At 63.9% G+C, this 226,394-nt stretch carries 217 protein-coding genes, 2 tRNA genes, 2 rRNA genes and 6 pseudogenes; 115 read left to right on the top strand and 112 right to left on the bottom strand.

The annotated features are described in order from the left end of the window. From C486_RS08745 to C486_RS08765, 5 genes and pseudogenes are all read right to left on the bottom strand, one after another. Positions 1-400, bottom strand: a pseudogene (locus C486_RS08745) (S8 family serine peptidase); the annotation flags it as partial. A 271-nt stretch (positions 401-671) separates the two neighbouring features. Next, positions 672-2,042, bottom strand: a complete 1,371-nt coding sequence (locus tag C486_RS08750; protein WP_008455271.1) for a PKD domain-containing protein — start codon at positions 2,040-2,042, stop codon at positions 672-674. Positions 2,043-2,051: 9 nt separating this feature from the next. Next, positions 2,052-3,788, bottom strand: a complete 1,737-nt coding sequence (locus tag C486_RS08755; RefSeq protein ID WP_008455272.1) for a glycosyl hydrolase family 18 protein — start codon at positions 3,786-3,788, stop codon at positions 2,052-2,054. A gap of 91 nt (positions 3,789-3,879) precedes the next feature. Next, entirely contained in the window at positions 3,880-5,682 is a 1,803-nt protein-coding gene (locus tag C486_RS08760; protein WP_008455274.1) for a glycosyl hydrolase family 18 protein, read from the bottom strand. 361 nt (positions 5,683-6,043) lie between these two features. Next, positions 6,044-7,210: an ABC transporter ATP-binding protein gene (locus tag C486_RS08765; protein WP_008455276.1), complete on the bottom strand. Its 1,167-nt coding sequence runs from the start codon at positions 7,208-7,210 to the stop codon at positions 6,044-6,046. Between the two features lie 126 nt (positions 7,211-7,336). On the opposite strand from C486_RS08765, the gene nagZ reads away from it, so the two are divergent. After that, positions 7,337-8,914 (top strand): beta-N-acetylhexosaminidase, encoded by a 1,578-nt coding sequence (nagZ, locus tag C486_RS08770; protein WP_008455278.1) that lies wholly within the window; start codon positions 7,337-7,339, stop codon positions 8,912-8,914. A 73-nt stretch (positions 8,915-8,987) separates the two neighbouring features. Here the strand turns inward: nagZ and C486_RS08775 are convergent, their stop codons facing one another. The 3 genes from C486_RS08775 to C486_RS08785 are packed head-to-tail and all read right to left on the bottom strand — an operon-like array spanning position 8,988 to position 12,205. Continuing rightward, entirely contained in the window at positions 8,988-9,863 is an 876-nt protein-coding gene (locus C486_RS08775; RefSeq protein WP_008455280.1) for a carbohydrate ABC transporter permease, read from the bottom strand. Continuing rightward, a complete protein-coding gene (locus C486_RS08780) occupies positions 9,860-10,846 on the bottom strand; it encodes a carbohydrate ABC transporter permease (protein ID WP_008455282.1) in 987 nt (328 codons plus the stop codon). Before C486_RS08780 ends, C486_RS08775 begins: the two co-directional genes overlap by 4 nt. 51 nt (positions 10,847-10,897) lie before the next feature. Then, positions 10,898-12,205 carry an ABC transporter substrate-binding protein gene (locus C486_RS08785; protein ID WP_008455283.1) on the bottom strand — a complete coding sequence of 436 codons (1,308 nt, stop codon included), beginning with the start codon at positions 12,203-12,205 and terminating at the stop codon, positions 10,898-10,900. A gap of 275 nt (positions 12,206-12,480) precedes the next feature. On the opposite strand from C486_RS08785, the gene dgoD reads away from it, so the two are divergent. Next, positions 12,481-13,632, top strand: coding sequence for a galactonate dehydratase (gene dgoD / locus C486_RS08790; RefSeq protein ID WP_049910324.1), 1,152 nt, complete (start codon positions 12,481-12,483; stop codon positions 13,630-13,632). Between the two features lie 345 nt (positions 13,633-13,977). On the opposite strand, the gene C486_RS08795 is transcribed toward dgoD, so the two are convergent. Beyond that, complete coding sequence (locus tag C486_RS08795) at positions 13,978-14,676, bottom strand: PIG-L deacetylase family protein (RefSeq protein ID WP_008455285.1); 699 nt, start codon at positions 14,674-14,676, stop codon at positions 13,978-13,980. A 79-nt stretch (positions 14,677-14,755) separates the two neighbouring features. Then, positions 14,756-15,517, bottom strand: coding sequence for an IclR family transcriptional regulator (locus C486_RS08800; protein ID WP_008455286.1), 762 nt, complete (start codon positions 15,515-15,517; stop codon positions 14,756-14,758). A gap of 112 nt (positions 15,518-15,629) precedes the next feature. Here C486_RS08800 and C486_RS08805 point away from each other — a divergent pair, with 112 nt between their 5' ends. The 3 genes from C486_RS08805 to C486_RS08815 are packed head-to-tail and all read left to right on the top strand — an operon-like array spanning position 15,630 to position 18,341. Then, positions 15,630-16,844 (top strand): aminotransferase class V-fold PLP-dependent enzyme, encoded by a 1,215-nt coding sequence (locus C486_RS08805; RefSeq protein ID WP_014864650.1) that lies wholly within the window; start codon positions 15,630-15,632, stop codon positions 16,842-16,844. Between the two features lie 58 nt (positions 16,845-16,902). Continuing rightward, the gene (locus C486_RS08810) at positions 16,903-17,283 is read left to right on the top strand and encodes a Rid family detoxifying hydrolase (protein ID WP_008455288.1); all 381 of its coding nucleotides are present in this window, start codon (positions 16,903-16,905) and stop codon (positions 17,281-17,283) included. Further along, complete coding sequence (locus tag C486_RS08815; RefSeq protein WP_008455290.1) at positions 17,280-18,341, top strand: glucose 1-dehydrogenase; 1,062 nt, start codon at positions 17,280-17,282, stop codon at positions 18,339-18,341. The genes C486_RS08810 and C486_RS08815 overlap by 4 nt, the downstream gene beginning before the upstream one ends. A 666-nt stretch (positions 18,342-19,007) precedes the next feature. Here C486_RS08815 and C486_RS08820 read toward each other — a convergent pair. Together C486_RS08820 and C486_RS08825 are read right to left on the bottom strand one after the other, a co-directional pair. Next, positions 19,008-19,751 carry a class I SAM-dependent methyltransferase gene (locus C486_RS08820; RefSeq protein ID WP_008455292.1) on the bottom strand — a complete coding sequence of 248 codons (744 nt, stop codon included), beginning with the start codon at positions 19,749-19,751 and terminating at the stop codon, positions 19,008-19,010. Beyond that, positions 19,748-20,821 carry a hypothetical protein gene (locus C486_RS08825; protein WP_008455293.1) on the bottom strand — a complete coding sequence of 358 codons (1,074 nt, stop codon included), beginning with the start codon at positions 20,819-20,821 and terminating at the stop codon, positions 19,748-19,750. Before C486_RS08825 ends, C486_RS08820 begins: the two co-directional genes overlap by 4 nt. Positions 20,822-21,042: 221 nt before the next feature. Here C486_RS08825 and C486_RS08830 point away from each other — a divergent pair, with 221 nt between their 5' ends. After that, a complete protein-coding gene (locus C486_RS08830) occupies positions 21,043-21,360 on the top strand; it encodes a DUF7853 family protein (protein ID WP_008455294.1) in 318 nt (105 codons plus the stop codon). Between the two features lie 67 nt (positions 21,361-21,427). Here the strand turns inward: C486_RS08830 and C486_RS08835 are convergent, their stop codons facing one another. Continuing rightward, a complete protein-coding gene (locus C486_RS08835) occupies positions 21,428-21,712 on the bottom strand; it encodes a hypothetical protein (RefSeq protein WP_008455295.1) in 285 nt (94 codons plus the stop codon). 105 nt (positions 21,713-21,817) lie between these two features. Further along, complete coding sequence (locus C486_RS08840; RefSeq protein ID WP_008455297.1) at positions 21,818-22,843, bottom strand: zinc-binding dehydrogenase; 1,026 nt, start codon at positions 22,841-22,843, stop codon at positions 21,818-21,820. Positions 22,844-23,077: 234 nt separating this feature from the next. Here C486_RS08840 and C486_RS08845 point away from each other — a divergent pair, with 234 nt between their 5' ends. Next, positions 23,078-23,641 (top strand): MogA/MoaB family molybdenum cofactor biosynthesis protein, encoded by a 564-nt coding sequence (locus tag C486_RS08845; RefSeq protein WP_008455298.1) that lies wholly within the window; start codon positions 23,078-23,080, stop codon positions 23,639-23,641. Next, positions 23,619-24,386, top strand: coding sequence for a 5-formyltetrahydrofolate cyclo-ligase (locus tag C486_RS08850; protein WP_008455300.1), 768 nt, complete (start codon positions 23,619-23,621; stop codon positions 24,384-24,386). Before C486_RS08845 ends, C486_RS08850 begins: the two co-directional genes overlap by 23 nt. 488 nt (positions 24,387-24,874) lie before the next feature. On the opposite strand, the gene C486_RS08855 is transcribed toward C486_RS08850, so the two are convergent. From C486_RS08855 to infB, 5 genes are all read right to left on the bottom strand, one after another. Further along, the gene (locus C486_RS08855; protein WP_008455302.1) at positions 24,875-25,207 is read right to left on the bottom strand and encodes a DUF7126 family protein; all 333 of its coding nucleotides are present in this window, start codon (positions 25,205-25,207) and stop codon (positions 24,875-24,877) included. Continuing rightward, entirely contained in the window at positions 25,204-26,121 is a 918-nt protein-coding gene (gene guaA / locus C486_RS08860) for a glutamine-hydrolyzing GMP synthase (RefSeq protein ID WP_008455305.1), read from the bottom strand. The genes C486_RS08855 and guaA overlap by 4 nt, the downstream gene beginning before the upstream one ends. Continuing rightward, positions 26,121-27,806, bottom strand: coding sequence for a glutamine hydrolyzing CTP synthase (gene pyrG / locus C486_RS08865; RefSeq protein WP_008455307.1), 1,686 nt, complete (start codon positions 27,804-27,806; stop codon positions 26,121-26,123). The genes guaA and pyrG overlap by 1 nt, the downstream gene beginning before the upstream one ends. An 89-nt stretch (positions 27,807-27,895) precedes the next feature. Then, positions 27,896-28,081: a hypothetical protein gene (locus C486_RS08870; protein ID WP_241432483.1), complete on the bottom strand. Its 186-nt coding sequence runs from the start codon at positions 28,079-28,081 to the stop codon at positions 27,896-27,898. A 112-nt stretch (positions 28,082-28,193) separates the two neighbouring features. Further along, the gene (gene infB / locus C486_RS08875) at positions 28,194-29,993 is read right to left on the bottom strand and encodes a translation initiation factor IF-2 (protein WP_008455310.1); all 1,800 of its coding nucleotides are present in this window, start codon (positions 29,991-29,993) and stop codon (positions 28,194-28,196) included. Between the two features lie 248 nt (positions 29,994-30,241). Here infB and C486_RS08880 point away from each other — a divergent pair, with 248 nt between their 5' ends. Both C486_RS08880 and C486_RS08885 read left to right on the top strand, forming a co-directional pair. Then, positions 30,242-30,487, top strand: a complete 246-nt coding sequence (locus C486_RS08880; RefSeq protein ID WP_006183792.1) for a PRC-barrel domain-containing protein — start codon at positions 30,242-30,244, stop codon at positions 30,485-30,487. Positions 30,488-30,491: 4 nt separating this feature from the next. Next, the gene (locus tag C486_RS08885; protein WP_008455312.1) at positions 30,492-30,950 is read left to right on the top strand and encodes an NOB1 family endonuclease; all 459 of its coding nucleotides are present in this window, start codon (positions 30,492-30,494) and stop codon (positions 30,948-30,950) included. A 60-nt stretch (positions 30,951-31,010) separates the two neighbouring features. Here C486_RS08885 and C486_RS08890 read toward each other — a convergent pair whose 3' ends face one another. After that, the gene (locus C486_RS08890; protein ID WP_008455314.1) at positions 31,011-32,132 is read right to left on the bottom strand and encodes a CPBP family intramembrane glutamic endopeptidase; all 1,122 of its coding nucleotides are present in this window, start codon (positions 32,130-32,132) and stop codon (positions 31,011-31,013) included. A 102-nt stretch (positions 32,133-32,234) separates the two neighbouring features. After that, complete coding sequence (locus C486_RS08895) at positions 32,235-33,530, bottom strand: hypothetical protein (protein ID WP_008455315.1); 1,296 nt, start codon at positions 33,528-33,530, stop codon at positions 32,235-32,237. A 150-nt stretch (positions 33,531-33,680) separates the two neighbouring features. Between C486_RS08895 and C486_RS08900 the strand changes: the two genes are divergently transcribed. From C486_RS08900 to C486_RS08910, 3 genes are all read left to right on the top strand, one after another. Next, a complete protein-coding gene (locus tag C486_RS08900) occupies positions 33,681-34,154 on the top strand; it encodes a DUF5812 family protein (protein ID WP_049888300.1) in 474 nt (157 codons plus the stop codon). 147 nt (positions 34,155-34,301) lie between these two features. Next, complete coding sequence (gene secF, locus C486_RS08905) at positions 34,302-35,174, top strand: protein translocase subunit SecF (protein ID WP_008455318.1); 873 nt, start codon at positions 34,302-34,304, stop codon at positions 35,172-35,174. Further along, positions 35,171-36,811, top strand: a complete 1,641-nt coding sequence (locus C486_RS08910) for a preprotein translocase subunit SecD (RefSeq protein WP_008455320.1) — start codon at positions 35,171-35,173, stop codon at positions 36,809-36,811. Before secF ends, C486_RS08910 begins: the two co-directional genes overlap by 4 nt. A 59-nt stretch (positions 36,812-36,870) precedes the next feature. Here C486_RS08910 and C486_RS22930 read toward each other — a convergent pair whose 3' ends face one another. From C486_RS22930 to C486_RS08920, 3 genes are all read right to left on the bottom strand, one after another. Further along, entirely contained in the window at positions 36,871-36,978 is a 108-nt protein-coding gene (locus tag C486_RS22930; RefSeq protein ID WP_449289190.1) for a DUF7563 family protein, read from the bottom strand. A 144-nt stretch (positions 36,979-37,122) separates the two neighbouring features. Then, positions 37,123-38,019, bottom strand: a complete 897-nt coding sequence (locus C486_RS08915; RefSeq protein ID WP_008455321.1) for an acyltransferase — start codon at positions 38,017-38,019, stop codon at positions 37,123-37,125. A gap of 123 nt (positions 38,020-38,142) precedes the next feature. After that, on the bottom strand, positions 38,143-38,358 hold the full coding sequence (locus C486_RS08920; RefSeq protein WP_008455323.1) for a hypothetical protein: 216 nt from the start codon (positions 38,356-38,358) through the stop codon (positions 38,143-38,145). Between the two features lie 124 nt (positions 38,359-38,482). On the opposite strand from C486_RS08920, the gene C486_RS08925 reads away from it, so the two are divergent. Continuing rightward, positions 38,483-39,538 (top strand): aldo/keto reductase, encoded by a 1,056-nt coding sequence (locus C486_RS08925; RefSeq protein WP_008455325.1) that lies wholly within the window; start codon positions 38,483-38,485, stop codon positions 39,536-39,538. 34 nt (positions 39,539-39,572) lie between these two features. On the opposite strand, the gene C486_RS08930 is transcribed toward C486_RS08925, so the two are convergent. Next, on the bottom strand, positions 39,573-39,842 hold the full coding sequence (locus C486_RS08930; RefSeq protein ID WP_049888301.1) for a hypothetical protein: 270 nt from the start codon (positions 39,840-39,842) through the stop codon (positions 39,573-39,575). A gap of 276 nt (positions 39,843-40,118) precedes the next feature. On the opposite strand from C486_RS08930, the gene C486_RS22280 reads away from it, so the two are divergent. From C486_RS22280 to C486_RS08940, 3 genes are all read left to right on the top strand, one after another. Beyond that, complete coding sequence (locus C486_RS22280) at positions 40,119-40,265, top strand: DUF7560 family zinc ribbon protein (RefSeq protein WP_014864673.1); 147 nt, start codon at positions 40,119-40,121, stop codon at positions 40,263-40,265. Between the two features lie 177 nt (positions 40,266-40,442). Further along, positions 40,443-41,432 (top strand): bile acid:sodium symporter family protein, encoded by a 990-nt coding sequence (locus C486_RS08935; RefSeq protein ID WP_008455330.1) that lies wholly within the window; start codon positions 40,443-40,445, stop codon positions 41,430-41,432. Positions 41,433-41,567: 135 nt separating this feature from the next. Next, complete coding sequence (locus C486_RS08940) at positions 41,568-42,032, top strand: NUDIX hydrolase (RefSeq protein WP_008455331.1); 465 nt, start codon at positions 41,568-41,570, stop codon at positions 42,030-42,032. Positions 42,033-42,085: 53 nt separating this feature from the next. Here the strand turns inward: C486_RS08940 and C486_RS08945 are convergent, their stop codons facing one another. Together C486_RS08945 and C486_RS08950 are read right to left on the bottom strand one after the other, a co-directional pair. Beyond that, the gene (locus C486_RS08945) at positions 42,086-43,525 is read right to left on the bottom strand and encodes a DUF402 domain-containing protein (protein WP_049910326.1); all 1,440 of its coding nucleotides are present in this window, start codon (positions 43,523-43,525) and stop codon (positions 42,086-42,088) included. Positions 43,526-43,607: 82 nt separating this feature from the next. Then, positions 43,608-43,985, bottom strand: a complete 378-nt coding sequence (locus C486_RS08950) for a DUF7532 family protein (protein WP_008455334.1) — start codon at positions 43,983-43,985, stop codon at positions 43,608-43,610. A 203-nt stretch (positions 43,986-44,188) separates the two neighbouring features. Between C486_RS08950 and C486_RS08955 the strand changes: the two genes are divergently transcribed. Beyond that, positions 44,189-45,202 (top strand): PrsW family intramembrane metalloprotease, encoded by a 1,014-nt coding sequence (locus C486_RS08955; RefSeq protein WP_049910327.1) that lies wholly within the window; start codon positions 44,189-44,191, stop codon positions 45,200-45,202. Positions 45,203-45,310: 108 nt separating this feature from the next. On the opposite strand, the gene C486_RS08960 is transcribed toward C486_RS08955, so the two are convergent. Next, positions 45,311-45,916 carry a riboflavin synthase gene (locus C486_RS08960; RefSeq protein WP_008455338.1) on the bottom strand — a complete coding sequence of 202 codons (606 nt, stop codon included), beginning with the start codon at positions 45,914-45,916 and terminating at the stop codon, positions 45,311-45,313. Between the two features lie 114 nt (positions 45,917-46,030). On the opposite strand from C486_RS08960, the gene C486_RS08965 reads away from it, so the two are divergent. Continuing rightward, a complete protein-coding gene (locus C486_RS08965) occupies positions 46,031-46,285 on the top strand; it encodes a DUF7533 family protein (RefSeq protein WP_008455340.1) in 255 nt (84 codons plus the stop codon). 5 nt (positions 46,286-46,290) lie between these two features. Here the strand turns inward: C486_RS08965 and C486_RS08970 are convergent, their stop codons facing one another. From C486_RS08970 to C486_RS20160, 4 genes are all read right to left on the bottom strand, one after another. Beyond that, complete coding sequence (locus C486_RS08970; protein WP_049910328.1) at positions 46,291-47,439, bottom strand: M24 family metallopeptidase; 1,149 nt, start codon at positions 47,437-47,439, stop codon at positions 46,291-46,293. Next, positions 47,436-49,313 (bottom strand): UvrD-helicase domain-containing protein, encoded by a 1,878-nt coding sequence (locus tag C486_RS08975; protein ID WP_008455343.1) that lies wholly within the window; start codon positions 49,311-49,313, stop codon positions 47,436-47,438. The genes C486_RS08970 and C486_RS08975 overlap by 4 nt, the downstream gene beginning before the upstream one ends. 63 nt (positions 49,314-49,376) lie before the next feature. Continuing rightward, on the bottom strand, positions 49,377-49,535 hold the full coding sequence (locus C486_RS21670) for a DUF7563 family protein (protein WP_007110647.1): 159 nt from the start codon (positions 49,533-49,535) through the stop codon (positions 49,377-49,379). 147 nt (positions 49,536-49,682) lie between these two features. Continuing rightward, positions 49,683-49,868, bottom strand: coding sequence for an HVO_0416 family zinc finger protein (locus tag C486_RS20160; protein WP_081603398.1), 186 nt, complete (start codon positions 49,866-49,868; stop codon positions 49,683-49,685). Between the two features lie 181 nt (positions 49,869-50,049). On the opposite strand from C486_RS20160, the gene ubaA reads away from it, so the two are divergent. Next, positions 50,050-50,886 (top strand): SAMP-activating enzyme E1, encoded by an 837-nt coding sequence (gene ubaA, locus C486_RS08980; RefSeq protein WP_008455347.1) that lies wholly within the window; start codon positions 50,050-50,052, stop codon positions 50,884-50,886. A 35-nt stretch (positions 50,887-50,921) separates the two neighbouring features. Here the strand turns inward: ubaA and C486_RS08985 are convergent, their stop codons facing one another. From C486_RS08985 to C486_RS09015, 7 genes are all read right to left on the bottom strand, one after another. Continuing rightward, positions 50,922-51,818, bottom strand: coding sequence for a transposase (locus C486_RS08985; RefSeq protein ID WP_008455348.1), 897 nt, complete (start codon positions 51,816-51,818; stop codon positions 50,922-50,924). 130 nt (positions 51,819-51,948) lie between these two features. Further along, positions 51,949-52,920, bottom strand: coding sequence for a hypothetical protein (locus C486_RS08990; RefSeq protein ID WP_008455350.1), 972 nt, complete (start codon positions 52,918-52,920; stop codon positions 51,949-51,951). A 146-nt stretch (positions 52,921-53,066) separates the two neighbouring features. Further along, the gene (locus C486_RS08995) at positions 53,067-53,852 is read right to left on the bottom strand and encodes an SDR family oxidoreductase (RefSeq protein WP_008455351.1); all 786 of its coding nucleotides are present in this window, start codon (positions 53,850-53,852) and stop codon (positions 53,067-53,069) included. A 147-nt stretch (positions 53,853-53,999) separates the two neighbouring features. After that, the gene (locus C486_RS09000) at positions 54,000-54,458 is read right to left on the bottom strand and encodes a Tfx family DNA-binding protein (RefSeq protein ID WP_008455354.1); all 459 of its coding nucleotides are present in this window, start codon (positions 54,456-54,458) and stop codon (positions 54,000-54,002) included. 119 nt (positions 54,459-54,577) lie between these two features. Beyond that, on the bottom strand, positions 54,578-54,931 hold the full coding sequence (locus tag C486_RS09005; RefSeq protein WP_008455356.1) for a hypothetical protein: 354 nt from the start codon (positions 54,929-54,931) through the stop codon (positions 54,578-54,580). Between the two features lie 109 nt (positions 54,932-55,040). After that, on the bottom strand, positions 55,041-56,033 hold the full coding sequence (locus C486_RS09010) for an MBL fold metallo-hydrolase (RefSeq protein WP_008455358.1): 993 nt from the start codon (positions 56,031-56,033) through the stop codon (positions 55,041-55,043). A gap of 122 nt (positions 56,034-56,155) precedes the next feature. After that, the gene (locus C486_RS09015) at positions 56,156-56,632 is read right to left on the bottom strand and encodes a TRAM domain-containing protein (protein ID WP_008455359.1); all 477 of its coding nucleotides are present in this window, start codon (positions 56,630-56,632) and stop codon (positions 56,156-56,158) included. Positions 56,633-56,838: 206 nt separating this feature from the next. Between C486_RS09015 and C486_RS09020 the strand changes: the two genes are divergently transcribed. From C486_RS09020 to C486_RS09045, 5 genes are all read left to right on the top strand, one after another. Beyond that, positions 56,839-57,630: an electron transfer flavoprotein subunit beta/FixA family protein gene (locus C486_RS09020; protein WP_008455361.1), complete on the top strand. Its 792-nt coding sequence runs from the start codon at positions 56,839-56,841 to the stop codon at positions 57,628-57,630. Further along, positions 57,627-58,583 (top strand): electron transfer flavoprotein subunit alpha/FixB family protein, encoded by a 957-nt coding sequence (locus tag C486_RS09025; RefSeq protein ID WP_008455363.1) that lies wholly within the window; start codon positions 57,627-57,629, stop codon positions 58,581-58,583. The genes C486_RS09020 and C486_RS09025 overlap by 4 nt, the downstream gene beginning before the upstream one ends. Positions 58,584-59,003: 420 nt before the next feature. After that, a complete protein-coding gene (locus C486_RS09035) occupies positions 59,004-60,275 on the top strand; it encodes an ABC transporter substrate-binding protein (RefSeq protein WP_008455365.1) in 1,272 nt (423 codons plus the stop codon). Next, on the top strand, positions 60,275-62,824 hold the full coding sequence (locus tag C486_RS09040) for a methyl-accepting chemotaxis protein (protein ID WP_008455367.1): 2,550 nt from the start codon (positions 60,275-60,277) through the stop codon (positions 62,822-62,824). The genes C486_RS09035 and C486_RS09040 overlap by 1 nt, the downstream gene beginning before the upstream one ends. A 57-nt stretch (positions 62,825-62,881) precedes the next feature. Continuing rightward, a complete protein-coding gene (locus C486_RS09045; protein WP_008455369.1) occupies positions 62,882-63,724 on the top strand; it encodes a polyprenyl synthetase family protein in 843 nt (280 codons plus the stop codon). A gap of 45 nt (positions 63,725-63,769) precedes the next feature. On the opposite strand, the gene C486_RS09050 is transcribed toward C486_RS09045, so the two are convergent. After that, the gene (locus tag C486_RS09050; protein WP_008455370.1) at positions 63,770-64,882 is read right to left on the bottom strand and encodes a DUF373 family protein; all 1,113 of its coding nucleotides are present in this window, start codon (positions 64,880-64,882) and stop codon (positions 63,770-63,772) included. 332 nt (positions 64,883-65,214) lie between these two features. After that, positions 65,215-65,637 (bottom strand): response regulator, encoded by a 423-nt coding sequence (locus tag C486_RS09055; RefSeq protein ID WP_008455372.1) that lies wholly within the window; start codon positions 65,635-65,637, stop codon positions 65,215-65,217. 125 nt (positions 65,638-65,762) lie between these two features. Here C486_RS09055 and C486_RS09060 point away from each other — a divergent pair, with 125 nt between their 5' ends. Together C486_RS09060 and C486_RS09065 are read left to right on the top strand one after the other, a co-directional pair. Further along, positions 65,763-66,758: a radical SAM protein gene (locus tag C486_RS09060; protein ID WP_008455373.1), complete on the top strand. Its 996-nt coding sequence runs from the start codon at positions 65,763-65,765 to the stop codon at positions 66,756-66,758. A 240-nt stretch (positions 66,759-66,998) separates the two neighbouring features. Further along, positions 66,999-67,727 (top strand): hypothetical protein, encoded by a 729-nt coding sequence (locus tag C486_RS09065; protein WP_008455375.1) that lies wholly within the window; start codon positions 66,999-67,001, stop codon positions 67,725-67,727. 100 nt (positions 67,728-67,827) lie between these two features. Here C486_RS09065 and C486_RS09070 read toward each other — a convergent pair whose 3' ends face one another. Next, the gene (locus C486_RS09070; RefSeq protein WP_049910332.1) at positions 67,828-69,123 is read right to left on the bottom strand and encodes a helix-turn-helix transcriptional regulator; all 1,296 of its coding nucleotides are present in this window, start codon (positions 69,121-69,123) and stop codon (positions 67,828-67,830) included. A gap of 169 nt (positions 69,124-69,292) precedes the next feature. Here C486_RS09070 and C486_RS09075 point away from each other — a divergent pair, with 169 nt between their 5' ends. Together C486_RS09075 and C486_RS09080 are read left to right on the top strand one after the other, a co-directional pair. Then, on the top strand, positions 69,293-70,516 hold the full coding sequence (locus C486_RS09075; protein WP_008455379.1) for a DUF7096 domain-containing protein: 1,224 nt from the start codon (positions 69,293-69,295) through the stop codon (positions 70,514-70,516). A 113-nt stretch (positions 70,517-70,629) separates the two neighbouring features. After that, entirely contained in the window at positions 70,630-71,139 is a 510-nt protein-coding gene (locus tag C486_RS09080; RefSeq protein ID WP_008455381.1) for a type IV pilin, read from the top strand. 16 nt (positions 71,140-71,155) lie between these two features. On the opposite strand, the gene C486_RS09085 is transcribed toward C486_RS09080, so the two are convergent. After that, positions 71,156-71,779 (bottom strand): methyltransferase domain-containing protein, encoded by a 624-nt coding sequence (locus C486_RS09085; protein WP_008455382.1) that lies wholly within the window; start codon positions 71,777-71,779, stop codon positions 71,156-71,158. Positions 71,780-71,937: 158 nt separating this feature from the next. On the opposite strand from C486_RS09085, the gene ahaH reads away from it, so the two are divergent. The 14 genes and pseudogenes from ahaH (at position 71,938) to C486_RS09155 (ending at position 85,918) form a co-directional block, all read left to right on the top strand. After that, positions 71,938-72,270 (top strand): ATP synthase archaeal subunit H, encoded by a 333-nt coding sequence (ahaH, locus tag C486_RS09090; RefSeq protein WP_008455384.1) that lies wholly within the window; start codon positions 71,938-71,940, stop codon positions 72,268-72,270. A gap of 40 nt (positions 72,271-72,310) precedes the next feature. Continuing rightward, positions 72,311-74,521 carry a V-type ATP synthase subunit I gene (locus tag C486_RS09095; RefSeq protein ID WP_008455386.1) on the top strand — a complete coding sequence of 737 codons (2,211 nt, stop codon included), beginning with the start codon at positions 72,311-72,313 and terminating at the stop codon, positions 74,519-74,521. 227 nt (positions 74,522-74,748) lie between these two features. Then, a complete protein-coding gene (locus tag C486_RS09100; RefSeq protein ID WP_008455388.1) occupies positions 74,749-75,030 on the top strand; it encodes a hypothetical protein in 282 nt (93 codons plus the stop codon). 26 nt (positions 75,031-75,056) lie between these two features. Then, complete coding sequence (locus tag C486_RS09105) at positions 75,057-75,638, top strand: V-type ATP synthase subunit E (RefSeq protein ID WP_008455390.1); 582 nt, start codon at positions 75,057-75,059, stop codon at positions 75,636-75,638. Continuing rightward, positions 75,635-76,687, top strand: coding sequence for a V-type ATP synthase subunit C (locus C486_RS09110; protein WP_008455392.1), 1,053 nt, complete (start codon positions 75,635-75,637; stop codon positions 76,685-76,687). The genes C486_RS09105 and C486_RS09110 overlap by 4 nt, the downstream gene beginning before the upstream one ends. Then, the gene (locus C486_RS09115; RefSeq protein WP_008455393.1) at positions 76,684-77,016 is read left to right on the top strand and encodes a V-type ATP synthase subunit F; all 333 of its coding nucleotides are present in this window, start codon (positions 76,684-76,686) and stop codon (positions 77,014-77,016) included. The genes C486_RS09110 and C486_RS09115 overlap by 4 nt, the downstream gene beginning before the upstream one ends. A 3-nt stretch (positions 77,017-77,019) precedes the next feature. Next, a complete protein-coding gene (locus C486_RS09120) occupies positions 77,020-78,783 on the top strand; it encodes an ATP synthase subunit A (RefSeq protein ID WP_008455395.1) in 1,764 nt (587 codons plus the stop codon). Positions 78,784-78,785: 2 nt separating this feature from the next. After that, positions 78,786-80,198, top strand: a complete 1,413-nt coding sequence (locus C486_RS09125; RefSeq protein ID WP_008455397.1) for an ATP synthase subunit B — start codon at positions 78,786-78,788, stop codon at positions 80,196-80,198. Further along, a pseudogene (locus tag C486_RS20165) lies at positions 80,168-80,422 on the top strand (hypothetical protein); the annotation flags it as partial. The gene C486_RS09125 and the pseudogene C486_RS20165, both read left to right, overlap by 31 nt. A 293-nt stretch (positions 80,423-80,715) precedes the next feature. Continuing rightward, entirely contained in the window at positions 80,716-81,234 is a 519-nt protein-coding gene (locus C486_RS09130; protein ID WP_008455399.1) for a hypothetical protein, read from the top strand. Between the two features lie 557 nt (positions 81,235-81,791). Beyond that, on the top strand, positions 81,792-82,937 hold the full coding sequence (locus C486_RS09140) for an extracellular solute-binding protein (protein ID WP_008455402.1): 1,146 nt from the start codon (positions 81,792-81,794) through the stop codon (positions 82,935-82,937). Positions 82,938-82,943: 6 nt separating this feature from the next. Next, positions 82,944-83,867 (top strand): ABC transporter permease, encoded by a 924-nt coding sequence (locus tag C486_RS09145; protein WP_008455404.1) that lies wholly within the window; start codon positions 82,944-82,946, stop codon positions 83,865-83,867. Between the two features lies 1 nt (position 83,868). Continuing rightward, positions 83,869-84,816 carry an ABC transporter permease gene (locus C486_RS09150; protein WP_049910336.1) on the top strand — a complete coding sequence of 316 codons (948 nt, stop codon included), beginning with the start codon at positions 83,869-83,871 and terminating at the stop codon, positions 84,814-84,816. An 82-nt stretch (positions 84,817-84,898) separates the two neighbouring features. After that, complete coding sequence (locus C486_RS09155; protein ID WP_008455409.1) at positions 84,899-85,918, top strand: ABC transporter ATP-binding protein; 1,020 nt, start codon at positions 84,899-84,901, stop codon at positions 85,916-85,918. 38 nt (positions 85,919-85,956) lie between these two features. Here the strand turns inward: C486_RS09155 and C486_RS09160 are convergent, their stop codons facing one another. Beyond that, positions 85,957-86,265 (bottom strand): hypothetical protein, encoded by a 309-nt coding sequence (locus C486_RS09160; protein WP_008455411.1) that lies wholly within the window; start codon positions 86,263-86,265, stop codon positions 85,957-85,959. Between the two features lie 64 nt (positions 86,266-86,329). Here C486_RS09160 and C486_RS09165 point away from each other — a divergent pair, with 64 nt between their 5' ends. The 3 genes from C486_RS09165 (at position 86,330) to C486_RS09175 (ending at position 87,852) form a co-directional block, all read left to right on the top strand. Continuing rightward, positions 86,330-86,533 carry a zinc ribbon domain-containing protein gene (locus C486_RS09165; RefSeq protein WP_006183858.1) on the top strand — a complete coding sequence of 68 codons (204 nt, stop codon included), beginning with the start codon at positions 86,330-86,332 and terminating at the stop codon, positions 86,531-86,533. Between the two features lie 110 nt (positions 86,534-86,643). Further along, on the top strand, positions 86,644-87,372 hold the full coding sequence (locus tag C486_RS09170; protein ID WP_008455416.1) for a V-type ATP synthase subunit D: 729 nt from the start codon (positions 86,644-86,646) through the stop codon (positions 87,370-87,372). A 54-nt stretch (positions 87,373-87,426) separates the two neighbouring features. Next, on the top strand, positions 87,427-87,852 hold the full coding sequence (locus C486_RS09175; RefSeq protein ID WP_008455417.1) for a DUF6276 family protein: 426 nt from the start codon (positions 87,427-87,429) through the stop codon (positions 87,850-87,852). A gap of 56 nt (positions 87,853-87,908) precedes the next feature. Here the strand turns inward: C486_RS09175 and C486_RS09180 are convergent, their stop codons facing one another. The 4 genes from C486_RS09180 to pepF all read right to left on the bottom strand — a co-directional run bounded on the left by C486_RS09180 (position 87,909) and on the right by pepF (position 92,143). After that, the gene (locus tag C486_RS09180) at positions 87,909-88,307 is read right to left on the bottom strand and encodes a DUF5811 family protein (RefSeq protein WP_049910338.1); all 399 of its coding nucleotides are present in this window, start codon (positions 88,305-88,307) and stop codon (positions 87,909-87,911) included. Positions 88,308-88,361: 54 nt separating this feature from the next. Beyond that, the gene (locus C486_RS09185; protein WP_008455419.1) at positions 88,362-88,847 is read right to left on the bottom strand and encodes a pyruvoyl-dependent arginine decarboxylase; all 486 of its coding nucleotides are present in this window, start codon (positions 88,845-88,847) and stop codon (positions 88,362-88,364) included. Between the two features lie 106 nt (positions 88,848-88,953). Next, positions 88,954-90,186, bottom strand: a complete 1,233-nt coding sequence (pan2, locus tag C486_RS09190; protein WP_008455420.1) for a proteasome-activating nucleotidase Pan2 — start codon at positions 90,184-90,186, stop codon at positions 88,954-88,956. 154 nt (positions 90,187-90,340) lie between these two features. Beyond that, on the bottom strand, positions 90,341-92,143 hold the full coding sequence (gene pepF, locus C486_RS09195; RefSeq protein ID WP_008455421.1) for an oligoendopeptidase F: 1,803 nt from the start codon (positions 92,141-92,143) through the stop codon (positions 90,341-90,343). A 156-nt stretch (positions 92,144-92,299) separates the two neighbouring features. On the opposite strand from pepF, the gene hpt reads away from it, so the two are divergent. Together hpt and C486_RS09205 are read left to right on the top strand one after the other, a co-directional pair. Further along, positions 92,300-92,857 (top strand): hypoxanthine/guanine phosphoribosyltransferase, encoded by a 558-nt coding sequence (gene hpt / locus C486_RS09200; protein WP_008455422.1) that lies wholly within the window; start codon positions 92,300-92,302, stop codon positions 92,855-92,857. Between the two features lie 195 nt (positions 92,858-93,052). Further along, entirely contained in the window at positions 93,053-94,438 is a 1,386-nt protein-coding gene (locus tag C486_RS09205; protein ID WP_008455423.1) for a uracil-xanthine permease family protein, read from the top strand. A 184-nt stretch (positions 94,439-94,622) separates the two neighbouring features. Here C486_RS09205 and C486_RS09210 read toward each other — a convergent pair whose 3' ends face one another. From C486_RS09210 to C486_RS09240, 7 genes are all read right to left on the bottom strand, one after another. Beyond that, positions 94,623-94,859, bottom strand: a complete 237-nt coding sequence (locus C486_RS09210) for a hypothetical protein (RefSeq protein ID WP_008455424.1) — start codon at positions 94,857-94,859, stop codon at positions 94,623-94,625. An 86-nt stretch (positions 94,860-94,945) separates the two neighbouring features. Beyond that, positions 94,946-95,809: a tRNA pseudouridine(38-40) synthase TruA gene (gene truA, locus C486_RS09215; RefSeq protein WP_008455425.1), complete on the bottom strand. Its 864-nt coding sequence runs from the start codon at positions 95,807-95,809 to the stop codon at positions 94,946-94,948. Between the two features lie 70 nt (positions 95,810-95,879). Continuing rightward, complete coding sequence (locus tag C486_RS09220; RefSeq protein WP_008455426.1) at positions 95,880-96,845, bottom strand: M48 family metalloprotease; 966 nt, start codon at positions 96,843-96,845, stop codon at positions 95,880-95,882. Between the two features lie 85 nt (positions 96,846-96,930). Then, positions 96,931-97,404, bottom strand: a complete 474-nt coding sequence (locus C486_RS09225) for a hypothetical protein (RefSeq protein WP_008455427.1) — start codon at positions 97,402-97,404, stop codon at positions 96,931-96,933. Positions 97,405-97,571: 167 nt separating this feature from the next. Beyond that, positions 97,572-99,104, bottom strand: a complete 1,533-nt coding sequence (locus C486_RS09230; RefSeq protein WP_008455428.1) for a carboxypeptidase M32 — start codon at positions 99,102-99,104, stop codon at positions 97,572-97,574. Between the two features lie 263 nt (positions 99,105-99,367). Beyond that, the gene (locus tag C486_RS09235) at positions 99,368-100,471 is read right to left on the bottom strand and encodes a M20 family metallopeptidase (RefSeq protein ID WP_008455429.1); all 1,104 of its coding nucleotides are present in this window, start codon (positions 100,469-100,471) and stop codon (positions 99,368-99,370) included. 81 nt (positions 100,472-100,552) lie between these two features. Further along, the gene (locus C486_RS09240; protein WP_008455430.1) at positions 100,553-102,196 is read right to left on the bottom strand and encodes a globin-coupled sensor protein; all 1,644 of its coding nucleotides are present in this window, start codon (positions 102,194-102,196) and stop codon (positions 100,553-100,555) included. A 159-nt stretch (positions 102,197-102,355) separates the two neighbouring features. Here C486_RS09240 and C486_RS09245 point away from each other — a divergent pair, with 159 nt between their 5' ends. Continuing rightward, positions 102,356-104,230, top strand: a complete 1,875-nt coding sequence (locus C486_RS09245; protein ID WP_008455431.1) for a PINc/VapC family ATPase — start codon at positions 102,356-102,358, stop codon at positions 104,228-104,230. Positions 104,231-104,444: 214 nt separating this feature from the next. Next, the gene (locus C486_RS09250) at positions 104,445-105,938 is read left to right on the top strand and encodes a hypothetical protein (RefSeq protein WP_008455432.1); all 1,494 of its coding nucleotides are present in this window, start codon (positions 104,445-104,447) and stop codon (positions 105,936-105,938) included. Between the two features lie 270 nt (positions 105,939-106,208). Here the strand turns inward: C486_RS09250 and C486_RS09255 are convergent, their stop codons facing one another. From C486_RS09255 to C486_RS09265, 3 genes are all read right to left on the bottom strand, one after another. Further along, positions 106,209-107,270, bottom strand: a complete 1,062-nt coding sequence (locus C486_RS09255) for a Brp/Blh family beta-carotene 15,15'-dioxygenase (RefSeq protein WP_008455433.1) — start codon at positions 107,268-107,270, stop codon at positions 106,209-106,211. Next, positions 107,260-108,042: a lycopene cyclase domain-containing protein gene (locus C486_RS09260; protein ID WP_014864722.1), complete on the bottom strand. Its 783-nt coding sequence runs from the start codon at positions 108,040-108,042 to the stop codon at positions 107,260-107,262. Before C486_RS09260 ends, C486_RS09255 begins: the two co-directional genes overlap by 11 nt. A gap of 410 nt (positions 108,043-108,452) precedes the next feature. Continuing rightward, positions 108,453-109,178, bottom strand: coding sequence for a bacteriorhodopsin (locus C486_RS09265; protein WP_081704365.1), 726 nt, complete (start codon positions 109,176-109,178; stop codon positions 108,453-108,455). 166 nt (positions 109,179-109,344) lie between these two features. Between C486_RS09265 and C486_RS09270 the strand changes: the two genes are divergently transcribed. Then, entirely contained in the window at positions 109,345-109,947 is a 603-nt protein-coding gene (locus C486_RS09270; RefSeq protein WP_008455437.1) for a hypothetical protein, read from the top strand. Between the two features lie 266 nt (positions 109,948-110,213). Further along, positions 110,214-111,131, top strand: coding sequence for an NAD+ synthase (locus C486_RS09275; protein ID WP_008455439.1), 918 nt, complete (start codon positions 110,214-110,216; stop codon positions 111,129-111,131). A 64-nt stretch (positions 111,132-111,195) separates the two neighbouring features. Here C486_RS09275 and C486_RS09280 read toward each other — a convergent pair whose 3' ends face one another. The 7 genes from C486_RS09280 to C486_RS09310 form a co-directional block, all read right to left on the bottom strand. Further along, entirely contained in the window at positions 111,196-111,609 is a 414-nt protein-coding gene (locus C486_RS09280; protein ID WP_008455440.1) for a hypothetical protein, read from the bottom strand. Positions 111,610-111,654: 45 nt separating this feature from the next. Continuing rightward, positions 111,655-111,951 carry a winged helix-turn-helix transcriptional regulator gene (locus C486_RS09285; protein ID WP_008455442.1) on the bottom strand — a complete coding sequence of 99 codons (297 nt, stop codon included), beginning with the start codon at positions 111,949-111,951 and terminating at the stop codon, positions 111,655-111,657. 238 nt (positions 111,952-112,189) lie between these two features. Further along, the gene (locus C486_RS09290) at positions 112,190-113,839 is read right to left on the bottom strand and encodes a long-chain-fatty-acid--CoA ligase (RefSeq protein WP_008455444.1); all 1,650 of its coding nucleotides are present in this window, start codon (positions 113,837-113,839) and stop codon (positions 112,190-112,192) included. Positions 113,840-113,996: 157 nt separating this feature from the next. Further along, positions 113,997-115,181 (bottom strand): DUF5305 domain-containing protein, encoded by a 1,185-nt coding sequence (locus tag C486_RS09295; RefSeq protein ID WP_014864729.1) that lies wholly within the window; start codon positions 115,179-115,181, stop codon positions 113,997-113,999. A gap of 139 nt (positions 115,182-115,320) precedes the next feature. Continuing rightward, complete coding sequence (locus C486_RS09300; RefSeq protein WP_008455449.1) at positions 115,321-116,499, bottom strand: signal peptidase I; 1,179 nt, start codon at positions 116,497-116,499, stop codon at positions 115,321-115,323. Between the two features lie 164 nt (positions 116,500-116,663). After that, entirely contained in the window at positions 116,664-117,821 is a 1,158-nt protein-coding gene (locus tag C486_RS09305; RefSeq protein WP_008455453.1) for a CARDB domain-containing protein, read from the bottom strand. A 66-nt stretch (positions 117,822-117,887) separates the two neighbouring features. Continuing rightward, the gene (locus C486_RS09310) at positions 117,888-118,535 is read right to left on the bottom strand and encodes a hypothetical protein (RefSeq protein WP_187290122.1); all 648 of its coding nucleotides are present in this window, start codon (positions 118,533-118,535) and stop codon (positions 117,888-117,890) included. Positions 118,536-118,976: 441 nt separating this feature from the next. Here C486_RS09310 and C486_RS09315 point away from each other — a divergent pair, with 441 nt between their 5' ends. The 5 genes from C486_RS09315 (at position 118,977) to C486_RS09335 (ending at position 125,819) form a co-directional block, all read left to right on the top strand. Next, positions 118,977-121,685: a DUF7289 family protein gene (locus C486_RS09315; RefSeq protein ID WP_449289191.1), complete on the top strand. Its 2,709-nt coding sequence runs from the start codon at positions 118,977-118,979 to the stop codon at positions 121,683-121,685. Between the two features lie 260 nt (positions 121,686-121,945). Then, complete coding sequence (locus C486_RS09320) at positions 121,946-122,518, top strand: DUF7344 domain-containing protein (protein ID WP_008455459.1); 573 nt, start codon at positions 121,946-121,948, stop codon at positions 122,516-122,518. 3 nt (positions 122,519-122,521) lie between these two features. Further along, positions 122,522-123,568: a hypothetical protein gene (locus C486_RS09325; protein ID WP_008455461.1), complete on the top strand. Its 1,047-nt coding sequence runs from the start codon at positions 122,522-122,524 to the stop codon at positions 123,566-123,568. Between the two features lie 117 nt (positions 123,569-123,685). Beyond that, positions 123,686-124,003, top strand: a complete 318-nt coding sequence (locus C486_RS09330) for an EMC6-like membrane protein (RefSeq protein WP_008455462.1) — start codon at positions 123,686-123,688, stop codon at positions 124,001-124,003. Position 124,004: 1 nt separating this feature from the next. After that, positions 124,005-125,819 carry a ribosome biogenesis/translation initiation ATPase RLI gene (locus C486_RS09335; RefSeq protein WP_008455464.1) on the top strand — a complete coding sequence of 605 codons (1,815 nt, stop codon included), beginning with the start codon at positions 124,005-124,007 and terminating at the stop codon, positions 125,817-125,819. A 59-nt stretch (positions 125,820-125,878) separates the two neighbouring features. On the opposite strand, the gene C486_RS09340 is transcribed toward C486_RS09335, so the two are convergent. Continuing rightward, positions 125,879-126,400 carry an archaemetzincin family Zn-dependent metalloprotease gene (locus tag C486_RS09340; RefSeq protein ID WP_007110719.1) on the bottom strand — a complete coding sequence of 174 codons (522 nt, stop codon included), beginning with the start codon at positions 126,398-126,400 and terminating at the stop codon, positions 125,879-125,881. Positions 126,401-126,439: 39 nt separating this feature from the next. On the opposite strand from C486_RS09340, the gene C486_RS09345 reads away from it, so the two are divergent. After that, the gene (locus C486_RS09345) at positions 126,440-126,844 is read left to right on the top strand and encodes a UPF0146 family protein (protein ID WP_275039790.1); all 405 of its coding nucleotides are present in this window, start codon (positions 126,440-126,442) and stop codon (positions 126,842-126,844) included. A 163-nt stretch (positions 126,845-127,007) separates the two neighbouring features. Then, entirely contained in the window at positions 127,008-127,889 is an 882-nt protein-coding gene (locus C486_RS09350; protein ID WP_008455468.1) for a TIGR01548 family HAD-type hydrolase, read from the top strand. 16 nt (positions 127,890-127,905) lie between these two features. On the opposite strand, the gene C486_RS09355 is transcribed toward C486_RS09350, so the two are convergent. Next, positions 127,906-128,445, bottom strand: a complete 540-nt coding sequence (locus C486_RS09355; RefSeq protein WP_008455470.1) for a Rieske (2Fe-2S) protein — start codon at positions 128,443-128,445, stop codon at positions 127,906-127,908. Positions 128,446-128,574: 129 nt separating this feature from the next. On the opposite strand from C486_RS09355, the gene C486_RS09360 reads away from it, so the two are divergent. The 4 genes and pseudogenes from C486_RS09360 to C486_RS20955 form a co-directional block, all read left to right on the top strand. After that, positions 128,575-128,820, top strand: a complete 246-nt coding sequence (locus C486_RS09360; RefSeq protein ID WP_008455471.1) for a hypothetical protein — start codon at positions 128,575-128,577, stop codon at positions 128,818-128,820. 77 nt (positions 128,821-128,897) lie between these two features. Further along, the gene (locus C486_RS09365) at positions 128,898-130,559 is read left to right on the top strand and encodes an acyl-CoA synthetase (RefSeq protein ID WP_049910345.1); all 1,662 of its coding nucleotides are present in this window, start codon (positions 128,898-128,900) and stop codon (positions 130,557-130,559) included. Between the two features lie 97 nt (positions 130,560-130,656). Beyond that, the gene (locus tag C486_RS09370) at positions 130,657-131,079 is read left to right on the top strand and encodes a universal stress protein (RefSeq protein WP_049910346.1); all 423 of its coding nucleotides are present in this window, start codon (positions 130,657-130,659) and stop codon (positions 131,077-131,079) included. Positions 131,080-131,184: 105 nt separating this feature from the next. Further along, positions 131,185-131,316: pseudogene (locus C486_RS20955) on the top strand (IS1595 family transposase); the annotation flags it as partial. A 23-nt stretch (positions 131,317-131,339) separates the two neighbouring features. Here the strand turns inward: C486_RS20955 and C486_RS09375 are convergent. Next, positions 131,340-131,900 (bottom strand): LysE family translocator, encoded by a 561-nt coding sequence (locus tag C486_RS09375; RefSeq protein WP_083866015.1) that lies wholly within the window; start codon positions 131,898-131,900, stop codon positions 131,340-131,342. A gap of 445 nt (positions 131,901-132,345) precedes the next feature. On the opposite strand from C486_RS09375, the gene C486_RS09380 reads away from it, so the two are divergent. Then, the gene (locus C486_RS09380) at positions 132,346-132,717 is read left to right on the top strand and encodes a DUF5816 domain-containing protein (protein WP_008455479.1); all 372 of its coding nucleotides are present in this window, start codon (positions 132,346-132,348) and stop codon (positions 132,715-132,717) included. Positions 132,718-132,799: 82 nt separating this feature from the next. Here the strand turns inward: C486_RS09380 and C486_RS09385 are convergent, their stop codons facing one another. The 4 genes from C486_RS09385 to C486_RS09400 form a co-directional block, all read right to left on the bottom strand. After that, positions 132,800-133,306 (bottom strand): DUF2391 family protein, encoded by a 507-nt coding sequence (locus C486_RS09385; protein ID WP_008455481.1) that lies wholly within the window; start codon positions 133,304-133,306, stop codon positions 132,800-132,802. Positions 133,307-133,393: 87 nt separating this feature from the next. Further along, positions 133,394-134,134 carry a hypothetical protein gene (locus C486_RS09390; RefSeq protein WP_049888312.1) on the bottom strand — a complete coding sequence of 247 codons (741 nt, stop codon included), beginning with the start codon at positions 134,132-134,134 and terminating at the stop codon, positions 133,394-133,396. Between the two features lie 49 nt (positions 134,135-134,183). Then, positions 134,184-135,572, bottom strand: coding sequence for a sodium/calcium exchanger membrane region (locus C486_RS09395; RefSeq protein WP_008455484.1), 1,389 nt, complete (start codon positions 135,570-135,572; stop codon positions 134,184-134,186). A gap of 64 nt (positions 135,573-135,636) precedes the next feature. Next, on the bottom strand, positions 135,637-136,302 hold the full coding sequence (locus C486_RS09400) for an AIM24 family protein (protein ID WP_008455486.1): 666 nt from the start codon (positions 136,300-136,302) through the stop codon (positions 135,637-135,639). A 207-nt stretch (positions 136,303-136,509) separates the two neighbouring features. On the opposite strand from C486_RS09400, the gene C486_RS09405 reads away from it, so the two are divergent. From C486_RS09405 to C486_RS09425, 4 genes are all read left to right on the top strand, one after another. After that, entirely contained in the window at positions 136,510-136,971 is a 462-nt protein-coding gene (locus C486_RS09405; RefSeq protein ID WP_008455488.1) for a pyridoxamine 5'-phosphate oxidase, read from the top strand. A 1,015-nt stretch (positions 136,972-137,986) separates the two neighbouring features. Beyond that, on the top strand, positions 137,987-138,754 hold the full coding sequence (locus C486_RS09415) for an IclR family transcriptional regulator (RefSeq protein WP_008455492.1): 768 nt from the start codon (positions 137,987-137,989) through the stop codon (positions 138,752-138,754). A gap of 180 nt (positions 138,755-138,934) precedes the next feature. Continuing rightward, complete coding sequence (locus tag C486_RS09420; RefSeq protein ID WP_193787472.1) at positions 138,935-140,704, top strand: Na+/H+ antiporter NhaC family protein; 1,770 nt, start codon at positions 138,935-138,937, stop codon at positions 140,702-140,704. A gap of 119 nt (positions 140,705-140,823) precedes the next feature. Next, on the top strand, positions 140,824-141,831 hold the full coding sequence (locus C486_RS09425; RefSeq protein WP_008455494.1) for an asparaginase: 1,008 nt from the start codon (positions 140,824-140,826) through the stop codon (positions 141,829-141,831). A 586-nt stretch (positions 141,832-142,417) separates the two neighbouring features. On the opposite strand, the gene C486_RS09430 is transcribed toward C486_RS09425, so the two are convergent. Beyond that, positions 142,418-143,731 carry an FAD-dependent oxidoreductase gene (locus C486_RS09430; RefSeq protein ID WP_008455496.1) on the bottom strand — a complete coding sequence of 438 codons (1,314 nt, stop codon included), beginning with the start codon at positions 143,729-143,731 and terminating at the stop codon, positions 142,418-142,420. A gap of 451 nt (positions 143,732-144,182) precedes the next feature. On the opposite strand from C486_RS09430, the gene C486_RS09435 reads away from it, so the two are divergent. Then, positions 144,183-144,806, top strand: a complete 624-nt coding sequence (locus tag C486_RS09435; RefSeq protein ID WP_008455498.1) for a class I SAM-dependent methyltransferase — start codon at positions 144,183-144,185, stop codon at positions 144,804-144,806. 53 nt (positions 144,807-144,859) lie between these two features. Here the strand turns inward: C486_RS09435 and C486_RS09440 are convergent, their stop codons facing one another. The 7 genes from C486_RS09440 to C486_RS09470 form a co-directional block, all read right to left on the bottom strand. Next, on the bottom strand, positions 144,860-145,528 hold the full coding sequence (locus C486_RS09440; RefSeq protein ID WP_008455501.1) for a glutamate/valine-rich protein: 669 nt from the start codon (positions 145,526-145,528) through the stop codon (positions 144,860-144,862). Positions 145,529-146,132: 604 nt separating this feature from the next. Beyond that, positions 146,133-146,993: a hypothetical protein gene (locus C486_RS09445; protein WP_008455503.1), complete on the bottom strand. Its 861-nt coding sequence runs from the start codon at positions 146,991-146,993 to the stop codon at positions 146,133-146,135. A gap of 128 nt (positions 146,994-147,121) precedes the next feature. After that, positions 147,122-147,892 carry a hypothetical protein gene (locus C486_RS09450; RefSeq protein WP_008455505.1) on the bottom strand — a complete coding sequence of 257 codons (771 nt, stop codon included), beginning with the start codon at positions 147,890-147,892 and terminating at the stop codon, positions 147,122-147,124. Beyond that, the gene (locus C486_RS09455; protein ID WP_008455507.1) at positions 147,889-148,197 is read right to left on the bottom strand and encodes a hypothetical protein; all 309 of its coding nucleotides are present in this window, start codon (positions 148,195-148,197) and stop codon (positions 147,889-147,891) included. Before C486_RS09455 ends, C486_RS09450 begins: the two co-directional genes overlap by 4 nt. Positions 148,198-148,263: 66 nt before the next feature. After that, positions 148,264-149,274 (bottom strand): restriction endonuclease, encoded by a 1,011-nt coding sequence (locus C486_RS09460; RefSeq protein ID WP_008455509.1) that lies wholly within the window; start codon positions 149,272-149,274, stop codon positions 148,264-148,266. Positions 149,275-149,468: 194 nt separating this feature from the next. Continuing rightward, positions 149,469-150,866 carry an ATP-binding protein gene (locus tag C486_RS09465; RefSeq protein ID WP_008455511.1) on the bottom strand — a complete coding sequence of 466 codons (1,398 nt, stop codon included), beginning with the start codon at positions 150,864-150,866 and terminating at the stop codon, positions 149,469-149,471. A 145-nt stretch (positions 150,867-151,011) separates the two neighbouring features. Then, the gene (locus C486_RS09470) at positions 151,012-151,671 is read right to left on the bottom strand and encodes a hypothetical protein (RefSeq protein WP_008455512.1); all 660 of its coding nucleotides are present in this window, start codon (positions 151,669-151,671) and stop codon (positions 151,012-151,014) included. 73 nt (positions 151,672-151,744) lie between these two features. Here C486_RS09470 and C486_RS09475 point away from each other — a divergent pair, with 73 nt between their 5' ends. After that, positions 151,745-152,473 carry a hypothetical protein gene (locus C486_RS09475; protein WP_008455514.1) on the top strand — a complete coding sequence of 243 codons (729 nt, stop codon included), beginning with the start codon at positions 151,745-151,747 and terminating at the stop codon, positions 152,471-152,473. Between the two features lie 8 nt (positions 152,474-152,481). Here C486_RS09475 and C486_RS09480 read toward each other — a convergent pair whose 3' ends face one another. Then, positions 152,482-153,483: a hypothetical protein gene (locus C486_RS09480; RefSeq protein ID WP_008455516.1), complete on the bottom strand. Its 1,002-nt coding sequence runs from the start codon at positions 153,481-153,483 to the stop codon at positions 152,482-152,484. Positions 153,484-153,529: 46 nt separating this feature from the next. After that, positions 153,530-154,126 carry a hypothetical protein gene (locus C486_RS09485; protein WP_008455519.1) on the bottom strand — a complete coding sequence of 199 codons (597 nt, stop codon included), beginning with the start codon at positions 154,124-154,126 and terminating at the stop codon, positions 153,530-153,532. Positions 154,127-154,184: 58 nt separating this feature from the next. Here C486_RS09485 and C486_RS09490 point away from each other — a divergent pair, with 58 nt between their 5' ends. The 3 genes from C486_RS09490 to C486_RS09500 all read left to right on the top strand — a co-directional run bounded on the left by C486_RS09490 (position 154,185) and on the right by C486_RS09500 (position 156,434). Beyond that, the gene (locus tag C486_RS09490; RefSeq protein ID WP_008455521.1) at positions 154,185-154,889 is read left to right on the top strand and encodes a hypothetical protein; all 705 of its coding nucleotides are present in this window, start codon (positions 154,185-154,187) and stop codon (positions 154,887-154,889) included. A gap of 82 nt (positions 154,890-154,971) precedes the next feature. Further along, positions 154,972-155,505: a hypothetical protein gene (locus C486_RS09495; RefSeq protein WP_008455523.1), complete on the top strand. Its 534-nt coding sequence runs from the start codon at positions 154,972-154,974 to the stop codon at positions 155,503-155,505. Next, complete coding sequence (locus C486_RS09500) at positions 155,502-156,434, top strand: tyrosine-type recombinase/integrase (protein WP_008455524.1); 933 nt, start codon at positions 155,502-155,504, stop codon at positions 156,432-156,434. The genes C486_RS09495 and C486_RS09500 overlap by 4 nt, the downstream gene beginning before the upstream one ends. A gap of 162 nt (positions 156,435-156,596) precedes the next feature. Here the strand turns inward: C486_RS09500 and C486_RS09505 are convergent, their stop codons facing one another. Both C486_RS09505 and C486_RS20175 read right to left on the bottom strand, forming a co-directional pair. Then, complete coding sequence (locus C486_RS09505) at positions 156,597-156,926, bottom strand: hypothetical protein (RefSeq protein ID WP_008455528.1); 330 nt, start codon at positions 156,924-156,926, stop codon at positions 156,597-156,599. A 227-nt stretch (positions 156,927-157,153) separates the two neighbouring features. Beyond that, positions 157,154-157,537 (bottom strand): zinc ribbon domain-containing protein, encoded by a 384-nt coding sequence (locus tag C486_RS20175; protein ID WP_160164294.1) that lies wholly within the window; start codon positions 157,535-157,537, stop codon positions 157,154-157,156. 582 nt (positions 157,538-158,119) lie between these two features. On the opposite strand from C486_RS20175, the gene C486_RS09515 reads away from it, so the two are divergent. Together C486_RS09515 and C486_RS09520 are read left to right on the top strand one after the other, a co-directional pair. Next, entirely contained in the window at positions 158,120-159,688 is a 1,569-nt protein-coding gene (locus C486_RS09515) for a hypothetical protein (protein ID WP_152419147.1), read from the top strand. A 418-nt stretch (positions 159,689-160,106) separates the two neighbouring features. Next, complete coding sequence (locus C486_RS09520) at positions 160,107-160,388, top strand: hypothetical protein (protein ID WP_049910351.1); 282 nt, start codon at positions 160,107-160,109, stop codon at positions 160,386-160,388. 133 nt (positions 160,389-160,521) lie between these two features. On the opposite strand, the gene C486_RS20180 is transcribed toward C486_RS09520, so the two are convergent. Beyond that, a complete protein-coding gene (locus C486_RS20180) occupies positions 160,522-160,788 on the bottom strand; it encodes a MarR family transcriptional regulator (protein ID WP_083866017.1) in 267 nt (88 codons plus the stop codon). Between the two features lie 131 nt (positions 160,789-160,919). Between C486_RS20180 and C486_RS09525 the strand changes: the two genes are divergently transcribed. Genes C486_RS09525 through C486_RS09535 form a run of 3 tightly spaced genes read left to right on the top strand, consistent with a single transcriptional unit; the run spans position 160,920 to position 163,109 of the window. Then, positions 160,920-161,456 (top strand): hypothetical protein, encoded by a 537-nt coding sequence (locus C486_RS09525; RefSeq protein WP_008455536.1) that lies wholly within the window; start codon positions 160,920-160,922, stop codon positions 161,454-161,456. A 43-nt stretch (positions 161,457-161,499) separates the two neighbouring features. Beyond that, positions 161,500-161,946, top strand: coding sequence for a hypothetical protein (locus tag C486_RS09530; RefSeq protein ID WP_008455537.1), 447 nt, complete (start codon positions 161,500-161,502; stop codon positions 161,944-161,946). A 41-nt stretch (positions 161,947-161,987) separates the two neighbouring features. Beyond that, the gene (locus tag C486_RS09535) at positions 161,988-163,109 is read left to right on the top strand and encodes a phospholipase D-like domain-containing protein (protein ID WP_008455539.1); all 1,122 of its coding nucleotides are present in this window, start codon (positions 161,988-161,990) and stop codon (positions 163,107-163,109) included. 198 nt (positions 163,110-163,307) lie between these two features. Here the strand turns inward: C486_RS09535 and C486_RS09540 are convergent, their stop codons facing one another. The 4 genes from C486_RS09540 to C486_RS09555 all read right to left on the bottom strand — a co-directional run bounded on the left by C486_RS09540 (position 163,308) and on the right by C486_RS09555 (position 166,301). Then, positions 163,308-164,087, bottom strand: a complete 780-nt coding sequence (locus tag C486_RS09540; protein WP_049910352.1) for a hypothetical protein — start codon at positions 164,085-164,087, stop codon at positions 163,308-163,310. Between the two features lie 96 nt (positions 164,088-164,183). Further along, entirely contained in the window at positions 164,184-164,672 is a 489-nt protein-coding gene (locus C486_RS09545; protein WP_008455541.1) for a hypothetical protein, read from the bottom strand. Positions 164,673-165,524: 852 nt separating this feature from the next. Then, positions 165,525-165,740, bottom strand: coding sequence for a hypothetical protein (locus C486_RS09550; RefSeq protein ID WP_008455543.1), 216 nt, complete (start codon positions 165,738-165,740; stop codon positions 165,525-165,527). A gap of 399 nt (positions 165,741-166,139) precedes the next feature. Then, positions 166,140-166,301, bottom strand: coding sequence for a preprotein translocase subunit Sec61beta (locus C486_RS09555; protein ID WP_006185602.1), 162 nt, complete (start codon positions 166,299-166,301; stop codon positions 166,140-166,142). A gap of 118 nt (positions 166,302-166,419) precedes the next feature. Between C486_RS09555 and C486_RS09560 the strand changes: the two genes are divergently transcribed. Further along, the gene (locus tag C486_RS09560) at positions 166,420-166,689 is read left to right on the top strand and encodes a thioredoxin family protein (RefSeq protein WP_007110841.1); all 270 of its coding nucleotides are present in this window, start codon (positions 166,420-166,422) and stop codon (positions 166,687-166,689) included. Between the two features lie 189 nt (positions 166,690-166,878). On the opposite strand, the gene npdG is transcribed toward C486_RS09560, so the two are convergent. Further along, entirely contained in the window at positions 166,879-167,559 is a 681-nt protein-coding gene (gene npdG, locus C486_RS09565) for an NADPH-dependent F420 reductase (RefSeq protein WP_008455545.1), read from the bottom strand. Positions 167,560-167,725: 166 nt separating this feature from the next. Beyond that, complete coding sequence (locus tag C486_RS09570; protein WP_008455547.1) at positions 167,726-167,983, bottom strand: hypothetical protein; 258 nt, start codon at positions 167,981-167,983, stop codon at positions 167,726-167,728. Between the two features lie 317 nt (positions 167,984-168,300). Between C486_RS09570 and C486_RS09575 the strand changes: the two genes are divergently transcribed. The 4 genes from C486_RS09575 to C486_RS09590 all read left to right on the top strand — a co-directional run bounded on the left by C486_RS09575 (position 168,301) and on the right by C486_RS09590 (position 173,962). Further along, positions 168,301-170,769, top strand: a complete 2,469-nt coding sequence (locus tag C486_RS09575; RefSeq protein ID WP_008455549.1) for a cbb3-type cytochrome c oxidase subunit I — start codon at positions 168,301-168,303, stop codon at positions 170,767-170,769. Positions 170,770-170,874: 105 nt separating this feature from the next. Beyond that, positions 170,875-171,642, top strand: coding sequence for a Nif3-like dinuclear metal center hexameric protein (locus C486_RS09580; RefSeq protein WP_008455551.1), 768 nt, complete (start codon positions 170,875-170,877; stop codon positions 171,640-171,642). Positions 171,643-172,060: 418 nt separating this feature from the next. Then, on the top strand, positions 172,061-173,083 hold the full coding sequence (locus C486_RS09585; RefSeq protein WP_241432486.1) for a hypothetical protein: 1,023 nt from the start codon (positions 172,061-172,063) through the stop codon (positions 173,081-173,083). Between the two features lie 258 nt (positions 173,084-173,341). Then, positions 173,342-173,962, top strand: a complete 621-nt coding sequence (locus C486_RS09590) for an HAD family hydrolase (RefSeq protein ID WP_008455555.1) — start codon at positions 173,342-173,344, stop codon at positions 173,960-173,962. A 30-nt stretch (positions 173,963-173,992) separates the two neighbouring features. Here C486_RS09590 and C486_RS09595 read toward each other — a convergent pair whose 3' ends face one another. Further along, positions 173,993-174,361 carry a pyridoxamine 5'-phosphate oxidase family protein gene (locus C486_RS09595; protein ID WP_008455557.1) on the bottom strand — a complete coding sequence of 123 codons (369 nt, stop codon included), beginning with the start codon at positions 174,359-174,361 and terminating at the stop codon, positions 173,993-173,995. A gap of 122 nt (positions 174,362-174,483) precedes the next feature. Here C486_RS09595 and pdxT point away from each other — a divergent pair, with 122 nt between their 5' ends. After that, positions 174,484-175,101, top strand: coding sequence for a pyridoxal 5'-phosphate synthase glutaminase subunit PdxT (pdxT, locus tag C486_RS09600; protein ID WP_008455559.1), 618 nt, complete (start codon positions 174,484-174,486; stop codon positions 175,099-175,101). A gap of 896 nt (positions 175,102-175,997) precedes the next feature. Here the strand turns inward: pdxT and C486_RS20190 are convergent. The 4 genes and pseudogenes from C486_RS20190 to C486_RS22295 all read right to left on the bottom strand — a co-directional run. Next, a pseudogene (locus C486_RS20190) lies at positions 175,998-176,264 on the bottom strand (eCIS core domain-containing protein); the annotation flags it as partial. Positions 176,265-177,396: 1,132 nt separating this feature from the next. Continuing rightward, entirely contained in the window at positions 177,397-178,254 is an 858-nt protein-coding gene (locus C486_RS22290; RefSeq protein WP_241432488.1) for an eCIS core domain-containing protein, read from the bottom strand. 178 nt (positions 178,255-178,432) lie between these two features. After that, a complete protein-coding gene (locus tag C486_RS09625) occupies positions 178,433-179,467 on the bottom strand; it encodes a hypothetical protein (protein WP_049910356.1) in 1,035 nt (344 codons plus the stop codon). A gap of 2 nt (positions 179,468-179,469) precedes the next feature. After that, positions 179,470-180,570 (bottom strand): eCIS core domain-containing protein, encoded by a 1,101-nt coding sequence (locus C486_RS22295; protein WP_008455568.1) that lies wholly within the window; start codon positions 180,568-180,570, stop codon positions 179,470-179,472. A 108-nt stretch (positions 180,571-180,678) separates the two neighbouring features. Here C486_RS22295 and C486_RS09635 point away from each other — a divergent pair, with 108 nt between their 5' ends. The 9 genes from C486_RS09635 (at position 180,679) to C486_RS09675 (ending at position 192,000) form a co-directional block, all read left to right on the top strand. Beyond that, a complete protein-coding gene (locus C486_RS09635; protein WP_008455570.1) occupies positions 180,679-183,129 on the top strand; it encodes an AAA family ATPase in 2,451 nt (816 codons plus the stop codon). Between the two features lie 121 nt (positions 183,130-183,250). Further along, entirely contained in the window at positions 183,251-183,718 is a 468-nt protein-coding gene (locus C486_RS09640; RefSeq protein WP_049910358.1) for a bifunctional nuclease family protein, read from the top strand. Beyond that, positions 183,719-184,003, top strand: a complete 285-nt coding sequence (gene hisE, locus C486_RS09645) for a phosphoribosyl-ATP diphosphatase (RefSeq protein WP_008455573.1) — start codon at positions 183,719-183,721, stop codon at positions 184,001-184,003. Positions 184,004-184,178: 175 nt separating this feature from the next. Next, entirely contained in the window at positions 184,179-186,605 is a 2,427-nt protein-coding gene (locus C486_RS09650) for a DUF4129 domain-containing protein (protein WP_008455575.1), read from the top strand. Beyond that, on the top strand, positions 186,602-187,465 hold the full coding sequence (locus C486_RS09655) for a DUF7269 family protein (protein ID WP_008455577.1): 864 nt from the start codon (positions 186,602-186,604) through the stop codon (positions 187,463-187,465). The genes C486_RS09650 and C486_RS09655 overlap by 4 nt, the downstream gene beginning before the upstream one ends. After that, positions 187,462-188,913 (top strand): DUF58 domain-containing protein, encoded by a 1,452-nt coding sequence (locus C486_RS09660; RefSeq protein WP_008455580.1) that lies wholly within the window; start codon positions 187,462-187,464, stop codon positions 188,911-188,913. Before C486_RS09655 ends, C486_RS09660 begins: the two co-directional genes overlap by 4 nt. Beyond that, a complete protein-coding gene (locus C486_RS09665; RefSeq protein WP_008455581.1) occupies positions 188,914-190,362 on the top strand; it encodes a DUF7519 family protein in 1,449 nt (482 codons plus the stop codon). It begins immediately after the preceding gene. Between the two features lie 81 nt (positions 190,363-190,443). Continuing rightward, positions 190,444-191,565, top strand: coding sequence for an AAA family ATPase (locus C486_RS09670; RefSeq protein ID WP_008455583.1), 1,122 nt, complete (start codon positions 190,444-190,446; stop codon positions 191,563-191,565). A gap of 87 nt (positions 191,566-191,652) precedes the next feature. Next, the gene (locus C486_RS09675) at positions 191,653-192,000 is read left to right on the top strand and encodes a four-helix bundle copper-binding protein (RefSeq protein ID WP_008455585.1); all 348 of its coding nucleotides are present in this window, start codon (positions 191,653-191,655) and stop codon (positions 191,998-192,000) included. Positions 192,001-192,062: 62 nt separating this feature from the next. Here C486_RS09675 and C486_RS09680 read toward each other — a convergent pair whose 3' ends face one another. From C486_RS09680 to C486_RS09690, 3 genes are all read right to left on the bottom strand, one after another. Beyond that, positions 192,063-193,196: a citrate synthase gene (locus C486_RS09680; RefSeq protein ID WP_008455588.1), complete on the bottom strand. Its 1,134-nt coding sequence runs from the start codon at positions 193,194-193,196 to the stop codon at positions 192,063-192,065. 236 nt (positions 193,197-193,432) lie between these two features. Next, entirely contained in the window at positions 193,433-194,938 is a 1,506-nt protein-coding gene (locus tag C486_RS09685; protein WP_008455590.1) for a citrate/2-methylcitrate synthase, read from the bottom strand. A gap of 3 nt (positions 194,939-194,941) precedes the next feature. Continuing rightward, complete coding sequence (locus C486_RS09690; protein WP_008455592.1) at positions 194,942-195,313, bottom strand: DUF5518 domain-containing protein; 372 nt, start codon at positions 195,311-195,313, stop codon at positions 194,942-194,944. Between the two features lie 150 nt (positions 195,314-195,463). On the opposite strand from C486_RS09690, the gene C486_RS09695 reads away from it, so the two are divergent. Further along, entirely contained in the window at positions 195,464-196,453 is a 990-nt protein-coding gene (locus tag C486_RS09695; RefSeq protein ID WP_008455593.1) for an NOG1 family protein, read from the top strand. Positions 196,454-196,535: 82 nt separating this feature from the next. Here C486_RS09695 and C486_RS09700 read toward each other — a convergent pair whose 3' ends face one another. Beyond that, positions 196,536-197,837 carry a TIGR00341 family protein gene (locus C486_RS09700; protein WP_008455594.1) on the bottom strand — a complete coding sequence of 434 codons (1,302 nt, stop codon included), beginning with the start codon at positions 197,835-197,837 and terminating at the stop codon, positions 196,536-196,538. Positions 197,838-197,977: 140 nt separating this feature from the next. On the opposite strand from C486_RS09700, the gene engB reads away from it, so the two are divergent. Beyond that, positions 197,978-198,601: a GTP-binding protein EngB gene (engB, locus tag C486_RS09705; RefSeq protein ID WP_008455595.1), complete on the top strand. Its 624-nt coding sequence runs from the start codon at positions 197,978-197,980 to the stop codon at positions 198,599-198,601. A gap of 308 nt (positions 198,602-198,909) precedes the next feature. Here engB and C486_RS09710 read toward each other — a convergent pair whose 3' ends face one another. Then, a complete protein-coding gene (locus tag C486_RS09710) occupies positions 198,910-199,776 on the bottom strand; it encodes a D-2-hydroxyacid dehydrogenase (protein ID WP_049910381.1) in 867 nt (288 codons plus the stop codon). Between the two features lie 422 nt (positions 199,777-200,198). On the opposite strand from C486_RS09710, the gene C486_RS09715 reads away from it, so the two are divergent. Then, the gene (locus C486_RS09715) at positions 200,199-200,948 is read left to right on the top strand and encodes a S26 family signal peptidase (protein ID WP_008455598.1); all 750 of its coding nucleotides are present in this window, start codon (positions 200,199-200,201) and stop codon (positions 200,946-200,948) included. Between the two features lie 31 nt (positions 200,949-200,979). Here the strand turns inward: C486_RS09715 and C486_RS09720 are convergent, their stop codons facing one another. Continuing rightward, the gene (locus C486_RS09720) at positions 200,980-202,395 is read right to left on the bottom strand and encodes an NUDIX domain-containing protein (protein ID WP_008455599.1); all 1,416 of its coding nucleotides are present in this window, start codon (positions 202,393-202,395) and stop codon (positions 200,980-200,982) included. Here C486_RS09720 and C486_RS09725 point away from each other — a divergent pair. The 8 genes from C486_RS09725 to C486_RS09760 all read left to right on the top strand — a co-directional run bounded on the left by C486_RS09725 (position 202,394) and on the right by C486_RS09760 (position 211,266). Next, on the top strand, positions 202,394-202,894 hold the full coding sequence (locus C486_RS09725) for a metallophosphoesterase family protein (protein ID WP_008455600.1): 501 nt from the start codon (positions 202,394-202,396) through the stop codon (positions 202,892-202,894). The two genes, C486_RS09720 and C486_RS09725, sit on opposite strands and share 2 nt — an antisense overlap. A 76-nt stretch (positions 202,895-202,970) precedes the next feature. After that, the gene (locus C486_RS09730) at positions 202,971-203,516 is read left to right on the top strand and encodes a ribbon-helix-helix protein, CopG family (RefSeq protein ID WP_008455601.1); all 546 of its coding nucleotides are present in this window, start codon (positions 202,971-202,973) and stop codon (positions 203,514-203,516) included. 204 nt (positions 203,517-203,720) lie between these two features. Continuing rightward, entirely contained in the window at positions 203,721-204,926 is a 1,206-nt protein-coding gene (locus tag C486_RS09735; protein ID WP_008455602.1) for an Nramp family divalent metal transporter, read from the top strand. A 50-nt stretch (positions 204,927-204,976) separates the two neighbouring features. Beyond that, positions 204,977-207,013: a hydantoinase/oxoprolinase family protein gene (locus tag C486_RS09740; protein WP_008455603.1), complete on the top strand. Its 2,037-nt coding sequence runs from the start codon at positions 204,977-204,979 to the stop codon at positions 207,011-207,013. After that, entirely contained in the window at positions 207,010-208,635 is a 1,626-nt protein-coding gene (locus C486_RS09745; RefSeq protein ID WP_008455604.1) for a hydantoinase B/oxoprolinase family protein, read from the top strand. The genes C486_RS09740 and C486_RS09745 overlap by 4 nt, the downstream gene beginning before the upstream one ends. Next, positions 208,628-209,353: a maleate cis-trans isomerase family protein gene (locus C486_RS09750; protein ID WP_008455605.1), complete on the top strand. Its 726-nt coding sequence runs from the start codon at positions 208,628-208,630 to the stop codon at positions 209,351-209,353. Before C486_RS09745 ends, C486_RS09750 begins: the two co-directional genes overlap by 8 nt. Positions 209,354-209,479: 126 nt before the next feature. Continuing rightward, positions 209,480-210,250, top strand: coding sequence for a coenzyme F420-0:L-glutamate ligase (locus C486_RS09755; RefSeq protein WP_008455606.1), 771 nt, complete (start codon positions 209,480-209,482; stop codon positions 210,248-210,250). After that, on the top strand, positions 210,247-211,266 hold the full coding sequence (locus C486_RS09760; protein WP_008455607.1) for a 5,10-methylenetetrahydromethanopterin reductase: 1,020 nt from the start codon (positions 210,247-210,249) through the stop codon (positions 211,264-211,266). The genes C486_RS09755 and C486_RS09760 overlap by 4 nt, the downstream gene beginning before the upstream one ends. Positions 211,267-211,288: 22 nt before the next feature. On the opposite strand, the gene C486_RS09765 is transcribed toward C486_RS09760, so the two are convergent. Next, a complete protein-coding gene (locus C486_RS09765; RefSeq protein ID WP_008455608.1) occupies positions 211,289-211,483 on the bottom strand; it encodes a hypothetical protein in 195 nt (64 codons plus the stop codon). A gap of 84 nt (positions 211,484-211,567) precedes the next feature. Here C486_RS09765 and C486_RS09770 point away from each other — a divergent pair, with 84 nt between their 5' ends. From C486_RS09770 to yciH, 6 genes are all read left to right on the top strand, one after another. After that, positions 211,568-211,807 (top strand): DUF7573 domain-containing protein, encoded by a 240-nt coding sequence (locus tag C486_RS09770; protein WP_008455609.1) that lies wholly within the window; start codon positions 211,568-211,570, stop codon positions 211,805-211,807. Positions 211,808-211,908: 101 nt separating this feature from the next. Then, on the top strand, positions 211,909-212,103 hold the full coding sequence (locus C486_RS09775; RefSeq protein ID WP_006183681.1) for a cold-shock protein: 195 nt from the start codon (positions 211,909-211,911) through the stop codon (positions 212,101-212,103). A gap of 258 nt (positions 212,104-212,361) precedes the next feature. After that, the gene (locus C486_RS09780; RefSeq protein ID WP_008455611.1) at positions 212,362-213,339 is read left to right on the top strand and encodes an AAA family ATPase; all 978 of its coding nucleotides are present in this window, start codon (positions 212,362-212,364) and stop codon (positions 213,337-213,339) included. Further along, positions 213,336-214,412 (top strand): DUF58 domain-containing protein, encoded by a 1,077-nt coding sequence (locus tag C486_RS09785; protein ID WP_008455613.1) that lies wholly within the window; start codon positions 213,336-213,338, stop codon positions 214,410-214,412. The genes C486_RS09780 and C486_RS09785 overlap by 4 nt, the downstream gene beginning before the upstream one ends. Next, positions 214,409-216,718: a transglutaminase TgpA family protein gene (locus tag C486_RS09790; RefSeq protein ID WP_008455615.1), complete on the top strand. Its 2,310-nt coding sequence runs from the start codon at positions 214,409-214,411 to the stop codon at positions 216,716-216,718. Before C486_RS09785 ends, C486_RS09790 begins: the two co-directional genes overlap by 4 nt. A gap of 164 nt (positions 216,719-216,882) precedes the next feature. Continuing rightward, the gene (gene yciH / locus C486_RS09795) at positions 216,883-217,176 is read left to right on the top strand and encodes a stress response translation initiation inhibitor YciH (RefSeq protein ID WP_006183677.1); all 294 of its coding nucleotides are present in this window, start codon (positions 216,883-216,885) and stop codon (positions 217,174-217,176) included. Positions 217,177-217,315: 139 nt separating this feature from the next. Here yciH and C486_RS09800 read toward each other — a convergent pair whose 3' ends face one another. Then, positions 217,316-217,681 (bottom strand): rhodanese-like domain-containing protein, encoded by a 366-nt coding sequence (locus C486_RS09800; protein ID WP_008455621.1) that lies wholly within the window; start codon positions 217,679-217,681, stop codon positions 217,316-217,318. Positions 217,682-217,837: 156 nt separating this feature from the next. On the opposite strand from C486_RS09800, the gene C486_RS09805 reads away from it, so the two are divergent. Then, positions 217,838-218,089, top strand: a complete 252-nt coding sequence (locus C486_RS09805; RefSeq protein ID WP_008455622.1) for a PLDc N-terminal domain-containing protein — start codon at positions 217,838-217,840, stop codon at positions 218,087-218,089. Positions 218,090-218,133: 44 nt separating this feature from the next. Here C486_RS09805 and C486_RS09810 read toward each other — a convergent pair whose 3' ends face one another. From C486_RS09810 to C486_RS09830, 5 genes and pseudogenes are all read right to left on the bottom strand, one after another. Next, positions 218,134-218,712 (bottom strand): NUDIX hydrolase, encoded by a 579-nt coding sequence (locus C486_RS09810; protein WP_008455623.1) that lies wholly within the window; start codon positions 218,710-218,712, stop codon positions 218,134-218,136. A 90-nt stretch (positions 218,713-218,802) separates the two neighbouring features. Continuing rightward, on the bottom strand, positions 218,803-219,222 hold the full coding sequence (locus C486_RS09815; RefSeq protein ID WP_008455624.1) for a DUF5809 family protein: 420 nt from the start codon (positions 219,220-219,222) through the stop codon (positions 218,803-218,805). Between the two features lie 25 nt (positions 219,223-219,247). After that, complete coding sequence (locus tag C486_RS09820; RefSeq protein WP_008455625.1) at positions 219,248-219,712, bottom strand: DUF5810 domain-containing protein; 465 nt, start codon at positions 219,710-219,712, stop codon at positions 219,248-219,250. 44 nt (positions 219,713-219,756) lie between these two features. Further along, a complete protein-coding gene (rimI, locus tag C486_RS09825) occupies positions 219,757-220,230 on the bottom strand; it encodes a ribosomal protein S18-alanine N-acetyltransferase (protein ID WP_008455626.1) in 474 nt (157 codons plus the stop codon). A gap of 149 nt (positions 220,231-220,379) precedes the next feature. Next, a pseudogene (locus C486_RS09830) lies at positions 220,380-220,637 on the bottom strand (DUF6360 family protein); the annotation flags it as partial. A 595-nt stretch (positions 220,638-221,232) separates the two neighbouring features. Here C486_RS09830 and C486_RS21675 point away from each other — a divergent pair. From C486_RS21675 to C486_RS22815, 4 genes and pseudogenes are all read left to right on the top strand, one after another. Then, complete coding sequence (locus tag C486_RS21675; protein WP_008455629.1) at positions 221,233-221,373, top strand: hypothetical protein; 141 nt, start codon at positions 221,233-221,235, stop codon at positions 221,371-221,373. A 57-nt stretch (positions 221,374-221,430) separates the two neighbouring features. Beyond that, positions 221,431-222,126: a DUF7119 family protein gene (locus C486_RS09835; protein WP_008455630.1), complete on the top strand. Its 696-nt coding sequence runs from the start codon at positions 221,431-221,433 to the stop codon at positions 222,124-222,126. A gap of 80 nt (positions 222,127-222,206) precedes the next feature. Further along, positions 222,207-222,280, top strand: a tRNA-Lys gene (locus C486_RS09840). A gap of 1,014 nt (positions 222,281-223,294) precedes the next feature. Further along, positions 223,295-224,095 (top strand): annotated as a pseudogene (locus tag C486_RS22815) (SWIM zinc finger family protein). 589 nt (positions 224,096-224,684) lie between these two features. On the opposite strand, the gene C486_RS09850 reads toward C486_RS22815, so the two are convergent. From C486_RS09850 to C486_RS21910, 3 genes are all read right to left on the bottom strand, one after another. Further along, positions 224,685-224,760 (bottom strand) — tRNA-Cys (locus C486_RS09850). A 120-nt stretch (positions 224,761-224,880) separates the two neighbouring features. Continuing rightward, positions 224,881-225,002 (bottom strand): 5S ribosomal RNA (gene rrf, locus C486_RS09855). Between the two features lie 164 nt (positions 225,003-225,166). Continuing rightward, positions 225,167-226,394: ribosomal RNA gene (locus C486_RS21910) — 23S ribosomal RNA — on the bottom strand; the annotation flags it as partial.

The following is a 226,394-nucleotide window of genomic DNA, read 5'->3' on the forward strand; positions in this document are numbered from 1 at the left end:
CGTCGGGGGTGCGCTGTTCCGTCTCCACCGGGTCGAACGCGTAATAGGTCCCGTTCTCCTCGACGAAGTCGACGCCGTCGGTTCGCTCGAGGCTTCGAGCGACGGACGACCCCGACTGGGCGCTTGCCGCCTCGGGAACCTCGACGGCGAAGTAGCCGAGCGTCTCGTTTCGGTGGACGATGCTTGCGTCCGCGGGAAGTTGATTCGTGACGGTGCGCTGTACGGAGACCGTACTCGTCGTCGGTGCCGTACTGACCAGCAATTCGTTCGGTTTCGGTCCCGGATCGCGTCCGGGCTGTGCGGCCGTCAGACCGCCGAGCGCTGTGATACTGCCGATCGCTCCGAGACTCCGAAGGACGTCCCGTCTTCCGGGACTGTCTCGGCCGTTGTTATTTGTCATTCTGCAACTGGATATAATTACCTTTTGCACTTATATTTTATTAATAGATGGTATACCAGTACTAATTTACATAATTTGAAGAAAATTGTGGGCGATAGACCCAGTCAACGAACGCCGACCGCTCGAGGACGGCGCTCCGGTCTCTCGGCTGCTCGGCCGCGACGCTGACGGCCACGTTGGCCGCTGATCGCGACTCGAGCGGGACGACGGGAGCCGCTGCGTCACTGCACACCCGAGCGCCGGCTGCTGTGCGATCGGTGTGTGGCTCGATTCAGTCGGAGTGAGCGGTCGATCCGCTCTCGAAGTCGCTGTAGATCTTCGAGAACGTTCCGTCGGGATCGTTGTACAGCGCCCAGTAGGACACCAGTCCCATTCCGCGGTCCGCCGCGAAATCGACGATGTCACGGGCGACATCGGGCGTGATCGACTGCTCGCCGATGTCCGGCGTGTTCCCGAGCATCGCCCAGCACTCCGCCGTCGACTTGTCGGGATACGTCTCGTCGAGGAACGCGACGGTGCCTTCACATGCCGACACGATCTTGTCGTACGTCGTCGGGCCCATCACCATCGTCATAATGTTGACGTACGTGAGGTCGACGCCTTTCTCAACGGCGTCGCGGACCCACGTTCGCGCCTGTGCGTGGCTCGAGTTCGCGATCCCGTTCTCGTCCGCCGGGACGGTATAGCCCACCGTGACCTCGGGGCGCTCGTCCTGTAACAGCGCGAGGGCTTCGTTGCGCAGTTCGTAGACGGGCTGGTCGCGCCGATGGGCGTTCTCGTCGTCGATGTCGATGTGCGTGCTCCCGAACGTATCGAGGAGGTCCGCGTAGGCGTCTTTCAGTTCCGTCGCCGACTCCGCATCGCGGGCGACGGTGCGGCCTTCCCAGCCACCGATCGAGAGCCACACTTCGATACCCTCGTCCTGCAGCGTCTGAATCTCGGAGTCGTACCTCGAGAGGGGCTGTTGATCGCACGAGCCCTGATTACAGCCCGTCAGCCATCCGGGATTGATGTCGCCGTCGGCGGTCGCATCGCCGAGGAACGAGACGACGACGCGATCGGTGTCGGCCGAGAGCGTCCCGTCGACGAGATCGCCCCAGGTGCCCTGGTACGGCGCGAACGCGCCGTCGACGGTGATCCCGTCCCGGCCGCCGACGTGGATCGTCGTCGTGGTCGAATCCGAGTCACCGTCGGCGGTCTCGACGGTCAGCGTCACCTCGTACTCGCCGTCGTCGTCGTAGGCGTGTGTCACGACGCCGCCTTCGGCGGTCGTTCCGTCGCCGAGGTCCCAGGCGTAGGAGGCAATCTCGCCGTCCGAGTCGGTGCCGTCGAACTGAACGTCCGCACCCGGATCGGGGGTGGCGTCGCTGACGGCGATCGACGCAGTCGGACCGGGATCGTACGATTCGATCTCGTCCCACGGCCCCCACTCGCCGCCTTCGCCCGGTTCGTTGCCGCGGGTCCACCAGTTCGCCTCCCAGACGGAGCCGTCGTGGACGACGCGGTCGCCGCTCGTGTACACCGCGTCGGGCTCCCACTCGGGATACTCCTGTGTGGCCGCAGCGGTGCCGACCCCAACGCCCGCGACGATGGCGGACAGTGTCGATGCAGTACGCAGTACGTTTCGTCGTGATCGTTTCATTGTCGGCGGTTAGATCGTCCGGAGAATCGTATCCAGCAGCGTTTCGTTCCAGTCCTGAGAGAGCTCCCAGAACATCACGCCACCCATGCCGCGTTCCTTGGCGAACTCGACTTTCGCCTCGATGGCCTGCTCGTCGTCGTAACTGATGAAGATTCCCTCGTCGTCGTTGACGAGGTACGGGACTTCACCCATGTCGTGACGGTCGACTTCCCACTCGGATTCGTCCCGTAGGTTCTCCTCGATATCGCCGAAGTCGAACGAGCCGGTCGGGTCCGCGCCGTCCTCGAGGAGGTGGTGCCAGGTTCCCTCGGGCAGTCCCGAGTACCGCGAGCCGAGTTCGGGCGACTGCCACTCGCCGACGGTAAAGCCGCGGCCGTAGAACGGCATTCCGAGTACGAGTTCGCCGTACTCGGCGGGATCGGCGGGCGGATACTGCCACTGGTTCGGCCAGTAGCCCTCCTCGCCGTGATCGCCGGCCCACAGCTTGTCGATGGAGTACTCCGCCCAGTACTGTTCGCCGTCGGGGTAGACATCGCGGTCGTTCGTCGGATGCGTGTCGGGACCGTACAGCGGCGCGTTCAGACCGATCGTGGTCATCCACTTGCCGGTGAAGTCGTAGGCCATGACGTACACCGAGTCACAGATCTCGCCGATCCGATCGTGGCGAAGCCCACCGGCGTTCCAGTCGGAGCCGCCGTTGGCGACCGACAGGTAGTAGTGCTGGCCGTCCTCCTCACCCGCCTGATCGAGGTGTGTGCGCAGTTCCTCGAGCAACAGGACGTGGTTCTCGTAGTCGTCGTCGTTGCCACACTGGCACTGCCCCTGTTGGGGACCGGGATGTTCCCAGTCGATGTCGATCCCGTCGAAGTTGTACTGCCGCATTAACTCGACGCAGTTCTCTGCAAAGGTCGTCCGCAGGTCGGGATCGGCCGCAACGACGTGGAAGTTGTCCGAGAGCGTCCAGCCCCCGATCGAGAGGTGGAACCGACAGTCGGCCTCGTCCGCCAACTCGGCGAACTGCTCGAGGTTTTCCTCGTGTGTCTGGCGCGGCACGTCGAACTCCGTCTCGTCGTTTTTCGGCGGGAAGACGTTCCCGTTCTCGTCGACTGCGATGAACGCGTACAGCATGTCGGTCACCTTGTCGAAGGGAACGTCGCTCGGGTAGTAGTCCTGCTCAGCGTTTGCCTTCCAGCCCGGGTAGTAGCCGACGACTTTGAACTCGTCGTCCGGCCCCTCGACCTCGTCCTGGACGGTGACGTCCAGACGAGCGGTGTCGGTTTTGCCGTCGGCATCGGTGACGGTCAGCTCGACGGTGTAGTCGCCCGTCTCGTCGAACGTGTGCGTGACAACCTCGCCGGTGGCTTCGGTCCCGTCGCCGAACGCCCACGCGTAGGCGTCGATCGTACCCGTCGACTCGCCCCCATCGAACTCGACGGTCTCGCCGATCTCGATGCGGGACGCGCTTGCGGTAATGCGTGCGGACAGGGCCGGCGGCTCGGGCCCGGACGAGTCGACCTCGTCCCACGGCCCCCATTCGCCGCCGTCGCCCGGCTCGTCGCCGCGGGTCCACCAGTTCGCCTCCCAGACGGCACCGTCGTGGACGACGCGGTCACCGTCCGTGTAGGCGGTGTCCGGGTCCCACTCCGGATACTCCTGGGCCGTCGCCACCGACCCCGCTCCGAGGCCGGCCAGCAGGGCGGATATTTTCGATGCGGTGCTCAGTACGTTTCGTCGTGATCGTTTCATCGGTTGTGGGTATGCGTGTCGTTTGATCGTCGGTGCTGCTGCTGCTCGAGCGGCTCCCCGACCGTCGCCGGCGCGGGCCCGCAACCGTCGGTTAGCCGTTGAGCGTCGTCCAGAGCGTCGTGATGAGATCGCCCTCGTAGGTGTCGCCGCTGATGGCCCACAGCATCGTCCCGCCGTAGGGTGAGTCCCTGAGCCAGTCCATCTTCGCTTCCATCGACTGCTCGGTTTCGTGGGAGATCATCAGCCGCTTCTCGTCGTTCCAGCTCCAGGCGGCGACCGCGTCCTCGTCGAAGTACGTCTCCCAACCGGGGCCGTCGAGATCGACCGGGTTGCTCCCGCCCCGGCCGTCGGAGCCGAGGTCGAACCACTCCCAAACGCCCGCATAGCTGGTCCCCATTGACGGGTCCCAGCTCGGGTACGATCCCTCGCCGCTGGCGTCGCGACCGTCGCCCTTGTACTTCTGGAAGAGACCGTCGTCCGCCCCGGTGCCGAAGTCACCCTCTGGCGGCTGGACATCGGTCCAGCTTCGTCCATAGAACGGGACCGCCATGTTGAGCTGGCCGGGGTCCCAGCCCTGCTCGGCCCAGTACTCGAGGGCGGACTGAGCGTTCCAGATGTCCGAGTCCGCGTACGGGTCGTCGGGGTTCTCCTTCAGCGGCGCGTGATGGCCGGTCGTTTCGCTCCAGATGCCCCGATAATCGAAGGTCATCACCTGGGCGAAATCGAGGATGTCCGAGAGTTCGTCGTGCTCGAGGCCGTCGTTGCCCGCGGTCTTCCCCTCGACGATTTCGGGGTTGGGGCTGACGGCGGCGGAGAGCTCGTAGGGCTCGTCGCGCTCGGGATCGGCCTCCGCGGCCGCGTCGAGTTGCTCGCGGACTTCCCGACACAGGAGCGTAAAGCGTTCCTGGTCGCCTTCGCGGACGGCGTTGTCGACGTCACAGACGGGATCGTCCGCGGTACAGCCGCCGCCGCCGGGGAACTCCCAATCGATATCGATCCCGTCGAGGTTCGCTTTCTCGACGAGATCGACGCAGTTGCTGGCGAAGCGCTCTCGCTTTTCCTGGGTGAGCGCAGCGTCGGAGAAGTTCTCCGAGTCGCCCCAGCCGCCGATCGAGAGGACGAACTTGGTGTCGTCCCGTTCGGCGGCGTATCCCGCGAACGTCTTGCCGCGGTCCGGCCCTTGCCAGTCCTTCTCGGCATAGAACATCTGTTGCCCGTAGCTGTCGCCCACGAGGTTGATGGAGCCGTCCGCCTCGGGCCGGGCGAACGCGTACTGGACATGTGTGACCTTGTCGAAGGGGATGTCGCCCGGGACGTAGTCCCGGTCGTACTGGGCCCACTGCCGGTAGTACGCGATGACCCGGTTCTCGTGTGCGGACGGGCGGCCGGCGGTAATCGTGATCGTGTGCGTGTCGGTCTTCCCGTCGGCGGTTTCGACCGTCAGCGTCACGTCGTACTGTCCCGTGTCGAACGCACGGGTGACGGTTTCCCCTGACGCGGTCGTGCCGTCGCCGAACGCCCACTCGTAGGACTCGATTTTCCCCTCCGAATCGCTGGCGTCGAACGTGACTTCGGCGCCCGGATCGGGGAACTGCGTGCTGACGGAGAACTGCGCGGTTGGTCCGCTCTCGCCGCCGTCCCCGTTGTCCCCGTCGTTTTCCTCGATCTGGTCCCACGGGCCCCACTCGTCGGCCCCGGGTTCGTCGCCCCGTGTCCACCACTGGGCCTCCCAGACGTAGCCGTCGTAAACGACCCGATCGCCGCTCGTGTAGACGGTCTCGGGGTCCCATTCGGGATGTTCTTGTGCCGCCGCTGCCGTGCTCGCACCGATGCTCGCCAGCAACGCGGACAGTTTCGTCGCGTTCTTGAGTACGGTTCGTCGTGTTCGTTTCATTGGTTTGGATTTCGATGTGGTCGTCGGACGCTGCAGTCGGTCGCGATCCGTCGCGACCCGACTAGTATTCTTTACTCGGCATATAAAATAATATCTTAATACTAGAGATAATATTCGCCCATTCACATTTTATATTTATATATAGTTTCCAGAGTCGGACCGATCACGGGCCCGGTGGGGACTACGACCGGTCGAATCACCGCACCGGTGGACGCGTTGTATCGTTTCGACCGTCGCTCCCCGTGAGCGATCCGTAAACGACGCACTCGTTTGAAATCGTGTTATTACTCTTGTAGTAAAAGTTCATCGAACGGGCTGGCCCCGCCCCGGTGGCCACACGTCTCCCCGCTAGTACCGGCGGCTACGCCGTCTCGACGTGGCTGTCGGCTTCGGGGAGCGAACTCGAGTCGATCGGTGCCTCGCTGTGCTTGATGGCCCGCCCGGATTCCGCGTCGAAGAGGTGCATCTTCGACGCTGGCACGTGCATATGGAGTTGCCCGCCGGGATCGACGCCGACGTGGCCGTCGACGGTAACCGTAATCGTCTCGCCACCGACGTCCAGATAGACGTTCGTGACGTCCCCCATCGGTTCGGTGACGGTCACGTCCGTCTCGATCAGCCGGTTCGGTTCCGGGTGGGTCCCGGGGGAGTCGGTAAGCGACACGTGCTCCGGTCTGATACCGACCACGAGATCGGTACTGTCGAGTTCGTCGACCAGCGAGTCCGACAGCGGCAGCGTAAAGACCGGATGGTCGAGCGTGCCGTCCTCGAGATCGGCGTCGACTTCGAGGAAGTTCATCGGTGGGGAGCCGATGAATCCCGCGACGAACTGGTTCGCCGGCCGGTGATAGCACTCGAGCGGGGTTCCAACCTGTTGTAACCGGCCGTCGTTGAGGATGACGATCCGATCGCCCATCGTCATCGCCTCCGTCTGATCGTGCGTGACGTACACCGTCGTCACGCCCAACTCCGTTTGCAGTTGCTGGAGTTCCGTCCGCATCTGTGCACGCAGTTTCGCGTCGAGGTTCGAGAGCGGTTCGTCCATCAAGAAGAGTTCCGGATCGCGGACGATCGCCCGCCCGAGCGCGACTCGCTGTTGTTGTCCGCCGGAGAGTTCGCCGGGTTTGTCGTCGAGGAGGTCGACGATATCCATCATTTCAGCGGCGGTTTCGACCTGGTCGTCGATCTCGGCGGCCGAGAGATCCGTCGACATCTTCAGCCCGAACGCGATGTTCTCCCGGGCGGTCATATGCGGATAGAGCGCGTAGTTCTGGAACACCATCGCGATATCCCTGTCTTTTGGCTTTTCGTCCGTTACGGCGGTTTCGTCGAACCGGATCGAGCCGCTCGTGACGGTCTCGAGGCCGGCGATACAGCGGAGCGTCGTCGACTTGCCACAGCCGGACGGCCCCACGAAGACGACGAACTCGCCGTCCTCGAGTTGGAGATCGAGCGACTCGACGGCTTGGATCGGTCCGTTCGGCGTACGGTACTCTTTGGTCAGACCATCTATGTCAATCCGGCCCATTCGTTACGAATGCTATCGGCGAGGCATATATACTTACCTGCAGTCGATAGTTCTACGCACGACACGCTAGAACTAACGCCGATCGCGACAGTAGAACTACATACGGGACCGACTAACTGACTGACGATGCTGACAGCAGACGGACGCGAGTTGACTCTCGCGACGAAAGTCGGCCAACTGTTCGTCGTCGGGTTCGACGGGACGGCCCCGACCGACGACCTTCGAACGTTGATCACCGACCGACAGTGTGGCAACGTCGTCTACTTCAGTCGGAATATCGAGACCCCCGACCAGGTCGCGACGCTAACCGACCGCCTACGGCGACTGATACTCGAAGAGACTGGGACCCCGCCGTTCGTGATGGCCGACCAGGAAGGCGGGGTGGTCTCTCGCCTCGGCTGGGGGACGGCACTGCCGAGTCAGATGTGTCTCGGTGCAAGCGCCGACCCCGACCTCGCGCGTGCCGGCGGCGAGGCCGTCGCCGCCGAACTGGCAGCCCTCGGTATCAACGTCAATCTGGCTCCGGTACTCGACGTCAACAACAACCCACGGAATCCGGTGATCGGCGTCCGCTCGTTCGGCGAGGACCCCGACCTGGTGGGCGACCTCGGGGCCGAACTGGCGATGGGGATGCAATCCAACGGGGTCATCGCCTGCGGGAAACACTTCCCGGGCCACGGCGACACGAGTGCCGACTCCCATCACGAACTGCCGGTCGTCGAACACGACCGCGAGCGACTCGAGGCCGTGGAGTTCGCGCCGTTCCGGCGCGCGATCGATGCCGGTATCGACGCGATTATGACGACACACGTGTCGTTCCCGGCGATCGCGGACTCCCCGTCGACCCCGGCGACGGTGTCGCCTGCCGTCCAACGGCGACTGCTCCGCGACGAACTCGGCTTCGACGGGCTCATCGTGACCGACGGGATGGAAATGCGTGCTCTCGCGGAGACGGTCGGCACGGCGGAAGGCTGCGTCCGGGCGCTCGAGGTGGGCTGTGATCTACTGCTCGTCTGTCACACGCCCGAAACGCAGGCGGATGCGATCGACGCCGTGATCGACGCGGTCGAATCGGGTCGGCTCGACGAAGCGACGATCGACGCGGCCGTCGAGCGGATTCTTCGGTTCAAACGCCGCCGGCTGAGCGCCTCGAGTCCGCCGTCAGCCGCGCGCTGGGAGGAGACGGCCGACCGGTCCCGCGAGGTCGGCAGGACGATCGCCGCCCGCGGGATCACGCTCGTCCGGGACCGAGACGACACGCTCCCGTTGACGACCGAGCGGCCGCTTCAGCTGGTCGGGTCGTCGGGGGGTCGGACGTCGCCGGCGGAGGACGACGACTTCGAGCCGACGCTGCTCGCCGACTCGCTCGCGGCCGCCGGGTTCGATGTCACCTGCCACGAGGTCGCCGACCGGACCGAGCTGCCGTCGTTCGACGCTGGGACACAGGTGATCGCCACCGTCGACGGCGCGATGGCCGACGACTCGCGGGCGGCCGTGGTCCGGACGCTCGACGACCGCAGACGACGGTTCGCGGCGGTCGTCGTTCGCAACCCCTACGACCTGTCGGCAGTTCCCGATGTCTCGACCGCGGTGTCGACGTACGATTATACGCGGGCGACGCGCACTGCGCTCTGCGAGGTCCTGCTCGGCGAGGCGACGGCGACCGGTCGGCTGCCGGTCACCGTCCCCGAATTCGCGGACTGACGGGAACCGAGTCCGTCGACGGCGTGGGCGGAACCGGACGCGACGGAATCGTCGGTGGATCGGTGGCGACCGGCTACTGTTTCACGCCGCCTTCCGTCAGCCCCTTGACGATCGGCTTCTGGAACAGCACGAACAGCAGCAGAATCGGGACCGTCGCGACCGTCGATGCGGCCATCATCTCGCCCCAGTAGTTCTGGTCGCGTTCCATGAACTGCTGGATCCCGATCGAGAGCGGCGTCACGTCGCCCCTCGCCATGACCGACGCGAACAACACCTCGTTGAACGCGACCAGGAACACGAACATCCCCGTCGCGGCGATGCCCGGCGCTGCAAGGGGTAAGACGATCCGGACCAACGCCTGAAACCGGGTACAGCCGTCGACGCGGGCCGCCTCCTCGAGCGAGGCGGGGATCGTGTCGAAAAAGCCCCGAAGCATCCAGATCGCGAACGGGACGGCGAACGTGGTGTAGACGAAGATGATCCCCTGATAGGTGTTGATAAGCTGGAGCCCGACGGTGTCGTGGAACGTCCGGAACAGCATGAACATCGGCAACAGGATCAGGATTCCGGGGATCAGCTGCGTCCCGATGAGCGATGCACCGACGTATCGCCGGCCCGGGAACCGATATCGTGAGAACGCGTACCCGCCGAGACAGGCGATACAGAGCGCGATGGCCGTCGTCACGCTCGCGATGATGAGGCTGTTCATGAAGTACTCGATCAGATCGACGCGAGACCACATGTCGATGTAGTTCTGATAGTGAAACGATATCTCGGTGAAGCTCGGATCGCCACCGACGATCTCGAACCGGGTTCGGAGGCTGTTGAACACCATCCAGTAAATGGGGAACAGCGCCCAGATCAGGATCGTCAGCAAGAGCCCCTTGGAAGCGAGCGCGAACAGTCGGTCCGTGGTCGCTTCGGAGAGCGCCCACTCGTCGGGCATCATTGGTCGTCCTCCTCGAAATCGCTTCGAATGAATCGACGGTAGTAGATCGTCGCGAGCACCATCGCGACGACGAACAGTCCGACGCTCATTGCGGCCCCGCGGCCGAACGCGAACGCCCTGAACGAGAAGTTATAGATGTACACCATCGTCACCTCGACCGACGACGGTGGACTCCCGCCGAACATCACGTACGGCGTCGTAAAGTCGATCATCGTCCAGAGCAACATGAGCAGGACGACCACCCCGGAAACGGGTTTGAGCTGTGGCAACGTCACGTACCGAAACTTGCCCCAGCGGCCGGCCCCGTCGATCGCAGCGGCCTCGTAGAGTTGCTGGGGAATGGACTGGAGGCCGGCATAGAGCATGATCATCACCCAGGGGAACTGCAGCCAGACGTGTGCGATGGTCATCGACCACAGTGCCCGATCGCCGAGTAACCAGAACACGGGCTCGTCGAGGAGTCCGACGGACATGAGCGCGTGGTTGATGATGCCGGATTCCGAGAGGAACATCATTCGCCAGACGTTCAACGTCACGATCGCCGGTGCGATCCACGGCAGCAACAACAGCGTTCGAACGAGGAACGATCCCTTGAACCCCTGATTGAGGATCAGTGCCGCCGTCAGTCCCAACACGTAGGTCCCGACAAGCACGCCGACCGACCAGAGCACGGTCCGCGAGATCGAGTACCAGTACCGACTGCCGATGGTCGTCGTGGGATCCATCACGAAGGCGTAGTGCTCGAGGCCGACGAACGGTGCACTCGTCCAATCGGCGATGTAATTCGAGTTGACCCCCATGACGCTGATCGTCGCTCCCCACACGACGGGGATGAAGTGAACGACGAACATCATCGCCAGCGCGGGAAACAGGAGTTTGTATGCGTATTGATGCTTCTCGTCGAGTCGACTGTACAACGGGAGATACCGTCCGAGCCCCCCGTCGCTCACTCGTTCGTGTAACCGGGTGAAAACGCGTGCCATAGTGTCGTAGGTTTGTAAAGCGTGATTATTCCGTCTCCCGACCTGCGGGTATCAACCCTGTTGTGCCTGGTCGACGAGATCCTGTGCGACGCCGGCAGCCTCATCGAGGAGTTCCGCGGAGCGTCCGTCCTCCCACTCGTCCGTGACGACCTCCTCGAGCCACGTCCCGATCGTATTGGCGAGTTCGCCCTCGACTTCGCTCAGTCCGGGGATCATCGGATAATGGCGCGCGTCGGGGAGCACGTCGTCGTGGAGCGTCTGACTGAGTTCGTCGTCGAACGCGGCGTGGTCGAACGACGCCTCGACCGTCGGCAAGAGCCCGATCCGATCGGCGAACGTCGCGTTGGCGTCCGGCCGTGAGAGCCACGAAATCCACGCGGCGGCCTCTTCCTGTTTGTCCGACCACGGCCGAATACCGAGTCCCTCCATGCCGAAGAACGTCGATCGGTCGCCGGACGGCCCGGCCGGGAGTCGGCCGATCGTAAAGTCGCTCCGATCCGCCCCACCCTGTTCGACGAACTGATCGACGGGACTCAAATCCTGCATGATCGCACTGACGTCCTCGTTGATCAACGCCCCGTCGAACTCGTCGACCCCCCACTCGGCGATCTGGGTCGGCATGACGCCCTCCTCGAGAATGAGATCCTTCCAGAAGTTCAAGGCCTCGACGCCGGCGTCGGAATTGAACTGGATCTCGTTCGTGTCCTCGTCCGCTACCCGACCGCCGTTTTGCCAGAGAAACGTGATGAACGCACGCGGGAGTTCCCAACTGACGCCCATCATCGCATAGAGGTGTTTGTCCGGAAACGCCTCGCGGAACGCCTGCCCCTGGGTGACGAGGTCGTCCCAGTCGTCGGGCTGGCCATCGATCCCCGCTTGCTCGATGAGCGGGTCGTACTCGAGATAGCCACGCGGTCCCCAGAACCACGGGATGCCGTGAATCTTCCCCTGGTAGTCCATGATGTCGGTGACCTGATCGAAAAACGCGTTCTGATCGGGGAGCGACGCGTCCAACTCCGAGAGATCGACCCAGCCACCGGCGTTTGCCTGTTGTGGCAGGAACGTCGACGCGATGTGGTCGACGTCCGGCCCGACGCCGGACTGAATATCAGTCACCTGCGAATCCGGCACGTCGGCCCACGTCAGGAACTCGTGTTCGACTTCGATTCCGGTCTCCGCTTCGAAAGCATCGGACTGCTCCTCGAGCCAGTCCGACTGGGATTCCTGACCGATATAGCGTGCCCGGACCGCATCTCCGGCACCACCGGAGCCGGTGAACCCGTCCAGACACCCCGCGAGTCCGAGTGTCGTCGTTGCGCCAGCAGACTGCAGTAGCTTGCGTCGGGAGCGGTCGTTCATCTCATTCGTACCCGAACTAATATTCATGCTAATTGTATATATAGCTTACTGTTGCCTGTAGTTGTGCTGGGGCGTCGTACCGAGAGCAACCGGTGTCGAAAGGACCGATCACGGCTGATCGCCGGCCGATCCGTCAGTTCGCCGTGCAAAACGGCGCGCAGGCACCCCACCTCCCGACGGCGACCGCACGATCGGCGCGCCGTCACCCAGTTCGGTGCCCGTCACGGTCGGCGGACGAGTCGAACGTTTATTACTGGCCGATTCGAACGGAACGTATGAAACTGGTCGACTACGAACTGTTCCAAGTGCCGCCCCGATGGCTTTTCCTGAAACTCGAGACGGCCGACGGATCGATCGGGTGGGGCGAACCGATCGTGGAAGGGCGAGCGAAGACCGTCCGAACCGCCGTCGACGAAATCATGGACAGCTACCTCCTCGGAACGGACCCACACCGGATCGAAGACCACTGGCAAGCGATGTATCGGGGCAGTTTCTATCGCGGTGGGCCCGTATTGATGAGCGCCATCGCGGGCATCGATCAGGCGCTGTGGGATCTCAAAGGGCGAACGTTCGGAGCCCCGGTATACGAACTCCTGGGCGGGAAGTCACGTGACAGAATTCGGGTCTATCAGTGGATCGGTGGCGACCGAGTGGAGGAAATCGGTGCCGAAGCCGAGCAGTTGTGCGACGTCGGCTACACCGCGTTAAAGATGGATGCGGCGAACCAGATGCGACACCTCGAGCCACCGGCTGCGGTGGCCGAGGTCGTTTCGCGTGTCGAACACGTTCGTGAGACTGTCGGTCAACACGTCGACATCGTCGTCGATTTCCGGGGGCGAATCTCCAAGTCGCTGGCGAAACGCATCGCGCCGAAACTCGAGCCGTTCGGCGTCACGTTCATCGAGGAACCGGTGTTGCCGGAGAACCTCGAGCATTTGCCCACGCTCGCATCGCAGACGACGGTTCCGCTGGCGACGGGCGAGCGGCTCTATTCGCGGTGGGATTTCAAACCGCTGTTCGAACGGGGAGGGATCGATGTCGTGCAGCCGGACGTCTCCCATGCCGGCGGCATCTCCGAGATGGTTCGGATCGCGAACATGGCCGAGGCACACGACGTGGCAGTGGCTCCGAACTGTCCGCTCGGACCGATCGCGCTTGCGGCCTCGTTGCAAGTGAGCGCGACCGTTCCGAACCTCTTATTTCAGGATCACGGATTCGATATCTATCCCGCCCCGAAGAGCGCGGCCGACGACTACCTCGACGACGCCTCCGTCTTCGAGTTCACCGACGGCTATCTCGATCTGCTCGACGGCCCCGGGTTGGGTATCGAGATCGACGAGGACGCCGTCCGGGAGCGGTCCCAGCAGAACTTACACTGGCACAATCAGGTGTGGCGGCAGGCCGACGGGAGCATCACCGAGTGGTGACCCGACCGGTCTTGTTTCGCTGTCGGAAACAGCCGGTGACTGATCCGGGACTGTCGGGATGATCGCCCCGGTAGCGACCTCCCGGGAATTACGAGCATATGGATGTAATTCCTCAGTGATCCGCCGCTGTGAGAGGCCCGTATCGACGGGTAGCAGCACTTGTTTCGCACCGCGAAACGAACCGGGACGGACCCGCGTCGGGCGAGACGGACCGCAGGGGCCGCGAGACGAGTGGCTCGAATCGGCTACCCCGAAGTCACAGTCGTCGTTCGTCGACAGCCCGATGCACCGCCGACCGGCACTCGAGCGGCGGCCCCGGTCTCGCTGTCGGTCACTCGAGTCGCCTCACTCCAGATAAGCGCGCGTAGTCTCGTGGAACGGGCGGAACCCCTCGGCGCTGTCGACGCCGGTTTGGTTCCCGAGGACGGTGTTTTCGGCGGCGACGCCGTCCACGAGGTTGTCGAACTCCGCATCGATACCGCCGTGGGACTGGAGGAACTCCACCTGGGACTCGTGTTGTCTGATCGCGTCGGCCTTGACGTCCTCGTAGCCGGTAATATCGACGTAGACCGACGGCTCGAATTCGGATGTCGGTTTCCCGAAGTAGTAGACGTTCTCCGGATCACAGGGGTCGGACGGCGTCTCGACGAGGGGCAACGACGCCATGTAGTAGGCGTCGGTGACCAGTCGCGACGTGACTCGGTGATCCGGGTGCATATCGTCCCGATAGTGCGTGAGGATGACATCCGGCGCGAACGTTCGAATCGTCTCGACGATCGAGAGTCGGTTCTCAAGGGAGTATTCGATGCGGCCGTCTTCGAACCCGAGGAACTCGACTTCGGCGGCACCGAGCGTCTCGCCCGACCGACGCGCCTCGTCCTCGCGGACGGCGGCGATATCGGTCGCCGAATCGAGTGCGCCGTACTCGCCGCTGGTAAGGTGGGCGATCGTAACCGTGTCGCCTCGGTCGGCGTGTTTCGCGAGCGTCCCACCGCAAAAGATGTCGGCATCGTCCGGATGCGCAACGATGGCTAATAGCTTCATGGACGTGTCGACTGACGAATGGAAGCGCCATAATAATTCCGGCTCGATCGGACGCGGGTTAAATCGGGTGTCGTCGTCGCTACTGCTCGGCAGTCGGCTCGGCGGCGAGGTTCGACCGCAGTAATCGGCTCGCACTGAAGAGAATCCCGGGGACGTTTTCCTCGAATCGCTTGCCGGAGAGTTCGTCGGCCCAGCCCGAGACGAAGATCGCGCCGGTCAGCGAGTCGGTCGAGAGACCGACGGCAACGCTGTTTACGCGCGAAAACTGTTCCTGTCGATCGAACGCGACTCCGCGATCGCGGATCCGATCCAATTCGGCGCGTAACTCGGCGTCGCCCGTAATCGTGTACTCGGTCCGCGCCGGCCGCCGCTCCTCGAGCAGCGCCTCGAGCGCGTCAGCCGACTGCTCGGCGAGGATCGCCTTTCCGGCGGCACTACAGTGACGGAATCGCGTGTTGTACGCCGGGAACCCGTGCTCGGCGTGGGTCGTGGAGAGATAGACGTCGACGACCCGCCCGTCGTGTTCGATAGCGAGCCCGGCCACTTCGTTCGTCATCTCGGCGAGTTCGTCCACCGGACCGGCGGCTGCGTGGCGCAACTCCGTTAGGGACCCGGCACGAACCCCGTAGTCGAGGAACTGTACGGACGGCAGATAGCGTCCGTCGGAGCGGTCGACGTACCCGAGTTCGTGTAACGTCGACAGATGCTTGGAAACGGTGCTCTTGGTGAGCTCCGTCCGATCAGCGATGGCCGTCACACCGATCGGCTCCGGCGAGTCGGCAACGATCTCGAGGATCGTTACCGACCGAACGGTGGCGTCGATCGTGGTATCAGTCCGCATAGGTATCGGTTAGTCTCGACTCCATATAGTCGTTTCCGTGTTCGAAACGTACGAAACTAATGATCAACGTAAATTACTTATATGAAGTAATTGAACTAATTGAACGCGATAGATGAGTGACCAGACCGTATACGACGAGCTAGGAGTGCCACGTGTAGTCAACGCCGCCGGAACGAAAACACGGATCGGTGGCAGCCGGATCCGGCCGGAAGCCGTCGAGGCGATGGGACGAGCAGCGACCGAGTTCGTCAAACTCTCCGATCTCCAGGCGAAAGCGAGCGAGGTGATCGCCGACGCGACGGGAGCGGAGGCCGGCTACGTTACCTGCGGTGCGGATGCTGGACTGCTTCTCGCCGCGGCTGCGGCCCTGGCGGGCGACGATCCCGAAACGATGGACCGGTTACCGGACACCGACGGCATTCCGGACGAGATCATCATGCCCCGGACACACAGAACCGGCTACGATCACGCGTTCCGGACAGCCGGGGCAACGATCGTCGATGTCGGTACGAACGATCGCGTCCTCGGGACCGGGTCGACCGCGGTCGAGCCCTGGGAAATCGAAGCCGCCATCTCCGAGCGGACGGCGGCGATCGGCTACGTCCAGAAACCGTACACCGAGCCCGCCCTTTCGACGGTCACGGAAATCGCGTCCACACACGACGTGCCGGTTATCGTCGACGCAGCCGCGGAGCTGCCGCCGACGGAGAACCTCTCGCGGTTCATCGAACAGGGGGCGGATATCGTGGTCTTCAGCGGTGGGAAGGCGATTCGCGGCCCGCAGACGACCGGTATCGTCGCCGGTCGGAGCGATCTCATCGAATCGATCGCGCTCCAACAGCTCGACATGCACGCTGCCGACGAGGTCTGGCAACCGCCGGCATCGCTCGTCGACGGCGAGCGTCTCGACGGCGTCCCGCGACAGGGGATCGGTCGGCCGCTGAAAGTCGGCAAGGAGGAGCTCGTCGGTCTTCTCGTCGCCCTCGAGTCGTTCCTCGAAGCCGATCACGACGCCGCCCGGAACCGATGGCGGCGTGAGGCGGAGCGCATTACGGCCGCGCTCGAGTCCGTCGAGGGAATCGACCTGACTCTCGATGACGACGGCGTTTCGGTCGCCCCGGAAGTCGTGATCCACGTCGATACGACCGCGGCGGCGTGCTCCGCGACGCACCTCGTTCGAACGCTCCGGACGGAATCGCCGCGAGTGTTCGTCGGGGCGGACCGCCTCGACGAAGACGTCGTCACGATCAACCCGATGTGTCTTACGGAGGCCGAACTGGACCACGTGATCGCTCGCATCCGGTCGTCCCTGACCGCGACCCAGTAACTATGATACTCGTGACCGAAACACATATGGTGGCCGTTAGACGTTATCGGAGTGGACGATGAACGAAATTGCAACCGACGAGGCACCCGCAAGTATCGGTCCGTTTTCCCAGGCGATCCGCGACGGCGACCGGCTGTACGTCTCCGGACAGGGACCGGTCGATCCCGAATCGGGAGCGATCGTCGCCGACGACATCGAGACACAGACGCATGCCGTCATGGAGAACCTCGGGACCGTTCTCGAGGCCGGACACAGCTCCCTCGAGAACATCGTCAAATCGACGGTGTTCGTCACCGACATGGACGACTACGAGGCCATCAACGCGGTGTACGAGCAGTACGTGACCGAACCGTACCCCGCCCGGAGCGCCGTTGAGGTATCGGAGTTGCCGATCGATATCGGCGTCGAAATCGAAGTGATCGCACGGGTCAACGCATGAAAGCGATCGCCGTCGAACGCGGCGATTCCCGGCCGCGTCTGATAGACAAACCACGTCCCGACCCCGACCCCGGCGACGCACTGGTCCGAACGCTCAGGGTCGGGATCGACGGCACCGATCTCGAGGTGATCGAAGGGACACACGGCGGGTTCCCCGCCGGGAGCGACCACCAGGTCCTCGGCCACGAAGCCGTCGGCGTCGTCGAAGACCCGAACGGAACCGCTCTCGAGGCGGGGCAACTCGTCGTCCCGACCGTTCGCCGTCCCCCGGGCGACGCGACCGAGTACTTCCGGCGCGGGGAGCCCGATATGGCACCGCCGGAGGAGTGCCTCGAGCGGGGGATCGATGGCGCACACGGGTACATGGCCGAGTACTTCACGAGCCCGGCGACGTACCTGGTTCCGGTTCCCGACGCGTTCGCAACGACCGGCGTCCTGATCGAACCGATGAGCAATACCGAAAAGGCACTCGAGCATGCCTACGCATCGCGCTCGGCGTTCGAGTGGCAGCGCGACGCAGCACTCGTGCTGGGGAACGGGCCACTCGGCCTGTTAACGCTGGCCAGACTGCAATCGGAGTTCGAGCGGACGTACTGTCTCGGCCGGCGCGACCGACCCGATCCGACGATCGATCTCATCGAACGATTAGGTGCGACCTACGTGGACTCGCGTGAGACTCCCGTGGCCGACGTTCCGGCGGTGTACGAGCCGATGGATCTCGTCTACGAGGCAACCGGATACGCGAGACACGCCTTCGACACGATCGACGCGCTCGATCAAAACGGCGTTGGCGTGTTGCTCGGGCTCCCGGGAGACGACGAGTTCGACGTTGCGGGCGGTCGGCTCCACCGCAGGCTCGTACTGGGGAACAGAGCGATCATCGGCAGCGTCAACTCCCACATCGACCACTTCGACGCCGCCTGTGAGTCGCTTGCAGCGCTCCCCGACTGGTTCAGTGACGAACTGATTACGGACACCTTCGAACCGGCCGCGGTCGACGACGCGTTCTCGACGGCTCCGGATCGGATCAAGACCGTCATCGAGTTCGATTCGCGCTGACCGACCCCGATCGGAGATCGAGGGGCGGTCACCCAGCGGCGCGATCACACCCACGCTCGAGCAGACGGGACGTGCATACCCAACAGTGCAGTCACGATAGCGGGGACTGTGATTACTGCCACCGACGAAGACGAGAGCGTTGTATATACACTTCCCTAAGATAGGGTAATATCCCATACTATTTCCTCACCACAAGGTTTTTACACAATATGCAATACTAGAAACTCGAGTCACGTTCTCAATAGTGACGGCCTACGATCGGAGGAAGCCGACATACAATCCCAAATATGTACTTATTTGATCAAACACATGAGTCTTAGCCACAGATCTTGCCAATCCCAACATTGTCTCCCGTCCAGGTGTTATATTACTCTCGCAACTATATAACCGGTTCGACAGTCCGTTTTACAACCTTATTCCTTGGAAAACGGGAGGGGCTGCTGTCGGATTCACGGTCCAGCCGTCAGTACATCTCTCGCACAGTATTGTCCTATATAAAATATACTATATAGGTAATATATTGTCGTTGGTGGGATGATGTCCAGAGTTTTCATTTCTCATCGTCCGTCTCCTCGATCAGTGTGCGCGATCGGTGTACGATAGGACGGGTTCCGCGCGTCGATTTCGTACTGCCTGTGGGCAGCTCCCGCCGTAACGTGTTCTTGTTCAGTCCGGGTTTTCCAACGGCGGAACGCCGGCGATGCCCGTATCACAGACGGTGCAGGCGGGGAGGCCGTGTGCCGTCGTAAACCGGTCGAACAATGCGGAGAGGCGCACGTCGTGACTCGCCAGGACCCCGCCGGGCGAAATCCGCGGCAGCGCCGTCTCGTACTCGAATCGCATCTGCGGGAGTCGGTGGTCCGAGTCGTGGAGGAACAGGTCGACGGGGCCGACGGCCGCGAGCAGTTCCGGCAAAACCTCGCGTGCGTCACCCAGCTGTAGTTCCCACCGGTCGCGACACCGATCCGGGATCAGGTGACCGTATTCGAACGGCCCCGGCGGGCCGCCGGGCAGATCCAGCGAGTAGAGCGTGCCGCCACCGTTCTCGACCATCGCGGCGAGGACGTGCGCGTCGAACGAGCCGAACAGAACACCGGTCTCGACGGCGGTTTCGACCTCGAGGGCGCGACAGACGACGTACAGCGTCACCCCGTCGCGCCAGTGGGTCGTGTCGGTCGCGACGCCGGCCTCGTGAATCGCGTCAACGCGATCGGCGTAGCACTCGTGAAACCACTCGAGGTCGGCGTACTCGCGTTCGTACGCCCGCAGTTCGGCGGCCGACGCCGGGAGTACCGCTGCCAGCCGGTCGGCCCGGGCTCGCGTTTCCCGGCCGTAATCGAGGCGGCGGCGCTCGAGTCGCAGTCGTGCCCTCCGCACGGCGTAGATCGCGTCGCGGAGCGCGCCCGTCACCGGTAGCCCAGCGCCTCGAGGCGCGATTCGATGTCGCCGCCGTGAGGCTCCGCCCGCTCCGTGCCATCCGCCCCGCGCTGGCGAAGCCCCGTCGGAAGGGCGGGGTCGCACGTCCCACGATCCCGGCCCTCGCGGACTGCCCAGGGAACCCGCCGGAGGGCGGGGACCGGCGTTCCGGGGGGATGCGACCAGACGCCGAACTCGCCGATCGCGTTGCCGTGGTCGCTGGTCATCGCGACCCGTCCGTCGCAGTTCGCGAGCAGGCGCGTGAGATCGTCGAGCACCCACTCGAGGTTGTCCCGGTAGGCCGCCCAGACCGCCTCGTAGGAGAGGTCGCCGTCGCGCAGTCGCAGCCAGGGATCGTTCATCGAGTCCGTCTCATCGGCATCGTCCTCGGCGTCGGCCAACGCCTCGAGCGCCTCGCGCTCCGCGGGATCGAGGGCCTCGAGATCGACGTCATCGTCGTCGTCCCCGTCGGTGAATTGGCCCCAGTGTTCGATGTCGGCCGAGCCGAAGAACCAACCCGGCTGCGACCGGAACGGGGCGTGGGGCTGCATGTAGTGGACGACGATGCGGTCGATGTCCAGCTGCCGGCGATGCCGCCAGATCGCGATCGCGGCGTCGGTCAGCGGCTCGGGTGGGATCGTCGAGATGTCGTCGTCGACCCAGCCGTCGCGCCAGGCCTCGTGGAAGACGCCGAAATCGTCGGCCGTGAGCGGCAGGACATCGTCGGAGGTGACGAGAATGTGTTCGCAGGATTGGGACGAAAAGGGGTTCCCGGTCACGTAGGCGGTACGGGCCATCTCCTCCCGGTGCTCGGGGGCGAAGGTCCGATCCATCCACTCGGCCGATTGGGATCCGACCGACCACAGCGAGCCCACTGCATCGTGGCTGGGAAGCGTCTCATGGCCGGCGGCGGCCGCCTCGCGCATGAGATCGAGCCGGCAGCCGTCGAGCACACAACAGACGTCCCACTCGCGCTCCCAGATCGGCGTCGCGGGGACGAGCTGTGAGAGCGTGTCTCCGATGCGCCCGGTCGCGATCTTTGCGGATAACGTCGCGAAATCCATCAGCGTCGACTCCTGTGTGTGTCTCGGCGCGATTCTGTTAGTAGCTTTTGATCGGCGAACTGACTGTCAACAGCCGCGACACGATCGGGTGAGCCAAGCGACCTGCCGCCGATCGGCATCGATCCGTCGAAGCAGCAACTATGCCAGGGTGTGACAAGGCTTATTATGACGGTGTTCGTAGCGTTGATTGAGGACCGACAATCCCGGTCCAGTCTGACGAAATGAGCTCCTCACCACCGGATACCGAGACGTACGAAGTCACGCTCTCCAGAGACGAACGGTGGGTCGTCCACCACGTCCTCGCGACCCGCCTCAACGAGGCACTCGACGCGGACGAACAGCCGCCGGAATGGGTACTCGAGGCGATCGACACGCTCGAGACCGACGGCGACACGGACCGGCTCACTGCCACCCAGGCCGATCGCATCTATGATACGCTCGCCGCGTACGTCGACCGCGAGGAGACGCCCGCCCGTGACGTCGATCACGGCATGGCCGCCCTCGACCAACTCGAGGTCGGGCAGAACGCACAGGCGTAGCCGACACACCGCTTACCGCTTCGTTTTCGCCGTCCGCATCTCGGCTCAGCCTCGCCGTCAGCCGCGTTCAGGGTCGCGTCGTCGCCCAGACGGCGGTGATCGCGAGCAGGAGTGCGGGCGCAAGCGGGAGAATCAACAGCGCGAAGCGATACCCGTCCGCACCCGGCGGGACGAGATGGATGGCCGCCGGAGCGACGAGGAAGGCAACACACAGGACGCCGACGAGAACCCAGCCGCGCCAGTCGAACTCGCGGTCGACCGTCGCGGGGTGGGGCGGTTCGTCCCCCTCGTCGGCATCGGTATCGAACGCCGCTGGATCGTAGACGTAGCCGCCGTCGTCGCTCGAGTTCATATCGGATCGTTCGACCGCATCGTCAAAGCCCTCACGGTTTGCCGACCTGACAGATCCGTTCGCGAGCGCTGCGAGCGGGACGCGGACGCGTTCGCGCGGCCGCGGTTACAGTTCGCTGTCCGGGCGGACGACGACCTTGCCGAACCCGTCCCGGTTCTGGATGATCTCGTGGGCGCGTGCGGTCTCGCTCATTGGCAACTCCTCGCGGATCGCGGGCTCGAACGTCCCGTCCCAGACGAGTTCCATCACGTCATCGACCTGATCGGGCGTCGCCATCGTCGAGCCGATGATCTGGAGCTGGTTCCAAAAGATACGCGGGATGTCCGTCTCGGGATTGCCGCCGCCGGTGCCGCCGCAGGTGACAAGTCGGCCACCCTTGGTCAGGCTCTTCAAGGAGTTCTGCCAGGTGGGCGCGCCGACGTGTTCGACGACGACGTCCACGCCCCGGCCGTCCGTCTCCTCGCGCACCCAGTCCGCGAAGTCCTCCTCCTCGTAGTTACAGACGTGGTCCGCGCCGTGGGCCTCGGCGTACTCGAGTTTTTCCTCGGTGCTGCCGGTCGCGTAGACCTCCGCGCCCGCGTAGTCGGCGATCTGCAGGGCGGCGTGGCCGACCCCGCCGCTTGCGCCGAGCACGAGGACCGTCTCGCCGGCCTCGAGGTCGGCGCGCTCGATGAGCATCCGCCAGGCGGTCTGAAAGACCAGACAGCTCGAGCCGGCGACGTCCCAGTCGACGTGCTCGGGGACGGGGATCAGGTTGTCCTCGGGGATCGCCGCGTACTCGGAGTGAACGCCGGTGACGTGTTCGCCGATGATATGGTATCGCGGATCGAGCGTCGGGTCGTCCATTCGGAGGTCGCCACAGCCGGCCGAGAGCGCGACGCGATCGCCCGTCTCGAAGCGCGTGACGTCCGCGCCGACGTCCGTCACGACGCCGGCCCCGTCGCTGCCCGGAACATGGGGCATCTCGAGGTCGATCCCTGGCATCCCCCGCCGGGTCCAGATGTCCAGGTGGTTGAGTGCGGCCGCTTTGATGTCGACCAGCACCTCGTCCCGGCCGATCTCGGGGTCGGGGTACTCCCCGTACTCGATCACGTCGGTGTCGCCGTGCTCCGTGAATTGGACTGCCTGCATATACGCAGGCCAACGGAAACGCCGTCCATAACAGTTTGGCTACCAGCATTCGGCGGTCGCCGCCCGTGGCCGTCCGACGCAGCCGGACGGTGGGTCACGAACTCCGCCGCTCTCGTTTGGTTACCACGACCGAGGCGTCGGCGACGAACGTCGCCGATCCGCGATGGGCCGAGCGCTCTCCGAAGCGCAGCCGCGTGTGCGTAGTTTTTACCCGCCGGCTTTCGAAGGCGACGTATGAACGAGACGACCACCAGCGACGCCGCCCCCGACGACGGGACGCTCTGTACCGGCGTCGTCACGGTCTCCGCGAGACGGAGCCTCGCTACCGACGGGGCCGGCGAGGCGATCACCACGGCGCTCGAGGACGACGGCAACGAAGTCACGGTCCGAGAGCACGTTGGCGCGGACCACGACAAGGTCCAGTCGATCGTCTCGCGACTGATCGATCGCAACGATGTCGACATCGTGATCACCGCCGGCGCGACCAGCGTCGAACCGACCGACGTCACGCTCGACGCCGTCGAGCCGCTCCTCGAGAAGGAGCTGCCCACGTTCAGCGAACTGTTTACGTTCCTGGCGTACGACCGGGTCGGAACGAAAACCGTCGCCGTGCGGACCCTCGCGGGCGTCGCCGACGGAACGCCGGTCTTCTGTCTCCCTGGTAACGCCGACGCGGTCCGGCTCGCGCTCGAGGAGATCATCCTGTCGGAAGCGTCCGTGCTCGTCGAACTCGCACGCGAGGAGCCGGCCGAGGACGACGATTCGACCGACGGGGATGCGGCCGACGGAGGTGCCTGACGTGGGCGCTGCCGACCGCGATGGGGACGCGACCGACCGACTCGACAAGGACGCCGTCCGCGACCGCGTCTGGGACGACCTGGAGGAACGCGGCGAAGCCCGCTTTCCGTTCCCACCCCACGGCCGCATTCCGAACTTCGCCGGGGCGAGCGAGGCCGCCGACCGACTGGCCGACCAACCCGAGTGGACCGAGGCGACGACGATCAAAGCGAACCCCGACGCACCGCAACTCCCCGTCCGCCGGCGTGCGCTGCGCGAGGGAAAGACGGTCTACATGGCGGTTCCCCGCCTTCGCGACGAGAAGTGTTTCCTGAAACTCGACCCCGACAACCTCGCGGACTACGACGCGGCGACGACGGTCTCGGGCTCGGCGGAACACGGCGAACAGATCGGTCCGGACGAGATCGACCGCGTCGATCTGATCGTCTCCGGGAGCGTCGCAATCACCGCGGAGGGCGGCCGGGTCGGAAAGGGGGAGGGCTACAGCGACCTCGAGTACGCCGTTCTCCGGGAGCTCGGCCTCGTCGACGACGCGACGCCGGTCGCGACCACCGTCCACGAGCGACAGCTGATCGCGGAGTCGGTCGCGATCGAGGCCCACGACGTCGCGATGGATCTCGTCGTCACGCCCGAGCGCGTGTGCCGTCCGGAGAGGAGTGCGCAGCCGACCGGCATCGACTGGGACCTGCTGACGGCCGACCGACTCGCGGAGATTCCGGTTCTGGAACGGCTTCGAACCTCGTAGCGCGATCCGGGTGACCGCGAGGCGGTCGCTGGTGATCGATCGACTGGCGCGGCGGCGGCGACAGAAGGGAGTCCATCCCCGGGACGCGACGGAACCCGCCGCGTCCCGATGCCAGAATCGCAGGGTGTGACGCGGGCCGGTGGGGTGGGCCCGCGGCAACGAAACCGGTTGGCAGTGGTGGGTGGAAGGGTGCTGTGGTGGGGTTGCTGGAAGTCGCGGGAGCAGTGGTGGGTGCCATCGGTGAGGCCTGCCCGTTGACCTCCATCCCGACGTAGCGGCGACGATCACTTGAACGGCGGTGATGGTACACCGATTTTACGCCGAGTTCTGCCGAGTTCAATTCGATTTCATTCGGTCGAAATCGCCGGTGAGAAAGTTTATACTGCTGAGACAGTCGTTCGGAAAACGGACGGGCCGAAACGACGATGCCGGCGACCGGATCGGTCCCCCAACCGTCGGCCCGGCCTCGGCGGTCGGGGCCGAAAGCGTCACTCGACGAGTTCGTCAGCGACGACGCTCGCGTCCATCAACTGCGGATCGATCGCGATGTCGAGTTGCCCCTTGACGAACTCGGGGACGGTCCGGTGGGCGTAGACGACGGTCCGGACCTCGTCGTTCAGATCGCAGACGATCGGGATCGTCGTCGCCTGTCCGACATCGGTCAGGACGTACAGGTCGGCCGTGACGACGCCCGCTTCCTCGAGTTGGGGGCGGGAGATGACGCCATCGAGTCGGCTCACCGCGACGCCTTCGCTCTCGAGTGCCGTCCCAATGTCGTCCTCGTCGGGACCGGCGACGACGGCGGTCGTCGCGGAACTCATTCGTACTCGATCGTCGCGGGCGGTTTGTGGGTCACGTCGTAGACGACGCGGGCGACGTTCTCGTGGGAGCCCGTGATCCGGGATTGAATCCGCTGGAGCGTCTCCCAATCGATCTCCTGGGCACGGGCGGTCATCCCGTCGCGTGACTCGACCGAGCGGACGGAAACGACCCAGCCGTGGACGCGGTTGTCACCCTTGACGCCCGTCGCCTTGCCAATGACGGCCGCCAGCGCCTGCCATGGCTCGTACTCCTCGAGTTCCTCCTCGACGACGTGGTTGGCCTCGCGGGCGACCTCGAGTTTCTCCGCGGTGATCTCGCCGATGATCCGCACGGCGAGGCCGGGACCGGGGAACGGCATGCGCTCGGAGATGATCTCCTCGAGGCCGAGCTCGCGTGCGACCTCGCGGACCTCGTCCTTGTAGAGATCGCGCATGGGTTCGACGATGCCCTCGAAGTCGACGACTTCGGGGAGGCCGCCGACGTTGTGGTGGGACTTGATCGTCCCCTCGCTCTCGATGCGATCGGGGTAGATCGTCCCCTGCACGAGGTAGTCGGCGTCGACATTCGTGGCGACCGTTTCGAACTCCCGGATGAACTGCTCGCCGATGATGTGGCGTTTCTCCTCGGGATCGGTGACGCCTTCCAGTGCGTCGAGGAACCGGTCCTGTGCCTCCACGATCCGGAGACTGTCCATGTAGCCGAAGGTTTCGCGGATCTCCTCGGTTTCGCCTTTCCGCATCAATCCGGTGTCGACGTAGACCGGCGTGAGCTGGTCGCCGATCGCCTCGTAGGCCAGCGCGGCGGCCGTCGAGGAGTCGACGCCGCCCGACAGCGCGATGACGGCGTTCGCGTCGCCGATTTGCTCGTCGATCTCTGCGACTGCGTCTGGAACGAACGTGTCGGTGTCTACCATCAGTGGGTTACCTCGGTTTCCGCGTCGGTGTCGGTAGCTTCGGGGTCGGTGTCGTCATCATCATCGGATTCCTCGATGACAGCCTCGACCAGCCCCAGGAACGGCGGGCTCGGCTGGCCGGGTCGGGACGTGTACTCGGGGTGGAACTGCGTCCCGACGAAGAACGGGTGCTCCTCGAGTTCGAGGATCTCCATCCGGTTGCCCGCGGTACCCGAGAAGACGAGCGGTTCGTCTTCGAACGCGTCGAAGTACTCGGGGTTGACCTCGTAGCGGTGGCGGTGTCGCTCCGAACAGGAGGTGTCGCCGTACAGGTCGTAGGCCAACGTTTCAGGTTCGATAACGGTCGTATGCTCGCCGAGTCGCATCGTCCCGCCCATGTCCTCGACCTCGTACTGTTCGGGCAGGATGTCGATGACCGGGTGGGGCGTGTCTTCCTCCATCTCGGCGGAGTGAGCGCCCTCGAAGCCCAGCACGTTCCGGGCGTACTCGACGACCGCCATCTGGAAGCCCAGACAGAGCCCGAGGAACGGAACGTCGTTCTCGCGGGCGTACTGGACCGCACGGATCTTGCCCTCGGAGCCGCGCATCCCGAACCCGCCGGGGACGATGACCCCGTCCATCCCCTCGAGTTGGCCGTCGTGGCCCTCGCTCAACTCGTCGGCTGCGACCCAGTGGACGGTCACGTCGACGCCGATCTCGAAGCCGGCGTGTTTCAGCGACTCGTGGATCGACATGTACGCGTCCTCGAGGTCGTACTTGCCGACCAGCGCGATGTCGATCTCGCCGTCTTTCTCGGTGGTGACGATCTCGCGCCAGTCGTTCGCCCGTTCGCCCTCCGGCAGGGCCTCGTCGGCCAGCCCGAAGTGCTCGAGGACGTACTGGTCCAATCCCTCGTCTTCGACCATCAGCGGGACGTGATAGACATCCTCGACGTCGGGGTTCGAGAACACCGCCTCCGTGGGAATGTCACAGAACAGCGCGATCTTCTCCTTGGTCTCGGGATCGAGCCGATCTTCACAGCGGCCGACGATCACGTCCGGCTGGAGGCCGATCGAACGGACCTCCTTGACCGAGTGCTGGGTCGGCTTGGTCTTTTGCTCGCCGTTCTTCGAGTACGGGACGAGGGTCACGTGGGTAAAGAGGACGTTCTCCTCGGGTTCCTCGTGGGCGAACTGGCGCAGGGCCTCGAGGTAGGGCATTCCCTCGATGTCCCCGACTGTGCCGCCGACTTCGATGATACAGACATCGGTGCCTTTGGCGGCCTCGCGGATGCGCCGCTTGATGTCGTCGGTGATATGGGGGATGATCTGGACCGTCTTGCCCAGGTAGTCCCCCGCGCGTTCCTTCTCGATGACGTGCTGGTAGGTCTTGCCCGTCGTGATGTTGTGGTCCGAGGTCATGTCGATATCGAGGAACCGCTCGTAGTTCCCCAGATCGAGGTCGACCTCGCCGCCGTCCTCCAAGACGTAGACCTCCCCGTGCTGGTAGGGGTTCATCGTCCCCGCGTCGACGTTCAGGTACGGGTCGATCTTCACTGCGGTGACGTCGAACCCGGCGTTTTTGAGGAGTCGGCCGGTGCTCGCGGCCGTAATCCCCTTGCCGAGTCCCGACATGACGCCGCCGGTGACGAAGATGAACTTGTTCCCCAGCGAGGGGTCATAATGAGTGTCCGATTCCGTCGGCATACCGAGTGTGCGCGCGACCGCTTGAAAACGATTTCGGGACCGCACCGCCTCCGACAGAGGTTGTCACTCCCGGCCGGCGGAGCCACCGGTCACTCGGCCGTCGATTCCCCTGGAGTCTCGTCTCGCACGGCGACGATCTCGGCCTGCTGGAGGGATTCGATGCCGCACTCCATCCGCACCTGGATCGTCCGTCCGGGGAGGGCCGGGTCGCCCTCGTCGATCGGGTCCTGTGGTACCGAGACAGTCCGGGTATCGGGAGAGTTGTTGACGACCATCGGTGCGACGACACCGACGGAGATGTGCACCCTCAGCGGAGTTTCCGATGGGAAAGCGGTTACCCAGTCCCCTCCGTACGCGAGACCAAAACAACGACTCACCGATAGGTCATTATTTGCCCCAGAAGGGGTCCCGACTGCGCTGCTTGTCGAGGTACATGTTCAGCGCCTCGAGTTCGTCGCCGGGGATCTCGCTGGCCAGTTCCTGTTCGAGGATCTTCGCGTGTTTCTCGGGGATCTCGGCCCAGAGTTCGTCGTCTTCCTCGATTCCGCGGCCGACGGTGGGGCCGTCGATGGCGACCGAGACGCGATTTCCGGCGCGGGCCTCGTCGACGTCCTCGCCCTGTTCCTGAATGCCTTTGATCTGGCCGACGCGCTCGGGCTCGTTGCCCTCGAACTTGACGACGTTGGCGTTGGTCTGGATCGTTCCCGCGTTCACCTCGACGCCGACGACCGCGGGATCGTTCTGGCGGAAAGTGTGGTCCGGCAGGATCCGGAATCGGGCGGGCCGGGTGATGTTCTCGAGGATGGTGTCCTGTTGGGCCTGCTCGATCCCCTCGACGTACTCCTCGTACTCTTCGATGAGCTGATAGATGACCTCGTCGGTGAAGATCGTCACGTTCTCGATCTCCGCGCGCTGGTCGGCGTCGTCGAGGACGTCGACGTTGAAACCGAGAATGGCCTTCTGCTTGCCGTCCTCGGCCGTCGAGGCGACCGAGACGTCCCGCGGCGCGACGTCGCCGACCTCCGCGCGGACGATCGGCACCTCCGCGTCGTCCAAGGCGTCGGCCATCGCCTCGAGGCTGCCCAGCGTGTCCGCCTTGACGACGACGCCTTCCTCGGCGGTGTCGACGGCGATGTCCGCGAGTTCGGCCTGGACTTCGTCGATGACCGCGTCGAGATCGCGGTCGCGGACGACCCGAACCGGCGCGCCGGCCATCGCGTCCGCGAGTTCGGGCGCGGCGACCTTGATCCCGGACGCGGCCGACACCTCGTCTACCTTTTCGAACCGGCTCTCGGTCCGGATCTCCGCGAGCGGCCGCGGCTGGAGCAACGCGCGGACGTCGGTGACGATCGGTTCGTTCTGCCCGCCGACGACGATCCGATCGTCCGACCGGATCGTCCCGTCGTACAGTACTGTATCGACCGTCGTCCCGAACCCTTTCTCCTCTTTGACCTCGAGAACGGTGCCGACGCCGGGGCCGGCGACGTCGATCTCCATCTCCTCTTTCATGTAGCGCTGGGAGAGGCCCATCATGACCGTCAGGAGGTCCGGGACCCCCTCGCCGGTCATCGCCGAGACGGGGACGACGCCGACGTTGCGCTGGAAGTTCTGGACGCGCCAGTAGAGGTCCGCGGAGAACCCCTCGTCGGAGAGGTTGCCGATGATCTCGTAGAGACTCTCGTCGAGTCGTCCGCGTACGCGATCGGACTGGGCCTCGTAGGTGTCGTTGATCGGCGAATCCTCGTTTGCGTTCCAGCCCGGAACGGTGTCGATCTTGTTCGCCGCGACGATGAACGGGGTTTCCGACCGCCGGAGGATATCCAGGGCCTCGAGCGTCTGGGGCTGGAAGCCGTCGTTGACGTCGACGACGAGGATGGCGATGTCAGCCAGCGCCCCCCCGCGAGAGCGCAGCGTGGTAAAGGAGTGATGACCCGGGGTGTCGATGAAGAGGAGGCCGGGGAGGTCGAAGTCGTCCGGGTCGACGAGTTCGCCCGCGATCGTGGAGATGATGTCCAGCGGAACGGCGGTCGCGCCGATGTGCTGGGTAATCGCGCCTGCTTCGCCCTCGATGACCGCGGAGCCGCGGATCTTATCGAGGAGACTTGTCTTGCCGTGATCGACGTGTCCGAGGACGGCGACGATCGGCGTTCTGAGAGATGTGGGGTCGCGTGTATCCGTGTCCGACATGATGAACCACCCGAGAAGGTCTTACCTAAAACCTCCGTAGCACCGTAGTTAAACCCATCGTCATCGACGGTCCGCCGAGCACGTCCGCACGCGGTTTCCTCATCCTTGCTGAGTGGACGGCCACCGTTGGCAGTTCGGTCGACTGCGATCCCGATCACCGAGACGGTACACGCTCGCCCCGGCCGGTGTCTGCCGCTCGTATGCCGGACCCCGTGGTCTTTAATACCGATTAGTAAGTACGGGCATGCATGAGCGATATACTCGCTGAAAACCTCTCGGGGAAGTCCGTCATGGGGTCCGACGGCACCGAGCTCGGACTGCTCTACAACATCACGATGGATCTGAAATCCGGCAAACTTCACGATCTCGTCATCGAGCCCGACGAGGAACTGTCCCGGCGCGCCGTCGATTTCGACAACGACGACGCCGGCCGCTTTCTCGTTCCCGTCAACCGCGTCCAAGCGGTGAAAGACTACATCGTCGTCCAGCGCTAACGGTATGTACGTTCTCGACTCCTCCGCTTTTATCCACGACTTTCACACGACAGAACAGACTGCAACGATCCCGCTCGTCCGCGAGGAACTCGAGGACGAGAGCGCCTATCGCTACGATGCGATGGAAGGCTCCGGGATGCACATTCACATTCCCAACGACGACACCACCGAGAAGGTCGAACGCGCGGCACGCGAGTCCGGCGACCTCGAGGTCCTCTCGAACACCGACGTTCGGCTCGTCGCGGCGAGTTTCGAACTCGATGCGACCCTGGTGACCGACGACTACGCGATGCAAAACGTCGCGGAGAAACTCAACGTCGCGGTCGAAGTGATCGCCCGGGAGGGAATCGACGAACAGCGCCAGTGGCTGTACCAGTGTCAAGGCTGTGGCCGCGAGTTCGACGAGGAGAAAGACCGGTGTCCGATCTGCGGGTCCGAACTGGCCCGGAAGAACCCGTCGTAGCTCGCTCCCCTCTGCTGTCGAATCGGCCGCCCGGGAGCCCCGCCGAGACCGCGCGCTCGATCAGCCGTAGGTGAAATAGAGGTTCGCGAAGAGCAACGCGTTGTAGACCCCGTGGATCAGCGCCGGGACGAGGAGGTTGTCGGTCCGCTCGTAGATCGTTCCGAGCACGATTGCGAGCCCGAAGATCGTCCCGAGGCTGGCGATCACCGCACCCAGTCCGGCGGTGGCGTACGCGAGCACGTGTACCGCCGCGAAGATGACGCTGGCCACGGCGACCGCGCCGGCCCGCGAGAACGAGTCGTACAGCGACTTCTGGATGATGTTCCGATAGAGCAGTTCCTCGAACGGGCCGATAATCAGGACGGCGAACGGCACCAACACGAGCATGAGTTGGGGGTTCTCCTGGGCCCGCTGGGTCGTCGAGTGATCGGCGCTTTCTACGCCGGCTGACTGCATGACCACGGAAATCACGAAAAGCGCCCCGAAGAGGACGACCAGTCCCCCGACGGTCCAGCCGATGTCTCGCAACGTCGGCCGCCGAAGATCGATAAACGACAGGTCCCGGTCGGTCAACGCGAGGTATCCGCCCGCCACGAGCGTCGTTCCGATGGCCATGCAGACCTGGGTGAAAACCGTGTCTTCGACCCCTGAAACCGGCTCGAGAAGCGCGAACACCGGCAGGGAGAGGGTGGCGTAAACCAGCGGCGTCACGAGGAGGCCCGCGATACCGACGCCGGAGAGGACGACCACCTGTCGGCTCCGACGCATGAGCCCCTGCCCGTTGATTCCATAGTAATCCGCGACCCCGGCGGCGGCGGTGAGCCCGCCGGTGACGAAGGCGACGAACACGATCGGGACCGACACCGAACTCGTCGGCAGCGTAGCCGGCGCGGTGACGCCCTGATTCAACGCGTAACCGGCGAGCATGACGACAGCCACGCTCGAGACGGCGGCGATCGGACCGGCGATTCGCCCCTCGAGACCGCCGTGACGCTGGGCCAGAAACGCGAGGACGGCAGCGAGGGCGAACCCGGCCCCGGCCAGGACGGTCGGATCGTCGACGCCGCTGCGAACGGGGACGAGCATGGCGACCATCGTGACCGCCGAGAGGACGGTTCCGATGCCGGGGACCACGTCGGACGCGATCGGGCCGGCGTCGTCGGCCCGTGCAGTCTGGCTCATAGTAGAGTATTCGTGTCCGGACTCATAGGCACACCGCAACCGAACGGGGCGACCGGTCCGACCGCACCGACTCGAGTCGACGGTCGGGGAACGGACGCCGGGCTACCGCTCGACGCGAAGTTCGGTCTTCTCGGCGACGGCCGCGGCCTCCGCGAAGTCACCGCCGCCGAGCAGGCCGCGGGTCGCCTTCTTCGCCCACTCGACGGCAGGCTGTTCGAACGTGTTCACGCCGTAGAGTTCGCCCGCAAGGACGCAGGCGGCTTCCATCCCGTAGAGCAGCCCGCCGAGTTCGTACTCGTCGATGTGCTCGAGTTCGACGCGGACGTTCGGTCGGCCGGTGGCCGCGAGGCTCGCTTCCGTGGCCTCGAACTCCGCTGTACGCAGTTCGCCGAGCGTCGCGTCGCCGAGGTACGCCAGATCCTCGACGTCGGTGGTGGGAATCGGGCGGTCAGCACTCTCCTCGGTCGTGACGAAGGTGACGAGCTTGTCCCGCGGGCCCGCGCGGTAAAGCTGTAGTTGCGAGTGCTGGTCGGTGACGCCGAGGGCTCGCACCGGCGTCTGTCCGAGGTCGTCCTTCCCGAGGCTCTCGGCCCACAACTGGGCGAACCACTCCGCGGACGTCTCGAGGGATTCGGCGTAGGGCATGATCGCGTTGATCCCGGCACCCCGCTGATCCAGCGCGTACGTCGTCGCGCCGTAGGCGTAGGCCGGACAGTCGAACAGCGACCCTGATAGCGTCTCGCGCTCGGCGGCCGCGCCCGCGAGCAGCGCCTCGAGATCGTGGCCGCAGACGGCCGCGGCGACCATGCCAACCGCCGACAGCGCCGAGAAGCGACCCGGAACGCCGTCGGGAACCAGCAGCGACGGCAGCCCGTGTCGCTCCGCGAGGTCCCGGAGCGGGCCCGAGTCACCGGTCGTGACGATGGTTCGCTCGGTCCAGTCGACGCCGGCCGACTCGAACGCCTCGCGGACGACGAGGAAATTCGCCAGCGTCTCCGCCGTCGTCCCCGAACGCGAAACCACGTTGATTGCCGTCTCCGCGAGCGGGAGTCGCTCGAGGTGGCTCGAGACCCACTCGGGGTCGACGTTGTCGAGGAACACCGTCTCGGTGTCCGACTCGAGGGCGTTCGTGATCGTCGCCGCACCGAGGGAGCTGCCGCCGATCCCGATGGTGAGCAGCGCCTCGGCGTCGATGACCGGGTCGACCGCTGTACGGATCTCGTCCGGATCGGTCCGCTCGGGCAGGTTCAGCGCCTCGTACCCGTGTTCTTCGTTCGCCATTCCCGTCTCGATCCGTTCGTGGGCGGTCGCTACTTGCTCGTCCAAGCGCTCGAGGGACTCCCGCGAGACGCCCGGCGACGCGACCGACGAAAGCGCGTTTCCGATGTCGACGTTCATGTCTCAGTACGCGACCGCCCGGGCTAAAGACGTTCCGTGACGCGAGCGCGAGGGCGACTCACTCCCGAGCGACGAGTCCGCTCGACACTCGCGTTCGGACGACGAGCGAAACCCGAAACCGGGAAACCGACCCGTCCGCTACGACCGTTCATGACCGAGAAAACCGGCACCTTCGTCGTCACACACGCCGAGCCCGATTCGGCGGTCGTCCGCGATGTCGAGACCGCACAGGTCCACACCCTCGGATCGAACCCCGACCTCGAGGTCCACGACGTGCTCGAGGCGACCGTCGCGCCCGAGCCGCCGCTGGACGTCACCTGGGAACTGGTCGACATCGCGGACCGACGCGCGATCGAACTGGTCGACAGCGACCTCGAGCCGACCACGTACGAGAAGGAGTTGGCGGCCGAGGCTGAGATCGGCGACCTGGTCCAGGAAGAACGAGCCGGGACTGGAGAAATCCACGTCTTCAGCGTACCCGAGGACGAGGTCGAACCCGCAGCGCAAGACGTGCTCGCGGACGAGGAAACGATCTCGCGGGCGGCCCGGCTCGAGGCGGTTCGCGTGGAGGTTCGTCGGTCGGTCGACGACGGCGTCTTGAGCGTGCGATACTTGCCCGACTGACCGGTCACGGGTCACACCGGCGAGTCGTATCGATACCGGCGACGGAACCGGCCACCGTTCCCTTGTGGTAGATGATCGCGTGACCGTGGGGATGGACTGTCGGAATTGAGAAGGCTTACTTCGGGGGGGATACCAGTAGACGGATATATGGCGTATTTCGACGTACCGGAGATCGACTACACCCGGTACAGTAACCGCCAACTCGTGGCGGTCCCGCTTGCGGTCCTCGCAGTGGCACTGCTCGTCCTCGTCGGGTCGTTTCTCGTCTTGGGCTCGCCGGTCCCGATGGGAATGGACTTCGCCGGCGGGACGGAACTGACGGTGCAGACGTCGACGCCCCAGGATGATATCGCCGGGGCGTTCGACCAAGATGCAAACGTGAGAAGCACGGGAACCGACAACCAGTACGTCGTGCAGTTCTCCGAGTCCGACTCGGAGTCGCTCCGGACGCAGGCCGAGTCCGAGCTCGAACAGGACGGGAGCGCCGATATCGTCCAGTCCGCCTCGTCGATGGGCGCGACGTTCGGGCAGCAAAACCAGCAGACGGCGTTGCTCGGCATCATCGTCGCGTTCGTCGGCATGAGCGCGATCGCGTTCATTCTCTTTCGAACGTTCGTCCCGTCGATCGCGATCGTCATTTCGGCGTTCTCCGATCTCATGATCCCGCTCGCGTTCATGCGGCTGACCGGGATCCCGCTCTCGCTGGGGACGGTCGCCGGGCTGTTGATGCTGATCGGGTATTCGGTGGACTCCGATATCCTGTTAAACAATCACATCCTGCGGCGGGGCGGTGATTTCTACGACAGCACCTATCGCGCGATGCGGACCGGTATCACGATGACCGTCACGTCGATGGCCGCGATGCTCGTGATGGGTGTCGTGGCGTTCGTACTCGGCATCGATCTCCTGGCATCGATCGGAATCATCCTGTTCGTCGGCCTCGCAGCCGACCTGATGAACACGTACATGCTGAACCTAAGCTTGCTTCGCTGGTACAAGTTCGAGGGGGTCCGCTCATGAATCCGATAGACGGCGTCAAGCAAAACTGGCGGGTCCTCCTGCTCGTGGTGTTTCTCACCTTTTCGGTCATCGCGTTGTTCGTTCCCGGCGGCATCGTCGCCGACAGCAGCGTCGCAAACGACAGCGTCGAGAGCGGCCCGACGAACCTCGAGTTCGGACTCGATCTCGAGGGTGGCACCCGCGTCAGGGCACCGGTCACTGGGATGACCGCCGCCGACATCGATGCCGGCGTCGTCAGCGACAGCGGGCAAGTCGATGGGGACCGGATCGAGGAGATCGAGTCGACGCTGTATACGGATCTCGAACTGGATCGGGCCGATGCCAAAGTTACCGTCGCCGACGACGGGTCCGTCTCCGCGGAGGTGTTTACCGACAACGTGACGCACGCGGAGTTCGCCGGAGCACTGCAGTCGGCGAACGTCGACGCGTCCGAGGAGGACATTCACGACGGCGTCACCGAGCAAACCCGTAACGAGATCATTAGTACGCTGCGTACGAAGATCAACGAGGCGGGTCTCTCCGGAGGCTCGGTCTCCGAGCAGACGATGCAGGGTACGAACTACATCGTCGTCGAAGTGCCGAACATGGACTCCGATGAACTCCGGAAGCTACTCTCCGAGCGCGGGGTCGTCGAAGTCGTGGCCTACTTCCCGGACGAAACCGGAAATCAGACCAACGAGACGGTGTTGACCCAGGAACAGATCGCCAACGTCGACCCGCCTCAGCAGCCACCGGGGCCACAAGGGCAATCTCGCGGATACGTCGTCCCCGTGCAGGTCAAGGATGGTGAAGCCGCCGAGCAGTTCCAACGGGATATGGAGCGATACGGCTTCCTCGACGAGGGGTATACGCCACAGGGAGCGTGTGACCTCCCCGAGGAGAACGGCTCCATCAGCTTCGATCACGAGGGAGAGCAGTACTGTCTGCTGACGATTTCGGACGGGGAAGTCGTCGACGCCCACTCGATGGGCGGTCTCGCCGACGGAATGATCGCCGGCAACTGGGTGAACGATCCGAGTTTCCAGATGGGCGCACCGAGCCAACAGGAGGCCCAGTCACTTTCGGTCAACCTCCGCGCCGGGAGCCTGCGTGCGCCGCTGGACCTGAGCCCCGAAAACGCCCAGATCTACTCGATTACGCCGACCCACGCCGATCAGTTCAAGCAGTACTCCCTACTGATCGGACTGCTCTCGGTGGTCACGGTCAGTGGCGTCGTCTACACCCGATACACGGACACGCGCATCGCCCTCCCGATGATCGTCACGGCGCTGTCGGAGGTCGTGATCCTGCTCGGATTCGCGGCGATGATACGCATGCCGCTTGATCTCTCCCACGTCGCCGGGTTCATCGCCGTCGTCGGGACCGGGGTCGACGACCTCGTGATCATCGCCGACGAGGTGTTGGACGAAGGCGACGTTAGCTCGGCGCGGGTCTTCCAGTCGCGGTTCCGGAAGGCGTTCTGGGTCATCGGTGCCGCCGCGGCGACGACCATCATCGCCCTCTCGCCGCTTGCGGTCCTGAGCCTCGGCGATCTGAAAGGCTTCGCTATCATCACCATCCTGGGCGTGCTCATCGGGGTACTCATCACCCGGCCCGCCTACGGTGATATCCTGCGTCGGCTGCTGACCGATCGCTAACGCTTCGATCCCGTTCTTTCGCTCCGTCAATTCCACCGCTCCACTCTCCCGCCGCCGTGTCAGCGTGCAGTGTGACAGCGTGGACACCAGTCGACGGTTCCGTCATCTCCGTACACGCGTGCAAAATCGTACGAGACGGGACGCTCGCAGGTCGTACAGACCGGCATCGAATCACCAATCTACGACACCGGTGGGACGAGTAATAACAGTGAGCCTGCGATTGCAACGGGCGCTTGAGACCGGACTTCCGTCGCCGAGACGCGGTGAATCGCGGTTCCGAGGGCGATCGCAGAACCGCCGCCGTCGACGTGTTATGGCTGGGTCAGGTCGCGCTGGAACTCGTCGAAGACCTCGAGGTCCGCGGGGAGGTCGTACGCGAGGTGGCGCTCGTCCTGCCGGTTGGTGCCGGCGTCGTCGATCGGTGTGGCGACGTCCTCCCAGCCGGGTTTGATCTTGACGCTTGTGGCGGGCATCCCGATCGCGATGTGGTGGGCGGGGATGTCGTGTTGGACGATGCCGCGCGCGCCGACGATTGCGTTTTCGCCGACTTTGCAGCCGGCACGGACCATCGCGTCGTAGGTGAGGCGGACATCGTCTTCGACGATCGTGTGATAGTTGCGGACCTCGGTCTGGTCGACAACGTCGTGGTCGTGACTGTAGATGTGGACGCCGTCGGAGACCGAGACGCGGTCGCCGATGGTGAGTTTCCCGCGGTCGTCCAGATGGACATCGTCGTGGACGACCGTGTTGTCTCCGATCGTGATGTTGTGGCCGTAGGTGAACGTGATCCCTTTGAAGAACCGACAGTCGTCGCCACACTCCTCGAAGAGGTGATCGGCGAGCATCCGCCGGAACCGCAGGGCGAACTCGACGTTGTCCGCGATCGGCAGGCTGTCGAACTGTCGCCAGAGCCACTGGAGGTGTTTGGACCGCCGAAACTGCGCTTCGTCCTTCTCCGCGTAGTACTCGCTCTCGAGGGTCGTGTTACAGGGATCGTAGCTCTGCAGGCGGACCCGTTCGGCCGCCGAGACGGACGCGCCGTTCTGCCAGCGCTCGTAGGCCTCGCGGTCGCCTGAGAGATCGATCAGCACGTCCTCGACGACCGAGCAGGTGTCCTCGTCGCTCGAGAGTCGCCGATCGACCGTATCGATAAACTCGCGCATCCCCGTGTCCGCCTCCTCGGGGAGCGACACGTACCGCTTTGTCATACCCCGAGGTATTGCCCGCCGAGTTCATAGGGGTTCGGTTGTGCGGACCGGGTTGCCGGACCCGCCGGTACGGATGGTTTGGTGCGGGCGAGAAACATGGCCCGTACCCGGGTGTCGGCGGGGTCACTCCCGGCTGGACTGCCACTCCGAGAGCAGCAACGCGGGCAGTGCGAGTGCGCCGATAAGCAACAACCCGCCGCCGACGACCGCGCCGACCGTGACCCGATCCCCGGGGAGTTCGAGATACCGCACGACGGCGAGTCCGAGCGGGACGAGAGCGAGGAGGATCGCCAGCAGGAGCCGGCTGGAAACCCGGGCCCGAGTGCGGGAGTCATCCATACCCCTATTTGTCAATCACAGGGCAAGAATGGTTCGACTCGAGGGGCCGGCGACCCGAACCCGTTCGGACGTGCTACTCGGGCGTTCCGTTCACCATAAGTTCCCCCGCTACGAAGGGCCGAACATGCACTACAGCGAACTGGGCGACTCGGGCGTCGAGGTCAGCGAAGTCGGGTTCGGCGCGTGGACCGTCGGCACCGACTGGTGGGGTGACCGATCGGACGACGACGCGATCGAGATGCTCCAGTACGCCGTCGAGCAGGGGATCACCTACTTCGACACGGGCGACGTTTACGGCCACGGCAACAGCGAGGAGTTGGTTGGCGAGGCGCTCGCCGGGGTCCGCGACGAGGTCACGATCGCGACGAAAGTCGGCTACGACTTCTACAACAACCCGCAGGCCGGCCACGGCGAACTCCCCAAGGAGATGGAGCCGTCGTACCTTCGGGACGCCGTCGACAAGAGCCTCGAGCGCCTCGGCCTCGACTCCGTCGACGTCCTCCAACTCCACAACGCGGATGTCGACGAGATCACGCCCGACGTGCTCGAACTGCTCGACGAACTCGAGGAGGAGGGTCTGATCGACGCCACCGGCCTCGCGCTCGGCCCCTCGATCGGCTGGCTCGCGGAAGGCGACCTCGCGATCGAGGAGGAGTTCGACTCCGTCCAGTTGGTCTGGAACGTCCTCGAGCAGGAGGTCGGGAACCACTTCCTCGAGACGATCGAGCGGACCGGCTCGTCGACGAGCCTGATCCCCCGCGTGCCCCACTCCTCGGGGATCTTAAACGAGCAAGTCACTCCCGAGACTGAACTCGACGAGGGTGATCACCGTGGGTTCCGCCCCGACGAGTGGTACGAGACCGGCTGGGAGAAACTCGAGCAACTGCGCTTCCTGGAACGCGACGGCGAGCGGACGATGGGCCAGGCGTCGATCGCGTGGCTCCTCAGTCACGAGCCGGTCGCGACCGTGACGCCGACGTTCCGCACGAAGGCGGACATCGACGAGTGGACGGCCGCCAGCGACGTGCCGAAGCTCACCGACGAGGAGATGACCCGCGTTGCGGAGCTGTACGAGACCGACTTCGACATCGACCGCGACGACGGCATGGACGCGCTGCGCTCTTCGGTCGACGGCGCGGACATCGAGTCGGCCGGCCTGGACAAACTCGCGGCCGACTGAGCGCCCGCCTCGAGCGGGGGCCGGCTGCCTCGATCTAGTCGGTCGTCGATTCCGAGAGCCTGAATTCGAACTCCAGCGTCCCGTCCGTTTTGACGTTCACGCCTCCGAGTCGGTCCGAGAGTTGCGCTCGCGCCTGCGAACTCGGTTCGACCGTGACGGAGACGCTGTTGCTGTTGGCGTTGTACGTGATATTGCCGACCGTGACGGCGAACTCGAAGAGTTCCGGCACGTCCTCCCTGACCCGGGTTCGCACGTCGTCGACCTCCGACCGAACGTCGGACATCTCCTCGTTTAACGTGCTCATTAACACTGCTAGCACTCCCCACAATATAACCATGGAGCCTGTTTGTGACGAGTCCCGAGCGTCGCAACGAGGGTCGCGTACGCCGGCGAACGTCGCGGGCGTCTGTTGTGTTCGGGAGGACAATGTCGGTTCGAGGGGCGACCGCGGTCCGGTGGTCGGGACGCGACAAGCGAGCGAGGGCGTCGGCGTCCCGCGTATATACGGCCCTCTATATCTGGGTCAGCATCCTATCCGAACACGGACCGACCATCTAGTCGACGAACACCATCCAGACCCATGACACCGTACGAATTCACCTGTCCCGACTGTCATCGGGAGATTCCGGTGACCGATCCGATGCGCGAGGCGACGCTAGCGAACGGCTGTCCGGTTTGCGGGCGGGCGGTAGCCGAAGACAACTTTGGGACCGGGTCCCGTTGTTAGGACGGACACCACGCGGTTCCGTACTCGCCGTTCGAACACTCACCGTTCTTCCGTCGCTCACCGCTCGGACACCCGTTCGCGTGGAGCGAAGCGGAGGTGAGTGCACGTTGAAGTCGTTGTATTGATGAGTGATACTAACAGACGGCTGAGTATGTCTCACATTGTGGTGACGGTCGCATGACCGTACAGCGATCGGTAGAACGGATCGGCGCGGTGACGAGCAAGTACTTCCTCGTCTGGGTCCTGGTCGTCTCCCCGCTGGCACTGTACTCGCCCGAGACGTTCACCTGGATCGAACCCTATATCACGCCGCTGCTGGGCATCATCATGCTCGGGATGGGGCTGACGCTGACTCCCGATGACTTCCGTCGCATCCTCGAGCGTCCGCGGGATGTATTCATCGGGGCACTGGGGCAGTGGATTCTGATGCCGACGATCGCCTACGCCCTCGTCGCCGTGCTGGAGTTGCCGGCGGAGATCGGTCTCGGATTGATCCTCGTCGGCGCAGCGCCGGGCGGAACCGCGTCGAACGTGATGACCTATCTCGGTCGCGGCGATGTCGCGCTCTCGGTGTCGATCACGTCGGTGACGACGATCGCCGCGCCGCTCGTGATGCCGGCGTGGATCGTCCTGCTCGCGGGTGAGTCGATTACCGTCACGTTCGGCGCGATGGCGACCTCGATCGGACAGGTCGTTTTGCTCCCGGTCGTCGCCGGTCTCGTCGTGCGCCATCTGCTCGACGCGTACGCGCCGGCGGTCGCGCAGGCGGGGCTGTCGATCTTTCCTGCGATCAGCGTGATCGCGATCGTCGCCATCGTCGCGGCCGTTGTGGGACTCAGCGTCGAGACGATTCTCGGCGCGAGCGCCCTCGTCTTCCTCGCAGTCGTCGTCCACAACGGGCTCGGTCTGGGGGCTGGCTACGCCGTCGGGCACGCGGCGAACATGGCCGAAGACCGGGCACGGGCGTGTGCGTTCGAGGTCGGCCTCCAGAACAGCGGGCTCGCCGTCGCGCTGGCGACGACCTATTTCAGTCCGAGCGCCGCGCTGATCCCGGCGCTCTTTAGCGTCTGGCACAACGTTTCCGGGCCGGCGCTCGCGACCCTGTTTACTCAACTCGACGGCGACGCGCCCGCTGGGGACGAGGAACCGGCCGTCGCCTCCGACTGACCCGCTCGAGAACGCGGACTCGACTGCCTCGCTTGCGAGCCGGCGGGTGACCGACCCGACCACGCAATTCCCTTATACTCATTCAATCACCTCTATGACAGCGTTTTACCGTGGAACAGTGTGGTACTGAATAGCATGTGCGACGTAACGTACGTCCGGAAAGCGTGTGCGTACATCACTCGCGGAACGGGCGAGCTACTGGTTTTCGAGGGGCCGGAACACGACGGGCTGCAGATCCCGAAGGGAACGCTCGAGACGGGCGAATCACCGCGGGACGCGCTGTTCAGGGAGGTCCGCGAGGAGAGCGGCCTCGGAACGTTGAACGGGACGCGACACCTGACGACGGATATCTGGACGCGCCGCGAGGAGCCACCAAAGCGGTACGTGCGCCACTTCTTCCACGCGACAGTGTACGAACCGCGCGACAACTGGAGTCACAGCGTCACTGACGGCGGCGAGGAACACGGTGCCGAGTTCGAGTTCCGCTGGCGGCAGCCGACGGCCGTCGAGGACGCCGAGTTCGCACTCGACCTCGACGAGTACGTCGGTCTGCTCCCGTCCGCACCCGATCCCGACGCGGTCGCGAGCGCTGCTGACTGACCGCGGTTGGCTCTCGCGACGTTCCGAACGGGCGGACGTGCCGGCGGGGTATCCTATTTCGAGAGCGCGCGCTCGACGGCCGCCGCTACGTCCATCGCTTTCTCGGCCAGGTCCTCGGCAACCAGTTCGTCGCCGACCGCGGCCTCGAGTTCGTCGGCGTCGACGATCTCCACTGTCCCATCGCTCCGCCGGATGACGTCGATATAGAGATCGACGTACCGCACGGTATCGGGGAAGAGTTCGATCGGCGTACAGACGTTGACGTAGGTCCCCTTCGGCGTGCCGTCGGCGGCCTTGTACGTCGTCGGATACCACCAGCGACCCTCGCGGAACTTCGTCACGGCCACGTCGCCCGCCTCCTTCGGCACGCCGAGCGCGTCGTAGCTGCCGCCGGCGCGCATGGAGCGCTCGAGGGTCACCTTCCCTTCGGGGTCCCAGTCGGTGACCTCGCCGCGGCCCAGCGAGACGAGTCGCCCGTCGGGTTTGCCGTGGCCGATCTCGAGGTGGTCGCCCCTGGTCGGGCCGAACTGACGAGCGACCGCGGCGAAGGGGAACGCGTCGCCCTCGACGCCGGTGTCGTCCCCGAGGGAGCCACAGACGGCCTCGGCGAAGTCGACCGCCGCGCTCGCGGCCCGATCGGCCGCCTTCGTCCGGTGGTGGCCCGGCATAGTCGCCGCCACCTGCCGTCGAGCGCCGTCCAGCGCGAATCGAGCGTCGCGGCCGAACCAGCACCACGCCGTCGTCCGGGGTGCGGCGAGCAGCCCAGGCTCGCCCGACTCGGCCGGTGTGTCGGCGAGGGCGTCCTCGAGCGCCCGCGCTCGCGTCGCCGCGGCCTCGAGGGCAGTGCCCATCGCCTCGAGATCCGCGTCGGCGGCGGCGCGTTGCCAGCGCAGGCCCCATCCGTCCGGAACGTCGGCGGACAGGAGGTCGGTCATGCCGACGAGTTCCTCCGCGCGGTCGCCGCCCATCGCCGCCAAGACGCCGGTCCGGTCCCGGGACAGGGTACAGAGCCCGCCTCCGACCTCGAGGGTCGGCCGCACGAGCGGGCGGTCGTCGTCCCACGGCGGTGCGGGCTCGTGAACCTGAACGCGATACCGGTCGCCGCCGTCGACGTACCCGTCGGCGTCGTCGTAGTTGAGGTAGCCACGGCGGCCGTCGCCGAGGTCGACGACCGCGCCGCTACCGCCGCTGGCCTCGAGCACCGCCGCGTCGAAGACCGCCCCGCGGGGTGTCTCGTCGTCCCAACGGAAGGTGTCGATGGCGAGTGCCGCGAGTTCGCCCGCGACCGTCTCGACCGCGTCTGGGTCGCCCGAGACCTCGACGCCCAGCCGATCGCGGGTCGTCTCGACCGAGACGGCAGCCGGCGCGGCGTCGAACGATTGCTCGAACCGCTCCCGGATCGGCTCGGAGGCCTGGACGACCTCGCAGCCGGCCTCGCTCAGGAGGTGGGTGACTGCCGTCGTGTAGATGCCGCGGACTCGAGCCGTCGTCATCGATCCCTCCCCGCGGGTGTACACGCCGGCCGTCGGTGCAGAGCCCGCTCGAGTGCGCCGCGTCCTCGTTCACGCATGGGACTCACCGCAGTGTTTCGCGGTCGGTCGCGAACCGAACGCGGTCGTTGATCGTCGGCCCGAGCGAGAGTTCGACGTAGTCCGCCTCCAAGATGCGACCGTCCTCGATGGGCACGCCCCACGTCTCGAATCGGAGCCAGCCGCGCATCTCGTCGGCGTGGGTCGTGATGTCGGCGTAGTCGACCTCGTGTTCGGGGTACGCCGCACTCGAATGTGCCAGCTCCATGTCGGAGTAGACGATATCGTGCTCGTCGAAGAAGGCCTCGAGCGCCGCTGCGTCCTCGGCGACGGCGTCGACGACCGCCTCGGAGGCGGCCCGGAGGTCGTCGGTCTCGAGGCCGACATCGCGAAGCGCCTGCTGAGTTCGCTGGTCGAAGTGCATGTCCGCCGGTTGGGCCGGGAGGCCTTTGATGATTCCGAGTCCGCGTCGAGTCCCGCAGTCGCCGTCCACGGCGGACGGCGTCTCGGGCAGGTCGATCAGCCGATCCGCGGTCGCGCGCTGTCGGCCGTCCGACCGAGACGTGCCATCCCGCTCGCGTCGCCGGTTGCCGAACCTATACCGGGCCAGCGGCTCTACACACGGCCATGCAGCGAAGGCGTGACCCGGTCGAACGAGCCGAGGAGCGACGCGCAGGCGGGTCGATGGACCTCTATGATATCTCCACGTGGGAACCGCGATCGATACCGGATCTACTCGCGTACACGCTTTACACCGCGGTCAGCTACGGGTTTCGGGCGATCGTCCTGTTGATCGCGGTCGCGATCACGCTCTCCCTGCTCGTCTCCCCCGCCGCGATCATTCTCGAGGACCCGTTCATCGGACTCTTCTTTGCGCTGTCCGTCGTCCCCGCGGGGCTGCTCGCAGCGTACATCTGGTACGCCGATATCACGACGAGCGAACCGCTCCCGTTGCTCGTCGCGACCTTTCTGCTCGGCGTGCTCTTCGCGACGTTCGCCGCCGTCGTCAACTCGCTCAGTCAAGCGGCGCTCGGCATCGGCAGCGGCGTCCTCTTTTTCTACCTGATCGTCGGTCCGATCGAGGAGACGGTCAAGCTGCTCGCCGTCCAGGTGTTCGCCTACCGAAGCACCAGCTTCAACGCGGTCATCGACGGGGCGGTCTACGGTGCCGTCGCGGGACTTGGCTTTGCGGCCATCGAGAACGCGATCTACATCGGCCGCGTCGTCGGCGAGGCCGATCCGGAGGCGGGCGTGTTCGTCACTGCCGGCGGCATCGCGACGGTGCGTGCGCTGGCCGGCCCCGGCCACGTCATCTATTCCGCGATCGCGGGCTACTACCTCGGGCTGGCGAAGTTCAACCGCGACTACTTCTGGCCGATCGTCCTCAAGGGACTGCTCGTCGCCGCCTTCGTCCACGGGACGTACAACGTCACGGTCGGCATCGTGCCCGACATCCTCACCGGGTTCCTCCCGCTGGGCTACGGACTGGCGTTCGTGAGCTACGTGGTGCTCTACGACCTCACGTTCGGCTACTATCTCTACCGCAAACTCGCTCGCTACCGCCGGACCTATCAGACGGTTACGAGCGACGCCGATGGCATGCGACCGGAACTGACCGAGTTCGAGCCGCCACAGCGCTGACCGGGCTCCCACGTCCCGTTCCGATCTCGACTCGAGGCCGATGCGGGGACGCCGATCCACCGGTCGGTGACGACTCACGAGCCGACCATCGCGATGGCGAGCCAGCCGTCAGTCGAAGCGGGTCTCGAGCAGCCGTTCGACGTACTTCGCGAGCACATCGACCTCGAGGTGGACCGGATCGCCGGGCTCCGTGTCGGCCAGCGTCGTCCGTTCGTAGGTCGTCGGAATGATGGCGACGGTGACCCGGCCGCGCTCCTCGTCCAGTTCCGCGACGGTCAGGCTGATCCCGTCGAGCGTGATCGAGCCCTTCTCGACGACGTACCGGTCGTACGTCGCGGGCAACTCGAACTCGAAGAACCAGTCTTCCGCGACCGATTCGACGTTCGTCACGGTGGCGACCGCGTCGACGTGGCCCTGCACGACGTGGCCGTCGAACCGGCCGTCGGCCGGCATCGCCCGCTCGAGGTTAACCGACGCACCCGTGTCGAGGTCGCCCAGATAGGTCCGCTCGACGGTCTCCGTCGCGAGGAATACCTCGAACCACTCGCCCTCGGCGAACTGCTCGACCGTGAGACACGCGCCGCTGACGCTGATACTCTGTCCGTGTGCGAGCCCCGTCGCGACCTCGTCGGCCCCGATCCGCAGCCGGAGGCCGTCATCGGCTCGCTCTCGAGCGACGATCTCGCCGGTCTCTTCGACGATCCCCGTGAACATATCCGAACCTGACGCGCGACGAGGCAAAGCCGTTCCGGGTCCGGTCTCGGCGTCGGCTCGCTCGCGGCCGACACGCCGCCGCGTTTTTAGCGATCGCCGCGCTATTTCGGTCCGATGGCCGGTATTATCGATACGATCAAACTCGCGGGCACCCTCGTTCTCGCGCTTCCCGCGGCGATCGCCGGACTCGAACTCGCGCTCGTTCGCGGGCAGACGGCGTTCGGCGTGGCGCTCGTCGCCCTCGCGATCGGACTCGTCGTTATCCAGCACACACTGACCATGCCCACCGACGTTCCCGAACTCCTGGCAAAACGGGTCGTCGGCACGGTCGCGAAAGAGCCGGAGTCAGAGCCGGACGACGACGGATAGCGCCGTTAGTCGAGCAATGCGGTCGGCTCGAGCGATTGCGACGGCGCGGCGAGCCAGTCGGGGCGTTCGCCGGCCTCGTGGACCGCCAGTACGTCGGCGATCCGGACCCGAACGTTCGCGTCGACCTGCCCGGCCACGTCGAGTCGCACCACGGTCCCGGGGCCGACATCGCTGCCGCCCGCGAGCGGCCGCTCGCGGGGCTCGAGCCCGACGCCCGAGACGTCGGTCTCGATCGCATCACCTTCGGCGAAGCCGAACGAGCGGACCTCCGCCTCGAGATCGGCCGCGACGGCGGTCACCGACTCCGTCCCGGCGGTCAGCATCGATCGCGCCGACCGGAACGACTGGGTGACCGCGACGTGGACCCGCCGTTCGCGGCCGCCGTCGCTGTCGACGACGAGCGTCCGAACGAGGCCGCCGTAGTAGCCCGCTGGGTCGCGAGGGGCGGCCTCGAGAACGATTGGCTCGCCCGGTTGGAGGGGGGCATCCGTCCCTGCATCGGACCCAGGATCGACAGCGGTGTTACCGGCCGGAAACGCACCCGAACCGACGATCGCCTCGTCGATGGCGGTCCGAAGCCGGGCGGGCGTCAGCGGCTCGCTCCCGGTTCCGTCCCCATCGGCAATCACGAGCCGTCCGTCGACGACCGTCGCGTCGGCGAGCAGCGACGCCGCTCTCCGAATCCCGGCACTCGCCGCCCGCTGGGCGGCCGCGATCCGCGCCCGTTCGCCGTCCGTCTTCGTCGCTCGCGCCCGCTCGAGGGCGTCCGTCGACGCGAGGTCGAACCCCGCTCCTTCGAGATAGAGCGCGGCGTCGTGTGGGACCCGCGGCGGGGTCAACACCGTGCCCTCGAGTCCGCGGTCGGCGAGTGCCGATGCGAGTCGCTCGGCGGGGTGCCCGCTCGCGTCGTTGGCCGCCGAGCGGACGAGCCACTCGTTTTCGACCCCGTCGTACGCGATCGCGGTGGGGCCGCTCGTCGGTGTCGGGAGAGCGTATCGAATCCCCGGATCGCGGTCGGCCCCGGCGTGGACGAACGCGATCGCATCGCGGTCCGCGAGGGCGGCCGACACGACGCCGGCTGCGCGATCGCGTCGCTCACGCGCGGCCGGTCCATCGCCGGACCGGTCGATATCGACGCCGTTCACACCAGTCACGGCGCTTCGGCTTCGGGCTCGACCTCGTCTGCATCCGCGTCGGGGACGGGTTCCTGGGCCTGCTCGATCAGTTCCTCGAGCGTCGAGTCGGTCAACTGGTTCCTGAGCAGGACATCGATCGGCAGCGTCGGCGCACCGTCAACGAGGTTCTCGAGCAAGACGAGTCGTTCGCGCGCCCGGGACATGCCGACGTAGAACACCCGGCGTTCGTTGTCGGTCAACACCGGCACCGGCGAGGTGGTCTTGGTGAACTCCTCGCAGCCGGGAACGTCCTCGGGGTCGTCGACGGTAGCGACCATCTGCTCGACGACCTTCTCGGTGAGATCCGTCCCGACGAGGACGTGGTCGGCTTCGCGACCCTTCGCGGAGTGGATCGTGCCGACGCGGACACGGTCGGTGTCCATCCCCTGATACTCGCCGATGGCGAAGTACGACCGGACGCTTTTCTTCTGGAAATTGGTGACCTTCCGAAGCATGTCGGCCGCCGAATCGGGGCCGGGCATGAACGGGGCGTGGTCCTCGACGACCTCGGCGGGGACCATGAGGTCCTCGAGGTCCTCGATGCCCGCGTCCTCCTGCCGCTCGTCGATCTCGTCGAAGAGGTCGTCGCGTTCCTGGGTCCCGAAGGCCGACTCCTGAAGCATGTCGGCGAGTCGGCGGGCCTGCAGGCCGGTGACGTCATCGCCGGCGTCGATGGCCTCGACCGCGCGGACGTACTGCGTGAGTCGGTCGGTCCACATCCGCTGGTCGGTCAGCGACGTGAACGGAACGCCCTCGGTGATGAACTCGTCGATGAACTGGAACATCTGGTATCGGGCCCGGAACAACACCATCACGGTGCCGTCGCCCTCGACGAGGGTACGCCGGACCATCCGGACCACGTCCAGCATCGATCCGTTCGTACGAGCCTCGACGGAGCCGCCTTCGGTGCGGGGCTTGAGGTCCTTGTCCTGCCGCTGGTCGATGTGGCGGATTTCCTTGTTGACCGCGTTGAGGACGTTCGACGGAAGTCGATAGGAGTTCGGCAGGATGATATCCTCGTCGACTTCCTCGTCGAGGAGCAGCGCCGGGTCGGCACCTTGCCAGGAGTAGACGACCTGGTCGTCGTCGCCGGCGATCAGGACCTGCTCCATGTGGGGTTTCCACTCCTCGTAGACGTCGTACTGGAGCGTGGTGATGTCCTGAAACTCGTCGATCACCAGGTAGTCGACGTTCGGGAGCAGCGAGCGCTGTTCGACCCGCTCGAGCATGTCCGCGAAGCCGATCTTGCCGTGCTCGCCCTTGTAGGAACGCCACGCACGGATGGCTTCGGGGACATCGATCCGGTCGTCGTCGCTGGGCCAGGTCGGCGTGTACTTGTTGCCTTCCTGGGCGTTAGGGTCGATTTCCGGCGGGAGACGGACCTCCTCTTCGTCCCACTGGAAGGGAACGTCGTACCAGTCCGACACATCGCGGCTGGTCCGCTGAAGCCACTGGCTCGTCGCGATGACCTTGTTACCGATGGTCGTCGATCGGGCGGTTCGGCGGCCAGCACCCGAGTACTCGTCCTCGTACTCGATGCCGTACTCCTCGCAGAACTCCTCTTTGTCCGACTCGCCGATGACGTCGCTACGAGAGAGATCAAGCAGTTCGTAGGCCTTCGCGTGCATCGTACAGACGTTGCCCTGCAACGCACGCGGGCTTTCGTCGAGTCGTTCGGCGAGGCGTTCCCGCACCTCCTGGGCCGCCGCTCGCGTATACGAGACGACGAGAATATCCCGAAAGGTGACGCCGTCCTGCTCGAGGATTTCCTCGACGTGATCCAGGAGGGCAGTCGTCTTGCCGCTTCCCGGACCACCGAACAGGCGGGTAACCGTCGTGTCCGTCGTAGTCATTGTAGCTGAACAGGAGCGCGACACCCATAAGTGACGTGGGTTTTCGTCGACAGAAACCAGTGGTCAGGGATCGCGTGGAGAGCGGGCGTCTCTGATGTTTGCGCCGTCGCGAATCTTGTCCTGGCAGTCCGGACAGACGCGTGGTTCGTCGACATCGCGGGGGGTAAAGACCCGAGCGTACGCGTCCGTCACGAACGCGCCGCAGTTCTGGCATTCCGGCATCGTTCTTCTCAGTCGGATATGGTCAGTAATGCATTATAATTGTGTCGGATCAAGAACGATAATACCCGCTCGAGGGCACTGAAAAATCGTCCAACGCGGAACGGAAAACGGGTTTTCGGCGGCCGAGAGGAGCGTGGTCGGTGCCAGTCAGGGCGCTGGCTCCCACCCGCAGACGGTACAGGAACTGGCCGACGTGTCGTGGAGACCGCCGCAATCGGGGCACTGCTTCTTGTTATACTCCTGCTCCCACCCTACTCGTTCGACCGAGTGACCGCGATCGGACAGGAATTGATCGATGACGTCGTCACCGGCATCCGTGGGTGAGGTTGCCATATGTATGGCAACACGGACCACAGTATTAAATCGTTGGGTCGGTGAAGATCCTGCCTCCTTTCCGCACTCACGTGTCGGTCCGACGGCCACGGAACCGTTCTGCCGCCGTGTTGCCCCGGCGAGCCCGTCCGCCGGCGGTTCGACCCGCGGACTTTTCTCGCTCTCGCGCAAACGGGACGGTATGAGCGACCTGCGCCTGAACGCGACCCAACTCGACCGCTACTCGAGACACGTCATCATGGACGAGATCGGGCCGGACGGCCAGCAACGGCTGCTCGAGAGCGCCGTCCTGGTTGTTGGCGCGGGTGGCCTCGGCTCGCCAGCGATCCAGTATCTCGCCGCGGCCGGCGTCGGTCGACTGGGAATCGTCGACGACGACGTCGTGGAGCGTTCGAACCTGCAACGACAGATCGTTCACGGCGACGCCGATGTCGGCCGGCCGAAAGTCGAGAGCGCGGCCGACTACGTCGCGACCCTGAACCCGGACATCGATGTCGACACACACGAAACCCGTGTTACGGCCGCTACCGTCGACGACCTCGTCGCCGAGTACGATATCGTCCTCGACGCCAGCGACAACTTCGCCACCCGCTACCTGCTCAACGACCACTGCGTCCTCACCGAAACGCCGCTATTCCACGGCGCGATCTACCGCTTCGAGGGACAACTGACTTCGTTTACGAACGAGCGCGGTGGTGACGAGCCACGGCCGTGTTACCGGTGTCTCTTCCCCGAAGCGCCCGAGCCCGGCACCGTCCCCGACTGCGCGACGACGGGCGTGCTTGGCGTCCTCCCCGGCACCGTCGGCTGTATCCAGGCCACGGAGGCAGTCAAGTACCTGCTCGGGAAAGGCGACCTGCTCGAGGGGCGACTCCTCATGTACGACGCGATGGACATGACCTTCGAAGAGGTTCCCATACGGCCGAATCCGGCGTGTCCGGTGTGTGGTGACGACCCCGAGATCGAGTCGGTCTCGGACGTGACCTACGAGGGGACCTGCGAGATCGCGGCCGACTGACCGACGGCGGGACGATCGGTCCGAAACGCCGCCGATTACGCGGCGCTTCCGTGCCGACGGCGGTGATCGAGATAGGCACCCGACGAGATCCAAAGGGCGATCAAGAAGGCGTAGACGCCGACCCCCGACGGGTTCGTCGACTGGACGACCCGTGCCGCTACGTACGCGACCGCGTAGGTCCCGAGCGGCGCACCGACGTACACCCGGTAGTTGGGCATCCAGCCTCGGCCCGCCTCGACGTGGGTGATGGCGTCCTTGAACAGCGCAACGGTGACGGAAACGGCGAACGGAACCAGTGCGAACAGCGACAGCAGCGCGACCAAGAGCCCGACATCACTGTCCGGACTTACGCCGAACACGTACAGTAACACCACTGGCGCGAAGACGACATACGCGGCGATCAGCCACCACCAGCGGGACCCGTTGCCGTCCGCATTCGACCCTGCCCGCGACGCCTTGTCTCGAGCCCGATCGATCCGCGCGGCCAGCCAGTCCCCGACGGCCGCGCCGATTCCGCCCGACAGGGCAAAGAACACGACGAGAACCGAGCCAACGACCGGGAACAGGGCAACGATGGCCACTCCCTGTATACCCCAGGACCATGCGAGTTCGAGCCCGGACGCGGCGTTCCAGCCGACTAGCGGCACGGAGCCGGCGACGCCGACGACGATTCCGGCCCGGCGGCTCACAGCCGGTCGCTTGCCGTAGCAAAGACTCTCGAGCAGCCCGACGTCGTCGTTCCCCGCCGATCGGTCGGCGTAGTGCAAACCGGCGAGCAGCCCGGCGGCGAGGACGGCGGTCACCGAAAACGACGTCGGCGCGGAGTCCCACGAGAGGGCGACGGTACACGGAATCGACGCGAGTCCGAGGAGGGCCGCCGTTCGAAACCGCTCGTCGGTCAGGTCCGAGAGGGTAACTCGAAGCAGGGGCATTGTTGTTTGTTTGTTGTCACTACCGAGTCAGTATTGAAAGCTGCACCGATCGGTGGCTCGAGCGCTCGCGGGCCAGCGGGGCTACTACGCTCGAGGTCTCTCCGGAAACGACCGCGATGGGAGCCGGCGGTCAACGGTCTGGGGGGACGTAGCGGCCCCTCGAGCGGACGACAGCATGCAGTTCCTGCGCGCCGGCGACGGCGAGACAGGAGACGAACGCGGTCGTGCCGAGTTTGCCACCAGCGCCGGCGAGTGCAGGCGAGACAGCGAGAAAAACGACGCCACAGAGGAGCCCAGCACCCGCGACGTGCCCTGTGCTTGCTAACCGCTCGCCGCTCGACATCCCGACGAACGACGCGCAGAATGCGACTGTGGCCAGCGTCGCCCCCAGTTCCGGGAGAAGCGACGGAAACGCGACGCCGGCGACGACCCCGACCGTCGCGGAGGCGACGACCGAACTCATCCCGCCGTGGGTGCGGAGTACGATCGTCGCGACCGCAGCGACGACGGCGACGGCGACGATCACCGGGGCGAGCCGCCACGCGAGCGATCCTCCGCTGGCGTAGTCGACGTCAGTCAGCGATGCCGTCGCGATGCAGCCGAAAAGCGCGATCGTCCCGTACTTTCCGCCGAAGCCGCCGAACGATTCCGCCGTCGCGACGAACGCGAGGCCGGCGAGTAGCCCCGCCAGCGCGACCCACTCGAGCGACGGGAACAGCGCCGGCGAGGCCATGCCGACGAACGAGCCACAGTAGGCCGCGCCGTCGACGTGCCGAGCCGTGAGGCCGACCGTCAGCCCGACGACCGCGGAAGCCAGTATCGGGCCGAGGCCGACCGAAACGCTCAGCCAATACGTGCCGACCGCAGCGGCGGCGACCGCAAGCGCGTCGACGGCGTCCGTCCGATCGAAGCCGACTGCCTCGAACTCCCGGAGACGCCTGCGTTCCGTCGCAGCGACGACGGTCCCCGCGAGAACGACCCCGAACTGGACGCTCATCAGCCCGGACGGGAGATCGGACGGCGCACGAACGGCACCGAGGAGCAACACGGCGGGCGTCACCAGCAACGCGAGATAGCCGGTAAGCTGAACCGAACCGTACACACCCGAACTCGTCCGAGGGGGACCGAGAATATTTCGATTCGAAATCGGAGCTAGCCGCTCGATCGGAGTGCTGACAGCGGCGCGAGCAGCGACTGAGACGACGGCTGCGGTCACAGCGCCCGTCCACGGTCACCGCTACGATCGGATCAACTCCGCAACAACCCGCCGTCGATCGGAATCTCGGTCCCGGTAACGAAACTCGCGTGCGGACTCGAGAGGAAGGCAACGACGTCGCCGACCTCTCGGGGGTCGCCGATGCGGTCCATCGGAATGTCGTCGGCCATCGCCGTCAGTCCCTCCTCGTAGTCGTCGTAGGTCCCGCGCTCGACGCCAGCCTCGATGAGTTCCTCGATTCGGGGCGTCTCGATCGTCCCCGGAAGGACGGTGTTGGCTCGGATTTCAGGCGCGAACTCGCGCGAAACCGTCTTGACGAGACCGATCACGCACCGGCGCACGGCGTTCGAGAGGAGCAGGCCGTCAGCGACTTCCCGAACGGTGCGAGAGGTGATACAGGTGACCGTCCCCGACTCCGAGTCGAGTAGGTGCTCGTAACTCTCCTCGAGCGTCCAGACGACGCTCATTACCAGCAGGTCGTAGGCCCGGTACCAGTCCCGTTCGTCGGTCTCGAGGAACGTGGTACTCGGCGGGCCGCCCGAGGAGGTGACCAGGTGGTCGAGTCCGCCGAACGCGTCGACGGTTGCGCTAACGAGATGGGAGACATCGTCTGGGTCTGTGAGGTCGGTTTGGACGGCGAGCACGTCGCCCGTCGCCGTCGCTTCGAGGGCATCGCGGGCGTCCGCGAGTCGCGTCGCATCGCGGCCACAGATCGCGACGTTCGCGCCCTCCTCGGCGAGGGCCTGTGCGCTCGCGAACCCGAGGCCGCTCGAGGAGGCAGTGACCAGTGCGCTGGTACCGGCGAGTTCGAGGTCCATACTCGGAGCGACGGTGGCGGCCTACAAATCACTCGGGGAACCGGAGCGCGATCCAGGTCGGATCGCCGATCGACTCTCGCCGTCGTAGTCGTCGTGGGGCCGTTCGAAATCGCGTTGGACTGACGTCGTCTTCCGGGTGTGCCCTGCTCAGTCCTGATGTCGAACCCGAACGATGCCCGCCGAGGTCACGCCGACGATCAGCGGCGTCGACACCTGTCGGCCGGTGACCGCCGATCCCGCGGCGTCGCTGACGATCTTCATCAGGTCCGGCGCGGTGTGATCGACCTTGACTCCCGCCTCGTCACAGGCGTCGTAGACCATCTGGGGAACGTCGTAGAGATCGGTGCCGGCCGGGACGCGAACCCGGACTGGTGCGCGCAGCGCCTCCGCGAACGCGACCGTCTCGCGGGCCTTCGAGACGTTCTCGCGAGCGCTGGATTCGATCGAGGAGACGTTCGCCCGCGAAGTACCGAGCGCGTCGGCAATATCGGCCTGGGAGACATCGCGCTCGCGCAAGGCGAGTACCTCCGCCTGGCGGTAGGTCAACACGCTCGTCTCCGGATCGAAGCCGATCTCTTCGAGGAGTGCCTCAACGTCGTCGATCACGGCGACCCGCCTCCCACGACTCCGCAGGCTCGCGTGTCCATAGCGAGAACTAGCTTTCGGCGGGATCAAAGCTTCCATGGTCTCGGCACTCTCGGTCCACGTCCTCGACGCGCAGCAACTCAGTCGGCCGACTGGCTCGGTGCGACGGACTCGGCGTCGGTCGGCGTCCCGATCACGGACCGGTGTACCCGTCGGCCCAGCGAACGTGCGAAGCGAACGGCGTTCGCGGGGCCGTCGTGGGGGCCGGGCGAGCGGTAAGAAACGATCAGCGTCCACATCGTCGCGACGCCGAGAGAGCCAAGCGCCGAGAACCGCATTCCCATCGTCGCATAGGTCAGCGCGTAGATCGCGCCGATCGTCATCGACGGGACGCTCGAGCCGAGGGGAACGTTCGCCGTCGCGTCGCGGACCGTCGGGGCGAGGAACACGATCGAGAGGACGCTACCGGCGAGGAATATCAGGTCTTGCCACATCGTGGCCGTTCTAACTTGGAGCCGAGTAAATACTTCTCGGTATCGGCTCGTCTCACGAGAGTGATCGGACCGCGACCTGGAGCGACCGGTCGGGGCGACGCGACGTCGTTCAGTACTCGAGGTCCCAGCGTTCCTCGTCGGTCGCGGCCAGTTCCGCCGCAACGCCGTCGGCGAGTCGATACTCGGTGCCCTCGCGAACGACGGTCCCCGCTCGCTCGAGGTGTTCCAGATGCGCGTAGGACTCGCCGGGCCCGTGGAGGACGTGAATCCCGTCGAGTTCGCCGAACAGATCGGCGCTGACCGTCCAGGTGTCGCAGGGTCCGTTCCGATCGAGGGCGTCGAGGACCCGCCAGGAGCGTTCCCTGTGGTGATCGATGATATGCTGGGCACGGTCGGCGGGATCGTCGATCGGATCGCGATGTCCCGGCCACGCACGGGCGTAGTCGGCGTCGACGATCCGCTGAAGCGCGCGGAGGTACTTGCCGAGCGGCCGCTCGACACGCACGTCCGCCCCGCCGACGTTGGGCGTGTAGACGGGCAACAACGCGTCGCCGGAGAAGACCACCCGTTCGCCGTCGCGGTCCGCCTCGAACATGCTGAGGCCGGCGGCGTGGCCGGATGTATGAACGACCTCGAGTTCGGTGTCACCGACCGAGAACGTGTCGCCGTCCTCGAACGCCGTCACGGTCGGCGTCTCGACCGTCGTCTCGCCGTCGGCCATGTACTCGAGCAGGGCCGCTTGCCGATCCTCGGGGATTCCCCACTCCGCGAAGGACTGCTTCTGGCGCTCGTCCATCGCATCCCAGGCGTCGTCGTCGCCGCCAACGAGCGGCGCGTCGGCGGCGTGCGCGAACACCTCGGCACCGCTTTCGGCCTGAATCTCGCCGGCCAGTCCGCAGTGGTCGTGGTGCCAGTGGGTCAGAAAGATCCGATCGATGTCGGCGAGCTCGAGACCGCGGTCGGATAGGGCTGCCTCGAGTTGTTCGCGGGTCGTCGCCATCCAGTCACCGGTATCGATCAGTACCGTCTCCGAACCGTCGTCGAAGAGGTAGGCGTTGTTATCGCCTTCGAACGCCGAATTCGAGAGCGGAATGCGTTCCATGCACCCACGTCTCACTGGAATCGAGAAAACGTTGTGTAAAGCGGCACGCTGGAAACCCGGGACGGTCCGTCACCGCCGAAAATGGTCGCAAGGGCGCGCGGGCTGTCCACTCGGGGGCCGCGTTACGAGCCCCAGAAATTATCCCGACTGCCGAGTCGCTCGCGCTCGGGGCCGTCGTCGCCGTCGTTCGATTGGTCTTCGGCGACGGCATCGCCGTCAGCGTTCGCGTCGGCGTCTCCGTCCGCCTCTTCACCGTCGTCGGGCTCCATCGGCAGGAGTTCCAGTTCCTCGGCGCGTGCGTGATTGCTGTGGACCCGCGTGATCTCGACTCGTGCACGGGCCTCCGGCAGGACGCCGTCGACCATGACGATAAAACCGTCCTCGGTGCGGCCGACGCCGGCCCCGCTCTCGTGCATGTCGACGACGTCAATGATGACTTCCTCGCCGGACTTGACCGGCTGTGTCTTGAGGTCCTCGATCGGCTGGCCGTAGTGGTTACACCACTCCTTGCCACCCCGATCACCGTAGTGCTGACAACCCATGCCCGAGATCCGTTCGGAGAACTCCGGGCAGTCGTCGGCGAGTGGACAGTCTGCCATGCTCGCCACTACCAGCGGTGGCGTTAAACCGTTTCCGTCTTGGGGATCGAGGCCACGATCGAACGAAACGGTGGTAGCAGACGGGGAGGAAGCGGACAGCAAATATAACGGGATCGATAGAATGTATGAAAGCTGGAAACTGAACGGCTTCCACGCGACGGGCGGTTTCGAAAAGATTTACGGTATGGGCGTAGCAGTGACAGACGATGAAAATTCTCGTTACGGTCAAAGAGGTGGCGACCGTCGAAGACGAGTTCGAAATCGAGGGAACCGAAATCGCCGATCAGTACCTTGGTGCCGATCTCAACGAGTGGGACGACTACGCGATCGAAGAGGCAGTGCAGCTTCAGGAAGACGGTATCGCCGACGAAGTCGTAACGGTCACCATCGGTCCGGAGGACTGCGAGCAGACCGTCCGGCAGGCCCTCGCGAAAGGTGCGGACCGTGCCGTTCGCGTCTGGGACGACGCCCTCGAGGACGTCGACCTGCTCGACGTCAACGCCAAGACGGAGATCCTCAGTGCCGTCATCGAGGCGGAAGACCCTGACCTCGTGCTCTCCGGCGTGCAGGCCGGCGACGACAGCTTCGGCGCGACCGGCGTCTCGGTCGCCGAGAACCTCGGTTTCCAGTGGGGGGCCGTCGTCAACCACCTCGAGCACGATCTCGAGGACGGTCTCGCCTCGGTGCGACGCGAACTCGAGGGCGGCGTCGAGGAACTGACCGACATCGAGCTGCCGGCCGTCCTGACGATCCAGACGGGGATCAACGAACCGCGCTACGCCAGCCTCCGTGGCATCCGGCAGGCACAACAGAAACCCCTGGACGTCCAGACGCTGGCCGACATCGGCGTCGACGAGAGCGCCATCGAGACCGAACTCGAGCTCACGGACATGTACGAGCCCGAAAGCGAGAGCGACGCGACCTTCTGGGAGGGCAGCCCCGACGAAACCGCCTCGGAGTTGGGTGAACTGCTCCGCGACAAGGGGGTGGCACAATGACGGATGTCCTCGCGGTCGCGGACCACCGACGCGGCGAACTGCGCGACGTCAGCTACGAGAGCATCACGGCCGGCCGTGAACTCGCCGACGAAACCGGCGGCGACCTCCACATCGCGGTCATCAGCGGCACCGTCGACGACTTCGCCGACAAACTCAACCGCGACGGCGTCGACGCGATCCACACCGTCTCCCACGGTGAGGAGTTCAACCACGATATCTACAGCCAGGCGATCACACAGCTCTACGACGAGCTCGCACCGCAATACGTGTTGACGCCGAACAGCGTCAACGGGCTCGATTACGCACCCGCGATCGCCAACGAACTCGATCTGCCGGTCGTCACAGACACGGTCGACCTCGACAACGACGGCGAGACGCTCGTCGCGACGCGGGAAATGTACGGCGGGAAAGTCGAGACGACGACCGAACTCGAGGGCGACGCTGTGATCACGATCCGCGGTGCCGAGTGGCCCGCCGCGGAGGGGACCGGCGACGCCACGATCGAGGCCTTCGACGCGGACATCGACGAAGACGCGATCGGCTCGACCGTCAACGGCTTCGAGGAAGTCGGCGGCGGCGACGTCGACATCAGCGAGGCCGACCTGCTCGTCTCGGTCGGCCGCGGGATCGAGGAGGAGGAGAATCTCGATCTGATCCGCGATCTGGCGGACGCGCTCGGCGCGACGCTGTCCTCGTCCCGTCCGATCGTCGACAACGGCTGGCTGCCCAAGAACCGGCAGGTCGGCCAGTCCGGGAAAGTCGTCACGCCCGATGTCTACATCGCGATCGGGATCTCCGGCGCGGTCCAGCACGTCGCCGGCATGAAAGGCTCCGATACGATCGTCGCGATCAACACGGACCCCAACGCGCCGATCATGGACATCGCCGACTACGCGATCGTCGACGACCTCTTCGACGTCGTGCCGGAACTCATCGACGAGTTCGACGGATAAGCGGGCGAACCGCGATCGAACGGCGTGAGCGAGCGGTTTTTTTATCCGGATGTCTGCGCGAGCGGTCGCGACTCGAGCGGAAACAGGTGGTCGCACGTCGTGCCGGCAGTCGCCGACGAGTTCGACGGGGAAGCGATAGCAGCCCGGCCGAACGGACTCACGGCGCTGCGCGCCGTGGTGAACCGAGCGGTCGTTGGGTCGGGATCGCGGTTGCGGTGTCGCGTGCCCGCTTTCTGCAACAGCGTTCTCGGTGTCGGGTGGGTCACGACACACGAGTAGGTCCCGTTCGGGAGTTCACCACCGACGACTGGCGACGATCCCGGTTACTCAACCGGTGATATCGCCGTTCTATTGATAGTCAGCTAACTGTTCAGGTTTAGCAGACAGTACAGTTATATGCTATGAGTTGGATGCGGAGGTATGCCCAGTCGATCGAACCGACGAACACTACTGTCTGGTCTCTGTACCGCTGGTCTCGGCGGCCTTGCCGGCTGCCTCAGTTCGGTACCCGGACTCGACTCGAACGATGCCGAGTCCGGAACCGGCGTTGGCGGTACCGACCGGACGCTCAAACTCGGGATCATGCAACCGCTAAGCGGCAGGCTCGAGTCGCTCGGGAAACCGATTCGAGACGCCGCAGAACTCCCGGCCAAACAAGTACGAGACGACGTATCGCTCGACATCGACTACAACGTCGTCGACACGGGAACGTCCCCGTCCAAAGGCGTTCAAAGCGCTTTCAAACTCGTCACCGAGGGCGAGTACCCGATGGTCAACGGTCCGGCGGCGGCCGACGTGACGCTGCAGGCGACCCAGCAGGTGCTCATTCCGTACCGGACCGTCTGCTGTTCGCCCAGCGCGACGTCGCCGACGATCACGTCGCTCAACGATGCCGGCCTCGTCTTCCGGACCGCACTGTCGGACCGGCTGCAGGCGCTTGTCCTGGCCCAGAAGGCGGCGAACGACCTCGGCCACGACAGCGCCGGAATCCTCTACGAGAACAACGACTACGGGTGGCAGTTGGCCCAGGCGTTCACGCGGTCGTTCCAGCGTACACACGGCGGCACAGTCACGTCGCAGGTCCCGCTGAAAGGCGACTCGAGTTCCTACGACGCGGCCATCGAGCGAGCCAGAACGGACGATCCAGACCTGTTGCTCGTGATCGGCTATCCGGGGACCGGCGGCCAGGTACTCGCTGACCTCGGTGCCGACGCCCCGGAGGATATCCTCGTTACCGACGGGATGCAAGACAAGAGCCTCCACGACCAAGTCGACTACTCGCTCGACGGCATCCGCGGTACTGCACCGCTGGTCAACGGGCCCGGTAACCAGAGGTTCACGAAGCTATTCAAAAACGAGTACGACACCGAACCGGGCATCTTCACGCCCCACTCGTACGACGCAAGCGCCGTCTTGCTCCTCGCGAACGCTTACGCTGGGCAAAACGACGGCCAAGCGATCGGCAGCGCCATGCCGGTTGTCACGACCGGAGACGGGAAAGAGATCACCCCGGACAATCTCGCAGAGGGAATCGAACTCGCGGCCCAGGGCGAGGCCGTCACGTATCGGGGGGCGTCCAGTCCGGTTAATTTCGACGAGAACGGCGACGTGACCGACGGCGTCATCCAGTACTGGGAGTTCGACGAAAGCGCTTCCAGCGGAATCGCCGAAATAGAACGGGTGAGTCCATAATGGTGTCGCCCGCATCGCTGGTTCCGTCGTTTATCAGGCGGCGATACCTCCTGAAGTTCGTGGTCTCGATCCTGGCGGTCGTGCTCGTGATCGGGAGCGTCGGGGCAGTCAGCTACGTCCAGATCAACGACACGGTCCGGACGGACTCGGATGAACAGCTCGAGTCGACCGCCGAAACGCACGCGGATACGATCAGTAACTGGGTCGAGTCGATGCGCGTCCAGACCCGAACGGCGTCCGATTCGTCGGTCCTTCAGGAGGGCGATCCGCAGGCGGTCCAGGGCAAACTCGTCGAAGAGCAGGCCCGGATGGACGTCGACGTCCGTGCCATCCACTACGTCGACACCGAGAACAACGAGATCGTCACGAGCACGGACGCGTCCTACCGCGGCAAATCGTTCGCCGATATGGCGGAACCGTGGGCCACGGACGGCTTCGAGGACAACCTCGGACTCGACGAGTCCGTCTGGCACTCCCAGTCGGCCTACAAGTCGCCGACGCTCAAGGACAAAGTGATGGCGTTCGCCAGTCCGGTCACCGACCGCGACGACCGGGCCGTCGTCATCGTCGGCGCCCTCGAGTATCAGGTCAACCAGCTCCACGAGGAGAACACGTCCGCCTCGACAGCCATCATCGGCGGCGACGGTGCAACCGTCTTCAAGGCCGAATCGGCGTCGTTCGACGCCGACGTGGTCGACAGTGGGGCGATCGAGGCTGCCCTCGGCGGTCGAATGACGCTCAACCGGGACGATGATGTCGTCCGATCGTACGTCCCCGTGGGCAACACCCAGTGGGTCGCCGTCACGAGCGTCCCGGCGGAGCAAGCCTACGGCGTCGCGAACGACGTCAAGATAAATGTCATAACGATGATACTTGCGAGTCTCATCGCGCTCGGTGCCGTCGGCGTCGTCCTCGGGCGACAGACCGTCGGCCCGCTGGCTCGGCTCCGCGACCGGACGGCCGAGATGGAAGAGGGCAACCTCGACGTGGATCTCGAGACGAACCGCGTCGACGAGATCGGCCGGCTGTACGACGGGTTCGACAGCATGCGCACCTCGTTGCGAAACCAGATCGAGGCGGCCGAGGTCGCCCGCAGGGAAGCGGAAGCGGCCCGCGACGAGACCGAATCGATGAACCGCCACCTCGAGACGAAAGCCGAGGAGTTCAGCAGCGTGATGGACGAGTGTGCTGACGGCGATCTGACCCAGCGGCTCGACCCCGAGAGCGAAAGCGATGCGATGACCGACATCGCGGTCGCGTTCAACGAGATGCTCGAGGAACTCGAGGAGACGACGGCCAACGTCAAGGCCTTCGCCGACGAGGTGGCGGCGGCCAGCGAACAGGTGACTGCCAGCTCCGAGGAGGTTCGCTCGGCGTCACAGCAGGTTTCCGACTCGATTCAGTCGATCTCGGACGGTGCGGACCGCCAGAACCAGAACCTGCAGTCGGTCAACCAGGAGATGAGCGACCTGTCAACGACAACGGAAGAGATCGCGGCCTCCTCGAACAACGTCGCCGATCTTGCAGAGCAGACGGCCGAAACTGGACGCCTCGGTCGCCAAGCGGCACAGGAGGCGATCGACGGGATGCACGTGATCGAATCGGAGTCGACCGATGCCGTCGATGCGATCCAGGACCTCGAAGAGGAGATGGCACAGGTCGACGAACTCGTCGAGTTCATCTCCGACGTCGCCCGCGAGACGAACATGCTCGCCCTGAACGCGAACATCGAAGCGTCGCGGGGCGACAGCGGCGAGGACGGCTCCGGGTTCGGTGCCGTCGCCACGCAGGTCAAGGAGTTAGCCGCGGACACGAAATCGACAGCTGAGGACATCGAAAAGCGGTTAGAGCGGATCGACGAACAGACGAGCGAAACGGCGACCGAGGTCCAGCGCACCGCAGAGCGGATCTCGGAGCACGTCGGCTCCGTCGAAAACGCCGCGGAGGCGCTCGACGAGATCGCCCACTACGCCGATCGGACCAACGACGGCGTACAGGAGATTTCCGCGGCGACCGAGGAACAGGCGGCCTCGACGCAGGAGGTCGTCGCCATGGTCTCGTCGGCGACGAATATCTCCGAATCGACCGCGGCCGAATCCCAGCGCGTTGCGGCGGCTGCCGAAGAGCAGACTTCCGCCCTCTCGGAAGTGTCGGAGAGCGCGAGTTCGCTCGCCGATCAGGCGGCACACCTGAGCGAGACGCTCGATCACTTCGAAACCGACCGAGCGGAAGACGTCTCGATCGACGAGTACGAATCCGACCACGAGATGTCCTTCGAGTTCGAGGAGTCGGACATCGACGGCGACGACATGGTCGAGCACAGTGACGGGACTCCCGACACGGTAGCCGAGACTGCAACCGAGTCCGAGCCCGACACCCAAGCATCGACGGAGGCCACGCGGGGCGTGACCGACGCGGGAGACGGAAGCGATGGCGGCGACGACGGAGCGGACGAGACGGAGACCGGGTCCGAGTCGGACGCCGACGACACGGACGCTGACGGATCGTCGGACGACGAGTTCACCTTCACTCGATTCGACGACGAGTAAGTCCGAATCGACGGTCGAACCGTCACGTACTTTTCACCGCCGTCCTAAGCGCGGGTGATGGAACTGCTGGAGCGCCGACGGGCGCTGATCGAGGAGCGTCTCGTCGAGGTCGTCGAGGGGGTCGAACCCGAGACGCTCAGCGACGAACTGCGCCACGTTGCGCTCTCGGGCGGCAAGCGCGTCCGACCGATGGTAACGCTACTGGCCTGTGAGACGGTCGGCGGGCGAGCCGAGGACGCCGTCGAGTTCGGCGTCGGTATCGAACTCGTCCACAGCGCCTCGCTCGTCGTCGACGACATTATCGATCGCTCGGAACTGCGACGCGGAACGACCAGCGCCTGGGCCGAGTTCGGCCACGGGCCGGCGATCATTACAAGCGACGGGCTGTTAGGCGAAGCGTTCGCCCTCTTTTCTGCGAATCCGGACGCGACGCGTGTCGTCGCCGAAGCGATGGTCGAACTCGGTGTCGGCGAGGCAACCGAACTGTCGGCCGAGCCCACCAACGAAGACGAGTACATGACGTTAGCCCGTCGAAAAACCGGTGCGCTGTTCCGGGCTGCGGCCGAACTCGGGGCGATCGCCGCCGACTCCGATCCCGTCACCGTCGAGGCGCTCGGCGAGTACGCCGAGCGGGTCGGGGTCGCTTTCCAGATCAGGGATGACGTCTTGGATGCCGTCGCCGATCCCGACGAACTCGGCAAGCCGACCGGCCACGACGCCGCCTTGGAGCGCCCGTCGGTCGTTCAGGTGACGGATCTCACGCCCGACGAAGCGAACGCCCACGCCCGACAGGAAGCCGACCGGGCGATCGACGCCCTTGATCGGGTCGAGGTCGCCGACCCCGACGCACGACAATACCTCCTCGAGCTCGCCGAATTCGTCGTCGAGCGGGAACGATAGCCGGTGTGACGACGCCGAGCGGCAGCGTCTCGAGCCACCAACGGGTCAGACGCGTTCGGCCCCGCGCCGTCCGTCGTCCCGACCGTCCGAGAACCGCGACTCCGCGACGGCGAACGTGAGCGTACTCACGATCCCGAGCAGTGTCCCCGCGGTCAGGGCCGCCGCGAGATACGTGATCCCGACTCGCTCGAGGAAGAACGCGCTCACCGCGTGGAGGACGACCGCGATAGAGAGCACGTAAAACGGCGCGTTCAGATAGCGCCACTCGAGCGAGTCGGCGATGTACTCGTCGGTGATCTGGCCGAGACTGGTGGTCAGCCCCGCGGCGGCGAACCAGAGGATCGCGCCGTTGACCAGTGCCGCGAGCATGACTGGCACGTCGAGACTCCCCGTCGTCGAGGCGCGCACCGACTCGAGGGTCTCCATCCCGCTGACGCCCCCGAGGACGAACAGCGCCGCGGCGACGACGTACGCCAGCAACGTCGTGCGACCGGCATACAGCGAGCGGCGGGCGCGTTCGACGGTGGCGTCCAGTCGATCGCCGAGACACAGACCGCGAGAGATGAGGTACAAGCCGAGTAACGCCGACGTCGTTCCCAATACGAACCCGGGCATCTCCAGGACGGAGCCGACCAGTGCGAGCGGGTAGATCAACAGGAGAATCCCGAGGGGAATGAGTACCGTCCCGCGCGTTTCGGGGTCGTTTAACACCTGCTTGATCGTGTAGTACATCGACTCCAAGTTCTGTGCCTGTCGGACGACGACTCGCCGGACGCCGTCAATGGGGACGCGCGAACGGATGATCGGGATGACGGATTCGTCCTGTGCGCCGTCCGTGATCACGAGGGCGGTGACGTCTTCCGCGGTCGAGAGGCTCGCGAGGACGGTATCGACCTCGTCGCCGACTTCGCGGTTGGCGCTCACGTCGCCCTGATCGTTCCCGGTGACGACGGCGACCTCGACGCTTTCCTCGCGGTCGGCGAGATCGTCGTAGACGTGCAAGCCCTGAAAGATGACGTTGACATCCGAGTCCTCCGGATCGGCGGTCGCGAGGGCGACGGCCGCCTCTTCGACGGGCTCACGGCCGATGACCGGCGTCGAAAAGCCGGTCTTGCGACCGAGATCGTCGTCGAGATCGACACAGAGGACCAACAGCATCGCCTCGTGGTTGCACGCCGCGGTATTTCTCTCTTCTGGACGACGGAATCGAAGCCGCCGCGAGCGCGCTTGCGGTCTCGCGAGGACTCAGCCCGACCCGCTCGTCTCGAGGGAGCACTCGGTCGTCGAGGAGAGCACGTCACCGACCGCGTCAGCGTCCGTGGTCGTCACCCGCTCGTCGTAGTCGTCGCGGTCGATGTGGGCCGGAAACGCCGTCCGGACAGTTCCGTTTCGGGCTCCGCGAACGCGGCTGCGACCGCCGCGGTAGACCGGCTGATCGTCCCCTCGGCATCGAGGACGAACAGTGCCGTCGGCGCGAGGCCGCGGGCCGTCTACCGCTTGTCTTCGCGGTCGCTCTCGACGGCGGTTTCGATTCGGGCCGCCAACTCGGCGTACTGGTCGGCTCCCGTCCCTTTCCGGACGTAGTCGGTGACGCCGGCCGAGATCGCCTCGTCTGCGATCTCCGCGGATCCGGCCCCGGTAAACAGGATAAACGGAACGTCGAGGTCCCGGCTCCGTATCGCCCCGAACAACTCGAGGCCGTCCATGCCGGGCATGTCGTAATCGCTGACGACGCAGTCGATTCCGCGATCGGGGTCAGGGTCGGGCTCGCCGTCGACGATCGCCAGCCCTTCGCGGCCGGTTTCGGCGGTCGTCACGACGAGATCGTCGTCGCGCCGCTCGAGGACGGTCGCCGTCAACTCGCGGTAGTGGGGGTCGTCGTCGATACAGAGAACGTAAATCCCCGGTGACATCGGATACGCTACATTCCGTCGCCGTGATATAATAGTATGGGGCCGCGACTCGGCCGTCGGAGCCCGTCGATCGGCTCTCCTGATTTCGCACGGCTTTTGAGGCTCGGGCGGATACGTTCCCTCGAATGATCTCGAAGGGCTGTGAGCAGTGCGCGAAAGGTGGGAAAATGGTGCTGTTCGTCTACGGTTACTGCGACCAGCGCGACTGCTTTTACTGCCCGCTCGGCGAGAACCGCAAGAACGTCACCGATGTCTACGCCAACGAACGACTCGTCGAGAGCGACGACGACGTCCTCACCGAAGCCCACCGGATGGACGCACTGGGGACATCGATCACCGGTGGCGAACCCCAGGAGGCCCTCGGCCGGACCTGTCACTACCTCGAACTCCTCAAAGACGAGTTCGGCGAGGACCACCACACCCACCTCTACACCGGCATCACCGGCGGCCGCGAGAACATGCGTCGGCTCTCGGAGGCCGGCCTGGACGAGATCCGGTTCCACCCGCCCTACGAACAGTGGGGCGACCTCCACGGCACCGAATGGGAGGAGATTCTCCACATCGCCCGTGAAGAGGGGCTGACCCCCGCGTTCGAAATCCCCGGTATCCGCGCCGAGTCGGAGTTCCTCGAGTTCTTGGACGAAGGCGCGGCCGAGTTCTGTAACATCAACGAGTTCGAGATGAGCGACGGGAACTACCGCCGGATGCAGGAACAGGGGTACGAACTCAAGGAAGACCACATGAGCGCCGTCGACGGCTCCCGCGAGGAGATCCTCGACGTGATGGGCGACCACGAGAAGGTTTATTTCTGTACTTCCGTCTTCAAGGACGCGGCCCAGCACCGCCGCCGTCTCAAGCGCATGGCCCGCAACATCCGCCGCGAGTTCGACGACGTCACCGACGACGGCACGCTCGTCTACGGCAAGACCCACGCCGACCCCGCGGCGTTCGAAGCCCTAGGCGTCCCCGAGGAGTTTTACACCGTTAAAACCGACCACGTCGAGGTCGCCTGGTGGCTCTTAGAGGAGATGATCGAGGACGGCGATCTCGAGGACGGCGAGATCGTCGAACAGTATCCGACTTACGACGGCCAAGTGGTCGAGCGGACGCCCCTCGCCTAAGTACGGCGAGCGAACGCCGCTGTCGACTCCTCGACGACGGAGTAGCGGGCGGCCCGGGATTGCATCCGATCACGGACCGACCGACGGGAACGCTTTTGCACAGTATAAGCACCGTCCCACAACGGCCAATGCAAGAACACGGCCGTTTCAAAGCCGTTCCGTCCGTTTCCGGAGTGAACGGGGACGCTGTCGCTTAGCGAGGCTGTAATAATCTGCCCCGGGCCGGTACGCCGGAGTACGATGCACTTCCGAACCATTGCTGTCATCGCCGTCGCACTGCTCGTGGCACTCTCCGGGTGCAGCGCCCTCGGGGGGTCGCAAGCGGACGGACCAACCGACTCCGATGCCGAGACGGAACCGCTGAACGGGACTGAGACGAACGCGGACGGGCCCGACGACATCGAACCCGGCTCCGGCGACGCCGAACCGAACGGAACCGACGGCGACACGGACACGGACGGGGGAGAGGCCACCGCAGACGCGGCGTGGCAGCCGCCCGAGGAACCGAACCGCCCACTGGAAGACAAACGCGAGGATCGGATCCAGTCCGTCACGTTCGTCGACAAGGAACCCGCAGCGAACGGCGACGGCTATTCGAACTTCAGCCTCGAGATCGTCGCCAACACCAGCATGGAAGCCGTCGACCCACCGGCACACGGTGACGTGATCGGAGAACCGTACTTCTTCGTTAAGATCAACGAAGACGAGCAGAAACTCGTCGAACGGACGGACCAGGTTCGAATGGACGAGAACGGAACGTATCACATCGACGTTCGGCCGGCCGGTCTCGAGGAGTTCGGTGCTGGCCCGCTGACCGTCGAGGTCTTCCTGATGGACGAGGACAAGGACTGGGATGACATCTACGACGCCGTGGGCAGAGAGATCCAGTACGCTCCGGACGGGGGCACCGACGGCTCGAGTGCGACCGCCGACGAGTCGGAACCGATCGAAAGCGCCACGTCCGACTGAACTGTCACGACAGACCGCAAGCGGTCGTCGGAGCGGGTGTGTAGTTCGTTTCGGGACGGGACGATCGGTGACGGCCACGGATCGACCGCTCTCCGCGAGGTCAGTCGATCTCGGTCGGGTCGACATCCGGTAACGTAATGAGGTTCTCCCGGCCGATCCTGAGCTTCTCGATCTCGTCATCGTCGGCCATCTTCGAGAGCAGTTGGGAGACCTTAGCGTTCGACCAGCCGGTCTCGGTGACGATCGTCCCCTGTTTCATCCGCCCGCCGTTCCGTTTGAGCAAGCGGAGGACGCGCTCCTCGTCGCTCAACAGTTCGGGGTCGATCTCGTCTTCGACGGGCTCCTCGAACTCGAGATGGGTACCCGGTTCGGGACCGTCGGTGGCCGGGTCAGCCGCCGCGGGCGCGACCGCTTCGGAACCGCCGGCTCGGTCGGCTGTCGGGGTGTCGCGGTCGTCCCCGGTATCCGCGCCGAGTCTCGCAAGGATGCCGAGCGACGAGAGGCGTTCGGCCGAAATCGGGACATCGAGCGTTCGTTGGGTGAGCAGATACACCGCCCCACCGACGACGATCACGAGGCCGAGAACGGCGGCGAGCAGCCAGCCGCCGCCCGAAAAGAGGGGCGAGCCCTGACCGGCACCCGCGAGGATCGTGATCTGGAGACCGTCCGGACCGAACTCGTGGGGGCCGTCCCAGACGAGCGCACCGTCTTCCGTCCCCGTCGGCGCGTCGACGAAACCGTAGTTCGGCGGCGGCTCGACGACGAGGCGCTGACCGGCTCCCAGCGTCTGGATTACGTTCCGATCGGCCGCCTGGAACGAATCGCCGACGTGAATTCGATCCCCGTCGACGGGTGCGAAGTTCGTCCACGTAAACGAGTAGGCGATGACGCCGATCCGATCGGCCGTCCCGTCCGACGGCTGATCCGACTCTGGGTCGCGCTCTTCGATTCGGGGGTCGTCCCACTCTTCGTCCTCGATCGACATCTCGCGCCCGGTCGCTTCGGATACGAGGCCCGCATATCGCGTGAACAATCGGGGGTCGTACGGAGCGTCTCGGCGTCCCGAGACGACCGCGTCGGCGTACTCGTCGAACGTTTGCGCATCGGTATCGTTCGACAGCCGAAATCGACTCTCGATCGTCCATTCCGCGTTCCCGGACTCAGTGATTCGAACGGTGATGATCTGCCGGGTGTCGGGTCGCTCGAGCGAAGGCGGTGTGACTGCGGCCGAGGAAGCAGTCTGTGACTCGAGGACGTCGTCGGGAGGGGAGGGCGCTGGCGGGGACCGCTCGTCCGTCTGGTAGGACTGACCCGACGGCGTTGCGGCCACTGCCCCCAGCGTAGTTGTAGCGAGGAGGACTGCGAGGGCGAGTGTGGCGGCAGTGGACATCCGCATGCGTATCAACGGGTGGTTTCCCGGGGGAAAAAACCCTTTCCATCGGAAAATAAAACGTTACTGACGGCGCTAACGGGTTTCCCGGACGGTAAGCAGATCATTAAACTCGGCCCCGGCTGTTCGTTTGGAGACGACCTGTTTTTGTATCAAGAGCCCGTACGGAGTGGCGATGACCAACGCGACCCCCGCCCTCCTCGCGTTGCTGCTCGTCCTCTCCGTGCCCGCGATAACGATCGTTGCGGCTGGGCCTGCCGACGGGGGTAACAGCGCTGTGGAGACGGTGCGACTGCAAACGTCGTCCTCCCAGACACCAACGACGGTTAACAATACGACCAATCGACTCCCGCTCAGCGGTGAGGTCCGAAGCGAGTACACCGAGTACGGGCCGGACCTGGGAACGGCGCTTGCGAGCGCGGACGACCAGCTCCGGGTCGACCACGACCAGTATACCATCGTCGACAGCGAGTTCGACGATGCGACGGACGAGGAACGAAAAGCGATACTCCAGGCAGCCTACGACCGACTCACGGAACGAGCGGCCGAACTCGAGCAACGCGAACGCAACGCAACGAGGGAACACGCCGCCGGCGAGCGGTCATCGGCGGAACTCCTCCGGACGCTGTTACGCAATCACAACGAGGCGGCGATGCTGTCGCGTGATCTCGAGGAGCTTGGCAACCGAGCGGATCAGGTGCCGGGCTATTCGCTATCGGGGAGTCGAACCCGCGCGACCCACACGACGCTGGATGCACACCGAACGCCGCTCCGATCGACACTCGGACGCCTGTCCGAACGGCCGACCGACAACGTTCATTACGATGTCGTCGTCTCGACCTCGTCGACCGGCTACAGCGTCGCGATGATGGACGGCAGTCAGTACGTCGTCGAAACGAGCCGGTTCGATAACCGCGACGAATCGGCACCGGACCGGTTCGAAAGCGGTGAGGCGTACGATCACATCGGCGACCTCTACCCGTGGGCAAGCGAATTCGGCCCGTCCTTCCAGGATAACAGCCCCGGCTACTACTGGGCTGACGTGGGACACGATCACGGCCACCTCGAGTTCTACTTCGACAGCGGAACGGGCGAGGTCTACCGCGAAATACAGGAGCTATCCGTCTCATCGCTTCCAACCGACGACGGCCGGACCTGGATCAGCAACGGGCTCAAGCTGACGGCGACCGAGACGGCTGCGGGCGGACCGGTGAAGGTGACGGTGGTCGACGCGGAGACCGGTGATCCCGTCCGGGCAACCGTCTCGGTCGATGGCATCGAAGTCGGCGAGACCGACGATGACGGGACCCACTGGATCGTGCGGCCACTCGGTCCCAGCGAGATCACAGCGGAAACGGACGCCGGGAGCGTCAGCGCGACGGTCGAGGCGGCCTCCTGACCCTGACCCAGGCTTCTGGGAGCGGACGAATGGAGCGAGCGCCAACCGGTGCCGGGCAGCCAGCCCCTCTGGGGACCTGAGATTTTTACGGGAACGAGCGGCCAGAGCGGACCGTGACCCGAACGCGGGATCGTCGCGGCACACGGCCAGCGGTATCGGCGGGTAAACGCGCCGTCAGTCCGGTCGTCGGCGTCGTTGTGTTACTCGCGCTCACCGTTGTGCTCGGGGCCGTCGTTGCCGTCGGTGTCAACGCGTGGGTGCTCGCGTCGCCCGGGCCGACGGCGAGCTTTGACCTCTCCGTCGACGGGGACCGGTCGGTGATCGAGATCGAACACGTCGCCGGGGAGCGCATCGACGTCGAGTCGCTGTCGGTGATGATCACGGTAAACGGGCGAGCACTGCGCGCACAGCCGCCGGTTCCGTTCGTCGGCGCGAGCGGGTTCAACGGGACGCCGGACGGCCCATTCAACTCGAGAGCCGATTCGGACTGGACGGCCGGAGAGCGGGCCGCGGTCTCGGTCGCGGCTACCAACACTCCGGCGCTCGAGACGGGGGACTCGGTCTCCGTGACCCTCACGGTCGACGGGCGGCGGATCGCCGCCCTCGAGACGACGGCGACCTGAGACGGGGGCTCGTCGCTTATTCCGGCGCGCGTCCGATCGTCGTGATCGCGACCTCGGGATCGTAGGACGGTCCCATGAACGCGTGTTTCACGTCCTCGAAGCCGGCGGCTTTGAACATCCGATCGGCCTCGTACTCGTCGTAGAAGAGCATGATCGAGTCGGCGAGCAGTTGGCTGACGACGTTGTCGGGATAGTTCGGGCCGACGACGAGCACCTGGCCGCCGGGTTTGAGAACGCGGCGGAACTCGCGGAGCGCGAGGATCGGGTTGGGCCAGTACTCTATCGACCCGGACGACCAGACGATATCAAACGTGTCCGTCGCGAACGGGAGTCGTTCGGCGTCGCCGCGGTGGAACTGGACCGGCGGGGCGCGTTTCCCGAACTTCTCGTAGGCCTGTTCGAGCTGATGCTCGCTCTGATCGAGGGCGTACACCTCGTCGACGTGCTCGAGTAACCCCTCGGTCGCGAACCCGGTCCCGGAGCCGACATCGAGGACCGTCATGTCGTCCTCGATCTCGAGCAGGGAGAGGGCCTCGGTACGCATTTCTTCGGTCCAGATGAAAGGATTCACCTGGTCGTAGACCCGTGAGAGGTACTTGTAGAACAGTCGAGCACGGGCCTTGTTCTCGAGAAGTCCCATTACTGAAGCGTTTCGATCCGATCGGCATATGTCTGCTGTTCTCGGCGGGCCGAACGGGGGAGTAAGGACGAATTACCGACCGACCGAGGGCGAATCGCGCTGAGGCACTTTCGCAACTACCATATACGCGCTCTGGCAAACGTCCGACTGCTTAGAGTATGCCGAGGCCAGAGGTTCTCGAACGAATTAAGTCGGCGGAAGAGGAGGCCGACGAGATCGTCGCATTGGCAGAAAACGACCGCGACGAGCGAATAGCCGAGGCCCGGGAACGCGCCGAGGAGATTCGCACGGAAGCGGAACAGGAGGCCCAGGAGTTGCGGGAGCGCCGCCTGGAGGAAGCTCGCGAGGAGATCGACGCGGACTGCGAGCAGGTCCTCGAAGAAGGCGAACAGGAGCGTGAGGAGCTCGCCGAGCGCGCCCGGCAACGGGCCGACGACGTCACCGACTACGTCGTCGAACTGTTCCAGGAGGACGTTCATGCTCAGACCTGAGCGAATGAGCAAGGTCTCGGTGACCGGCTCCAGGGGCGTTATGCCCACGGTCATCGAGACGGTTCACGAGCTGAGCCTGGTGCATCTGTCGGACTACGACGGCTCTTGGGAGGCGTTCGACAACGGCGACCCGATGGCGGGTGCCGACGACGCCTCCGAGAAGCTGATCACCGTCCGCGCCCTCGAGAGCACCCTCGATCTCTCGGCCGACGAGGCCGAACCGGGGACCCTCGAGGAGGGCTGGGAGGCGCGACTCGAGGAGATCCGCACGCGGATCAACGAACTCGATGACCGGCGCGCGGAGATCAACGACGAACTGCGGCAGGTCGACGATCGGATCGATCGCGTGGCTCCGTTCGCGGAGCTCGGCATCGACATCGACCTGCTGTCGGGCTACGAGTCGGTCGACGTCCTCGTCGGCGAGGGCTCGCTCGAGGCCGTCGAGGCGGCCGTTAGCGCGTCCGACGACGTTCGGGCGTTCGAGACGTTTACCGGCGGCAACGTCGTGGCGATCGTCGCCGCGCCCGCCGAAAGCGCCGGCGAGACTCCGATCGACGACGCCCTGGTCGGCGTCGAGTTCACCCGCTACGAGGTGCCCGATACTGACCAAAGTCCCGACGATTACGTCGCCGACCTCGAGCGTCGAAAGCGCGACCTCGAGTCCCAACTCGACGATATCGATGCGGACCTCGAGGAGATCAAGCAGGAGGAGGCCGGCTTCCTCCTGCGTGCCGAAGAAGAGCTGACGATCGAGGTTCAGCAGGCGGAAGCGCCGCTGCAGTTCGCGACGACCGACCACGCGTTCGTCGCGGAGGGCTGGCTCCCGACCGAGGAGTACGACCGGCTCGTCGCGACACTGAACGATGCGGTCGGCGACAGTGTCGAGGTCGAAGAACTCGTCCGCGCCGACTACAACGACGAGGGGTATCCGACGCGGACGGAAGACGTCGACCACGGCGGCTCCGGCGGTGCCGAGGAGACGACCGAGGAGGAAGAACGCGAGGCCGCAACGCAGGAGGCGATCGCCGACGGCGGGACGACCGCGGCCAGCGGCGACGTCGTGACGATGGTCGACGAACCGCCGGTCATTCAGGACAACACCGGTCCGGCGAAACCGTTCGAGTTCCTGCTCCGGCTGATCGATCGGCCGAAGTACAGCGAACTCGATCCGACCGTCGTCTTGCTGTTGACGTTCCCGGCGTTCTACGGCTTCATGCTGGGTGATCTCGGATACGGGATGCTCTACACGGCCGCCGGCTTCTTCCTGTACAGCCGGTTCGACGAGGACATCATCCGAAGTCTGGGTGCGATCGGCATGTGGGCCGGCGGGTTCACGATGCTGTTCGGCGTCCTCTACGGGGAAATATTCGGACTACACGTTCTCGGCGAGCTCCTGTTTAGCCACGGCCCGCCGCTGCGTAAGGGGATCCAGCCCGCGTTCTCGCAGTTCAGCCAGACGTGGCTGCTGGTGAGCGTCTTCCTCGGACTGGCCCATCTCACCCTCGGGTACGTCTTCGGCTTCGTTAACGATCTCGACCACGGCGTCGGAGACGCCTACTTCGAGAACGGCTCGTGGGCACTGCTCATGATCGGGCTCTGGACGTGGATCTTCAGTCGCCACCTTGGAGCTGCGAAGCCGAACTTCCTGTTCGAAGTGTTCGGGTCCGGTTCCGAGGCGGCGCTCGAGCTCGGGTTCACCGGCTTCCCCGCGGAAATCGGGCAGTTCGTCGCACTGCCGCTCATGCTGATCGGGTTCACGACGATGGTCTACGGCGAGGTCAGACACTACGGCGCGCTCGGCATCATCATCGGCGGCCTCGAGAGCTTCAACGTCTTCGGTGACGTACTCTCGTACCTGCGGATCGCCGCGGTCATCCTCGCGAAGGCAGGCATGGCGTTCGTCGTCAACATGCTGTTCTTCGGGGTGTACGTCGTCGAGACCGATCACGGCGCGGAGTGGCACTTCGGTACCAGCCACGCGCCCCAGCACATGCTCGAGCAGGGGACCTACCACGGTCACGAAGTGACCGAGGTCATGTTCAGCGGCCTGCTTCACGGCGGCATCCTGATGGCAGTCATCGGCGTGGTCGTTCTCGTGATCGGCCACGTTGTCGTCTTGCTGCTCGGCATCACGAGCGCCGGGCTCCAGGGAATCCGCCTCGAGTACGTCGAGTTCTTCAACCGGTTCTACGAGGGTGGTGGCCGGAAGTTCGAACCCTTCGGCGGGATTCGATCCGACGACGAGGAGTAACCCTCGTCGGCTCCCGTCTCGGCGACCGAATTTCGTGCTAGTTCGACTCGTATTTTCCCGCCCGTATCGAAAGGATAATACCCCTGGATGGCAAGTATCGAGGGTTATAACGGGGAAATCGGCAGTTTGGTTTGGGAAGTTTTAAGAACACGCTGGGGAGTAGTACCACCTGTCCGGTTGCAAAACCACGAGGAAAACTCAACATGACAATCGAAGCTCTACCCGAAATGGCACTCGCGCTGAACAGTTTCGCAGAAAACGCGGTTGCGCTACAGGAGACCGCCGCTCCGGCCGGTAACGGCGGTCCCATGATCGAGCGAGGTGCGGCGGCGGCGCTGGGTATCGGTCTGGCGGCCATCGGTGCGGGGTATGCGGAGCGAGCGATCGGTGCATCGGTCGTCGGCGCGCTCGCCGAGGACTCCATCTCGCCGGGTATCGGGATCCTGTTGACGGTCCTTCCTGAGACGCTCGTGATCTTCGCACTGGTCGCGCTCTTCGTCGGACCTTAAAGCGTCCCCCTTCGAACTTTCTTACAATGAGTTTGGATACAGTCGTTGAGGACATTCGAGAAGAGGCTCACGCGCGTGCGGAGGACATCCGCGCTGAGGGCGAAACGCGCGCCGAAGAGATCGAATCGGCCGCCCAGGAAGACGCAGACGAGATCGTCGCCGACGCCGAAGCCGACGTCGACCGCGAGATCGAGCAGTTGCGCGAACAGCGACTCTCCAGTGCGAAACTGGAGGCGAAACAGCAGCGCCTGGAGGCACGCCGCGACGTCCTCACGGAAGTCCGAGAAGCGGTCGAGGACGAACTCGCCGCCCTCGAGGGTGACACCCGCGAGGAGCTTACCCACGACCTGCTCGAGGCGGCGACGGTCGAGTTCGATGAGAGCGACGACGTCGCCGTCTACGGCCGGTCCGACGACGCGGAGTTGCTCGAATCGATCCTCGCCGACTACGACGGCTACGAATACGCCGGTGACTACGACTGTCTCGGCGGCGTCGTCGTCGAGAGCGAGGCCTCTCGCGTCCGCGTCAACAACACCTTCGATTCGGTGCTCGAGGACGTCTGGGAAGACAACCTTCAGGAGATCAGTAACCGACTCTTCGAGCAATGAGTACGGGAGCCTCGAATCCGGAGTACGTGAACGCTCGCGTTCGCTCGCGTCGAGCGGCGATGTTGTCCGACGAGGACTACCGCAAGCTGATCCGGATGGGGCCGAGCGAGATCGCGCGGTTCATGGAGGAAACGGAGTACGAACAGGAGATCAACGCGCTCGGAACGCGGTTTTCCGGCGTCGACCTGATCGAGTACGCGCTGAACCGCAACCTCGCGAAGCACTTCGATGACCTCCTCGAGTGGTCCGAAGGGCAACTCTACGACCGCATCGTTCGGTACCTCCGGAAATTTGACGTCTGGAACCTGAAGACGATCGTCCGCGGAATCTATACGGATTCCGACCCCGAGGAGATCAGTACGGATCTCATTCGGGCCGGCGAACTCGACGACGGGACGATCGACCGGCTGATCGAAGTCGATTCGATCGAGGACGTCATCGAGATCCTCGACGGGACGATCTTCGCCGAGCAGCTCGAAGACGCCTACGAGGCGTTCGAAGAGAGCGGCGCGCTCGTTCCCCTCGAGAACGCGCTCGATCGTGCGTTCTACGAGAACTTGCTCGAGGACCTCGGCCGACCCCGAGAGGGGCCGGAAGCGAAGTACGTCGAGTTCCTCGAGGCCGAGATCGACTTCCTGAACGCGCGGAACGCGTTGCGCCTCGCACGGAGCGGGGCCGATCTCGACCCCGCCGCCTACTACATCGACGGCGGCGTCTTGTTCGACGAGTCGGACCTGAACCGCTTGGTCGGCGATTACGACGCGCTCGTCGACCATATCGCCGAGAACAAACGCTACGGCGACCGCCTCTCGGAAGCGCTGGATCGGCTGCGCGATGCTGACAGCCTTATCCAGTTCGAGCACGCACTAGACGCTGCGTTGCTCGAGTACGCCGACACGCTCTCGAGCGTGTATCCGACCTCGATCTCGCCCGTTCTGTCGTTCGTCCTCGCCAAAGAGCGCGAGGTCGAGAACATCCGCGCGATCGCGCGGGGTCGCGAGGTCGGACTCGACGAAAACGAGATCGAAGAAGAGCTGGTGATCCTATGAGCCAGGAAATCGCAGTCGTCGGCAGTCCGGAGTTCACCACCGGCTTCCGCCTCGCGGGAGTGCGACGGTTCGAGAACGTCCCGGACGACGAGAAAGACGAGCGGCTGGACGAGGCAGCGACGACGGCCCTCGAGGACGAGGGCGTCGGCATCGTCGTCATGCACGACGACGACCTCGAGTACCTGTCGCGGTCGGTCCGCCAGGAGGTCGAGACGAGCGTCGAGCCGGTCGTCGTCACGATCGGGAGCGGCACCGGTGGCGGCGGACTGCGCGACCAGATCAAACGCGCGATCGGTATCGACCTGATGGACGAGGACGAAGAGAGCTAAACTATGAGCCAGGCAGAAGACATCGAATCCGTCGACGAAGACGGTGTAATCGAAAGCGTGAGCGGTCCGGTCGTGACCGCCACGGACCTCGACGCCCGGATGAACGACGTCGTCTACGTCGGCGACGAAGGACTGATGGGCGAGGTCATCGAGATCGAAGGGAACCTGACCACGATTCAGGTCTACGAGGAAACCTCCGGCGTCGGCCCGGGCGAACCCGTCCAGAACACGGGCGAGCCCCTGAGCGTCGACCTCGGACCGGGCATGATGGACTCCATCTACGACGGCGTCCAGCGCCCGCTCGACGTCCTCGAGGACAAGATGGGGACGGCGTTCCTCGACCGCGGGGTCGACGCCCCCGGGATCGACCTCGAGAAGGAGTGGGAGTTCGAACCTACCGTCGAGGAAGGTGACGCGGTCGAACCCGGCGATGCCGTCGGTGTCGTCGAAGAGACCGTCACCATCGACCACAAGGTCATGGTGCCGCCGGACTACGAGGGCGGTGAAGTCACGTCGATCGAGAGCGGCGAGTTCACCGTCGAGGAGACGGTCGCCGAACTCTCGAGCGGCGAGGAGATCCAGATGCACCAGGAGTGGCCGGTCCGAGAGGCCCGCCCCGCCGGTGACAAGGAGACGCCGACCGAGCCGCTGGTGACGGGCCAGCGCGTTCAGGACGGTCTCTTCCCGCTCGCGAAGGGCGGGACGGCGGCGATTCCCGGCCCCTTCGGTTCCGGGAAGACCGTCACTCAGCAGCAACTCGCCAAGTGGTCCGACGCGGACATCGTCGTCTACATCGGCTGTGGCGAGCGTGGTAACGAGATGACGGAGGTCATCGAGGACTTCCCGGAACTGCCGGACCCACAGACCGGGAATCCGCTGATGGCCCGGACCTGCCTCATCGCCAACACGTCGAACATGCCCGTCGCGGCCCGCGAGTCCTGTATCTACACGGGCATCACGATCGCGGAGTACTACCGCGACATGGGCTACGACGTCGCGCTGATGGCCGACTCCACCTCCCGGTGGGCAGAGGCCATGCGGGAGATCTCGAGCCGACTCGAGGAGATGCCCGGCGAAGAGGGGTACCCCGCGTACCTGGCCGCTGCGCTCTCGGAGTTCTACGAGCGCGCCGGCAAGTTCCAGCTGATCAACGGTGGCGAAGGCTCGATTTCGGTCGTCGGAGCGGTCTCGCCACCGGGCGGTGACTTCTCCGAGCCGGTCACCCAGAACACGCTGCGTATCGTCAAGACGTTCTGGGCGCTGGACGCCGACCTCGCGGAGCGTCGACACTTCCCATCGATCAATTGGAACGAGTCCTACTCGCTGTACAAGGACCAGCTCGACCCGTGGTGGGAGAGCAACGTCGCCGGCGACTGGGCGGAGACCCGCCAGTGGGCGGTCGACGTATTAGACGAAGAGGACGAGCTTCAGGAGATTGTCCAGCTCGTCGGGAAGGACGCGCTGCCGGAAGACCAGCAACTCACGCTCGAGGTCGCTCGTTACCTGCGTGAGGCGTGGCTCCAGCAGAACGCGCTCCACGACGTCGACACCTACTGCGAACCCGAGAAGACATACCGGATGCTCGGCGCGATCAAGACGTTCAACGACGAGGCCTTCGAGGCGCTTGAGGCCGGTGTACCACCCGAAGAGATCACGGACGTCGACGCTGCGCCACAGCTCAACCGGATGGGCACGGCCGAGGAGTGGGACGAGTTCATCGACGAGATCGAGAACGACCTCAAAGAACAACTACGAGCACTGTACTAACGATGAAAGAGTACCAGACTATCACGGAAATCAGCGGTCCGCTGGTGTTCGCCGAGGTCGACGAGCCGGTCGGTTACGACGAAATCGTCGAGATCGAGACCGAGGACGGGCGAACGCTCCGCGGCCAGGTGCTGGAATCGAGCGAAGGGATCGTCTCGATTCAGGTGTTCGAAGGCACGGGCGGAATCGACCGCAACGCCTCCGTTCGCTTCCTGGGCGAGACGATGAAGATGCCCGTCACCGAGGATCTGCTCGGGCGGGTGCTCGACGGCTCCGGGAACCCGATCGACGGCGGTCCGGAGATCGTCCCCGAAGAACGGCACAACATCGTCGGCGAGGCGATCAACCCCTACTCCCGGGAGTACCCCGAGGAGTTCATCCAGACCGGCGTCTCCGCCATCGACGGCATGAACACGCTGGTCCGGGGCCAGAAGCTGCCGATCTTCTCCGGCTCGGGGCTGCCCCACAACGAACTCGCGCTCCAGATCGCCCGGCAGGCGACCGTGCCGGAAGAAGAGGAAGGCGACGACGACGAGGGCTCGGAGTTCGCCGTCATCTTCGGTGCGATGGGGATCACCGCAGAAGAGGCAAACGAGTTCATGGACGACTTCGAGCGCACCGGCGCGCTCGAGCGCTCGGTCGTCTTCATGAACCTCGCGGACGACCCGGCAGTCGAGCGGCAGGTCACGCCGCGACTCGCGCTTACGACCGCGGAGTACCTGGCCTTCGAGAAGGACTACCACGTGTTGGTCATCCTGACGGACATGACCAACTACTGTGAGGCGCTGCGCGAGATCGGTGCCGCACGCGAGGAGGTCCCGGGCCGTCGTGGCTACCCCGGGTACATGTACACCGACCTGGCCCAACTCTACGAGCGGGCCGGTCGAATCGAGGGCAAGGAGGGGTCGGTCACGCAGATCCCGATCCTGACGATGCCCGGCGACGACGACACGCACCCGATTCCGGACCTGACCGGCTACATTACCGAGGGCCAGATCATGATGGATCGGGACCTCAACAGTCAGGGAATCGAGCCGCCGGTTAACGTCCTGCCCAGCCTCTCGCGGCTGATGGACGACGGGATCGGCGAAGGCCTGACCCGCGAAGACCACGGCGACGTCTCCGACCAGATGTACGCCGCCTACGCGGAGGGTGAGGACCTGCGCGACCTCGTGAACATCGTCGGTCGCGAGGCCCTCTCCGAGCGAGACAACAAGTTCCTCGACTTCGCCGACCGCTTCGAGGCGGAGTTCGTCCAACAGGGATACGACACCAACCGCTCGATCGAGGACACGCTCGAGCTCGGCTGGGATCTCCTCTCGGACCTGCCGAAGACGGAACTCAATCGGATCGACGAGGAACTCATCGCGGAGCACTACCGCGAAGAGGACGCCGAAGCCGTGCAGGCGGACTGATCGGCTCAGGTTTACTGGGATCGATCTTCCATCGGGGATCGTTGATACTGTTGTCGTACAACGGTGACAGACCACCCGTGTTCATTCTCGCTGATCGCGGAACTGGAAAGCGATGCCTGCGTCCGGCGAAAACCACAGACGAGTCGCTGATCGTCTAGACCAACGGCTTTCGGGCGTCCGAACCGCTCGAGGAAGACGACGCATTCGACCGTGAATACGTTGTTGACCCGTCTCGGCAGAAAGCTTATGTATTCTTGCAGGAATTAATTTTTTGATGGAACGACGTGATTTACTCACGACAGTTACAGGCTCGGCCCTCCTGCTTTCTGCTGGCTGTCTCTCGAACTCGTCACAAACTCGAGCTAGCGATGCTGACTCGTCACAATCTCGAGTTTGCGATGCTGTTGAGATTACCCGAGCGTCCGTCTCCGTGGACTTCGGGTGTGGTGCCGGTCCACTTCGGTCAGGGAGTGTCGAGGGACAAGCAGGGGACTGCAACGAAGAACTGATCCTCGAAATGGTCGACGAGGACGAGACCATCGAGGAAGTTCCCTTCGAGACCAATCACGGTCGGTGGTCGGTCGGTTTCGGCGAGGGGACAGGACAAGTCCGGACGATTCCCAGTCCCGGCGACAAACGTGTACGGATTCGTGGCCCAGAGAGGGAGATCCTTGCGTCGGCGCAACTCACCGTGTCTCACTATCTGGATGCACCAAGTGTCAAGGTTTGGCGGCCCGAGTTCGAGCCGAAGACAGTGTCGGTCGGCGAGGATGTCACGGTGAGATTCAGCATTGCAACGTTCGGTGCTGGGACGGCATTCACTGCCACACTCCTGGTCGACGGCGAAGCGGTAGAAACTCGCGACGGGAGAGTCGACAGTGAGACAGACTGTCAACATGCCAGCGGCCCGGAGTACGAGTTCAGTTACACCTTCGAGGAACCGGGTGAGCACGAACTGGCGGGCAGAATCGCCGTCGACGGTTCCTCAAAGGGAGGTGGGACTACGTCGATTGGCACGGTGACCGTGACCCAGTGAGCCAGGACACGATATGCTGCTCGTGTCGTGGATCGCGTACCAGGTCGTGTGGTTCGTCGGGACCGAAGGACTCGATATCCTTCCCAGAACTGGGAGACCGGGCATTCGTGCTGCTCGAACTCTCCGCAAAGGTCGGATCGGGTTCGTGGTACTCCAGACCCACCCGGTGCTCGACGCTGCGAACATCGTGCGAGCGGGCGACAGTTCGGTAAATCCCATCACCGCTTTTCCGCTCGGTACTTACACGGCGGAACCACCACTGCGACCATCTGGACCGTCAAGGACGAGTTCGGCTGGTACCTCAAACACGTCTACGGGGCGACCGAGACCGGGCCACTGATCACGACCTGCCGACGATCGCGACCGATAAGGTCCAGAAGTACAAACTTCGCCAGGGCGAGTGGGATGATAAAGAGCGGATGGTCGGACAGGGATGACGCTCGCGGCCGGCGGGGGGTAGGGACCGAACCCAACTGCTTCGTGTCGCTACGGCCACCTATATAGGTCAGCATTCCAAACATAGCAACGGATTAGTACGTTTTGGCGGATGCTCGGGTATGTCCGAGTCGACAGGGACGACACGACGCGCAGTGCTTTCGAGTGGGGCCGCCGCCGGGACCGCCACGATGGCGGGCTGTCTGAGCGATTTCACCGGCGGGAGCGGTGGGCAGACGTTCACCGTCGGTCACGGCGACTACGAAACCGAGGTCGACTCCTCAGCGTTCCCCGACGAACTACAGATCTACTGCGTTCAGACCGGCTGGTCGAACTGGGGAGCCGTCATGGAAGCGTTCGAGGACGAATACGACCTCCCGCTGTACGACGCGCAGGGCTCCTCCGGCGAAGCCCTCGAGGACATGCGCGCGAACGCCCGAAACCCGACCCATTCGGCGTACAACGGCGGCTACTCGTTCGGCCTCGAGGCGATGAACGACGGGCTGACGAGCGACTACAAGCCGGCCAACTGGGACGTCGTTCCCGACGATCTGAAGACCGACAACGGCCACGTGACCGCGACCCGACAGATGACGACTGCGGTGACCTACCGGGCCGATGTCTACGAGGAGCGGGGACTGGACGCCCCCGAAACGTGGGAGGACCTGAAACACCCCGACATCGCACAGGACCTCGCGTTCACCCCGCCCCACACCGCCAACGGACAGGCCTCCGCGCTATCGGTTAACCGGGCCTACGGCGGCGACCTAGACGACCTCGATCCGGTCATCGAGTACCACGAGGTGATCGCCGAGCATGGCGCGGACTTCCGGCGCAACGTCGAGGGGCCGATGACCGCCGGCGAGATTTCGACCGTCGTCGAGTACGACTACACCGGCCTCAATCTCAAGTACAACAACGACGAGTTCGACGAGGACCAGATCGAGGTCGCGATCCTCGAGGGGCCCGAGGGCGAACCGGGCGCGATGAACGTCCCCTACGGCTACGCCCTCCTGCGGAACGCGCCCAACCCCGAGGCGGCGAAGCTGTTCATGGACTACGTTCTGACCGAGGAGTGCCAGTCGTTGTTCTTCGACGCCTACGTCCGTCCGATTCGGGCGAGCGAACTCGACCAGCCCGACGCGTTCCCGGACCAATCGTCCTACGAAGCTGCCGGATTCACTGTCGACCAGCAGACCCTCGTCGAGAACCAGACTGACATTCAGGAGGAACTCGTCGACCGAACGCCGCTGCAGGGAGCCCAGTGATCGCGGATGTCGGTCCGGAAATCAGCGACGGCGTCGGTCCGTCACCTCGCGGCGCTCGCGTCGACGACCGCCCGTCCGACGACCGAACGCGAGCGCGAACGCCGACGGATCGCGGTCCTCTGTCTCCCCTTCTTCGCGCTCGCGATCGTGGCTGGATTCGTCCCGCTGGCGATGCTCGTCCGGATCAGCCTCGCGGAGGATACGATCTGGATGGCAGGCTGGTCGCTCGAGGCCTGGGAGACGCTCGCGACGACCCCGACGTACCGGCGGGTCGCCTGGAACACGCTGTGGTTCGTCGGGCTGGCGACGGCAGTCAGCGTCGCGCTCGGCGTCGCCGTCGCACACGTCCTCGAGAAGTACGACCTGCCGGCGAAGCGAGTCGTCGTCGCGGCGGTGTCGTTCCCGATCGCACTGCCGGGGATCATTGTCGCGTACCTGATCGTCGTCTTGCTGGGGCGGCAGGGGCTGGTGACGAACGCGGTCGCCGTCGCGACGGGTGGGGCACCGCTCGACCTCGCGAGCGCGACCGCGATCACCGGTCTCTTTCTCGGGTACGTCTACTCGTTGCTCCCGCGGGCGACCATGGTGTTGCGCGGGACCTACGCGGAGATCAACACGCAGGCCGAAGAGGCAGCGCACACGCTCGGTGCGAGCCGGTGGCAGACGTTCTATCACGTTACGCTTCCCGAGATCCGTCCGGGAATCGTCGCCGCCGTGATTCTCACGTTCCGCTCCGGGCTCGCGATCTTCGGGACCGTGTTGATCCTGCAAAGTCATCGAGTAGTCACGCTCCAGATACACGAGGAGACGAGCGTCGGCTCGTACAGCCCGGACGTCGCGGCCGCGATCGGGCTGGTCTACGTGGCCTTCATCGTCGCGTTCACGTTCGTCGGGCTGCGGTTCGTCGACAATGACGCGGTGGAGATCTGAGATGACCGGACCCACGGAATCGGACGAGACCGACAGCGGCCCGGCGTCGGCTGCCGAATCGGAACGGGCCGATCCGCGCCCGGACGGCGGCACTACCGAATCGGCTACCGCCGAGAAGTGGTCGCGATCCGGGACGGCGCTGTCGACGGCGGTCGGTCGCCCGCTTCTGGTCGGCGTCGTCACGGTCGTCGTCGCGTTCCTGACCGTCCCGGTCATCGTCACGTTCGTTTCGTCGTTCGCGGGGTCGGCGGCCGGCGTCGTCCCCCGAGGGTTTGTTACGTTCGAACACTGGCAACAGGTACTCGGCTTCGGCACTCACGGCGTGCAAGCGAACGCGATCCCCGGGCTGGCCTTCAGTCTCGCGATCGCGACCGGCGGCATGCTCCTGAACGTGGTCATCGGCGTTCCGGTCGCGTACGCGCTCGCGCGATACGACTTCTACGCCCGGGACTGGGTCAACACGCTCGCGATCCTGCCGCTCGTACCGGGGCTGATCCTCGGGATCGCCTTCGTCCAGACCTATCCGAACCACGGTCGGTCGGCGCTGGGATTGCTCGCCGGCTACTGTCTGCTCAAATCGCCCTACATGGTGTTAACCGTCCAGAGTTCCTTCCAGTCGATGGAGCTGGTCCGCCTCGAGGAGAGTGCCCGATCGCTGGGTGCCTCGTGGCCCCGAACCGTCCTGACGATCATCATCCCCCACGCCAAACGCGGGATCGTCGCCGGCTGTATCATCACCTGGACGCTCGCGGCCGCGGAGTTCAACTTCACGTACATGGTCGCAAGCGGGAGTCCGGATCCGTTCGCCATCTTCCTCTACCGGAACATCTCGAACGCGACGCATCTGCAGTCGGCGGCGGCCGTGTCGGTCTACTTCACGATCGTCGTAGCCGCGATACTCGTCCTCCAACTGCTCGGCAACAGGGGGTTCTCGACCGCACAACGATGACATGGAGACACACTGTCGATCGGCAACCGAATCGAATCGCACACCGACCTCGGCTCGCGACGGCAACCGGCGGTGACCGACGATGAGCGATGTCACCCTCGAGTCGCTCACCAAGACATACGGCGACGAGACGGCCGTCGACGGGATCGATCTGACGATCCGGGACGGCGAAATCCTCGGAGTCGTCGGTCCCTCGGGCTGTGGGAAGACGACGACGCTGCGGACCATCGCGGGATTCGAGACGCCCACGCAGGGCCGGGTGCTGTTCGACGAGGTCGATGTTACTCACGTCCCACCCGAAGAGCGCAATGTCGGGCTGGTCTTCCAGTCCTACGCCCTGTTCGACACCATGACTGTCCGCGAGAACGTCGCGTTCGGACTGAAGATGCAGGGCGTCCCAAAAGCCGAGCGCCGCGAGCGGGCCGACGACCTGCTCGCCATGCTCGACATCGCCGAGCTGGCCGACCGGCGGCCGACGACGCTGTCGGGCGGCCAGCAACAGCGGGTCGGCCTCGCGCGGGCGCTCGCGATCGAACCGCACGTCCTCCTGCTCGACGAGCCGATGACGGGGTTAGACGCCGAACTCAAGCGCCGACTGCGCGACGAGATCGGCGACCTGCTGGCCGATCTCGAGGTGACCACGCTCTATGTCACTCACGATCAGGAGGAGGCGATGGCGATGTGTGATCGGATCGCGGTGCTGTCCGACGGCACGCTCGAGCAGGTGGGTCCGCCCGCGGAGATCTATCGCCGCCCCGCTACCCCCTTCGTCGCGAACTTCATCGGGAGTTCGACCCTCCTCGAGGGCGTCGCCGAGAACGGCCACGTCGATCTGGGCTTTACCGAACTGCCCGTGGACGCCGAGACGGACGGGGCAGTGCGGGTCGCAGCCCGGCCCGCCGCCTTCGAACTCGACGAGGGACAGATCGCGGCCGACGTGACGGACGTGACCTACCTCGGGGACCGGACCCAACTCGCGGCGACGCTGCCCGACGACACGACGGTGACGCTGCATGCCGACGGGATCGACGGCTACCGGGTCGGCGACTCGATCCCGCTCTCGATCGACGAACAGCGGGTCCACGTCCTCGAAGCGGGGTGACAACCGAGCGACGGCACCGGCCGCAGCGAGACTGGATGCTACGTGCGTCGATCGCCCCACTCGTCGCGGTCGTCCCGGTCGACCCCTGCTGGCCGGCCGTCCCGCGCGTCGGGCTCGCGGTGAGCGCCCCATTCCGCGGCCGTGTCATCGTCGGCGTCCGAACGGGTTGCTCCGACCGATCCGTCGGCCGTACGAGTCGGCTCGCGGCCGCCACGCTCTTTTGCGATCCGTTCCGCCTCCGCACGATCGACCACGGTCGGGGCCGACGTTTCCCGACTGATCGCCAGCCAGAGGACGAACGGAACCACCAGGAGCGCGAGGACGATGAGTCCGAAAACGACGGACATGGTGTGGTGACGACTCGAGATGCCAGTCACAAAGATTTTATGAACTGACAGGTGATGGGGAACTATGAGAGACGACGAGCACGGCTGTCCGAAGTGCGGTCACACGGAGACGGAGATCGACGAAATCTCGACGACGGGGAGCGGTCTCTCCAAGATGTTCGACATCCAGAACAGGCGGTTCCACGTCGTGAGCTGTACGAACTGTGGCTACTCGGAACTCTACAAGGGGCAGTCGTCGGGCGACATGGTCGACCTGTTCCTCGGGTAAGTACCCTCCTCGAGAGCGACCCGCTGCCGTCGATTTCCCGCGTCTCGAGCGCGAGCGGTGCGCGGAAACTGTAAACAGTTATCCGACTGGGCCCGCTATCCCCCCACAAGATGGCCAACGACGTCAAGCCCACCCGCAAGAACTTGATGGCGATCGAGGATCGCATCGAGCTCTCCGAGCGGGGTCACGGCACGCTCGAGAAGAAACGCGACGGGCTGATCATGGAATTCATGGACATTCTGGACAAGGCCCAGGACGTCCGCGGCGACCTCGCGCAGGACTACGAGGACGCCCAGAAGAAGATCAACATGGCCCGTGCGATGGAGGGTGACGTCGCCGTCCGCGGTGCTGCCTCGGCGCTGCAGGAACACCCCGAGATCACCACCGAGTCCAAGAACATCATGGGCGTCGTCGTCCCGCAGATCGAATCCTCGCGGGTCTCCAAGAGCCTCGACCAGCGCGGCTACGGGATCATGGGCACCTCCGCCCGCATCGACGAGGCCGCCGAGGCCTACGAGGACCTCCTCGAGAGCATCATCCTCGCCGCCGAGGTCGAGACGGCGATGAAGAAGATGCTCCGGGAGATCGAGACCACGAAGCGCCGCGTCAACGCCCTCGAGTTCAAGCTCCTGCCCGAACTCTACGAGAACCAGGAATACATCGAGCAGAAACTCGAAGAACAGGAACGCGAGGAGACGTTCCGCCTGAAGAAGATCAAGGAAAAGAAGGAAGCCGAGGAGAAGGCGGAGCGAGAGGCCGAGCGGGCAGCCGCCGAAGAGGCAGCGCTCGAGGACGCACAGTCGGAGACCGCCGCGCAGTCGCCCGCGGCCAACCAGTAAAACGGACCGTCCCACCGCCGAACGACCGACCAGTCACCTGCACATCCGATCCCGATGACTTGTTCCGAGTGCGGTGCCCCCACGATCCAGTTGTCCGTGCCGGCAGCGTACCGCACGGACGCACCGTCGGCGGCCGCCGTCGTCTCGTTTTGTACCCGCTGTCTGTCACTCGAGCCGGCTCCGCAAGCGGACCGCGACGGAACCGGAACGGATGATGGAGAACCCGCTCCCGCCGATTTCCAACGCGTCAGCGACGCGTTCCCGACACGGCCCGAGCGTGCAGTGCCACTCGCGCTGGCACTCGGTCTCTGCTCGTCGCTGGCGACGAACCGAACCGATATCGAACTGCTGCTCAGGGAAGTCGAAGGAGCCGGCGGGGACCCGCTGTTGGTACTCGAGCGTCTCAGCGACGATCCGTCGGTCGAGCCGGCGTTCGATCTCGAGCGGCGACGCCACCAACTCGAGCAGTTGCTCTACTGAAGCGAGCCGACGCGTCGAAAAGCGGGTCGGCGAGTTCGATGACCCGAAGCGGTTGCCTACTTCCCGGTCGGCCGCACGTTGTTACTGATCGCCTGTTTCACCTGCAGGGCCGCACTCGCCGCGAGCCCGCGGGCGACTTCGTCGCGTTCGGCGGCGGTAATGACTTCCTCGGCGGCCACCGCTTCCTCGAGATCGGGCGTGAAGCCGGCGGAGACGGCGTGACCGACCGGCGGGCGGACGGCAACGGTGACCTCCGGACCGGTCATGCCACTCGAGACGTCGGCGTCAACGACGTACTCGTTGGGAAGGAACTCGCGCGTGCGGGCCGCGATCCGCGAGACGTCGCGGTGAAGCAACCGCTTTTGCGCGCTCGAGAGGTCAGGAATGTCCGCCGCTGCACGCTGCCCAGCACCAGTCTCGCCCGGTAGCCCTGCGTACGGCGTGTTTCCGTTCATGAGAAGTGTGTACCCGTATCAATGAGTCGCCGGTTCAAAAGGGTTCGCTTTGGGTCAATCCACGAGGATCGGTTCGCTCTCGCCGTAGACTGCGAGGACGACCGCCGTCGTGTAATCACCCGACTCGGCCTGCCGGCTCTCGACGGCCACTCGCGGAGCGGCGAACGTCCAGTCGCGAAGCTCCTGTCCCGCGGTCAGCCCCTCTCGGACCCGGCGTTCGACGGTCTCGCGGTCCATCTCGCCCGCTGTCTCGTAGAACAGTCCCGGGCCGTCATCGGCGGACTGGGCCCACGCGAGCGCCGCGCTCACGCGGCCGGGGCCGGCAGCGGTGGCTCGAGCCTCAACGACGGTCAGGCGCTCGCCGGCGGGACCGAGATCGGGTGCGGTGCCGACGGCCTCGACGTCGACACCGGCCGGGATGACGGAGGAAACGGAGACGAGGTTGTAGTTCTCGACGCCGGCCTCGGCGAGGGCCGCGTCGTAGGAGGCCATCGTCGTGGGAGCCGACGCGGCCCCCCAGACGACTCGAATCGTGCTCATACTCAATCTCGGGGGCCGGCGGCGTAAGGGCTTGCGATTCCGAACTGAACGCACGGTAGTACGAGGAGACCGTTACCAATCGGAGTCGTCGAAATCGGGCCGCCGATTACTGATAGAAGTAGCCTGCAGAGGAGACGACATCGCTCGAGTCGTCCTCCTCGATCTTCTCTAAGGCGTCGGCGAAGTCCTGGTGGGCGACTTCGTTGCGCTCGTTGCGGATGGCGAACATGCCGGCTTCGGTTGCGAGGCTCTCGATTTCGGCACCGGAGTAGCCTTCGGTGTCGTCGGCGAGTGCGCCGAAGTCGACGCCGTTGGCGATGTTCATGCCGCGGGTATGGATCGAGAGGATCTGTTCGCGGCCGTCGCGGTCGGGTTCGGGGACTTCGATCAGGCGGTCGAACCGGCCGGGACGCAGAATGGCGCGATCGAGCATGTCGAAGCGGTTGGTGGCGGCGATGATGCGAATCTCGCCGCGGGCCTCGAAGCCGTCCATTTCGGAGAGCAGTTGCATCATCGTCCGCTGGACCTCGGCGTCGCCGGAGGTCTTGGACTCGGTGCGCCGCGTCGCGATGGCGTCGATCTCGTCGATGAAGATGATGGCGGGCTGGCGCTCGCGGGCCATCTCGAAGAGGTCGCGGACGAGCCGCGAGCCCTCGCCGATGAACTTGCGGACCAGCTCCGAGCCGGCCATCTTGATGAAGGTGGCGTCGGTCTCGTTGGCGACGGCCTTGGCGAGCATCGTCTTCCCCGTTCCCGGCGGTCCGTAGAGCAAGACGCCGCTTGGCGGATCGATACCGACCTCGTTGAAGATTTCGGGCTCAGTCAAGGGCTGTTCGACGGCTTCCCGGACCTCGCGAACCTGCTCGTCGATCCCGCCGATGTCGGCGTAGGTGACTGCCGGCTTCTCCGTGATTTCCATCGACTGGGCGCGCGCGTCGGTCTCGGTGTCCAGCACCGTCTGGATCGCGAAGGAGTCGTTGACCGCGACGCGGTCGCCGGGTTCGATGCGATCGACGATCCGGGAGGACACGTCGGTCAGCACCTCCTGATTGTTGCCGTGCTGTTTGACGATGACCTGCTCGTCCGGGAGGACATCCTCGACGGTGGCGATGTACAGCGACGAGCTCTTGAGCGTCTCGTTTTCCCGTTCGACGCGGTCGACCTTCTCCCGGAGGCGTTCGCGACGGTCCTCAGCGTCGTCGAGTTGCTCGGAGAGCTGGTCGTTGACATCGACCAGATCCTCGTAGTGCCCGCGGAGCGCCTCGAGCCGTTCGTCGTCGGGGAGATCTGAGTCGATATCGCGATGAGGTCGGTCGGGGATAGACGGGCTTCGAGACATCCTGATGTACGCCGATAGGATTTCGATGGTAAATGTGCCTTTGGGTCGCGGATGGTCTTCGACCCCACATCGAACCGCGACTGCCGGGAGAGGCGACCGTTGACGCCGCGTCATACGGCACAACGGCGTCGCCCGACGGCTCGAGCGGCACGTATTATGACATGAGCGCTTCCATCTCTTCGAGGCGCTGGCCGTAGGTCTCGAGCGCGCGGTCGATCGGGTCCGAGGAACTCATATCGACGCCGGCGATCCGCAGGAGTTCGAGCGGGTACTCCCGGGAGCCGTGGCGGAGGAACTCGAGGTAGTCCTCGGCGGCGGACTGGCCGTTCTCGAGAATGTCGTCGACGATAGCGAGGGCGGCCGAGATGCCGGTCGCGTACTGGTAGACGTAGAACGCCCGGTAGAAGTGGGGGATACGCATCCATTCACGGGCGATCCGGTCGTCGATCGCGGCGGGGTCGTAGTAGTCGGCCTTGAGTCCGCGGTAGAGGTCGTCCAATCGGTCGGCGGTGAGGGGCTCGCCGTCTTCTTCGAGGCGGTGTGTCTCGTGTTCAAACTCCGCGAAGAGGGTCTGCCGGTACAGCGTCGAGCGCACGCGCTCTAAGAACTCGTTTAATACGTGCTTGCGGAACTCGGGATCGTCGACGGTCTCGAGCAGGTGGTTGGTCAGCAGGGCCTCGTTGACCGTGCTGGCGACCTCGGCGACGAAGATTTCATAACTCGAGTAGATGAACGGCTGTTCCTCCTTCGTGAGTTCGGAGTGCATCGAGTGGCCGAGCTCGTGGGCTAGTGTGTACATCGAGGAGATGTCCTGCTGGTAGTTCAGGAGGATGAAAGGCTGGGTGTCGTAGGTGCCGCCGGAGTACGCCCCGGATTGTTTCCCTTCGTTCTCATAGACATCGATCCACCGGGAGTCCAGTCCCTCGGCGACCCGGGTCTGGTATGTCTCACCCAGCGGCGCGAGCGCGTCGACGACGTACTCGGTCGCCTGGTCGTACTCGAGATCGGGACCTTCGTCGCCGGTCAGTGGCATGTAGAGGTCCCACATCCGGAGTTCGTCGACGCCCAGCGCCCGTTCCTTGAGTTCGGCATGGCGGTGGAGTTTGTCGATGTTGTCGTGGACGGTGTCGACGAGGGTGTCATAGACCTCGACGGGAACGTTCGGGCCGTCGAGCGCGGCCTCGCGTGCGGTATCGTAGTTGCGCGCTCGAGCGGTTTTGACGTCGGCTTTGACGCTGTTCTTGTAGCTGGCCGCGACCGTGTTCCGAACCGACTCCCACTCGTCGAAGTACTCCTCGTAGACCCGCTTTCGGAACTCGCGGTCGGGGCGTTTGAGGAGGTTCGTGAAGTTACTCTGGGTGATTTCGATCGCGTCCGTTTCGTCGTCCGCGGGCGCATCGACCGTCGGGAACGTCATGTCCGCGTTCGAGAGCATGTTGTACACGTCCCCGGTCGCACCCGTGACCTCGCTCAGGTCGGCGAGCAACTCCTCGACCTCGGCCGATCGCGTGTGCGGTTTCATCCGGAGCACGTCGTCGACGTAGTGGTCGTAGGTCTCGAGGGCGGGTTCGTCCGCGATCATCGCGTCGAACTGCTCGCGGGTCAGCGTCTGGAGTTCGGGATCGATGAACGAGGCCGCGGACTGGGCGTCAGCCGCGAGCGACTGCGATCGTGCCGTCAGCGCCTGATACTGCTGGTTCGTCGTGTCCTCGTCGCGGCGCATGCGGGCGTAGGCCGCGACCGTCGAGACCTCGCGCATGATCTCGTCGCGGAGTTCGAGTACCTCGAGGAGGGTCTGGGCGTCCTCGGTGACCCGTCCCTCGTAGGCTTCGAGGTCGTCGACGCGGTCAGCGATCGTCTCGTAGGCGTTCTCCCAGTCGTCGTCGGTCGCGTAGATGCTCTCGAGGTCCCAGGTATAGTCCTCGTCGACCTCCGAGCGTTCGGGAACGGAACTCATGGAGACGGCTTCGAAGCGGCGGCGCTAAAGCGTGTCGGACCGTGTCAGGAACGGACGAAGTCAACGCGGGGCTCCGTGGACCGTGGGCATCGTCCCGGGGTGATCGGGAACCGGAAGAACGAACCGCTTTTCACTCCGATTTCCCGAATCGTCAGCATGGACCGACTCCTCGAGTCGTTAGACGATGCACCGATCATCGACAAGGACGGATACGAGTACCTCGTCCACCCGATCAGCAACGGCGTTCCGCGCCTCGATCCCGCCCTGCTGCGGGAGGTCGTCACCGAAGTCATGCAGACCGCGGACTTAGACGTCGACAAGATCGTCGCCCCCGAGGCGATGGGCATTCACCTCGCGACCGCGCTCTCGCTCCAGACGGACATCCCGCTCGTCGTCATCCGGAAACGACCCTATGGGCTCGAGGGTGAGGTGTCGCTCCACCAGGAGACGGGGTACTCCGAGTCGGAGATGTACATCAACGACATCGAAGCGGGGGATCGCGTCGTGATCGTCGACGACATGCTCTCGACCGGCGGCACGCTGGCGGCGATCTGCGACGCGATCGACGGCATCGGGGCCGAGATCGTCGATATCGTCGTGGTGATGCGGAAAGTCGGCGGCTCGGCGCTCGACGACACGGAGTACGACGCGACGAGTCTCATCGATATCACGGTCGAGGACGGCGAGGTGACGGTCCACTCCGTGCACCAATAGGTACCGGTCGAGAACCGACGGCCGACGACGCTTCGCCTCGCATCAGTACAGCGGCACAACGGTGGAATACACAGCCCCATGTATATCCGGAATCGGAAATATACACATACATGCCTATTTGGGATAGATTATGCACCCTGTTGAGCGCGTTTACGAATCTTTTTATGCACCCCTCTGCAACCTGGCGGCCATAGAATGTCGACCGAACCGGACGGAGGCATTACGCTCGAGTACGGGGTAGACGACAAACCACCGTTGCCGAAATCGATTCTGCTCGGTCTCCAACACGTCGCAGTGATGATCGTGCCGGCGACGGCGGTGGCGTACGTCGTCGCGGGCGGAGTCGGGCTCGACCCGACGGACACGGCCTACATCGTCCAGATGGTCCTCCTGTTCTCCGGGCTGGCGACGATCGTCCAGGCGTACACCGTCGGTCCGGTCGGCGCGCGCCTGCCGATCGTCATGGGCTCGAGTTTCACGTTCGTGGGCGCGTCGATCTCGATCGGTGCGGACTTCGGGATGGCCGCCGTCTTCGGCGCGATCCTCGTGACGGGATTCGTCGTCGAGGGACTGATCGGCTGGCAGTTCAAACGAATCAAACCCTTCTTCCCGCCGCTGGTGACCGGACTCGTCGTCGTCATCATCGGCCTCTATCTCGTGCCGGTCGCGATGGAGTACGCCGCGGGCGGGGTCGGCGCGTCCGACTTCGGCGCGGTACACAACATCGGGCTGGCCGCGCTCGTCCTCGCGGTCGCCGTCGGTCTCAACATGTTCACGCGCGGCGTCGTGCGACTGCTGTCGATCCTCGTCGCGATCGTCGTCGGCTACGTCACCGCGATCGCCGTCGGACTCGTCGACTTCTCGGCCATCGGCGACGCCGCGTGGATCGCACTCCCGGCTCCCACCCGATTCGGCTTCGAGTTCGAACCGATCGCGATCGTCACCTTCGCCTTCCTCTTTCTCGTCTCCGCGATGGAAACGGTCGGCGACATGTCCGGCGTCACGGCCGCTGAGGGGCGAAACCCAACGAACGAGGAGTTCCGCGGCGGGCTGTTCACCGACGGCCTGCTGAGCTCGATCGGTGCCGTCTTCGCCGCGTTCCCGATCACGTCGTTCTCCCAGAACGTCGGCATCGTCAATTTCACCGGCGTGATGAGCCGTCACGTCGTCGGGATCGGTGGCGTCTTCCTCGCCGTCCTCGGGCTGAGTCCGAAAGTCGGAGCCGCCGTCACGACGATCCCCAGCGCGGTCTTCGGCGGTGCGGTCCTGCTCATGGCTGGCATGGTCGCTGCCAGCGGCTTCCGTCTGATCGTCACGAACGCCGAGCTCGATCGCCGAAACACGGTCATCGTCGCCGTCTCGCTCGGCCTCGGCCTCGGCATCGCGACCACGCCGGAAGCGCTCGCGGGCCTCCCGACCGCCGCTGAAACGTTCTTCAGCCAGCCGGTCATCGTGACGGCGCTGTCCGCACTGCTACTCAACACGTTCGTTCCCGGCGAGCAGAGCCCGCTGTTCGACGCCCACCCTGCCGACTCCGAGTCGGCCGGGGACGCCGCGATCGTTGAGCCAAGCGACGACTGAGACCGGCTGCTGTACCGATTTCTCGACGAGCCTACGGACTGGTCGCTGGTTCGCCGGCACTGACTGATAGCGGGCCGTCTGAATCGGAGCCCCCGCACTCGGCTCTTCCGACCCGCTCGGTGTCGAGACGCGCCGACGACCCCTTTTCTTCGAGTTCGTTCGCGGACGGATACCGTCGGCGGGGTCAGGTTTCGGCGTCGACCGCCGTCCGGACGACGCGAGCGAGACCGAGCGTCGCGACGAACGTGCCGGCGACCACGAGCACGGCGAGCAGGACGATACCGAAGGCAGACGCCCCGACCGCGGGATGAGTCCGAAGCGGCGACGTGAGGCGCAGTCCGAAGAAGGCCACGAGCAGCCCCGCGGCGATGCGGATCGACGCACGCCAGTACGCATCGTACTCTTCCGGCGACAGTTCCATACGCCGACGTGTGTGCCCGGCGCTGAAAAACGCTCGTCCGTGGCTCGGGTGCGATGGCTGCGGCTCGAGTCGCCCCGGTCTCCCGCTCAACGCATCCCGTCGGCCACCTGTCCGGCGACCCGCGCCCCCGTCCGCCGGTCGATGCGGCGGCGGTCGAAGACGGCACGAGCGCTCTCGGCCGCGTCCGCGTCGATCTCGAACGCGAGATTGGGGTAGTCGACCGCCGTCAGGACGAGCGGCTCGGGCGGTGCGGGGGCGATCCCCTCGTGGCCGGGCAGCGGCTCCGACTCGAGGACGCGATCGATCTTCGCGAGCGGGGAGTCGCCGGCACCGACCGCCCGGACGAGCGAGACGAGTCGACGGACGAGTTCCCGAGCGAAGCCGCCCGCGCTGACGGTGATGACGAGGTAGTCGCCGTCGCGCTCGACCGCGATCGTCAGCGAGCGCTCCGTGTTTCGGTCGTCAGGCGTCAGGTTGTGGATGTCGTGGGTGCCGGACAGCGCGTCGCAGGCAGCGCGGAACCGCTCGTCGTCGACGGCGGGGGCGGTCACATCGACCGCCGAATCGGGCACCGCAGCGTCGGCGGGCGGCGCGTACAGGTGATAAGTGTACGCCCGGCGGCTCGCGTGATGGGTCGCGTGGAACCCGTCGGGCGCGTCGGCGGCTGCCCACGCCCGCACGTCCGCGGGGAGTTCGGCGTTCAATGCCCGAGGTGTGAGCCAGTCGGGGACCTCGAGCGCGATCGTCTGTGCCAGTGCGGAGACGCCGGCGTCAGTGCGGCCAGCGGCCGCGTAGCCCGCGGGTTTGTCGGCCTCGGGGTCGAGAACTGAGAGCGCACGGAGGGCGTCGAAAACGGCGTCCTCGACTGTGGGGATGTCGGGTTGGGGCTGGCGCTGGAAGCCGTAGTAGTCGGTCCCGTCGTAGGCGATCCGGAACGCGCGACGTGGCATCGAGTCGACCCAGCGGGGCCAGGGTGTTATACCTGTCTCGACCGCCGCGCCGGACGGCCCGTCACTGTCGTCACTCGCGGTCCGCGAGCGCGTCGATCCGCTCCTCGGTCGGCGGATGGGTCGCGAAGAGGAACCGCTCGAGACGGTGGAGTCGTGCGCGCAGCCACCAGTACGACGGCTCGGTCGCTCCGTCGGGCCCGAGCATGACCTTCTCCGGTTCCGCCGGCTCGAGCGACAGGATCGACAGCGAGGAAACGCCCGCGGCCTCCCGAAGGTCTCGATTCGGGGTGTCGGCGATCTCCCGGTCGAGGCGTCGCAGCGCGCTCGCAAGGGCGGCGGGTGAGCCGGTCGCCTCGGCAGCAGCCCGGTCGGCCGCCAATTCTCTGGCCCTGGAGAACCGCGCCGTGATCGTTCGCCCGACGATCCAGACGCCACCCGACAGCGCCCGCAGTGGGACGGTAACGAGAGCCATCATGCCGGGGTTTTCAATCCGGTCGATCCGCGACCCCAGCCCGTCGGCAAGCACCACGGGAAGCGATACGAGGGTCATGACGATCGCGTCCCTGTTGCCGACGTGGGCGAGTTCGTGTGCGATCACCGCCTCGAGTTCGTCGTCGTCGAGTGCCTCGATCGTTCCCAGCGAGAGGACCAGATGGACCGCGTTCGGGCGGAGGCCCACGGCCATCGCCTCGGGTGCGTCGCGCTCCGAGACGGCGATCGTCGGCTCGGGAACGTCGAGTTGGGCGGCGACCCGAGTCGCCGTCTCGGAGAGCGCCGGTGCGGTCTCACGGTCCACCCGATGTGCATCCGCGAGGTGCTCGATCGTCTCGATCTGTCTGTACTCGAGGGCGCCGATCGTCACGAGCGTCACGGCCGTCGCGCCGAACGCGACCTGGGCGGCGATTCCGACGTCGAATAGCACGCAGACGCCGTAAAAGACGGCCCATACGCCCGCGAGAAACGCGACTGTCACGACGCCGAGGCCGACGAGCGCGGCGACCATCCGTATCCGGAGGGCGGTCAATCCGGCGGGCATGGAACCCGCTTCGAATCGCCCGGCAAAATGAGTATCGAACCGACCAGTCGGCGGTCAGCCACGGATTGCCGACCGGCCTGCAGCATCAGTCCTCGCCGCCGGAATCGTCAGTGGTGGCCTCGTCGATATCGAACGTGTCGGTCTCGAGGGGCGAGCCGTCGATGTCGATGCGCCCATCCCGGACCTCGATGGTAACGCCGTCGGCCGTCGCGTCGTCCGCGCCGAGGAGTCGCGTCGTCGCCGTCTCGACCTCCTCGTTGACCGACCAGACGAACCGCAGTACCGACTCGAGTTCGGTGCCGGCCTCGCGAACGCCGCGGTGGGAGGCGCGGTCCCCGAGGCTCCGTGCGCCCTCTGGATGGAGGTACTGGAGCGGATGGTCGGTCGGGACCTCCTGCAGGTCGACGTCGAACGACCAGAGGTAGGGGAGGACCTGGATGGCGTAGCCCTGCGGTTTCGGTGCCCGCCGACCGGCGGCGGTCAGCGCGACGTTGATCGCCGTCGACCCCGCGTCGGTGTCGAAGTAGACGCCTTGCACGCCCGGAATCGAGAATCGCATACTCGAGGGAGAGCGGCGGGAACGGGTGAGTCTGTACCCGGCAATGCCAGCCCCGTTTTATTTTGGACCGAGCGCGGCCACGGTACCCGCTCGAACACGGGCCCGAGCGGGAGCCGTCGGCGGGCTCGCGCCCGCACCGATCGCCGACGGCCGCGCGAATCGCGTGGTCAGTAGTCGTCCAGCTCGTAGAGCTCGCCGTACTTCGACTCGACGTACTCGAGGAAGTAGTCCGCGGTCAACCCCTCGCCGGTGGCCTGCTCGATGAGGTCGGGCGTGACGTAGCGCTTGCCGTGTCGATGGATGTTCTCGCGGAGCCAGCCGTTGAGTTCGTCGAACTCGCCCGCGCGGATGTCGTCGTCGAACTCGCCGCAGTCGTCCTCGGCGGCGGCGTACAGCTGCGACGCGAGCACCGAGCCAAGCGAGTACGTCGGGAAGTAGCCGAAGTCGCCGTGCGACCAGTGGATGTCCTGCAGGCAGCCCTCCGCATCCGTGTCCGGGCGCACGCCGAGGTACTCCTCGTACTTGTCGTTCCAGACCTCGGGCACCTCCGAGACCTCGAGGTCGCCCCGGATCAGATCGCGTTCGATCTCGAACCGAATGACGATGTGGAGGTGGTAGGTGAGTTCGTCCGCCTCGGTCCGGATGAGGTTGTCGTCGGAGACCTGATTCGCGGCCTCATAGGCCGCCTCGGGCGTGACATCTGCGAGTTCGGGGAAGCGGTCGCGAGCGATCGGCAGGAAGTGCTCCCAGAACGGACGGGACCGCCCGACGTGGTTCTCCCAGAGCCGTGACTGGGATTCGTGGACCGAGAGGTCCCGTGGCTCGCCCAGCGGCGTGGCGTACCCCTCGTCGGGGAGACCCAGGGTGTAGTTCGCGTGGCCGAACTCGTGGATCGTCGAGGTGAGCGAGCCAAGGAGATCCGTGGGCTCGAACCGGGTCGTCACGCGGGCGTCGAACTGCGTGCCCGACGAGAACGGATGCGGCGCGGTATCGATCCGGCCACGGTTCCAGTCGTAGCCCAGCGAATCCAGCACGTCCCGTGCGAGCGCTTCCTGATCGTCGTCGTCGAACTCGCCCGCGAACGCGTCGGTCTCGAGCGTCGCGTCGCTGTCCTGAACCGCATCGATCAGCGGGACGAGCGTCTCGCGAAGCCGCTCGAGGACCCGTTCCGCGGTCTCGAGGTCGATGTAGGGCTCGTAGTCCGCGAACAACACGGCGTACGGGTCGGCGTCGGGATCGATGTGGGCCGCGTACTCCCGCTTGAGGTCGACTAATTTCTCGAGCGTGGGCGCGAAGTGGTCGAAGTCGTCGGCCTCTTTGGCCTGCTTCCACGTCGGATGTGCGTTCGATGCCGTTGCCGAGAGTTCCTCGACGAGGTCCTGTGGGACGCTCGTCTCGCGGTCGTACCGGCGGCGGATCTCGCGGACGACCGCGGTCGCGTCTTCGTCGAGGTCATCGGACTCGAGGGCCGAAAGCAACTCGCCGGTCTCGTCGGCGGTCAGGAGTTCGTGACTGAGCGACGACAGCGTCGAGAGTTGCTGTGCGCGGGCCGGCGTCCCCTCATCGGGCATCACGACCTCCTGGTCCCACCGCAGAACACCGGTGGCGTTCTCGACGTTGGAGATGCGCCGTACTCGCGCTTCGAACTGTTCGTAGGTGTCCGTCTCGCTCGCATCGCTCCGTGCTTGATCGGTCGCCATAGCGGTCCGTTCACTCGGAAGTGCTATCAACGTCTTGGTACCGGACATTTCGAGGCCTATTGACTGTCGGCTATCAGGACGGTCAGTTTGCCGTGACACAACGTCACTGAGTGTCCGTCTCGCTGAAACGGACGCTCCTCGCATCTCCGAGCCGTCAACCGCCGTGTTCGCCGTGAGTCTGCTGCTCGATGATCGCGGCAGCTACGCGAGTGCGCGGGTTACGATCGGCATCTCGGGCGGTACCCACCGGCCGCGCGACGCACTCACCGCGCCGACGGCCACCGTTCGGCGACCCGCCGATAGGTCTCGTGACAGCGCTCGAGAACGGGGATCGAGACGCTCTCGTCGTCGGTGTGGGCCTCGCCGGGCTCGGACGGGCCGTAGATCACGCAGTCGGTCCCGGCCTGTGAGAGCCACCCCGCGTCTGTCGCGTGGGGTTTCGTCACCAGTTCGGGCTCGGCCGCTTGCACGCCGTCAGCGGCCTCGAGAACCGTCTCGGCGAACGTCTCGTCGTCACAGCGCATCGGCGGCAGGTCCTGGTCGACCGTCCACTCGACGCCGTCGAGGTCGGCGACTCGCTCGAGGGCCGCGCGTTCGCCCGGCACCGTCCGCTCGTCGACTGTGACCACACAGCGGGCGGGGACGACGTTCATCGCCGACCCGCCCTCGATCTCCGTGACGGTGAGTCGGCCTGCGATCGAGTCGCCCGCCACGTCGACCGACGGGACCTCGAGTTCGCGAACGCGATCGACGGCCGCGGTGGCGCGATAGATGGCGTTCTCGCCGGCGTCGGCTTCGCTGGCGTGTGCGGCAGTGCCGCGAGCGGTGATCGTACTCCCGCGACGGCCCTTGTGGGCGACGGCCACGTCGGTGACGTTCGGGCTCGAGTAGTTCGTCGACCCTTCGCCGACGATGGCGTACTCGGGGGCAAACCCGTCGTCGATCGCGTATCGTGCGCCGACGCCGCCGACCTCCTCGCCGACGAAGCTCGCGACGACGAGTTCGCCGGCGGGGTCGGCATCGCGGAAGGCCAGCAGCGCGGCCGCGAGCGCTCCTTTCATGTCCGCCGCCCCGCGGCCGTACAGGCGGCCGTCTCGCTCCTCGACGACGTACTCGCTCGCTTCGTCGACGTTCCCGTCCGCGGTCGCGACCTGCGACTCGGCCGGCGCGACGACATCGTGATGTCCGACCAGTGCAAGCGTCTCGGGTCCCGTCCCTTTTCGGGCGATCACGTTCCCGACGGCGTCCCGAGTCACGTCGGCGTCGGTCTCGCGGCGCAGCCACGACTCGAGGACATCACCGGCGGCGGCCGCGTCTTCATGGCTCGGGATCGACACGAGCTCGCGGGTCAACTCGACGAGAGTCATACGCGATGTCTCGGCGGCTGTGCTGTTCAGTGCACCGGCTCCCGAAATCAGGAGTGCGATCGTCCTGCCGGGGCGGGCGGCTCAATCGTACCGTTCGTAAACCGGCGGCTCATCGTCGGCGTCGGCCTCCGTCAGCCGCGCAACCGACTCGCGGACCTCTCGCAGGCTGGCCGTTTGCTGTTGGCTCGCCGCCGCGACCGACTCCGCGGCGCTTGCGACGGTGTCGGCCGACTCCGAGAGGTCCTCGAGCGTCTCCGCCGTCACCTCGACGCCCCGGGCCTGCTGATCGGTCGCCGTCGCGACGTCTTCCATGCCGGCCGCCGTCGTCCGTGCCGACTCGTGGATCTCCTCGAGCGAGTCGACCGTCTCCCGAACGCGGTCGGTCCCGGCATCGACGCGGGTAACGGTCTCCTCAGTTGTTTCAACGGTCGCCGCGGCGTCCTGACGGACGGCTTCGACGGCGTCCTCGATCTCGGCGAGATCGGACTTCGTCTGTTCGGCGAACGAGCGCACTTCGCTCGCGATGATCCCCATCGTCTCGCTGCCGTCCGCGTCGTCCCGCGAGGACTCGATCTTCGCGTTCGCCGCCAGCACCGTCGTCCGTTCGGCCAATTCGTCGAGTCGGTCGACGATCTCGTCGATCTCCTCGGTTCGGTCCGCGAGCGTATCGACCGCGTCGGCGACGCGGTCGGTCGCGTCTTCGATCGCCGCGAGCTCGTCCAGCGCGTCGTCGGCCGCCTCCACGCCCTGTGCGGCGAGCGTTTCGGTTCGATCGCTCTCCTCGCTGACCTCGTCGGCGACGCTTGCGACCTCCTCGATGGCCGCGCTCATCTCGTTGAGCTCCCCCGCCGCCCGCGTGATGCCGGTCGCCTGCGAGTCGGTCTGCTCGCTGATCGCCTCGGCGCGCTGAGCGACGACCTCGCTCGAGTCGTGGAGTTCGGCGATCGGTGCCTCGACGTCGGTTTCGACCTCTCGCGCGAGTCGTTCGCGCCGTTCGATCGAGTCCTCGAGTCGCTGTGCGTAGGAGTCGACGTACGTGTCGACCGCGACCTGCATATCGAGGTTGATGATCCGCAACAGCGAGAGGACGTCCATCATCCCGTCATCGATGGCGTCTCTGACCGTTTCCTCGAGCGACTCCTCGAGACCGTCACTCTGGTCTTCGCCACTGCCACCGAGGCCGAGCGCGCCGACGAACCGGTCGAGACCGCCGTCGTCCTCGGTGTCGCGCTCCGCGGCCCACTCCTCGATGGCATCGACGACCTGTTGCTGGACCCGCTCGTTGAGCCGAGACATGATCAGGTCGTAGTAGACGCCGTACTGTCCCACGTACTGTTTCAGGGGCATGTCGAGCAGTTCGTGGAGTTTGCCGATTCGGGCCCGGTTCTTGAAGAACTCCTGATCGTAGTCCCCAGTCGCAAGCGAGACGAGGTACGCCTGCTGTGTTTGCTTGAGCGCGTCGACGTTTTTCGGGGAGCGGTCGACGATCGCCCGCGTCTGCTCGTAGTGGAAGACGTTCTCATAGAAGTCGTCCGCGATCGCCTCCGCGTTGGCCTGCAAGAGCGGCTCGAGAGCGGCCAGGCGCTGCTCGTCGGCCTCATCGAACCCGATGAATGCCTTTCGCCACGCGATTTCGTCGTCGTCGAGCTCGATCCGGTCGACGAGATCGTCGACATCGAGAAAATCATTGAGTCCGTCGCGCCCGAACGTCTCCTGGGGTTGCATGCGGGAAACGTGTTCGGTCGGTCCGTTAAGCTTTTATGAGTGTTCCCGCCGAATAGGAATACTCGGAGAGCTTTCACATCTCCACTGGTCGAAAAATACGTCCGCGGGACGGGGCAGTGTTGTGGACACCCTTATAGGGGTACGTCGATCAGTTTACGTATGAACGTCGTGCCGGATACGAGCGTGGTCATCGACGGCCGCGTCTCGGCGACAATCGAAGACGGGCAGTTCGAGGGAGCGACGATCTGCGTCCCCGAGGCGGTCGTCGCGGAACTCGAGGCGCAGGCCAACGACGGGATCGACAGCGGCTGGGACGGCCTCGAGGAACTCCAGCGGCTGGCCGAGCTGGCCGACGACGGGGTCATCGACCTCCGCTACGTCGGGGAGCGGCCCAACGCGATCGAGCGGGGCCACGCCTCCGAGGGCGAGATCGACGCGCTGATCCGCGATCTCGCGGAGGAGTTCGACGCGACCTTCGTCACCAGCGATATCGTTCAGGCCGAGGTCGCCCAGGCGAAAGGACTCGATGTCGAGCGCGTATCCCCCGAGGTACGTGAGGTCGGGACCCTGGCCGTCGAGGAGTTCTTCGACGAGCGGACGATGAGCGTCCACCTCAAGACCGATGCCGTCCCGAAGGCCAAACGCGGCGACCTCGGTGAGATGCGCTACGAAGCCATCGCCGACGAGCCCCTCGACGAGGCGACCATGGACGAATACGCCCGCGAAGTCGTCGACGGCGCGAAGGAGGCCCCCGACGGCTTCATCGAACTCTCGGAGTCGGGCATGAAGATCGTCCAGTTCCGGGACTACCGGATCGCGATCGGCCGACCACCCTTTGCCGACGGGATCGAGATCACCGCCGTCCGGCCGATCGCCCAGACGGACATCGAGGACTACGAGCACGCCGACGAGTTGAAAGAGCGCCTGCTCGAGCGCCAGCGCGGCGTCCTCATCTCGGGGTCGCCCGGGGCGGGGAAATCGACGTTCGCGCAGGCGGTCGCCCGCTACATCTCGGATCACGACTACTCGGTCAAGACGATGGAGAAGCCGCGGGACCTGCAGGTCGGCCCTGACATCACCCAGTATACGGAACTGGGCGGCGAGATGGCCAAAACGGCCGACGCCCTGTTGATGGTCCGGCCGGACTACACCATCTACGACGAGGTCCGCAAGACCGACGACTTCGAGGTCTTCGCGGACATGCGCCTGGCCGGCGTCGGCATGATCGGCGTCGTCCACGCGACGCGGCCGATCGACGCCCTCCAGCGACTGGTCGGCCGGGTCGAACTCGGGATGATTCCGCAGGTCGTCGACACCGTCGTCTACATCGAGGCCGGCGAGGTGTCGACGGTCTACGACGTCAGGACCGAGGTCAAAGTCCCTGCCGGCCTCACGGAAGAGGACCTCGCTCGCCCGGTCATTCAGGTCATGAATTTCCAGACCGGCGACCCCGAGTACGAGATCTACACCTTCAACCGGCAGGTCGTTACCGTTCCGCTCAACGACGAGGACGGCGGCCCCGGAACCGAGTCCGGCGTCGACCGGATCGCCAAACAGGAAATCGAGCGGGAGATCCGCTCGATCGCCCACGGCTACGTCGACGTCGAACTCAAAAGCCAGGACACGGCCGTCGTCTACGTCGAGGAGGACGACATCTCGAGCGTCATCGGCAAGGGTGGTGGCCGAATCACTGACATCGAGAACCGGTTGGGGATTGACATCGACGTCCGGACCCATGACGAGAACCCCAACTACGGCGCGGGAAGCGCTGGCGGCGGTGCGAGTGCGAACGGCGGAGGCGGCGGTTCGCAGGCCGGCCAGATGGTCCAGCCCGAAATCACCTCACGACACATCGTTATCCCCGTCGACGGCAACCACGGTGAGACCGTCGAGGTGCAAGCCGGCGGCGAGTACCTCTTCACTGCGACGGTGAGCCGCGGCGGCGAGATTCAGGTGTCCCGGGGGAGTGCGATCGCGGAGGAACTCGAGCGGGCGATCGACCGGAAGGACCCGGTGACGGTCGTTCCATCGTAACCGACCGAACCGTGAGAGCACGAACGGAGTGAGTGAGCGGCGTTTTGCGGGTCGTCACGAGTAGTACGAGAGTAGCGGTCTCGGGACCGGGCGCACGGAATCCGCGTGCGCAGACGAAACGAGTGATGACCCAGCAAGCAAAGCGTTCTCGTAGCGTATTTCGACGAGCATTTGCACAACTCTTTTACATTTGATGTTATATGTTTATATCATTATGAATTGGCGCCGTCGACGGTTCCTGACAGCAACCAGTTCCCTCTTTTCGCTCGGAATCGCGGGCTGTCTGACGAACGAGACGGACGAATCGGGCCCCGACAAGAAGCCGGACAGTGATGAGGAGTCGTTGTCCTCGGCCCTCGCCGATCCCCTGACACTGCTTCCGGGAAGCATCGGCGACATAGATAGCGTTCACGCGGTGACACCGGGTGTGTTCGACGGCACCACAGTGGTACCGACGGGCGTGGACTATCGGTACTTCGCTCCGGTCGACGATCTCTCGGCCATTGAGTGGGTCCTCGAGGTCACGCCGTCCGATGGTCTCCCGATCCGGGTAGTGACTGGCGATATCACCACGGACTCGTACACGGACGACCAGCATCTTAGCGACCGAAACGGCCTCTCACTGTACGAACTCGACACCGCCGGACCCGGTGTCCGGACCGCTGCGTTCACTGACGGGATCGTGATACAGAGCGGCGACGAACAAGCCATTGAAACGGTTGTCGACGCTGCCGGCAGTGAGAGCTCGGACACTCTACTCACGACACAGCCCGAACTCGAGCAAGGGCTGGCAGGGCTCGGCGGATACGACAGTCGGCAAGTAGAACCCGCCACGCAAGAAGTAGCCGAATCGCTTGGCATCGACACCGAGACTGCCGTTAGCACCGGCAGGGGGCAGCGACTACCGGACCCCGACCACCTCGAACGACGTTATTTCGTGCAGGTGACCGACGAGTCCGTCATCACAACTGACGTCAAAGAACGGTTTGAATCGATGATCCGACAGAACGATGCGGACGAGAGCCGTCCGACCATCGGCACCGATGGGGCAGTGCTCTCCGCTGACACCACCATTGATCTCGCTGACCGCCGACGCGCTCGTGCACACGACAATCCGGTCCTGGGTTCGGAGAGCGGATATGATCCCAGTGCGAACTGGCTCGTCATTCCGATCGTTCGCGGCGATGAAACGCCCGTCGACGCACTTACGCTCGAGGTCGACGGCGAGGTGTACGATCCCGAGATTTGGGCCGACGGCGAAGAAACGATCGAAGAGGGCGACGAAATCCTCGTTCGACAGGCTGACTCCGAGCCGTTGACGGAGCTCAGACTCGTCCACGACGAGGAAACGAACGGTGGTCCTGAACGGACCGTCCTGAACGATCTCACCTTCGAGTACGACTACGGCGGGAAGTCACGATCGCTGCAGATAACGTACGCCGACGAGTTCCCATTGGACGGGACACACGTGTACGGTGGAATCTACGTCGATCCGGAATGGAGACAACGAGAACGGATCGTCGATGCGGTGGGCTCGAAGCGAGAATCCGGGCCGAAACCGGACCGGACGATACAGCCGTGGAGCGGGACGGAGATCACTGATGGTGCCACAGCGACGATCGAGAACATCAACCCGGGAGACACGGTCGCAATCGGGTGGCGCAGTGTCCAAGAGACGAGTCTCGATGCGTTCACCGTACCGGAATAAAGCGACGCGACGCCGAATTCGGCTACTTATGGGAGCCAGATCAGGTATCGCCTAAGAGCACGATCGCCGAGGAACTCGAGCGGGCGATCGACCGAAAGGACCCGATCACGGTCGTGCCCTCATAAGCGGGCGAACCGCGAACGGGCGTCAACGCGTGAGCGACCGACGTGAGAGGTGCGTTTTCGGCGTCGGCGCGAGTGGATCGAGGAAGAGCCACGACAGCGTCGCTCTCGCAGGGACTCGTTGTGTGTGAGTGGCCGGCATCCCGACTCAGGGCGACCAGATCCCGTCTTCCCGATCGAGCAGCGTGACCACGACGACGTGTGGGAGAGTCAACACGGCGATCCCGACCAGATAGACCGCGATCGTGTCGGCGACGGTCGCGGGCGTTCGCGGGACGGCGAGCCAGATCCCGACGAGGACGGCCAACGCGGCGAGAGTCAACGGCGCTGCGTCACGGGCGAACCGGGACACAGCGGTCCGAATTGCCCCGTGCTCGAGGGCGGCGCTCGCGACGGGGTCCACGAGCATCGTTCTGAGGACGTGCCGGAGCGAGTGCCAGAAACAGAAGTAGAGACCGATCGCGAGGATCGGCGGCACGGTGGCGAAGTAGCCGACGAGACCCAGCGTCTCGGCGACGTCGACGAACCACGGCCACCGCTCGTCGGGGCTCGTTCGACGGAGCCCGAGGAAGAGCGAGAGCGCGATCAGCGACCCGAACCCGATCAGCACGGCCGCTCGAGCCGTCGGTTCGAAAAGCGGGTCGAGCGCGGTCGCCGCGCCGGGATCGAACACCCCGACGAGCCTCTCGGCGACGAACGCGTACTGCGCGGGAAAGGCGACCAGCGGGACGAGCATCGGGAGGCCGCCCCTGACGAGGAGGGCGAGGAGCCGACTGGCCCGCGTCTCGAGATGGTCGGCACCGACGAACTCGAGGAGCGCGTAGACATCGCCCTGTCCCCAGTGGACGAGCGTGACGAGGACGAATAGGACGAACGCGGCGACTGGTGCGAGGAACCAGACGAGAGCGTAGGCGGAGCCGAGCAGGAGGTAGAGGCCGCCGACGAACGCGAGCGATCGCGGCGTAACCGGGTCGCCTCGGACCCGCGGTAACACGAGGTGGTCGACAGCGCCGTGGGGGAGTCCAAGAATGAGGACGCTGAGCGCCAGCGGCACGTACTGGTAGACGAGCGGCGGCGCTCCGAACGCGATCGTCGCCGCGGCAGCGACGGCGAGCAGCGAGCCGAAGCCAAGGGCCACCCGAGCGGCGCGCGATCGACTCTCGGCGCTCGCTCGCATGTCGGCGCGCCGGCCGATCGCGTCACCGGTCATCGGAACTCGTCGGCACCCGCGGAGCTGTGCTCGTCCACGCCGAAACGCCGCCGATTCGATCGAGTACCCAGACGTACATGGTGATCCCTTGGACGACGAAGAGGGTGGTCACGAGGAAGAACAGCGCCTCTTCGATCGGGAGACCGAGGAGCGCGTGACCGGTGGTGTACGTGTCGGAGATGACCCAGACGCCGAGTTCGATCGCGATCCGGTCGACCAACCAGAGGTACAGCGTCGGGACGGCGATCGCGACCAGCAGCGACCGGCGGATGGCCCACAGGTACGTCGACCCGAACCCCCACTGGAGGGCGAGGACCGGTCCGGCCCAGAGGAACAGCCAGCCCAGATAGTACGTCGCGGTGTCGCCGCGGAGCGCCCAGCCGACGACGGCGATCGCCAGCCCGCCGGCGACGCCGAGCAGTCGATGTGTGTGAGGAATCGCCAGCGACCGCTCGGCGGACGGCCGCACCTGACACAGCCAGAGCGCAGTCAGTATCGGCTGGAGGACGAAAAAGAGGTATTCCTCGAGCGGCGTGTGCCAGACGGTCGCGAGGACGGTCCCCTCCCCGTACCACCAGACGCCGACGGGAATGAGACGGTTCGTAAACGGCGTCGTGTAGACGATGGCGAGGACGATCATGATGCCGAGTCCCGAAAGGGGGCGACTCCCCCACCAAGCGCGGTCGCGCCGGCTGGCGAGCCACCCCAGAATCAGGATTGGCGGCAGCAGGAAGGCGAGGTGGATGCCGAAGTACGTGAACTGGACGGTCATGGGCGGGTCGACGTGCGCCGTCGGTGTGCGGGCGGCAACCGGAACCGCTGTGAACGGCAGTACGGACGGGAGCCGAATAGCGCCGTGTCCATACTGGTTAGGGACGATCGGGACACTCGAGCGAGGTCGATTCGATCGGTCGCCGGCCGGGACGGGACCGGGCATGCTGGTGGCGCAGTCCGCCCCGTCGGTGTGGGGTGGACGACGAACGACGGCGCGAGCGAGGTGGTGGCACCGCCGAAGACGGACTCGAATCGGTCTCGGTCCGTCGCGTCGTTCTGTAGGACGGCGTTCCGGGCACGGAAACCGCGGTCGTGGGCTGGCTGCATGAACGGGAGATCTCTTCACTAGGGCAACACATAAACGAGTGGCCGTCGCGAAGCCGCACGTCGGGAGTCCATGCAGCGCCTTCAGGTTGGGGCAGCCGTCGGCGTCGAGACCCGTTCCAGGACGGAGCGACTCTGGAGCAGGATCACGCCGAATCCGACCTTCGCCGAGAGGTCGAGCACCATGAACGCCGCGGTTTCCCAGTACAGCGGGAGGATGCCGAACGTCCCTTCGGTGCCGAGGATCCAGACCACCGGGTAGAGGAACCACAGCGCGATAACCAGGTTGCGGAGTCTCCCGAACAGCGACGCGACCTCGGGGGCCCGACTGCGCGCGTTCTCGGAGAGCGTCCCGACGAGGACGTACAGCAGGGCGAGCAGAGCACCGGTACTGATCGCCCACCAGGCGATCCGGGCCCCCGCAGTGGACGAGAGCGCTGCGATCGCACCGGTCCCGATCATGAAGATGTCGAGGCCGATCAGCGTCGCGATCGTGTTTCGGTTCGCCCCGGCTAGCAGCGAGAGGTCGAGCAACAACAGCGGCGTCGTGAACAGCCAGTCCGCGTAGCGCGCCCAGTAGATCGTGAGCGCCTCGTCGCCGACCATGACTTCGGTGACGCCGAAGCCGGTCGCCATCGCGAAGTACATGGCAGCGGCGATGGTTGTGATGAAGATCGTGATGATGTAGAACTCCTGCATCTTCCGATCACGAACGCCACGTCCGCGACCGACGAAGTACAGGGTTCCGATGGTCATGCCGATTGTGCCGATCCATAGCCAAATGGATTCTGGGCCAACTGTTGCGGCCATGGGTGGTGCTAGAGCAGCGCAACACATATTGCTTGACCCTAACGGAAATAACCCTCATCGTAGCGTGTATGTCCAGAATTTTGACGTGGAGGATGATATCGCAGCGTATTTTGGGGTGTTCTGTGTTCGATCGGATAGCCCGATCAGAACGCTCCCTTCACAACTGATGACCTCGACTGATCCGAACGATCCGATTGCGGACGCACTCCTCGGCGAATCGACGTACGAACGACTCAGAGTGGAGCGGTACGCGGTGATCAAGCGCCGCATTCCGCAAAAACTCGTCTACCAGAGCGGCCTGCTGCTCGTGCTCGCGCTCGTCGTTCCGATCGTCGCCACCTATCCGTCGTCAGTGCAAGCGACGTTCCCGGGCGGCGCTCCGCTGTGGTCGTCGCCGCTCGTCCTCTGGGTCGGGGTCTACGCCGGCAGCATTGAAGTGGGGACTGCAACCTGTCTCGTTGCAGTAGCGATCGCGCGTCGGCGGTACGAGCCCTCCCTCTCGGAGTCACAGGTCCACACGCTACTGAACCTCGAGGACGTCGCGTCGATGTTCGGACTGGCGACCGGCGGCTTCGCGATCCTGATCACGGTTGGCTTCTTCCTGCTCGGCCACGCCGGCGTCGAGACCGTCACCGCCATCGTCGAATCCGCGCCGCGAGATCCCTACGGACGGACCGGCGTACCGGTACCCGTGATCGCCGTCGGTGTCGCGGCAGCGATCAGTTCTTGCGTCGTCTACGCCGCCGGCCGATACCTCTCCGCGGCGTAAGCGACGATCGGGACCTCACGTCTCCTCGCGGCGGCACTCGAGCGACCGGAAGAACCCGGTGACGACCGACCCCACCGATGGAAAGACTGCAAACGTACGGAAGAAAGAGTTCGGTGGCTGAGTAGTGAACATATGGTCAGTAAATCACCCAAACACCGAACCACGTACATGCCTGACACGGGTAGAGAAACTAGGTGTTTAAGGATTAGCTTCATATGTGGGTCGATCGTCCAGATACTACGTGAACAACGGAGTGATTCCAGCGTATGAGCGTAGATAGGACGACGTTCGTCTTCTCTGACGGGGAGCGGACGAACGAGGCGTTCGTCACGGATCGCCGCTCGCTCGAGGCGATACGCGAGCGGATCGTCGCCGACGTTCGAACCCGGGTCGCCGACGCGGGGGCGGCCGGCGTCGTCGTGGCGATGAGCGGTGGCCTCGATTCGACGCTGACGACAGCGCTCGCGGTCGACGCCGTGGGCAGCGAGAACGTGCTCGGACTGGGGCTGCCCTGTCACAAGACGGACGGGGCTCACGCCAGCGACGCCCGGACGCTCGCCGAGGGACTGGGAATCGAGTACGAGGAGATTCAGTTGCGGCCGCTCCTCGAGGCCTTCGAGGGAACGGTCGCGGACGAACTCGAGCCGGAATCGAACGACCGCGGGCGACCCGACGAACGCACCCACGAGATCGGCAACGCCGTCGCGCGGCTGCGGATGATCACCGCCTACTACGCGGCGAACCGCCAGTCACGGCTCGTCCTCGGCACTGCGAACCGTTCCGAGCGGTTGCTGGGCTACTTCACGAAGTATGGAGACGGCGGGGCCGACGCCTATCCGATCGGCGACTGCTACAAGACGGAAGTCCGCGCACTCGCGAAACACATCGGGCTCCCGCGACGGATCATTTCCAAGGAGCCGACGGCTGGGTTCTGGGCCACGCAGACCGACGCCGGCGAACTCGGCGCGCGCTACGACGTCATCGATCCGCTACTGTACCGGCTCGTCGACGCGGAGCAGTCGCTCGAGGAGGCCGTCGCCGATCTGCGAATCGACCGCGAGACGGCCGCCGAGATCGCATCCCTGCACGCCGCCACCGCCCACAAACGGACGCCCCCGCCGACGCCGGGGCTCTGCGGGCGCGACGACGGCCGCGCTGGCGACCGAACGGACGCACTCGAGTAGCGACGGCGATTTGCGGACGACACCGCGCCCGCTCGTGGCGGAAGGCGACTCCGATGGGACGGCCTCACCGGTCCGTTTCGACGGCGTACATGTCCGGATTACGCCACCAGAACAGTCCCCACGCCAGCAGGAATCCGGCGGCCATCGCGAGGACATCCTGCAGGAACGAAGACAGCCCCAGATCGATGATGGCCGCGAGCGCGACCGCCGAGCCCAGCGCCGCGCCGGCCACGACGAAGAGGACGTCGCCGACGACCCGCGCACGCGAATGGTCCCAGTAGGACTGGCGCTCCTCGTCGTACCAGACGCCGACGTAGATCAGTACCGGCGACATGATCGCGATGACCGTGACCGACCGGTACGCCTCGGGGAGCACCGTCGGTACCAGAACGAGCAGGTTGAGCAGATTCGCGCCGAGTGCTGCCAGAAACAGGCCGATCAGCAGCCATCCCCACCGCGGGAGTCGCTCTTTGTCCATATCGGAACCGCACACCCTGAGAAAATAACCCTGGCGTTCTCGCCGTTATTCGGCACAGCAGGCGTCTTTCTTCGGGGACTCCTCGACGCCCCCGTTTCCGTCGGCCGCGACCGGGTCCTCGAGCCGATAGAGGCTCTGACGGGCGTCCGCAAAGTAGATGTCCTCGTCGACGATTCCGATCTCTTCGAGGCGCTCGAGGGCGTATCGTACCGTCCGAGCCGAGAGCATCGATTCCTCGACGATCTGTTTCTGCGTCAACGGCCCGTCGTACTCGAGGACCTTGAAGACGAGTTTCGCGCTCGGTGGCAAGTCTTCGATCTCCTCCCCGTCGGTCTCTGCCATATTACGATTCGAAAGGCCCCAGCAGTATAAAAGTTGAGCCTTACCGAGAGGGAACGGTGATCGATTGCAACAGGTCTTTTCGAGTAAAGTATCGAATACGCTGCTAAAACCAGTATATTCGCCTCACCGGCCCCCGGAACGAAGATGTCGGGTCCGACGAAAGTCGGCGAGCGTGATCCGTTCGACGCCGGGGTTTTCGAGCGATTTCGAGTCCGCACCCGGGTCGGCCGCTCCTCGCTTACCCCTCGCCGATCATCCGGTCCTCATCGGCCCACTCCCGCTTGCGGAGCTCGTACTTCTGTATCTTCCCGGTCGCGGTCTTGGGTAATTCCGACACGTATTCGATCCGGCGAACGACCTTGTAGCTCGCGAGCTGTTCGCGAGTAAACGCCGTCAGCTCGTCGGCCGACACGGGCGGATCGGTCGGATCGCCGTTCGACGGCACGACGAAGGCCTTCGGCGTCTCGCCCCACTCGTCGCTCGGTGCCGGGATCACCGCCGCGTCCCCGACCGCCTCGTGATCGAACAGCGTGTCCTCGAGTTCGATGCTCGAGATGTTCTCGCCGCCGGAGATGATGATGTCCTTCTTGCGATCGCGGATCGCGATCATGCCGTTCTCGTCGATGGTTGCAAGGTCGCCGGTGTGATAGTACCCTTCGACGCGGTCGTTGAACGCCGCCTCGGTCGCGTCGGGCTTGTTCCAGTACCGGTCCATGATCTGGTTGCCCCGGACGACGATCTCGCCGAGCGTCTGATCGTCGCGGGGGACGTCGGCCCCGTCCTCGTCGACGACCCGAACGTCGGTCCCGAGGACGCCCATCCCCTGGCGCTTCTTGATCTCGAAGCGGTTGTCGTCGGTCATGAGCCGCTTCGCGTCGGAGATCGTGATCAGCGGCCCCGTCTCGGTCGCGCCGTAGAGGTGTTTCAGGTACCAGCCAAAGCGGTCCTCGACGGCCCGAATCGTCGCCTCCGGCGGTGCGCTGCCGGCGGTCGTGACCCGGACCCGGTTCTCGCCGGTCATCGCCGGCTCGCCCTCGCTCTCGTAGTAGTCGATCAACTGGTTGAGCACCGCGGGAGCGGCACAGAGGAAGGACACGTCTTCCTCCCGAATCGACGAGACGACCTCGTCGGGGTTGACCCCGCGCGTACAGACGTGGGTCGCGCCCAGTCCCGTCACCGCATAGATGTGCCCCCAGCCGTTGACGTGGAACATCGGCAGCGTCCACAGGTAAGTGTCGTCGTCGGTGATCTCGTGGTAGATCGACATCAGATAGGCGTGGATCGTCTCGGTCCGATGCGTGCGACAGACCCCCTTCGGATCGCCCGTCGTTCCCGAAGTGTAGTTGATCGTGATGATCTCGTCCTCGGCCATCTCGGGGCGGTCGAACTCCGTCCCGGCCGCCGAGACGACGGCGTCGAAGTCCTCCCATGCTCCGTCGGACTCGTCCGACGCGGCGTGCTCGGCGTCGCCGTCCCCAACGGCGTCGGTATCGTTCGTGATGAACGTTTCAGTCGGCACCTCGTCGCGAATCGCCTCGATCTTGTGGGCGTACTCGTAGTCGGCGAAGATGGCGTCGACGCCCGCGTCCGACAGAATGTACTCGTAATCGTCCGGCTCGAGCCGGTAGTTCAGCGGGGTATGCACGGCCCCGATCTGCATCGCGCCGAAGGCCGCCTCGAGGTGGTAGTGCGTGTTCGGATCGAGGACGGCCACGCGGTCGCCTTTCTCGATACCGCGTTCCTGGAGTGCCGCGGCAAAACGGTCCGCGCGCTCGCCGAACTCCGCGTACGTGAAGCGGTCGCCGTCGGCTCCCACGACCGCCTCCTGCTCCCCGTAGTGCTCCCGTGCCTGCTCAAGGAAGTCCGTGACAATGAGTGGCGTTTCCATACGGCAAAGCATTCGGATATGGCTCGTATAGTGATTTCGTTTATTATCGATCAGGAGGAATACCGACGCGGACCGTCGGCGCTGCGTTTCGTCCCTGCGGAGACGCCGGGCTGTCGATGGCTCGAGTTGCCGGCGGACGCCGCGGTGAGTACAGGGACTACAGCTGTTTCCAGACGTCTTCATCGTCCTCGAACCCGTCCGGATCGTCGGGCGCGGCGAACTCGTCGCTCGGGTCGAGTTCCAGGATCTCCTCGGTGGAGAGGTCCCGGTCCCCGTCGATCACGTCCGGCTGCTTCTCGAGGTCCATCTCCGGCCAGGCGGTCTCCTCCCAGAGACCGCGGTCGCTGTAGTAGTAGACGACCCCGTCGTTGACGACCGCGAACAGCCCCCGCTGGGTGTCGTGGACGACCCGCTCGTTGGTGTCGATCGCGACATCGACGACATCCTCGAGCGTGTCCAGCGAGACATGGTAATCCCCGATCCACATCGGGATCGAGCCCCGGGAGATCCACTCGGCGTAGCGCTGTTCGTGGACCGCGCGGCGAGCGCTCTCGACATCGGTCGGCGAGCGCCGGGCGACGATCGCCGCCCCGGCCAGCGAGAGCGTTCCGAGCACCGACAACCCGCCGATGAGCGCCGGGCTACGGGACTCCGTCGTGCGGACCGTCCCGCTCCGATGGCTGTTCGATGCGGAGTCGGAGAGGTCCCCCTTGAGCCAGTAGGCGCCTTCCGTGATCGTCACCGGCGTCGTGGTCGTGAGGGTGCCCTGATGACGCTCCGTCTCGTACTCGACGCGGAGCACCAGCTTGAGGTCGACCGAGCCGACGCCGCTGATCTCGCGCTCGAGTTGGCGCTGGCGCTGTCGGTAGGACTCGAGGTCGATCGTCGCCTGCGACGTCGCGACACCGTTGTCGACCGCGGGCGACTCGCGGAGCACCTGATGGGTTTCGTTCCAGAACGGCTTGTCGTCGCGCTTCGCTTCGAACCGAAGGAGTAGTTCGTGGGTGACTGCCCCGTCCGCGATCGGCGACCCGCTGGTTTCGTTTCGGAGCGTCGTCCTCGGTTCGACGGTGAGCTCCGGTGTGGCGTTCAGAAAGTACACCGAGCTATTGGTGAGTTCCTCACCTTCGGTCCAGAGCGTCCCGCTCTCGGTGACGACGGCGCTCGTGTCGGCGTCAACCGTGACCTGTTCCTCGCCGAACTGGGGTGCGGTCGTCGTCTCCGGGTTCGCGACGGCCCAGCCGGTCGCGCCGATCGCGAGGAGCCCCACCACGAGCAGCACGATCATGATCGTCCGACCCTCTTTGGCCAGCAGCAACTCGAGACGCGGGTTATCGATCATTCGTTGCCCCCCGGGATCGGACGCCACGTCCGAGCGCATTCGGTGGCCGAACCGTCCACTTTCGAACTGGTCGGTCACCGGGACAATTCATACGCTAATGATGGAAATGAACCACTATAAGGGTAGCGGCCTTGCGGTGCTAATCCCGGTTTCTGCGCCACTTGCGAAGCTTTCGGTGGAGCCGTGTCGACAACGGGATGTGATCGCCAGTGGATCGAAACCGGATGTCGTTACTGCCGAAGAGTACGAGCACGACTCCGACGGCGAGCCCGACGACGACGGCGTTGACCGCCGCGATCGCGACGAGCGGGTGGAGATCGTGGAGCCAGAACAGGACGGACGGGGGCAACACGGCGAGATAGCGATACTCGCCGAGATGGCGCGTATACTCGCCCGTCTCCTCGGGGGCTGATAGTGAGACCGTCGTCTCGCCGCTATCACGGATACCGACGGTCTGCCGTGCCGGGTCCGCACTGATACTGCGGCTTTCGGCCTCGTGAACGACAGCGATCGGCAGATACCCCGAGTTGTCGACGGTACGAGTGAGCGTCGCCGTCTCGCCGGGGGCGACGATCTGTGGATTGTCGTCCGGCGATTCCGAACTGATGAGTTCGTACTCGGTCGTTCCCGAGGGGACGACCATCGCCGCGGTCGCAAACGTGACGAATACGAGCAAGACGAGTCCAAGCGCGGTCCAGAAGGCGATCACGTTCTCGCGCGATCGCGAGCGCCTCGTTTCGCGCTGGGATGGACCGAGCCGCTCGAAAAGCGTTCCGAAGCCGAGCAACGCGACGCCGATCGCGACCATGAGCGCACCGAGGCCGTTCGCGGACATCGTCGCCAGTCCGAACACCGACGCGACGACGCCGGCGACCGATGCTGCGACCCCCTGAATCGCCAACACCGCGGTCCCGAGCTGTGGGATCGTGACCACGGACCCCCCTGGCTGCCAGACTTCGGCGACGATCTGGCCCTCCGTGACATGGGGTTCGCCGCCGTCCTGATCGGTAAACGGGTTCGCGTCGCCTTTCGTAACGTACCCCTCCTCGGTTTCGCCGACGACGCGGTGGGTCGTCAGCCCGCCGTCGTGGAGGGTTCGGGCCTGATAGACGACGACGTCACCCTCCTCGATGTCACCGGCAACGAGGCTTGGAATCGCCACGAATCCGTCGCCGGTGTCGATCGTCGGCTCCATGCTCCCGGTAGCGACGTACCCGAGCAGGATCGGCTGACCGAGCAGTTGGCCGACGATCAACAGGAGCACGGCCAGCACGAGGACGAGGCCGAGCCCTCGTTTTGCGAGTCCGACGGCGGTCATGAATCAGTTGGTGACACGGTCATGGTCGGCTGACTGTTCGAGTACTGTTTCTTTCGGATCCAGCAGCATAAAGGTCGCGAGAGCACGAGCCGAGCCGCGACGACTCGCGAGCGAGACGCGGCGATCGACCACCACCACGGCCGTGCGAGTTGGCCGACCGCGTGCTAGCGGAAGAACGCCCACCGGCGGTTCGCAGCGAGCACCAGGACCAACAGCCCCGCCGTCGCCGGCGGAGCGAGCGCCGCCGTCGTCGCCGGTGAGAGTTCCCGATCCCGGATCGAAAACGCCGCCCGCTCGACGGACACCGTGCCCGCGGACACGCCGTTGACGGCGGTCTCGTACGTGCCGGGCTCGTCGAACCGGCGCTCGAAGGTCACCGTCCGCTCGCCGTTCGCCGGAATCGAAACGGCCCGGCTATCGACGACGATCCCGTCGACCGCCACCTCGAGCGTGCGCGTCACTCGCTCGTCGGTTGGGTTTTCGACCGTCGCTTCGATCGTCGTCGACTCGCCGACGGTGATGTCGGGATCGACGACGGTCGCGGTGACGATGTCGGCCGCCGGCCCGTTGACGGTCACCGACGCGCTCCCCACCCCTTTGATGCCGACATCGTACGTCCCGGGCCACTCCATCGGCCGCTCGAACGTGACGGGCTGCGATTCGCCCGGCCCGAGGGTAATCATCCGCCGATCGACCACGGTCCCGTCGACCGTCAGGACTGCGGTCGCCGAGGTCGTCGTGTCGCCGGTGTTTCGATACGTCGCCGTCGCCGTCACCGTCTCGCCAGCCTCCACCGTCGTGGATGACAGCTCGAACGCCGAGCCGTCGATGGCCGTCGATTCGGCCGGCGACGATCCGCTCGAGCCCCCTGGCATGGGTTCGCCGTCCGCGTATTGGACCGTGATCGTAAACGTCTCCGTCCCGGACCGTGCGATGTGCGTATCGACCGCGACGCCGATACGCGCGACGGTCCCGGCCGACGGCTCGAGCGGGCTTGCCTCGCTGATCGTCGCCGTCGGCTGGTCGTTCCGATAGAACGTGAGTCCAGGGACGTCGTGGTCGATCCAGATCCGCTCGACCGCGTCGTCGGTGACGGTAATCCTGAATACGTCGTCCGCACGCGTGACCGAGCGGTCGTTAAGAGCCTCGAGATCGAGTCCGAGTTCACCGTTCTCGACGGCCGCGTACTGTCCGTTGGCAGCATCCTCGGACTCGAGGATGACGTCCTCAGTGACGTCGTCCGCACTCATCGTCAGTGCTGCCGTTGGCACGATGAGCGAGACCAACAACGCGGCCACGAGTAGATAACGGGATGCTTTCATGTAATAAAACTGGACTCGATCGGGCACCGATACGCGGCTCGCGACTGTCAGCCCATCACGATCACGTTATACGGAACTGGCCACGATGGTCACTTCCGAGAGGTACCCGCTGATAGTCGTGCTCGGATCGAAGCTCGATCCGGGATCCGCGACACCGATCACTAACGATACTTCCTCGTTCGGGTCCGACCCGCCCGTTGCATCCAGGGAGACCGAAGAGCCGTTCGTTCCGTCGCCGACGATCGAGTTATCGTTCTCGTCAGTGAACGCGTACTCGATCGTGAGCGAGTTCCCGTTGCCGTCGTTGATCGTGTTTTCGATCACGGCGTTGTAGCTATCCAGAATCGTCGGCGACGTCTGGATGGTACCCTCGCTCGAATAGATACTCAGGTTGACGTTGTTCGAGCCGTTGTTGATCGTCCGGAACAGCGGGCTGAACGTCGTCTTTGCGCCGAGGTTGATGCCGGAACTGTTCCCCAACGAGTCGAACGCCAACTCGAGTGTCCCGTTCGTGATCGATGACGCGTCCGAATATTGGTTTCCGTTGCTGTCACTGGTATCGAACGCGAGCGCACTCGATGCGTCACCGGCGACGGCGACGGAGACGGTTCGGTCCGCCTCGACACTACTAAACGCGCCTGTTCCGAGCGCAGCCCCGCCACCCGCAACGATCGTTCCCAGTCCGACTAACACATTACGTCGATTCATTTTCATGGTTGGTATCTCCGTGCTACGTCCAAGCACCGACCGCCGAGGGTGCTGGAACGCAGTTCCTACTTGCGACCACGACCCCTACCCACTTTGTATTGAGTAGCCGGAACCGGCGAAAGACCGGCCATACTGCCGTTCAAGGCGGTCTTGAACGCGTGCGCCTGGGTCTCGAGAGGAACAAGTGCGGCCTGAAACACCGCCGAGAGAAAGCAGGGCAACGAGGTGGCAGCCGAAATGTTGGGAATTTGATGTATTTCACCAACCGAATCAAACGGGGGAGAGCCTCGAGTTAGCCCCTCAGCGCTCGGTGCACCGCGTTCGGCGGCCGGCATTCCCGAGTTGGGGTTCGATCAAGTGGTACTTGAGACGGCTGTTCTCAATTATGATAATAGAACTATCTCGCGTATTTTTATATGTTTCTTTCGGGTAGTATGAATAGAGCTAATGGTGGGTACACGACGTCCGTCCCGGAGTCGAGAACACGACGCTGGGGAGCGAGGGGCAAGTTCGATAATCGGGATCCTGTTGCTATTTACACTCGTTATACTGGGTGCAGCAGTGGTGTTCGTCGCCGGGTCAGTGATGTTCGACTCGGTTCAGACACAAGTGAACAACGAACAGACACAGAAGTTCGTCGAAGAGACGGACCAGGGCATCATGACGGCCGCGACGACGGGCAAAAACCAGCCGCTGCCGATCGACGAGATGCAGGCGGAAAAACCGATGATCACGGACGATGGGTCGATCAGCGTCACGTGGTACAACGAAACGGGGCCGAGTTGCTCGACCGGCGAGAAGAGTCTCCGCACGCTCGAGTTCGAACTCGACGACCGGACGATCGCCCATCAGGGCGGCGGCGTCTGGAAGAAGGCCAACGGGCAGACCACCGTCGTTTCGGAACCCCAGATCGGGTACGACGGTGAGACGTTACGGCTCCAGATCCTCCAACTCGAGGAGGGCGATTTCGGGGCCTCCGAAGCGGTGGCGAAAGCCGACCACAGCAAAGCGACGGACCTTACCGAGGAGATCAATACCGTCGCCCAGAACTGTCCGAACGGGACGAGCGTGAAATTCACGATCGAAAGTTCCTATCACGAGGGCTGGTACCAGTACCTCGACTCGGAGTTCGGGACGGAAGCGAACGTGACCCAACACGGGAATGCAGTGACAGTGAAACTCGCCGACATCAGAGAGCCGTTCGACCCTGCGAAGTTCATCGTCAAAGAAGACCACGGGCTGCGTGGTCCCGGTGGCAAGGCGCTGGCGAAGGACCAGCGACTCGCACGCTCTCTGGCCGGAAAGGGGAACGGCGGCGGAAAAGGCGGCAATGACGTCTTCAGTATTAAAACGACGATCAAGAACGTCGGACAGCGAGACGAAAGCCAAGACATCACTGCAACGATCTTGGATGACGACAGCAACAAGACGCTGCTGACGACTACGCATTCCAATCTCTCAGTTCCGAAAAACGGCGGTGAACGGACCATCGACCATCCGGGACTCAAGTTCGAACTCGATGCGGCCGCGAAAAAGAAACTCGACCACGGTGAGACGTACAAGTACATCATCGAAACCGAAGACGACCGGACTGATACGCCCGGTACGTTCTACGTCGGCATGTCGGGCTCGTACTTTAACGTCTCGAACGCCAGCCACGACATCGACGAGAACGTGACGATTACCGCGGACGTACAGAACATCGGCGTCGAGAACACGAGCGATGGTCGCGCGGATCTCGAGCTCGAGTATCTCGACGACGAGACCCCGGACGCGTATAAACGGATCAGTCCGAACACCGTCAACGGCTCGTACGGTGCGACGACGACCGTCGAATGGACCATAAACACGAGTCGGATGATCCGAGGGGACTACGAGTACACCGTCACCACCGCCGACGACAAGTCGGTGACGAAGACGTTTACCCTCAATACGGGCGTCGATCCGAGCGATACGGAACTCGTTTTGGACGCCGGGAACGAGGTCAACGTCTCGGTTCTGGGGACCGAAGTATCGGCCGAAGGGCCAACTGATGAGCGACGGACACGGCTCGTTGACGGCGATAAAGCAAACGGAAAGTGGAAAAAGAGCGGTAGCGGTGAATGGAACTTCTACAATGAGGGTTGGAATCGGAGTGGTGGATGGAGAACCAATAGCTGCAGATATTGCGATGAGCCGACGGAAATCTGGTGGGACGACGATGGTGGCTGGGAACTCGAGTGGACCAAACGCGGAGACGGCGACTGGTCTTGGAACGGACCAGGAACGTGGCAACAGCACCCCGTCTACTACAAGCAATGGGCACCGGTGACGACGGAGATCATCACGCAACCGGTCGACGAAAACGGAAAGCCGATCGGCAAGTCGAACACGATCCAGCCGGAGAGTTGGGGCAGCGAAACCTACGAGTCGTACCGATCGCCGGAAGACCAGAACCTCAACACCCACGATACGCGAGACAAAATCTGGAAGTACAACTTCACGACGGAGGATCGAATCAGTCTCACGTTGAGTTCGACGTTGTACAGCTGTAGCAATTACCAGAAGAAGAACACCGATCTGTATACTGACGGTGAGTATTACCCGTATCACGACACGTGGTCGAGATACAACGGGAACGGCTACTGGGACCACTACGACTGTGGGAACATCTACGGGAAGTCACTCGAGGTGGACGCGACGACCGACTCGAACAAGGCGAACGTCCGTGTCAGGAGCAGTGGAAACAACACGGTGCCGGAGCTACGGGCGGGACATCAGCGCCAGCAGAGCGCTGACGAAGTGCTCGAGCGCGGCGACAAGGACCTCTTCGGTGGCAAATACGAGAACGGAACGGGATATCTCGACCTCGAAAAAGGAAAGGAGTTCGTCTTCATGTACGAACTGACCGAGGAAGCGCCAGCTAACACGGACCCCGAGGAGTTCTGGAAGGAAGCCAAAGAGACCGACACACCGGGGGACCCGAACTTCAACGACGTGATCGTCCTCGTCGAAGTCGACGACGTGCCGACTGAAGACATCGTCTCCCCGATACCCGTCGGGGAAGACGGGGTACCCGTCGATGTCGGTCGCGGGGAGTCTGACAACGACTCCAGCGATCAATCCGACCCCGACTCCGGCGTCGAGGTCGATACGGACAAGATCATAATCGGCTAACGACCGCCGGCGCTGGGGCGGCCGGGACGGACACCGATATTAATCTTCGTTGCCGTTATTGTTTCCAACGGTATATCTCAACGGTTCGATATCGGAATTCAGGTAGACGTTCGTTCCAACGGGAGAGGGTTGCTATCCCTACTCTCGGATGGGGACATCCCGATAGGAAATGTATCATCACAAGACACTAGTGACATTCAGAACAGGTGTAGCAACAAGCGTTATGTATCAACAGCACCGATATTCGTATTGAGAAGGGGATGGCAACAACCAGCGAGAGCGACCCGAGCGCGACGGATGCAACAGGTCAGGACGACCAGCTACCGGCCGGTGAAATCTTCGACCTGCTGAGCAACCAGCGTCGCCGGTACGTCATCCACTACTGCAAGGGCGAGGACGAACCCGTTCCGATCGGTGACCTCGCCGAACACGTTGCGGCCTGGGAACTCGAGAAGGACGTCGCGGAGGTCACGTCCGCCGAACGAAAGCGGGTCTATACGTCGTTACAACAGTCGCACTTGCCCACCCTCGAGCGCGCCGACGTGATCGCATTCGACGATCGGACGATCGAACTCACGGACGAGGCGGCCGAGTTGGACGTTTACCTCGACATCGTGCCGGGCGACTCGGTCCCCTGGGGAACCTACTATCTGGGGCTGGCTGCGGTCGGGTCGGTCGTGATGGTAGGGTTGTGGCTCGAGGTAGTCCCGACCGAGACGATTCCGGAACTCGGCTGGGCCACGCTGGTGGTCGGGCTTTTCGCCGCCTCCGCAGTCGTCCACGTGGTCCAAAACCGACGGATGCGGCTCGGCGAGATGGAGCGGCCACCGTAAGTCATGAACGCGTTCACCAAACTCGCGGTCGTCTTCCTCTTCGTTGGAGCGGTGCTACTGGCCGGTCCGGTGTTCGGATTTAGCTCACTCGCGGCGAATCGAGGAGCCGACGTGTCAGTCGGCGGGAGCGATGCGTTGATCGGTGTCGATGCGACGCACCTCACGCTCGACGGGCCACGTGACGAAGCGACGGTCTCGATCGAGAACAACGCGGGACGGCGACTCTCCCTCGAGGCCGAGGATACGACGGGCCCGGACGTGCAGGTCGACGGGCAGTTGTCGGGCACGCTCGCGGCAGGGGAGAGTCTCCAGGTGACGGTTTCGTGCAACGGCGGGGGGACGAGCGGCACCGATTCGGGAATCGTCACCGTAACCGAAGCGATCAGCGACGACGGTTCGATCACCGTTCGGGATGCGACCCTTCCGGTCACGGTCGACTACGAGTGCACCGGCGGCAAACCCGGAACGCCGCCAGGACAGCCGAGTGACGACGACGTCGTCATCGAACCTGGCGGCAAATCCAACGACGAGATCGACAGCGACGGGACCGTCTGGATCGGCGACGGCGGCAAGGCAAACGACGAGGTCAAGGCAGGCGGCGATGTCTCGATCGGAACCGGTGGGAAGACGAACGACGAAGTCGAGGCGGGTGGCAACATCGTTACCGCCGACGACTACACCGCAAACGGTGAACTCTCCGCTGGAGGCGATGTCTCGATCGGCGACGGCGGCAAGACCAACAACGAGGTCACTGCTGGTGGCAGCATCACCACCGGGGACGACTACACCGCAAACGGCGAACTCACCGCGACCGAGGATATCACCGTCGGGTCGGGTTCGAAGATTCAAAACGGCATCAGTGCCGGCGGGGACATCTCCATCGGTAGCGGGTCCAAAGTCAACGGCGAACTGGATGCGGGCGGCGACGTATACGTCGGCGACTCCGTGACGTTCAACAACGAAGTCACGGCCGGAGGGACGATCTACGTCGGGTGCGACGTCAGGTTCAACGGCGATCTCTCCGCTGGCTCCGTCGTCGACGAGTGCTGAGGTCGTGCTGCGGGACGGACCAGACCGAGCGCGGACCGCTCGATCGAACAGTGCCCGGGTGCGGTTCGTGTCCGACGATGCGAACCCCTTTTCACCACTGACAACAGAGTTCGGACTATGTCGACCGAATCGATCAGCGATCGGCGCGAGCACATCCGCTCGGTCAGCGTGACGGCGTTGTCCGCGCTGCTGGGCGTCGGTGCAGCGCTGGCCTCCGCAACCTGGGTCGGCCTGTCAAAGGCGGCGGCACAGGACACGCAGGCGCTCGCGTTCGTTCTCGGGGCGATCCTCGTCCAGTACGTCCTCATCAACCTCTCGGGGATCTACGGCGAGGACGAGTTCGGGGCGAAACACTACCTGTTCATCGCGTTCATGACCTTTTCGCTGTGGTTCGTGACGTGGGGTATCCTGCTGACCGCGGAGGTCTCGGGCTAGCATGGCCGACGACAGCATCGCCGTCGTAGACTTAGACCGGTGCCAGCCGGACCGGTGTGGCTACGAGTGTAAGAACTACTGTCCGCCGAATCGCACCGGCAAGGAGTGTATTACCCTCCGTGGCGAGGAGGCCGACGAAGGCCAGCCCGAACAGATCCACATCTCCGAAGAGATCTGTCTGGGCGAGAGCTGTGGCATCTGCGTCGAGAAGTGCCCCTTCGATGCCATCGAAATCATCAACCTCCCACAGGAGCTTCAGGACGAGCCGGTCCACCGCTACGGCGAGAACGCCTTCTCGCTGTACGGGCTCCCGGCACCACAGGAGGGGCAGGTCACCGGCATTTTAGGGCCAAACGGGATCGGGAAGACGACCGCCGTCCGCATTCTGGCCGGCGAACTCGAGCCCAACCTCGGTCGCCACGACGAGGAACCGGGCTGGGACGAGGTCCTCGAAGCCTATCGTGGGACCGAACTGCAGGATTACATCGCCGACGTCCGCGACGGCGACATTACGATCGCACGAAAGCCACAGTACGTCGATCAGATCCCGAACAGTTTCGACGGCAACACCCGCCAACTGCTCGAGCGGACCGACGAGCGCGGCGTGCTCGACGACCTCGTCGAGCGGCTCTCGCTCGGCCCCGTTATGGGGCAATCGATCGACGACCTCTCGGGGGGAGAACTCCAGCGGGTCGCCATCGCGGCCACGCTGGCCCGCGACACGGACTTCTACTTCCTCGACGAGGTGACGCCGTATCTCGACATCGGACAGCGCGTGACCGCGGCGCGGTTGATCCGCGAACTCGCCGAGGAGGCGGACAAGTCGGTGCTGGTCGTCGAACACGACCTCGCGATCCTCGACTTGCTCGCCGACACGCTCCACGTCGCCTACGGTGAGCCGGGGGCCTACGGTGTGATCACTTCGCCCAAGTCCGTCCGCAACGGGATCAACGAGTACCTTTCTGGCTATCTCGAGAACGAGAACATGCGGATCCGGCCGGACCCGATCGAGTTCGAGGAGCACGCGCCCCGCAGCGCGACCGGTGCCGACGCGCTCGTGGAGTACCCGGACCTCACGAAGAGCTACGGCGACGGCGAGTTCAGCCTCGAGATCGAGAGCGGGACGATCCGGGAAAACGAGGTGCTGGGCATCGTCGGTCCCAACGGGATCGGGAAATCGACGTTCGCGAAACTGCTGACCGGCAACCTCGAGTCGGACGCGGGCGACACCGATCTCGACCTCGATATCTCGTACAAACCCCAGTACGTCACCATCGACCAGCACATGCGTGTCGATGCGTTCCTGTCGTCGATTACCGACCAGTTCGGCTCCTCCTACTGGAACACCGAAATCGCACAGCCCTTGCAGTTAGAGCGGATCATGGAGCAGACCCTCTCCGACCTCTCCGGTGGGGAGCGCCAGCGGGTCGCCATCGCGGCCTGTCTCTCCGATTCGGCCGACCTCTACCTGCTCGACGAGCCCTCCGCCCACCTCGACGTCGAACAACGGGTGCAGGCCACGAAGGCGATCCGACGCTACGCCGAACAGCAGGACGCCACCGTATTGGTCATCGACCACGACATCTACATGATGGACCTGCTCGCCGACCGGCTGATGGTCTTCGACGGCGAACCGGCCGTCCACGGTCGCGCCGGCCAGCCCCAGCCCATGCGCGACGGCATGAACGAGTTCCTCGCGAACCTCGAGGTCACGTTCCGCCGCGACGAGCGGACCTCCCGGCCGCGGATCAACAAGCCCGAATCACAACTGGACCGCCAGCAGAAAAGCGACGGCGAGTACTACTACGCGCCGTAGGCCGTAAGTCGTCGACTCGAGTCGTCCGGGTCGAATCGCGGCGGGCGGAACGCAGAGAATTAGCTAATCAGGCGTTGACAGCTCCCACAGAGGTGTTCTTCCTTGATGTCGACCTCGCGAACGGTCGGCGAGAAGTTCATGACACAGCGGTTGTTATCACAGTGCTCGAGGCCATAGGTGTGCCCGATCTCGTGGACGATCTCCTTGCGGACGCGGTCCTCGAAGATGTCGGCGGCGCTTTGGTTCGAGAAGCCGCCGTCGCTCGAAGTCTGCAGTCGGTACGTCGAGACGACGCTCCCGCTGCCGTCGAGATAGGCGAGCCCGAAGACGTAGTTCCGTCGCCGGTAGAAGAGATCCTGTGGGGTAATCGCGATATTCTTCTCGCCGCGGCCGACCCGTTCGGCGAGTTGGATGAACGTTTCCGCGGAGTACTGGTTCCGATCGGAGTCGTAGGCTCCGTTCGGGATCGACTGCGAGTCGTTGACCGACACGTCGCAGTCGTAGACCGATCGCAACGCGGTAGAGGCCGCCCGCTTGACCTCGGCGGAGACGTTGCCGACCGGCACGATATCGACGAGCATAGCAAGGGCTATGACCGCGGGTGCCATAAACGTCCCGCCGTGGCCCACTCGCGCCGGAATCCCGATACAATGATCGATCACATTGACGAGTACGAGCAGGTCGTCGAGGTCGGGATCGGCCGCCGGGCGGATCTCGCTCGAGCGCTCGCCGAACGCGGGGTGGCCGTCACCGCGACGGACGTCCACGACCGCGACGTTCCGGACGGCGTGGCGTTCGTCCGCGACGACATCGTCGATCCCGAGCCGTCGGTCTACGCCGGCGCGGACGCGGTGTACGCGCGGAACCTGCCGCCGGAGCTCCATCGGCCGGCGCTGGCAGCGGCTCGAGCGGCCGACGCCGACTTCCTCTTTACGACGTTAGGCGGCGATCAGCCCGCAGTGCCGGTCGAACGGGTGACAATCGAGACGGGGACGCTGTACGTCGCTCGAGGGCCGCCGGAGTGACGATCCGCCCGTGATCGGGAGTCGGAGTCGACGTGTTCGACACGCTCGGACTGGGAATCGCGGCGGTCCCGCTCGTGGGCGTTCCGGTGCCGTTCCGCCCATCGTCGCACGCCCACGGTCGAATACCGGTCGCCTTTATCGTCGCCGGCCCGTTCCCACGGGTATGAACGCAGACGCAGTCGTCCTGGACATCGACGGCGTGCTCGTCGACGTCGCCGACTCCTACCGGCGGGCGATCGTCGAATCCGTCGACATCGTCTACGGCCGAACGATTCGTGCGGACGACATTCAGGAGTTCAAGGACGCGGGCGGGTTCAACAACGACTGGGAACTCACCGACGCCGCCGCGCTCTACATCCTCGCGGTCGAAGAAGGGTACGGCGAGTCGATCGAGACGTTTACCGACGCGATCGCGGCCGCGGGCGGCGGGCTCGGGGCGGCCGAGAGCGTCGTCCGCGAGGCGATCGGCGCGCGGGCGACCCAGCGCGTGACCGACCGCTGGAATCGCGAGCGACTGCGCGACGTGTTCCAGCAGCTGTACCTGGGCGACGAACTCTACCGCGGACTCGAGGGCGGCGAGCCCGATCTCGACCGCGAAACGCCGGGATTCATTCACGACGAGCCGGTGGTGCTCAAGCACGCGGTCCGCGATCGGCTGCTCGCGGACTACGACGTGGGCGTCCTGACCGGCCGGCCGGAAGCCGAGGCCGAGATCGCCCTCGGTCGAGTCGGCCTCGACGACGCGGTTCCGGTCGAGCACCGCTTCACGATGGACGACTGGGAAGAAGGGAAGCCCCATCCGCGCGCGCTAACGACCCTCGCGGAGCGGTTCGGAGCCGATTCGGTCGTCTTCGTCGGCGACACGTTGGACGACGTTCGGACGGCGGGCAACGCCGGCGAGGCAGACCCCGATCGCGAGTACCGCGGTATCGGCGTCCTGACCGGCGGGCTGACCGGCGCGGAAGGACGGCAGAAGTACGAGCGCGAGGGTGCGGCGGCCGTCCTCGAGTCGGTGAACGACCTGCCCGAGTGGCTCGAGTCGTAGTCGCGAGCGGGGAACGCTACTCGTCTAACCGGCGACAGGAATCGAAGCGATCGTCGGTCAGGTAGACGGTCCCGTCGCGAACGGCGACCGCGATCGAGTCGAGCGCGTCGCCCTGACAGGGGCCTGCGGTACAGACGCCGTCATCGCACTCGAAGCGTGCACCGTGTTCGTGACACACCAACTGATCGTCGCGGACGATCGCCCCCGGCCCGGGATCGAGGCGGACGTCGGGCTTGTGCGGACACGAGTTCCGCCACGCTGTGACCTCACCGCCCTCGCGTCGGAGGATCAGTTCCGTCCCGCGACGATCGCGTCGGGCTTCACACCGGAGCGTCCCGTTCGTCGGGACGGCCGCCAGCGGAGCGATGCGGCGGGAGTCAGCGTCACCACTGGCCCCCGCAGTGCCGGCCGCATCGCCCGACTCCCCTTCGGTTCCGCCGTCGACGCTGAATCGAAACGTCGCGTCGCCGGTCGAGACATCACCCTCGTCGTCGTAGACGCGGACGGCCCTCGATTCATCGGCACTCTCGAGGGTCACTTGTACGGAATCGCTCATACACCTCGTTTTCGGCCAGCCTAAAAATACGTTCCGAACCGAGGGTCCGGATTTCCGGACGCGGGCGAGCGGATTCGGTCCGCGAAAACGCGCGATATCCCTTTATATTGGCCGCCGGAAAGAGGCGATATGGACGACGACGTTACCGTCGACGTAGAGGTCGAAGTCGAAGTGGACTCGAACGAACTCGAGATCGAAGTCGGCGACGAACGCGAGTTCGAGGGCGAACTCGAGGCCGACGGGCTCTCGATCGCGGTCGAGGCGGAGATCGAGGTCGCGGGCGAGGCGGAGATCGAGGTCGCGGGCGAAGCGGAGGCGGACGACGACTCCGACACGGACGCGACGGACGAACCGGAGACGACCGAAGAGGACTGACCGGGAGCGCCCGGGCCGACCTTGTGAGTTTCGCGCGTGTCGAAAAACGCTATGTGCTGGCCCCGGTACGCCACTGCATGGCCTGGACGGTGATGCCGACCTACGACGACTACGAGACCGCCCGCGCGGCGTTCGCGTGGGACCTCCCCGACGAGTACAACCCCGCCGTCGATTTCCTCCGCAAACACGAGGACACGAGTCGGACGGCCCTGCGGTATGAGGCCCCCGACGACGGCCTCGAGACCTACTCGTTCGACGACCTCGACGAGCGATCGGATCGGCTCGCGGCCGCGCTCGCCGACCTCGGCGTCGGGGCCGGCGATCGGGTTGGCGTCGTGGTCCCGCAGAAACCCCAGAACCCGCTGACTCATCTCGCGAACTGGAAGCTCGGGGCGGTCTCGGTCCCGTTGACCGTCCTCTTCGGTCGCGATGCGCTCCAGTACCGTCTCAAAGACAGCGAGGCGACCGTCGCCGTCATCGACCCGAGCGTCCGCGAGACCGTCGACGAGATCCGCGCGGCGTGTCCCGCACTCGAGCACGTAATCGAACTCGGCGACGGTGAGTCGGTTCGAAGCGGGGCCCACGCGTTCGACGACCTCGTCGCAGCCCACGATCCCGGTATCGAACACTACGATTCGACCCCCGAGACGCCGACGGCGATCATGTACACGAGCGGCTCGACCGGGCCGCCGAAGGGCGTCCGCCACAGCCACGCGCTCTGGCTCGGGCGGGCCGCGGCGGCGTACAACTACTTCGACCAGGGGCTGCGAGCGGGCGAGTCGATGCTGTGGACCCCGGCTGACTGGGCGTGGGGCGCGGCGCTGGGCGGAACGCTGTTCGCGGCGTGGCACCACGGCTGTCCGGTCGTCGGCTGGCCCCGTGACGGGTTCGACCCCGACGAGGTCTACGCCCTGCTCGAGCGCCACGACGTGACTGCGACGTTCATGCCGCCGACCGCGCTCCGGATGCTGATGAGCGTCGACGACCCGGACGCGCGGTACGACCTGTCGCTCGAGACCATCGCCTCGGCCGGCGAGCCGCTCACGTCGGAGGTCGTCGACTGGGTCGACGCGGCATTCGAAGACGTCGCGATCAACGAATTCTACGGGCAGACCGAACTCAACCTCGTCGTCGGCAACGCCGAGCGCTGGTTCGACACGCGGCCGGGGAGCATGGGCAAACCGTTCCCCGGCTACGAGATCGCGGTGCTCGATCCCGAGACGGGCGAGCGACTCGAGCGCGGTGCGGTCGGCGAACTCGCGGTGAAGCCGGGCGATCGGCGGGTCTTCTTTGACGCGTATCACGGATTGCCCGAGAAGACGGCGGACAAGCGGACCGAGGAGGGGTGGTTCCTGACCGGCGATCTCGTCAAGCGAGACGCGGACGGCTACGTCCGATTCGTCTCCCGGGCCGACGACGTTATTCTCACCAGCGGGTATCGCGTCGGCCCCATGGAGGTCGAGGACGCGATTCTCACGCACCGGGCCGTCGAACAGGCGGGCGTCGTCGGCGTTCCGGACGATACCCGCGGCGAGGCGATCATGGCTTATGTCAAGCCCGCGATCGACGACTACGACCCCGAGGGACTCCGGACGGAGATTCGGACGGTGGTTCGCGACCGACTGGCCGAGTACGAGTACCCCAAACACATCGAGTTCGTCGAGCGGCTGCCGACCACGACGACCGGCAAGATCCGTCGGCGCGCCCTGCGAGAGCGCGACCGAACCGGCGAGGAGTGAGCCGCGGCGATCGACGGCTATCGTTTCCCGGCCGCAGACCGCCGTGAGGGCGACATTCGGAGTCGGTTTTATTACCCACCCATGCAAATGCGGGTCTATGCATCGCGTATTGATTCCCATCGATACCAACGAGGACCGCGCGCTGGCCCAGGTCGACTACGTCAAATCGCTCCCGAACGCCGCCGAGGCGGTCGAAGCCTACCTCGTGTTCCTCTTTACCGGCCACAGCAACGAACTCCCACAGGAGTTCGATAAGTTCAAATCCGCCTCGCGGATCGACTCCGTTCGCCGGGCCCAGGAGTCACTCGAGGAGGCCGGCATTGAGGTAACGGTGCTCGAGGACAGCGGCGACACCGAAGACGACATTCTCGAGGAGGCCGAGGCCTACGATGTCGATTCGATCGTCCTCGGCGGACGGAACCGATCACCCGTCGGGAAGGCGATCTTCGGCAGTACGACCCAGGGCATCATTCTCGGCTCCGACCGGCCGGTGGTCGTCACCGGCGCAAAGGCGAAGTAAACAGAGCCCTCTTCTCTCGGGGCTCGCTGATACTGCTGAGCAGTCGCCGTAGCATCAAAGAGCATACGGGCACCGCGTCAACGGTGTCCGGTACAAATGAGTCCGCTCGATGCGCCTTCCCGCGATCTCATCCGGCCGGTCCCAATCGACGAGGTGTACGTCTCTGCCGGGACGACTGGCTGCGAACGCGACCGGCAGTCGCGCTCGCGTGGCCTCGCTACGCGTGGGCGTGGTTCCACCGTTTTGCACCCAACGCTGTGCTACGCAGCGGGGCGTTTCTCAACTGCGAGCGGTAGCCCAACGCCGACGGGTACGCTTCCACTGACGTATTGCACAGCTCTGCGAGTGACCGCGGAGCGAAGCAGGCGGTGTCGAAGCCGAGTGGCGAAGAGTGCGACGATCCCAAGGTACAAGACGCTGAGTCCTGCATAGAGGGATCCCAGAATCGACAGCTGGAAAGCGGCGTTCGTGGTTTCCGGGACGAACTGGGGAAAGAACGCGAGGACGAATACCGCGACTTTCGGGTTAGAGACATTGATCATGACCGCCTTTCGGTATGTCTCTACGAGCGAGTCATCCCGCTTGGCAAGGTCGGTTTGGAGATCGAACTGATCGTCGCTCCAGAACGTCTGGACACCGAGATAGAGGAGGGACGCGGCACCGACGTATTTCACACCCATGTAAGCGAGTACGCTCGTTCGAAGGACTGCCGCCAGCCCGGGTACCGCCGCAATCGTGTGGACTATAGGCGAGAGGGAAATATAGAGAGCCCAGATAACAAACAGTGATTTAATCCATATTGTACAGCTATTGACTAGCATATTTTGAGGGGGACTTAGACACGGAGTATATTTGTACCAATGTAGTATAGTAATATTATGGGGATAAATATAAAATAGTCCTATACTTCGTGGGACTGTTCCTCGTATTCAACTCTATCGGGCATCTGCTCATTCCTGCTGACGCTTATCTTTCGTATGCGATAACCGGAACTTCTGTACTCGTATCGTTTCTTTCTATAGGGGTTATTCGATATCGTCACCGTAACTGATCGAGACGCAAGTACTTGGTCGCGCCGGCAGCCACCTTATCCGAATCGATACCGAGCATTCGGTATGGAGATCCGGGACCCGGAAGCCGATGAGGCCGAGCGGATTCGAACGGTCGTGGACAGTTCGATGACGGCCTCCGGAACAGATCGACGGCATCACCGACGACCAGTTCGCCGAGGACGACCGGCGCATCGAGGTCGCCGAGGAGTCCCTCGTGAAGTACGTGTACGCGGCCGCAGACACCGACGTGGACCTGCCCACAGCATCGAAAACCGCGGAGTCGGACCGCGAGGGGGACGCAGCGGACGAGGCGTTCCCCGAAACGGAGACGACGGACGGCCAGCTGACGGTGACCGACGGCGGCGAAACGGTGTACGTCGCCCGCGACGAGGCGGAGTCGGGGACCGCGGCGTCGTTTTTCGTCACCTACGAGGACGCGGCCCACGCGGACCAGTACGGCTTCTACTGTTCGAACTGCGGTTCGCTCGACGTCTCGATGGGCGAGAGGGACCGACTCGAGTGTGCCGAGTGCGGGAATGCTCACGCGGAGCGGTCCGAACAATCGGACGACGACTCGTACCTCTAGGGCTGCCGTCGCCGCGCCCGATCGTATTGTTCGTCGTGTCGAGCCGCTCGAGGCGGTGTCCCCGACTCGGACCGCGGGGCCGTCACTTCGCGAAGATGCTGTCGGCCGTCGCCGCCCCGACGACGCTGAAGACCGAGCCGACGGTCACCGCCTTGAACGTGGTCAACACAAGCCCACACGAGGCCGCTGCGTGCTCGAGGAACGGCCCGGGGGCACGAGCCAGAGAGACGGGATCGCAGGCGGTCGTGGCGTCCTCGAGGAACGTCTCGGGCGCACCGAACAGGAGCGCGAGCGCGGTCACCGAGCCGAAGGTGACACACATGAGTGAGATAAAGCGGACCGGAACACCGGCGACCTCCTGTTCGTCGTCGATATCCCTGGTCGTGTCCGCCTTGTACAGCGCCGCGTAGCCGATCGCGAAGACGATGGCGACGATCGACAGCGCCTGCAGGATGTGCATGTTTTCCGCGAGGACCCAGACCTCCTCAGTGACCACGAAGGGGCCGGCGAGCAGGAATCCGCCGACGATCTGCTGGGCGGAGTCCGCGAGCCGGAAATCACGCGGCCGGCGCGGCCGTCGAAGTTTCATAGCGAAAGATTATAGCGGACCGATAAAACGCTCCCGCTCGAACGACCGGTCTTCGAGTCGGGCGAGCGACGACTACACGCGATGGGGTCACACGAGGAGCAACAGCGCGGCGTATCCCGCCGCGCCGACGGCGAACGCCCAGAACCGGCTCTCGCGGTCGGACGGCAGTTCCTCTTTGATCACGTTGAGAATGATCCCGCCGGAGAGAAACGGCACGAACACCGCGATGAGGAGTTCGGTGTCCTCGAGAACGTATCCGCTCCCGAATCCGGCGATCACCGCGGCCGACAGCACCCACCGACCGCGGCGATGGTACGTCGTGCCGTGATGAGCCCGGAGGCCGTCGTCGGTGACGAGGAAGTGGAGCCCCATCGCCACGGTAAAGAGGGCGGGGCTGCCGAGTTCGCGGTCCCACAGGAGGTAGCCGACGATCGCGTTGTAGGCCGCAAACGAGGTGATGTGGAGCCAGAACGAGCCGCTCCCGGCGCGGTCATCGTCGCGTCCCGGAGCGGCGCTCGCTCGGTGAGCATGGCGGTCAAGCCCGTAGAAGGTGACGAATCCCAGCAGCGCGATCAGGTAGCCGTACTGCTCGGCGAACGCCGCCGGTGTTCCGTGTGCCGCAAGCGTCGCCGCGGCCGCCCCGACCTCGGGGAGGAGATGGACGAACACGTACGCGACCGAGACGCCACCGGCGAGCGACAGCCACCGACTTCGGGGAATCCGGCCGCTGACACCCAGTCGTCCGGCGACGAGGTGGACCAGCGCCAGTGCGATCGCGAACGCGGGAGCAGCCACCGCGTCGGAGACCGGTGGGCCGTTCGGGCACATCGACGCCCCCTACACCACTGGCGCGTATCTAGGTTGGTGTCCGATCGACTCAGTCGTCGGCGCTGTAGGGTCGGTCGGCACCGATCAACGGCATCGCGTCGCCGATCGTCCCCGCGGTTCGCCGGAGGAGCCGGCCCAACGCCCGGCGGCGGCTGACGAACAGCGCTATCCCGAGGGCGACGTAAATCCCGCTGTAGACGAGCAGGAGGTCGGTGCTCGAGACCGGCAATGCGACGATGTCACGGATGATGGCGAACTCGAGGAGGACCTGCGAGAGGAACAGGCCGAGCAGCGTAACCGCCTCCCCGACGGAGATTTCGAACCTGAGCAGGAGGGCGATGGCGAAAAACGACTGGGCGGCGGTCAGCCAGATCTCCGCCGACTGCTTGGAATCGAACGCGAGTACGCCGTATTCACCCAGCGCGAGCGAGTGGACGATGACCAGCGTTCCGATCAGCAGCGTCCACTGGTTGAGCTTCGAGGAAATCAGGGCGTTGAAGCCGGCAGTCGAGCGCGCCTTGTTCACCAGATAGACGACGACGATGAGCTCCGGCGCTTCGGAAGCCAGCGGCGCGATCCACTGGATCATGAAAAAGGAGGGAATGCCGGCGCTCTCGCCGAGGTGTTCGAGCCCGTGAGCGAAGGGTTCGACGGCGGTGAAGATCATCGCGCCGGAGTAGGCAAAGAGCACGAGGACGGTGGCGATCCGACCCGGCCTCGAAAAGCGCTGGAGGTACGCCGGGACGCCGACGTGGTCCGTCTCGGGTTCGACCTCGCCCCGAAGGACCACCACGATGTAACAGACGTAGAGCCCGACCAGAAACAGCATGTCGAAGATGTCGATCCCGCCGTTGAGCGGGACGAGGAACGCCCAGAGCGTCGCGAGCAACAGGAACACGATCTCGAGACCGATCTCCCGGTCTAAGATCACGACGTCCGAGAGGAAGCCCGGTCGGTTCTCGACGGAGGGATCGGTCGCCGACCCGCGACGGAAGACGGTAAAGAGCGCGACGCCGGCCCAGCCGATGCCGATGAGGATCCGATTCGCACCGGTCATGTTGGCGACGGCCAGGGTACCGGCTTCGATCCCGCGTTCGGTGCCCGCGAACACGCCCGCGTTCCAGGCGTAGAGCGCATCGACCGCGTACTCGGGTGCGACCGCTAACACGGCAAGGACCGCGATCGCGAACGCTTGCGGAACGTCCTTCTCAGCAGTCTCGGCCGCCCACGCGAGCAGAAACGACGCGCCGAGGACAGTGAGCCCGGTCAGGAGAACCGTCCAGAGCGTCGCCACCGCCCGGAACGCAGCCGGCGCTTGATACTCGAGTCCCACGGCCGCCGCGAGCCAGGGGAGAACGCCGGTCGCTCCCACGATGGCGAGCCAGGGGACTGTCAGTGCGACTGCGGCCGAGATCGCGCCGAGTGCTTGTCGTCTCATGGAGATCGTCTAGGAACGCGTACTGATCGAGCGGCCGTACGTGGGATGGTGCGGATGCTGCCTGCTACTGCTGTGGAGCGCCCTCCTCGTAGGGCTGCACGACGACGAACCCATCCGACCCGGTGAACTCGAGTTGGTAGGTCTCGTCGGAGGACTGTCCGATCAGGTTCGAGAGCGCGCTGTCGACGTGGCTGCCGGGTGTCGTCTCGCTCCAGGCGACGGTCGCACTGGGGTCGGTTCTGACCGGTGGGCGCAGGACCAGCGGCTCGCCGTGGGTCGTAATCGCGACGGTCCCCGGCCCCTCGAGGAAGACGTTGGTCATGCCGCCGGCCGAGAAGCCAGCGATGCTCTCGACGGTCCGGATCTCGTAGGTCACGCTCGACTCGAACGCGAGCACGTCGTTCCCGTTGACCGAAACCGACTGGCCAGCCTCGAGTTCGAGGAGTTGAATCTTCTTCTCCTGATCCGCGAGATAGAGGTGACCGGTCCCGGTGGCTTCCATCACGGGCGTTCCCTCGTTCGTCGCTGCCTCCTTGAGGAAGCCGGTGATGCCGCCTTCGGCGGAGGACCGCCCCTCGAAGGAGATGTCGCCGTCGTAGGCGATCATCGAACCGGCCTTCGCGATCACCGAGCCGTCGAGCGCGATATCCAGTAGCTTGTCGTTCTCGAGTTGGAACTGTTCACCGTCGTCCGTCGGCTCGTTGGTACTGACGAAGTCGTCGATGTTCATGATAGCTCGAGCGGATGCTCTACCGACCTCGTCGGACGGGGACGGAAAATAGTTATTCATATTCGATTTTCTGCCGACGCGTTTCGAGTTCCCAAGCTCGTCGTCGGCTGGTCGGTTGTTTCCGGCGACCGGACAGCGAGCGCCGATCCAGCGACGGGACGGCTGCTGGGTCGAGCTTTTTCAGACTGCGTTCCGAACGGCTCCGATATGACCGACTTCCGCGGAGCCTGGACCGAAGCCGACGTCGAGACCTTCCTCCGGGAGACGACGGTCCCGATTCGGCTCGGCACTCGACGGCCGGACGGATCGCTGTGGCTCGTCACCCTGTGGGTTCGCTATCGCGACGGCACACTCGAGTGTGCGACGCAGGCGAACGCGGACGTAGTACGATTCCTCCGAAACGACCCGGAGATCGGGTTCGATATCTCGACGAACGACATCCCCTACCGCGGGATCAGAGGGACCGGAACCGCCGACATCGAACCCGACGGGAAGCCGGTCCTGCGGGACCTCGTCGAGCGCTACCTCGGGGGAACGGACTCCCCGCTCGCCGAGTGGTTGCTCGCCGAGGACCGCGAGGAAGTCACGATCCGGATCGAGCCTCGAGAGGTCTACAGTTGGGACTACAGCGACCGAATGGGCGACGACTCGGACGCGACGACCGAGTGAGGCCGCTCGGACTGGCGTCTCACTGCCCGACGGGATCGTACTGACTCGAGACCGGAGCGGGAACCGATCGACGGCGGTCGATTCGACCTGACCCGTTCCGACGAGCGATGTCTCCGTACCGCTGTAAGGACGCGATCCTCCCCCGCCGTCCTAAAGGTTTGTGAATAGACAGGTATGCAGATATGTTTTATTCCATATGTTTTTATTAGCGGTCCGGCGCTGTGGGTCGACAGTCACGGAGTCGGATACAACTCGGCGGATCGGGACCGGAACACCGGACACGGTGCCGGCATCGTGGTTGCCGAGCCGACCCTCCGAGCGATCGCCACTCCACCGTGAAATGTGGCTTCAACGCGGCTCGGCGGTTATCTATTGTCTCGAGCCGGAACGAAGAGAGGGAGACGACCGCTATGCCAGCGTCGGCGGCCAGCGGAACACGAACCGAAGTATCTCCGTTGTCCACGGGGTCGATGGCTTTTCGTTCGATCGCTACCATCGATCCCGAGTACGATATGTCTGTATCTAGCTACACTCAAAATTAGTATGGAACTGTCGGTACAAGGCTTCAAAACGCAAGCTCACAGAGTATCTAGTCACGAAAGTACTGGCTAGAGACCGATCGTCAGAGCGGTAAGGAACCGTTCTACGCACTGTGGAACGCCCCTCGTGAGAGTACGGCCGCTCGTGAAACCGTCGTCGATCCTCGGGTGCATTACACTCATAGTATTGTAACCAATGGCAGTTATCGAATCCCAGAAGCACAATTGGGGGCCCGACGCTTCCCTCCCACGAAGTGGCCGAGTCGGATGCCGGATATCGATCGCCATATCATTCGAGACGGTGGCTATGGATTCTATATCCAGTAGAACGGGGCGGGTTCGCCGTACCTGGACGAGGGACGCTATAACGCCGGAGCTGATCTTCGCCAGCGACTGCCCAATGACTCGAGTTCGCCGTGGTTGGCGTGGATTCCATAATACGTGGATTTATGTACATCGGTGACAAGGACTTGCCAATGCCCGACGAGAGTCAGTTGCTGACGACGACCGAAACGTCGTTAGCGGTTATCGAAACCATCCGCGAATTGGACGGTGCGACTCCGGTGGCGCTTGCGGCGTCGCTCGACCTGTCCGAAAGCGCCGTCTACAAACACCTGTTTACGCTCTCGAAGCACGGCTACGTCGTTTCCAGCGGCGACGAGTATCAGCTCGGGGCCCGGTTCTACCATCTCGGAATGTACGTCCGGAACCGCAGCAAGATCTACGAACTGGCCGGGCAGTACGTCATCGAACTCGCGGACCGGTCGAACGAGGAATCCGACTTCGGAATCGAGGAAAACGGTCGGATCGTGACGTTGTTCGACTCCGTCGGGAGTTCGGCGAACCCGAGTTCGCGACTGAACAACTACGAGTACATGCACACCACGGCGATCGGCAAGTCGATACTCGCCCGCTTGCCCACGTCCCGCATCGACCGAATCGTCGATCGGTGGGGACTCCCGCGGATCACCGACCGAAGCATTACGTCTCGCGGCGAACTCGAGGCCGAACTGGCCCGGGTTCGAGAGCGCGGCTACGCGGTCAACGATCAGGAATCGATCCGCGGGAAACGCGTTGCCGGCTGTCTCGCCGAGGACCCGTCCGGCACCATCATCGGCGGATTTACCGTCTCCGGTCCTGCCTACAGGGTCGAAGATACCGATCTCCACCAGGAGTTCCCCGACATCCTCCATCGGGTCGTTCCCGAGTTCGAGGCGGCACTCGAGTCACAAGGACTCGTCTGACGGCGGTCCGAGCGAGCGAACGGTTCCGTCGCGATGGCGGCAGAATACACCACACCACCGTACGCTGTGACGATCTAGTTGAACATCACGCAGAAAAGATTCGGGCACATATCCATACGGACGCTTTTGCCCCCATCGCCCAAAAGATTAAAATAGGGCCTACATCACGTTAGCAAGTGTATGTCATACGAATCGTTACCGTTCGCAGCGCTGTCATTAGCACCGCCAATACTCGCGATCGTGCTCGCGATGTATACGCGGCAGGTGCTCGTGTCGCTGTTCGCCGGCGTCTGGGTCGGGGCACTGATGATCGCCGACTGGAACCCGATCGCGGCAACGGCGCTATCGATGGACTGGATCGTCGAAGTCGTTCGGTCGCCGTTCGATACGAAGTTCCTCGTGTTGATCATGTTCATGGGCGCAGGTGCCGCGTTCATCTACAAATCCGGTGGCATCCTGGCGCTACAGAACTGGATTGGGAGGTATATCAACACGGCTCGCGATTCACAGATCCTGACGTGGCTCATCGGGATCTTCATCTTTTTCGATTCCTACACGAGCACCATCGTGACGGGGAACGCGACCCGTGAGCTGTCCGAGAATAACCACACGTCTCGGGAGATGCACGCGTACGTACTGGACTCGACGACGTCGCCCGTCACGACGTTCGGACCGGTGTCGAACTGGATCGGATACCAGGTCTCGATGATCATCGTCGGGTTCGAAGCCGCGCGGTTCACGGCCGAGGAAGTCGGTATTACCGCGTTCGGACTGTTCCTGCAGAGTATCCCGTGGAACATCTACTGTTTCCTGGCCTTCTTCATGGTCGGGTTCATCTCGATCACACAGCGGTTCTACGGCCCGATGCTCGACGCCGAATGGCGGTCGCGCAAGGAGAAGAAAACCCTTCGGGACGACGCGACGCCGCTGTCCGATATCTCGACCGACATCGGCGAGCCAAGCGAACAGAACCCGACGCTGTTCAATTTCTTCGCCCCGATTCTGACGTTGCTGGTCGTCGGTATCGTCTCCCTGTGGTGGCTCGGCGGTGGTCATCAGCCGGGCGTCGACGTTACGACCGCGTTTCAGGAAACCGACGTTGCGCTCGCGCTCCTGTACGGTTCGTTCGCGTTCATGGCCGTCGGAATGCTTGGTGCCCTCGGTTTCGGCACGATGGATATCGAGGAAGCGAGTGATACCGTGGTCAACGGATTCAAAACGATGATGATCGCGACCGCGATCATCGTTCTCGCCTGGAGTATCGGACACGCCGCCGAACAGGTCGGAACCGCCGAGTACATCGTCGACGTGATGGTCGGCAGCGGGATTCCCGGGTCGTTCCTGCCCCTCCTCATCTTCCTCGCCGCGATGTTCATCGCGTTCACGACGGGAACCTCCTGGGGGACGATGGCGATCCTGACGCCGCTTGCGATTCCACTCGGGTACGAACTCGTCGGCCTCTCGATCCTGCCGGTTCTCGTGGGCGTCCTGTTCGGCGGTGCGATCTGGGGCGACCACGTCTCACCGATCAGCGACACCACGGTCATGTCCTCGATCTTCGCCGGGTCGGACCACATCGATCACGTGCGGACGCAGATCCCGTTCGCGATGACCGCGGCCGGCGTCACCGTTCTGATGTTGCTCCTGTACGCAGTTGGCATCACCTCGGCGATGATCCTGCTCCCGTTATCGGTCGTACTCACCGCGGTCGCCGTCGTCGCTTTGAACAAGTTCGATGCTCGTCGCAAGAACCTCCCGGAAGTCATGCCGACCGCCGACGCCATCGATAACGGGGAGATCGACACCGACGCGCTCGAGAACGGAACCAGCTCCGACGGGGCGCGCGTAAACGGCCAGTACGACCTCCTCAGGTCGATCCCCCTCGCGGCGGTCGGGATCGTCATCGTCTATCTCTGCCTCGTCTTCGCGTTCGTCACCCTCGGGCTCTAACCGGTCGTCTCATCCGGTTTCGAGCATCGTAAGGGCTCGTCTCGGCCGCTTTCTCCCTCTTCGTGGCGGGGTATGGCCAATCATAATCGGTATACGTATCCTGTCTATCAGTACCAGGTATGCGATCCGTACACGTCGTCGCGACTGGAGGGACGATCGCAAGCACCTCGACCGGAGCGGGTACCGTTCCGACCGAGTCGGTACAGGAATTGGCCGATGCCTATTCGGGCGTTTTCGATCGGGTCGACGTGCAATTGGAACAGCTCACGCAGCTCCCGAGTTCCGAGCTAGCCACCGACGACCTCGAGGAGATCGGACATCGGATTCGAGCCGTCGCAGCCGACGTGGACGGCATCATCGTGTTTCACGGAACGGACACGATCGAAGAAACGGCCTACTATCTCGATCTCGTACTCGACGTGGACGTGCCCGTGGTTTTGACCGGGGCACAACGAACCCACGACGAGATCAGTCCCGACGGCCCGGCGAACGTTCGTGGTGCACTGGATGCGGCGGCCCACGACCACGTGCAGGACGGCGTCTACGTCTTGTTCAACGAGCAGCTTCACGCCGCGCGAGCGGTGACGAAACGGCACAGTAGCAATCTCGATGCCTACGATTCGGGGGACTACGGGCTCGTCGCCGAACGGACACCCGGGGGGTTCTGGTTCTACCGGCAGCCAGAGAGCCTCTCGGCAACGATCCCGACCCGGACGATAACCGCGACCGTCGAGTTAGTGACCACATCGACGGACACCGATGGACGCGCGATCCGATACGCTGTCGATCGCGGCGTTGACGGTCTCGTCGTCGATGCGCTCGGGCTCGGAAACGTTCCCACCGACGTGGCGTCCGCTATCGAGTCCGCGATCGACAACGATGTCGTCGTCGTCGTCACGACGCGGTGTCGTGATGGGGTCGTGTCCCCCGTGTACGGCTCCGACGGCGGAGCCAAGGCCCTCGCGGAGGCCGGAGTCGTGTTCGGGTCGGACCTCCCCGCTCACAAAGCCCGACTCAAACTCCTCGTGGCGCTGTCGGCACACGATGACAGTGACGACGTACGAGCCCTGTTCGGGTCCAGTCAGCACGACAGCTACGGATACGTGACGGCGACCAGTGATCCGTAAGAAAATGGAGGCCGACCTCGAGAGCCGTACGAAATCGACCAGCGACACGGACGAGATCACGGAGCCGACGCTGTCGAACTGTCATCCCGGTCGCAGTGAGATCACGTAGCAACGACCACTGGCGGAGCAGTCACTGCCCTTCCGTGGCCCAATCTGAGGAAAGGACAGGCCAAGCACCAGTTCGAATATAGTGCAATTAAGTAAACTCTATTTCAGATCAATTCGTGAATAGTCTCGACTCAGGTCCCGCTTAGAGACTGGTAATAGGTCCTCATAGGACCCCACGGTACGATATTCATAACTTTGTAAGCTATTACGACAAACTTTCTTCTAGAACAGGAATAATAGGTGAACAGGGCAGCCATATCCGAAGAATCGACTAATACCCAATTTCCACATGTCACCAATATTGCTCTGCAAAGACAATATTGGTGCCTATAGAACGGGTTCCCATCACTCGGAGAATAATTACGCGGACGCGTCGTCACGATGGGACCAGCAAGAACCTAACCGGATCTCGCTCCAGCGTCGCGTCCCGTTCCGACACGAGACGGACGGCCGACCGGAACTGTCGTCGTCTGACTGCTCAGTCGTCCGCGCTGGGTTTGACCGCTTTCGGCCCGTCAGAATCGCCGGCACGCGGGAAGTTATCGATCGTCGCCGATCGGAACGCCTCCTCGTCGAACTCGTACTCGCCGTCGAGGAACTCGAGTACCGTGTGCGTGTCGCGCATGGCGTTCTTGAGACACGTCGAGGCACCCGGCGACGGCGTGATGTTGAAGATGACGTCGTCGCCGACGATCTTGGCCTCGCCCATGTCCAGGGACTTGTTCTTGGTGTCGACGATCTGCGGTCGGACGCCGCCGTACCCCTTCGCGCGTTCGATGTCCTCGAGTTCGACGCTCGGGACGACCTTCTGAACGTGGGGCAGGAACTGTTTCCGACCGACGTTCGGGAGATCGTAGACGAGGTTTCGAAGCACGTACGGCAGGAGGATACGATCGGAGAGGATGTTGGCGTAACTGAGGAACGCCGCCGCGTTCAGCCCGAAGACGTCGAGGAAGTCCTTCACGGTCGAGATGCGGCCGCGCTCGAGCGTCGGAACGAGTTTCGCGGTCGGTCCGAATCGCGTAATACTGCCGTCGTGGACGTCCGCGTCGCCGTGGACGGCGGCGAAGGGCAGTTTCTTCATCTGGAGGGTGTAGACCTTGCCGTTCAGGAGGTCGTCCGCGAGGAAGAAACTCCCTGCGATGGGAAGCAGGACCTTGTCCTGGCCGTAGCCGAGTTCCTTGGCCATCTGGAGGCTGTGCGAGCCGGCGGCGACGACGGTCGCGTCACAGTCGAAGCGGCCGTCGGTCTGTCTCTTATACACATCTCTGAGCNNCCTCCCTGCGCCATCAGAGATGTGTATAAGAGACAGGCCGTCCGGCGTCTGGAGTGCGAGCATCTCCTTCGAGGGATCGCGGCCCTCGACGACTTTCGGTTCGAGTTCGCCGATCTCCTCGCGGCCGATCGGCCGGAGTTTCGGGTAGAGATCGCCGAAGCCCTCGTCCTCGTAGCGTTCCTCGAGTTCCGCGACTTCCTCCGCACCGACCCCCAGCACCATCTTGCTGCGCTTGGCGTGCATCTCCCGGTCGGGGTCGTGGTTCTCCAGATATCCAGCGAGGAGTTCCGCACCCTCCTTGACCTCCTCGGCCTTCTCGAGCGTGTAGTTCGTCTCGATGTCCCCGAAGTGGAGAGTCTGAGAGTTGTTCGTGTGGTGGGAGTTGATCGCTGCGATCTCGGATTCCTTCTCGATCAGGGCGATCGAATCGATATCAGTGAACTTCGCGGTCGTGTACAGAAGCGACGCACCACTAATACCGCCGCCGACGATTACTAAGTCGTATTTACCAGACATTATTGGATCGTGTGGGCCGGTATATCAACCGCTCGACTCCAGACCTATAACTCATATTTTTTCGATCGATCCATCGACGCTCGACGAAACCCCTATCGACGACTGCAGGCTCACGGGTAGGAAATCCTTTCCAAGGAACGATTCGCCGTCGATATCACAACCCTCCGTACTTGTACCGACTCCTTGGAAGTCGCCACTACCCTCGTGTTCCCGCTCTCGGATTCGTCTCACGTCCCGATTACTACGTCGTTGCCGGGCCGATCGGTTTCGACATTCGACGTACCGAGGGACGCGTTCGGCTCGAGCTGGAGAGGGAAAACCACTTTGCAAACTGTGATTTCTCGGTGGCATCCCACTGAAACAGAAAGAAACACTATCCGAGTTGTACGGTGGACCGGGTCGCTGCGGGTGGAGTCGACTAGCCTTTAGGTGCGCACCGTGAATACCGCACGTGAATTCTAACGAGGTCCGTCGCCAATGGGCAGAGCGGACCGGCGCGTACTCACCGGAATATTACGCCCACTACGGCCCCGACAAGCGCAGCGAGGCGGTCCGCAGTCGACTCGAGCGGTTCGTCGACCGAGACGCGGCCGTCCTCGAACTCGGCTGTAGTTCGGGCCGCCACCTCGCACACCTCCACGATCACGGCTTCGAGGACCTGCACGGGATCGATGTCAACGACGACGCGTTCGACGTGATGGCGGAGACCTATCCCGACCTCGCTGCCGACGGGACGTTCCATCACGACACGATCGAAGCCGTCATCGGCGATTTCGCGGACGAGCGGTTCGACGCCGTCTACTCCGTGGAAACGCTTCAGCATCTCCACCCCGACGCCGAGTGGGTCCTCGGAGAACTGACGCGGATCACCGGGGACCTTCTCGTTACCGTCGAGAACGAAGGCGAGAGCGACCAATCGCAGTCGGGCGAGCCGGACGTAAGCTACGTCAACGACGACTTCCCGCTGTACCACCGCAACTGGAACCGCGTGTTTACCGAGTTAGGGCTCCGCGAGGTCGACGCCGAGTCGGGGACGCGAGATACCGTCCGGGCGTTCCGCACGTCACGGGAATAGGTCGTCCGCTGTGCGTCTCGTGGCCGCCGTTCGCCTGAGACCGACCCGGACCATTACTGTGCTTCCGAACTCGAGGGACGCGATTCGTCCCGTCCGTCGCGGTCCGAATCAGCGTCCGTCTCGACTGCTTCGCCGTCGGTCGAGACGTCGACTGCCTCGCTGACGGTCTTTTCGACTTCCTCACTGACGGTATCGCTGACAGTTTCTTCGACTTCCTTGCTGACCGTGTCGGTAACGGTTTCTTCGACGGTCTTGGTCACGTCCTCGCTGACCGTCTCCCCGACCCGTTCGGCTACGTCGTCGACCTCTTTGCTGACCGTGTCGCTGACCGTTTCTTCGACTTCTTTACTCACTGTATCGCTGACGGTTTCCTCGACTTCCTTGCTCACCGTATCGCTGACCGTCTCTCCAACCTCCTTGCTGACCGTATCACTAACGGTTTCTTCGACTTCTTTACTCACTGTATCGCTAACAGTTTCTTCGACTTCCTTGCTCACCGTGTCGCTGACCGTCTCCTCGACACGTTCGGCGACCTCGGTCGTCATCCAATCGGGGTCGAACCTGGCCATCTTCCACGCGACGTGGATAACGTAGGAGGCCAACACGCCGATCCCGAACGCGATGCCGATCCCAGTCTCCACCGCAACGATGAGCGCGACCGCAGCGAAGATCATAATCCCATAGGCGAGGTCGACCACAAAGTCGACGCGAGTCGGGTTCATCGGGCGGGCCTCTCGAGCAAAGTAGTCTCCTCCGTTTTCGAGTGCATGACCGGATAGAAGGAGCCCACCGGAAAATACCCGTCTACTCGAGTCCGAACTCGCCGACAGCAACTCGGACGCACGATCATCGGCACCGATGACGCCGAGATACCATCGGATTGGTCTTGTTTGACGACAAGAGCTCGAGTCGGAACCCCTCGAGACCGGCGATTCAAGAACGAGAGTTGCCGATCTCCCCTGTGAAACACACATCCCGACTCGTGAATGCAATACCCCATTTAGAGGGATCAGGGCCTATGTGATAGCAAAGTGGACTCTATTCGACCTCAGATGACGACTGTCTGCTCTCGGAGGAGAGCAGACGCGATTCTCTGATGTTCGTCGATTTCCTTGTGGAGGTATGGCTAGAAAGCTGGCCTCGGCACTCACGACTCACAATCTATCCATAGTGAATGTGTTTAGCGCGGCTGTAGACGCTGCTCAATCCGTAATCCGTTCACACTCTCTTGCTACTCTTCGAGCGGTGGGTCCTGAGAGGGAATGTAAACCTACTTCAATGGCACTGTCGCCTAATACTCGGATTCAACGTTGTCTGATTGGAAAATCAGTGTTCAACAGTTACGTCTGTACGTCGCAGATACTTGTCGTAGTTCCATGCAGATGCGATATTTAGAATTTTGCCAAGCTGGTATTCATAGGGTGTCAAGCTATGTGTCTCAATGTCCGGCATGGGGATGTCAGCGCGTGAGTCATCGACTGCGACGACGTACCCTTTGAGAACGGGCGATGACCCATAGAAGATTGTGACTGTGAACTTCTGTCCGATGTGCGAGCCAAATTGAGCCCAATCCTCGTGGAAATCCTCGCGGTTCTCAAAGTCATCTCGTTCAATTCTCAAATCAACATCTGGCTCGTATGTGTAGCGTCCTTCAGTATCGTCATAGGTCCAGTCAGAGATGTCGGATTCTAAGATTGTTCTCTTAACGCTGTCCAATGATTCACTCTCCTCTACAAACTGGGGATAGTGTTTCTCTAGGAGCTCACGGTCATCCGAAAGTGCTAGGCTCAAATCGTCCCAGAACAGGATGCGGAGGTCAAACACCCCGTCTTCACTCAACTCCTCTGAAAGCTCTCTTACTTCTTGTTGCAGCGGAGCATCAGATGGCGCAGCGCACGCAAATATGAACTCGGAGAGTGGAGGCTCGAAATCCTTGGCCTTGTCAACCTCATCTTCCACAATATCAAGGTCGACTTCCGTCATGTTCTTACACTGAACACCTGCCAAATCCCCATCTAAATGTGCGGGGGTTCCATAGATGTCGACTCCGTGTTGGGCCTGCCCTTGGCGTCCGTTCCTAGTCGTGTAGGGGTCGTCCCATTTCCGCTCTATCACATCTGCGACGATTGCCTCGAACTCTTCCCAGGATTCTGGGACTGGAAGTTCAGCCGTAGGAAATGTGGGCATTGTTAGTCCATCGGGTCAAATACACCTGTTAACCTTTGGATAGCGAACGGTTCATAAATTGCGTGTGTCACCCTCGCCGTAGATTCGTTTGGTGAACACCTGGCAATCATTTAGGTCAGAGGAGTGCGCTACTCCGATAGCTCTAGGTCGTCGGGAACTTCGATAACGAACCCAGAGTACTCGGTCAGGTCAGGTTCAGATAGGACTGTCCGATATACGAAATCAAATTCTTCTGAATCCTGTCCGAACGTGCAGAGGACGGGTTTGCCCCGGCTGAATTCTTCGTACTCCTGTATCACATCAACCTCCGGGGGAGGAGAGGATTGACCGCCCTCTTTCCGGATGATGCGAGTATAATCAGTATCAACGACGACGATATCGCGGATATCGAGGTCAGTGGAAACCCATAGAATCTGCACCTTCGAAGTCCCGACCTCCAGCGTTCTGAAGCCGTCCATCCATGATTCTTGATTTCTTGCCCACTGTGAGACCGTTCTATGGAACTCCTTGTAGATGGGAATGAGAATATAATCGGGGTCTGGAACCTGACGATAGGCTTCGAGGATTAAGTCAAAAGTCAGGTTTTCTTCGAGTTCAGCAGATTCGACTTCTCCATCGACTTCATCAATGAATGAACGAGCGATGAATCCCTTCTCTCCGGTGACTATCGACTTAGCGAATTGGCTCGCAATCTGGAACGTGGAGTAGTTGTCACCCTGAGCAAAGAACCGTTTAGGGAGGTTCGTTCGCCGCCCTATCTGGATGAATGACTCGCCCGAATCTCTATCTTCGTCGTATGGAATCACCTCATGGTGTTTGGTGAGTATCGAGTCCTGCTCGTAGTCCGAATTTAAGTCGTTCACAAACCGCCGTAACTGCAGTTCATCAACGGGCATCATGTGGTTTCCTCTCGCTCAAGGGGTTCTCCTTCCCCCGTAATTTGGGGCGACTCCCCTAAATCTGCTATCTCCTCTTCTCTGCTTGGTGTATCGAGTTCTGCCTCAATCTCCCCGTATCGAACTCGACTAATGAATGGCAAAAACGGAACCAGTAGGAGGAGAACGATTAGAGCAACAATTGGCCAATCAATTTGCACACGGTCGGGATAGACGAGTGCCAAGATGACCAATGCCGTTATGCCAAGAAACTCGAATAGGGGCGCGAGTAGTCTGAAATACCGGTTGGCTGTTCCGATTCGCCCCATTATTACTATTTGTTCGACGCCGGGGTGACTTGAAGGTTGATTATACGCGACCTGTCTCGCTGCCTCTCATTCTTCGAGCGGAGGGTCTTGGGATGGAATATAGACCTGCTTTAGGGGAACCGTCGCCTGATACTCGGATTCGAGGTCGTCGTAGTGCTGAATCAGGAGGTCAATAAACTCATCCCGGTCGATGAGTGTGACCCGCTGTTCGGCGTTCCGCGCGGCATCTTGTGCCTCACTTGTGTAGCCACCAGTCGAAACGAACAGGCCCCGTTCGCCGTTCCCGAGGGTTCCGGTGAATGCTCTCATATCCGGGGAGCCGACTTTCTTCTGTTGGCGCTTGACCTGTGCCTTGATATACGGCGATTCGAATCCCAACGAGTCGGGATGAGCGACTACGTCAATACCTCGGTCTTGGCTGTCCCGCGTCTTCTTCGCGTGGTATCCCATCGCTCGCAGGACTGCGGCGACCAACTCCTCGAAGATGAACGGGTCCATGTTCGCCAGAATGTCGGAGATGAGTTCGTCTGCCTGGTTCTCCACTTCGTCGACGAATGGTACAGTGTCCTCGTCGTCCTCGCTCTCATCGGGTGTCTCCCCGCTTAGAACGCCCGTGATTTCATCAATACAGTCGTCGAGCGAGAACACCGTGAGCGTGCTTCCGAGCGTGTTCTTCGTCGAGGTCGTGAACTCATCGCGGGAAACCGTATCCTCCCATTCGACACGCCTGACGTGCGGATATCCTAGTGGGTGGTCGCTTGGTTTCCACTCGTACCCACTCGTGACCTCTCCAATGAGATACTCGCGCTCCGTCTTGTCGTAACTCAGAACTAGATGTCCCTCCTCCATTTCAAGCGCAAATCGATTCACCTGCCCCGCGTTCTGGGCGATACGCCGGCTATTGTGCTCGGAGTACTCGTCGGTCGAATTGAATCGGGCCTTCATCTCCTCGTATGACCGGACATCAGACACATCCCCCAGTTCCTCCCATCCAACCGCGACCAGAGAACGAGATTCGAATTCCTCGACTAACTCGTTGTCATTCCCGGCGCGAACCATGAACGCTCGCTCAGCCATATTATCCGAACTGTTCCGAACCTCGAGGTATCAAGGTTCGCACGTTCCCCGTCTTTCGGCGTGGTCCAAATTTGGCTATACGTGAAAGTTCTCGCCGCAGTTTCGACACGTTGCCCATCCACCTTGCTTCACTTTCTGGTTCTCGCCACACTCGGGGCATTCGCGCCAGACGGAACGATTGTGATGACTCATTGTTATTCTATAGCCGATTCCGCAACTTCGCCAAGGAGTTGGGTAAGTGCGTCCTCAAACCGCCTCGTTAGGTCGGAAGCACCGCCGCTTTTGGGATGAGCTACTTCGTGAAGGAGTGTACTCGCAAATGTACGCGGACTCTGAAGCCTATCCCGACGGATAACAATTCTCCGTTCTCCCCCTTCCCAGACGCCCCTCGCCATGTCACCCTGTTCTGTCATTCGAACAGTTTCTGAAACCCGTATTTCATCGACTGGCGGTCGTTCATCAAGCAACCCGAGTATCTCATCACGGAGGTTCCAGACTCGAAGCTCTTCGTTCGTCATTTCGTTCTCTGGAACCCACTCGTATTCGTGAGCTTCATTGTACTCTTGGCGATAGACTCCTACGTCACGAATTTGATTTCCTTCAGCGTCTCGTTCGTTCCGTAGTTCGTCTCGAATATTGTCGGGAACCGTGACAACGCGATGACCCTCTCGCTGTGCATGGTCCAATAGGTCGACTTTGCGGTTTTGTTCTTCAACTGTCGCAAATACCACGTTATCTTGCGCGTTCAGAAGTTTCACGGCGTGCAGACGAATCGGCTTCCAATTCACCTCGTCATGTGTCGTCCCATCAGTGAAGTTCTCGAAGTCGTCTACGAGGCGCTGAGCGACATCTGTGGTTTCACACTCCCGAAGGATATCTTTCACCCGCGAACTGTATGCCGTACGTCCCACGTTTGAACGCTCCCGATTCAAGGCGTCTCGCACTTGCTTGGTCGTCTTCGTGATATTGTAGCTGAAAAGGAAGTTCTCCTCGGTAGCGACCTTGAGCCCTGTCACGTAGATACGAGAATCCTCGCCTGCGGGGGAAGCGTAGACTTCTCCGAACTTGGTTTCCTCCAGTAGTTCGTCGTCGGTGAAACGTAGGAAGTTGCTTTTGGCCTGGTCGATTTGGCTCTCGGTGATGCCCTCGAGAACCACGTCCGTCCCCTCAATATCTTGCTCTGGGGGATAGATGAGTCCGTGCAGCGTTTCGATGTCTTCGAAATCTGCCTTGGGTGCTTTCTCGACGGTAATTGTCTCGTGCTTCGAGTGAATGGTCACGTCGACTCCGTTCCGGTAGAACGTCGCAAGCGCGTCCTTCAATCCGACGCCGAATTTCCCGATTACCTTGTCCGGGTTGTTCAGCTTCTCCTCGTCCTCGTTCTGCGTGAGATGCTCGTGGCGTAGCCCTCGACCGTAGTCCCGAATGTGCCATCTCCCCTCGTCGTCTTCGTAGATTTCTACTTCACTTGTCTCTGTGAGGGCCTGTTCGTCGAGGGCGTTGGCGATTACCTCTCGGGTTGCATCCGCGACGCCCCACGCCTCAAGCACCTCCTCCATATTGAGGTCGAATTTTCGCGCCTGTTCGGACATGCGATGCTTGTTAGCTTGGAACGTTCTTGAAGTTTAGACAACCAACGTGAAAGTGAAACCGCGATTCCCCCGCAAACCCAAGAATTAGTGTAGTGCTCTCAGGAACTCGGGGGTTCTGCACGTTCAGGATGTTCCCGTAGCTGCTCTAACTCTCGTCGGTCTGCTGAAGACGCAAGCTCGCGGAACTGTTTACCTCGTAACGCCATCCACGCCGTTTCGAGGGCTTGTCGTTCCGTTTCTGGGCGGGAATCCAGGTGCAGTCGCCAACGTACTGTCGACTCCCGTTTGAGGCGAAAGCGAATGCTGTCGTTTGCTCTGGTATCTCGGTGAGCGCATCCGCCACTGACAGAAGATATGGCTCACTCAGGACGACGAATAGCAAGTCATACTCCCGGCTCAGTACATCACTGAACGCCTGAGGTATTCCCTTCTCGCGGCCGACTGCCTGAATCGTCTCGTCGTTCGTCAGGTCGTCAATATCGTATCCCGTTCGCTTGGCCCTCGTTCGAACGGATTCTATGTCGCTGAACCCGCACTCATAGGACGGAATTTCGGTCCTGTCACGTAGTAATCCAAATCCCGCGGAAATGATGTACCAGTCGACATCTGCAACCTCACGGAGATGAGTGACTGCCTCTTCGACGTGCTTGTGCTCACGACCAGTGTACATGTTGGACGCAGTCGTCGTGTACTCGCCGTGTTCATTCGCTAATTCCTCGCGCGGACACTCGTCTACGTCCTCACAGTCGAGAACGGGGTCGTATCGTTTGTCTTTGGAACACGGCGAGAGTACGAGGATGTCCATCCGTCGTTCTACTCGAAGCCGTCGTACCGAGTGGTGAAACTCTTTGTGCGTGAATGAGAGGAATCCTGTAAGAATGGCTCGTCAGGACGACCTCGACCGCTTCTATGGGTTACTCGACGACCTTGAACAACGAGTCGGCGGTACACGGAAACTCAAGAACTGCACCGGGTACATGGACTGGCCCGACCGCGGCGTCTACTTCTTCCTCGAACCGGGCGAAACACGCGCCTCGACTGACCAGCTGCGCGTCACCCGCGTCGGGACACATGCGGTGTCTGCGGGGAGTAGCACGTCGCTCTGGGATAGATTGAAACAACACTACGGAACGGGCAGCGGGAGTTCCAACCATCCTCACGGGGGCGCTCACCGTGGTTCCGTGTATCGCAAGCGCGTCGGCGAATCTATCATTGAGAAACACGACCTGCACGACGACTATCCCGACTGGGACAAACGCTGGTCAAGCGTCGAGCGTGAGCGGGCAGAGGTTCGTGACGAGGAATATATCCTCGAGCGCCGGGTGAGCACCTACATCCGGGAGCAGCCATTCCTCTGGGTAAATCTCGATGACGAACCGAGTGCCGACAGCGACCGAGCGTACCTCGAACAGAATGTTATCGCTCTCCTCAGCAACTTCGACGAGCAACCGATTGACCCACGAGGAAGCGGATGGCTCGGTCGGCACAGCCAGAGTCAGGCGATACGGGAATCAGGTCTTTGGAACGTGAATCACGTAGACGAGCGGTACGATAGTGGATTTCTGGACCTTCTTGAGAACGCCATCAACGGTACGACTCCGCCATAGCGTGGTAGTTAGTCGGAATCCTCTAATTCGGTTGTGTACTCGGGGCTATTCCGAAGCTTCGAGAATGAGACGTAACGGTGTCCCTGGACAAAGGCAACCGTGCGGTCAGAATCACTCGCTGTCTTGTCGTTCTTCACCGGGTGGTTAAGTTCGATACCATCACGCAGGAAGATGACTTTCTCCGTTTCACCGTACCGTTCGGACCCCTCTTTGCGAAACTGCGTCACTGCATCAAGCAGTTGTTCGCGCTGCGACTGCGAGAGGTCAGGGTGATTTCGCACTGTCTCCTCGGTGAGTTCGATGCTCTCGATGGCATCCGTTACTGACGGGACTGCTGTTTTGATTTCAGCGTCGGTGTAGAACGCGAGGTGGTCGACAGGCTTGAACGACCGATTCGCCTGGCAGAAGTATAGCCCGTGCTCTTGATATTCGGGCCATGCCTTGCGAGCCGCGACGACCAGCACGCGGTCCTCTTTTCCGCTGACGAGGTCTTCGTCGTAGAGAAAGCGACTGAGTTCGCGCAGAAGGAACGCTTCACGTTCGGTTGGGACGGACATACTCGCCTCGGCGTTCCCTACGTCTCGTTCCAGCACCGTCTCGATGGTGTCAATGAGCGAGTCGAAGTTGGCCCATACGATGCGCTCGTCATTGATTGCGGCCACCTCGTCAGGGAGTCGAGCATCCGGAGTCAGGACAATGAGACGCTGCAATTCCGTTTTGTCCTCGTCGAGTGCATGAAGATGGTTTTCGAGTTGTTCCTTGTCCACAGCGTCCCGACTCGTCTTCGTCTCGAACCAGAGCGCAGTTGAACTCTTGATTGCAGCATCGGGGACCGAGTCGACGCCTGTCACTTGATTATCGAACGAGACGAGCGACAGGTCCGATTCGTCGGTCAACGCTTCCAGAATATCTTCCGCTAATTGGTTGTTGACGTGCTCAAGGACGGCAATGACTGTTGATGTAACTCGGTTTTCGCCTTGTGTGTACGTCGAGAAGAGGGGATTTGGCATGCAACGACATACAGAGACGCACCTCAAAAGATTCCGGATGGACGTATTATCGATTTGCAGATAAAACGGCCCGTGCGACTTTGGTGTCCTTTTCAGCTAGGTGATAGAATATAAGCAAACTCTTGTCCGAGTTTCGTGTGTAAATCACCTCATACGGTGGCTCATCGATGGCTTCCAAATTTTGAATGTCGAACTCGTGGGTGTTTGTTCCCATTTGCAAACCGTACCAAAATCGGTCCCCTTGGTCCTGTCCTACAGTAATGAACCCAATCGGCTCACCATCCGAGGAGATTGCAGTACGCGCAGTATTCTCACCTATGTTTTCAGCAGTGGCAGCCAATTCAGGTACATGAGAGGAGTGATTATCGGCATCTTCGATAAAATGGAAACGAGTTTCGTCAGTGACCTTTAGGTCGATGAATTTCCAGGTATCGTCCTGTCTCGTGATGGACTCACTCTGAATTTCGGCCTCAATGATGTTCCCTGGTTCCAAGGCGTCAATTTTAGTCTGGAGGGATTCGCCGTATTCCTCTCGTTCTTTATTGACGTGGACTGGCAAACCTGTGTCTACAATATCGTTTAGCAGTGCATCTTCTTCGTCAAATTCTAAGACCCGAAATCGGCTCTCAATTATCTGTGCCATTCTTTTTCTGACGTTCTGCTACAAACGATTTATTTTTGCTGGTACTCAATCGGGTTCTATGACTTCTGAGGATGAGAGGGAACCCATCTTTGAACGGATTCGGGGGCATGAAGCTCGTGACGTAATCGACGAGAGGCAGAAATTCAGATGGCGGCACACCACATTACTGAATGACTTCCACGATTTGCAAGATATCCATGAACTGGACACCCCACACGCCACCGAACGAACTCAACAACTCGAAACACAGGGCTATGTTTTCGAGGTTGAGCGGAGGCTCCACCACTACCTTTCAGGTCTCTATACCCTTCTCCAACAGCAAAGAACGCTTCAAAACGGAGTAGGTCAGTCATTTGGAGAGGATTTGCAGGAGGTAAAAAACGAATACATGAGAAAAGAGTCGTCGAGAGCAGTCCTGGGTCTACGGCACTATGCACAGCATGAGAACGTATTGCCGTTACAGGCACGGACATCAAAATTAGAACGTTCCAAGTCGCTCGTTGTCATGGTCGACGACCTTCACCGAGAAGATGACGACCGTGATTTCGAACAGCATTTCGGTCATATCACGAAACCATACTTTGACCCGTCTGAGTGGGTGATTGATAATTGGCCAGACGTAGAGCAGTTCTTTGAGGATACTATCGAGGTGATGGAACAACAGGCAGAGGAAGAAATCGATGAGCTAGCGCAACTCAGTGAGGAGGTTGATGAACTATATGAACAGCTTGCGGAGGATTACAGAGAGCTACAAGAGGAATAGCAGTAGCTACGGTCATCACATCCGTCGTTGCTATCCATAGGCCTAGGAGCGTCCAATCGTAATTATCTGTTGTGAGACACGAATGAGTGACGAAGAGCCACAGCAAACCGAGTGGGAGAACGAGGTCGGCTTGTCCGAGGAGACGACCTACGTTGCGCTCTACCCGAGCCGCAAGCACGCCGAGGAGTGGATGGAGGAGAGCGAGGAGCAAGGCTACGGGAGCCGGTCAAAGTACCTCTATGAACTGATACAAGAGGCCCGCGCTGCCCGTCAAGAAGGGTTCCTCGCATACAGTCAGAACGAGTCGAAGGTGGAAGAACTACAACTGCAAGTCGAGCAGTTGCAGGACGACCTTGAAGACGCTCGTAACTCCGAACCCGGTGAAATCGATATCGAACACGAGGAGTTCGTCACTGCGTTCCTCACCGACCGCTACCAGGAGTTCGAAACCATTCTCAAAGAGGTGACGGGGAGCGGCGTCCTCACGGGAATCGTCAAGGATGCTGTTGAGGAGCAGCTGTTCGACCTCGCAGAAGAGAACAAAGTCGAGTATAAGCAAGGGTATGGGTGGCGACTTACTCACGACGACGCTGACGCGGAGGTGGTCGAAGCATGACGGGGAAGACCCGCGAGAAGATTTACGAGAACGAGCACGACGCGGTCAACGACTTCATCCAACGGAAGGAGGCGATGGGGCGCAGTCGTCGAACGCTCAACGCCTACTCCCGAACGCTGAAATCATTCTTCCACGAGGAATTCCCTGACCTCGCGCCCGAAGACGTCAAGGTGGAACATATCGAGGACTACGTCGGTACGCTTGCCGACCGCAACCTTTCGCGGAACACGAAGCGGCGATACCTCGAATCGCTGTCGTCGTTCTACGGGTGGACGATGAAGCGGCCACGGTTTGAAGATATCACTGGGAATCCCGCAGCGGTCGTCCTCGAAGAAATCCCACAGAAGTACCGCGACCGTCCCGACTGCGCGACGTGGGAGAGCGCAAAGAAAATCGTCCATAACATCGCTGACCCACGGAACAAGGCGATTGCCGTCATTCTCGCAAAGACGGGTTGCCGGATTCGCGAGGCACTCGAAATCGAACAGGACGACCTCATGCTTGATGACGGATTCATCCGCCTTCGTGAGCGCAAGGGCGGGAGTCAAACAGTCGTCCCTGTTGACGAGGAGGTGAAGCACGCCATCAAACGGTATCGTCTCGTTCGCCCAGATAGCGACTCCGAGTACTTGTTCCTGAGCATTCGCGGGAATCGGGTGAATACGACGCAGGTGCAGCGAGCCGTTCGTGACGCTGCGGTCGAGGCAGGCGTGATGGACGAGGGCGAGACGCGCTTTCACCGCAAGTTTACCCCTCACACGTTCCGGACAGTATTCACGACACTGATGCGTAACAACGAGATGCCGGACCACTATCTCCAGTACATCAGGGGAGATTCAAATTCTCGTACCATGGACATATATACAAGGGTTGACAGATACGATGCGAAGCAGTCGTATCTTGAGTGCATCGAGTTACTCGACCTCTAGCCTCCCCCTCGTGGAGCAATACGGGGAGACACGAAGAAACGCGGTCGTGAAGCAAGTCGATGGGGCGGGTCCCTGTGTTCTATCAGACAGCCACCGAACCGCGGTTCCGACCGAGTGTCTTCGGTCTAAGACGAATGAGTATCATCGTGTCTTCTGATTGTTTCAGAGCGCACCGCTCCACGTCAGGTACGCTATAGCTGCGACGGGGATTGACGAGTACGCCCAGGCCAGCGTGTAGTACCATCCTGGAAGGGATTCGTCGAACCCGTATGTATAGAGGGCGAGGCCAGCAACGAGAAGCCCGATATTCGCGTACCAGGAGAGCCAGTTGCTCACGAATGAGTAGTCGTATAGGTGGATGTTGATGGCTGCGACGTTCGCCCAGATGGCGGGTCGGCTGATGTACTGTTTCTCGACGAGCAATCCGAGTAGTATCAATGCAATCACGTCCAAATTCTCGATGACGACCGCAGGAAGCACCTCAATCCACATGCATCGTACTTGTTGGGTGGCAAGATAATGGTTGTCCGAGCGGAGTGAAACTAATCGCAGTTTGAGCCCGTAAATCGCTTAACTAGAGTCCATCGGTGTCCCTGCTTTCGCGTCTCCGCAAAGACGCGCAACGCTGTCCCTGTTCGTGACCCCGGCCCCTACGATGTAACAGATGAAACCTGCCCTGCAAGAGCGAGGAGTTTGCTTCGTCTCACAGGAGTCGTTTCTCAATCCGATTTGAGGAATCCGAGGACGTTATCAGTGACATGCAAGAGTCCCCACAGCGGTAGTCCGACGACGAGCACCCCGAACCAGTAGATGAAGAGGGCTATGTCGAGAGGATGCAGGAGCGCAGTGATGGGCAGACCCACTGCGTTGAGTCCGATGGCGAGCAGGAACGAGACGAACCCGAGGAGGTTCAGGGAACCAACGGCGCGACGAGGTGACTGGAACGGGCCACGAGGATAATCCTGCGAGTCGCCATCCGTCGAGGTCACGTCGGCGGTCGTCTCGGGTTCGTAGTCATCTCCAACTGCGGTACCACACTCGGGACAGTACGAGGTCTCATTATCAAGCTCTGCACCACATTGTTGGCAGTATCGGTCTGGCACGACGCTACGCTCGGAGAAGATGCTGGTAGGTGTGGTGGAGGATTTTCTATTCCGAATCAGACTGAATCCCCTGAGATAGAGATTCTCCTGTTCTTTGTGGGACTGGCTGAGCCACTAGTCCGAGTCGTTGCCTCCACGTTCACTTCACGGACACGGGAGCAGCTTGCGTCGTCTGACGATGGACGGAATAATCTGTGTGTTCCATCCTCTCGTCTCTACTATCGCTTAGACTGCAAGTGTCTTTGTTTAGAACAGATGTCATATATTTAACAACGAGTGGGAAGACGGGTGTTTGAGAAGATACCGTTGTTATACTCTTTCAACGGAGTCAATCACTACTCATCTATTGGTACAGTAAACAGCCAAAAAAGCTAGCTACTTGCGTAGCTAGTAAAAAACTCGATTTGACCCGGTGTTGATGGAGGTGAGATTGAGCTTGCTAATGACTACCGTGTCAACCCTTCGTCCTAAATACGGGGTCATTATTGGCTCGTACGTGTAATCCGAGGTGGTCACTCACTTCCGAGCGTGGAGCCTCGATGGTCAGTTGGGCTACGAGCGGTTCGTTGGAAGGCTTCACACATGGTGTCGAAAATGGCTAAAACCCAATCCTACGACGGACGAGATGCACAGGAAGAGAAAGCAAAGACGGTTGGGCCGATTTACGAAAGCCCACGAGGATGGCCCCGTGACCTCCCCGCGAATGTGCTTTCATTGGAGTTCTCGAATTATTCTGATGACGAACTCGGAGAGCGGTACGAATCGTCACGCAGGGAGTACTCGACAGCTGAAATCAATCGGGCCCGAGGTCGAGGACCCGAGAGTCGTGAACAAAAGCTCGCTCGCAGGTACGAGCGTGCCAAGAAGAGTTCCAAAGGGGCGACTTCGGCAGCAACGAGCGCCGCGAACAGGTCGTCTGAAATCAATGGCTCAGACGGCGAAAGCGCTCGGAATTCAAGCGACTCTCCCGAACTGACGACGAAGCCTTCTCTTGCGGACTACGACGTGCGAGAGGTCATCCGTGACGAGTTCGACGAAGAGGGCTGGACGGTGATGAAGCCGTTATTGGCAACCCACGCGACGTTGCTGCTTGATGACATCGAATCATCCCGAGCGATGATGGTCGAGGGCCAGTCGGGCGTGGGCAAGACGATGCTACTCAAAACGTTCGGGGGGCTCACCGAGCAGTTTTGTCGTCGTTCAGATATCACTCCTGCCTCGTTCGTGAGCGCAGGGCCTTCAAAATCGACAGGCAACTCGACTAATACAGACTTACTCCCACAACTCGAAGGCCGGACTCTCGCCGTGCGCGACGCCCAGACATTATTTGGAGGGAGCGAGCAGACGATTCAGAGCCGGTGGGGGACGATGGCACGGATAATGGACGGTGACGGCTTCTACCGCCATACTGCGACCCACGGTAAGGCCGGGTACGATGATATCCGGTTCAATTTCATCGGTGCGACAACACCTCTTAGCCCGCGAGCGTGGAGGATGATGGGCAACGTAGGGCAGCGCCTTCTCTTCGTCGAGTGGCCCGAGGAGGAGTACGATGATGGGTGGCTGGCATCTGTGGTTGACGGAGGTGAACGGCGACCCATTGAACGTGGCCAAGATGTCGTCCAAAAATTTCTACATGACCTCTGGGAGTTCCACGGCGGCTCATCAAGCGTTACATGGGACGACGAGCGTCCGAACGAAGTCATGGAGCTGATTGAATATCTCGCCAAAGTCGTCATCTACGCCCGCGCTTCAATCATAAATAGAGAGTCACAACGCGAGGCTCCGAAGCGAATCGGGCAGCTCCTCCACGACCTCGCCCGTGGTCACGCGCTCATCCACGGTCGCACCCATCTCGAACTCGAAGACGTCGAAGTATGTGGACGGGTTGCCCTGAGTACCATGCCGTCGAAACGTCGGGGAATCGTCCGGGCGCTCCTCGACCCGGACCGGGACGCCCCACTCACCGCAAGCGATGTGGAGACGATTCTGGACGTGAGCCGGCCGACCGCCCGCGACCGTATTGACGACGTGGTGGCTCTCGGCTTCGGGGAAGTCGTTGAGACAACCGGACGCGGGGGGACCACGAAGGCGGTCGAGGTGAACTCGGAGTTCCGCTGGCCTGACGGAGTCCCGTTCCCCGAGTTCTAGCGGCTCACGGCTCTGCATTTTCTCGCCACCAGTCTCGTGAAGCTGAAAATATTTTCAGAGTACCCGCGCTTGACGCGCCGGAATCGTCAATCGACCAGTCTGCAACACCGAATGTAGGGGGTCAGTCGTCACAGGTACGTGTTGGTCTAGGATTCTTTCAGCTTCGCATCTACAGTGGTTGCAGTTTGGAATCGCACAACATAGACGGAAATCATTCGTGGACTGTCTCAACCGAGGGGCTTACAATCGACTACGGGAAAATCCGCTATCAAGACTATCAGATATTTGAGTGAACTACTTCTGTGCTGGTCACTTACCCAGACACAGAATGAGTTTGGGATTGTATGAGCGGTTTGCGCGGCAGTCGTCAGTCGATTCGTGCAAGGAAGAGGGGGATGCGGTGGGAGCGTATCGCCCGATGGTTGTTGACCGTCTGCTGAGGCATCTAGAACGAATTGCCGATACTGGGGATATCGACGGGTGGCTGGATTACGTTGACCCGGAGCTCACCTACGATGAAAACAAGGCCAAGCTGAAACGGGAGGCCAGAGCCGAAGGACACGGCACACCATTCAAATGCGACAGAGAAGCGTACGTCTCGAAGATGCTGGCCAAGCAGGAGGAGTATGAGCAGAGGATGAAAGAGGAACGAGATAGACAACGAGCCCGAGAGGAGATGTACCGTAATTCGATGCGCTAAGTCGCCTATTGCAGCAACCGAAGACACTAGCGTCTCTGCGGTTCCTCAATCGTTCCGATATATCCCTCGGGGCGCTCTGTTCCTCTCGCTTCTCGTGCGAGTCTCTTCGGTCTACGGTGAGAGACAGCGTTTGTTAGTCCGGTTTGTCGAGTGTGAAGTCATCAGCATCAGCTTCGCCCGCAAGAAATCGCTCTCCAAGGTCAGTGAGACGATAGTTTGAGGCGTCAGCCCGTTGTAGCAGTCCCGCATCTGTTAGCTTCCGACACCGCCGAGATATGTACTCCTGCGTGTAATCGATATTCGCGGCAATAACGCTGGGAGATGCGATTATGTCCTTCTCATGTAGAAACTCCAGTACTCGTTCGTCTGCCTGCGTCATCCAGTCAACCCGTGGTCGCATTTAGTGACTAAAATACAGGGTTTAACTGCTTCAGAGGGCGTCAAGACGTGGCTATCAGCATTAGAATTTAGTTCTATAGCCACAATTTCTTGTGGTTAATGCTAAGTTGGTGGGGATGTTCCCTCGAGATAATGGACTTGGGTCGGCACGTACTCGAACAGCAGGAGTCTCGGTATGCCGAAGAGGAAGACCTGTATGAGGAAGAGGTCGCCCGGCTCGAATCGTTACCAACCGCTTTCGAGGAGGGTGAATGGTCGCGGGAGGATTTGGAGTGGATAATCGAGTGGAAGGTCGGCGTCTTCACGAAACCGACGCTGAAGCACCTCCGCAAGAATGGCGATGAAGAGATTCAAGCGCGAATCGAGGAAGCAGTCCACGAGTCGAGTATCCGGCCGAAGGTCGAGGCTCTCACCTCGTTGAATGGTATCGGTGTTCCGGTCGCCTCAGCGATTCTCCTATTCATCAACCCGAATCGGTTCACAGTGATTGATGAGCGTGCATGGAACGTGCTACAAGAGACGGGATACCTCTCACAGGACCTTTCAGATGACCCGACGGTTGAGGAGTACCTACTGTACCTCGGTGCTTGCTGGGCGCTTGCAAATGAGTTCGACGTGAGTCTCCGAACGCTCGATATGGCCCTGTGGGCGCTCGACATTAACAATTGACTGTCACCACCGACTAAATACCGAAAACAGCAATTTACAACGCATGGACGACCCCGAACGGCCCGGCCCCGACGCTGATGCCGCTGAGATAGCGGAGTGGATGGAGAAGGATTTCGGGCGGGCCGTTGCCGAGGGGATAGCAAACGCTGGTGACGAAGACGACCCCGACGATGAGCACGAGGTCGTAGAGGTCGAGATACTCAATTACGAGCGGGGCGAGGTGGTCGGGACGATAGACACGGACGGAAACCTCGATACGGAGAGCGAGGCATTACGCGAGGTCTCGCAGGAGTATATTGACGAGGGCATCCCCGTACTTGTCCCCACGACCTACGAGAACGAGGACGGTGAAACGGTTCACGCCGACGCTGAGGTGATGGTCGAACCGGGAACCACAGGATTCGTGCGGGCATTCGTTGACGAGCTCCCGAGTCCGTTCGACTGTGACACAGATGTTCTCCGTGAACTGCCCGTGTTTGAACCCGAGTGACCCCTATATCGTTTTGCCAGCTTGCGGTCAATTCTCCGGGTATGACCGAACTCGTATACCATAACCCTGCGGACCGAACCGGAATATCACCGTTCGATAGGGCCATCCGTGAGATTACGGACGACGAGGAGGTGCTAATCGCCTGTCCGTACATCTCTCCTGACTACCTCCAAGAAATTACCGAACAAACGAACGAATGGTTCCTCCTGACCGACGTAGGAGAGTGGTTGAGCATCCACGGACAGACGAACCGCGAGGCGATTCAGGAGTTCCTCATCGAACACCAAGACCACGTCAGGCACGTTACGAACCTACACGCGAAGGTCGTCGTTGGTGGCGACCGGGTGTTGATAGGGTCAGCGAACTTCACGAAGAAAGGACTCACCGGACGAACGGAGATGTCCGTACTCCTCGATGAACAGGATACCATCGATGAACTCACCGAGTGGTTCGAGACGTTATGGTCGATATACGACCCACCGGAGGTTGACCGGGTCGAAGAGTACATAGAATCCGCATCCACAACACCGAGTCCTGCGCAGAATCAATCGAGTATTTCTTTTTCATCAGGTGAATCGCCGGGCACAGCGTCCCTATCTGAATCGAAAAGGGACACCGAAGTCGTGGACGTAGAACACGAGGAGAGTCATGCAGAACTCGTCCAGAGGGTCAGTAAAGCACCCAGTCCCGAATGGATATATTCGTATTTCAAATTGGTCGATGGGGTGCTATCCGAGACGGGACTCACGAACGATGACCCTCGGTTACTCATGTCCATCCCGCAGGCTGGGACGCTCCCTGTGACAGTGAATAACCGGTACGTGCTCGTTGCGTTTCGAGGTGAGCCGTCCAGAACCGAGTTCATCCTACCATCGACGGAGAAATCTGAACCGTACATCGAACAGGCGGATTACACCGGACGGTTCGACTCAATATACGACGAAGATGAATCCGATAGGCCGTGGTTCGTGGGATTCGATGGGATTCCTAATCGGATAGTTGACGAGGAGTTCCGGGAGGTGTGGATGAGCGCCGTGAATAAGGAGATGGAACGAGCAGAGAAGGCCCCACAGAGACGGTATCACGACCCTGTGGTATACCGTGTAGCACGAGACCGCAAGTACCATGAGAAGGTAATCCGTGAAGCGTTCGAACAGGATTGAAGAACGGTCAGGCGGCTTCGAGGCACGCCCGACGCCGTCTCTCTTCAGTTATTCAGAAGCCGGATGAATAGTGCGTCCGAGACTTCAGTCACGCTGCGACGGACCAGCTATTCCGGAATGTGAGCACCTCATAATCGGAAGTTCCGCATTTTTAGAGCGATACTGTTTCTGTGACTAGTTCTGCCAGCTTCGAGGCGGTTACAAGCCAAGGTCATCTGCTATTTCCCACTCACCATCGGTGTAGGTTTCAGGCGAGTCATAGCCAGCAGCTTGCCAGAGACTACTCAGAGGCTTTGCCAACGCATTACGTAATTCAACTGGGTCAATTGCGGACTCGACTTCTATCCCAAATGGTGCGACAGTATCCGTTTCAAATGCTGTTGTCCCGAACATGGGCATACCATCGCCCCGGTAGATGAATTGGACTCCTGAAACACCCCACAGAGTGAACGTAATTGAATATGGACCTTCGATATCAGCGTTATCGATTACGTTCATCATCCGTGCAGTCCGTTCTACCAGAATCCCCTCTAGGGTCGAAGCTCCGATATGGGGTCCATCAACTTGACCGTGCTCACCCGATGCAACGATATCGAGGGTTGCAGCTTCGACAATCCCCACATTGGCAATATGGGTATACCGTCGGACAACGTCGTCCTCGTTCGTTGTCGTGGCTACACCGGGTCCACTGGCGGTGTGTTTTACCGTATCTCCCCGCCCTCTACCGCCACTGTATGGATTCGATAGAACCGGGATAGAATTGTACGCCTCGTCAATCTCGTTCAGCCGGTACTCTGAACCAGATTCGAATGCATCTAAGTCGACGATGTGGACCGCGAGACCTGACTCCCCTTCAGCATTGTACGGGCCGCCATCTTCGCGTATTGCTCGGACCCGCTTTTCATGATATTTTTCCGCAATAGTGTGTTTGTCCTGTTGAGTGTCTCGCGCGGTCAGGATATCCTCTCGAAGAGTCATGCCGGAAGAAACGAATACCGGTAGTAAGAGTGTTTGGTGGGCGTTGGAACTGGTGTTTCTGAGTACTCTCTGAAGATTCGACTCCGGTAGATGAGATTATTCGTCGGTACCAGATGGCATTTTGTAGTAAGCCTCTGCTTCTTTTCTGACTGCATATAAGCGGAGGACAAAGGCGATAACGAACCCGCCTACGAGAATGATGGGGAACGAGACATAGGTGTGGTAGAGTAGAACGATAGATAGGAACAGGTACAGTGCCCCGTATTCCAATGTCGTTTCCTGAATTAGCGACCAGATTCGCTTTGTCTGGATTAATGTCTTAGACATGAATGAGACGAGCAGGAATGAGAACGCTATGCCGAACACGTCCAGAACCGCTCCAATTCCTTCTGGTTGATTCGATGAAGACACAATCACCGCAACGCCAGCAAAGGTGATACTCGCAATCGCTAAGGCACGGCCACGTTGTTGAGTGGCGCGACTCGTCATCTTGTCTCGTTCGTCGCTATCCTGAATCGTACTCAGGTGATGACTCGGATTCAAATAGACCAAGACAAGGATTTCTACAACAAAGAAGAGAAGCATTGCCCACCGTACCGCGAAATCTGCGATAGTGGATAAATCTGGAAACTGCATTTTGAGTTAGAATTTGTGCCCACATTCCCGACAGTGCGGGGCGTTACGCTGATTGAGTTCACTACAACTCGGACATTCTATCGGTTCTGCGGCTACGAGTTGTACCCATCCTCTTTCTCCACACGCAGGACACTCTGTGGCATCCTCTGGGAGGGGGTCCTCGTATCGGTCACAATCTTCGTTGCCACAGTATTCAGTGAACGATTCAGGAGGCATAGATGCTGATTAAAACGTATGCTGGCAGTTCCAGCAGCCGGTTGCATTCCGCTCGTTAAATTCGTTGCAATTTGGACATTCAATCGGCTCAGCCTGAGTAGTAAAAACGCGATTCCCTGGCCCACATTCGGGACAGTAAACTTCTCCCCGCGGAATCGGCTTCTCATGACGAGAACAGTCAGGATTAGCGCAATATTGCATGCAGAACAGTACACTTCCACTGTCAGAATATTCTAACGATTGCTCGTCGTAGAGAATACCTCTAAGCCTGTGGATTTGAGGAATGCACAGGAACATCGGTCGCCACGCCGAGTGGGGCCTATGTGACGCCTCAGAGTGTACTCTATTCGCCTTTTGATTACGACTGTCCTCTCTCAGAGGGTAGCAGACGCGATTCTCTGACGTTCGTACACTTTTCCTCGCAAATGTATGGATAGAAAGTCGGCCTCGGCACTCATAGGGCTCGTCAGCACCGGATGCCGAGTCCGGTTCGGAGCGGGTGCATCGTCATCGGCCACGCGATTCTACTGTCGTCGTTCCAAAGACGGTTTGGGTTCGCTCGAGCGATCGCTGCCGACTGCAGACTTACGAACCGCGTTCAGTGTCCGCGGTCGCGACGGCCGCGTTCCACTCGTCGATCAGGTTCTCGAGTCGGTTCGTGTTGCCGTGTGAAAACATCCGCTGGGCGCGGTCGGTGGCCGTCCGCGGGTCGGCGACATCGCTCGAGGGGGTCGGTCGAGTGCGAGTGGTCGGTCGTGTCGATTCGGCGTCGGTCGGTGGCTGCAGGGGGTGTGTGCTCATGTCGGTCGAGATGGGGGGATCGTCGAAAAGCGGTACTCGTCGGCAACGACGAACTCAGGCTGCTACGTGTACGACCGACATCTGTACGTACCCCTTTCTACCCATACATCATAAAAGTTCATGTTGTATGCGATATCTGCGAGTTGCTGTCTGGAAGCGAACAGCACGGCGAAACTCACGTGAATGGGAGGTGCGAATACTGGAGTCACGGCCGTCACACGTGGTTCGTGACTCGAGGGACCGCCGCTTCGCTGACGGCTCCGTATTGACGACCGCTCATCGTGATCGTGGGGCGATGACCGATCACGGCCGAGTCGCAGATCGATCTAGAAAAGCGACGGCAGTGCACTCGCTGCTCGAGTCGACGGAGGACGCAAGCGGCGAGGGCCCGGACCCGCGTTACGAGACGAACGTCAGCAGTTGGACCAGTACGCCCAGCAGGACGCCGAACGCGATGACCGTCTTGGGATCGATTCGAATGGCGTTCGAGTCCTCGGAGTCGAAGTACCGGACCAATCCGGCACTGGACATCAGCCCGCCGGTGTTCTGTCCTTTATCCATACTCGTTTCTATGCGGCCCTGAAACTAAACCTTTCGACCGTGCCGCGTCGCCGATCACGGCAACTCCTTGGGCGTGGGAAACCCTTATGCGCGGCGCGGGGTAACTAGCGTTGACCGCATGACTGTCACACTTAAGGACTTCTACGCGGACTGGTGTGGCCCCTGCAAGACCCAGGATCCGATCCTCGAGGAACTCGAGGACGACTGGGAGGGGCGATTCGAAGTCGAGAAAGTAAACGTCGACGAACAACAGGATATCGCCAACGAATACCAGGTTCGATCGCTGCCGACGCTGATTATCGAAAACGACGACGGTATCGTCGAACGCTTCGTCGGCGTCACCCAGCGCGACGACATCGAGGACGCCCTCGAATCGGCCGGCGCGTAGGGACGACCGCCAGCGCGTTCATTCGTTCGATCGTTCGAATCGGGGAGCCAAAGCGCCGTTCCGTGTCGATTCCCGCTTGCGTCGGGGAGCGACAAGTGGGCCGCATCGGGTCGGCGTCGTCTTTCGTGGCCACTGCCCTCACGACACACCTAGTCGCACGAAGGCTCTGCGAGCGGCGTGCAAACCGGGTCAGTCGCTCCCATCGATCCACTTCACGCCGACATCGTGCATCTCCTCGTTGTACTTCGCGATATTGATGACCAGCGGCGTGACGCTCTCGACTTCGGCGGCGTTAGCAAGCGGCCCGGCCTCGAGCGCGCGCAGTCCCTCGATCTCGTTGGCGACCGTCAGGACGGTGTCCGCGGCGGCGTCGTCGTCGGCGACGACGAGCGTATCGAGATCGAGATCGTTCTCGAGGGTGGACAGCGCGTCGGCCGCGAGGTTGTGGAAGGCACCGACGACCGGTACCCCGTCGGGGGCTCGCTGTGCGACGAGTTGGGTGACGCTGCCGGCCTCCGGCGGGTGATAGTGGAGGCCGTCCTCGTCGCCCTGCATCCCCACGGCAGGGGTGACCAACACCGTGTCCGAATCGAGGTTGTCGGCGACCGTGTCGACCGTATCGCCGACGTAGTACGGCGGAACGCTGAGGATCACGACATCCGCGCGATCGGCCGCCATCTCGTTGGCGAAGCCCTTGATGTCGACCTCGTCGGTTCGGTCCGCGAGCGCGCCTTCGTACTCCGCGACCGCGTCGCGGGCCTTTTCCGGGTCCCGTGAGCCGATGAGGATCTCGTGGCCCGTATCGCGTGCAAACCGCAGCGCGAGTCCTTCGCCGATATCGCCGGTGCCGCCGAGTAGTGCAATTCGCATACACACCTCTCGGGACGGCACTCGAATAAAAGGGCCGGGGCGCGGCCGATCTCGCCGGGTTCTGGGACGGTGCAAGCGGCACAGCGATCCCACTACGAAAAGTCGGTGTCACCTCACCAGCAGCCGGTCACCGGCGGGAGTGGCCGTCCCGCTGTCGGGACACCGCTCAGAGGGCGTCGTCCTCGTTCGGGTTTATCGCCGACCTCAGTCCGCCGTCGTAGGCGTCGCGCTCGGACACCTCTCGGAGCCGCTGCTCGAGTCGCGTCTCGAGAGCCTGCCGGCGGTCCGCGTCGATGTCGGGGTCGGACGCAAGCTTACGAATATCGTGCCGAGCGGTCCGCAAGACAGCGACGGCGTTGCCTGGCTCGAGGTCGGCCGCGCGCTCGAGTGCGCGTTCGATGTCCGCGAGCGTGGGATCGGCCATAGCGGGGGTTCGCGGAGCAGACGGATCAACGACCGGCCGGGAAGCACCACGTCGGTGGGGCACAGTTGCGGCAGCCGTCGGTCCGTCGACGGAGTCTCGGTCGTCGGGACCGGCCAGAACCGTGGATGCGGGGAGCGTCGGCCACTCGGTGGACACAAGTAGCGCCTGCATTGTCACCGGACATCTTGATACGTCGAATCGTCCTGAGGATGGGGTGAGTATGGATCTCATCGCGTCTCCGCGTTGTCGTGCCGGTGGTACACGACGCTCCGGTGGTCGCAAGCCCTGCGGCGACACGAACGGGGAGGTGCGGTCCCATGAGTGATTTCCCGCCTCGGACGACGATCAAGCGCTGGCTGGTGACGACTAATCACAAGGATGTCGGAATCCTGTATCTGGGGACGGCGCTGTTCTTCCTCGTCGCCGGCGGCGTCCTCGCACTGCTGTTCCGCGCGCACCTGTGGGAGGCCGGCGGCACCGGTCTGCTGGGGAACACCGAATACAATCAGTCGGTCTCGATTCACGGCCTGTTGATGGGGTTCTGGTTCATTTCGCCGTTCGGGTTCGGCTTCGCGAACTACCTCGTCCCCCTCCAAATCGGCGCGAAGGATCTCGCCTTCCCGCGGTTGAACGCCTTGAGCTACTGGTTCTTCCTGTTCTCCGGAATTCTCGTGTTGCTCTCGTTCTTTCAGGGGACGACGTGGGCGAACGGCTGGTATATGTACGCGCCGCTGAACGTCCCGATCTACAATCCCGGCTACACGCTGACGATGGGTGGGAACGCGACCATCCTCGCGTTGACCCTGTTCGTCATGTCGGTCACCCTCGGCTCGGTAAACTTCCTGACGACGATCCACCGCTGTCGCGCCGAGGGCATGGGGCTGTGGAACATGCCGCTATTCACGTGGGCGACGCTGCTGACCGTTTGGATGATGCTGTTCGCGTTCGCGGCGCTGCTGGCCGCGCTGATCCTCATGCTCACCGACCGCCTCCTGCTCACGCAGTACTTCTCCTCGACGGGCCAGGGCTCGAGTCTGCTCTGGGGACATATCTTCTGGTTCTTCGGCCATCCGGAGGTGTACATCGTCTTCTTCCCAGCGCTGGGAATCATATTCGAGACGTTCCAGACCTTCTGTGGCCGGCGACTCGTCGGCCGGAAGTGGGTCATCATCGCGATGGTCCTGGTCGCGGTGCAGTCGTTCCTCGTCTGGATGCACCACATGTTCCTGACGACGATCAACCTCCCGATCAAGACGCTCTTTATGGCGACGACGATCGGGATCTCGCTGCCGTTCGATCTGATGGTCTTTGCGTTGATCTACACGATGGTCAAAGGTCGCGTCCGGTTTACCACGCCGTTCCTGTTCAACCTCGGCGCGCTCCTCCTGTTCATTCTCGGTGGAATCACCGGCGTCTTCCTCGGTGCCGTCGTCCTCGACTACGAGTTCCGGGGGACCTACTGGGTCGTCGCCCACTTCCACTACGTGATGGTCGCAGGCGTCACCGCACTGATCGGCGGTCTCTACTACTGGTGGCCGAAGATCACCGGGAAAATGTACTCCGAGCGACTCGGAAAGCTCAGCTTCGCCGTCTACTTCGTCGGCTTCAACCTGCTGTACTTCCCGATGTTCCTCGCTTGGGAGACGCCACGCCGCGTCTTCCACTACGGTGAGAGCGCACAGCTCTATCACCAGCTGGCGACCGTCGGAGCCTTCGTCCTCGCAACGTCGTTCCTGCTCGTGTTCATCACGCTCGCGAAGAGCGCCATCTCGGGCCCGGACGCACCGGACGACCCGTGGCAGTTCTCGCGGACTGCCGAGTGGGCGACGACCTCGCCCCCGCCACTCGAGAACTGGCCGGACCGACCGAGCTACGCCAGCGGCAAACTCGAGTTCGTCGACGACGCGGCCGCGGCCGACGGCGGGACAGCCGCACAGGAGCGGGTCGGCGACATCGAATCGCTCGAGGGAGACCACGAGGATCACGCGAGTATCTGGCCGTTCGGTATCGGGATCGGCATGTTCGTCACGTTCCTTGGGCTGTCGGGAATAACGCCCTACGTCGCCGAGTTCGCCACCGCACGAGGAGCGGACGTTCAGGGCGGCGTCGGCTCGCCGAACATCTTCTATCCAGTGCTCTCGGTCGTCGGCGTTCTCATCGTGGGAGCCACGCTCTTCGAGTACGGCCGCGAGCGATTCAACGCGCCGGAGATGGCCATCGCCGAGCGCTGGCCCTTCGAGGGTGTCGGGACGACGAAGACCGGCGTCTGGTTCTTCCTCGCGTCGGACGTCGTCGTCTTCGGTGCCGTCATCGGGGCATACGTGTTCATGCGGCTCCACACCGGCTGGAGCGAGATCGAGCCTGTGCCGCCGTCGGAGGTCGTCGGCCTGGTCAACACGTACGTCCTGCTCACCTCGAGTTTCACGGTCGTCATCGCGCTGATGATGGCCGAACGGGAGAACAAGCGCGGCCTCCTCGGAGCGATGGGTGCCACGGTGTTGCTCGGCGTCACGTTCCTCGCAGTCAAGGGCTACGAGTGGGGACAGGAGTTCGCCCACGACATCTACTGGTTTACCGAGTTGCAGTATTCGATGTACTTCGTGACGACCGGCCTGCACGCGCTTCACGTCATCCTCGGACTACTCATCGCCGGGTTCATGATCTACCGAATCGTCTCCGTCGACGCCTATCTCACGGACGACCGGCCGGTGGAATACTTCGGCCTCTACTGGCACTTCGTCGACATCGTCTGGGTGATCCTGTTCCCGCTGTTTTACCTGATGTAGCGCGGTTGCCCGGGTTTTGGGCGGTCGGTTCGGTCACCGCCGATCGAATAACTGCTCGACTCCGGAACCAGCCGATACAAGGAGACCGCAGCCAAACAATCCGCTATGGAACTCTCGAGCGTCGTCGACCGACTCGACGAGGAGCTTCGGACCGCCGACTACGCCGATCTCGACGCCAGCGCGAACGGGCTGCAGGTCGGCCCGGACGAGGGCGAGATCGAACGCGTCGCGTTCGCCGTCGACGGCGTCCGCGAGACGTTCGAGGGGGCGATCGCGGCCGACGCCGACCTGCTGGTCGTCCATCACGGGCTCTCGTGGGGTGGTTTCGACCGCGTGACCGGCCGGACCTACGACCGCATCGCGCCGCTGATCGAAAACGACCTCGCGCTGTACGTCTCGCATCTCCCGCTTGACGGCCATCAGGCACTGGGCAACGCTGCTGGGGTCGCCGACCTGCTCGACCTCGAGGACCGCGCCCCCTTCGGCGAACTTGGCCCCGAGTACATCGGCCAGCGCGGGACGGTGGCCGACCCCTACGCACCCGCCGACCTTCGGGAACGCCTCGAGTCAACCCTCGAGACCGGCGGCCAGCCGGTTCAGCACCTCGATTTCGGCCCCAACGAGATCGCGGACGTGGCGATCGTCACCGGCAGCGGCACGGACTGGCTCGATGAAGCCGTCGCGGCCGACGCCGACGCGCTGGTAACAGGTGAGGGGAAACAAAAGGCCTACCACGAGGCCCGGGAGGCCGGGATCCACGTCTTCCTCGCGGGCCACTACGCGACGGAGACGTTCGGCGTGCGCTCGATACGGGCGGTCATCGAGGAGTGGGGGCTCGAGACGACGTTCCTCGACGTGCCGACCGGGCTGTGACTCGCGAGCGGCGTCGGTTCGTAGTCCCATCGTACAGCGGGAAATCGTCGTCTCGATCCGGTATCTGCGGCGTACAGTTGCGTTTTCTATCGACGGCAGGGGCCGTTTGGAGGGACGACGATCCGCCGTCGATCGCGGCGGTGCAGTCGTTCGCAGCGACGGCCGCTGTGGCCACCGTCGCATCAGGAATCACGTACATCTCGTTTGCAGCGATAGAAGCCGCTGCTAAGACACTCGAGAGGATTTCAGATAGGTGATAACAATAGAGCGCACCGTCGACGACGCGATTGCTCCCGGACTTCGTTCGGGTGCGATACCCATGAGACGGAACCTGAACTCACGACGCGACTATCTGAAGCTGATCGGCGCTACCGGCGCAGTGGCTGGCAGCGGTGCGATCGCCCTGTCGAGCGCGGGTATGGACGACGATGACGACGAGACGGACACCGAAACGCCGCTGACCGCCACGGACGAGAGCGATGACGACACCGATCACGAGGAGACGGGCGAAGACGACGTGGACGAGCTGAACGGGATCGAGCTCGAGGCGATCGGGTACAGAACTACCGAGAGGAAGAACGGGGCTACGCTGGACGCCGCGTTCCGCGTCCACAATCACCGGAAACGGGACGTAACGGTCGAGTGGTCGGTGACAGACGACAAACGATCCGGGTCGGTGTCCGTCGCCGCGAAAGACGCCACCACGTTCTGGGTCAGGGCTCTCGAGGACGGGAAAACGGCGGTCACGCTCTCCCACGACGGGACGGTGATCGCGACCAAAAAGGTCGATTCGAGGACGGAACTCGATCGGAAAACGAAGCGAAACGGCGAACGGATCGAGTTCATCGACTGCCAGACGATCCGCGTCGTCGGCAACTTCGAGGACGTCGTGATCGAGGCATCGTTCGACGGCGACGACTTCGGAAACGTGCGGGGTCCGGTCGGCCCGGTCGACGGCGAGCGGACGATCCACGTCTCGGAACTCGAGGACGCACCCGAGAACTCGAGACTCGACGCGGCGGAGGCGTTCCGCGATGCGTCGAACACCTTCCCCGGAGGCGGCGCAGTCAGGGTCGCGAATCCGACGCTGGTCGAATGCGGGAAGAAACTGTTCGACGAACCCGACGACGAGGAGTTCATCGAGTTCGTCGACTGTCAGACCGTTCGTATCGTCGGCGACTTCGCCGAGGTCCGGTTCGAGGTGGTGTTCGACGGCGACGGGTTTGGCAACGTGATGCCGTTCATCGGACCGGTCGAGGGCGAACGGACGGTGTCCGTCGACGAACTCGAGGACGCTCCCGCGGACTCGATCATCCTGGAGGTGGAAGCCTACCGGGAAGGAATGCCGACCATTCCCGGGTTCGGAGCGCTGCTGGAGACGAACCCCGAGTATCTCGCCTGTCAAGAGGAGATCTTCGGGGAGGTCATCACTGGAAAGTAACGCTGTCGGGTCCACGCAACCGCTGTGAGCGAGTGTGGTTCGGAACGAGCGAACGCCTGGAGCCGGTCGCTGCCCGACGCTATTTTCGTACCGCGGCATCGGGCCGAATCGCGGCGTTGAAACCACTCTCCCGCCCATCCGAGGGCATGACTGACATCGCCTCCGACACCGACGAAGCCGGCACGACGCTGGACGAAGCCCACTCGTGGGGTACACTCGAAAAGGAGTGTATCAATCGTATCATCCAAACTACTTTTCATGCGTCGGCAGGAATGGCTCATCGTGACGGCGATCGTCTTCGATCTGGACGGAACGGTACTCCACACCGACCGGGAGTACCGGGACCTGTTGGCGACCGCGATCGCGGACGTTCGTGGCGACACCCCCGCAGAGTGGCTCGAGACGTACGACGAGGCGTTCTTCGATCTCTTTTCCGCGTGCGACCCCGATCCGATACAGCGGGCGTTCGCTCGAATCGATGGCTGTACCGATCCCGAGCCATACGTGCGGGCGCTCCACGAGCAGGAAATCGAGTCGCTGTCCCCGCCGGAGAACGCTCACGACGACCTCGAACGGCTCGCCGAGTCGTTCGAACTCGGTGTGCTCACGAACGGCCTCCGCGAGTGGCAGCTGGCGAAGCTCCGAGCACACGATCTCGAGGCGTATTTCGACGCGATCGTCGCCTCCTACGAGGTGGGGGCACACAAGCCGGACGCGGCTCCGTATCGACTGCTCGAGGCACGACTGCCGGCGGCTCGGTACGGTATGGTCGGAGATAGCGAGAGCGACGTCGACGGAGCGAAGAACGCCGGCTGGTCCACGTGCCGGTACGAGGGCGGTGGATTCGGTGCTCTTCCTGGGGATCTCTTTCGGGGTTGATCCCTGACAGGCCCCCGTTTCGGGACGGCGTCAGTACGTCTGATACGATGCCGAGCCGATATCAACCCGGACCAGCGTGTTGTCGGCGTGGGCATCGGGGTCCGCGCCGTACTTCTCGTTGATCCGGCGACGGGCCGCTGTGGTCTCGTCTGCATCGTCAACGACCTCGGCCGTCCCAAGCAGCGTCACCATCCACTCGGCCTGGCCCGCCTCGTCTTGCTGTACCGAGAGGGCGACCCGCGGATTCCGCCTGCTGTTCGCCAGCTTCCGGCCCGTCGTCACGACCTCGACGGTTTCGTCAGCGTACCGGTACCAGACCGGTGCGACGTGGGGTCGTCCGTCGACGCTCGTAGCCAGATGGGCCATCACCGGGGCACTCTCGAGCAGCCGTTCCGCCATCGGGGGAACCGTCGTCACGGTCGTGTCGCCGACCGGGAGGATGAAAAGGGCCTGCCATGGCGGTGCCGGCGTGCGAGTCACGTGCCGCGACCTTTTTTACCACACCGTCCATACCCGCGGCCATGTCACTGACTGCGGGCGTCGTCGCGGTGCAGGGCGACGTCGAGGAACACGCGGCCGCCATCGAACGCGCCGCGGCGGCCCACGGACACGAAATCTCAGTCCACGAGATCCGCGACTCCGGGATCGTCCCTGACTGCGACCTGCTCGCGATGCCCGGCGGCGAGTCGACGACCATCTCGCGACTGCTCCACAGCGAGGGGATCGCCCCCGAAATTCGGGCCCACGTCGCCGCCGGCAAGCCCCTCCTCGCGACCTGTGCCGGGCTGATCGTCGCCTCGAGCGACGCCGGCGACGACCGAGTCGAGGAACTCGGCGTACTCGACGTCAGCGTCGAACGCAACGCCTTCGGCCGCCAGAAAGACAGCTTCGAAGCGCCACTTGAGGTTGCGGGACTCGACAAGCCCTATCCGGCGGTGTTCATTCGGGCACCCGCGATTGAGACGGTCGGCGACGCCGACGTGCTCGCGTCGTGGGACGACCGTCCCGTCGCGGTTCGGGACGGGCCCGTCGTCGGGACCTCGTTTCACCCCGAACTGACCGCCGACAGTCGGATTCACGGCCTGGCCTTCTTCGAAAACGAGGCCGCAGCGGTGCCGTCGCTCGAGGAGCGGAACTGAAGTTCGTGGCGGCTACCCCCGTCAGATCTCGGTTTCAGCCGCCGGAGCGACGGACATCTCGGAGGCGTTGTCGGGCATGTATTCCTCGTACCACGTCGAGATCTCAGCGGTCGGGTCGTGGTATCGATCGTAGAACTCGGAGTGCTCGTACCGGGTCCCAGCGCCGTGGTGTCCTGCACCGAGCAGGCGGAACGGTTCGGGTGGCGCGATGCCCATCCCGAGATAGCAGTCTCGGACCTGGCAAAGGAGGTGCCTCGCGATNCGAGCAGGCGGAACGGTTCGGGTGGCGCGATGCCCATCCCGAGATAGCAGTCTCGGACCTGGCAAAGGAGGTGCCTCGCGATCTGACACTTGAGTTCGACGATCGAGTCGGGATCGAACTCGAAGATTTCGATCCGGGCATGTGGATCACGTTCGATATCGGGCTGCTCTCCCCATTGCGTGTGATACTGACCCGCTACGTCGTCCCAGTGGACGTGCAAGCCGGAAACAGCCTCGAGAAGGAGTCCGTCGGAAAGGCTCGGGATGTCCGCCGGATCCTTCCCCATGATCTCGGCCAGCGCCGCCGAGAGGGGGGCATCGTCCGGCCGTGCCGCTGTCGGGTCGATCGCACGCCCGAGCGCCGCCATCACGTCGTCGTTCTCGAGCAAGTCGCCGAAATCGCTGAGCCAGTCGCTGGAGAACCGTGCATTCTGCAGTGTGTCCTGAAACGACGGTTCTTCGATCACTTTCTTCGCATCGTAGGCGGCGATGACTTCGTTGGGAATAAATCGTTTCAGAAAGGTTTTCGCAACGGCTTTCGACATCGCGCCGGCGACCTCGAGATCATCCTCGAGGGCGGCGGTATCCGTCACCGTCCCGTTGTGACTGGCACCCAGTGTCGGACCGTAGATCGGCTGTCGTTGCACGTGTATATCCGTCCGCCCCAAGCGCTGAATCCCAAGTTCACCACCTTCCATCACCCGCTGAGCGGTCTCTTCGGCCTCCCGATCTAACTGCGAATCCGGATCAATCTCGAGGCCGAGATCCTCCTGGGGAAGCATCGACACTGCCCCGCCAGTTTGCTGGCGAACGTGGGCTAAGACGTGCTGTCCCTCCGGCGATTCTGGATCATACTCGCCGGCATTGAACGCGACGTGGTTGCCGACAGTGACCGCTCGAGCGACGAAAGTCCGAGAGATAGCGTCTACCGCCATTACGACTCGATTGCGGCCAGAGAGGTATCGTAGGCGTTATCGGGCGTGTATTCCTCGTACCACGTCGAAATATCAGCAGTCGGGTCGTGGTATCGGTCGTAGAACTCGTAGTGTTCGTATCGGGTCCCAGCGCCGTGGTGACCTGCACCGAGCAGGCGGAACGGTTCGGGTGGCGCGATGCCCATCCCGAGATAGCAGTCTCGGACCTGGCAAAGGAGGTGCCTCGCGATNCGAGCAGGCGGAACGGTTCGGGTGGCGCGATGCCCATCCCGAGATAGCAGTCTCGGACCTGGCAAAGGAGGTGCCTCGCGATCTGACACTTGAGTTCGACTATCGAGTCGGGATCGAACTCGAAGATTTCGATCCGGGCATGTGGATCACGTTCGATATCGGGCTGCTCTCCCCATTGAGTATGATATTGGCCCGCTGCGTCGTCCCAGAGGACGTGTAAGTCGGAGACAGCCTCAAGCAAACATCCGTCGGAAAGGCTCGGGACATCCGTCGAATCCTTCCCCGTGATCTCAGCCAGCGCCGCCGAGAACGCGGCATCGTCCGGCCGTGCCGCTGTCGGATCGATCGCACGCCCGAGTGCCGCCATCACGTCGTCGTTCCCGAGCAAGTCGCCCACGAGCGATCCCAGTGCCTGATCCTCGAACCCGACGTAGATGTCCTTCTGATAGACCGCATACGCGGGCTGGGCTGCGTCCGGGACGCTCACAGCCGGTCTGGCGTCACCGTGAATATGGTCGAACTGCTGGGCGAAGTCGCCGAGGTATTCCGACGCAGCGTCCGCCCCCAGCGGTGCGATCGCTATCGCAGCGGCCGTAATCCGGTTCGGATTGTGCCGCCACTCGAGCGTCTCGTACCCACGCTCGCGGTACACCCAGTACTTCGCGAAGCGCCGAGCCTGATTGACGTGCTCGTTGCCCGCGATCGTTCGTTCGGCAGGGTCGTCCGGGTACCCCTCTTGCTCGTGAGCGTAGATCTCACCGTTGCTTTTATGCATCTCAATTTGATGCACGACATCATTGTTGTCCGTAACTTTGGTCCCAATGTCTTTGTTGTCCTCTCCGATAATTTTGGATTTCATACTATTTACCTAGAACTTCGTCCCGCCAGATCCAGTTTCATCTCTCGCGGCTTTTACCGCCACCTGCCGGAATTTTTCCGTCCACTCGGATGGTGGGGCGAAGTCGCCCAGATCGCTGACCCATCCGCTGGGGAACCGTGCATTCTGCAGTTTGTCCTGAAATGACGGTTCTTCGGCCTCCTTCTTTGCATCGTAGGCGGCGATGACTTCGTTGGGAATGAATCGTTTCAGAAAGGTTTTCGCAACGGCTTTGGACATTTCTCCGGCGACCTCGAGGTCATCCTCGAGGGCGGCGACATCCGTCACTGTCTCGCCGTGACTGGCACCCGGTCTCGGACCGTAGATCGGGTGCCGTTGCACGTGCACATCAGTCTGCCCCATCCGCTGAATCCCAAGTTCACCGCCTTCCAGCACCCGCTGGGCAGTCTCCTCGGCCTCCCGCTCTAACTGCGGGTCCGGATCAATCTCGAGGCCGACGTTTTCTTGGGGAAGCATCGACACCGCGCCGCCGGTCTGTTGCCGGACGTGTGCGAGTTCGTGCGCCAGTACGTGCTGGCCGTCCGGCGACAACGGGTCGTACTCGCCGGTGTTGAACGCGACGTGATTCCCCACCGTGAACGCGCGAGCGTTGATGTCCTCACAGGCTTTCGCTGCTGACGGACCGGTGTGAATCCGGACATCTCCCAGAGTGTCGCCCATGCGGTCTTCCATCGCGCGTTTGATCGACGCATCGAGCGACTGCCCGGGCGAAGAAATCACATTCCGGACGCTCTCGGGCGTGGCTGTTTCACCGGCTGGGCCGTCCTGATAAGCGGCGACGGTGCTCCGGCGAACTGACAGCGCGTTTTCCCGCTCCTGTGCGTCCATACCGGTACCGGTATCTCGGGACGCTTCGGAGGACCGATCCGCGGTCACGATGTGGTCGGCAGGGTGGGGCTTGGATTCGACCACCCGGGACGACTCCGTTAGTGAGGTCGTCGTGTGTTTGAGCGATCCCATTGCAGCGACTGGCATGCTGTCAATCTTACATGCGAATTGGAGAGCGTTATCCACCGAACAGCGCACGTTTGATCAGTCCAGTCAGTGTTTTCGCCTGCGATGGGCCCGTGAGTGCGCCACTCTCGATCGCACCCGTGTTGAAGCCTGGTTGGCGATACCCCTCGATCTCGGCGTCGGTGAGGTGGTACGGCTCGTACATGTCCGCATGCTGGTAGCGGATTGTCTGCTCGTAGAGGCCCTGACCCAGAATCCGGAACGGTTCCGGCGGCTCGATGCCCAATCGCAGGTATGCGTCCCTCACCTGGCACGTCAAGTGGTGCAACACTAATCCCTGGATGATCTCCGTCGAGAGGTCATTGTCCAGCGTCGTCTGGGGTGGCGTCATCTGGAGCTGGGCATCTGCTGGGCGGTCCTGCGTATGGGAGCGCTCGCCGACGGTCTCCTCATCGACAGTGCCACCGGGTCCTTTCGTTTGGTAGAGCACATCCACCGCCGAGACTTCCTCGATTGGGTCGGTGCCTTCATCCAAGCGCTCGGTCACCATCTCCCGCAACGCCGTCACCAGATCGTAATCGTCGGTAATTCCCTCGACATGGTCGAGTGGGTCCATCTCCTCGGGGTTGTCGAGGTATTCTTGGAAGTCCAGTCCCAGGAAGACATCCGCGCGGAAGACGATGCCGCCGCCAGCGTTCTCGGGAACCTCGACGATCGGGTCAATGGTCGGCCGGAGTGAACTGTGATACTGATGAGCGTACTCCCCAAAGTACTCCGCGAATTCGTCGAAGTCGAGAGCGAAGACCGCTCCAAGCGCGTGTGCAATCCATTCTGGCGTTAGGCGCGGTTCAAGGGTTGGATAGCCACGCTCGCGCTGAACGTAGTATTTTGCATAGGTATGTGTCTGTTCGAGATGAACTGCTTCATTGCTTGATTGTTTGGCTGCCTGGTATGGGTAGGCATCTTGATCATGTGCCGTTATTTCCCCATCTGTTTTTCTGACATCCAATACATGCTCCTCGTTATTGTTGTCAATTATGCTTAAACCAATTAGATCATCAGTTTCACCGGTGATTTTTCCATTCATTTTCATTCCTCCCGGCTTTCACCAGCATCAGTGTCTGTACTAACAGACAGTTCAACACCCATCTTTTCGAAGAACGTCAGCACCCGATCCTCGATACCAAGCGCCTTGCCGACCTCATAGATGACGTAGTAATCGTTGCGGTGAAGTCTGTCTTTCCCGACGTGGATCGTGCCACCGACGGCCAGCGTCACAGCGATCGCTTCGGGCTGGGTGAGATTAAATTCCGTGGCGACCGTCTGTGCGATTCCGGTGGTCGTCCCGGCCGCAGCGAGGTACTCGGCATACTTGTACGCGTCTCTGATTCGGTCCGAATCAATATCGATATCCACAGGATTCAGATCGGCTTCCTCTAGACCGGTTGCGGCCTCGTCGAGTGAGACATCTCTTTTGAGGAGGTCCCGGCGAGTTTTGTCAATCCGCTGAATATTCACCTCAGTATCGGCTAACCGCTGAATCCCCAACTCACCACCTTCCATCACACGCTGAGCCGTCTCCTCGGCTTCACGCTCTAACTGTGGATCCGGGTCGATCTCTAACTCCAGACTCTCCTGCGGGAGCATTGAGACAGCCCCACCAGTTTGCTGTCTCACGTGCGCTAACTCGTGCGCCAGTACGTGCTGGCCGTCCGGCGACGACGGATCGTACTCGCCGGAATTAAAGGCGACGTGATTCCCGACCGTGAACGCCCGCGCATTGATCTGGTCACACGCCTGTGCAGCCTTTGGCCCGGTATGAATCCGTACGTCACCGAGTGAATCACCCATCCGGTCTTCGACCGCCCGCTGGATGGACGTCTCCAGTGAGCGTCCGCGCGAGGAGATCACGTCCCGGACGGAGTCAGGGACCTGCGTGTTCCCGGCCGGACTCGAGTCGTGGGCGGCGACGGTGCTACGGCGTAGGGATCGCCCGTTTTGTAGGTCGACGTCGTCCGGTATCGACTCGTTTGCGACCCCCGTGTTCGGCTCGCGGCTCCGCGTCTCCGTCGCTCGAGAAACCACCGTCACGTCGTCAGCGCGAGCGGTACTCACGTCGGGGACCGTCGCCGTCTTTGACTCGGACTCCGTCGTCGGGTTCCGCTGCGTTCGCTCTGACCGAAACCCCATTGATATGCCGATCTATTCGCGCCGACCCATATAATTATTGTGTATCGGTCATAGAAGCAACTATTGCTCCCGTAAAAACGAATTAACGAGAAACGAACCACCCCAGTTATGACCTATTCCACGACACGCCAACACCTTTTCGAGCAACTCGAGCGCATCGGGGCGATCCTTGACGGCGCGATCGCGCTCCGCGAGGACGATGTCGGTTCCGATGGTCCCCCAGCCGACGCGTCGACTGCCACCACTTCCGATTCGTCGGCCCTCTCGTTGACGATCCCGCAACCATATCGTGACCACGCAACGACACACGCGGACGAGATCCGCCAACGTCGTGAGGACACGCCCGACGATGTACGCCTTCGCTTGCATGTCCTCGTCGAGCGGTTCTCGCTCTCACAATTTCACCGCGACGTGCTGTTACTGGCGCTGGCACCCGACATTGACTCGTCCTACAAACGCCGGTATCGGCTGCTCTCCGACAGGAATACCGTCGTTCGGCCGACGGTGGGTCTAATTACCGAGCTATTCGCCCATACCGACGAGCAGCGACCAGTCGCCACGGAACTCGTCGGTCCGAAGTCACCGCTTCGACGGCACGGCCTTCTGAAACTCATCGATCCCGATGACCGCAGAACGACCGCGCTCGATCACGAACTCGTCGTCACAGATCACATTCGTTCCTATCTCGAGGGCCACGACGGACTCGACCCCGCGCTCGAGCACGTGGCCACCCTCACGACACCCGATCGGACGCTCGCGGACCGTCCGCTCGAGTCGCCACTCCGCGACCGACTCGAGCGTATCGAATCGGAATCCAGCGGCCGCTACTACTTTCACGGGCCGGACGCCGACGAGTGCGAGGCGGCCATCGACGCGCTGGCGGACGGGCGAGTGCTTCGCGCCTCGCTGTCGGCGGCGCTCGAGGACGACGTCCTCGAGCGACTCCACCGTGAGGCACTCTTACAGGACTGTACGGTCCACCTCACCGACGCCGACGGGCTTCTCGAGCGCGGGACCGATCGCACGCTCGAGGAGGTGTTCGACCGGTTTGCCGACCTCCAGTGTGCGCTGTTCGTCACCGGAACCGACGCGTGGCGACCGACGGGGACGACCGTCGGTATCGACGCGCTCCTCGAGTTCCCCCGTCCCTCGACCGACACCCGGAACGCGTTCTGGGCGGAGCGATCGGACGAACTGCCCGCGGCTGTCGATCCGGCGGTGCTGGCGGGGACCTTCGAGTTGACGCGGAGCCAACTCGAGGCGGCGCTGTCGACGGCCCGGTCACTGGCGGGCGGCGACGACCTTACCGCCGCGGATGTCTACGAGGGCTGTCGCGCCCAGTCCGCGGACGGACTCGGCGACCTCGCCCAGCGGATCGAACCGGCAAGCGACTGGGACGACATCCAGCTCCGGGAGAAGACCGATCGACAGCTCCGGCTGATCCGCGACCACATCGCGAACCGGGGCCGCGTCTACAGCGAGTGGGGCTTCGCCGAGGAGTTCGCTCGCGGCACTGGCGTTGTCGCCCTCTTCAAGGGGAAATCGGGGACCGGGAAGACGATGGCTGCGGAGGTGCTGGCCGACGACGTCGGGATGGCCCTCTACAAGATCAACCTCTCGAGTGTCGTCTCGAAGTACATCGGCGAGACCGAGGAGAACTTGGAACGGATCTTCGAGGCGGCCGATCAATCCAACGCGATCCTGCTGTTCGACGAGGCCGACTCGATCTTCGGCGACCGCGCGGAGGTGTCCGACGCCACCGATCGCTACGCAAACGTCGAAGTTAACTACCTGCTCCAGCGAATCGAGAGCTACGACGGCGTCGTCGTGTTAACCACCAATCACGCGTCGAACATCGACTCCGCGTTCGAGCGCCGGATCGATCATACGGTGACGTTTACGCGTCCGAGAGGGCCCGTCCGCGAAGCGATCTGGGCCGGTGTCTTCCCCGACGACGCGCCGCTGGGCGATCTCGACTACGAGTTCCTCTCGGCGCTCGATCTCACCGGCGGCCAGATCAGGAAGATCGGCCAGACGGCCGCGATCTTGGCGGCAGGTGACAGCCGCCGCATCGAGATGCGCCACGTCGTCCGGGCGCTCGAGCAGGAGTTCGGCGCGCGGGGACAGCGCCTGCGTTCGATCGACTTCGGCGAGTACCGCCGCCACCTCCAGAGCGTCGACGACCGGCCGGGAACCGACGAGCAGTCGACCGCTGCCGACGAAGAGGCAGTCGGTCGGTCGCCGGAGGCCGTCGTCCGGCGGTTTTTCGAACTGTTAGACGCCGGTGAGGGCGACCGCGCCCACGAACTGTATCACTCCCGGACCCTCGCCCCGGAGTTCTCACAGAAGGAACTGGCGATGATCGCCCACGGCGACATCTCGATCGTCGGCGAGATCGACCGCGTCCGCGACGATCACGATCGCGTCGTCCTCGAGTTCGAGCGCGAACTGAACGGCGATCGAACGCCGCGATCCTACGAACTGCGGCCGGACGACGATCTCTGGCGGATCTTCAACGTCGAACGCGTCCGCGAGAGCGATGTCGTCGTGGACCGGTGAGGGCGAACCGGTCTCGGCTCGGTCCTCGTCGCGAACCGGGGCCGTCGGAGCCGCGGCCGCTCCCGCCGGGCATGCATTCGCGACCGGACATGTTTTCCCCCTTCCCCCCGAGGATGTGGCTATGCAGGCATCCATCGACGCCGTTCGCGTCGCGGGGACTCCCGAAGGACCGGTCCCGGTGGTCGTCCTCGCGGTCGAGGGGGAAAGCGACGTCGTGCCGATCTTCATCGGATTCAGCGAGGCAACCAGCATCGCTCGCGGTCTCGAGGCCGAGGACATCGGGCGACCCTTGACACACGACCTCCTGCTCGATGTCATGGAGGAACTGGGCAGCCGGATCGACCGGATCGTCGTCACCGGGATCGAGGAGCGCGACGACGGGCAGGGCGGCACCTACATCGCCGACATCCACCTCCAGACGCCCCGCGGCGAGACGGTCATCGACGCCCGGCCGAGCGATTCGCTCGCGCTGGCCGCCCGGACGAACGCGTCGATCGAGATCACGGAAGATGTCTTCGAGGACAGCCGAGACGACAGCGAGAAGTTCGACGAACTCGAAGACATCCGCAACGTGTCGGGTGAGCTCTAGATGGACGACGTACTCGAGGAACTGTTCGCCGTCATCGAAGACCGGAAGGAACGGCTGCCCGAGGACTCCTACACCGCCTCGCTGTTCACCCACGAGAAAGGCGAGAACGAAGTGTTGGAGAAACTCGGCGAGGAGACGACAGAACTCGTGTTGGCCGCGAAAGACGACGATCGCGAGGAAATCGCCCACGAGAGCGCCGACATCGTCTACCACTTGCTCGTCCTGTTGGCGATGAAGGACATGGAACTGGCGGATCTCGAGGCCGAACTCGAGGCGCGGCGCTGACTGGAGTCGCGGTTCGGTGACGAGATCGAGCCCCACCAGCGGGCGGCTGTTGCTGGCCGGGGCGATCGACCGCCGGCCGCGAACGTGTACCTTCATTGTGGGGTAGGTTCCATACTCACCCGTTGCGGTATCGACAGGTCGGTCATCGCGCCGACCGCGAACGGAGTGAGTCCACGTGTCCGACGACGCCACACCCGACGACGCAGACGATGCCGCGTCCGGCGGAGCCGATTACCGACAGGGCTCGCTCGTCGCGCTGGCGGCGCTCGCGCTCGTGCTGACGGCCGCGCTCGCGCCCGGCCTCACCGGCGGCGAGAGCGACTCGACACCCGGAGCCGATGTCGACTGGGACGGCATCGTGCCGGACATCGATTTCAACCCGGATGCTGACACCGACATCGACGGGACCGATGGCGGCGGGAACGCCGACGGCGAGCCGGGCGACGGACCGGACGGTGGTTTCGATTGGCAACGACTGCTCGAGTGGCTCAACCTCGATCGTAACGACGACGTCGAGCCGCCGACGGAGACCGACGGGAAGCCACAGTGTGTCATCATGCTGGATCGGGAGCCGGTCCCCGGGAGCCGGCTCACAGCGACGATCCGGTACGAGGGCGAGCCGCTCACGGAAACGCCGGTGTGGTTCGACGAGCGGCGAGTCGGGGAGACGGACGATGCCGGCCGCGTGACCGGCAAGGTGCCGTACGTCAAGGAGTTGGTCATCCGCGTCGGGACGGCAGCCGACACGACGTGTCGCGCCGGGACGTCGACGTCGCTACCCTCGTCCGCGACGACCGGGAGCGCAGGGTATCACTCCGACGACGCTCGACAGTCCAGTACCGACGTTCAGGAGTCGGGTGGGCCAAAACCCGAGGTCGGGGCGGTGCCGAGTGTGCGCCGCGATGTGCCGGCGGCCGCGACGGCGTCGACGCCATCGGTGGCTCCGCCGACCTCGAGCACGCCCGTCCTCGCGTCGTCGGCCGCCCCCGCGGCGAGCGTACGGGACGGGTCGTCGGGGAACGCCACCGGGTCCTACGCAGTCGACGGTGAGGTTGCAATCGACGTTGACGGCGAACCGTACCCCGGCGAGACGATCACGATCAACGCAGCGGTCGCGGACGTACCGATGCGCGAGGCGACCGTCTCCGTCGACGGCACCGCGGTCGGAGAGACGGACGGGAGCGGGCGGGCCGCAGTGAGAGTGCCCGACGACGGCACCGACACGTTCGAGATCGAGGTCGCCCGCGGTGACTTCGCGGGGACGACGACGGTCGATGTCCTGTCGCTCGAGGCGGCGTTTGCCCCCGCGGGCATCGCGCCGATCCCCGGCAGTCCCGGGGCCGTCGAAGCGACGATCAACGGCGAGCCGGTCGCGGGTGCCACGGTAACCGTCGACGGCGAGACGGTGGGGACGACGGACGCCGACGGTCGGCTGGCGACCGGAGTGCCGCTCGATCCGACCGCGACGGTGACGGTCAGCACGGAGCGCCAGACCGCGAGCGTCTCGCTCGTCGGTGCCTACGGCAGGCCCGCACTCGTCCTCGCGGGTATCATCGCCGGACTGATCGTGCTCTCCTATCGCTACGCCGGCCGACGCGGGCCGATGGCCGTCCTCGGCGGCACGGCGGGGCTTGCCGCGGTACTCGTTGCCGAGGCGTTCTATGGGATATGGGCCGGAATCGCCATCCTCGGCGGCGGCTGTCTGCTCGGCCTCGGCGTCGGCCTGTCGCGATCCGGGCGGGGAGTGCCCAGTCGTAGCGTCCGCAACCGTCCATCGCCGCGTGACTGGCTGGATCGGCTTCTAGCCCGACTCGTCGCTCTCGGAGTGGGACTCGTCGACCGACTCGAGGTCCTCCTCGAGTGGCTGCACGCGCTGGCCGGGGCTGTCCACGAGTGGGTCCGATCGCTGCCGCGGTCCGGACGGGGACTGTGGGCACGGTTCGCGGCCTGGTTGGGAACGGTTCCGGGACGCGTCCGGACCGGGCTCAAGGCGGCGCTCGCGACCGTCCGAACGCTGCCGCTGCGGGCGATCGCGGCGGGAGTCGGGGCGGGCCCGCTGATCGCGGGGGGCTACGTCGTCGACGGTGTCCGTGGGGCGGTCCTCGTCACCGCAGCGCTCGCTGCCATCGGCGTGATGGCGGTCCGTGCCGGCGGGGAAGCCCCGCAGACCGACGCGCGAGACCGCGACGCGGAGCCGGCCGCCGAGACGGCGGCGACGGCGGACACGAATCACGCGGCGGCCGAGACGCGCTCGTTTCGCGACCTGTGGCGGGCGTTCGCACGCCAGGTCGCGCCGGGACGGTGGCGAACGCGTACTCCCGGAGAGATCGAACGCCGCGCGCTCTCGAAGGGGTATCCGCGAACGCCGGTTCGCGAACTGACGACGCTCTTCCGGGAAGTGGAGTACGGCGGTCGCCCTCGCTCGGCAAGCCGTCGCGAACGGGCGGCCGAGGCCTACGACGCGGTCGAACGCGCTCGAGCGGCCGAGACGGAGGCAACGACAGCCGAGGCGGCGGCCGAACGAGACGCGGACGGGACCCGGTCGGCGTCCCCGACGGACCCGTCCCGCGAGTCGGAACCCGAGACGGAGGGAGAGCCGTGAGCCGGCGTCGGCAGCGACTCGTCGCCCTGTGTGGCGTGGCGCTCGTCGCGATCGGAACGATCGTCGGCGTCGGCACCCCGAGCAGGTCGGGTGACGCCGTCGGTCTCATCGCCCTGCTCACGCTCGTCGCGCTCGGCCTCGGCCTCTGGACGGTCCGTGGATCGCTCGATACGACGGCTGACGCGCCGGCGGTGCCCTGGGCGGCCGACGAACCGTTCGCGAACCCGGCCCCCGAGCGAACCGACCGCGACCCCGCGCTCTCGAGCGACGCCTTCGCCGGGGTGATCGAGACGGCCTGCGAGACGGCCCGCGATTCGGGAACCGTCGACGACGGCATCGAGGTCGTCCGGTCCCCGCTCCGGACGGCAGTGCTCGACGCCCTCGAGCAGGGCGGCCGGCCGCGGTCGGACGCGGCGGACGCGCTCGCGGACGGCAGCTGGACCGACGATCGGGTCGCCGCCAGCGTCCTCGCGCCGGAGATCGAGCCGCCGCCGCGGCCGCTCCGCGAACGCGTTCGTGCATGGTTGTACCCGGAACGCGTCGTTCGCCGGCGAGCCCGACGGGCGACGAACGCGGTCGCCGAAGCGGCCAACGATGCCCTGCCGACGGTCCCGGGCCAGACCGCCCCGCGGACCGTCCCGGTGCTCAAACCGCGTCTGGAGGACCTCCAGCGCGGGGCTGACGGCCGTCTCCAGCGGGCCGTCGAGCCGCGAGTGACCGCTCGCGGACCGCAGCCGGCTCGGCCTCGAGTTGGGGACGACCGCGATCGGGCGGCCGGGGAGCGAACCGACGGAGACGGAACCGATGCCGACCGACCCGACGAGCCGCGGGACGGGGACCCGGAGGTGACCGACGCGTGATCGACCGACGGGTGCGCTGGCGCGGGGCTATCGCCGCGACGATCGCGCTTACGGTCGCCGGCGTCGCCGACGGAAACCCCGTCCTCCTGCTTGGCGCGATCATCCCGCTGGTCTTCGTCGCCTCGGGCTCGTTCTCCCGCGTTCGCGTGCCCGCCGACCTCGTCGCGACCAGATCGGTGACGCCGACCCCTGCGCCGCCGGGCCAGCCGGTCACCGTCACGCTCGAGGTGACCAACGACTCCGATCGGACGATCACGGACCTCCGGATCGCCGACGGCGTCCCCGCGTCGATCGCCGTCCTCGAGGGATCGCCGCGGGCCGGCACGACGCTCGAGCCCGGTGACAGCCACACCGTGGAGTACGTGGTCGTGGCCCGCCACGGCGAGTACGACTTCGAACCGCCCCAGTGTCGCGTCCGCGGGCTTGGCGTGAGCGCGACGGCTACGACGACGCTGTCAGTGTCCGGTGATCGGGCGCTCGTCTGTCGGCTCGCGGCCGACGCGCCGCCGATCGAGGAGGACGGCTCGACGCGGGTCGGGAAGTTGACGACCGACGACCCCGGCACGGGACTTTCGTTTCACTCGATCCGGGAGTACCACCGCGACGATCCCGCCGACCGCATCGACTGGCGACACTACGCGAAACGCGGGACGCTCGCGACGGTCACCTACGACCGACACGTGTCGGCGACGGTCGTCTTGGTCGTCGACGCGCGACCGGCGAACCGCGTCGTCGCCGGCCGCGGCCGGCCGACAGCCGTCGAATACGGAACGTACGCCGCGACCCGCGCGCTGTCGGACCTGCTCGACCACGGCCACGACGTCGGCGTCGCCGTCATCGGGACGGACGGTCCCGGCCCCGCCGGCTGCCGCTGGCTCGAGCCGGCGAGTGGCCCGGCACAGCGAACGCGCGCGCTCGACCTCCTCCGGCGGGTCGCGGACGACGCCGCGGCCGACCGCGATTCGAGGACGCCACGGGCGGCCGTCGGCGGGCGGACGAAGCGGCAGGTCCGGAAGGTGCTCGAACTCACACCGACGACCGCACAGCTCGCGCTGTTCTCGCCCGTTCTCGACGACCCGCCCGTCGCCGCGGTCGAAACGTGGCGGGGCGCGGGGCTGCCGGTCGTCCTCCTCTCGCCGGACATCGTGCCGTCGAACACCGTCAGCGGCCAGTACGAACAGACGCGGCGGCGGACCCGGCTCGCCCGCTGTCAGGCCACCGGCGTGCGCACGGTCGACTGGCGGCGCGGCACGCCGCTGCCGGTGGTCATCGAGCGAGCCTTCGCCGTCGACGCGCGCCTCTCGAGTCGCCGCTCGACCGGGGCCAGCGCCGGTATCTCGAGCACTGGGGGCGAAGGGAGGAGGGACACCAGTTGGAACGGCAGCCCTGTCGACAGGGCCGGATCGAACCCGGTCGACGGCTCGCAGCGATGGGGAGGTGGCGAGTAGATGTCCCTCGCCGGCCCGCGCCTCGACCGGCCGTCCGCGATCGGCGACGAGGGGCGCGCACGGGCGGCGAGTCTGTGGCTCGCCAGCCTGATCGTCGTCGCGATCGTCGGCGTCGTCGGTTTCGAGATCGGCGAGCCGTCGCTGTTGCCGACACTCGGCCCGATCGTCGGGCTGGCCGTCGCTGGCGTGGGCCTGCTCGAGCGCGACGGGTTCGTCAGCTTGGTCGTGGCCCACGCGCTCCTGATGACGTTCGGGACGGCGTTCGCGCTGATCGTGCTCGCGGCCCCGTTCGTCGCTCGAGCCGGGATCGCTGCAAGCGGCTGTGCGCTCGCGCTCGCCGGGATCGGAGCGGCCTGGGCTGATATCGGCGGTGACGGTCTGGGCACCGCCGCGGCGGGCAGCGTGATCAGCTACGCCTCGATGCTGTGTTCGCTCGTGGTGCTGGGGTTCCTGACGGCCGTCGTCTACTTCGGCTGGGCAGTTCTGACCAGTATAACCGGGTTTTCGACGCCGGTCGCGTCCGTAACCGGTTTCCTCCTGATCGTCGCGGGGACGGCCGGCGTCGTTCGGCTGTCGATGCGGTGGCTCCCGATTCGGCAGGTGACGCCGCGGGACCGCCGCCCGGCAATCGAGCGACGACTCACCGCCGCCCGACGACGCCTGCTGTACACGGCCGTCGGATCGATCGGTGTCCTCATCGGGTTCGGTGCTCTCGGACTGGCGGGCGTCGACACCACGGTGACGAGCGTCCCGGTGCTCGCGTGGCTCCTCTCGTCGCTGTCCTCGCCGCTGCTCGTCTGGCCGCTCGTCGCCGTCGGCGCGGCGAGTCTCCTCGCCGGCGCGGTCGCCGTCCTGCTCCGACGACTGACCCGCGACGACGCCGCCCAGACGACGCGGCGGACCGCCGTGGCCGTCGTCGGCGTCGGACTCTCCCTGCCGTTGTTGTTCGGGCTGGCACTCATCATCGCGGGGACCGGGGTCGCCATCGGCCCCATCCTGCTCGGCCTGGGCCTCGTCGTCGCGCTGGGGCTTGGACCGATCGCGTTCCTGCTCGTCGTCGGGGGCGGTGCCGTCGGCGTCGGACTCGGCCTGCTCCCCGCACGGGCCACCGGGCCGGCGGTCGCTGCGACGGGACTCGTCGTGGCCGCGATCGGCGTGGGTCGTGCCAATCCGCTCGTCGTCTTCGCCTGTATCGCCGGCGCGATCCTCGTCTGGGACAGCGCGACGTTCGGACTCGGACTGACGGCCGAACTCGGTCACCTGCCCGACACCCGCCGCCTCGAGTTGTTCCACGGGACCGTCGCCGTCGCCGTCGCGATCGGTGCCGTCGTCATCGTCACCGGTCTCGAGGTGCTCCGCGCCGGCTTCTTCGCGGGCGGGGGCACGGCCGGCGGTGCGGTCGTCGTCGCACTCGGTGCGTTGCTCCTGTTGTTCCCGGTGCGCGGCTAGTGACGGCGGCGGGCCCGATCGCGGACGGCTCTGGGGGCCTCGATGGGGAGGGTTCTTGGGTATCTAGCTGCACTGTCGTGTATGGACGCGACGAACGCGACAGCCGACGACGCCGAACGCACCGTCCGGCGCGTCGTCGACCGCATCGAAGAGGCCGCGGTCGTCGATCGCGAGGTCCTCCACGCCATGCTGTCGGCGACGCTGGCCCGCGGGCACGTCCTGCTCGAGGACGTACCGGGGACGGGCAAAACGGTCACCGCGCGCGTGATCGCCGAGGCGATGGGGCTGGAGTTCACGCGGCTCCAGTTCACGCCGGATCTGTTACCCTCTGACGTGACCGGGTCGACGATCTACGACGAACAAGCCGGCGAGTTCGAGTTCGCGCCGGGACCGGTGTTCACGAACGTCGTCCTCGCCGACGAGATCAACCGCGCGCCGCCGAAGACCCAGGCCGCGCTGCTCGAGGCCATGGAGGAACGACAGGTCAGCGTCGACGGGACGACCTACGACCTGCCGGACCCGTTTCTGGTCGTCGCGACCCAGAACCCGATCGAACAGGAGGGAACCTTCCGACTGCCGGAGGCCCAGCGCGACCGCTTCAGCGTCAAAACCTCGCTCGGCTATCCCGATCTCGAGGGCGAGATGGGGCTGCTCGAGCGCCGGGCGAACCGCCGCTCGCTCTCGCCGAGCGTGGAGCCGGTCGCCAGTCCGGACGGGGTTCGGCTCCTGCAGGCCCTGGCCGAGGAGGTCACCGTCGACGAGAAGGTTCGCCGCTACATCGTCGAGATCGCGCGGCAGACGCGGGCGGACCAGCGCGCCGAGATCGGCGTCTCGCCCCGCGGCGTCCAGCGCGTGTTCGAGGCGGCCCGGGCCGCGGCGCTGATCGAGGGGCGATCGTACGTGACGCCGGACGATGTCAAGCGGCTCGCAGGACCGACGATGGCCCACCGGATCGTGCTCACGACCGAGGCGACTGTCGAGGGTGTCGACGGGACCGCCATCGTCCGTCACGCGGTGAACGCGGTCGACGTGCCGGCGGTCGCGCCGGGACCCGACGACCCCGAGCCGATGATCGATTCCGGGACCGAATCGGCGGCCGCGGACGGGGACGGCCCCGACGCCGCGTCCGGCCGCGACGCGACGGACCCGCACGGTGGCGCGACCGAGGCCGACCGGCGGGACGAGTCGTGGCACGGCGAGTGAGCCGGCCGCCGTGAACCCGGCGGCCGCGTGCTGCTTGCAGCCGCCCGTGCTAGGTTGATGCCTCCTGTTGGCGTCGGTGCCCGTGCCATGGCGCTCCAACAACTCGAACACGCCGACGACCACATGCAGGAGTGTATCGACAACTGCCTCGAGGCCGCACAGGTCTGCGAGTGGTGTGCGGACGCCTGTGCAGGCGAGGGCGACGAGATGGCTCGCTGCATCCGGCTCTGTCGGGACGTGGCGGACATCGCCTCGCTGCACGCCCGGTTTATGGCTCGCAACTCGGGCTATCATGGGGAGCTTGGCGAACTCTGTGCGGACCTCTGTGAGGAGTGTGCCGCGGAGTGTGAGCAACACGACCACGAGCACTGCCAGGCCTGCGCGGACGTGTTGCCGAAGTGTGCGGAAAGCTGTCGAGAGATGGCCGCGGCCTGAACGCGGTTACCGCCCGATCGGGACGCCGACCTCGAGACCGCTGGCGCGCCGCCGACTCCGTTCTATCGGTCTCCGACCGGCGTCCACGTCCGATCCGTCTCGCCGACGTACCGCGAGACCGGCCGAACAAGCCGATTGTCCGTGCGTTGCTCGCGGCAGTGGGCCATCCAGCCGGCAACCCGCGAGACGCCGAACGTCGCCGTGAACAGCGCCTGTGGAATCCCGATGCCGTCGAGCAACGCGGCGGTGTAGAACTCGACGTTCGTCTCGAGGCGGCGATCGGTGCTGTGCTCCGCGAGCGCGTCGACGGCAACCGATTCGAACGCCCGGACGGTCTCGAAGAAATCGTCGTCCCCCGATGCCGCGTACAGCCGTTCCGCTGCCGACGAGAGTACCGCGGCTCGGGGGTCCCGCACGCGATAGACGCGGTGACCGAAGCCCATCAGCCGCTCCCCCGCCGCGAGTTTCTCGCGGACGTACGCCTCGGGATCGCCGCGCTCATGGACGGTTCGCAGCATGTCGAGGACGGGCCCGGGCGCGCCGCCGTGGAGCGGCCCCTTGAGCGAGCCGACCGCGGCGGTCGCCGCCGAGACGAGGTCCGATTCGGTCGAGACGACGGTTCGGGCGGTGAACGTCGAGGCGTTGACGCCGTGGTCGATAACGGTATTGAGGTACGTCTCGAGTCCCCGAACGTCAGCCTCGTTTGGCTCCTCGCCGGTGAGCATGTACAGGTAGTTCGCGGCGTGGCCGAGGTCCGTGCGCGGATCGATCGGCTCTTCACCCTGTCGGTAACGCCAATAGGTCGCGACGATCGTGGGGAACACGGCGACGACGCGCCGGGCGGTCGCCGTCTGCGAGCAGTCCTCGGTTCCGAGGGTCGCCGCCGCAGTACCCATTCGAAGCGCATCCATCGCGGATGCTTCCTCCTCGGCGGCGCGACGAAGCACGGCGCGAACGTCCGCATGGATGTCGCGCCGGGTCGCAAGGTCGGCACGGAAATCGGCGAGTTCGTCGGCCGTCGGCAGCCGATCCTCGAACAGGAGAAAAACGCTTTCCTCGTAGGTCGCGTTGGCCGCGAGCGCTTCGACTGGAACCCCGCCGATGAGCAGTTCACCGGCCTCCCCGTCGACACGGCTGCAGCTCGTTTCCGCGACGGTAACCCCCTCGAGACCCTGATGTAGTTCCGAACGGACCATACGCGATCGACGTCCCAGGGTAATGTAAGCTCTCGGAGATAACTAGTTCCCCTTCCGGCCTGACACGAGTCGTGTGCCGCCCGCGCGTATCGACTACGGGAGCGACGAACGCGTCGAAACGGCGTCGCTCGCTCGACTCGAAACGAAACTGTAACCGCCACTGCCGTCGATGTCGGCGGCGATTGGAGAAGCTCCGTTCTCCCCGACTCGGACGAGCGGCCCCGGGAACGACGGGATTACAACAGATCGTCGAGCAGCCGATCTTCGGTCAGGAGCGTCCGCACGAACGTTCGACCGGCGTCGGTCAATTCGTAGCCGTCTCCCCGATCGGTGACGAAGTACTCCCGCAGCTGGCGTAGATGATAGTTGAATCGCCCCTTGTCCTCGATCGACGCCGCCCGTCGGAGAGCCGAGTAGGCCAGCGGTTCGTCGGCGTCGTACAGAAGCAAGAGGATCTCGAGGCGGTTGGGTTCCGAGAGAACGGCCAGCGTTTCCGACACTGGCTCGAGCGACGCCGACCGGACCGGCCGCCCAACCAGCGAGTCGCCGGCGACGTGCCGGTTCTCGACGGGGGTCCACGTCTTTCCCGTCGTGCCGACGTATCGAGCCGTCGGCCGAACAAGCTGATTTTCCTCGAGTTGCTCGAGGCAGTGGGCAGTCCAGCCGCCGGCCCGCGAGATCGCAAACGTAGCCGGGAACAGCGACTTCGGAATCCCGATACCGTCGAGCAACGCGGCGGCGTAGAATTCGACGGTCGCTCGAGCGTCCCGGGTCGGCTCTCGCTCCCGCAGCCGCTCGGTCGCGACCGCCTCGAACTCGCGGACGCTCGCGAGGAAGCCGTCGGCGGCCGACTCCTCGAAGAACCGTTCGGCCGCGGCCGAAAGCACCGCTGCGCGCGGATCGCGAACCCGATATACCGGGTGTCCAAAGCCCTTCAGCCCGTCGCCGGCGGCCAGTCGCTCGTCGACGGCCGCGTCGGCGTTGCCGGACTCGTGTACGTCCCGGAGTAGTTCGAGGATCGCCCCGAGATCGCCGGCGTGTCGCGGCCCCTTGAGCGTCCCGAGAGCAGCGGTCGTCGCGGAGACGATGTCCGACTCGGTCGACACCACGGTTCGGGCGGTAAACGTCGAGGCCGTCATCCCGTGTTCGATGAGCGTAGTGAGAAACGTCTCGAGCCCCCGGACGTCGGCCTCGCTTGGCTCCTCGCCGGTGAGCATGTATAGGTAGTTTGCGGTATGGTCCAGCGTCTCAGTCGGTGAGACAGGATCGTCTCCCTGCCGATATCGCCAGTACGTCGCGGCGATCGTGGGCAGGACGGCTACCGCTCGCTTCGCGTCCGCCTGCGGCCCTGACCGGTCGCCCTCGAGCGTCGCGGTCGCGACGCCCATCCGAAGCGCCTCCATCGCGGCGCACCCCTCGTCGGCGGCACGGCGGAGGACCTCGCGGGGTTCCGCACAGAGCTCACGTCGGCTCGCCAGATCGGTGCGGAAGTCGGCGAGTTCGTCGGCCGTCGGCAGTCGGCCCTCGAACAGGAGAAAGAGCGTCTCCTCGTAGCTTGCGTTGGCCGCGAGTTCCTCGATCGGATAGCCGACGACGACGAGCTCGCCGTTCTCGCCGTCGAGGTCGCTGAGTCCCGTCTCTGCGACTGTGGTGTACTCGAGTCGCGGATCGAAGACCGAGGGAGTCACGTCGGCTATCCGATCGTCGCGGGTCGTTGTAATGGTTCCGTCCTCACAGGACATGTCTCAACTGCTGACCGCCGCGCCGACCATACCGGCGAGAGCACTCTCGAGGGCCATCACGAGCGAAATGGCGACGGCGAGGGCGAAGATTCCGATCCCGGCTGCGCCGGAGACCGCACCCCCGATGGGACCGAGCGTGAGGCCAGCGATACCGACCGCTACGCCGATGAGGAGTCCGCCGATACTACCACCGAGCGAGCCCGCGAGCAGGCCGTGCCAGAAGCCGCGTCCGAGGCCACCACCGGCCATGTATCCCGCGACGAATCCGCCGACGAGTCCCGCTGCAAGCTGGCCGATCCCCGGCAGGACGAGGCCGACGATTCCGATGACGGTCGCGACGACGAACCCGACGAAGACGGCGCGCCAGTCAGTCATACGGGATCGGACACTAGCGACGGCCATAAGGCCGCGGCGAGCACCTGCTGCTCGAGGGGCTCGGGACTCGAGCCGATGGGTGTGACGACACCACACACTGACGCGGCGCATAACGAACGCCCTTTATGACCGGACGCTCTATTGCTGGACATGATTTTCGAAGACCTTCCGACGACGCCCACGTCGGAAGAGCTGATCGACAAAGCGTTCTCGCGGGCGGCACGGGCCGGGAAGGCCAAGGGCGGCCTCGAGGCCCAGCAGTCGATGCTCCAGACGGCGGCGAACATCATTTCGGACAACTTGGAAAACGTGGTCACGGCGTGGCCGGACTTCGAGTACGAGGACGACGTCCATCCGTTCTACTACGAACTGGCCGACGCGATCGTCGATGTCGACCGACTCCGGCAGGCGCTGTCGGAAGTGATGTGGGCCAGCCGGAAGGCCCGCGAAATCCACGAGGAGTACCAGCCGCGCCTGCGGAAGACCGACGTGGACACGGCGCGCAAGCACCGCAAACAGGCCTTCGCCCGACTGGCAGACATCGTCGAGCAGGTCGACGACCACCTGCTGTACATCAACGAGTCGCGCAACGACCTGCGCGACTTGCCGGAGATCAACCCCGACGAGCCGACGATCGTCGTCGCCGGCTACCCCAACGTCGGCAAGTCCTCGTTCGTCAACGACGTCACCAACGCCCGCGGCGAAACCGCCTCCTATCCCTTCACGACGAAGGGGATCGGCGTCGGCCACTTCGAACGCGAGCACATCCGCTACCAGATCGTCGACACCCCTGGCCTGCTCGATCGCCCGCCACAGGAGCGCAACGAGATCGAATCCCAGGCGGTCAGCGCCATCGAGCACCTGGCCGACTGCATGCTCGTCGTGGTCGACCCCACCGGCGAGTGCGGCTATCCGATCGGCTCGCAACTCGAGCTCCGAGATGCGATCTCGGCCCGGTTCGAGGCGATCCCCGTGCTCACGATCGCGAACAAGGAAGACCGCTTCGAGGACGGTGACCTGACCGAGGCCGTCGCGGCGGACTACACCATGAGCGTCGAGACCGGTGCGAACGTCGAGACGGTACTCGACGCTGCCGTTGAAGCGATCGATTACGAGCCGGAGTTGCCGTTCGACGGCTAGCCGTCGCTATCACACGGGGCCGTCACAGCGGACTCGGTCCCCCTTGCGACCGGCGTCTCCAGCGCGTCTCGCGATCCCGCAGTTAGCCGGCATCACGCTCGACGACTTCGACGTATCTGACCTCGACGGTGACGGAGCCGTCGGCGTGGCGGTTGATCCGGTCGTGGAGGATGTCGGCCAGCTCTGGTGCCGATTGACCCGGCGGGCCGCCGATCGTCACGACCACCCGCTCCGGGTTCCGGAACGGGTAGTTGTCGTCCATCACGAGCTGGAACTCGAGGAGCTGATAGGCCTCGTACCGATCCTGTGAGAGGACCGTCTCGACATCGTCGCGGGCGTCCTGTTCGAAGTCACCCGCCTCGTAGGAGGCGTAGGTGATGCCGCTGAGAAACACCGTAAAGACGAGGACGATGACGACGAGGCCGACGATCCGCTGTCGGAGGCGCTGTTCGGTTTCGCCGAGCGAAAACAGGTTCTCCGGCCGGTAGCCGGCGTACCACAGCGTCAACAGGCCGGCGAGGTTCACCGACAGGAGATTCACGAGGACCAACACCATCGCGCCGATCGCGGACGTCGGCTGGCCCCAGGCGAGCGCGATCCCCGCGACGCCGGCGGGCGGAATCAACGCCGCCGCGATCATCACGCCGACGAGCGCGACGGACGTTCCCGTCGCGATGCTCACGACTCCCGCGACCCCCGCGCCGAGTGCGATCGCGAGCGACAGCAAGTCCGGCGCGAGCCGCTCGGAAATCTCGCCGACGCTCGAGAGGACGAGGCCCGGGGGGACGATGTTCAGCGAGCGAACCAGCACCGCGAAGATCGCCGCCGCCGCAATCGCGACCACGACGCCGATGATCTGGTAGGAGACGCTCTCGACGAACAGGTCCTCGTCGTCGATCACCGTGCCGACGCTGGCCCCAAGCGCCGGCCCGATCAGGGGCGCGATCACCATCGACCCGACGACGACCGCCGGCGAATCCAACAGCAGTCCCGCGGTCGCGACGATGGCGCTGATGACCGTCATCACCACGTAGACGGGGAACGTCGGCGTCAGATCGTCGGCTTCGGCCTGCAGCTCCTGGCGCGAAATCCGGTCGGAGCCGACATCGTTCTCCTCGTACTCCTCACGCAGCGCCTGAAACCGACGGGAGACGACCGTCTCCGCGTCGACGACGACGGTGTAGGCGTCGTCGTCGATCCCCGCGTCTTGCAGTTCGTCGAGGACCGGTTCGACGGCCGCGTCCGGGAGCGGGAAGTAGACGACCGCCGTGTACTCCCGGCTCTTGGTTTCGTCGGTGACGACGTAGTCGATCTCCCGTCCGTCGAGGACGTCGAAGATCGTCTCCCGCTCCCCGGTCGGGATCGTCAACTGTACGAGCCGCACGTGTCGACCTGAGACGCCCCCGGGTCATAACTTCGGGGCTTCCACCTCGGGTAAATTTCCCGCACGGACTTGAGCGACCATCCGCAGGCGGCCGACTCCCGTTACAATGCGTATAAACGTCGGTCGGCCGTACATCGCCTATGATCGAGTTTGATACGCGGCCCAACCGAGACGCCGAAGTGGCGCTGGTCGGCCGCTCGAACGTAGGCAAATCCACGCTCATGCGTGAGTTGACCGGCCACAGCTTCGATACTGGCGGCAAACCCGGCGTCACTCGCTCGCCCAACCACTACGACTGGGCCCCCGAGGACTTCGTCATCACCGACCTCCCCGGCTTCGGCTTCATGAGCGGCGTCGACGAGGAACTCCGCGAGGAGATCAAGACCGAGATCGTCCACTACCTCGAGACGTACGCCGACAACGTCCTCGTCGCGGTTTTGGTCGTCGACGGCAAGAGCGTCATCGACATCATCGACCGCCATTCGGGTCCCGACGAGATCCCATACGATGTCGAGATGTTTCACTTCCTGCGCGAGCTGGACGTGCCGACGGTCGTGGCCGTCAACAAGATGGACAAGGTCGACGACGAGGACGAGCGCCTCGACGCGCTCTGTGATCGGCTCGGCCTCTACCCGCCGTGGAAGCAGTGGCAGGAGACGATCGCACCCATCAGTGCCAAACGGGGGCAACTCGAGCCACTGCACGAGGCCGTTCGGAGCCACCTCCACGAGCAGGAGCGCGACGATCTGTTCAAATTCTTCTAACGAAATTTTGCGCTGCGGGCGGGTTTCGCCGCGCCCTCGGCAAAATTTCGATCAAAAGCACTCCTCCCTCCATTCCGGTTTCTTCGGGCCCTCCACATCGGTCGTCGGCCCGCTCGCTCGGCCTGCAGCCTCACTCGCGGTGAGTGTCGGGTAAGTGCCTGCCCTCCCCGGGTTGCACGACTCTCGTGATACTCGAGTCGTGCGCCCGGCCACCGAACCTTCTGGCCGGTATCTGCACTCACTCGATGGCCAGTCGCTTTCACATCCACAGATACTCGAGGATCACGCCGCGTCGAGTCGATCCGCGATCAGACGACGCGGTTATGAAACGCCTCGCCGTCCCCGAGTCGGGCGACGTTCTCGCGGACGAGATCGCCGACATCCCGAACGTAGTCCCGCGTATACGTAGCGCAGTGAGGCGAGATGATCACCTCGTCCATTCCCCACAGCGGCGAGTCCTCGGGGAGGGGTTCCGTCTCGAAAACGTCCAGCGCCGCCCCCGCGAGGGCGTCGGCCTCGAGCGCGTCGATCAATGCCGGTTCGTCGACAACCGCGCCACGGGCGACGTTCACGAAGTAGGCGTCGTCGCGCATGGCGTCGAACGTGTCCGCGTCGAACAGGTGGCGGGTCTCGTCGGTCAGCGGCACGGTGACGATCACGAACTCGGCGTCAGCGATCACCTCGAGCAGCCGATCGGTCGTGTCGATCTCGTCGAATCCGGGGACGGACTCGTCGGAGCGACGGACGCCCCGCACCCGGAGGCCGAGGCCGCCGAGTGTCTCCGCGACGCCGCGCCCGAGGGTCCCGGTGCCGACGACGCAGGCCGTCGAGCCGGACAGCGTGACGGCGGCATCCCAGTCGGGGCGCTCCCACCGGCGTTCCTGCTGATTCGCGACGTGATCGTGCAAGCGCCGGGCGAACATGAGGAGATACCCCGCGACCGTCTCGTCGACCGGGAACCGATCGACGCCCGCCTGGATCGAGTGGACCCAGTCCGTCTCGAGGACGGCCTCCCGGTGCTCGAGAGTGACGATCGCGTCGCAGGACGGAATGCCGCCATCGTCGACGACCGCGATCTCGACCGGTAGATCGGCGAGCTCGGCCGCGAGTTCCGCCGGTGGAAAGACCGTTTCGACTGACTCGTGGATGCCGAGTCGCTCGAGTTCGATTCCCATGGGCGTCGGTACGTACGAACCGAGGATGAACGTTTGCCCGTCCGAACCGAACGCGAAGTCCGCGGCCGGGTCCGACCGAGAACGGTGATGCCACGTCGGTGATCGCGGCTGCGACATCCCCACAGCACCGAGCGACGGAGCAACGCGGCGGCTACAGGGTGGCGCGGCTCCGGATGGAAAACGACGGTGGCTCGGTGAAAGAGTTCATCACACGGGGCTAAGCGGGGGTAACTTTCGTCATCGCCACCGTGAGACGGTATGCGCGACCCACGCAAAAACCCCACGAACCGACCGCCGATCCCGCCGTTCACGGGCGAACGCGCGACGGATGGGAAAGATTGGTTTAATGACACGATGACATTCATGCAAATGCGCTCAGTACGTATCTACGAGACCTGCTCGAACGGCGGGCCGAACCGGCGATGACTGACGCAAGCGCCGACGACTCGTCGGACGAGCCCGACCGCACCGAGACCACCGCTCGAGACGGCACGGACGACGAGAGCGGGTTCGTTCGCGGGATATTGAACAGTGACGACGAGACCGTCGTCTTCGTCAAGGACATCGCGATCGTCGTCGCGGTCGTTGCGATCATCTGTCTGGGTCTCTTCGCGGTCAGCGGCGTCTGGCCGCCGTTCGTCGCCGTCGAAAGCGGGAGCATGGAGCCGCACATGCACAAAGGGGACATGGTCGGTCTCGTCCAAGCGGATCGGTTCGTCGGCGACGACCCGGTTGCGGGGACGGGAATCGTGACCGCTGAACGCGGTCGAGCGACCGGTCACGAGAAGTTCGGGCATCCCGGCGACGTGATCGTGTACGCGCCGAACGGCGATCCGGCGGCGACGCCGATCATCCATCGCGCCCGCTTCTGGGTCGAAGCGGGCGACAACTGGGTCGCGGAGGCCGATCCGGCCCACATGGGCGATCGGTCCTGTGGGGAGGTCCGCTCCTGTCCGGCACCTCACGACGGGTTCGTTACGAAGGGTGATGCGAACGCCAAGTACGATCAACTCGATGGGGTGCCGAAAACGACCGTCGTACGGCCCGACTGGATCGTTGGCAAAGCAGTGGTCAGGATTCCATGGCTCGGCACCCTCCGTCTCCTGTTCGAGTCGATCGTCGGCGTCGGCACCGTCGCCGTCGGCCTCCTCGCGACCACGGCGTCGGAGTGAGCGACCGACGCGGACGGCGCGACGCGGGCCCTCACGGCGCTCGCCACGTCTCGAGCCCGCGGAGTTCCTCGGCGATGACCGCGATATCGTCGGATTCGAGCACCCCCCGTTCAGTCACGATTTCGTCGATGCAGTCGGCGGGCGTCACGTCGAAGGTCGGGTTCAGCGCGTCGAGCTGCGCGTCACCGTCGTACACCGCGGATCGTGCGCCGTCCTCGAGGTTCACGTCCTCCCGAGTCGAGACCTTGTCCGTCGCCGCGACGACGGAGACCGGAATCCCCTCGTGATCGGCGGCGATGGCGAGCGCTCGCGTCCCCGCCTTGTTCACGACGGAGCCGTCGGGACGGACGGTATCCGCGCCGACCACCACTCGACTGATGGCATTGCATGCGAGCACGTGTGCGGCCGCCGCGTCGGTGTGGACCGTTACGGTACCGGCGGTCGTCTCGGCCAGGCGTTCCGCGACGGCGACCCCCTCGCAGGCGGGCCGGGACTCGGCGACGAACACGCGCGACGGCTCGGCCGTCTCGAGCGCCTCGAGCACGGTCCCCGAGCGCGAGAGGGTCGCGACGGTGCCGTCGAGGCGGTCACTCGCAGTCGCCGCGGCGTCGGCGTCGGCGGACAGCGCGCGGTCGATGTTCGACAGCGCCGACTCGAGGACGGCCGACGCACCGGCCCGCCCGGCCGCTCGGTCCCGGTCGTCGGCGTCGGCCATCGTCCGGTTGACCCGGTTCCGGAGGACGGCCATCGACGGCCGGACCTCGAGCAGCCGATCGGCGAGGGCGGCGAGTTCATCCCACTCCGCCGCCGGATCGGCGTCGGAGTCGGATCGGTCGGCGACGATCACTCCCGCCCGATCGCGCAACACCTCGAGCGCGCGCACGGAGAGGGACGCGGCCCCATGGTCGTCGTCGGCCGCGATCGAGCGGACGGTCGGGGCGACGCGGTCGTAGGCGGTCCACAGCTCGGGCACCGTCTCGCGGTCGTCCCCGACTGACTCGAGGAGTTCGGTGGGGGCGACCCACTCGGCGGCGTCGTGTTCCTCGCTCAGTTCGATCTCGCGGGTCTCACAGTCGAAGAGGTACGGGTGGACGACCCACTCGCGTCCGAGGGCCGGGTCCGTGAATTCGACCGACCGTCCGGCGCGGACCAGCGAGACGGCGGCGGCCTCGAGACCGGTTTCCTCGCGAATCTCGGCGCGAACCTGTTCGTCCGGGCGGCCTTCCGCGAACCCGGAAACCCCGCCCCACTGGCCACTGTAGGTACCGACCGCATCGCTGCGGCGCAACAGCAATACCTCGCCGCGGGTGCGGAGGAACGCGGTGACGACGTGGCTCGCGCTCGCCTCGTCGTGTCCGTCGTGAGCCGTCGGTGAATCACGCATACGCGAAGCCACGACCGCTCGCAGGGAATCGTTTTCGGGACTGGCCGCCGTACGCTCGACCATGCAACGGATCGCAATTATTGCCGATACGCACGTTCCGTCCCGGGAACGCGACGTTCCCGACTGGGTCGTCGCGGAACTCCGGGCGGCCGACCGGACGATCCACGCGGGGGATTTCGACTCGCGGCAAGCCTACGACCGGATCGATGCGCTGGCGAACGGGGCGCTGACCGCCGTCCGCGGCAACACGGACCCGCCGACGATCGACGTCCCACACACCGCGACGCTCGAGGTAGGCGGCGTGACGTTCGTCGTGACCCACGGTACCGGGACGCCGACGGGATGGCACGAGCGGGTCGCGGAGACCGCTCGCTCCGAAGCGTCCGTCGACGAGCCGGTCGCCGTCGGGGGCCATATCCACGACGTCGTCGACACGACCGTCAAGGGGGTCCGAGTACTCAATCCCGGGAGCGCGACCGGCGCGGCTCCGGCCGACCGCGCGACGATGTACGTCGCGACCGTCGACGACGGAACGTTGACTGTCGAACTCCGTACCGAGTAAGCACCCCATCGGCGATCGGCCACGTCCCTGTCCCGAGTGCGTGAACTATACCCGTCTCGGGCACCCCCGTGAAACTATGACACAGCGCGTAACGGTATCGCTCGACGATGACTCGGCGGCGGCCCTCGAGACGCTGGTCGCCGAAACGGGCAACGGACAGAGTACGGTCGTCCGCCACGCACTCACCTTCTACGCGGCGAACTTCGAAGCGGCAAACGAGCGGCCGAGCGAGAACCTCGAGCGATACTACCGGATGCTGTCCTCGGGGGAGCACGTCCTGCTCGACATCGACTTCCTGCATGCCTTCCTCGAGTACTGTTATGCCGGCGGCGATCCCGATCCGGAGTTCGTCGAGGCGGCCGACCGCGTTTCCGACTATCACGCACGGGAGTACGGAGCCCGGTTCGACGAGGTCGGCGACCTCCTCGAGTGGCTCGCCTTCTGTGGGTTCCTCGATGTCCGCGAGGAAGGCGAGGGGGTCTATCACCTCGTCTTCCCCTCGGAAGCCGTTCGCTGGTTTATGACCCGGTTCATCGAACGGAGCACCGTCGAATTGCCGACGGAGATCGAACTCGACGGCGGCGTTTCGAAAGTAATCGTCACCGAACGGCCGGCCGAGTAACGGGCGCTCGGAACGGACACCGCTCGAGGACCGACGAGACGGGCTGAACGCGGGCGGCGGAAAGCAGCCGAACCGAGACGTTCATACTAATTCACACGGTTTCACATCGGCCCCGCCGCGGTTCGATCGGTTGAAACGGTCGTATGTGCGGGTCTTAACAACCCTTTTAGCTCCATCGGAGAGTGGTGTATGTGAGTACACATCATGGGAGTGATTGACCGACTGAAGGCGATCGGACCGGGCGCGCTCGTCGCAGCGGCGTTCATCGGTCCGGGAACGGTAACGACCGCGAGCGTGATCGGTGCCGAGTACGCGTATCTGCTCGTGTGGACCATCGCGTTCTCGATCCTGGCGACGATCGTCCTCCAGGAGATGAGCGCGCGGCTGGGATTGATCACGCAGGAGGGACTCGGTGAGGCGTTTCGCGACGAGTTCGACAATCCGATTCCGCGGACGATCACCGTCGCGCTCGTCGTGAGCGCGATCGGCATCGGGACGGCGGCGTTCCAGACGGGCAACATCGTCGGCGGCGCTGCCGGCCTGTCGGCGATCACTGGCGTCAGCGAATCCGTCTGGGGACCGATCATCGGTCTCGTCGCCGCCGGATTGCTGTGGACCGGGAACTACAAACTGATCGAACGGGTCTTCGTCGGCCTCGTCGGCATCATGGGAACGGCGTTCCTAGTCAACGCGCTCATGGTCCGACCCGATCTCGGCTCGCTGGCCGGCGGGCTCGTCCCGACCGTTCCCGAGGGATCGGCGTACCTCATTGCCGGCCTCGTCGGGACGACCGTCGTCGGCTACAACCTGTTCCTCCACGCGAGCACCGTCCAGGAACGATGGGACGGCCCCGAGGACCTCGCCGAGTGTCGCACGGACACGATCGGGATGGTCATCGTCGGCGGGATCATCACGACAGCGATTGTCGTCACGGCCGCCGCAGTGTTCCCCGCGGGGACCGAGATCAACAACGTCGGCGAAATGGCCGACCAGCTCGAGCCGGTGTTCGGCGGGTACGCCCTCACCTTCTTCGCGATCGGCCTCTTCGCGGCCGGCTTCACGAGCGCCATGAGCGCGCCGCTAGCCGGTGCCTACGCCACCGCCGGCGCGCTGGGCTGGGAGCGGGACCTGACCTCGACTCGGTTCCGAGCGATCTGGATGACGATTCTCGGCGTCGGCATCGTCTTCTCGGCGCTCGACTACAATCCCGTGCAGGTGATCGTCTTCGCACAGGTCGCCAACGGCCTCCTGTTGCCGATCCTGGCGGTCTTCCTCATCTACGCGATGAACAACCGCGACCTGCTGGGCGAGCACACGAACACCACCCTCCAGAACGTCCTCGGCGGGATCATTACGCTCGTCGTGGTCGGGATCGGCCTACGAACGCTCTACGACGTGCTCTTCCTCTGACAACTCCCTCCATGACAGATTCAAATCAATCCGATACGAATGCGGACGCAATGACTCGCGACGACCGAACGGCTGCGAGCGGTGCCACGCGCATCGGCGTCGACGTCGGCGGGACCTTCACCGACGTGGCGCTCTCGATCGACGACCGCCTCGTCACCGCGAAAGTACCCTCGACCGATCCTCAGCACGTCGGCGTTCTCGAGGGAATCGATAAGGCCTGTGACGACGCCGGCATCGACCCCGGCGAGATCGACGGCTTCGCCCACGCGATGACCGTCTCGGTCAACGCCCTCCTCGAGCGCGGCGGCGCGACGACGGCGCTCGTGACGACCGAGGGGTTCCGGGACGTCCTCGAGATCGGCCGGCAGGACCGGCCCGATCTGTACGATCTCGAGGCCGAGAAACCCGAGCCGCTGGTGCCTCGAGACCGGCGGTTCGAGGTCGACGAGCGGACGACGACCGAGGGCGTCGAGCGCCCGGTCGACGAGCGCGAGGTCCGCGACCTGGCGGCGACGCTGCGCGAGCGCGACATCGAGGCGGTCGCGGTCTCTCTGCTACACGCCTACGCCGACCCCGACAACGAGCGCGTCGTGGCCGAGACGCTGCGCGAGGAACTCGCAGTGCCCGTCTCCGCCTCCCACGAGGTCCTCGCGGAGTTCCGCGAGTTCGAGCGGACCTCGACGACTGCCGTCGACGCCTACGTCCGTCCGGCGATCGACCGCTACGTCGGACGGCTGGTCGAAGAAGCCAACGCCGCCGGGATACCGGCCCCGCGGATCATGCAAGCCAACGGCGGGATCGCCGACCCCGAGACGGTGCGTGACCACGCCGTGACGACCACGCTGTCGGGGCCCGCGGCGGGCGTCGTCGGTGCCGCGGCGACCGTCGACGACGCCGACGTCGAGGGTCTGGTCACCTTCGACATGGGCGGCACCTCGAGCGACGTGAGCCTCGTCCGGGACGGCCGGGCCGAGCGGACGACCGACGCGGAGATCGACGGCTTACCGATCCGGACGCCGATGGTTGACGTGAACACGGTCGGCGCGGGTGGGGGCTCGATCGCGTGGGTCGATTCGGGCGGCGCGCTCCGGGTCGGTCCGGAGTCGTCGGGCGCGGACCCCGGCCCCGCCTGCTACGGTCGCGGCGGGACGCGGCCGACGGTCACCGACGCCAACGTCGTGCTTGGCTACATCGGCCCCGAGACGGCGCTGGGTGGTGAGATGACCCTCGACATCGAGGCGGCCCGCGAGGCGCTCGAGCGACTGGCCGACGAGGCTGGACTGGACGGCGCGCTCGAGGCGGCCCGCGGAGTCTACCGCGTCGCGAACGCGACGATGACGCGGACGATCCGGTCGGTCACCGTCGAGCGCGGGCACGACCCCCGCGAGTTCGCGCTCGTGGCCTTCGGCGGCGCGGGCCCGATGCACGCCGCGGCGCTGGCCGACTCGCTGTCGGTCGACCGGGTTGTCGTCCCGCGACCGGGCGGGGTCCTCTCCGCGTTCGGGCTGCTCGCGGCCGACGAGAGCTACGACGCCGTTCGGACGGTCGGCGTGGGACTCGAGGGCGCGGCTCCCGCCGATCTCGAGACCGTCTACGACGATCTCGTGGCCGACGTGCTCGCGGACGCGTCCGAGCAGGACGCGGCGCGGGTCGAGCGCGCGGCCGACTGCCGGTACGCGGGCCAGAGCTTCGAGTTGACCGTCGCCGTCGGCGATGAGTTCGATGCGGCGGCGGTCGCCGATCGCTTCCACGACGCCCACGAGCGGACCTACGGCTACGCGATGGACGAATCGATCGAGGTCGTCAATCTCCGCGCGACGGCGACCGTCCCCGGAACGGAGCCGGCCATCCGCCACGAGGGGGCCGGCGACGCACGAATCGGGACCCGCGAGGCACACTTCCCCGGCAGCGGCGCGGGGGATGCGGCCGTCTACGACCGCGATCGGCTTCCGGCGGGCGCGTCCGTCGCGGGGCCGGCGATCCTCGAGCAGGCCGAGAGCACGACCGTCGTGCCGCCGACCTGGACGGGGCGGATTCTGGCGGACGGCACGCTTGTCATGACGCGCACGGAGGGAGACGACCGATGACACCGAACGGAACCGAGGAGACGGCCGACGGCATCGATCCAGTGACCCTGGAAGTACTGCGCAACCAACTCGAGAGCGTCGCCGAGGAGATGGGACAGACCCTGATCCGCGGCGCGTACTCGCCGAACATCAAGGAACGGCGGGACTGCTCGACGGCGCTGTTCGACGCCGCGGGGCGGATGATCGCCCAGGCCGAACACATTCCGGTCCATCTCGGTGCGATGCCCGCGGCCGTTGACGCGGTCCGCGAGCACGATCCGAAGCCGGGCGACGTGTTCCTGCTCAACGATCCCTTCACCGGCGGGACACACCTCCCGGACGTGACGATGGTCTCGCCGATCGCCCCCGGTCGGGGCGGTGCCGAGGACGAACCCGATGACAGGGAAATCGTCGGGTATGCGGTGTCTCGAGCCCACCACGCCGATGTCGGCGGCATGACTCCCGGGAGCATGCCGGCCGGCGCACAGGAGATCTATCAGGAAGGGCTGCGACTCCCGCCGTCCCGGCTCGTCGATGGCGGTGATCGTCGGGAGGACGTCCGCTCGCTCGTCCTCGCCAACGTTCGCAACCCCGGCGAGCGGCGGGCCGATCTCCGCGCACAGCAGGCGGCGAACGAACGCGCCGAGGAACGCCTCGCCGATCTGTTCGATGAACACGGTCGCGAGACCGTCCTCTCCGGGTTCGACGCCGTGATCGACTACTCCCGCGAGCGGATCGCCGAGGAAATCGCGACGCTACCCGACGGGGTCTACGAGGCGACGGACGTCCTCGAGGGCGACGGCATCACCGACGAGGATATCGAAATCGCGGTGACGGTGACGGTCGACGGCGAGACGATCGACGTGGACTTTGCCGGCACCGCCGCGCAGGTCGCGGGGAACCTCAACGCGCCGCTTGCGGTCGCGACGAGCGCCGTCTACTTCGTCGTTCGCTGTATCACCGATCCCGAGATTCCGCCGAACCACGGCTGCTACGAGCCGGTACGCGTCAGCGCACCGGAGGGAACGCTGTTGAATCCGAACCCCCCCGCCGCCGTGGTCGGCGGCAACGTCGAGACCAGTCAACGAGTCACCGACGTGGTCTTTACCGCGCTCGCCGGAGCCGCGCCCGACCGCGTGCCCGCACAGGGACAGGGGACGATGAACAACCTGACCATCGGCGCGCGGGACGGCTCCTTTACCTACTACGAGACCATCGGCGGCGGCTTCGGCGCGCGTGCGGGCCGCGACGGCATGGACGGCGTCCAGGTCGGAATGACCAACACGCTCAACACGCCCGTCGAATCCCTCGAGACCGAGTACCCGCTGCGGGTCGACCGCTACGCGCTCCGGGACGGCAGCGGCGGTCGCGGGCGGTTCCGCGGCGGCCTCGGCCTCGAGCGAACGGTGACCGTCGAGGAACCGGCGACGGTGTCGCTGCTGACCGAGCGCCGCCGCCACGCGCCGACGGGCGTCGCCGGCGGTGAGAGCGGCGCGACCGGCGAAAACCTGATCGACGGCGAGGCGGTGCCCGCGAAGACGACGATCGATGTCGACGCCGGGACGACCGTCACCGTGCGGACTCCCGGTGGCGGCGGACACGGTGAGCCGGAGAAACGCGGCGACGGAGAGGCCGATGACTGACGCCGATGCCGACCGCGGTGGCCGACTGGGGCTGATCGTCCCCTCATCGAACACGACGGCCGAACCGGAGTTCCGGGCGTTCCTCCCCGACGGGACCACCGTCCACGGCGCGCGGATGGCCCTCGAGTCGGTCACCGTCGATGAACTCGACGCGATGAGCGACGACGCGGCGCGGGCTGCTGAACTCCTCGGCCACGCCGCCGTCGACGCGGTCGCCTACGCCTGCACGACTGGGAGTCTCTTGCATGGTCCCGGGTTCGACGCCGAACTCGAGGCGCGTCTGCGGGAGGCGGCCGGCGTCCCCGCGGTCGCGACCGCGCGCTCGGTCGTCCGCGCGCTCGACGCGCTCGAGGCTGATCGGATCGCGGTCGCGACGCCGTATACCCCCGAACTCGACGAGCGAGAGCGGGCATTCCTTGAGGACGCGGGCTTCGACATCGCGTCGATCGACGGTCGCGGACTCGCGGCGAACACGGCCATCGGCGCACTGACCCCCGACGACGCCGCCCGGCAGGTACTCGCGGCCGTCGACGGTGACGATGTCGATGCTGTCTTCGTCTCCTGTACGAACTATCGGTCGCTGGCCGCGGTCGACGACCTCGAGTCACGACTCGGGGTCCCAGTGATCACGAGCAACGGCGCGACGCTGTGGGACACCTGCGGAGCGGCCGGGCTCGCGGTCGACGGGCCGGGAACGGTGTTCGAACACAAACGGTAATCCCTCGCGTCCGGGCGTGCTCGGTCGCCGGTCCCCGTCGACCCCCCGCTCCGATCGGTCCTCACCATCACTGGCCGAAGTCTCCGGTGACGGTGACCTTTTGACGCCGCTTCCCCACCCACCGATATGGAACTCAACGGCGTGGCGGACCTGCCCGAAATCCGCCCCGGCGACGACATCGCCGCCCTCGTCGCGGATCGGGCCGCCCTTGAGCCCGGTGACGTGCTCACGGTCGCGAGTACGATCGTCTCGAAGGCGGAGGGCCGGACGGCGGATCTCGAGGACTACCCCGTTAGCGGACGGGCACGGGAAATCGCCGACCGGCTCGAGTCGGTTGCAGGCGAGGAGAAGGACCCCCGGTTCGCGCAGGCGATCATCGAGGAGAGTTCGGAACTGCTGATCGACTGTCCGTTCCTGCTGGCGGAGACGCGCTTTGGCCACATCTGCCCGAACGCGGGGATCGACCGCTCGAACGTGCCCGATCACGACCTCCTGTTGCTGCCAAAGCGGCCGACGGAGAGCGCCGAACGGATTCGATCGGGGCTCGCCGAGCGCGGGATCGAAGATGTCGCGGTGGTCGTGACCGACACCTGCGGACGGCCGTTCCGGCACGGACAGACCGGCGTCGCGATCGGGTGGGCGGGCATGCCCGCGAGCCGGGACTGGCGCGGCGAGCGGGACCGCGACGGCCACGAACTCGGCGTTACCGTCCAGTCGGTCGTCGACGAACTCGCCGCCGCCGCGAACCTCGTGACCGGCGAGGGGGCCGGCGGGACGCCCGCCGTCGTCGTCCGGGACTGGGACTTCGGCACTCACGAGGGCAGCGACGAACTGTTCCGTTCGGTCGAAGACGATCTGGTTCGGCAGGCGCTGCGAACGTGGAGGGGCGACGGATGACGAGCGAGCATCGGGCGGGGGGAGCCGCCACCCTCGGCATCGAACTCACGCCAGAGCATCCACCCGAGCGGGTGGCCGATCTGGCCGCCTTCGCCGAAGACGAGGGGTTCGACGTCGTGTTCGCGAGCAGCCACTACTTCAATCGCGACCCGTTCGTCGTGTTGTCGCGGATGGCCGACGCCACCGACGAGATTCGGTTGGGGCCGGGCGTCGTCAACCCCTACGAAACCCATCCGGTAAGGCTCGCAGCGCAGACGGCGACGATCGACGAACGCAGCGACGGCCGCGGCGTCTTCGGCATCGGTGCCGGCGACCGCTCGTCCCTCTCGAATCTCGGGATCGAGCGCGATAGGCCGCTTCGACGCGTCCTCGAGACGTTCGACCTCGCCCGCGACCTCTGGGCCGGCGAGACGGTCACCCACGAGGGAACGTTCACCGCGCGGGACGCGGCGCTGAACTTCGAGCCGCCGTCCGGCCGGCTGCCGGTCTACGTCGGCGCACAGGGGCCACACATGCTGCGGATGAGTGCGAAACACGCCGACGGCGTGCTGATAAACGCCGCCCATCCGCGGGACCTCGAGTGGGCCGCGGGCCAGATCGAGCGGGGGCTGGCCGAACGACCCGACGAGCGCGGCGCGTTCGAGTCGCTCGCGTTCGCCAGCGTCAGCGTGGCCGGCGACGAGAGCGAAGCCCGAGAGGCGGCCCGCCCGCCCGTCGCTTTCATCGTCGGCGGGGCCGCCGAGCCGGTCCTCGAGCGCCACGACATCGACCGGGGGGCGGCGAAGGCGGTGAGCGAGGCCCTCGAGCGAGGGGCCCTCCCCGAGGCCTTCGGTCATGTCACACCCAAGATGATCGACGCCTTCTGTCTCGCCGGGACGACCGAGACGGTTGCCGACCGGTTCGGGGCAGCGCTCGAACACGTCGACGGAATCGTCGTGGGCTCGCCGCTGGGGCCGGCTCTCGAGGACGCGATAACACGGGCGAGCGAAGCGTTCGCTCGCGCGACCGAAGCCTGAGGCCGAAACGCGGATCGAACGGTTAGTTCGAGGTAAAGAGGTTTCCGACGGCACCGAGTGTGAGAACGCCGAAGACGCCCATCGAGACGGTGACGAGGAGTGCGCCGACCAGAATCAAAAGCGGCGCGGCTCCCGCGCCCATCGCGACGTCAGTGAAGATGCTAACCATTTCAGTGACATTGTCCACGACGAGGTTCAACGGTGTGATGGTGTCCATATGCGGGGGTTGTTACCGGTGCTACTTGGCCGTGCCGGTCCCGAATGAGTAGGGATTAAGCCGCCGGCAGTCGTAGTCGAGCCCGTGACGGACGACGCGAGGCTCTCGGAGTTCGCTACCGCGACCGACGACGAGGAACCCACGAGGGCGGCTCGGGCGGACGACGAATCGTCGTCCGCGGCCGCCGAGGCATCGCCCGCCGGCGAAACCGCGCGGTCGACGTACGCGTGGGGTGAGTACACCTGCAGCCGGTGCGGGAAATCGACCGATCGCGTCTGGCGTGGCGATGACTCGCTGGTCTGCCCGGCGTGTAAGGACTGGTAATCGGATCGGCGATCGATGCGGGTCCCAACGTGTTTCCGGCGGGATGCTTGCGAGCGCACTCCCGAAGCTTTATATTTTCGTCGCGGTTTTGTTGAGACGCAATGGCGAAAGGTACGGTCGACTTCTTCAACGACACTGGCGGCTATGGATTCATCGAGACTGACGACGCGGACGAGGACGTGTTCTTCCACATGGAGGACATCGGCGGTCCGGACCTAGAGGAGGGTCAGGAAGTCGAGTTCGACATCGAGGAGGCCGAGAAGGGCCCGCGCGCGACGAACCTCGAGCGAGTCTAAGCTGTTCCGAAGGTGGTATCGTTTTCCGATTACTTCGCCGGTAGCGGCGGCGCTGTCGTGCCGAACGCGTGTTTCTCGGTGAGTCCGGCGACTCGAGACGGGAGAGCGATACGAGCGCCACCCCGTTCAGTTCGTACAGTGTGTGCCGATACGTCTCGCGGCACCAATGTTTCAGATGACACAAAACATATGTCCGGGAGCCTCTGATGACGTAGTAATGAACGGTTCGCCCGGGTCCCCGCCAACCGTTTCGAGACTATGACTGATGCCAACCCGACTCCGGAACGGAGTACCGACCCGCCGGCCGACGGTGCCCTCCGAATTTCGACCGTCGAACGGCTCTGCGAAGAGATCGAAACGAACGTCTCGAACGTGATCGTCGGTCACGACGAGGTGATCGAGCACGTCATCACTGCCGTCCTCGGGCGCGGCCACGTCCTCCTCGACGACGTGCCCGGCGTCGGGAAGACCATGCTGGCCCGCTCGATCGCGACGTCCGTCGACTGTACGTTCAGTCGCGTCCAGTTTACCCCCGATCTCCTCCCGAGCGATGTCACCGGCGTGAACGTCTTCAATCAACAGACCCGCGAATTCGAGTTCCAGTCCGGCCCCGTCTTCGGCAACATCGTGTTGGGTGACGAGATCAACCGCGCCCCGCCGAAGACGCAGGCGGCGCTGCTCGAGGCCATGGAGGAAGAACAGGTCACCACCGACGGCACGACGCGCGACCTCCCGACGCCCTTTACCGTGATCGCGACCCAGAACGCCGTCGAGCCGAACCGGACCTACGACCTCCCCTTCGCCGAGGTCGATCGCTTCATGAAGAAACTCCATCTCGGCTACCCCTCCCCCGACGAGGAGGCCGAACTGCTCGGCCGGACGGTCGGCGACCATCCCATCGACTCCCTCGAAGCGGTCACCGACCGCGAGACCCTCGTCGCCGCCCGGGAAACCGTCTCGACGGTACAGGTCGCGGCCCCCATCCGAACGTACGCGGCACGGCTCGCAGCCTACACCCGCGAACACGCCCACATCGGCGTCAGTCCCCGCGGAACGATTTCGCTGCTCCGGGCGGCACAGGCCCGCGCCGTCACGAACGGCCGGGACTACGCGATTCCGGACGACGTGCAGACCGAAGCGCCGGTCGTGCTGAGCCACCGGATCAAGACGGACGGCCGCGACCGCGACGGCACCGCGGTCGTCGAGGACGCACTCGAGCGCGTGCCCGTCGAATGAGGCTCACCCGTCGCGGTTGGATCGTCGTCGCCGTCGCGCTCGCGGCTGTCACGTTGAGCTGGCGGTTCGGCCCGCGAGCACTGAACGCCGTCGTCGTCCCGCTCGTCGTCGCGTTGCTGGCCGGCGTGGTCACGGTCAGTCGCACCGACCGCCCCAACGTCGTCCGTCGCCCCGTCAAGGAGGGGTTCATCGGCGAGCAACGAACAGTCGAGATCACGATCGAAACCGACGGGACCGCCGCGGCGACCGTCCGCGATGCCGTCGGCGACGGGCTCTCGGCCACCACGGATCCGCGTACGGAAACGACCCTCACGGGCGAGGAGACGATCACCTACGACGTGCGACTCGAGGCACGGGGGAACCGCCGGATCGGGCCGCTCTCGATCGCCGTCACCGATATCGTCGGTCTCGTCGAGCGACGGTTCGAGTACGAGGAGACGACGCCGGTCGTCGTCTATCCACGCGTCCGGGATCTGGGCGGCGGACCCGCCGTCGATATACAGACGCTCGCCAGCGTCGCGAATCGACACGTCGACGAGGAGTTCGACCACCTCCGGGAGTACCACCGAGGAGATCCGCTTCGCGACGTCCACTGGAAGACCGCGGCCAAGCGACCCGACGACGAGTTGATCGTCACGGAGTACGCGACCGACGGGGACGCCGGGACCGTCACCGTCGCCGCCGAGTGTCTGACAGACAGCGACGACGAGATGGCGTCGGCCGCCGCCACCGTCGCGACCTTCCTCCTTGAGCAGGGCGCGACGGTAGCGGTCACGGTCCCGGACGGAACGCGACCGCCGGGCACGGGGAGCGCACACCACCGTGACATACTACAGCTACTGGCCGTCGCCGATCCCGGCGAACTCGCGGACCGAACCCGGCGGGACGCGGACGTACTGGTCCGCACTGACGGGGACGGGACGACGGTCGTCGTCGACGACCGCGAGATTCCGTTCGCCCGGCTCCGCGGCCGCGGCCGAACGGATGGTCGGAGACGAACCGACAGGAACCGAACCGCAAACGACGGCCGAGGCGATCGCGAGACCGGCGGACAGCCGGGGATGACCGCATGAGTACGGAATCGTCCAGTCATACCGGGCAGCGAACGGTCTCGGTTGGAACCGATCGGCTCGTCGGCACCGGCGGCGTCCGTCTCCTCGCGCTCGCCTGCATACTCGTCCTGACGGGGTCGTACGTCGCCGTGCTGTACGACATCACGCAGGTCGTCGGCGGCAGCCGCTCGCTGTTCGCACTCGTCGGGCTCATGCTGCTCGCAGCGACGGTACTCGCCCGCGTGATCCGCCCTCGAACGGCGGGCGTGCTGGCGCTGTCGGCGGCCGGAGTCGGATTCGCCTACTATCTCACGTCGGCGGGCGTCGAACTCGGCGTCGTCTTCTCGAGCACCGATGCGCTCCTGTCGGACACCGTCGCGCTGGCGACCGGCCTGCCGCTGCTCCGGATGGTGCAGGCCGGCATCTGGACGCTCGGGTTCGCGCCCGCGCCCGTCTTCCTCTCGTGGTATCTCGCCGTCCGCGGGCGGTACGGACTCGGCGTCATTCCCGGCGGGGCCGCGCTTGGCTTCCTCGTCCTGACCGGCGATGCGGGGACGATCGTCACGCTGACCGGTATCCTCGCCGCCATCGGCGCGATCGCCTTCGGCGACCTCGAGCGGCGGGGCGGGCCGATCGGGCAGGCGGACCTGCTCGCGGTCCTGTTCGCGGTGATCATCGCACTCTCGCTGTCGGTGACCGTCGTCCCCGGCCAGCCGACCGGGCCGACCCATCTCGTCCAGGGGGAACCGGGCACGCTCGAGGCGACGCTCGACTCCGCGCCCCAGCGATCGGGGATCTCGGGCCAGGTCGACCTCTCGCCGGAGGTGCGGTTCACCGTCGAATCCGATCAGGGTACCTACTGGCGAACCGGGATTTACGATCGGTTTACCGGCGATGAGTGGATCCGAACGGGCCAGAGCCACCGGTACGACGGCCGGCTCTCGGACCCGCCCGGGACCTACGACACCGTCGAACAGACCGTTACCGCCGAAACGAGACTCGGTGTCATGCCCGTCACACCGCAGCCGCTGTCCGTCGACGGCGACGTGACCCGGGACACGACCGTCTCCAGACACGGCCAGCCGCGGCCCGAAGCGCCGCTCGAACAGGGGGACAGCTACACGGTCGAGAGCGCAGTCATCGACGCGAGCCCGGCCGAACTCCGGAACGCGGGCACGGACTACCCCGACGAGATTACCGGGCGCTACCTCCAGCAGCCGGAAGACTCCTCGGGCGAGTTCGCCGAACGGACCTCCGAGATCACGGCTGGCACCGACGATCCGTACGAGACGGCGACCGCGATCGAGCGCCACCTCCGTACTTCGAAGGACTACTCGCTCGAGGTCTCACAGCCCGCCGGCAATGTCGCCGAGGGGTTCCTGCTGGAGATGGACGAAGGGTACTGCGTCTACTTCGCGACGACGATGACGCAGATGCTTCGCGAGGAAGGGATTCCGGCCCGCTACGTCACCGGCTACACGACCGGCCAGCAGATCGGCGAGGACGAGTACGTCGTCCGCGGACTCGACGCCCACTCCTGGGTCGAGGTCTACTTCCCCGACCATGGCTGGGTCACGTTCGACCCGACGCCGGGTGGCGGGCGCGCCGACGTGCACACTGACCGCCTCCAGGAGGCGCGGGCGAACGGCAACGAGGCCGCGGACACCGAGGACAGCGAGGACGTCCCGATCGACGACGGGGACGGGAGCGAGTCGCCCGACTCCGATCCCGCCGGTCCGGACGACCCACCGTCCGATCCGGCCCCGCCGAACGAAACGGAACCGGGCAACGGACCGACCGACGACCCGGGTGCTAACGGCACGGACAACGGGACCGACCCGACCGACACCGGAGCTCCCGCGGGCAGCGGGACGAGCGAGACAGATGAGACGCTTTCCGAATGGCTCGTCACCGTCGTCCGGGAGACGGGTGCGATCGGACTCGTCTTCCTCGTCGGGCTCGCCGCGGGCGCACACCGAACCGGCGCGGCGACGCGCCTCCGTCGGGGGGTCGGGCTCTACTGGCACGGGTTCCGGGCGGACCCCGACCGCGACGCCGAACGCGCCTTCGACCGACTCGAGGGACTCCTCGCGCGCCGGTACCGGCCGCGCCGTCCGTCGGAATCGGCCCGCACGTATGTCACGTCCCTCTCGGCGACGGACGCGGACGACGCGGATGCGCTCGATCCGCGGGTCTGGCGCGTCCTCGAGTACTACCAACGGGCGACGTACGGCGACGGCGTCAGCCGCTCCGAGGCCGACGAGGCGATCGCGACCGTCGACGACCTCGCCCGCGACCAGTTGCCGCTCGTCGGTCGGCTTCGCTGATACGACGGCCCGTCTCGAACGAAACGAATCCGGTCAGCGGCTGTTCGCGTTCGGTCAGTCTCACCGTTGGGACGGGTCATCCCGCTGCGCACTGAAAAAGAACCATGCGAAGGCATGCGGTTCCCGATAGTGTTTAATATGCCCGTTTCATACCTACGAACGTAATGTCGGAAGTCTGCTCGACGTGCGGGCTGCCCCAAGAACTCTGCGTCTGTGAAGACGTGGCCAAGGGCCAACAGCAACTCAACATCCGCATTGACGAGCGCAGATACGGGAAAGAGGTAACGATCGTCGAAGGATTCGATCCGAAGGACGTCGATCTGGACAGTCTCTCGTCGGATCTCAAGTCCAAATTCGCCTGCGGTGGGACTGTCGAGGACGACCAGATCGAACTCCAAGGGAACCACACCGGCCGCATCGAAGAGTTCCTTCGGGACCGCGGCTTCAACGTCGCCTAATGCCCGCGATGCTCTGAGACGACTTCCGAACCCACGACCGCGTCGCGTTCTTCGATCCGCTTTTTTCGACCGTCGACTCCTCAGTCACATCACCGCTCCCTGAGATGTCGGCTTCGAGCGACTGCGACCCGAGCGCGGATCAGAACGGCGACTCGCGGTCGGCCGCTTCGTCCTCGGCGTCCGCCTCGCGAACGAGCCCGAACTTCATCCCGTACTTGTCGAGCCCGCCCGCCATGCTCTCGACGCGCGCGTCGGCAGCCCCCTCGTAGGACCCGATGAGCTGTGCGGCCTGGACGCTCGCCTTGCCATGGGGACAGACGGTGACGATGTGGTCTTCCCCCTCGAGTTCGTCGACACGGTCCGTGAGTTCGTGGAAAGGAATGTTCTCGCTGCCGGGAATGTGGCTGTGCTCGAAATTTCGTTCGTCCCGGATGTCGACGATGCGAACGTCCGCATCAGCCTCGAGGAGTTCCTTGACCTCGTCCGTGGAGATTTCGCCGTCCATTACCGTGCGGTTGCGCGTCGACGCGAATAAGAACAGGGGTTCAGGTCCGGGAGCCGGAGCAGTGGCGATTCGGCCGTAAACCGGGTTCGGTCGATAGATCATGGCTGGATGGTCAGAACGGAAAACATATACGTGAGTTGTCGTAATTTCCCGGTAATGGTCCCACTGACTGCCCTCTTTCCGATGCAAGTCGCTGGCGGCGGAATACTGCTCGTCGTCCTGCTACTATTCGTTATCCAGATCGGTGCGCTGGTGTGGGTGTACTTCGATGCACAAACGAACAGCCCGCATAGTGCAGTGCTCTGGACGCTCGTCGTTTTCTTCGGCGGACTTCTGGGTCTGTTGCTCTATGTCCTCCTTGGAAGAGAAAAGCAGCGGGGGCGTTCGAGTCACCAGACACAGTTCTAGAACGACCGGGCACCGAATCCGCGGACCCGCGTCCCCCACGCTGCTCAGAGCAGGCCGTCTTCCGTCGCGAGCAACAGCCCAGACAGCGTCGCGTCGTTCGTCGGCTGCTCGCGAGCGCGCTCGAGCGCCTCGCTCACCGGCACCGTCGTCACCTCGAGGAACTCGTTGCTGTCGAGTTCCCGATCGCCCGGCTCGAGCCCCTCGGCGTAGACGATGGCGCGGTCGTGGCGCAAAACGCCGGTCGCGACCGCGTACTCCTGTAGCAGGGCCGTACTCGACGGTCGGAAGCCGGTCTCCTCCTCGAGTTCGCGCGTTGCCGCCTGCGTATACGACTCGCCGTCCTCGACGATTCCCGCCGGGAGTTCGAGGTGGGTCTCGCGGATCGTTGGTCGGTACTGTTCAACGAACAGGAGCCGATCGTCGGCGGTCTCGTCGCCGTCCACATCCTCGAGCACGCTGCCGTCGATCCGCGCGACTACGACGACCGCGGCCGGCAGTTCCGCCCAGTAGTATCGCTTCTCCGTTCCGTCGGGCTGTTCGAGCAGGTCGTAGCCGCCGTCGTACCAGCCCGTCTCGTACTCGGTCCGTTCCTCGAGCAAGTCCCACTCGTCGGGTGCAGTCATCGCATCCCACTGTGGGCTCGACGCGGTAATAGGTGGCCGTTTGTCCGACGCTCGTGCTGGGCACCGATCGCTCGAGCGAGTCGGGTGTAGTTACGAGCGATCGACGAGGTCCCGATACAACCGACCGAACGCCTGTCGGCGAAGCGTCGCCACCGCCGCGTCCGCCTCGTTCTGGAAGGTCGCCGCGACGGCCTCGCCGTCCGGCCCCGCGTGCCAGACGACGCGGTCGACGTTCTCGTGACCGACCGTCGTCACCGCGCCGTCGTAGGTTTGACACCAGTCGTCGAACTCCTCGCGGCTCCCGACCCGTACCTCCAGTAAGTTCGCGAACAGCGCATCTCGAGCCGTCTCGACGACATCGCCGGTGACACGTTCGTCGTACTCCTCGCGGTCGAAGTCCATCGCCTTCGCGACCTCGCGGACGACCGTCTGGGCCGCCGGGCCGACCGACTCGTACTGTGTGCGTGCCTCGTCGACCGAGTCGAAGGTGAACGTCCCCACCGTGTGCATACCCGGCTAGTCGGGCGACCGGCAGTTACGCGTTTTCGTTCCCGTCGGGACCGTCGTCCGTCTCCTCGGCGGCGGCGTTCGATGCCGATTCGTCTCCCTCGTCGGCACGCCCGTCGCTCGCGGCCTGCATTTCGCGAGTGAGCGCCGCGGCCTCCCGGAGCACGCTCTCGGTTTCGGCGGTCATCGATCCGCGGCCGGGCTGGCGGCTCTGCCGGGCGATCCCCTCCTCGAGCGAGTCGGGACGGCCGGGTTCGTGTCCGTGATCGTGGTGGTGGTCGGGGTCCTCGAACGCGGGCGTCTCGATCTCAGCCGCGTGCGGGCTGACGATCTCGCCGAGTTCCTCGGGACTGCAGTCTCCCCAGTCGGGAGCGCGTTCCTCGAGCCACTCGCGGTGGTCCTCACGACCGAGCGACGCGGTGATCGCGAGGTGGTTCGCGAGATGAACCGCGTCGGCCTCCTCGGCATCACAGACCGGACAGGCGTATCCCATAGGGGAGGGTACCGGCTGCGAACGGTAAAACGTCCCGCAACTGACTATCCGAGCTTCCGAATCATCACGATCGCGTCCTCGCCGTTGGCGTAGTACGCCGGCACTCGGCGGAGCGGATCGAAATCGAACTCCCGATAGAGGCGTTTCGCTCCGTCGTTCGAGCGCCGCACCTCGAGTTTGACGGTGCCCGCGCCGTGGGCCGCGAGTACGCCGAGCGAACGGGAGAGCAGCGTCGACCCGATCCCGTCGCCGCGATAGTCCGGATGGACGGCGATGTCCTTGACGTGGCCCAGCGCACGGCCGATCTGCTGGGTGACGTCGGCGACGACGTAGCCGGCGATCACGCCGTCGGTCTCGGCGACGAGAAAGGCCGGCTCGCCGAGGAACCGCTCGAACGCGTCGTAGGGCCAGGGCTGTGGAAACGACTCGTTCTCGATACGGACGACCGCGAGCAAATCCGCACGCTCCGCGGGTCGAACCGTCACTTCGTCGCCGGCATCCGGCACGGGCGTTGTCACACGCGGGGATTACGCGCCGAACAGTAAAAGCCGTACGCGTCCCGGCAGCGCTCCCTCGAGGACAGAGCCGCACGTCCGTCCGGGCCGGACGAACGGGGCGCAGCGGCTGGGATCGATCTGCTCGTCGCTCCCCCAGTCGGTCGTAACTCGTCCCCGGCGTCTTCGACGCGGTCGGCATGTGTCTCGAGATCCGCGGCGAGCGCACGCGCCTGGGTCGGCGTCAACTCGCGTTCCGTCATGTGCTTGGGCACGTGTTCCTCGGTGAGGGTGTCGAGTTCGACCTAGAGACGAACCGCGTCGGGATCCTCGGGGTCGGCCGTTGCGTTCACGACGGACTCCCATTCGAAGGGCTCGCCAATCGCTTTCCCTTCGACGTACTCCAGCGTCGTGGACGCGTTGACTGTCATCAATCGGTCGGCATGGCGATTCGATCGTGACGGCCCGCTCATTTATTTGATGGCTGTCGATCGGCCTCGGCGAACATGACGCACAGTCGTCGATGCACGTTACGAAACCGGCGGTTATCACCGGCTGCGGATGGTCGATGTCCCATCTGGGCGGGTCCGATCGAGTGCGTGACGTCCCTGCCGACTCCGAACCACGAACCCGTGTCCGGATCGGTAAACACTCGCCATACGTACCGGCCGTTCTTGCCACCACTATCCCGGAGCGAATCACCCGATCGTTCGGCCGCATGCCGCAGCCACCGGCCCCCGACGAGAGCAACCGATACATCGATCACTGGCCGGCGACGGTCGACACCTCTCGCTCGAGTCCCACCTGCAGCCGCTCGTCTGCCAGTCGGTACCGGTCGTCCCTGGCTCCGTCCTACCGACTCCGATCGGTCGCGTGCCGTCCGTTTCCATTCGCTCTCTTGAACGATCGGACGTCTCAACCGGCAGTCCCGTCGGAGATAGCGGCATAATACACCCATAAGACAGAGCACGGGTATCGTTTGCAGCCGAAGCGATACTTATCCCGACGGGGTTCGAATAGTCACTAATGACTGAGACGGCCGACTGCAACCCGGAGCCGGGCGAGCAGGACGCGGAGGAACGCGACGACGCCCACCTCGACGATCTCGAAGAGGGAGCCGGCTGTACGGAAATCTGGGAGCACCTCGCCGAGCAACGCGACGAGTGAGACGAGAATTTCGCCCCGGCAGCGACCTTTTTGATGCCGACCCCCGTATGCAGGTGCATGACCGATAACCGGCCCGGTGATCGTTCGGACCACCGTGGCGAGAACGGTCGATCGATACCGACGGACCGTGAATCACCCGTCGGTACACCAGTTATCCGGGGCGATGAATCGGTCGCCGGGACCCGTGCCCGCGAGGCCGTCCAGTTCGATCCCGACGACCCCGAGAGCCTCGCTGACGCCGCCGCAACCGTTCGCGAGTTCGCCGTCGACACCACCAACGACGATCAGCTCTATATGCTCCGCGGTGCAGCCGCCTGCGCCGCCCTCGTCCGCGGAGAAGGCTCCTACAAGGCCGCCGCGGAACGCGCTGGCGGCGACGCCACCGTCTCCGTTATCCGGAAGTGGGCTCGCGTCCACGATCTCCCGCGACCGGTCCGCAAGCAGGTCGCGATCGGCCGGATCGCCCCGACCGCCGCCAAGCATATCGCCCGCGTCGGCGGCGAAGCACGACTCCTCCTCGCATGGGCCATCCTCGATGGCAATCTCACCGTCCGTGACGTCCGCAGCGTCGCCAGTGCCATCAACGACGGCACTCCTATCGACCACGCCCTCGCCGACCACGACGTCACCCTCGGCCAACTCGAGCTCATCCTCTCGCCGTCGACCTATCGCGATCTCCGTCGGCGTGCCTCGATAGAGGGCGTCGAACCCGGTGCTATCGTTACCGATGCGCTCGAACAGTACTTCGAATGAGCTGTCCTCGGGATAGTTCCCCGTTCGCGTGAGGACAGAAAGAAACGTTTAACCGCTCCTCCCCAAAAAGGGAAACCACAGGGCCGGTAGCTCAGTCTGGCAGAGCGTCTGGCTTTTAACCAGACGGTCGCGTGTTCAAATCGCGCCCGGCCCGCTTTCCTATCGCACCCGAACTCGGACGCGACTCGTCTCGGAACCGGCGTGATCCGTTCCACGAGAAGTCGCGTGCGGCTCACTGATTTGGACGGCTTTTGATCGACATTCACGCTCGAGAACCCGAAGGCGACGGGACCGTCTGGACGAGCACTCACAATACGGGGAACCACGAGGGTCGACTTGAGTCGCCTGGGAAACGCATCGACCTTCCGACTTCCTCGAAGCGCACGCCGAGGACCTCGGCCCGCTCGAGCGAGACAGCACACTGTCGAGTCCCGTCCTCGTGTGGGCGCTCGTGTTCGGCTTCGCCGCAAGCGAGGGCAGAGCGGTGAAGTCAACTCATCCACCGCGCGAACATGGAACAAGATGGCGAATCCAACGTGGAGCTACCGACAGCATTCAGTCCAACCACACCCTCACCGTCACCGAGCGCCTCGGTAACCTCGAGATAGCTGGGAGCATCGTCGGCCAGCCAGAGTAGCCCCTTCGGATCGGCGTTCGGGACATCTGGCCCTCGATGTCAGTCCGGTCGATCTCTGCAGAGCTATCAACCTCTGGCAGCAGGCGGGTTTCGGTTCGCTCATCACCGGTGGTCCTGGGCCTAATACCTGCGGCCTCTGCATCGACTGCAGGACGTTCCGTGGTATACTCGACATCGGACGAGCGCGCCGCCACAGTGAGATTGGCGACCGATCATGCCACTCTCGTTAGCTGCTGCTATCGCGGACTGTGATTCCCGATGCCTCTCGAAAGTCGTAGAAAGATACGTCCTGGACACCGTTCGTGACGACTGGACGTTGGTATACGCCAAGGGCTCGAGTTACGGCAGTGGTTCATATAGTACGAGGGTTGAGACGAGGTAAATTACGGAAGAGAGCCGTATCTCAAGCCAAGAGACAGCACAATCCGAGAGCACGGCACTACTGGTACGGGCATGGCGGTTGACTGTGGAGGAGACCATCCACACGACGAGGGAACAAAACGACCTCGGGTCCATAGTACTCCTCGACGGATGACCATCGACGAACGACCCATCCGAAATCTGTGTCCTGATTCCGTGTTCGAGCGAGGGCAGAAATACCGCAACGGGGACATATCCAGCGAATCGAACAGTTCGATGACATCGTCACCGCCGTCGTACAGGGGTCGTCTCAATACGACGTGACCGTCGAACGGGGGCGAAAAGACCATCGACGCCCGGTGTCCGTGTCCCTACGATGGCGCTGGCGAGTGCAAACACGTTGTCGCGGTGTTGCTGGATATTGCCGCCGGCACACCTCGAGACGAGAGCGAACGTGTGGAAACAGTACTGCAAAACGCCTCAGTTGACGACCTCCGGGCATTCCTCCGCGACGTATTCGCCGAACACCCAGATTTCCGTGATCAGTTCCTCGCACGCTTTGGCGACACCGGCAAATCTGTCGAAAAGTATCGCGGCGAAATCGAGCAACTGTTTAACCGACACACAAAGCACTATCCAGTCGTTACCGACGCCATCGACTTCTCACATTTCTTCGAGTTGGCTGAGCGGTACCACGAACGCGAGCGCTACCTAGACGCTGCGGCCGTCTATCGTGCGCTGTTCGAGGAAATCAACGACAACGAAACTCGGATCGACGCTGCGTACGACCACTACGCCAAATCCGTGCAGTCTGCCCTCGACGGATACCTCGAGTGCGTGTTCGCGGCCGATATTGACGAAGACGAGTTCAGGAAGTACATCGGTGTGTTAGAAGATCAAGCGATGTCGGAGCTGCCAGCTAATACCGAGCGGTTCTACCGAGCGATCGATGACCTCGAAGAGCGACGATGACGATCGAGTACCTCGCCCGAAAAATTCGGGGGAACGTCTCCATCCTCGCTGGTCGGGCGCGCTCTACCGAAGGTCTCGACGTCTTCATCGAACAGAATCGACGAAGAGACTGGGGACAAAGTCGAAGGAACGCCTGACGAGAGCCGGTTCTGGGGCCCAGCGATGGCGCTCTCTTCATATACGAGATGTTCGACAACGGTGACTATTTGGATCGCTCCAGAGGACCAGGTTACGCCGCTCTCTCAGCAGTACCGGTGCTCTCAAGGGTCCTCGACCGACTCCTTCCGGATCAGCGGCTAGCTTGCCCCATTCGAAGGCAATCCCGTGTTTTGGTTCCATTTCTACGGGGCGATCCGACGCGACCGATCCATGGTACTGAACGAGCGTGCAACCAGACAGTGGAGGCGGCCCTCTCTCGTGATGTCTCGTTCAGATGAGGATCCAGGAGATCTGAACAAAGACCCTACTGGAGTACAAACGAGTGCCTCCTATCGGCTACTGGTTGCTTCTGGCAGGATCTATAGATGTGGCTGTGGAAAATAAAGAGGTCCAAGAGAAGGTTGTCTTAGGCTTTAGAGAGATATGTGAGAGCCAAGGGCCGGATTTGAACCGGCGGTGGGCGGCTCTGCAGGCCGCTGCGTTCGGCCGGACTCTGCCACCTTGGCGCGTTATATCGTTGTTACTGCGGTCGTTTAAGCGTAGCGGTACGGCACAACTCTTGGGTGAGAGTCACATACGTAGAAAACCCCACACAGCCGATGCTGTGTGGGGTAGTGGAGTATGAGTGGAGGCGGCGAAACGAAGTTCCCAGAGGGTCGCCCACTCCAGTACTAACCGTAACGCAGGCGAGCTTATCTTCCGTGTTCGGGATGGGTACGGGAGGTACCTCGCCGCTATGGCCGCCGTAATGCCGACCAACGGAATCGAACCGTCGTCATGCCAATATCGGTGGCTCTTCAAGACCGTTGTGTACGTGTAGTCCAGTTTGCGTCCGGACCCGTTCTCGCGTCACGGATCCAATGCGATGTAATGTATGAATGTGTGGCTTGGCCAGTTAGTGCTCGCGGGCTCAACACCTCGTTGCCTTGGTGCGTACNGTGGTATCTCTTTTCCAGGTGGGTTTCGAGCTTAGATGCGTTCAGCTCTTACCCCGTGGTGCGTCGCTGCCCGGCACGTGCCCTTTCGGACAGCCGGTACACGAGTGGCACCCATTCGTAGTTCCTCTCGTACTATACGAACGTTCCCGTCAGATACCGTAACCCCCCCAATAGATAGCAGCCGACCTGTCTCACGACGGTCTAAACCCAGCTCACGACCTCCTTTAATAGGCGAACAACCTCACCCTTGCCCGCTTCTGCACGGGCAGGATGGAGGGAACCGACATCGAGGTAGCAAGCCACCCGGTCGATATGTGCTCTTGCGGGTGACGACTCTGTTATCCCTAAGGTAGCTTTTCTGTCAGCAATTGGCCGCATCAAGCAGCCTAATTGGTTCGCTAGACCACGCTTTCGCGTCAGCGTCCGTCGTTGTGCCGGACACTGTCAGACTTCCTTTTGCTCTTGCGCTCTTCCCCGCGTCTCTGACACGGGTGAGGAAATCTTGGGGCGCGCCCGATATCTTTTCAGGCGCGTACCGCCCCAGTCAAACTGCCCGGCTACCAGTGTCCTCCGCCAGGAGTGAGAGTCGCAGTCACCATCGGGTAGTATTTCAATGCTGGCTCGGTGGCCCGCTAGCGCGGGTACCTGTGTANGCCTCCTACCTATGCTGCACAATGGCGACCACGTCTCAGTGACAGCCTGCAGTAAAGCTCTATAGGGTCTTCGCTTCCCCTTGGGGGTCTCCAGACTCCGCACTGGAACGTACAGTTCACCGGGCCCAACGTTGGGACAGTGACGCTCTCGTTGATCCATTCATGCAAGCCGCTACTGAAGCGGCAAGGTACTACGCTACCTTAAGAGGGTCATAGTTACCCCCGCCGTTAACAGGTCCTTCGTCCCCTTGTACGGGGTGTTCAGATACCTGCACTGGGCAGGATTCAGTGACCGTACGAGTCCTTGCGGATTTGCGGTCACCTATGTTGTTACTAGACAGTCGGAGCGTCCGAGTCACTGCGACCTGCCTCTTCGCGAGGCAGGCATCCCTTATTGCGAACGTACGGGACTAACTTGCCGAATTCCCTAACGTCGGTTGCCCCCGACAGACCTTGGCTTTCGCCGCCATGAGTACCTGTGTCGGATCTCGGTACGGACAGTGTGCTCGCCTTTTCACGGGCTCTAGGTTGGCCTGACTTGCGCGATCC

Origin of the sequence: Natrinema gari JCM 14663 (assembly GCF_000337175.1) — an archaeon.
Classification (GTDB): Archaea; Halobacteriota; Halobacteria; order Halobacteriales; family Natrialbaceae; genus Natrinema; species Natrinema gari.

Bases quoted from the DNA above. Each gene is read 5' to 3' on its own strand.
- C486_RS08750 (WP_008455271.1), bottom strand. From the start codon at position 2,042: ATGAAACGATCACGACGAAACGTACTGCGTACTGCATCGACACTGTCC.
- C486_RS08755 (WP_008455272.1), bottom strand. From the start codon at position 3,788: ATGAAACGATCACGACGAAACGTACTGAGCACCGCATCGAAAATATCC.
- C486_RS08760 (WP_008455274.1), bottom strand. From the start codon at position 5,682: ATGAAACGAACACGACGAACCGTACTCAAGAACGCGACGAAACTGTCC.
- C486_RS08765 (WP_008455276.1), bottom strand. From the start codon at position 7,210: ATGGGCCGGATTGACATAGATGGTCTGACCAAAGAGTACCGTACGCCG.
- nagZ (WP_008455278.1), top strand. From the start codon at position 7,337: ATGCTGACAGCAGACGGACGCGAGTTGACTCTCGCGACGAAAGTCGGC.
- C486_RS08775 (WP_008455280.1), bottom strand. From the start codon at position 9,863: ATGATGCCCGACGAGTGGGCGCTCTCCGAAGCGACCACGGACCGACTG.
- C486_RS08780 (WP_008455282.1), bottom strand. From the start codon at position 10,846: ATGGCACGCGTTTTCACCCGGTTACACGAACGAGTGAGCGACGGGGGG.
- C486_RS08785 (WP_008455283.1), bottom strand. From the start codon at position 12,205: ATGAACGACCGCTCCCGACGCAAGCTACTGCAGTCTGCTGGCGCAACG.
- dgoD (WP_049910324.1), top strand. From the start codon at position 12,481: ATGAAACTGGTCGACTACGAACTGTTCCAAGTGCCGCCCCGATGGCTT.
- C486_RS08795 (WP_008455285.1), bottom strand. From the start codon at position 14,676: ATGAAGCTATTAGCCATCGTTGCGCATCCGGACGATGCCGACATCTTT.
- C486_RS08800 (WP_008455286.1), bottom strand. From the start codon at position 15,517: ATGCGGACTGATACCACGATCGACGCCACCGTTCGGTCGGTAACGATC.
- C486_RS08805 (WP_014864650.1), top strand. From the start codon at position 15,630: ATGAGTGACCAGACCGTATACGACGAGCTAGGAGTGCCACGTGTAGTC.
- C486_RS08810 (WP_008455288.1), top strand. From the start codon at position 16,903: ATGAACGAAATTGCAACCGACGAGGCACCCGCAAGTATCGGTCCGTTT.
- C486_RS08815 (WP_008455290.1), top strand. From the start codon at position 17,280: ATGAAAGCGATCGCCGTCGAACGCGGCGATTCCCGGCCGCGTCTGATA.
- C486_RS08825 (WP_008455293.1), bottom strand. From the start codon at position 20,821: ATGGATTTCGCGACGTTATCCGCAAAGATCGCGACCGGGCGCATCGGA.
- C486_RS08830 (WP_008455294.1), top strand. From the start codon at position 21,043: ATGAGCTCCTCACCACCGGATACCGAGACGTACGAAGTCACGCTCTCC.
- C486_RS08835 (WP_008455295.1), bottom strand. From the start codon at position 21,712: ATGAACTCGAGCGACGACGGCGGCTACGTCTACGATCCAGCGGCGTTC.
- C486_RS08840 (WP_008455297.1), bottom strand. From the start codon at position 22,843: ATGCAGGCAGTCCAATTCACGGAGCACGGCGACACCGACGTGATCGAG.
- C486_RS08845 (WP_008455298.1), top strand. From the start codon at position 23,078: ATGAACGAGACGACCACCAGCGACGCCGCCCCCGACGACGGGACGCTC.
- C486_RS08850 (WP_008455300.1), top strand. From the start codon at position 23,619: ATGCGGCCGACGGAGGTGCCTGACGTGGGCGCTGCCGACCGCGATGGG.
- C486_RS08855 (WP_008455302.1), bottom strand. From the start codon at position 25,207: ATGAGTTCCGCGACGACCGCCGTCGTCGCCGGTCCCGACGAGGACGAC.
- guaA (WP_008455305.1), bottom strand. From the start codon at position 26,121: ATGGTAGACACCGACACGTTCGTTCCAGACGCAGTCGCAGAGATCGAC.
- pyrG (WP_008455307.1), bottom strand. From the start codon at position 27,806: ATGCCGACGGAATCGGACACTCATTATGACCCCTCGCTGGGGAACAAG.
- C486_RS08870 (WP_241432483.1), bottom strand. From the start codon at position 28,081: ATGGTCGTCAACAACTCTCCCGATACCCGGACTGTCTCGGTACCACAG.
- infB (WP_008455310.1), bottom strand. From the start codon at position 29,993: ATGTCGGACACGGATACACGCGACCCCACATCTCTCAGAACGCCGATC.
- C486_RS08880 (WP_006183792.1), top strand. From the start codon at position 30,242: ATGAGCGATATACTCGCTGAAAACCTCTCGGGGAAGTCCGTCATGGGG.
- C486_RS08885 (WP_008455312.1), top strand. From the start codon at position 30,492: ATGTACGTTCTCGACTCCTCCGCTTTTATCCACGACTTTCACACGACA.
- C486_RS08890 (WP_008455314.1), bottom strand. From the start codon at position 32,132: ATGAGCCAGACTGCACGGGCCGACGACGCCGGCCCGATCGCGTCCGAC.
- C486_RS08895 (WP_008455315.1), bottom strand. From the start codon at position 33,530: ATGAACGTCGACATCGGAAACGCGCTTTCGTCGGTCGCGTCGCCGGGC.
- C486_RS08900 (WP_049888300.1), top strand. From the start codon at position 33,681: ATGACCGAGAAAACCGGCACCTTCGTCGTCACACACGCCGAGCCCGAT.
- secF (WP_008455318.1), top strand. From the start codon at position 34,302: ATGGCGTATTTCGACGTACCGGAGATCGACTACACCCGGTACAGTAAC.
- C486_RS08910 (WP_008455320.1), top strand. From the start codon at position 35,171: ATGAATCCGATAGACGGCGTCAAGCAAAACTGGCGGGTCCTCCTGCTC.
- C486_RS22930 (WP_449289190.1), bottom strand. From the start codon at position 36,978: ATGCCGGTCTGTACGACCTGCGAGCGTCCCGTCTCGTACGATTTTGCA.
- C486_RS08915 (WP_008455321.1), bottom strand. From the start codon at position 38,019: ATGACAAAGCGGTACGTGTCGCTCCCCGAGGAGGCGGACACGGGGATG.
- C486_RS08920 (WP_008455323.1), bottom strand. From the start codon at position 38,358: ATGGATGACTCCCGCACTCGGGCCCGGGTTTCCAGCCGGCTCCTGCTG.
- C486_RS08925 (WP_008455325.1), top strand. From the start codon at position 38,483: ATGCACTACAGCGAACTGGGCGACTCGGGCGTCGAGGTCAGCGAAGTC.
- C486_RS08930 (WP_049888301.1), bottom strand. From the start codon at position 39,842: ATGAGCACGTTAAACGAGGAGATGTCCGACGTTCGGTCGGAGGTCGAC.
- C486_RS22280 (WP_014864673.1), top strand. From the start codon at position 40,119: ATGACACCGTACGAATTCACCTGTCCCGACTGTCATCGGGAGATTCCG.
- C486_RS08935 (WP_008455330.1), top strand. From the start codon at position 40,443: ATGACCGTACAGCGATCGGTAGAACGGATCGGCGCGGTGACGAGCAAG.
- C486_RS08940 (WP_008455331.1), top strand. From the start codon at position 41,568: ATGTGCGACGTAACGTACGTCCGGAAAGCGTGTGCGTACATCACTCGC.
- C486_RS08945 (WP_049910326.1), bottom strand. From the start codon at position 43,525: ATGACGACGGCTCGAGTCCGCGGCATCTACACGACGGCAGTCACCCAC.
- C486_RS08950 (WP_008455334.1), bottom strand. From the start codon at position 43,985: ATGCACTTCGACCAGCGAACTCAGCAGGCGCTTCGCGATGTCGGCCTC.
- C486_RS08955 (WP_049910327.1), top strand. From the start codon at position 44,189: ATGCAGCGAAGGCGTGACCCGGTCGAACGAGCCGAGGAGCGACGCGCA.
- C486_RS08960 (WP_008455338.1), bottom strand. From the start codon at position 45,916: ATGTTCACGGGGATCGTCGAAGAGACCGGCGAGATCGTCGCTCGAGAG.
- C486_RS08965 (WP_008455340.1), top strand. From the start codon at position 46,031: ATGGCCGGTATTATCGATACGATCAAACTCGCGGGCACCCTCGTTCTC.
- C486_RS08975 (WP_008455343.1), bottom strand. From the start codon at position 49,313: ATGACTACGACGGACACGACGGTTACCCGCCTGTTCGGTGGTCCGGGA.
- C486_RS21670 (WP_007110647.1), bottom strand. From the start codon at position 49,535: ATGCCGGAATGCCAGAACTGCGGCGCGTTCGTGACGGACGCGTACGCT.
- C486_RS20160 (WP_081603398.1), bottom strand. From the start codon at position 49,868: ATGGCAACCTCACCCACGGATGCCGGTGACGACGTCATCGATCAATTC.
- ubaA (WP_008455347.1), top strand. From the start codon at position 50,050: ATGAGCGACCTGCGCCTGAACGCGACCCAACTCGACCGCTACTCGAGA.
- C486_RS08985 (WP_008455348.1), bottom strand. From the start codon at position 51,818: ATGCCCCTGCTTCGAGTTACCCTCTCGGACCTGACCGACGAGCGGTTT.
- C486_RS08995 (WP_008455351.1), bottom strand. From the start codon at position 53,852: ATGGACCTCGAACTCGCCGGTACCAGCGCACTGGTCACTGCCTCCTCG.
- C486_RS09005 (WP_008455356.1), bottom strand. From the start codon at position 54,931: ATGTGGCAAGACCTGATATTCCTCGCCGGTAGCGTCCTCTCGATCGTG.
- C486_RS09010 (WP_008455358.1), bottom strand. From the start codon at position 56,033: ATGGAACGCATTCCGCTCTCGAATTCGGCGTTCGAAGGCGATAACAAC.
- C486_RS09015 (WP_008455359.1), bottom strand. From the start codon at position 56,632: ATGGCAGACTGTCCACTCGCCGACGACTGCCCGGAGTTCTCCGAACGG.
- C486_RS09020 (WP_008455361.1), top strand. From the start codon at position 56,839: ATGAAAATTCTCGTTACGGTCAAAGAGGTGGCGACCGTCGAAGACGAG.
- C486_RS09025 (WP_008455363.1), top strand. From the start codon at position 57,627: ATGACGGATGTCCTCGCGGTCGCGGACCACCGACGCGGCGAACTGCGC.
- C486_RS09035 (WP_008455365.1), top strand. From the start codon at position 59,004: ATGCCCAGTCGATCGAACCGACGAACACTACTGTCTGGTCTCTGTACC.
- C486_RS09040 (WP_008455367.1), top strand. From the start codon at position 60,275: ATGGTGTCGCCCGCATCGCTGGTTCCGTCGTTTATCAGGCGGCGATAC.
- C486_RS09045 (WP_008455369.1), top strand. From the start codon at position 62,882: ATGGAACTGCTGGAGCGCCGACGGGCGCTGATCGAGGAGCGTCTCGTC.
- C486_RS09050 (WP_008455370.1), bottom strand. From the start codon at position 64,882: ATGCTGTTGGTCCTCTGTGTCGATCTCGACGACGATCTCGGTCGCAAG.
- C486_RS09055 (WP_008455372.1), bottom strand. From the start codon at position 65,637: ATGTCACCGGGGATTTACGTTCTCTGTATCGACGACGACCCCCACTAC.
- C486_RS09060 (WP_008455373.1), top strand. From the start codon at position 65,763: ATGATCTCGAAGGGCTGTGAGCAGTGCGCGAAAGGTGGGAAAATGGTG.
- C486_RS09065 (WP_008455375.1), top strand. From the start codon at position 66,999: ATGCACTTCCGAACCATTGCTGTCATCGCCGTCGCACTGCTCGTGGCA.
- C486_RS09070 (WP_049910332.1), bottom strand. From the start codon at position 69,123: ATGCGGATGTCCACTGCCGCCACACTCGCCCTCGCAGTCCTCCTCGCT.
- C486_RS09075 (WP_008455379.1), top strand. From the start codon at position 69,293: ATGACCAACGCGACCCCCGCCCTCCTCGCGTTGCTGCTCGTCCTCTCC.
- C486_RS09085 (WP_008455382.1), bottom strand. From the start codon at position 71,779: ATGGGACTTCTCGAGAACAAGGCCCGTGCTCGACTGTTCTACAAGTAC.
- ahaH (WP_008455384.1), top strand. From the start codon at position 71,938: ATGCCGAGGCCAGAGGTTCTCGAACGAATTAAGTCGGCGGAAGAGGAG.
- C486_RS09095 (WP_008455386.1), top strand. From the start codon at position 72,311: ATGCCCACGGTCATCGAGACGGTTCACGAGCTGAGCCTGGTGCATCTG.
- C486_RS09100 (WP_008455388.1), top strand. From the start codon at position 74,749: ATGGCACTCGCGCTGAACAGTTTCGCAGAAAACGCGGTTGCGCTACAG.
- C486_RS09105 (WP_008455390.1), top strand. From the start codon at position 75,057: ATGAGTTTGGATACAGTCGTTGAGGACATTCGAGAAGAGGCTCACGCG.
- C486_RS09110 (WP_008455392.1), top strand. From the start codon at position 75,635: ATGAGTACGGGAGCCTCGAATCCGGAGTACGTGAACGCTCGCGTTCGC.
- C486_RS09115 (WP_008455393.1), top strand. From the start codon at position 76,684: ATGAGCCAGGAAATCGCAGTCGTCGGCAGTCCGGAGTTCACCACCGGC.
- C486_RS09120 (WP_008455395.1), top strand. From the start codon at position 77,020: ATGAGCCAGGCAGAAGACATCGAATCCGTCGACGAAGACGGTGTAATC.
- C486_RS09125 (WP_008455397.1), top strand. From the start codon at position 78,786: ATGAAAGAGTACCAGACTATCACGGAAATCAGCGGTCCGCTGGTGTTC.
- C486_RS09130 (WP_008455399.1), top strand. From the start codon at position 80,716: ATGGTCGACGAGGACGAGACCATCGAGGAAGTTCCCTTCGAGACCAAT.
- C486_RS09140 (WP_008455402.1), top strand. From the start codon at position 81,792: ATGTCCGAGTCGACAGGGACGACACGACGCGCAGTGCTTTCGAGTGGG.
- C486_RS09145 (WP_008455404.1), top strand. From the start codon at position 82,944: ATGTCGGTCCGGAAATCAGCGACGGCGTCGGTCCGTCACCTCGCGGCG.
- C486_RS09150 (WP_049910336.1), top strand. From the start codon at position 83,869: ATGACCGGACCCACGGAATCGGACGAGACCGACAGCGGCCCGGCGTCG.
- C486_RS09155 (WP_008455409.1), top strand. From the start codon at position 84,899: ATGAGCGATGTCACCCTCGAGTCGCTCACCAAGACATACGGCGACGAG.
- C486_RS09160 (WP_008455411.1), bottom strand. From the start codon at position 86,265: ATGTCCGTCGTTTTCGGACTCATCGTCCTCGCGCTCCTGGTGGTTCCG.
- C486_RS09165 (WP_006183858.1), top strand. From the start codon at position 86,330: ATGAGAGACGACGAGCACGGCTGTCCGAAGTGCGGTCACACGGAGACG.
- C486_RS09170 (WP_008455416.1), top strand. From the start codon at position 86,644: ATGGCCAACGACGTCAAGCCCACCCGCAAGAACTTGATGGCGATCGAG.
- C486_RS09175 (WP_008455417.1), top strand. From the start codon at position 87,427: ATGACTTGTTCCGAGTGCGGTGCCCCCACGATCCAGTTGTCCGTGCCG.
- C486_RS09180 (WP_049910338.1), bottom strand. From the start codon at position 88,307: ATGAACGGAAACACGCCGTACGCAGGGCTACCGGGCGAGACTGGTGCT.
- C486_RS09185 (WP_008455419.1), bottom strand. From the start codon at position 88,847: ATGAGCACGATTCGAGTCGTCTGGGGGGCCGCGTCGGCTCCCACGACG.
- pan2 (WP_008455420.1), bottom strand. From the start codon at position 90,186: ATGTCTCGAAGCCCGTCTATCCCCGACCGACCTCATCGCGATATCGAC.
- pepF (WP_008455421.1), bottom strand. From the start codon at position 92,143: ATGAGTTCCGTTCCCGAACGCTCGGAGGTCGACGAGGACTATACCTGG.
- hpt (WP_008455422.1), top strand. From the start codon at position 92,300: ATGGACCGACTCCTCGAGTCGTTAGACGATGCACCGATCATCGACAAG.
- C486_RS09205 (WP_008455423.1), top strand. From the start codon at position 93,053: ATGTCGACCGAACCGGACGGAGGCATTACGCTCGAGTACGGGGTAGAC.
- C486_RS09210 (WP_008455424.1), bottom strand. From the start codon at position 94,859: ATGGAACTGTCGCCGGAAGAGTACGATGCGTACTGGCGTGCGTCGATC.
- truA (WP_008455425.1), bottom strand. From the start codon at position 95,809: ATGCCACGTCGCGCGTTCCGGATCGCCTACGACGGGACCGACTACTAC.
- C486_RS09220 (WP_008455426.1), bottom strand. From the start codon at position 96,845: ATGCCCGCCGGATTGACCGCCCTCCGGATACGGATGGTCGCCGCGCTC.
- C486_RS09225 (WP_008455427.1), bottom strand. From the start codon at position 97,404: ATGCGATTCTCGATTCCGGGCGTGCAAGGCGTCTACTTCGACACCGAC.
- C486_RS09230 (WP_008455428.1), bottom strand. From the start codon at position 99,104: ATGGCGACCGATCAAGCACGGAGCGATGCGAGCGAGACGGACACCTAC.
- C486_RS09235 (WP_008455429.1), bottom strand. From the start codon at position 100,471: ATGACTCTCGTCGAGTTGACCCGCGAGCTCGTGTCGATCCCGAGCCAT.
- C486_RS09240 (WP_008455430.1), bottom strand. From the start codon at position 102,196: ATGCAACCCCAGGAGACGTTCGGGCGCGACGGACTCAATGATTTTCTC.
- C486_RS09245 (WP_008455431.1), top strand. From the start codon at position 102,356: ATGAACGTCGTGCCGGATACGAGCGTGGTCATCGACGGCCGCGTCTCG.
- C486_RS09250 (WP_008455432.1), top strand. From the start codon at position 104,445: ATGAATTGGCGCCGTCGACGGTTCCTGACAGCAACCAGTTCCCTCTTT.
- C486_RS09255 (WP_008455433.1), bottom strand. From the start codon at position 107,270: ATGACCGGTGACGCGATCGGCCGGCGCGCCGACATGCGAGCGAGCGCC.
- C486_RS09260 (WP_014864722.1), bottom strand. From the start codon at position 108,042: ATGACCGTCCAGTTCACGTACTTCGGCATCCACCTCGCCTTCCTGCTG.
- C486_RS09265 (WP_081704365.1), bottom strand. From the start codon at position 109,178: ATGGCCGCAACAGTTGGCCCAGAATCCATTTGGCTATGGATCGGCACA.
- C486_RS09270 (WP_008455437.1), top strand. From the start codon at position 109,345: ATGACCTCGACTGATCCGAACGATCCGATTGCGGACGCACTCCTCGGC.
- C486_RS09275 (WP_008455439.1), top strand. From the start codon at position 110,214: ATGAGCGTAGATAGGACGACGTTCGTCTTCTCTGACGGGGAGCGGACG.
- C486_RS09280 (WP_008455440.1), bottom strand. From the start codon at position 111,609: ATGGACAAAGAGCGACTCCCGCGGTGGGGATGGCTGCTGATCGGCCTG.
- C486_RS09285 (WP_008455442.1), bottom strand. From the start codon at position 111,951: ATGGCAGAGACCGACGGGGAGGAGATCGAAGACTTGCCACCGAGCGCG.
- C486_RS09290 (WP_008455444.1), bottom strand. From the start codon at position 113,839: ATGGAAACGCCACTCATTGTCACGGACTTCCTTGAGCAGGCACGGGAG.
- C486_RS09295 (WP_014864729.1), bottom strand. From the start codon at position 115,181: ATGATCGATAACCCGCGTCTCGAGTTGCTGCTGGCCAAAGAGGGTCGG.
- C486_RS09300 (WP_008455449.1), bottom strand. From the start codon at position 116,499: ATGACCGCCGTCGGACTCGCAAAACGAGGGCTCGGCCTCGTCCTCGTG.
- C486_RS09305 (WP_008455453.1), bottom strand. From the start codon at position 117,821: ATGAAAGCATCCCGTTATCTACTCGTGGCCGCGTTGTTGGTCTCGCTC.
- C486_RS09310 (WP_187290122.1), bottom strand. From the start codon at position 118,535: ATGAAAATGAATCGACGTAATGTGTTAGTCGGACTGGGAACGATCGTT.
- C486_RS09315 (WP_449289191.1), top strand. From the start codon at position 118,977: ATGGTGGGTACACGACGTCCGTCCCGGAGTCGAGAACACGACGCTGGG.
- C486_RS09320 (WP_008455459.1), top strand. From the start codon at position 121,946: ATGGCAACAACCAGCGAGAGCGACCCGAGCGCGACGGATGCAACAGGT.
- C486_RS09325 (WP_008455461.1), top strand. From the start codon at position 122,522: ATGAACGCGTTCACCAAACTCGCGGTCGTCTTCCTCTTCGTTGGAGCG.
- C486_RS09330 (WP_008455462.1), top strand. From the start codon at position 123,686: ATGTCGACCGAATCGATCAGCGATCGGCGCGAGCACATCCGCTCGGTC.
- C486_RS09335 (WP_008455464.1), top strand. From the start codon at position 124,005: ATGGCCGACGACAGCATCGCCGTCGTAGACTTAGACCGGTGCCAGCCG.
- C486_RS09340 (WP_007110719.1), bottom strand. From the start codon at position 126,400: ATGCTCGTCGATATCGTGCCGGTCGGCAACGTCTCCGCCGAGGTCAAG.
- C486_RS09350 (WP_008455468.1), top strand. From the start codon at position 127,008: ATGAACGCAGACGCAGTCGTCCTGGACATCGACGGCGTGCTCGTCGAC.
- C486_RS09355 (WP_008455470.1), bottom strand. From the start codon at position 128,445: ATGAGCGATTCCGTACAAGTGACCCTCGAGAGTGCCGATGAATCGAGG.
- C486_RS09360 (WP_008455471.1), top strand. From the start codon at position 128,575: ATGGACGACGACGTTACCGTCGACGTAGAGGTCGAAGTCGAAGTGGAC.
- C486_RS09365 (WP_049910345.1), top strand. From the start codon at position 128,898: ATGGCCTGGACGGTGATGCCGACCTACGACGACTACGAGACCGCCCGC.
- C486_RS09370 (WP_049910346.1), top strand. From the start codon at position 130,657: ATGCATCGCGTATTGATTCCCATCGATACCAACGAGGACCGCGCGCTG.
- C486_RS09375 (WP_083866015.1), bottom strand. From the start codon at position 131,900: ATGCTAGTCAATAGCTGTACAATATGGATTAAATCACTGTTTGTTATC.
- C486_RS09385 (WP_008455481.1), bottom strand. From the start codon at position 133,306: ATGAAACTTCGACGGCCGCGCCGGCCGCGTGATTTCCGGCTCGCGGAC.
- C486_RS09390 (WP_049888312.1), bottom strand. From the start codon at position 134,134: ATGTGCCCGAACGGCCCACCGGTCTCCGACGCGGTGGCTGCTCCCGCG.
- C486_RS09395 (WP_008455484.1), bottom strand. From the start codon at position 135,572: ATGAGACGACAAGCACTCGGCGCGATCTCGGCCGCAGTCGCACTGACA.
- C486_RS09400 (WP_008455486.1), bottom strand. From the start codon at position 136,302: ATGAACATCGACGACTTCGTCAGTACCAACGAGCCGACGGACGACGGT.
- C486_RS09405 (WP_008455488.1), top strand. From the start codon at position 136,510: ATGACCGACTTCCGCGGAGCCTGGACCGAAGCCGACGTCGAGACCTTC.
- C486_RS09415 (WP_008455492.1), top strand. From the start codon at position 137,987: ATGCCCGACGAGAGTCAGTTGCTGACGACGACCGAAACGTCGTTAGCG.
- C486_RS09420 (WP_193787472.1), top strand. From the start codon at position 138,935: ATGTCATACGAATCGTTACCGTTCGCAGCGCTGTCATTAGCACCGCCA.
- C486_RS09425 (WP_008455494.1), top strand. From the start codon at position 140,824: ATGCGATCCGTACACGTCGTCGCGACTGGAGGGACGATCGCAAGCACC.
- C486_RS09440 (WP_008455501.1), bottom strand. From the start codon at position 145,528: ATGAACCCGACTCGCGTCGACTTTGTGGTCGACCTCGCCTATGGGATT.
- C486_RS09445 (WP_008455503.1), bottom strand. From the start codon at position 146,993: ATGCCCACATTTCCTACGGCTGAACTTCCAGTCCCAGAATCCTGGGAA.
- C486_RS09450 (WP_008455505.1), bottom strand. From the start codon at position 147,892: ATGATGCCCGTTGATGAACTGCAGTTACGGCGGTTTGTGAACGACTTA.
- C486_RS09455 (WP_008455507.1), bottom strand. From the start codon at position 148,197: ATGGGGCGAATCGGAACAGCCAACCGGTATTTCAGACTACTCGCGCCC.
- C486_RS09460 (WP_008455509.1), bottom strand. From the start codon at position 149,274: ATGGCTGAGCGAGCGTTCATGGTTCGCGCCGGGAATGACAACGAGTTA.
- C486_RS09465 (WP_008455511.1), bottom strand. From the start codon at position 150,866: ATGTCCGAACAGGCGCGAAAATTCGACCTCAATATGGAGGAGGTGCTT.
- C486_RS09470 (WP_008455512.1), bottom strand. From the start codon at position 151,671: ATGGACATCCTCGTACTCTCGCCGTGTTCCAAAGACAAACGATACGAC.
- C486_RS09475 (WP_008455514.1), top strand. From the start codon at position 151,745: ATGGCTCGTCAGGACGACCTCGACCGCTTCTATGGGTTACTCGACGAC.
- C486_RS09480 (WP_008455516.1), bottom strand. From the start codon at position 153,483: ATGCCAAATCCCCTCTTCTCGACGTACACACAAGGCGAAAACCGAGTT.
- C486_RS09485 (WP_008455519.1), bottom strand. From the start codon at position 154,126: ATGGCACAGATAATTGAGAGCCGATTTCGGGTCTTAGAATTTGACGAA.
- C486_RS09490 (WP_008455521.1), top strand. From the start codon at position 154,185: ATGACTTCTGAGGATGAGAGGGAACCCATCTTTGAACGGATTCGGGGG.
- C486_RS09495 (WP_008455523.1), top strand. From the start codon at position 154,972: ATGAGTGACGAAGAGCCACAGCAAACCGAGTGGGAGAACGAGGTCGGC.
- C486_RS09500 (WP_008455524.1), top strand. From the start codon at position 155,502: ATGACGGGGAAGACCCGCGAGAAGATTTACGAGAACGAGCACGACGCG.
- C486_RS09505 (WP_008455528.1), bottom strand. From the start codon at position 156,926: ATGTGGATTGAGGTGCTTCCTGCGGTCGTCATCGAGAATTTGGACGTG.
- C486_RS09515 (WP_152419147.1), top strand. From the start codon at position 158,120: ATGGTGTCGAAAATGGCTAAAACCCAATCCTACGACGGACGAGATGCA.
- C486_RS09520 (WP_049910351.1), top strand. From the start codon at position 160,107: ATGGTTGTTGACCGTCTGCTGAGGCATCTAGAACGAATTGCCGATACT.
- C486_RS20180 (WP_083866017.1), bottom strand. From the start codon at position 160,788: ATGCGACCACGGGTTGACTGGATGACGCAGGCAGACGAACGAGTACTG.
- C486_RS09525 (WP_008455536.1), top strand. From the start codon at position 160,920: ATGGACTTGGGTCGGCACGTACTCGAACAGCAGGAGTCTCGGTATGCC.
- C486_RS09530 (WP_008455537.1), top strand. From the start codon at position 161,500: ATGGACGACCCCGAACGGCCCGGCCCCGACGCTGATGCCGCTGAGATA.
- C486_RS09535 (WP_008455539.1), top strand. From the start codon at position 161,988: ATGACCGAACTCGTATACCATAACCCTGCGGACCGAACCGGAATATCA.
- C486_RS09540 (WP_049910352.1), bottom strand. From the start codon at position 164,087: ATGACTCTTCGAGAGGATATCCTGACCGCGCGAGACACTCAACAGGAC.
- C486_RS09545 (WP_008455541.1), bottom strand. From the start codon at position 164,672: ATGCTTCTCTTCTTTGTTGTAGAAATCCTTGTCTTGGTCTATTTGAAT.
- C486_RS09550 (WP_008455543.1), bottom strand. From the start codon at position 165,740: ATGAGCACACACCCCCTGCAGCCACCGACCGACGCCGAATCGACACGA.
- C486_RS09555 (WP_006185602.1), bottom strand. From the start codon at position 166,301: ATGGATAAAGGACAGAACACCGGCGGGCTGATGTCCAGTGCCGGATTG.
- C486_RS09560 (WP_007110841.1), top strand. From the start codon at position 166,420: ATGACTGTCACACTTAAGGACTTCTACGCGGACTGGTGTGGCCCCTGC.
- npdG (WP_008455545.1), bottom strand. From the start codon at position 167,559: ATGCGAATTGCACTACTCGGCGGCACCGGCGATATCGGCGAAGGACTC.
- C486_RS09570 (WP_008455547.1), bottom strand. From the start codon at position 167,983: ATGGCCGATCCCACGCTCGCGGACATCGAACGCGCACTCGAGCGCGCG.
- C486_RS09575 (WP_008455549.1), top strand. From the start codon at position 168,301: ATGAGTGATTTCCCGCCTCGGACGACGATCAAGCGCTGGCTGGTGACG.
- C486_RS09580 (WP_008455551.1), top strand. From the start codon at position 170,875: ATGGAACTCTCGAGCGTCGTCGACCGACTCGACGAGGAGCTTCGGACC.
- C486_RS09585 (WP_241432486.1), top strand. From the start codon at position 172,061: ATGGACGACGATGACGACGAGACGGACACCGAAACGCCGCTGACCGCC.
- C486_RS09590 (WP_008455555.1), top strand. From the start codon at position 173,342: ATGCGTCGGCAGGAATGGCTCATCGTGACGGCGATCGTCTTCGATCTG.
- C486_RS09595 (WP_008455557.1), bottom strand. From the start codon at position 174,361: ATGGCGGAACGGCTGCTCGAGAGTGCCCCGGTGATGGCCCATCTGGCT.
- pdxT (WP_008455559.1), top strand. From the start codon at position 174,484: ATGTCACTGACTGCGGGCGTCGTCGCGGTGCAGGGCGACGTCGAGGAA.
- C486_RS22290 (WP_241432488.1), bottom strand. From the start codon at position 178,254: ATGGACGCACAGGAGCGGGAAAACGCGCTGTCAGTTCGCCGGAGCACC.
- C486_RS09625 (WP_049910356.1), bottom strand. From the start codon at position 179,467: ATGAATGGAAAAATCACCGGTGAAACTGATGATCTAATTGGTTTAAGC.
- C486_RS22295 (WP_008455568.1), bottom strand. From the start codon at position 180,570: ATGGGGTTTCGGTCAGAGCGAACGCAGCGGAACCCGACGACGGAGTCC.
- C486_RS09635 (WP_008455570.1), top strand. From the start codon at position 180,679: ATGACCTATTCCACGACACGCCAACACCTTTTCGAGCAACTCGAGCGC.
- C486_RS09640 (WP_049910358.1), top strand. From the start codon at position 183,251: ATGCAGGCATCCATCGACGCCGTTCGCGTCGCGGGGACTCCCGAAGGA.
- hisE (WP_008455573.1), top strand. From the start codon at position 183,719: ATGGACGACGTACTCGAGGAACTGTTCGCCGTCATCGAAGACCGGAAG.
- C486_RS09665 (WP_008455581.1), top strand. From the start codon at position 188,914: ATGTCCCTCGCCGGCCCGCGCCTCGACCGGCCGTCCGCGATCGGCGAC.
- C486_RS09670 (WP_008455583.1), top strand. From the start codon at position 190,444: ATGGACGCGACGAACGCGACAGCCGACGACGCCGAACGCACCGTCCGG.
- C486_RS09675 (WP_008455585.1), top strand. From the start codon at position 191,653: ATGGCGCTCCAACAACTCGAACACGCCGACGACCACATGCAGGAGTGT.
- C486_RS09680 (WP_008455588.1), bottom strand. From the start codon at position 193,196: ATGGTCCGTTCGGAACTACATCAGGGTCTCGAGGGGGTTACCGTCGCG.
- C486_RS09685 (WP_008455590.1), bottom strand. From the start codon at position 194,938: ATGTCCTGTGAGGACGGAACCATTACAACGACCCGCGACGATCGGATA.
- C486_RS09690 (WP_008455592.1), bottom strand. From the start codon at position 195,313: ATGACTGACTGGCGCGCCGTCTTCGTCGGGTTCGTCGTCGCGACCGTC.
- C486_RS09695 (WP_008455593.1), top strand. From the start codon at position 195,464: ATGATTTTCGAAGACCTTCCGACGACGCCCACGTCGGAAGAGCTGATC.
- engB (WP_008455595.1), top strand. From the start codon at position 197,978: ATGATCGAGTTTGATACGCGGCCCAACCGAGACGCCGAAGTGGCGCTG.
- C486_RS09710 (WP_049910381.1), bottom strand. From the start codon at position 199,776: ATGGGAATCGAACTCGAGCGACTCGGCATCCACGAGTCAGTCGAAACG.
- C486_RS09715 (WP_008455598.1), top strand. From the start codon at position 200,199: ATGACTGACGCAAGCGCCGACGACTCGTCGGACGAGCCCGACCGCACC.
- C486_RS09725 (WP_008455600.1), top strand. From the start codon at position 202,394: ATGCAACGGATCGCAATTATTGCCGATACGCACGTTCCGTCCCGGGAA.
- C486_RS09720 (WP_008455599.1), bottom strand. From the start codon at position 202,395: ATGGTCGAGCGTACGGCGGCCAGTCCCGAAAACGATTCCCTGCGAGCG.
- C486_RS09730 (WP_008455601.1), top strand. From the start codon at position 202,971: ATGACACAGCGCGTAACGGTATCGCTCGACGATGACTCGGCGGCGGCC.
- C486_RS09735 (WP_008455602.1), top strand. From the start codon at position 203,721: ATGGGAGTGATTGACCGACTGAAGGCGATCGGACCGGGCGCGCTCGTC.
- C486_RS09740 (WP_008455603.1), top strand. From the start codon at position 204,977: ATGACTCGCGACGACCGAACGGCTGCGAGCGGTGCCACGCGCATCGGC.
- C486_RS09745 (WP_008455604.1), top strand. From the start codon at position 207,010: ATGACACCGAACGGAACCGAGGAGACGGCCGACGGCATCGATCCAGTG.
- C486_RS09750 (WP_008455605.1), top strand. From the start codon at position 208,628: ATGACTGACGCCGATGCCGACCGCGGTGGCCGACTGGGGCTGATCGTC.
- C486_RS09755 (WP_008455606.1), top strand. From the start codon at position 209,480: ATGGAACTCAACGGCGTGGCGGACCTGCCCGAAATCCGCCCCGGCGAC.
- C486_RS09760 (WP_008455607.1), top strand. From the start codon at position 210,247: ATGACGAGCGAGCATCGGGCGGGGGGAGCCGCCACCCTCGGCATCGAA.
- C486_RS09765 (WP_008455608.1), bottom strand. From the start codon at position 211,483: ATGGACACCATCACACCGTTGAACCTCGTCGTGGACAATGTCACTGAA.
- C486_RS09775 (WP_006183681.1), top strand. From the start codon at position 211,909: ATGGCGAAAGGTACGGTCGACTTCTTCAACGACACTGGCGGCTATGGA.
- C486_RS09780 (WP_008455611.1), top strand. From the start codon at position 212,362: ATGACTGATGCCAACCCGACTCCGGAACGGAGTACCGACCCGCCGGCC.
- C486_RS09785 (WP_008455613.1), top strand. From the start codon at position 213,336: ATGAGGCTCACCCGTCGCGGTTGGATCGTCGTCGCCGTCGCGCTCGCG.
- C486_RS09790 (WP_008455615.1), top strand. From the start codon at position 214,409: ATGAGTACGGAATCGTCCAGTCATACCGGGCAGCGAACGGTCTCGGTT.
- yciH (WP_006183677.1), top strand. From the start codon at position 216,883: ATGTCGGAAGTCTGCTCGACGTGCGGGCTGCCCCAAGAACTCTGCGTC.
- C486_RS09800 (WP_008455621.1), bottom strand. From the start codon at position 217,681: ATGGACGGCGAAATCTCCACGGACGAGGTCAAGGAACTCCTCGAGGCT.
- C486_RS09805 (WP_008455622.1), top strand. From the start codon at position 217,838: ATGGTCCCACTGACTGCCCTCTTTCCGATGCAAGTCGCTGGCGGCGGA.
- C486_RS09810 (WP_008455623.1), bottom strand. From the start codon at position 218,712: ATGACTGCACCCGACGAGTGGGACTTGCTCGAGGAACGGACCGAGTAC.
- C486_RS09815 (WP_008455624.1), bottom strand. From the start codon at position 219,222: ATGCACACGGTGGGGACGTTCACCTTCGACTCGGTCGACGAGGCACGC.
- C486_RS09820 (WP_008455625.1), bottom strand. From the start codon at position 219,712: ATGGGATACGCCTGTCCGGTCTGTGATGCCGAGGAGGCCGACGCGGTT.
- C486_RS21675 (WP_008455629.1), top strand. From the start codon at position 221,233: ATGACTGAGACGGCCGACTGCAACCCGGAGCCGGGCGAGCAGGACGCG.
- C486_RS09835 (WP_008455630.1), top strand. From the start codon at position 221,431: ATGACCGATAACCGGCCCGGTGATCGTTCGGACCACCGTGGCGAGAAC.